Origin of the sequence: Streptomyces sp. NPDC098781, assembly GCF_044759995.1 — a bacterium.
Taxonomy (GTDB): domain Bacteria; phylum Actinomycetota; class Actinomycetes; order Streptomycetales; family Streptomycetaceae; genus Streptomyces.
Genome location: NZ_JBIWAK010000007.1, coordinates 255441 through 483418, shown reverse-complemented (window position 1 = coordinate 483418; position 227978 = coordinate 255441). Strand labels below are relative to the sequence as shown.

206 protein-coding genes, 1 tRNA gene and 2 pseudogenes (2 of these 209 cut by a window edge) are annotated in these 227978 nt (G+C 71.2%); 123 read left to right on the top strand and 86 right to left on the bottom strand.

Annotation, left to right across the window (positions count from 1 at the left end; all coding sequences use genetic code 11):
* The 6 genes from ACIQWG_RS29215 to ACIQWG_RS29190 form a co-directional block, all read left to right on the top strand.
* Positions 1-944 carry the 3' portion of a sigma-70 family RNA polymerase sigma factor gene (locus ACIQWG_RS29215; RefSeq protein ID WP_404101122.1) on the top strand. Its footprint begins 19 nt before the window's first position, so 944 of the gene's 963 nt are visible here — the last part of the coding sequence; the start codon falls outside the window, past its left edge; the stop codon is at positions 942-944.
* Positions 941-1486 (top strand): maleylpyruvate isomerase family mycothiol-dependent enzyme, encoded by a 546-nt coding sequence (locus ACIQWG_RS29210; protein WP_404101121.1) that lies wholly within the window; start codon positions 941-943, stop codon positions 1484-1486. The genes ACIQWG_RS29215 and ACIQWG_RS29210 overlap by 4 nt, the downstream gene beginning before the upstream one ends.
* Positions 1487-1541: 55 nt before the next feature.
* Entirely contained in the window at positions 1542-2960 is a 1419-nt protein-coding gene (locus ACIQWG_RS29205) for a DHA2 family efflux MFS transporter permease subunit (RefSeq protein ID WP_404101120.1), read from the top strand.
* Between the two features lie 82 nt (positions 2961-3042).
* Positions 3043-3774 carry an NUDIX hydrolase gene (locus tag ACIQWG_RS29200; protein WP_404101119.1) on the top strand — a complete coding sequence of 244 codons (732 nt, stop codon included), beginning with the start codon at positions 3043-3045 and terminating at the stop codon, positions 3772-3774.
* Positions 3771-4793, top strand: a complete 1023-nt coding sequence (locus ACIQWG_RS29195; protein ID WP_404101118.1) for an ADP-ribosylglycohydrolase family protein — start codon at positions 3771-3773, stop codon at positions 4791-4793. Before ACIQWG_RS29200 ends, ACIQWG_RS29195 begins: the two co-directional genes overlap by 4 nt.
* A gap of 3 nt (positions 4794-4796) precedes the next feature.
* On the top strand, positions 4797-5546 hold the full coding sequence (locus tag ACIQWG_RS29190; RefSeq protein WP_404101117.1) for a DNA polymerase beta superfamily protein: 750 nt from the start codon (positions 4797-4799) through the stop codon (positions 5544-5546).
* Here the strand turns inward: ACIQWG_RS29190 and ACIQWG_RS29185 are convergent.
* Genes ACIQWG_RS29185 through ACIQWG_RS29175 form a run of 3 tightly spaced genes read right to left on the bottom strand, consistent with a single transcriptional unit; the run spans position 5472 to position 6848 of the window.
* Positions 5472-6215 carry a DNA polymerase beta superfamily protein gene (locus ACIQWG_RS29185; RefSeq protein WP_404101116.1) on the bottom strand — a complete coding sequence of 248 codons (744 nt, stop codon included), beginning with the start codon at positions 6213-6215 and terminating at the stop codon, positions 5472-5474. The two genes, ACIQWG_RS29190 and ACIQWG_RS29185, sit on opposite strands and share 75 nt — an antisense overlap.
* Positions 6216-6237: 22 nt before the next feature.
* A complete protein-coding gene (locus tag ACIQWG_RS29180; protein ID WP_404101115.1) occupies positions 6238-6684 on the bottom strand; it encodes a Rieske (2Fe-2S) protein in 447 nt (148 codons plus the stop codon).
* Entirely contained in the window at positions 6681-6848 is a 168-nt protein-coding gene (locus tag ACIQWG_RS29175; RefSeq protein ID WP_404101114.1) for a hypothetical protein, read from the bottom strand. Before ACIQWG_RS29175 ends, ACIQWG_RS29180 begins: the two co-directional genes overlap by 4 nt.
* A 99-nt stretch (positions 6849-6947) precedes the next feature.
* On the opposite strand from ACIQWG_RS29175, the gene aroH reads away from it, so the two are divergent.
* The 5 genes from aroH to der all read left to right on the top strand — a co-directional run bounded on the left by aroH (position 6948) and on the right by der (position 11395).
* Positions 6948-7316, top strand: a complete 369-nt coding sequence (gene aroH, locus ACIQWG_RS29170) for a chorismate mutase (protein ID WP_404101113.1) — start codon at positions 6948-6950, stop codon at positions 7314-7316.
* Positions 7313-8398, top strand: coding sequence for a prephenate dehydrogenase (locus tag ACIQWG_RS29165; protein ID WP_404101112.1), 1086 nt, complete (start codon positions 7313-7315; stop codon positions 8396-8398). The genes aroH and ACIQWG_RS29165 overlap by 4 nt, the downstream gene beginning before the upstream one ends.
* 110 nt (positions 8399-8508) lie before the next feature.
* Entirely contained in the window at positions 8509-9195 is a 687-nt protein-coding gene (gene cmk / locus ACIQWG_RS29160; protein WP_404101111.1) for a (d)CMP kinase, read from the top strand.
* A gap of 53 nt (positions 9196-9248) precedes the next feature.
* Positions 9249-9836: a lysophospholipid acyltransferase family protein gene (locus ACIQWG_RS29155; RefSeq protein ID WP_404101152.1), complete on the top strand. Its 588-nt coding sequence runs from the start codon at positions 9249-9251 to the stop codon at positions 9834-9836.
* An 80-nt stretch (positions 9837-9916) separates the two neighbouring features.
* Entirely contained in the window at positions 9917-11395 is a 1479-nt protein-coding gene (gene der / locus ACIQWG_RS29150; RefSeq protein WP_404101110.1) for a ribosome biogenesis GTPase Der, read from the top strand.
* A gap of 48 nt (positions 11396-11443) precedes the next feature.
* Here der and ACIQWG_RS29145 read toward each other — a convergent pair whose 3' ends face one another.
* On the bottom strand, positions 11444-11797 hold the full coding sequence (locus tag ACIQWG_RS29145) for a hypothetical protein (RefSeq protein WP_404101109.1): 354 nt from the start codon (positions 11795-11797) through the stop codon (positions 11444-11446).
* A 102-nt stretch (positions 11798-11899) separates the two neighbouring features.
* Entirely contained in the window at positions 11900-12682 is a 783-nt protein-coding gene (locus ACIQWG_RS29140; RefSeq protein WP_404101108.1) for a hypothetical protein, read from the bottom strand.
* Positions 12683-13220: 538 nt separating this feature from the next.
* Here ACIQWG_RS29140 and ACIQWG_RS29135 point away from each other — a divergent pair.
* Together ACIQWG_RS29135 and ACIQWG_RS29130 are read left to right on the top strand one after the other, a co-directional pair.
* Positions 13221-13907: a transglycosylase family protein gene (locus ACIQWG_RS29135; protein WP_404101107.1), complete on the top strand. Its 687-nt coding sequence runs from the start codon at positions 13221-13223 to the stop codon at positions 13905-13907.
* A 102-nt stretch (positions 13908-14009) separates the two neighbouring features.
* Entirely contained in the window at positions 14010-14642 is a 633-nt protein-coding gene (locus ACIQWG_RS29130; protein WP_404101106.1) for a transglycosylase family protein, read from the top strand.
* On the opposite strand, the gene ACIQWG_RS29125 is transcribed toward ACIQWG_RS29130, so the two are convergent.
* From ACIQWG_RS29125 to ACIQWG_RS29115, 3 genes are read right to left on the bottom strand one after another with little or no spacing between them, the layout of a single operon-like run.
* A complete protein-coding gene (locus ACIQWG_RS29125) occupies positions 14575-15252 on the bottom strand; it encodes an ABC transporter ATP-binding protein (RefSeq protein ID WP_404101105.1) in 678 nt (225 codons plus the stop codon). The genes ACIQWG_RS29130 and ACIQWG_RS29125 overlap by 68 nt on opposite strands.
* A complete protein-coding gene (locus tag ACIQWG_RS29120; RefSeq protein ID WP_404101104.1) occupies positions 15249-17912 on the bottom strand; it encodes an ATP-binding cassette domain-containing protein in 2664 nt (887 codons plus the stop codon). The genes ACIQWG_RS29125 and ACIQWG_RS29120 overlap by 4 nt, the downstream gene beginning before the upstream one ends.
* Complete coding sequence (locus tag ACIQWG_RS29115; RefSeq protein ID WP_404101103.1) at positions 17912-18388, bottom strand: hypothetical protein; 477 nt, start codon at positions 18386-18388, stop codon at positions 17912-17914. Before ACIQWG_RS29115 ends, ACIQWG_RS29120 begins: the two co-directional genes overlap by 1 nt.
* A 154-nt stretch (positions 18389-18542) precedes the next feature.
* Between ACIQWG_RS29115 and ACIQWG_RS29110 the strand changes: the two genes are divergently transcribed.
* The 3 genes from ACIQWG_RS29110 to ACIQWG_RS29100 all read left to right on the top strand — a co-directional run bounded on the left by ACIQWG_RS29110 (position 18543) and on the right by ACIQWG_RS29100 (position 21895).
* Positions 18543-19097 carry a hypothetical protein gene (locus ACIQWG_RS29110; protein WP_404101102.1) on the top strand — a complete coding sequence of 185 codons (555 nt, stop codon included), beginning with the start codon at positions 18543-18545 and terminating at the stop codon, positions 19095-19097.
* The gene (locus ACIQWG_RS29105; protein ID WP_404101101.1) at positions 19072-20367 is read left to right on the top strand and encodes an ABC transporter substrate-binding protein; all 1296 of its coding nucleotides are present in this window, start codon (positions 19072-19074) and stop codon (positions 20365-20367) included. The genes ACIQWG_RS29110 and ACIQWG_RS29105 overlap by 26 nt, the downstream gene beginning before the upstream one ends.
* 487 nt (positions 20368-20854) lie before the next feature.
* Complete coding sequence (locus tag ACIQWG_RS29100; protein ID WP_404101100.1) at positions 20855-21895, top strand: helix-turn-helix transcriptional regulator; 1041 nt, start codon at positions 20855-20857, stop codon at positions 21893-21895.
* A 40-nt stretch (positions 21896-21935) separates the two neighbouring features.
* On the opposite strand, the pseudogene ctaD reads toward ACIQWG_RS29100, so the two are convergent.
* Positions 21936-23468, bottom strand: a pseudogene (gene ctaD / locus ACIQWG_RS29095) (cytochrome c oxidase subunit I); the annotation flags it as partial.
* Positions 23469-23927: 459 nt separating this feature from the next.
* Here ctaD and ACIQWG_RS29090 point away from each other — a divergent pair.
* Positions 23928-24143, top strand: a complete 216-nt coding sequence (locus ACIQWG_RS29090; protein ID WP_404101098.1) for an I78 family peptidase inhibitor — start codon at positions 23928-23930, stop codon at positions 24141-24143.
* Between the two features lie 89 nt (positions 24144-24232).
* On the opposite strand, the gene ACIQWG_RS29085 is transcribed toward ACIQWG_RS29090, so the two are convergent.
* Positions 24233-25261: a phosphatase PAP2 family protein gene (locus ACIQWG_RS29085; RefSeq protein ID WP_404101096.1), complete on the bottom strand. Its 1029-nt coding sequence runs from the start codon at positions 25259-25261 to the stop codon at positions 24233-24235.
* 433 nt (positions 25262-25694) lie between these two features.
* On the opposite strand from ACIQWG_RS29085, the gene ACIQWG_RS29080 reads away from it, so the two are divergent.
* Both ACIQWG_RS29080 and ACIQWG_RS29075 read left to right on the top strand, forming a co-directional pair.
* Positions 25695-27296 (top strand): MFS transporter, encoded by a 1602-nt coding sequence (locus ACIQWG_RS29080; protein WP_404101094.1) that lies wholly within the window; start codon positions 25695-25697, stop codon positions 27294-27296.
* A 130-nt stretch (positions 27297-27426) separates the two neighbouring features.
* Positions 27427-28617, top strand: a complete 1191-nt coding sequence (locus ACIQWG_RS29075; protein WP_404101092.1) for an acyl-CoA dehydrogenase family protein — start codon at positions 27427-27429, stop codon at positions 28615-28617.
* Positions 28618-28657: 40 nt separating this feature from the next.
* Here the strand turns inward: ACIQWG_RS29075 and ACIQWG_RS29070 are convergent, their stop codons facing one another.
* Complete coding sequence (locus ACIQWG_RS29070; RefSeq protein WP_404101090.1) at positions 28658-29095, bottom strand: cell division protein SepF; 438 nt, start codon at positions 29093-29095, stop codon at positions 28658-28660.
* A 322-nt stretch (positions 29096-29417) separates the two neighbouring features.
* On the opposite strand from ACIQWG_RS29070, the gene ACIQWG_RS29065 reads away from it, so the two are divergent.
* From ACIQWG_RS29065 to ACIQWG_RS29050, 4 genes are all read left to right on the top strand, one after another.
* The gene (locus tag ACIQWG_RS29065; RefSeq protein ID WP_404101088.1) at positions 29418-30662 is read left to right on the top strand and encodes a DUF5685 family protein; all 1245 of its coding nucleotides are present in this window, start codon (positions 29418-29420) and stop codon (positions 30660-30662) included.
* Positions 30663-31075: 413 nt separating this feature from the next.
* Positions 31076-31981: a S1 family peptidase gene (locus ACIQWG_RS29060; RefSeq protein WP_404101086.1), complete on the top strand. Its 906-nt coding sequence runs from the start codon at positions 31076-31078 to the stop codon at positions 31979-31981.
* 171 nt (positions 31982-32152) lie between these two features.
* Positions 32153-33040, top strand: coding sequence for a slipin family protein (locus ACIQWG_RS29055; protein WP_404101084.1), 888 nt, complete (start codon positions 32153-32155; stop codon positions 33038-33040).
* A gap of 288 nt (positions 33041-33328) precedes the next feature.
* The gene (locus ACIQWG_RS29050; RefSeq protein ID WP_404101082.1) at positions 33329-34411 is read left to right on the top strand and encodes a S1 family peptidase; all 1083 of its coding nucleotides are present in this window, start codon (positions 33329-33331) and stop codon (positions 34409-34411) included.
* 165 nt (positions 34412-34576) lie between these two features.
* Here ACIQWG_RS29050 and ACIQWG_RS29045 read toward each other — a convergent pair whose 3' ends face one another.
* Positions 34577-35641 (bottom strand): DUF3533 domain-containing protein, encoded by a 1065-nt coding sequence (locus ACIQWG_RS29045; RefSeq protein WP_404101080.1) that lies wholly within the window; start codon positions 35639-35641, stop codon positions 34577-34579.
* Positions 35642-35794: 153 nt separating this feature from the next.
* Here ACIQWG_RS29045 and ACIQWG_RS29040 point away from each other — a divergent pair, with 153 nt between their 5' ends.
* Both ACIQWG_RS29040 and ACIQWG_RS29035 read left to right on the top strand, forming a co-directional pair.
* Positions 35795-39274, top strand: a complete 3480-nt coding sequence (locus ACIQWG_RS29040; protein WP_404101151.1) for a DNA polymerase III subunit alpha — start codon at positions 35795-35797, stop codon at positions 39272-39274.
* A complete protein-coding gene (locus tag ACIQWG_RS29035) occupies positions 39271-40266 on the top strand; it encodes a DNA polymerase thumb domain-containing protein (RefSeq protein WP_404101078.1) in 996 nt (331 codons plus the stop codon). The genes ACIQWG_RS29040 and ACIQWG_RS29035 overlap by 4 nt, the downstream gene beginning before the upstream one ends.
* Here ACIQWG_RS29035 and ACIQWG_RS29030 read toward each other — a convergent pair.
* On the bottom strand, positions 40244-40618 hold the full coding sequence (locus ACIQWG_RS29030) for a cupin domain-containing protein (RefSeq protein WP_404101076.1): 375 nt from the start codon (positions 40616-40618) through the stop codon (positions 40244-40246). The genes ACIQWG_RS29035 and ACIQWG_RS29030 overlap by 23 nt on opposite strands.
* 95 nt (positions 40619-40713) lie before the next feature.
* Here ACIQWG_RS29030 and ACIQWG_RS29025 point away from each other — a divergent pair, with 95 nt between their 5' ends.
* Both ACIQWG_RS29025 and ACIQWG_RS29020 read left to right on the top strand, forming a co-directional pair.
* Positions 40714-41160 carry a MarR family winged helix-turn-helix transcriptional regulator gene (locus ACIQWG_RS29025; protein ID WP_404101074.1) on the top strand — a complete coding sequence of 149 codons (447 nt, stop codon included), beginning with the start codon at positions 40714-40716 and terminating at the stop codon, positions 41158-41160.
* A gap of 172 nt (positions 41161-41332) precedes the next feature.
* Positions 41333-42205, top strand: a complete 873-nt coding sequence (locus ACIQWG_RS29020; protein ID WP_404101072.1) for an esterase/lipase family protein — start codon at positions 41333-41335, stop codon at positions 42203-42205.
* 63 nt (positions 42206-42268) lie between these two features.
* On the opposite strand, the gene ACIQWG_RS29015 is transcribed toward ACIQWG_RS29020, so the two are convergent.
* Positions 42269-43300 (bottom strand): lytic polysaccharide monooxygenase, encoded by a 1032-nt coding sequence (locus ACIQWG_RS29015; protein WP_404101070.1) that lies wholly within the window; start codon positions 43298-43300, stop codon positions 42269-42271.
* 179 nt (positions 43301-43479) lie between these two features.
* Here ACIQWG_RS29015 and ACIQWG_RS29010 point away from each other — a divergent pair, with 179 nt between their 5' ends.
* Positions 43480-43929: a GNAT family N-acetyltransferase gene (locus ACIQWG_RS29010; protein ID WP_404101068.1), complete on the top strand. Its 450-nt coding sequence runs from the start codon at positions 43480-43482 to the stop codon at positions 43927-43929.
* A gap of 37 nt (positions 43930-43966) precedes the next feature.
* Here ACIQWG_RS29010 and ACIQWG_RS29005 read toward each other — a convergent pair whose 3' ends face one another.
* On the bottom strand, positions 43967-44101 hold the full coding sequence (locus ACIQWG_RS29005) for a hypothetical protein (RefSeq protein WP_404101067.1): 135 nt from the start codon (positions 44099-44101) through the stop codon (positions 43967-43969).
* A gap of 149 nt (positions 44102-44250) precedes the next feature.
* On the opposite strand from ACIQWG_RS29005, the gene ACIQWG_RS29000 reads away from it, so the two are divergent.
* On the top strand, positions 44251-44919 hold the full coding sequence (locus tag ACIQWG_RS29000) for a class I SAM-dependent methyltransferase (protein WP_404101150.1): 669 nt from the start codon (positions 44251-44253) through the stop codon (positions 44917-44919).
* Here ACIQWG_RS29000 and ACIQWG_RS28995 read toward each other — a convergent pair.
* Positions 44916-45422 carry a DUF402 domain-containing protein gene (locus tag ACIQWG_RS28995; RefSeq protein ID WP_404101065.1) on the bottom strand — a complete coding sequence of 169 codons (507 nt, stop codon included), beginning with the start codon at positions 45420-45422 and terminating at the stop codon, positions 44916-44918. The genes ACIQWG_RS29000 and ACIQWG_RS28995 overlap by 4 nt on opposite strands.
* Positions 45403-46332 carry a GNAT family N-acetyltransferase gene (locus ACIQWG_RS28990; protein ID WP_404101063.1) on the bottom strand — a complete coding sequence of 310 codons (930 nt, stop codon included), beginning with the start codon at positions 46330-46332 and terminating at the stop codon, positions 45403-45405. Before ACIQWG_RS28990 ends, ACIQWG_RS28995 begins: the two co-directional genes overlap by 20 nt.
* Before the next feature lie 71 nt (positions 46333-46403).
* Here ACIQWG_RS28990 and ACIQWG_RS28985 point away from each other — a divergent pair, with 71 nt between their 5' ends.
* Positions 46404-46775 (top strand): GntR family transcriptional regulator, encoded by a 372-nt coding sequence (locus ACIQWG_RS28985; protein WP_404101061.1) that lies wholly within the window; start codon positions 46404-46406, stop codon positions 46773-46775.
* A 14-nt stretch (positions 46776-46789) separates the two neighbouring features.
* On the opposite strand, the gene ACIQWG_RS28980 is transcribed toward ACIQWG_RS28985, so the two are convergent.
* Both ACIQWG_RS28980 and ACIQWG_RS28975 read right to left on the bottom strand, forming a co-directional pair.
* Complete coding sequence (locus ACIQWG_RS28980) at positions 46790-47542, bottom strand: DUF72 domain-containing protein (protein WP_404101059.1); 753 nt, start codon at positions 47540-47542, stop codon at positions 46790-46792.
* Between the two features lie 15 nt (positions 47543-47557).
* Positions 47558-48652, bottom strand: a complete 1095-nt coding sequence (locus ACIQWG_RS28975; RefSeq protein WP_404101057.1) for a DUF5925 domain-containing protein — start codon at positions 48650-48652, stop codon at positions 47558-47560.
* A 179-nt stretch (positions 48653-48831) separates the two neighbouring features.
* On the opposite strand from ACIQWG_RS28975, the gene ACIQWG_RS28970 reads away from it, so the two are divergent.
* Positions 48832-50244, top strand: a complete 1413-nt coding sequence (locus ACIQWG_RS28970; RefSeq protein ID WP_404101055.1) for a xylan 1,4-beta-xylosidase — start codon at positions 48832-48834, stop codon at positions 50242-50244.
* A 30-nt stretch (positions 50245-50274) separates the two neighbouring features.
* Here ACIQWG_RS28970 and ACIQWG_RS28965 read toward each other — a convergent pair whose 3' ends face one another.
* From ACIQWG_RS28965 to ACIQWG_RS28935, 7 genes are all read right to left on the bottom strand, one after another.
* A complete protein-coding gene (locus ACIQWG_RS28965; protein WP_404101053.1) occupies positions 50275-54114 on the bottom strand; it encodes a lipopolysaccharide biosynthesis protein in 3840 nt (1279 codons plus the stop codon).
* Entirely contained in the window at positions 54107-54907 is an 801-nt protein-coding gene (locus ACIQWG_RS28960) for a polysaccharide deacetylase family protein (RefSeq protein ID WP_404101051.1), read from the bottom strand. The genes ACIQWG_RS28965 and ACIQWG_RS28960 overlap by 8 nt, the downstream gene beginning before the upstream one ends.
* Entirely contained in the window at positions 54904-55908 is a 1005-nt protein-coding gene (locus tag ACIQWG_RS28955; protein WP_404101049.1) for a glycosyltransferase family 2 protein, read from the bottom strand. Before ACIQWG_RS28955 ends, ACIQWG_RS28960 begins: the two co-directional genes overlap by 4 nt.
* Positions 55905-56759, bottom strand: a complete 855-nt coding sequence (locus ACIQWG_RS28950) for a glycosyltransferase family 2 protein (RefSeq protein WP_404101047.1) — start codon at positions 56757-56759, stop codon at positions 55905-55907. The genes ACIQWG_RS28955 and ACIQWG_RS28950 overlap by 4 nt, the downstream gene beginning before the upstream one ends.
* A gap of 375 nt (positions 56760-57134) precedes the next feature.
* Positions 57135-58232, bottom strand: a complete 1098-nt coding sequence (locus tag ACIQWG_RS28945) for a GNAT family N-acetyltransferase (RefSeq protein WP_404101045.1) — start codon at positions 58230-58232, stop codon at positions 57135-57137.
* 1 nt (position 58233) lies between these two features.
* Positions 58234-58632 (bottom strand): hypothetical protein, encoded by a 399-nt coding sequence (locus ACIQWG_RS28940; protein WP_404101043.1) that lies wholly within the window; start codon positions 58630-58632, stop codon positions 58234-58236.
* Between the two features lie 202 nt (positions 58633-58834).
* Positions 58835-60043, bottom strand: coding sequence for a S8 family peptidase (locus ACIQWG_RS28935; RefSeq protein WP_404101041.1), 1209 nt, complete (start codon positions 60041-60043; stop codon positions 58835-58837).
* 312 nt (positions 60044-60355) lie between these two features.
* On the opposite strand from ACIQWG_RS28935, the gene ACIQWG_RS28930 reads away from it, so the two are divergent.
* Positions 60356-61165 (top strand): SGNH/GDSL hydrolase family protein, encoded by an 810-nt coding sequence (locus ACIQWG_RS28930; protein WP_404101039.1) that lies wholly within the window; start codon positions 60356-60358, stop codon positions 61163-61165.
* A 15-nt stretch (positions 61166-61180) separates the two neighbouring features.
* Here the strand turns inward: ACIQWG_RS28930 and ACIQWG_RS28925 are convergent, their stop codons facing one another.
* From ACIQWG_RS28925 to ACIQWG_RS28910, 4 genes are all read right to left on the bottom strand, one after another.
* Entirely contained in the window at positions 61181-62794 is a 1614-nt protein-coding gene (locus ACIQWG_RS28925; RefSeq protein ID WP_404101037.1) for a protein kinase, read from the bottom strand.
* Positions 62795-62839: 45 nt separating this feature from the next.
* The gene (locus tag ACIQWG_RS28920; RefSeq protein ID WP_404101035.1) at positions 62840-64510 is read right to left on the bottom strand and encodes a nickel transporter; all 1671 of its coding nucleotides are present in this window, start codon (positions 64508-64510) and stop codon (positions 62840-62842) included.
* The gene (locus ACIQWG_RS28915; RefSeq protein ID WP_404101033.1) at positions 64507-66078 is read right to left on the bottom strand and encodes a tetratricopeptide repeat protein; all 1572 of its coding nucleotides are present in this window, start codon (positions 66076-66078) and stop codon (positions 64507-64509) included. Before ACIQWG_RS28915 ends, ACIQWG_RS28920 begins: the two co-directional genes overlap by 4 nt.
* Positions 66079-66174: 96 nt before the next feature.
* Positions 66175-67710 carry a DUF4331 domain-containing protein gene (locus ACIQWG_RS28910; protein ID WP_404101031.1) on the bottom strand — a complete coding sequence of 512 codons (1536 nt, stop codon included), beginning with the start codon at positions 67708-67710 and terminating at the stop codon, positions 66175-66177.
* A 209-nt stretch (positions 67711-67919) separates the two neighbouring features.
* Between ACIQWG_RS28910 and ACIQWG_RS28905 the strand changes: the two genes are divergently transcribed.
* From ACIQWG_RS28905 to ACIQWG_RS28895, 3 genes are all read left to right on the top strand, one after another.
* Positions 67920-68462, top strand: a complete 543-nt coding sequence (locus ACIQWG_RS28905; RefSeq protein ID WP_404101029.1) for a sigma-70 family RNA polymerase sigma factor — start codon at positions 67920-67922, stop codon at positions 68460-68462.
* Positions 68459-69277 (top strand): anti-sigma factor domain-containing protein, encoded by an 819-nt coding sequence (locus tag ACIQWG_RS28900; RefSeq protein ID WP_404101027.1) that lies wholly within the window; start codon positions 68459-68461, stop codon positions 69275-69277. Before ACIQWG_RS28905 ends, ACIQWG_RS28900 begins: the two co-directional genes overlap by 4 nt.
* 126 nt (positions 69278-69403) lie before the next feature.
* A complete protein-coding gene (locus ACIQWG_RS28895) occupies positions 69404-69673 on the top strand; it encodes a hypothetical protein (RefSeq protein ID WP_404101025.1) in 270 nt (89 codons plus the stop codon).
* 237 nt (positions 69674-69910) lie between these two features.
* Here ACIQWG_RS28895 and ACIQWG_RS28890 read toward each other — a convergent pair whose 3' ends face one another.
* Positions 69911-70693: an ABC transporter permease gene (locus tag ACIQWG_RS28890; RefSeq protein WP_404101023.1), complete on the bottom strand. Its 783-nt coding sequence runs from the start codon at positions 70691-70693 to the stop codon at positions 69911-69913.
* Complete coding sequence (locus ACIQWG_RS28885; protein ID WP_404101021.1) at positions 70690-71628, bottom strand: ATP-binding cassette domain-containing protein; 939 nt, start codon at positions 71626-71628, stop codon at positions 70690-70692. Before ACIQWG_RS28885 ends, ACIQWG_RS28890 begins: the two co-directional genes overlap by 4 nt.
* A gap of 63 nt (positions 71629-71691) precedes the next feature.
* On the opposite strand from ACIQWG_RS28885, the gene ACIQWG_RS28880 reads away from it, so the two are divergent.
* A complete protein-coding gene (locus ACIQWG_RS28880; RefSeq protein ID WP_404101019.1) occupies positions 71692-72408 on the top strand; it encodes a TetR/AcrR family transcriptional regulator C-terminal domain-containing protein in 717 nt (238 codons plus the stop codon).
* Here the strand turns inward: ACIQWG_RS28880 and ACIQWG_RS28875 are convergent.
* Genes ACIQWG_RS28875 through hmgA form a run of 3 tightly spaced genes read right to left on the bottom strand, consistent with a single transcriptional unit; the run spans position 72405 to position 75703 of the window.
* Positions 72405-73547: a type ISP restriction/modification enzyme gene (locus ACIQWG_RS28875; protein ID WP_404101017.1), complete on the bottom strand. Its 1143-nt coding sequence runs from the start codon at positions 73545-73547 to the stop codon at positions 72405-72407. The two genes, ACIQWG_RS28880 and ACIQWG_RS28875, sit on opposite strands and share 4 nt — an antisense overlap.
* A gap of 26 nt (positions 73548-73573) precedes the next feature.
* On the bottom strand, positions 73574-74323 hold the full coding sequence (locus ACIQWG_RS28870; RefSeq protein ID WP_404101015.1) for a GntR family transcriptional regulator: 750 nt from the start codon (positions 74321-74323) through the stop codon (positions 73574-73576).
* Between the two features lie 27 nt (positions 74324-74350).
* Positions 74351-75703: a homogentisate 1,2-dioxygenase gene (gene hmgA, locus ACIQWG_RS28865; RefSeq protein ID WP_404101014.1), complete on the bottom strand. Its 1353-nt coding sequence runs from the start codon at positions 75701-75703 to the stop codon at positions 74351-74353.
* A gap of 159 nt (positions 75704-75862) precedes the next feature.
* On the opposite strand from hmgA, the gene ACIQWG_RS28860 reads away from it, so the two are divergent.
* From ACIQWG_RS28860 to ACIQWG_RS28805, 12 genes are all read left to right on the top strand, one after another.
* The gene (locus ACIQWG_RS28860) at positions 75863-76480 is read left to right on the top strand and encodes a hypothetical protein (protein ID WP_404101012.1); all 618 of its coding nucleotides are present in this window, start codon (positions 75863-75865) and stop codon (positions 76478-76480) included.
* Positions 76477-77091, top strand: a complete 615-nt coding sequence (locus ACIQWG_RS28855) for a TetR family transcriptional regulator (RefSeq protein WP_404101011.1) — start codon at positions 76477-76479, stop codon at positions 77089-77091. The genes ACIQWG_RS28860 and ACIQWG_RS28855 overlap by 4 nt, the downstream gene beginning before the upstream one ends.
* A gap of 163 nt (positions 77092-77254) precedes the next feature.
* A complete protein-coding gene (locus ACIQWG_RS28850; protein ID WP_404101009.1) occupies positions 77255-79507 on the top strand; it encodes a molybdopterin oxidoreductase family protein in 2253 nt (750 codons plus the stop codon).
* Positions 79508-79640: 133 nt separating this feature from the next.
* On the top strand, positions 79641-81038 hold the full coding sequence (locus ACIQWG_RS28845) for a CitMHS family transporter (protein ID WP_404101007.1): 1398 nt from the start codon (positions 79641-79643) through the stop codon (positions 81036-81038).
* Positions 81039-81063: 25 nt separating this feature from the next.
* Positions 81064-82302 carry an MFS transporter gene (locus ACIQWG_RS28840; protein ID WP_404101005.1) on the top strand — a complete coding sequence of 413 codons (1239 nt, stop codon included), beginning with the start codon at positions 81064-81066 and terminating at the stop codon, positions 82300-82302.
* A gap of 100 nt (positions 82303-82402) precedes the next feature.
* Positions 82403-83002 (top strand): hypothetical protein, encoded by a 600-nt coding sequence (locus ACIQWG_RS28835; RefSeq protein WP_404101003.1) that lies wholly within the window; start codon positions 82403-82405, stop codon positions 83000-83002.
* On the top strand, positions 82992-83849 hold the full coding sequence (locus tag ACIQWG_RS28830) for a class F sortase (RefSeq protein WP_404101001.1): 858 nt from the start codon (positions 82992-82994) through the stop codon (positions 83847-83849). The genes ACIQWG_RS28835 and ACIQWG_RS28830 overlap by 11 nt, the downstream gene beginning before the upstream one ends.
* A gap of 252 nt (positions 83850-84101) precedes the next feature.
* The gene (locus ACIQWG_RS28825) at positions 84102-85439 is read left to right on the top strand and encodes an ABC transporter ATP-binding protein (RefSeq protein ID WP_404100999.1); all 1338 of its coding nucleotides are present in this window, start codon (positions 84102-84104) and stop codon (positions 85437-85439) included.
* 29 nt (positions 85440-85468) lie between these two features.
* Positions 85469-85921 (top strand): DUF3574 domain-containing protein, encoded by a 453-nt coding sequence (locus ACIQWG_RS28820; RefSeq protein WP_404100997.1) that lies wholly within the window; start codon positions 85469-85471, stop codon positions 85919-85921.
* A gap of 82 nt (positions 85922-86003) precedes the next feature.
* Entirely contained in the window at positions 86004-87392 is a 1389-nt protein-coding gene (locus ACIQWG_RS28815; protein WP_404100995.1) for an aldehyde dehydrogenase family protein, read from the top strand.
* Between the two features lie 11 nt (positions 87393-87403).
* Positions 87404-88483 carry a Zn-dependent alcohol dehydrogenase gene (locus tag ACIQWG_RS28810; protein ID WP_404100993.1) on the top strand — a complete coding sequence of 360 codons (1080 nt, stop codon included), beginning with the start codon at positions 87404-87406 and terminating at the stop codon, positions 88481-88483.
* 128 nt (positions 88484-88611) lie between these two features.
* A complete protein-coding gene (locus ACIQWG_RS28805; RefSeq protein WP_404100991.1) occupies positions 88612-89934 on the top strand; it encodes an MFS transporter in 1323 nt (440 codons plus the stop codon).
* Positions 89935-90353: 419 nt separating this feature from the next.
* On the opposite strand, the gene ACIQWG_RS28800 is transcribed toward ACIQWG_RS28805, so the two are convergent.
* The 3 genes from ACIQWG_RS28800 to ACIQWG_RS28790 form a co-directional block, all read right to left on the bottom strand.
* The gene (locus ACIQWG_RS28800) at positions 90354-91292 is read right to left on the bottom strand and encodes a DMT family transporter (RefSeq protein ID WP_404101149.1); all 939 of its coding nucleotides are present in this window, start codon (positions 91290-91292) and stop codon (positions 90354-90356) included.
* A gap of 168 nt (positions 91293-91460) precedes the next feature.
* A complete protein-coding gene (locus tag ACIQWG_RS28795; protein WP_404100989.1) occupies positions 91461-92171 on the bottom strand; it encodes an ArsR/SmtB family transcription factor in 711 nt (236 codons plus the stop codon).
* Positions 92172-92217: 46 nt separating this feature from the next.
* On the bottom strand, positions 92218-92856 hold the full coding sequence (locus tag ACIQWG_RS28790) for a TetR/AcrR family transcriptional regulator (RefSeq protein WP_404100987.1): 639 nt from the start codon (positions 92854-92856) through the stop codon (positions 92218-92220).
* A 121-nt stretch (positions 92857-92977) separates the two neighbouring features.
* Between ACIQWG_RS28790 and ACIQWG_RS28785 the strand changes: the two genes are divergently transcribed.
* From ACIQWG_RS28785 to ACIQWG_RS28775, 3 genes are all read left to right on the top strand, one after another.
* A complete protein-coding gene (locus ACIQWG_RS28785; RefSeq protein WP_404100985.1) occupies positions 92978-94129 on the top strand; it encodes an acyl-CoA dehydrogenase family protein in 1152 nt (383 codons plus the stop codon).
* Positions 94130-94188: 59 nt separating this feature from the next.
* The gene (locus tag ACIQWG_RS28780) at positions 94189-94476 is read left to right on the top strand and encodes a YiaA/YiaB family inner membrane protein (protein WP_404100983.1); all 288 of its coding nucleotides are present in this window, start codon (positions 94189-94191) and stop codon (positions 94474-94476) included.
* Positions 94477-94611: 135 nt separating this feature from the next.
* Complete coding sequence (locus tag ACIQWG_RS28775; protein ID WP_404100981.1) at positions 94612-95235, top strand: TetR/AcrR family transcriptional regulator; 624 nt, start codon at positions 94612-94614, stop codon at positions 95233-95235.
* A gap of 22 nt (positions 95236-95257) precedes the next feature.
* Here the strand turns inward: ACIQWG_RS28775 and ACIQWG_RS28770 are convergent, their stop codons facing one another.
* A complete protein-coding gene (locus tag ACIQWG_RS28770; protein ID WP_404100979.1) occupies positions 95258-95719 on the bottom strand; it encodes a MaoC family dehydratase in 462 nt (153 codons plus the stop codon).
* A gap of 131 nt (positions 95720-95850) precedes the next feature.
* Between ACIQWG_RS28770 and soxR the strand changes: the two genes are divergently transcribed.
* Positions 95851-96330 carry a redox-sensitive transcriptional activator SoxR gene (gene soxR, locus ACIQWG_RS28765; protein ID WP_404100977.1) on the top strand — a complete coding sequence of 160 codons (480 nt, stop codon included), beginning with the start codon at positions 95851-95853 and terminating at the stop codon, positions 96328-96330.
* 51 nt (positions 96331-96381) lie between these two features.
* Here the strand turns inward: soxR and ACIQWG_RS28760 are convergent, their stop codons facing one another.
* Complete coding sequence (locus ACIQWG_RS28760; RefSeq protein ID WP_404100975.1) at positions 96382-97449, bottom strand: RNA ligase (ATP); 1068 nt, start codon at positions 97447-97449, stop codon at positions 96382-96384.
* 153 nt (positions 97450-97602) lie between these two features.
* Here ACIQWG_RS28760 and ACIQWG_RS28755 point away from each other — a divergent pair, with 153 nt between their 5' ends.
* Positions 97603-98286: a hypothetical protein gene (locus ACIQWG_RS28755; protein ID WP_404100973.1), complete on the top strand. Its 684-nt coding sequence runs from the start codon at positions 97603-97605 to the stop codon at positions 98284-98286.
* On the opposite strand, the gene ACIQWG_RS28750 is transcribed toward ACIQWG_RS28755, so the two are convergent.
* Positions 98269-99012: a 3-keto-5-aminohexanoate cleavage protein gene (locus ACIQWG_RS28750; RefSeq protein WP_404100971.1), complete on the bottom strand. Its 744-nt coding sequence runs from the start codon at positions 99010-99012 to the stop codon at positions 98269-98271. The genes ACIQWG_RS28755 and ACIQWG_RS28750 overlap by 18 nt on opposite strands.
* Positions 99013-99114: 102 nt before the next feature.
* Positions 99115-99720: a hypothetical protein gene (locus ACIQWG_RS28745; RefSeq protein WP_404100969.1), complete on the bottom strand. Its 606-nt coding sequence runs from the start codon at positions 99718-99720 to the stop codon at positions 99115-99117.
* Positions 99721-99942: 222 nt separating this feature from the next.
* On the opposite strand from ACIQWG_RS28745, the gene ACIQWG_RS28740 reads away from it, so the two are divergent.
* A complete protein-coding gene (locus tag ACIQWG_RS28740) occupies positions 99943-102750 on the top strand; it encodes a penicillin acylase family protein (protein WP_404100967.1) in 2808 nt (935 codons plus the stop codon).
* 21 nt (positions 102751-102771) lie between these two features.
* Here ACIQWG_RS28740 and ACIQWG_RS28735 read toward each other — a convergent pair whose 3' ends face one another.
* The gene (locus ACIQWG_RS28735; protein WP_404100965.1) at positions 102772-104103 is read right to left on the bottom strand and encodes a serine-threonine protein kinase; all 1332 of its coding nucleotides are present in this window, start codon (positions 104101-104103) and stop codon (positions 102772-102774) included.
* A gap of 96 nt (positions 104104-104199) precedes the next feature.
* A complete protein-coding gene (locus tag ACIQWG_RS28730; RefSeq protein ID WP_404100963.1) occupies positions 104200-105432 on the bottom strand; it encodes an exo-beta-N-acetylmuramidase NamZ domain-containing protein in 1233 nt (410 codons plus the stop codon).
* Between the two features lie 189 nt (positions 105433-105621).
* Between ACIQWG_RS28730 and ACIQWG_RS28725 the strand changes: the two genes are divergently transcribed.
* Genes ACIQWG_RS28725 through ACIQWG_RS28715 form a run of 3 tightly spaced genes read left to right on the top strand, consistent with a single transcriptional unit; the run spans position 105622 to position 108705 of the window.
* Positions 105622-106395: an SDR family oxidoreductase gene (locus ACIQWG_RS28725; protein ID WP_404100961.1), complete on the top strand. Its 774-nt coding sequence runs from the start codon at positions 105622-105624 to the stop codon at positions 106393-106395.
* Complete coding sequence (locus tag ACIQWG_RS28720; RefSeq protein ID WP_404100959.1) at positions 106392-108056, top strand: class I adenylate-forming enzyme family protein; 1665 nt, start codon at positions 106392-106394, stop codon at positions 108054-108056. Before ACIQWG_RS28725 ends, ACIQWG_RS28720 begins: the two co-directional genes overlap by 4 nt.
* A 55-nt stretch (positions 108057-108111) precedes the next feature.
* Positions 108112-108705: a TetR/AcrR family transcriptional regulator gene (locus ACIQWG_RS28715; protein WP_404100958.1), complete on the top strand. Its 594-nt coding sequence runs from the start codon at positions 108112-108114 to the stop codon at positions 108703-108705.
* Positions 108706-108837: 132 nt separating this feature from the next.
* Here ACIQWG_RS28715 and ACIQWG_RS28710 read toward each other — a convergent pair whose 3' ends face one another.
* The 3 genes from ACIQWG_RS28710 to ACIQWG_RS28700 all read right to left on the bottom strand — a co-directional run bounded on the left by ACIQWG_RS28710 (position 108838) and on the right by ACIQWG_RS28700 (position 111568).
* Positions 108838-110052, bottom strand: coding sequence for an acyl-CoA dehydrogenase family protein (locus ACIQWG_RS28710; RefSeq protein ID WP_404100956.1), 1215 nt, complete (start codon positions 110050-110052; stop codon positions 108838-108840).
* Between the two features lie 6 nt (positions 110053-110058).
* Entirely contained in the window at positions 110059-111093 is a 1035-nt protein-coding gene (locus tag ACIQWG_RS28705) for a phosphotransferase family protein (protein WP_404100954.1), read from the bottom strand.
* 178 nt (positions 111094-111271) lie between these two features.
* A complete protein-coding gene (locus tag ACIQWG_RS28700; protein ID WP_404100953.1) occupies positions 111272-111568 on the bottom strand; it encodes a hypothetical protein in 297 nt (98 codons plus the stop codon).
* 113 nt (positions 111569-111681) lie between these two features.
* Here ACIQWG_RS28700 and ACIQWG_RS28695 point away from each other — a divergent pair, with 113 nt between their 5' ends.
* On the top strand, positions 111682-112659 hold the full coding sequence (locus ACIQWG_RS28695; RefSeq protein WP_404100951.1) for an NADP-dependent oxidoreductase: 978 nt from the start codon (positions 111682-111684) through the stop codon (positions 112657-112659).
* Positions 112660-112730: 71 nt separating this feature from the next.
* Here the strand turns inward: ACIQWG_RS28695 and ACIQWG_RS28690 are convergent, their stop codons facing one another.
* The 4 genes from ACIQWG_RS28690 to ACIQWG_RS28675 all read right to left on the bottom strand — a co-directional run bounded on the left by ACIQWG_RS28690 (position 112731) and on the right by ACIQWG_RS28675 (position 114954).
* On the bottom strand, positions 112731-113060 hold the full coding sequence (locus tag ACIQWG_RS28690; protein WP_404100949.1) for a DUF202 domain-containing protein: 330 nt from the start codon (positions 113058-113060) through the stop codon (positions 112731-112733).
* Positions 113057-113449: a YidH family protein gene (locus tag ACIQWG_RS28685; RefSeq protein ID WP_404100947.1), complete on the bottom strand. Its 393-nt coding sequence runs from the start codon at positions 113447-113449 to the stop codon at positions 113057-113059. Before ACIQWG_RS28685 ends, ACIQWG_RS28690 begins: the two co-directional genes overlap by 4 nt.
* A 62-nt stretch (positions 113450-113511) precedes the next feature.
* Positions 113512-114027: an NUDIX hydrolase gene (locus tag ACIQWG_RS28680; protein ID WP_404100945.1), complete on the bottom strand. Its 516-nt coding sequence runs from the start codon at positions 114025-114027 to the stop codon at positions 113512-113514.
* 33 nt (positions 114028-114060) lie between these two features.
* Positions 114061-114954, bottom strand: coding sequence for a DMT family transporter (locus ACIQWG_RS28675; RefSeq protein ID WP_404100943.1), 894 nt, complete (start codon positions 114952-114954; stop codon positions 114061-114063).
* A gap of 305 nt (positions 114955-115259) precedes the next feature.
* Between ACIQWG_RS28675 and ACIQWG_RS28670 the strand changes: the two genes are divergently transcribed.
* From ACIQWG_RS28670 to ACIQWG_RS28655, 4 genes are all read left to right on the top strand, one after another.
* Entirely contained in the window at positions 115260-116210 is a 951-nt protein-coding gene (locus ACIQWG_RS28670; RefSeq protein WP_404100941.1) for a hypothetical protein, read from the top strand.
* A gap of 298 nt (positions 116211-116508) precedes the next feature.
* Positions 116509-118065 carry an APC family permease gene (locus tag ACIQWG_RS28665; RefSeq protein ID WP_404100939.1) on the top strand — a complete coding sequence of 519 codons (1557 nt, stop codon included), beginning with the start codon at positions 116509-116511 and terminating at the stop codon, positions 118063-118065.
* Between the two features lie 102 nt (positions 118066-118167).
* Complete coding sequence (locus tag ACIQWG_RS28660) at positions 118168-118929, top strand: molybdopterin-dependent oxidoreductase (protein WP_404100937.1); 762 nt, start codon at positions 118168-118170, stop codon at positions 118927-118929.
* Positions 118913-119536, top strand: coding sequence for a cytochrome b/b6 domain-containing protein (locus tag ACIQWG_RS28655; RefSeq protein ID WP_404100936.1), 624 nt, complete (start codon positions 118913-118915; stop codon positions 119534-119536). The genes ACIQWG_RS28660 and ACIQWG_RS28655 overlap by 17 nt, the downstream gene beginning before the upstream one ends.
* Here ACIQWG_RS28655 and ACIQWG_RS28650 read toward each other — a convergent pair.
* The 5 genes from ACIQWG_RS28650 to ACIQWG_RS28630 all read right to left on the bottom strand — a co-directional run bounded on the left by ACIQWG_RS28650 (position 119490) and on the right by ACIQWG_RS28630 (position 124708).
* Positions 119490-120614 carry a hypothetical protein gene (locus ACIQWG_RS28650; protein WP_404100934.1) on the bottom strand — a complete coding sequence of 375 codons (1125 nt, stop codon included), beginning with the start codon at positions 120612-120614 and terminating at the stop codon, positions 119490-119492. The two genes, ACIQWG_RS28655 and ACIQWG_RS28650, sit on opposite strands and share 47 nt — an antisense overlap.
* Positions 120615-120905: 291 nt before the next feature.
* Entirely contained in the window at positions 120906-121931 is a 1026-nt protein-coding gene (locus tag ACIQWG_RS28645; protein WP_404100932.1) for an L-idonate 5-dehydrogenase, read from the bottom strand.
* Positions 121932-121945: 14 nt separating this feature from the next.
* Positions 121946-122707 (bottom strand): SDR family oxidoreductase, encoded by a 762-nt coding sequence (locus ACIQWG_RS28640; RefSeq protein ID WP_404100930.1) that lies wholly within the window; start codon positions 122705-122707, stop codon positions 121946-121948.
* A gap of 10 nt (positions 122708-122717) precedes the next feature.
* Positions 122718-124115 carry a GntP family permease gene (locus tag ACIQWG_RS28635; RefSeq protein ID WP_404100928.1) on the bottom strand — a complete coding sequence of 466 codons (1398 nt, stop codon included), beginning with the start codon at positions 124113-124115 and terminating at the stop codon, positions 122718-122720.
* 74 nt (positions 124116-124189) lie between these two features.
* Positions 124190-124708, bottom strand: coding sequence for a gluconokinase (locus ACIQWG_RS28630; RefSeq protein ID WP_404100926.1), 519 nt, complete (start codon positions 124706-124708; stop codon positions 124190-124192).
* Between the two features lie 138 nt (positions 124709-124846).
* On the opposite strand from ACIQWG_RS28630, the gene ACIQWG_RS28625 reads away from it, so the two are divergent.
* Positions 124847-125548, top strand: a complete 702-nt coding sequence (locus ACIQWG_RS28625) for a FadR/GntR family transcriptional regulator (protein WP_404100924.1) — start codon at positions 124847-124849, stop codon at positions 125546-125548.
* A gap of 13 nt (positions 125549-125561) precedes the next feature.
* Here the strand turns inward: ACIQWG_RS28625 and ACIQWG_RS28620 are convergent, their stop codons facing one another.
* Together ACIQWG_RS28620 and ACIQWG_RS28615 are read right to left on the bottom strand one after the other, a co-directional pair.
* Complete coding sequence (locus tag ACIQWG_RS28620) at positions 125562-126929, bottom strand: M1 family metallopeptidase (RefSeq protein WP_404100922.1); 1368 nt, start codon at positions 126927-126929, stop codon at positions 125562-125564.
* A gap of 77 nt (positions 126930-127006) precedes the next feature.
* Complete coding sequence (locus tag ACIQWG_RS28615) at positions 127007-130861, bottom strand: Pls/PosA family non-ribosomal peptide synthetase (RefSeq protein ID WP_404100920.1); 3855 nt, start codon at positions 130859-130861, stop codon at positions 127007-127009.
* A gap of 350 nt (positions 130862-131211) precedes the next feature.
* Between ACIQWG_RS28615 and ACIQWG_RS28610 the strand changes: the two genes are divergently transcribed.
* On the top strand, positions 131212-132477 hold the full coding sequence (locus tag ACIQWG_RS28610) for a hypothetical protein (RefSeq protein ID WP_404100918.1): 1266 nt from the start codon (positions 131212-131214) through the stop codon (positions 132475-132477).
* 13 nt (positions 132478-132490) lie between these two features.
* Here the strand turns inward: ACIQWG_RS28610 and ACIQWG_RS28605 are convergent.
* Positions 132491-132578 (bottom strand) — tRNA-Leu (locus ACIQWG_RS28605).
* Between the two features lie 187 nt (positions 132579-132765).
* Here ACIQWG_RS28605 and ACIQWG_RS28600 point away from each other — a divergent pair.
* The 3 genes from ACIQWG_RS28600 (at position 132766) to ACIQWG_RS28590 (ending at position 135508) form a co-directional block, all read left to right on the top strand.
* On the top strand, positions 132766-134091 hold the full coding sequence (locus ACIQWG_RS28600) for a M20/M25/M40 family metallo-hydrolase (protein ID WP_404100916.1): 1326 nt from the start codon (positions 132766-132768) through the stop codon (positions 134089-134091).
* 157 nt (positions 134092-134248) lie between these two features.
* Positions 134249-134482 (top strand): chaplin ChpH, encoded by a 234-nt coding sequence (chpH, locus tag ACIQWG_RS28595; RefSeq protein ID WP_030954008.1) that lies wholly within the window; start codon positions 134249-134251, stop codon positions 134480-134482.
* A 147-nt stretch (positions 134483-134629) separates the two neighbouring features.
* On the top strand, positions 134630-135508 hold the full coding sequence (locus tag ACIQWG_RS28590) for a chaplin (protein ID WP_404100914.1): 879 nt from the start codon (positions 134630-134632) through the stop codon (positions 135506-135508).
* Positions 135509-135607: 99 nt separating this feature from the next.
* Here ACIQWG_RS28590 and ACIQWG_RS28585 read toward each other — a convergent pair whose 3' ends face one another.
* On the bottom strand, positions 135608-135796 hold the full coding sequence (locus ACIQWG_RS28585; RefSeq protein WP_005485166.1) for a DUF5703 family protein: 189 nt from the start codon (positions 135794-135796) through the stop codon (positions 135608-135610).
* 47 nt (positions 135797-135843) lie between these two features.
* Here ACIQWG_RS28585 and ACIQWG_RS28580 point away from each other — a divergent pair, with 47 nt between their 5' ends.
* Entirely contained in the window at positions 135844-136587 is a 744-nt protein-coding gene (locus ACIQWG_RS28580; protein WP_404100910.1) for a hypothetical protein, read from the top strand.
* A 156-nt stretch (positions 136588-136743) separates the two neighbouring features.
* Here ACIQWG_RS28580 and ACIQWG_RS28575 read toward each other — a convergent pair whose 3' ends face one another.
* Both ACIQWG_RS28575 and ACIQWG_RS28570 read right to left on the bottom strand, forming a co-directional pair.
* Positions 136744-138906, bottom strand: coding sequence for a helix-hairpin-helix domain-containing protein (locus ACIQWG_RS28575; RefSeq protein ID WP_404100908.1), 2163 nt, complete (start codon positions 138904-138906; stop codon positions 136744-136746).
* Positions 138903-139886, bottom strand: coding sequence for an aldo/keto reductase (locus ACIQWG_RS28570; RefSeq protein ID WP_404100906.1), 984 nt, complete (start codon positions 139884-139886; stop codon positions 138903-138905). The genes ACIQWG_RS28575 and ACIQWG_RS28570 overlap by 4 nt, the downstream gene beginning before the upstream one ends.
* A 185-nt stretch (positions 139887-140071) precedes the next feature.
* Here ACIQWG_RS28570 and ACIQWG_RS28565 point away from each other — a divergent pair, with 185 nt between their 5' ends.
* Both ACIQWG_RS28565 and ACIQWG_RS28560 read left to right on the top strand, forming a co-directional pair.
* On the top strand, positions 140072-141127 hold the full coding sequence (locus ACIQWG_RS28565) for an LLM class F420-dependent oxidoreductase (protein ID WP_404100904.1): 1056 nt from the start codon (positions 140072-140074) through the stop codon (positions 141125-141127).
* A 236-nt stretch (positions 141128-141363) separates the two neighbouring features.
* Complete coding sequence (locus tag ACIQWG_RS28560; RefSeq protein ID WP_404100902.1) at positions 141364-142152, top strand: ferritin-like domain-containing protein; 789 nt, start codon at positions 141364-141366, stop codon at positions 142150-142152.
* Between the two features lie 3 nt (positions 142153-142155).
* Here ACIQWG_RS28560 and ACIQWG_RS28555 read toward each other — a convergent pair whose 3' ends face one another.
* Positions 142156-143154 carry a magnesium and cobalt transport protein CorA gene (locus ACIQWG_RS28555; RefSeq protein WP_404100900.1) on the bottom strand — a complete coding sequence of 333 codons (999 nt, stop codon included), beginning with the start codon at positions 143152-143154 and terminating at the stop codon, positions 142156-142158.
* A gap of 68 nt (positions 143155-143222) precedes the next feature.
* On the opposite strand from ACIQWG_RS28555, the gene ACIQWG_RS28550 reads away from it, so the two are divergent.
* The 4 genes from ACIQWG_RS28550 to mshC all read left to right on the top strand — a co-directional run bounded on the left by ACIQWG_RS28550 (position 143223) and on the right by mshC (position 146734).
* On the top strand, positions 143223-143906 hold the full coding sequence (locus ACIQWG_RS28550; RefSeq protein WP_404100898.1) for a histidine phosphatase family protein: 684 nt from the start codon (positions 143223-143225) through the stop codon (positions 143904-143906).
* A gap of 130 nt (positions 143907-144036) precedes the next feature.
* Positions 144037-144627: a DUF3090 domain-containing protein gene (locus ACIQWG_RS28545; protein ID WP_404100896.1), complete on the top strand. Its 591-nt coding sequence runs from the start codon at positions 144037-144039 to the stop codon at positions 144625-144627.
* Positions 144591-145409: an SCO1664 family protein gene (locus ACIQWG_RS28540; RefSeq protein ID WP_404100894.1), complete on the top strand. Its 819-nt coding sequence runs from the start codon at positions 144591-144593 to the stop codon at positions 145407-145409. The genes ACIQWG_RS28545 and ACIQWG_RS28540 overlap by 37 nt, the downstream gene beginning before the upstream one ends.
* 95 nt (positions 145410-145504) lie before the next feature.
* On the top strand, positions 145505-146734 hold the full coding sequence (gene mshC / locus ACIQWG_RS28535) for a cysteine--1-D-myo-inosityl 2-amino-2-deoxy-alpha-D-glucopyranoside ligase (protein WP_404100892.1): 1230 nt from the start codon (positions 145505-145507) through the stop codon (positions 146732-146734).
* A gap of 90 nt (positions 146735-146824) precedes the next feature.
* Here the strand turns inward: mshC and ACIQWG_RS28530 are convergent, their stop codons facing one another.
* Complete coding sequence (locus tag ACIQWG_RS28530; RefSeq protein ID WP_404100890.1) at positions 146825-147394, bottom strand: hypothetical protein; 570 nt, start codon at positions 147392-147394, stop codon at positions 146825-146827.
* Positions 147395-147429: 35 nt separating this feature from the next.
* Positions 147430-149163: a S8 family peptidase gene (locus tag ACIQWG_RS28525; RefSeq protein ID WP_404100889.1), complete on the bottom strand. Its 1734-nt coding sequence runs from the start codon at positions 149161-149163 to the stop codon at positions 147430-147432.
* Between the two features lie 310 nt (positions 149164-149473).
* Between ACIQWG_RS28525 and ACIQWG_RS28520 the strand changes: the two genes are divergently transcribed.
* Positions 149474-150448: an SMP-30/gluconolactonase/LRE family protein gene (locus tag ACIQWG_RS28520; RefSeq protein WP_404100887.1), complete on the top strand. Its 975-nt coding sequence runs from the start codon at positions 149474-149476 to the stop codon at positions 150446-150448.
* A 72-nt stretch (positions 150449-150520) separates the two neighbouring features.
* Here the strand turns inward: ACIQWG_RS28520 and ACIQWG_RS28515 are convergent, their stop codons facing one another.
* The 6 genes from ACIQWG_RS28515 to ACIQWG_RS28490 all read right to left on the bottom strand — a co-directional run bounded on the left by ACIQWG_RS28515 (position 150521) and on the right by ACIQWG_RS28490 (position 157793).
* On the bottom strand, positions 150521-151456 hold the full coding sequence (locus ACIQWG_RS28515) for a PAC2 family protein (protein WP_404100885.1): 936 nt from the start codon (positions 151454-151456) through the stop codon (positions 150521-150523).
* Positions 151457-151608: 152 nt separating this feature from the next.
* A complete protein-coding gene (locus ACIQWG_RS28510; protein WP_404100883.1) occupies positions 151609-152280 on the bottom strand; it encodes a FadR/GntR family transcriptional regulator in 672 nt (223 codons plus the stop codon).
* Between the two features lie 253 nt (positions 152281-152533).
* A complete protein-coding gene (locus ACIQWG_RS28505; RefSeq protein ID WP_404100881.1) occupies positions 152534-154150 on the bottom strand; it encodes an FAD-dependent oxidoreductase in 1617 nt (538 codons plus the stop codon).
* Between the two features lie 47 nt (positions 154151-154197).
* Positions 154198-155739 (bottom strand): glycerol kinase GlpK, encoded by a 1542-nt coding sequence (glpK, locus tag ACIQWG_RS28500; protein WP_404100879.1) that lies wholly within the window; start codon positions 155737-155739, stop codon positions 154198-154200.
* Between the two features lie 95 nt (positions 155740-155834).
* Positions 155835-156629, bottom strand: a complete 795-nt coding sequence (locus ACIQWG_RS28495; RefSeq protein ID WP_404100877.1) for an MIP/aquaporin family protein — start codon at positions 156627-156629, stop codon at positions 155835-155837.
* Positions 156630-157028: 399 nt separating this feature from the next.
* Positions 157029-157793, bottom strand: coding sequence for an IclR family transcriptional regulator (locus tag ACIQWG_RS28490; RefSeq protein ID WP_404100875.1), 765 nt, complete (start codon positions 157791-157793; stop codon positions 157029-157031).
* Positions 157794-158089: 296 nt separating this feature from the next.
* Between ACIQWG_RS28490 and metH the strand changes: the two genes are divergently transcribed.
* The 4 genes from metH (at position 158090) to ACIQWG_RS28470 (ending at position 166175) form a co-directional block, all read left to right on the top strand.
* Entirely contained in the window at positions 158090-161608 is a 3519-nt protein-coding gene (gene metH, locus ACIQWG_RS28485) for a methionine synthase (protein WP_404100873.1), read from the top strand.
* A 162-nt stretch (positions 161609-161770) separates the two neighbouring features.
* A complete protein-coding gene (locus ACIQWG_RS28480) occupies positions 161771-162466 on the top strand; it encodes an HAD family hydrolase (RefSeq protein WP_404100871.1) in 696 nt (231 codons plus the stop codon).
* Between the two features lie 424 nt (positions 162467-162890).
* A complete protein-coding gene (locus tag ACIQWG_RS28475) occupies positions 162891-164495 on the top strand; it encodes an ABC transporter substrate-binding protein (protein WP_404100869.1) in 1605 nt (534 codons plus the stop codon).
* A gap of 99 nt (positions 164496-164594) precedes the next feature.
* Positions 164595-166175, top strand: coding sequence for an ABC transporter substrate-binding protein (locus tag ACIQWG_RS28470; protein ID WP_404100867.1), 1581 nt, complete (start codon positions 164595-164597; stop codon positions 166173-166175).
* Between the two features lie 87 nt (positions 166176-166262).
* On the opposite strand, the gene ACIQWG_RS28465 is transcribed toward ACIQWG_RS28470, so the two are convergent.
* Together ACIQWG_RS28465 and ACIQWG_RS28460 are read right to left on the bottom strand one after the other, a co-directional pair.
* Positions 166263-166934, bottom strand: coding sequence for a response regulator transcription factor (locus ACIQWG_RS28465; protein ID WP_093909075.1), 672 nt, complete (start codon positions 166932-166934; stop codon positions 166263-166265).
* A 262-nt stretch (positions 166935-167196) separates the two neighbouring features.
* Positions 167197-168225, bottom strand: a complete 1029-nt coding sequence (locus tag ACIQWG_RS28460) for a RecB family exonuclease (protein ID WP_404100865.1) — start codon at positions 168223-168225, stop codon at positions 167197-167199.
* Positions 168226-168401: 176 nt separating this feature from the next.
* Here ACIQWG_RS28460 and ACIQWG_RS28455 point away from each other — a divergent pair, with 176 nt between their 5' ends.
* The 3 genes from ACIQWG_RS28455 to ACIQWG_RS28445 all read left to right on the top strand — a co-directional run bounded on the left by ACIQWG_RS28455 (position 168402) and on the right by ACIQWG_RS28445 (position 171816).
* Positions 168402-169958: a site-2 protease family protein gene (locus tag ACIQWG_RS28455; protein WP_404100863.1), complete on the top strand. Its 1557-nt coding sequence runs from the start codon at positions 168402-168404 to the stop codon at positions 169956-169958.
* A 76-nt stretch (positions 169959-170034) separates the two neighbouring features.
* On the top strand, positions 170035-170937 hold the full coding sequence (locus ACIQWG_RS28450) for a tRNA (adenine-N1)-methyltransferase (protein ID WP_404100861.1): 903 nt from the start codon (positions 170035-170037) through the stop codon (positions 170935-170937).
* Between the two features lie 300 nt (positions 170938-171237).
* Positions 171238-171816, top strand: coding sequence for a hypothetical protein (locus tag ACIQWG_RS28445; protein WP_404100859.1), 579 nt, complete (start codon positions 171238-171240; stop codon positions 171814-171816).
* Positions 171817-171874: 58 nt separating this feature from the next.
* On the opposite strand, the gene ACIQWG_RS28440 is transcribed toward ACIQWG_RS28445, so the two are convergent.
* Positions 171875-172180 (bottom strand): ferredoxin, encoded by a 306-nt coding sequence (locus ACIQWG_RS28440; protein ID WP_404100857.1) that lies wholly within the window; start codon positions 172178-172180, stop codon positions 171875-171877.
* A gap of 246 nt (positions 172181-172426) precedes the next feature.
* Here ACIQWG_RS28440 and arc point away from each other — a divergent pair, with 246 nt between their 5' ends.
* The 6 genes from arc to prcA all read left to right on the top strand — a co-directional run bounded on the left by arc (position 172427) and on the right by prcA (position 178648).
* Positions 172427-174193 carry a proteasome ATPase gene (gene arc, locus ACIQWG_RS28435; protein ID WP_404100855.1) on the top strand — a complete coding sequence of 589 codons (1767 nt, stop codon included), beginning with the start codon at positions 172427-172429 and terminating at the stop codon, positions 174191-174193.
* Between the two features lie 245 nt (positions 174194-174438).
* The gene (gene dop, locus ACIQWG_RS28430; protein ID WP_404100853.1) at positions 174439-175950 is read left to right on the top strand and encodes a depupylase/deamidase Dop; all 1512 of its coding nucleotides are present in this window, start codon (positions 174439-174441) and stop codon (positions 175948-175950) included.
* 198 nt (positions 175951-176148) lie between these two features.
* A complete protein-coding gene (locus ACIQWG_RS28425; RefSeq protein WP_019757212.1) occupies positions 176149-176367 on the top strand; it encodes a ubiquitin-like protein Pup in 219 nt (72 codons plus the stop codon).
* Positions 176368-176411: 44 nt separating this feature from the next.
* Positions 176412-177023 (top strand): endonuclease VII domain-containing protein, encoded by a 612-nt coding sequence (locus tag ACIQWG_RS28420; RefSeq protein WP_404100851.1) that lies wholly within the window; start codon positions 176412-176414, stop codon positions 177021-177023.
* Positions 176975-177820, top strand: coding sequence for a proteasome subunit beta (gene prcB, locus ACIQWG_RS28415; RefSeq protein ID WP_404100849.1), 846 nt, complete (start codon positions 176975-176977; stop codon positions 177818-177820). Before ACIQWG_RS28420 ends, prcB begins: the two co-directional genes overlap by 49 nt.
* A gap of 60 nt (positions 177821-177880) precedes the next feature.
* Entirely contained in the window at positions 177881-178648 is a 768-nt protein-coding gene (prcA, locus tag ACIQWG_RS28410; protein ID WP_404100847.1) for a proteasome subunit alpha, read from the top strand.
* 76 nt (positions 178649-178724) lie between these two features.
* Here prcA and ACIQWG_RS28405 read toward each other — a convergent pair whose 3' ends face one another.
* Positions 178725-179741, bottom strand: coding sequence for a LacI family DNA-binding transcriptional regulator (locus tag ACIQWG_RS28405; protein ID WP_404100845.1), 1017 nt, complete (start codon positions 179739-179741; stop codon positions 178725-178727).
* Between the two features lie 98 nt (positions 179742-179839).
* Here ACIQWG_RS28405 and ACIQWG_RS28400 point away from each other — a divergent pair, with 98 nt between their 5' ends.
* The 11 genes from ACIQWG_RS28400 (at position 179840) to ACIQWG_RS28350 (ending at position 191374) form a co-directional block, all read left to right on the top strand.
* On the top strand, positions 179840-181099 hold the full coding sequence (locus ACIQWG_RS28400) for an MFS transporter (protein WP_404100843.1): 1260 nt from the start codon (positions 179840-179842) through the stop codon (positions 181097-181099).
* Between the two features lie 9 nt (positions 181100-181108).
* Positions 181109-182470: a Pup--protein ligase gene (gene pafA / locus ACIQWG_RS28395; protein ID WP_385172129.1), complete on the top strand. Its 1362-nt coding sequence runs from the start codon at positions 181109-181111 to the stop codon at positions 182468-182470.
* A 267-nt stretch (positions 182471-182737) separates the two neighbouring features.
* The gene (locus tag ACIQWG_RS28390; RefSeq protein WP_404100841.1) at positions 182738-183718 is read left to right on the top strand and encodes an FKBP-type peptidyl-prolyl cis-trans isomerase; all 981 of its coding nucleotides are present in this window, start codon (positions 182738-182740) and stop codon (positions 183716-183718) included.
* 55 nt (positions 183719-183773) lie between these two features.
* Positions 183774-184145 (top strand): FKBP-type peptidyl-prolyl cis-trans isomerase, encoded by a 372-nt coding sequence (locus ACIQWG_RS28385; protein ID WP_328428862.1) that lies wholly within the window; start codon positions 183774-183776, stop codon positions 184143-184145.
* Positions 184146-184346: 201 nt separating this feature from the next.
* Positions 184347-185300, top strand: a complete 954-nt coding sequence (locus tag ACIQWG_RS28380) for a helix-turn-helix transcriptional regulator (protein WP_404100839.1) — start codon at positions 184347-184349, stop codon at positions 185298-185300.
* 19 nt (positions 185301-185319) lie between these two features.
* Positions 185320-186336: a helix-turn-helix transcriptional regulator gene (locus tag ACIQWG_RS28375; RefSeq protein ID WP_404100837.1), complete on the top strand. Its 1017-nt coding sequence runs from the start codon at positions 185320-185322 to the stop codon at positions 186334-186336.
* Between the two features lie 44 nt (positions 186337-186380).
* Positions 186381-186671, top strand: a complete 291-nt coding sequence (locus ACIQWG_RS28370; protein WP_404100835.1) for a hypothetical protein — start codon at positions 186381-186383, stop codon at positions 186669-186671.
* Between the two features lie 20 nt (positions 186672-186691).
* Entirely contained in the window at positions 186692-186886 is a 195-nt protein-coding gene (locus tag ACIQWG_RS28365) for a hypothetical protein (protein ID WP_404100833.1), read from the top strand.
* Between the two features lie 259 nt (positions 186887-187145).
* Positions 187146-187430, top strand: coding sequence for a Sec-independent protein translocase subunit TatA (gene tatA, locus ACIQWG_RS28360; RefSeq protein ID WP_404100831.1), 285 nt, complete (start codon positions 187146-187148; stop codon positions 187428-187430).
* Between the two features lie 49 nt (positions 187431-187479).
* Positions 187480-188409: a twin-arginine translocase subunit TatC gene (tatC, locus tag ACIQWG_RS28355; RefSeq protein WP_404100829.1), complete on the top strand. Its 930-nt coding sequence runs from the start codon at positions 187480-187482 to the stop codon at positions 188407-188409.
* Positions 188410-188521: 112 nt separating this feature from the next.
* A complete protein-coding gene (locus ACIQWG_RS28350; protein ID WP_404101148.1) occupies positions 188522-191374 on the top strand; it encodes a DEAD/DEAH box helicase in 2853 nt (950 codons plus the stop codon).
* A gap of 97 nt (positions 191375-191471) precedes the next feature.
* Here ACIQWG_RS28350 and helR read toward each other — a convergent pair whose 3' ends face one another.
* Positions 191472-193655, bottom strand: coding sequence for an RNA polymerase recycling motor ATPase HelR (gene helR / locus ACIQWG_RS28345; RefSeq protein WP_404100827.1), 2184 nt, complete (start codon positions 193653-193655; stop codon positions 191472-191474).
* Positions 193656-194353: 698 nt separating this feature from the next.
* Here helR and ACIQWG_RS28340 point away from each other — a divergent pair.
* From ACIQWG_RS28340 to ACIQWG_RS28320, 5 genes are all read left to right on the top strand, one after another.
* Complete coding sequence (locus tag ACIQWG_RS28340) at positions 194354-195946, top strand: sensor histidine kinase (protein WP_404100825.1); 1593 nt, start codon at positions 194354-194356, stop codon at positions 195944-195946.
* Positions 195943-196350, top strand: coding sequence for a roadblock/LC7 domain-containing protein (locus ACIQWG_RS28335; protein WP_383418538.1), 408 nt, complete (start codon positions 195943-195945; stop codon positions 196348-196350). The genes ACIQWG_RS28340 and ACIQWG_RS28335 overlap by 4 nt, the downstream gene beginning before the upstream one ends.
* Positions 196347-196796 carry a DUF742 domain-containing protein gene (locus ACIQWG_RS28330; RefSeq protein ID WP_404100822.1) on the top strand — a complete coding sequence of 150 codons (450 nt, stop codon included), beginning with the start codon at positions 196347-196349 and terminating at the stop codon, positions 196794-196796. The genes ACIQWG_RS28335 and ACIQWG_RS28330 overlap by 4 nt, the downstream gene beginning before the upstream one ends.
* Positions 196777-197397 carry a GTP-binding protein gene (locus tag ACIQWG_RS28325; protein ID WP_404100820.1) on the top strand — a complete coding sequence of 207 codons (621 nt, stop codon included), beginning with the start codon at positions 196777-196779 and terminating at the stop codon, positions 197395-197397. The genes ACIQWG_RS28330 and ACIQWG_RS28325 overlap by 20 nt, the downstream gene beginning before the upstream one ends.
* Positions 197398-197491: 94 nt before the next feature.
* Positions 197492-198967 (top strand): cytochrome P450, encoded by a 1476-nt coding sequence (locus ACIQWG_RS28320; protein WP_404100818.1) that lies wholly within the window; start codon positions 197492-197494, stop codon positions 198965-198967.
* Between the two features lie 9 nt (positions 198968-198976).
* Here ACIQWG_RS28320 and ACIQWG_RS28315 read toward each other — a convergent pair whose 3' ends face one another.
* Positions 198977-199927 (bottom strand): RluA family pseudouridine synthase, encoded by a 951-nt coding sequence (locus ACIQWG_RS28315; protein ID WP_404100816.1) that lies wholly within the window; start codon positions 199925-199927, stop codon positions 198977-198979.
* Between the two features lie 539 nt (positions 199928-200466).
* Here ACIQWG_RS28315 and ACIQWG_RS28310 point away from each other — a divergent pair.
* Positions 200467-200706 carry a hypothetical protein gene (locus ACIQWG_RS28310; RefSeq protein WP_404100814.1) on the top strand — a complete coding sequence of 80 codons (240 nt, stop codon included), beginning with the start codon at positions 200467-200469 and terminating at the stop codon, positions 200704-200706.
* Between the two features lie 211 nt (positions 200707-200917).
* Positions 200918-201943 (top strand): pentalenene synthase, encoded by a 1026-nt coding sequence (locus tag ACIQWG_RS28305; protein ID WP_404100812.1) that lies wholly within the window; start codon positions 200918-200920, stop codon positions 201941-201943.
* Between the two features lie 107 nt (positions 201944-202050).
* Here ACIQWG_RS28305 and ACIQWG_RS28300 read toward each other — a convergent pair whose 3' ends face one another.
* Entirely contained in the window at positions 202051-202896 is an 846-nt protein-coding gene (locus ACIQWG_RS28300) for a siderophore-interacting protein (RefSeq protein WP_404100810.1), read from the bottom strand.
* 170 nt (positions 202897-203066) lie between these two features.
* A complete protein-coding gene (locus tag ACIQWG_RS28295) occupies positions 203067-203996 on the bottom strand; it encodes a 5'-3' exonuclease H3TH domain-containing protein (RefSeq protein WP_404101147.1) in 930 nt (309 codons plus the stop codon).
* Between the two features lie 255 nt (positions 203997-204251).
* Between ACIQWG_RS28295 and ACIQWG_RS28290 the strand changes: the two genes are divergently transcribed.
* The 4 genes from ACIQWG_RS28290 (at position 204252) to ACIQWG_RS28275 (ending at position 208966) form a co-directional block, all read left to right on the top strand.
* A complete protein-coding gene (locus ACIQWG_RS28290; RefSeq protein ID WP_404100808.1) occupies positions 204252-205328 on the top strand; it encodes a glycine betaine/L-proline ABC transporter ATP-binding protein in 1077 nt (358 codons plus the stop codon).
* A complete protein-coding gene (locus ACIQWG_RS28285) occupies positions 205321-207147 on the top strand; it encodes an ABC transporter permease/substrate binding protein (RefSeq protein ID WP_404100806.1) in 1827 nt (608 codons plus the stop codon). Before ACIQWG_RS28290 ends, ACIQWG_RS28285 begins: the two co-directional genes overlap by 8 nt.
* A gap of 530 nt (positions 207148-207677) precedes the next feature.
* A complete protein-coding gene (locus ACIQWG_RS28280; protein ID WP_404100804.1) occupies positions 207678-208247 on the top strand; it encodes a helix-turn-helix domain-containing protein in 570 nt (189 codons plus the stop codon).
* A complete protein-coding gene (locus tag ACIQWG_RS28275) occupies positions 208247-208966 on the top strand; it encodes a helical backbone metal receptor (protein ID WP_404100802.1) in 720 nt (239 codons plus the stop codon). The genes ACIQWG_RS28280 and ACIQWG_RS28275 overlap by 1 nt, the downstream gene beginning before the upstream one ends.
* On the opposite strand, the gene ACIQWG_RS28270 is transcribed toward ACIQWG_RS28275, so the two are convergent.
* Complete coding sequence (locus ACIQWG_RS28270; RefSeq protein ID WP_404100800.1) at positions 208878-210077, bottom strand: TDT family transporter; 1200 nt, start codon at positions 210075-210077, stop codon at positions 208878-208880. The two genes, ACIQWG_RS28275 and ACIQWG_RS28270, sit on opposite strands and share 89 nt — an antisense overlap.
* 70 nt (positions 210078-210147) lie before the next feature.
* On the opposite strand from ACIQWG_RS28270, the gene ACIQWG_RS28265 reads away from it, so the two are divergent.
* Positions 210148-211071, top strand: a complete 924-nt coding sequence (locus ACIQWG_RS28265) for a LysR family transcriptional regulator (protein WP_404100798.1) — start codon at positions 210148-210150, stop codon at positions 211069-211071.
* A gap of 61 nt (positions 211072-211132) precedes the next feature.
* On the opposite strand, the gene ACIQWG_RS28260 is transcribed toward ACIQWG_RS28265, so the two are convergent.
* The 3 genes from ACIQWG_RS28260 to ACIQWG_RS28250 all read right to left on the bottom strand — a co-directional run bounded on the left by ACIQWG_RS28260 (position 211133) and on the right by ACIQWG_RS28250 (position 214216).
* Positions 211133-211804: a gamma-glutamyl-gamma-aminobutyrate hydrolase family protein gene (locus ACIQWG_RS28260; RefSeq protein ID WP_404101146.1), complete on the bottom strand. Its 672-nt coding sequence runs from the start codon at positions 211802-211804 to the stop codon at positions 211133-211135.
* A 44-nt stretch (positions 211805-211848) separates the two neighbouring features.
* Positions 211849-213297, bottom strand: a complete 1449-nt coding sequence (eat, locus tag ACIQWG_RS28255; protein ID WP_404100796.1) for an ethanolamine permease — start codon at positions 213295-213297, stop codon at positions 211849-211851.
* A gap of 172 nt (positions 213298-213469) precedes the next feature.
* Positions 213470-214216, bottom strand: coding sequence for a FadR/GntR family transcriptional regulator (locus ACIQWG_RS28250; RefSeq protein ID WP_404100794.1), 747 nt, complete (start codon positions 214214-214216; stop codon positions 213470-213472).
* A gap of 86 nt (positions 214217-214302) precedes the next feature.
* Here ACIQWG_RS28250 and ACIQWG_RS28245 point away from each other — a divergent pair, with 86 nt between their 5' ends.
* Genes ACIQWG_RS28245 through ACIQWG_RS28230 form a run of 4 tightly spaced genes read left to right on the top strand, consistent with a single transcriptional unit; the run spans position 214303 to position 218825 of the window.
* Positions 214303-215667: a glutamine synthetase family protein gene (locus ACIQWG_RS28245; RefSeq protein WP_404100792.1), complete on the top strand. Its 1365-nt coding sequence runs from the start codon at positions 214303-214305 to the stop codon at positions 215665-215667.
* An 8-nt stretch (positions 215668-215675) separates the two neighbouring features.
* Complete coding sequence (locus tag ACIQWG_RS28240; RefSeq protein ID WP_404100790.1) at positions 215676-217049, top strand: aldehyde dehydrogenase family protein; 1374 nt, start codon at positions 215676-215678, stop codon at positions 217047-217049.
* The gene (locus ACIQWG_RS28235) at positions 217046-217828 is read left to right on the top strand and encodes a 3-oxoacyl-ACP reductase (RefSeq protein ID WP_404100788.1); all 783 of its coding nucleotides are present in this window, start codon (positions 217046-217048) and stop codon (positions 217826-217828) included. Before ACIQWG_RS28240 ends, ACIQWG_RS28235 begins: the two co-directional genes overlap by 4 nt.
* 25 nt (positions 217829-217853) lie before the next feature.
* A complete protein-coding gene (locus ACIQWG_RS28230; protein ID WP_404101145.1) occupies positions 217854-218825 on the top strand; it encodes a DUF2510 domain-containing protein in 972 nt (323 codons plus the stop codon).
* Positions 218826-218842: 17 nt separating this feature from the next.
* Here the strand turns inward: ACIQWG_RS28230 and ACIQWG_RS28225 are convergent, their stop codons facing one another.
* Positions 218843-220045, bottom strand: coding sequence for an amino acid deaminase/aldolase (locus ACIQWG_RS28225; RefSeq protein WP_404100786.1), 1203 nt, complete (start codon positions 220043-220045; stop codon positions 218843-218845).
* 276 nt (positions 220046-220321) lie between these two features.
* Here ACIQWG_RS28225 and ACIQWG_RS28220 point away from each other — a divergent pair, with 276 nt between their 5' ends.
* From ACIQWG_RS28220 to mycP, 3 genes are all read left to right on the top strand, one after another.
* Positions 220322-220444, top strand: coding sequence for a hypothetical protein (locus ACIQWG_RS28220; RefSeq protein ID WP_404100784.1), 123 nt, complete (start codon positions 220322-220324; stop codon positions 220442-220444).
* Positions 220445-221453: 1009 nt separating this feature from the next.
* Entirely contained in the window at positions 221454-222425 is a 972-nt protein-coding gene (locus ACIQWG_RS28215) for a hypothetical protein (RefSeq protein ID WP_404100782.1), read from the top strand.
* Positions 222422-223660 carry a type VII secretion-associated serine protease mycosin gene (gene mycP / locus ACIQWG_RS28210; protein WP_404100780.1) on the top strand — a complete coding sequence of 413 codons (1239 nt, stop codon included), beginning with the start codon at positions 222422-222424 and terminating at the stop codon, positions 223658-223660. Before ACIQWG_RS28215 ends, mycP begins: the two co-directional genes overlap by 4 nt.
* Here mycP and ACIQWG_RS28205 read toward each other — a convergent pair.
* Positions 223657-224652 carry a serine hydrolase gene (locus ACIQWG_RS28205; protein WP_404100778.1) on the bottom strand — a complete coding sequence of 332 codons (996 nt, stop codon included), beginning with the start codon at positions 224650-224652 and terminating at the stop codon, positions 223657-223659. The two genes, mycP and ACIQWG_RS28205, sit on opposite strands and share 4 nt — an antisense overlap.
* Before the next feature lie 149 nt (positions 224653-224801).
* Between ACIQWG_RS28205 and ACIQWG_RS28200 the strand changes: the two genes are divergently transcribed.
* Positions 224802-225533: an SseB family protein gene (locus ACIQWG_RS28200; protein WP_404100776.1), complete on the top strand. Its 732-nt coding sequence runs from the start codon at positions 224802-224804 to the stop codon at positions 225531-225533.
* A 1-nt stretch (position 225534) separates the two neighbouring features.
* On the opposite strand, the gene ACIQWG_RS28195 is transcribed toward ACIQWG_RS28200, so the two are convergent.
* The gene (locus ACIQWG_RS28195; RefSeq protein ID WP_404100774.1) at positions 225535-225900 is read right to left on the bottom strand and encodes a DUF1844 domain-containing protein; all 366 of its coding nucleotides are present in this window, start codon (positions 225898-225900) and stop codon (positions 225535-225537) included.
* Between the two features lie 339 nt (positions 225901-226239).
* On the opposite strand from ACIQWG_RS28195, the pseudogene infC reads away from it, so the two are divergent.
* The 4 genes and pseudogenes from infC to ACIQWG_RS28175 all read left to right on the top strand — a co-directional run.
* Positions 226240-226924, top strand: a pseudogene (infC, locus tag ACIQWG_RS28190) (translation initiation factor IF-3).
* 110 nt (positions 226925-227034) lie between these two features.
* Positions 227035-227229, top strand: coding sequence for a 50S ribosomal protein L35 (rpmI, locus tag ACIQWG_RS28185; RefSeq protein WP_003977225.1), 195 nt, complete (start codon positions 227035-227037; stop codon positions 227227-227229).
* A gap of 113 nt (positions 227230-227342) precedes the next feature.
* On the top strand, positions 227343-227726 hold the full coding sequence (gene rplT, locus ACIQWG_RS28180) for a 50S ribosomal protein L20 (RefSeq protein WP_006141703.1): 384 nt from the start codon (positions 227343-227345) through the stop codon (positions 227724-227726).
* Between the two features lie 102 nt (positions 227727-227828).
* Positions 227829-227978, top strand: the start of a protein-coding gene (locus ACIQWG_RS28175; RefSeq protein ID WP_404100772.1) for a TrmH family RNA methyltransferase. The gene runs 699 nt beyond the window's last position; the window shows 150 of its 849 coding nt (coding positions 1-150); the start codon lies at positions 227829-227831; its stop codon lies beyond the right edge, outside the window.

Genomic DNA, 227978 nt, shown 5'->3' with positions numbered 1-227978 from the left:
ACCGCGACGAGTTCGTACGGCTGACCGACCCGTACCGGCGTGAGCTGCTCGCGCACTGCTACCGGATGCTGGGGTCGGTCGACGAGGCCGAGGATCTGGTGCAGGAGACGTATCTGCGGGCCTGGCGGTCCTACGACGGCTACGAGGGCCGGGCGTCCCTGCGGACCTGGCTGCACCGGATCGCCACCAACACGTGTCTGACGGCTCTGGAGGGCCGCGCGCGCCGTCCGCTGCCCTCGGGGCTCGGCGGGCCCTCCGAGGCGCCTGAGGAGCCGCTGAGGGCCCCTGTGACGGACGTTCCGTGGCTCCAGCCGCTGCCGGACGCGCTGGTCGACCCGGCGAGCGTCGTCGCCGCGCGGGGGAGTCTGCGCCTCGCGCTGGTCGCGGCTCTTCAGAATCTGCCCGCGCGGCAGCGTGCCGTGCTGATCCTGCGGGAGGTGCTGGCGTGGCGGGCGACCGAGGTGGCCGCACTGCTCGGCACCTCCACGGCGGCCGTGAAGAGCAGCCTGCAACGCGCGCGTGCCCGCCTCGACGAGGTGGCGCCCGACGAGGACCTCGTCGAGGAGCCGGAGGGCGCCGCCGACCGCGAGGTGCTCGACCGGTACGTGGCCGCGTTCGAGAACGCCGACCTGGACGCGCTGATCGACCTCCTCCAGGACGGCGTCGAACTGGAGATGCCGCCCTACGCGGAGTGGTTCACCGGCAAGGAGGACGTGCTGCGGTTCCTGCGGGCGCACCGGCACGTCAAGGGCACCGTGCGGATGCCGCGCACGCGCGCGAACGGGCAGCCGGCGGTGGCGATGTACGTGCTCGGGGCGGACGGGCTCTTCCACCGGCACTCCTTGCAGGTGCTGACCGTGCGGGACGGGTCCCTGGCCCGCCTCACGGTCTTCCTCGACCTGGACCTGATGGACCGGTTCGGCATGCCGAAGGAGCTGTCGTGAACTCCGGGGACCTGCTGGAGCGTTCGCTCGCCTACGCGCTGGGCAGCGTCGCCGAGGTCCGGGCCCTGGGCCTGGGGCGGCGGACACCGTGCGCGCAGTGGGACCTGGAGGAACTGCTGGCGCACCTCGACGACTCGCTGGACGCGCTGTACGAGGGGCTGACGGGCGGGCGGATCGGCCTGCTCCCACGGGCCGACCGGGCCTGCGGCTTCCGTACGCGCGCGTGCGCTCTGCTCGGCGCCTGGGCCGCCGGGCCCCCTCGGTCGGTGACCGTGGGCGAACGGCCGCTGGACGTGCGGGTGATGGGCGCCGTGGGGGCGGTGGAGATCGCCGTGCACGGGTGGGACGTCGCCCAGTCCTGCGGCCGCCCCAGGCCCATCCCGGGGCCGCTCGCGGCCGAGCTGCTGAGCGTCGCCCGCTGTGTGGTGGCGGACGAGGACCGTGGGGTGCGGTTCGCGGCGCCGGTCCTCGTGCCGCCACGCGCGCGTGCCGACGTCCGGCTGCTGGCCTTCCTGGGCCGGCGCGATTCCTTTCCGGACTGAGCCCGGTCTGCCTTCCGTGAGTGACCCCGCAAGCGATCTCACGGAAGGCATCGCCATGACCGAGACCCTGAAGGCCCCCGTCCGCACACCACCGCCCACCGAGCGGGCGCCGGCGCGCCGCGGGTGGACCGTGGCCCTCGCCGGGCTCGGCGCGCTGCTGTGCTCCCTCGACGTCGTGGTCGTCGCCACCGCGCTGCCCGCGCTACGGGCCGACTTCGGGGCGAGCCTGTCCGAGCTGGAGTGGACGATCAACGCCTACAACCTCGTCTTCGCCTGCCTCACGCTGACCGGCGCCGCGCTGGGCGACCGGTTCGGGCGCCGGCGGATGTACGTCGTCGGCCTCGCCGTCTTCACGCTCGCGTCGGCCGCCGCCGCCCTCGCCCAGGGCCCGGGCCAGCTGATCGGCGCGCGCGTGATCCAGGGCGCCGGAGCCGCCGTACTGCTGCCGCTCACGCTGACCCTGATCAGCGAGGCGTTCCCGGCCGAGAAGCGGGGCGTCGCCATCGGGATGTGGGGCGGGGTCACCGGACTCGGCGTGGCCGCCGGGCCGGTGCTCGGTGGAGCCGTCACCGAGGGGCTGTCCTGGCAGTGGATCTTCTGGCTGAACGTGCCCATCGGGCTCGCCATGATCCCCCTCGCCGCCCGCAAACTGCGCGAGAGCCATGGCACACGCCCCCAACTCGACCTGGTCGGACTGGCGTTGGCAGCCGTGGGCCTGACGGGTCTGGCCTGGGCGCCGGTACGGGCGCCCGAGGCCGGGTGGGGGAGCGCCGAGGTGCTGACCGCGCTGGCGGCCGGGATCGCGTTCGTCGCCGCCTTCCTGGGCTGGGAGAGGCGTGGGGCCCGCTGTCCGATGCTGCCGCTGTCGCACTTCCGGCGGCGCGGCTTCTCGACCGCCAACGCCTCCGGCTTCCTGCTGTTCGCCTCGCTGCTCGGCGCCCTGTTCATGATCACGCAGCTCTTCCAGCTCGGCCTCGGCTACTCCCCGCTGGAGGCGGGCGTGCGGATCCTGGTCTGGAACGCCACGCCGCTGCTGGTCGCGCCCCTCGCCGGGGCGCTCGCCGACCGGTTCGGGAACCGGCCGTTCATGCTGGGCGGCCTGGCGCTCCAGGCGACCGGCCTCGCCCTGCTGGCCTGGCAGCTCGAACCCGGGGTCGGCTACGGCGGTCTCGTCGTCCCGCTCATCATCGCGGGCGTCGGCATCTCGATGGTGTTCCCGAGCGTCGCCAACGCCGTGACCTCGTCCGTCCCGCTGGGCGACGCGGGAGTCGCGGCCGGCGTCAACAACGCCCTGCGCGAGCTGGGCGGGGTCTTCGGGGTGGCCGTCGCCGCGGCCGTGTTCACGACGTACGGCGGCTACGGCTCGCCGGGGGCGTTCATCGACGGGGCCGGCGCGGCGCTGTGGGTGAGCGCGGGGGCGGCCGCCGTCGGCGCGGCGGTGGCGGCGTTCGCGCCCTCCCGTGGGCGTACGTAGACAGGGGTTGCGCAGGCACTCCCGCCCTCTTTATAGTCGTACTGACTATTAGTCGTGCTGGCTACTAAGGGGGCGGGTTCGCATGGGCCATGACGAGACGGCCTACGACAAGTACGCCCATGAACCCTTCGCCGTCACCGCCGACCTCGCGGTCCTCACCCTCCTCGACGGCGTCCTGCACGTCCTGCTGGTCGAGCGGGGACAGGAGCCGTATCGGGGGCACTGGGCGCTGCCGGGCGGCTTCGTGCAGCCGGACGAGTCGGCGGAGACGGCCGCCCGGCGCGAACTCGCCGAGGAGACCGGCCTGTCGGACGTCTCGGAGCTGCATCTGGAGCAGTTGCGGACCTACAGCGAGCCCGACCGCGACCCCCGGATGCGGGTCGTCACGGTCGCCTTCACCGCGCTGCTGCCCCACCCGCCCGAACCGCACGGCGGCAGCGACGCGGCACAGGCCCGCTGGGTGCCGTACGACAGGGCGGGGCCGCTCGCCTTCGACCACGACCGGATCCTGGCCGACGCCCATGACCGCGTCGGCGCGAAGCTGGAGTACTCCAGCCTGGCCACCGCCTTCTGCCCGCCCGAGTTCACCCTCGGCGAGCTCCAGCAGGTCTACGAGACGGTGTGGGGCACCGCCCTCGACCGGCCCAACTTCCGCCGCAAGGTGCTCGCCACACCGGGCTTCGTCGAGCCGGTCCCCGGCGCCGCCCGGCTCACCGGTGGCCGCGGCAAACCGGCCGCGCTGTACCGGGCCGGCACCGCCGCCACCCTCCACCCGCCCCTGCTGCGGCCCACCCCGGAAGGACGCCCCGCATGACCACGACCACCGTCCGCAAGCGCGCCGCCACCGGCGCCCTGCTCGGCCTCGCCCTCGGCGACGCGCTGGGCTTCCCCACCGAGTTCAACGACGTGCCGTCGATCCTCGCCAAGTGCGGACCGTGGCGGGAGATGGAACTGCCGACGCCGGCGATCGTCACCGACGACACGCAGATGACGCTGGCGTTGGGGAAGGGATTGCGGACGGCGATGGACCTGGGGGCGCTCGGTCCCCAGGCGATGGTGGAGCCGGTGCGGGCCGAGTTCGTCGCGTGGAATCGCTCTCCGGAGAACAACCGGGCACCGGGCAACACCTGCCTGCGCGCCTGCGACCTGCTGGAACGCACCGACCTGCGCTGGCAGGACGCCAGCCAGATCCACTCCAAGGGCTGCGGCGCCAACATGCGCGTCGCCCCGGTCGGGCTGGTCCCCGGCCTCAGCGACGAACAGCGCGCGGGCGCCGCCCAGTTGCAGTCCGCGCTCACCCACGGGCACCCGACGGCCCTCGCCGCGTCCGACCTGACCGCGCACGCCGTACGACTGCTCGCCCAGGGCGCCGAGCCGACCGGCCTCGTCGGGCTGCTGCGGTCGTACGCCTACGAGAACCGCACCCGCTACCACGAGCGCTGGCTCGGCGACCTGTGGACCCGGAGCCAGGACCCGTCCGCCGAGCACTTCATCACGCGCGGCTGGGACGAGTGCCTGGAGACCCTGGACCGCGTACAGCACGCCGTGCATGCCGTCTCGCCCGAGACCGACCCCTGCCTGGCCACGGGCGAGGGATGGATCGCCGAAGAGGCCATGGCGACCGGCCTGTTGTGCTTCCTGTGGTTCGTCGACGAGCCGCTGACGGCCCTGCGGCGGGCCGCCTGCACCGCCGGGGACTCGGACTCGATCGCCTGTCTGGCCGGGGCGTTCGCGGGCGCGTACCTGGGCGCCGACGCCTGGCCGACGGAGTGGGCGGACCGGATCGAGTACCGGGGCGACCTGCTGACCCTCGGGGCGCTCTGGGACGCTTGACGGATGATCGACGCCCTGGACATCGACCTCGCGCCGGTAGTCGCCGAGCAGCCCGACCCGGTGCTCTTCGCGACCGTCTCCGGCGCACATCTGTACGGCTTCCCGTCGCGCGACTCCGACGTGGACCTGCGCGGTGTGCACCTGCTGCCGGCCGCCGACCTGGTCGGGCTGCGGGAGCCGCAGGAGACCCGGTCGCGGATGTGGGTGCGCGACGGCGTCGAGATGGACCTGGTCACGCACGACCTGCGCAAGTTCGTACGGCTGATGCTGCGCCGCAACGGCTATGTGCTGGAGCAGCTGCTCTCGCCGCTCGTCGTGCACACCACGGACGCCCACCGGGAGCTGGCCGAGCTCGCCCCCGGTGTGCTCACCGGCCACCATGCCCATCACTACCGGGGATTCGCGAACACACAGTGGCGGCTGTTCGAGAAGACCGACGAGCTCAAGCCGCTGCTCTACACCTTCCGGGTGCTGCTCACCGGCATCCATCTGATGCGCAGCGGTGAGGTGCAGCCGCATCTGCCGACGCTGATCGGGGAGGTCGACGCCCCGGGCTATCTGCCGGAGCTGATCGCGGCGAAGGCGGAGCGCGAGCACGGGGACGCCGACGTCGACCACGCGCGCGTGGCGGCCGACGTGGAGCGGCTGCACACCGTGCTGGACGAGGCGCAGGCGGCCTCAGCGCTGCCCGAGGCCCCGAGTGCCTACGACGCCCTGCACGCCTTCGTCGTACGGACCCGGCTGGAGGGCTGAGGCGCGGCGGACCCGGATCAGGAAGTCCTCCACCCTGCGGTGGTCCGGCTCGGCCGGGAGCGGGCCGCGGTCGGCGGCCTCCTCCGCCTCGCTCGCCAGGCGGGTCATCCGCGACTCCACCTCGGGCCACGGCACCTCGCCCCGCTTGACCTCCAGCAGTGCCTCGCGCCGGGCGCCCACCTCGATGGTGAGGCGGCCCGTGCGGAGCAGGTCGCGGGCGCTCGCGAGCAGCCGGAGCAGGTGCATCGCGTGCTTCCAGCGCGGGGCGCCGTGGAGGCGGATGTCGGCCTCCAGCTTCTTGCGCTGACCCAGCGCGTAGCGCGTGAAGGTCTCGTGGGCCCGGCGGGACAGGAAGGCCTCGCGCAGGGCGAGCAGCTCGCGGCCCGTGTCGTCGACGTGCTCCACGAGCGGGGAGTGCAGGCACTCCAGGATGTTCGGGTTGGCGCGCAGGGCCAGCTCGCAGAAGCGCTCCAGCTCCCAGCTGAACTGCTCCGGAAGCGGGCCCTCGACATGGGTCGGCGGCTTGTCGAAACGCCAGAACAGGGGCGTGGGGGCGAGGAACACGCCCCGGCGGTCGGTGTCGCTGCCGTCCGTCGCCAGACCGAAGGCGCGCGAGCCCATCACACAGGCGTAGATCGTGTGGTCGCGTACCAGGGTCTCGGGGTGCATGCCCCGGAGCGTACGTCGGCGATCACACCAGGCGGATCGAATTTCCCTCCACGACGATCTGCTTCGCGGGCAGCGGCTTCGTGGCCGGGGGGTTGGCCACCGCGCCGTCGGTGATGTCGAACTTGCTGCCGTGGCAGGGGCAGTTGATCGTCCCGTCCGAGACGCTGCCGACCAGGCACTGCTGATGCGTGCAGATCGCGGAGAAGGCCTTGAACTCGCCCTGCTTCGGCTGGGTCACGACGACCTTCTGGTCCTTGAAGATCGTGCCGCCGCCCTCCGGGATCTCGGATGTGGTCGCCAGCTCCTCGCCCTCGCCGTCCTGGCTGTCCCCGCCGGGGGAGGTGGTGGCGGTCGAGGTCGGCGTCGACTCGCCGCTGTCGTCGGAATCGCCGCAGCCCGCGACGAGTGTCGCGGCGCCCGTCGCGCCCGTGGCGATGAGGATCGTGCGCCGCGTCGGACTGTAGGTCATGTCGTGACTCCGAAGGTGCGGAAGAACACAGGGGGTCGCTCCGAACGGAGCAACAGCATCTTTGCATTGAATGCGGCGAAGGCGAAGTAATTCGGAAGGTAGTGCACCAAAACGCGCATTTCATGCGGTCGGTGACTCGACGTGTACCCACGGTGCGCCCCCACCGGGTGTCTCAGCGTGCGGGCGGACCGCGTCCACCGCACCCGGGCTGACTAGGCTGGACCGTCGTAGAACCGATCCGTACATCAGCGAGGAGCAGCGCCGTGGCGGTACGAGCGGTCCGGGGGGCCGTCCAACTGGAGCGGGACGACGCCGGCCACATGGACGAGCAGGTCGGGGCCCTGCTCACGGCGATCCTGGAGCGCAACGGTCTGACCGCGGACGACCTGATCAGCATCTGGTTCACGGCCACGCCCGATCTGCACAGCGACTTCCCGGCCGCCGCCGCCCGCAAGCTCGGCACCGGCTTCGCCGACGTACCGCTGATCTGCGCCCAGGAACTCGACATCGAGGGCGCCATGCCGCGTGTCGTACGCGTTCTCGCGCACATAGAGTCCGACCGGCCCCGTTCCGGCATCGCGCACGTCTACCTCGGCGCCGCGGCCGCCCTGCGCAAGGACATCGCCCAGTGAGAACCGCACTCGTCATCGGCACCGGCCTGATCGGTACGTCCGCCGCCCTCGCCCTGTCCCAGCGGGGCGTCGTCGTGCACCTCGCCGACCACGACCCCGAGCAGGCCAGGACGGCGGCCGCGCTCGGCGCCGGCACGGACGAGGCCCCCGGCGGACCCGTCGACCTCGCGATCGTCGCCGCCCCGCCCGCGCACGTGGCCGCGGTGCTGGCCGACGTCATGCGCCGGGGCGTGGCGCGCGGCTACCTCGACGTGGCCAGCGTCAAGGGCGGGCCGCGCCGGGAGCTGGAGGCGCTCGGGCTCGACCTGTCGTCGTACATCGGCACGCATCCCATGTCGGGCCGCGAGAAGTCCGGCCCGCTGGCCGCCACCGGCGACCTCTTCGAGGGCCGCCCCTGGGTGCTCACCCCCACCCGCGACACCGACACCGAGGTGCTGAACCTCGCCCTGGAACTGGTCTCGCACTGCCGTGCCGTGCCGGTCGTGATGGACGCCGACGCCCACGACCGCGCGGTCGCCCTGGTGTCCCACATGCCCCACCTGGTGTCCAGCCTGGTCGCCGCGCGCCTGGAGGGCGCCGAGGAGGCGGCGGTACGGCTGTGCGGACAGGGCATTCGGGACGTGACCCGGATCGCCGCCTCCGATCCCCGGATGTGGATCGACATCCTCTCCGCGAACCCCGGGCCCGTCGCCGACCTGCTCACGGACGTCGCCGGGGACCTGGAGGAGACCGTGCGGGCGCTGCGGGCGCTCCAGTCGTCCGACGAGGCCAAGCGGGTCGAGGGCACGACCGGCATCGAGGACGTGCTGCGGCGCGGCAACGCCGGCCAGGTCCGGGTCCCCGGCAAGCACGGTGCGGCCCCCCGGGTCTACGAGGTCGTCGCCGTACTCATCGACGACCAGCCGGGACAGCTGGCGCGGATCTTCGCGGACGCCGGGCTGGCCGGGGTCAACATCGAGGACGTCCGGATCGAGCACGCGACGGGGCAGCAGGCCGGTCTGGTGCAGCTGATGGTGGAGCCCAAGGCGGCGCCGGTGCTCAGCGCCGCGCTGCGGGAGCGCGGCTGGGCCATCCGGCAGTAGGGGTGGCGGGAAGCGCGCGGCCGGACGAGTGACGCGCACCCAGTAACCTTGTGCGGGGCACATTCGCGCCCCGCACATCCCGACACACCGCACCAGGAAGGTGTCCTCCCGTGGAAAACGGTGCCGCCAAGCCCGTGATTGTCGCCATCGACGGCCCCTCCGGCACGGGCAAGTCGAGCACGTCGAAGGCCGTCGCCGCGCAGCTCGGGCTGAGCTACCTCGACACCGGCGCCCAGTACCGGGCGATCACCTGGTGGATGGTGAGCAACGGGATCGACATCGAGGACCCCACCGCGATCGCCGCCGTGGCCGGCAAGCCCGAGATCGTCTCCGGCACCGACCCGGCCGACCCGACGATCAGCGTCGACGGCATCGACGTCTCGGCCCCGATCCGCACCCAGGAGGTCACCTCCAAGGTCAGCGCGGTCAGCGCGGTGCCCGAGGTGCGGACGCGGATCACCGAGCTCCAGCGCTCGCTGGCCACCTCCGCCGCGTACGGCATCGTCGTCGAGGGCCGCGACATCGGCACGACCGTGCTGCCCGACGCCGACCTGAAGATCTTCCTCACCGCCTCCCCGGAGGCCCGCGCCGCCCGCCGCAGCGGTGAGCTGAAGGGTGCCGACGTCAACGCCACCCGCGAGGCCCTGATCAAGCGTGACGCGGCCGACTCCAGCCGCAAGACCTCGCCGCTCGCCAAGGCGGACGACGCGGTCGAGGTGGACACCACCGCGCTCACGCTCCAGCAGGTCATCGAGTGCGTCGTCACCCTCGTCGAGGAGAAGCGGGACGCGAAGTGAGCCTTCCGTCCGAGCGGGGTGCGGACATCGGGCGGCGCATCGGCGTCCCCCTGATGTACGGCCTGTGGCGCCCGCGGGTCCTGGGTGCCTGGAAGGTGCCCGCGGCCGGTCCAGTGATCTTCGCGGTGAACCACAGCCACAACGTGGACGGGCCGATGGTGATGGGCGTGTCACCCCGGCCCATCCACTTCCTGATCAAGAAGGAAGCCTTCGTCGGCCCGCTCGACCGCTTCCTGACCGGCATCGGCCAGCTGAAGGTGGACCGTCACGCGGCAGACCGCACCGCCATCACCCAGGCGCTGGACGTGCTGTCGCACGGCGGTGTCCTCGGGATATTCCCCGAGGGCACCCGGGGCGAGGGCGACTTCGCCTCGCTGCGCGCCGGGCTCGCCTACTTCGCGGTGCGCAGCGGCGCCCCGATCGTCCCGGTCGCCGTGATGGGAAGTTCCGAGAAGCGGGGACGGTTGATAAAGGCGCTGCCCCCGCTGCGCCACCGCGTCGACGTCGTCTTCGGCGACCCCTTCGAGGCGGGCGACGGCAGCGGACGGCGTACGCGCACGGCGCTGGACGAAGCGACCGAGCACATCCAGAAGCAGCTCACCGAGCACCTGGAAATCTCCCGGCGGCTGACCGGCCGCTAGGCGACACTGAGTAGTGGATCAGCCGGGAGGAACCCGGATGTTCCACCGATCACCACGATGAACGACGAGGTACCGACTTCATGAACGACCACATCCACTCCGAGGGCTCGGGCGAGGAGCACGACCACGGAGAGCTTGGCGATGCCGAGTACGCGGAGTTCATGGAGCTCGCCGCGGAAGAGGGCTTCGACCTCGAGGACGTCGAGGGCGCCATCGAGGCGGCCGGCCACGGTCCGCTGCCCGTGCTCGCCGTCGTCGGACGGCCGAATGTCGGCAAGTCGACTCTGGTCAACCGGATCATCGGCCGCCGCGAGGCCGTCGTCGAGGACAAGCCCGGCGTCACCCGTGACCGCGTGACCTACGAGGCCGAGTGGGCGGGCCGGCGCTTCAAGGTCGTCGACACCGGCGGCTGGGAGCAGGACGTCTTCGGCATCGACGCCTCCGTGGCCGCGCAGGCCGAGTTCGCGATCGAGGCCGCCGACGCCGTCGTGTTCGTCGTCGACGCCAAGGTCGGCGCCACCGACACCGACGAGGCCGTCGTACGACTGCTGCGCAAGGCCGGCAAGCCCGTGGTGCTGTGCGCCAACAAGGTCGACGGCCCCAGCGGCGAGGCGGACGCCTCGTACCTGTGGTCGCTGGGCCTCGGCGAGCCCCACCCCGTCTCGGCCCTGCACGGCCGTGGCACCGGCGACATGCTGGACGCGGTACTGGAGGCGCTGCCGGAGGCGCCGCGCGCCGCGTTCGGCGGGGGCGGCATCGGCGGCCCGCGCCGCATCGCCCTGATCGGCCGCCCGAACGTCGGCAAGTCCTCGCTGCTGAACAAGGTGGCCGGCGAGGAGCGCGTCGTCGTCAACGAACTGGCCGGCACCACCCGTGACCCGGTCGACGAGCTGATCGAACTGGGCGGCGTGACCTGGAAGTTCGTCGACACGGCGGGCATCCGCAAGCGCGTTCACCTCCAGCAGGGCGCCGATTACTACGCCTCGCTGCGCACCGCGGCCGCCGTCGAGAAGGCCGAGGTCGCCGTCGTACTGATCGACGCCGCCGACAACATCTCCGTGCAGGACCAGCGCATCGTCACCATGGCGGTGGAGGCGGGCCGCGCGATGGTCATCGCCTACAACAAGTGGGACACCCTCGACGAGGAGCGCCGCTACTACCTGGAGCGGGAGATCGAGACCGAGTTCGGCCAGGTCGCGTGGGCGCCCCGGGTGAATGTCTCGGCGCAGACCGGGCGGCACATGGAGAAGCTGGTCCCGGCGATCGAGACGGCCCTCGCGGGCTGGGAGACCCGGGTCCCGACCGGCCGGCTGAACGCCTTCCTCGGCGAGCTGGTCGCCGCCCACCCGCACCCCGTCCGGGGCGGCAAGCAGCCCCGCATCCTGTTCGGCACCCAGGCCGGCACCAAGCCCCCGCGGTTCGTGCTGTTCGCCTCCGGCTTCATCGAGGCGGGCTACCGGCGCTTCATCGAGCGCCGGCTGCGCGAGGAGTTCGGCTTCGAGGGCACGCCGATCCACATCTCGGTGCGGGTGCGCGAGAAGCGCGGCAAGAAGAAGTAGCGGACACAGGTGAGGGGCGGCCCGATACGGGCCGCCCCTCACCTGTGCTCAGCCTCTGCGCGCCGGCGGCAGCGCGGCCGGGACATGGTGCATGCCGTTGCCGCCCTGCGAGCCGATGTGTCCGACCCGCTGCCACTGCGGCTGCTGGCCGCCGCTGTGACGGGCGCTGTGCGCACCCGCGCTGTAGGCGCTGTACGAGCTGCTGAACGACCCCGGACGGTGGCCGCCGTACGAGCCCGTACCGCGCTGGATGCTACCGAAGGCGACGAACCCGAGGTCCTCCTCACCGCTGCGATCACCCGGCAGCGAACGGAAGGACTTGACGTACTCGGCGTAGAGCGCGTCGTAGATCGGCGTGGGCGAAGGGCCGCCCTGATGGCGGGGAACGTCGTATGCGTGCACGTATGTCCAAACGACCCCGGGTCTTCGGGGATGCGGTCGGGAAACGCCCTTTGGCGGCCGCGGTCGCCGGGCGGCACGCGGTCACCGGCCGGTCGGGCGTGCTCAGGTGCCCGCGAGCGGCAGCGCGGCCGCGACCAACTTTCCGTTGGCGGCCGCCTTGTCCAGCGCGTCCCGCAGCAGGTCCTCCCGGGGCTGGCGCCCGATCGACCCCACCGGCGCCGCGAACATCAGAACCTGCTGGTGCTTGTTCGCGGCGGCTCGCCAGCCGTCGGTGACCTGGAGCGGCTGGTGCGCCTGCCACCACGCGACCGGCTGCCCGCCGTTCGTGCCCGGCTGGAGCACCGCGTGCAGCTGACCCATCGCCAGCAGCACGGACCAGCCGTGCAGCACCGGCGGCACATCGGCCAGCTCCGGCACCGGCATGAACCCCTGTTCGATGAGCAGCGGCAGGAAGTCGTCCCCGGCGCCGACCGCCCCGGGCCGCACGATCGGTCCGGTCGGCTCTACGACCAGGGCGGGGTGCAACTCCCCGGCGATCAGCACCAGTCCGCTGGTCACCCCGAGCACGGCCTGCTCCGGCACGATGCTGTCCGGCTCCAGGTCGACCGTGTCGCCGGTGATGGACTTCACGGCCCCCTTCAACTGCTCCTCGGTGACCTGGACGACCTGGGACGGCAGACAGGTGGCGTGGGCGAAGGCGAGGACCGCGGTCTCGTCCCCGATGAACAGGACGGTGCTGGTGCGCTCCTGTTCGGAGTCGCCCGGGGTGCGGCAGGACGTGCAGTCGTAACTGCCGGGGGCGTTCTCTCCGGCGAGCAGCCGGTCGGCTTCCTCGTCGCCGATCTCGGCACGTACCTCGTCGCTGACGTCGAGCATGCGTGGCACGGGTGGCTCCTCGGGATGTGGTGCGTGGTGGGGCCGGGTGGCTGCCGGTCCGTGAACCGGGCGGGTCCCGGGCTCATGAAGAAGACAACGGACGATCTGTGGCGGGAGTCACGCACCAAGGCGAACGGAATCGAACCATCCGACGCGCACGGTGACCACGCGTGCGGAATCGCCCACTCACCGTCAAGTCCTGGGAAACGCAAGGAAGTTGGTTGCGTGGGGTATGTCACAGATCATCAGGGGAAGTGGTCGACAAATCCGGAAATCAGCGAATGAAATGGGTGGCCGAAAATTGCTGATACCAGGGGTAACGGCGAACTGGCCTGGAATGACAAGGAGTTGGTTGATACCCGCTGGTCACTGTCCCTACATTCCTCCGCCGTGTGCAACGAGCACCGCTCGGGTACGTCCGCCGACCGCACCAACCAGCTTGCAGCACGACCTCCGGCGGACGGGGCGAGCGCGACCGACGCGCCTCATGGCGTGGGCCGGTGGCGTTCCGCCTTGGGGGACCCCGAGTCCTTCGAGAGGGAACTACATGTCCGAATGTGCCGATAACACCCACGACAACGCCCGCAGGACGGCGAAGGCTTCGCACCGGAACCAGACCCGTACGACGGTGGTCCTCGCCGGGGCGGCCCTGCTCGCCCCGCTCGGAGTGCTGGCCGCGACCGGCAACGCCGCGGCGGCGGACAGTGGAGTGTGGGACCGCATCGCACAGTGCGAGAGCGGCGGCAACTGGCACATCAACACCGGCAACGGCTACTACGGCGGACTCCAGTTCTCCGCCTCCACCTGGCGGGCGTACGGCGGCACGGCCTACGCGCCGACCGCCGACCAGGCCACCAGGGCCCAGCAGATCGCCGTCGCCACCAAGGTCCAGGGCGCCCAGGGATGGGGTGCCTGGCCCACCTGTTCGGCCCGGGCCGGGGCGAACGGCGGCGCGCCCGACGCTCCCGCCGCCCGCTCTCAGGCTCCTGCCACCAAGGCGGCTCCGTCGAACACCGAGGCGGCCCCGTCGACTCCGTCGCGGACCCCCGAGCGTTCGTCGCAGCAGACGTCCCGCGGTTCGTCCCGCGGGGACTACACCGTTCGTGAGGGCGACACGCTGAGCGGCATCGCCGCCCGGCACGGGACGAGCTGGCGGCAGCTCTACACCGCCAACAAGTCCGTCATCGGCGGCGATCCCGACCTGATCGTGCCCGGCATGCGTCTCGAACTCTGATCACGGCTCACGGCCCCGCCCGGTCCGCCGACCGGGTGGGGCCGGTGCTGCACTCGGACGCGCCGCGCCCTTCGGTGGCAATAAGCTGCCTAGCGTGCTCATATGAAATACGCACCGCTCACCATCGCCGTCGCCACCGCCCTGTTGACCACCGTCACCCCGGGCCTGTCGCACGCGCACGCCGGTCACGCGCCCCAGGTGGCGCCCGTGAAACATAGGTCCGGACCACCGCCCAAACCCGCGTCCCTGACCTGCGCCAAACATCATTGGCCCTGGGGCTGTGTCGCCAAGTGCGAGAGCGGCGGCAATTGGAAGATCAACACCGGTAACGGGCACTACGGGGGGCTTCAGTTCTCGCAGTCGACCTGGGAGGGCTTCGGCGGGCGCAAGTACGCCCCGCGCGCGGACCTCGCGACCCGCCTGGAACAGATCGACATCGCGCGGAAAGTCGTGGCCGTGCAGGGCTGGGGGGCCTGGCCGCACTGCTCCAGGCGGTACGGGCTCAAGGGCCGCATGAAGTTGGAGAAGCCCGTCAAGCCCCAGCCGGCCAAGCCCCGCCCCGCCAAGACCCCGTCCGCCAAGCCTCAGCCCGCCAAGCCCCAGTCCGCCAAGCCCCAGTCCGCCAAGCCCCAGTCCGGCAAACTCAGGCTGAACGGCACGCTGCTGCTCATGCCGAGGGGCTCCCGGTTGGGCCCGCCGCTGCCCGGCGTTCGTACTCGCCCGACTCTCCGCTGAACACGACCGCGCCACGCCGCAGTTCGTGGACGACTGCCGCCCGGCCCCGCAGCACGGGCGGCAGCCGTTGCTCGGCGACGATCACGCACGCGTCCAGTGCGCTCAGCAACTCGTACGTGCGAGCCGCCACAGCGGGCGACATGCCCTGCGCGGGCTCGTCCACGAGCACGACACGCGCGCGTGCCAGCAGGGCGCGGGAGACGGCGAGCATCCGCTGCTCGCCGCCGGACAGCGTCCCGGCCCGGCGCGTCAGCAGGGGCGCGAGCGGGGGGTAGGCGTCGAGGGCGGCGTCGTACGACGGGGCCATGAGTTCGAGGTTCTCGCGTACCGTCAGCGAGCCGAACACACCCTGCCGCTCCGGGACCAGGCACATCCCGCGGCGGGCCCGCTCATGGGCGGACACCCGGGTCAGGTCGACGCCGTCCCACACCACCGCGCCGCCCGACAGCGGCACCGTTCCCGCCAGGGCGCGCAGGGCGGTCGTACGGCCGGAACCGTTGCGGCCCAGCAGAACGGTCAGGCCGGGGCCGTGGGCCGCCACCGTGACCCCGTGGAGGGCTTCCAGGGGGCCGTAGCGCACGCGCGCGTGACGCAGCGAGATCGTGGTCATGCGGGGGCCTCCTGAGCGCCCGCCGAGTCGAGTACGCGGTCCGGGGGGCCGGAGGCGACGATGCGGCCCGCCGCCATCACGTGCACGGTGTCCGCGAGGTCGGCGACCAGGTCGAGGTCGTGCTCGACGACGAGCAGGGCCATCCCGTCCGCGGCGAGGGCCTTCAGGACCCGGGTGAGCGCGGCGACCTCAGCGGTGTCGAGGCCGGCGGCCGGTTCGTCGAGCAGCAGGACGCGCGGACCGCCCGCGAGGGCTCGGGCCAGCTCGACCCGCCGGAGCGTGCCGGTGGGCAGGCCGGCGGCGGGCAGGGCGCGTACCGGGCCGTCGAGCCCGAGGAGTCTGAGGGCGCGCTCCACGGCCGACGGGTCCCGGACGGGTCCCTGTTCGGCGCCCACGCGGACGTTCTCGGCCACGGTGAGCGAGGGGAACACGGCCAGTTGCTGGAAGGTGCGGGCGATGCCCAGGCGGGTGCGGGTGTGGGCGGGCAGACGGGTGATGTCGCGGGGGCCGAACCGGACCTGCCCCCGTGCGGGGCGGTGGGTGCCGGCCAGACAGTGGAACAGGGTGCTCTTTCCGGCCCCGTTGGGGCCGACGATCGCGGTGACCCGGCCTGGGGGGACGGTGAGGGTGATGTCGTCCAGGGCGGTGAACCCGTCGTAGCGGGCTTGGAGGCGGTGCGTGGTGAGCGCCGCCGCGGGTGGCCCGTGCGGGGGCCGAGCGCCGTCGGCGGACGCGGTGGGTCGCCCGTCCGGGCGTGCCGTCGACGCCGTCACGCCCGCCGGGACCGGACGCGGTTCGGCTTCCGCCGCCGGGTGCAACCGCCGGCGCGCCTGCGCCCCCAACGCCGTCAGCTTTGTCCCGCGCCCCGGGCGCAGCCTCCCCGTCGCCGCCCGCAGCGCCTCGTACGGCCCCCCGGGGAACCGCCCCACCAGCACCGCCAGCACCCCGATCAGCGCCGCCGCCACCCCGCCCCGGGCGCCCGCGTCGAGGCCGACCAGGAGGGCCGCGGCGGCCAGCGCGCCCAGGGTGCTGTCGGCGCCCAGGACCACCACCGCGGCGAACCAGAGGAGCCCGCGCACCGGGTCGAAGGCGGCGGGGTCGAAGGCGCGCAGGCCCATGCCGAGCATGCCGCCGCCGAGCGCGGCCAGGGCGGCGCCCGAGACGAAGGCCAGCAGCTTCAGGGCGGGCACCTGGACGCCCGCGGCCGACGCCCCGGACTCGTGGTCCCGCATCGCCGCCAGGGCCCGGCCGGTGCGGCCCCGGCGCAGCTGCCAGGCCGTCAGCAGGGCGACCGCCAGCAGGCCGAGCTCCAGGACGTAGTACGCGCGGTCGCCCTCGAAGCCCGCCGGGCGGCCCAGGGACAGGCCCGAGATCGCGTACGGCTGGACGAAGACGAACCGGCTCACACCGACGCCGACCGCGAAGGTGACCAGGGCGAGCGCCAGACCCCGGCGGCTGATCGCCGGCCAGCCCGTGAGCAGGCCCAGCGGTGCCACCAGGACGACGGCGAGGGCCAGTGCCGCGAGCTCCGGCAGTTGGGGCAGGCCCGGGAAGCGGCCCGCCGCCAGCAGGGCCGTGAACAGGGCGCCCAGACCCGCGTACGCCGCCTGTCCGAGCGAGATCTGGCCGCCGCGGCCCGTGACGACCACCAGGGACAGCAGCACCACACCCAGCGCCGGCACCTGCACCGACGTATGCAGGTCCGAGCCCGCGAACCCCAGGGGGAGCAGGAACAGGACGACCGCCACGATCCAGGCGCCCGGCGGGGTCGGCACGCGCGCGGTGGCCGTGCGGGGCAGGGCGTCCCGGCCGCCGACGCGAGGGAAGGCCAGGGCCGCGATCAGCAGGGCCACCACGAAGAGGTTGGTGCTGACCGCCTGGAGCAGGGGCGCGCCCCAGCCCGACGGGTGCAGGCGGGTCAGCTGGCTCTGGACCACCCCGATCGTCAGCGCGGTCAGCACCGCGACCGGCAGGCTGCGCATCCGGGCCGCCACCGCGACCGCGACGACCTCCATCACCAACAGCGGCATGCCGTACGGGTCGAGACGCACGTACGGCGCCAGCAGTACGCCCGTCAGGCCGGCGGTGAACGAGCCGAACGCCCAGCCCGCCGCCGAGACCCGGTCGGCGTCGATGCCCCCGAGGACCGCCAGCTGCCGGTCGTCGACCACGGCACGCAGCTCCCGGCCGAATCGCGTCCAGCGGATCACCGCGCCCACCCCGGCCGCCAGCAGCAGCGCCACCGCCAGCTGACCCCAGGGGTCCGCCGACACCAGCTCCGGCGCGTCGTCCCGGGCGCCCTGGCCCCACAGCAGCGCGGCGCCGCCCACCAGCAGCACGAAGACCCCGATGGACGCCACCAGGGTCTGTGCCGGGTCGCCGCCCAGGACCGACAGCGGCCGGAAGACGAATCGTTCCAGCGCCATCCCGACGGCGGGCGCGAGCACCAGCAGCGTCACCGTGGCGCCCGCCCACAGCGGCCAGCCCCACTCCACCACGCACTGGCGCAGCACATAAGCGCACACCATGGCGATCGCCCCGTGCGCGAAGTTCAGCACCCCGGTCGCCCGGTACGTGACGACCAGACCGATCCCGGTGAGCGCGGCGGCACCGCCGATCGACAGACCGGCCAGGGTGAGGTCGTACGTCAGGGACGACATCAGTCGTCCGCTTCGGCGGGCTCACAGATCGGGCACGGGCCCAGCTCACCGCCGCGCACCAGTTTCGCGTCGACGGGGACGGCCTCGACCTTCCCGGCGACCAGCGGACAGTCCGCCCGGTGCCAGAGGGTGCCGCCGGGCACCATCAGCAGGTCCCCGCTGACCGCCAGGGGCGCTGCGGCCGACTGCCCGGACTCCTCGGCGTCGGCGGGCTCCGCGGCCACCAGAAGGCCGTACAGCTCCTCCACGCGCGCGGCGGCGAGCGCGCTCCGGCCGTGGGTCAGCAGCACCGACCCGGCGATGATCAGCGCGGCGCCGGGGACCGTGCAGGACGCCAGATACGGCAGCTGCCGCTCGGCGAAGCGCTCGCCGGAGACGCCGTACCAGCCGATGACGCACAGCACCGCACCGGCGGCGAGCGCGGCCCAGCCGGCCCACAGGACGGGGTGCACGGTCCGCAGTCGGGCTGTCCGCATCGCCGGCTCCCACACGTCGGGTCGTCGGGCACGCACATCGGTTTCGCGCATGTGCCTGTCCATGTCAGCCAATGGCTTGCACTATGCCTCCTGCAAGCTGACCCTGAAAGCACCGGGCGCACCCGGCCCGGATCGACACCCGGTGGTGAGCCAGATGGTTCTCGGGAGCGACCTCAGGCGGCGCGGCGCGCACAGGCGGCGGGGGACGACGGTGCTGGCGGCCGCCCTGCTGCTCTGCCTCGCCCCGGCCCTCGTGGCCTGTAGCGACGACGAGGGAGGCGGGGGCAACGAGACACCGCCGTCCCCGAGCGTCGAACGCACCGAGCAGTCGCCGGACGCGACGGCGCCCGCGGACGCCGAGGCGGCCGAGTCGGAGATCGAGCGGAACTGGCAGAAGTTCTTCGACCCGAAGACCACCATGGAGGACAAGCAGACCGTGCTGGAGAACGGCGAGCGGATGGCGCCGGTCCTCCAGGCGTTCAGCGGCGACGAGCGTGGCGGGCAGGTCCAGGCGCGGGTCTCCGAGGTCGAGTTCACCTCGCCGACCGAGGCCGACGTGACGTACGACCTCACCCTCAAGGGCGCCACCGCCCTGCCGAACGCCTCCGGCACCGCCGTCGAACAGGACGGCACCTGGAAGGTGTCCGCCAAGACCCTGTGCGCGCTGGTCCAGTTGAGCGGCAATGGGTCGCCGATCCCGGGGTGCTGAGGCGGCGATCGCCGTGCTGCTGCTGACTCTGGGTACGGCGTGCGGCAGCAGGCTGCCCGAGAGCGACTTCGAGCACCGCGACCGGGGCACGTCCGCCGAACCTTCGGGCGACCGCGGGCCGATCCGCGTCGGCGTCATCACCAGCGCCACCAGCCCCGTCGGCGGCGACGCCTTCACCGGCCCGCGCGACGGCGCCAAGGCGTACTTCGACCGCCTGAACGCGCGCGGCGGCATCGACGGCCGCCGCGTCGAGGTGCGCCAGTGCGACGACGGCGGCAGCGGCGTCGGCAACAACGAGTGCGTGCACGAACTGGTCGACGAGGACGAGGTCGTCGCCCTGGTCGCCACCACCGCCCTGGACTACGCCGGCGCCGCACGCGTCGCACGCGCGGGCGTGCCCGACATCGGCGGCCAGCCCATCGGGTCCGCCTACGACACCTGGCCGCACCTGTACGGCATCTACGGCAGCCTCGCGCCCCGCGACGGCACCACCGGCTGGGACGGCGAGCAGTACGGCGGCACCGAGGTCTACCGCTACTTCAAGCGCGAGCACGGCGCCCGCACGGCCGCCGTCGTCTCGTACAACCAGCCCGCCTCCGCCGCCTACGCCCGCCTCGTCGAGCGGGGACTGAGGGCCGAGGGCTACGAAGTGGTCACCGAGCAGCTCGACTTCGCGCTGCCCAACTTCCGTGCGGCGGCGGCCGACCTGAAGGAGCAGGGCGCCGACCTGGTCTTCGACGCCATCGACACACACGGCAACGCCCGGCTGTGCGCGGCGATGGACGACGTGGGCGCCCGGGTCACCGCCAAGGTCACGAACGTACAGAACTGGACGTCCACCGTCGCCGAGGACTACAAGGACGCCCCGCGCTGCCGCAACGCCCTGTGGGCGACCGGCTCGTCCCGCAACCACGACGACACCGGCCAGGACGCCGTACGGGAGTTCAGGGACGCCACCAAGGGCCTGGAGACGCACTCCCAGTGGCAGCTGGAGGGCTGGGCGGCGGCGATGTGGTTCACCGACGCGGCGAAGTCGTGCGCCGGGCGCGGCGTCACGCGCGCGTGCGTCGACGACCAGATGAACCGCAGTCAGGGATACACCGCCGACGGCCTGCTGCTGCCCGTCACGTTCGAGCGGCTCGCCGAGCCGCCGAAGAGCCGCCGGGCCTGTCTGTCGGTGGCCCGCTGGGAGGACGGCCGGGGCTGGATCTCCCAGACGGACATGAACGACACGTGCTTCGAGGTGCCGCAACTGCCGTACCGGCCGTGAGGCGCGACGAAAGGCCGCATCGCCGGCCGGCCGAGAGCCGAGGGAGGAAAGCGCAGCGCATGACGCCCCTGTCGCAGGCCGCACCACTGCGCGCCGACTGCATCGCGGATTCGGCCGGCGGGCTGACCTTCGACGTCACCGCCGTCGGGTCCGCCGCGGAGGCCCGTCTCGTGCTGCGGCACCGCGAGGGCGACGAGGAGGTCACCCTGCCCCTGACCCCGGCCACGACCGGCCGGCTGCGCGCCGCCCTCCCCAGCAGCGTCCCGCTGCCGGAGGGCCACTGGGACGCGTACGCCGGCGTCCGGGACGAGCAGCCGGACCGCCTCGCGCCGGGCGACATGGACGTGCATCCGGCGGCCTCCCGGGTCCCCTACGAGACCCGCGGCGGCAACCTCAGCGTCGAATGCCGGGTGCCCGCCTCGCGATTAGGGGCCCGGTCCGTGCTGCCCGCACACCCGAGCCGTCGGGCGGCTGGCAGACTCGGGTCATGTTGGACACCTCGGCTCGACTGCTGCGGCTGCTCTCCCTCCTCCAGGCCCACCGGGACTGGTCCGGCGCCGAACTCGCCGAACGCCTCGGCGTCACCCCCCGCACGGTCCGCCGGGACGTCGACCGGCTGCGCGAGCTCGGCTACCCGGTCAACGCCACCCCCGGCACCGGAGGCGGCTACCAGCTGGGCGCGGGCGCCGAACTGCCGCCGCTGCTCCTCGACGACGACGAGGCCGTCGCAGTCGCCGTCGGCCTGCGCACCGCCGCGGGCCAGGGCATCGAGGGCATCGGCGAGACCTCCGTACGGGCCCTCGCCAAGCTGGAGCAGGTCCTGCCGAACCGGCTGCGCCGCCGGGTCGGTGCCCTGAACGCCTTCACCGTGCCGATGCTGCGCGGCCCCCAGCCCTCCGCCGTCGACCCGGCCGTCCTCACCGAGCTCGCCCACCTGTGCCGGGACTCGGAGCGCCTGCGCTTCGAGTACCGCGACCACGAGGGCGCCGCCACCCGCCGCAGCGTCGAACCGCACCGCCTGGTGTGCAGCGAGCGCCGCTGGTACCTGGTCGCCTGGGACCTCGACCGCGACGACTGGCGGACCTTCCGCGTCGACCGCGTCACCCCCAAGCCGCCGCACGGCCCGCGCTTCACCCCGCGCACCCCGCCCGCCGAGGACCTCGCCGCGTACGTCTCCGAGGGCGTGTCCACGCGCGCGTACGCCGCGCAGGCCGTCGTCCGGCTGCTGGTGCCGCTGGCGGAGGCGGCCGAGCGCATCTCCCCCTCCGCCGGGCAGCTGGAGCCGGACGGGCCCGGCAGCTGCCTTCTGCGCACCGGCGCCGGGAGCCTCGATGTGATGGTGATCCATGTGATGCTGATGGGCTTCGAGTTCGAGGTGCTGGAGCCGGTCGAGCTGGTCGAGACGATCAGGACGGCTCACGGCCGGCTTGCTCGCTCTTTGGCTCGGGCTGCGGAGCCTCCAGTGCGTGGTCCGGGTGGTGCAGGTCGAAGGCCGGGGACTCCGAGCGGATCTTCGGCAGCGTCGTGAAGTTGTGCCGCGGGGGCGGGCAGGAGGTGGCCCACTCCAGGGAGCGGCCGTAACCCCAGGGGTCGTCGACCTCGACCTTCTTGCCGTACTTGGTGGTCTTCCAGACGTTGTAGAGGAACGGCAGCGTCGACATGCCGAGCAGGAACGCGCCGATCGTCGAGACCGTGTTCAGCACGGTGAAGCCGTCGGCGGCGAGATAGTCGGCGTACCGGCGGGGCATGCCCTCCGCGCCCAGCCAGTGCTGCACCAGGAACGTGGTGTGGAAGCCGACGAACAGCGTCCAGAAGTGGATCTTGCCGAGCCGTTCGTCGAGCATCTTCCCGGTGAACTTGGGCCACCAGAAGTGGAAGCCGGCGAAGATCGCGAAGACGACCGTGCCGAAGACGACGTAGTGGAAGTGGGCGACCACGAAGTACGAGTCGGAGACATGGAAGTCCATCGGCGGCGACGCCAGGATCACCCCGGTCAGGCCGCCGAACAGGAACGTCACCAGGAAGCCCGTCGCCCACAGCATCGGGGTCTCGAAGGACAGCGAGCCCTTGATCATGGTCCCGCTCCAGTTGAAGAACTTCACGCCCGTCGGCACCGCGATCAGGAAGCTCATGAACGAGAAGAACGGCAGCAGCACCGCGCCCGTGACGAACATGTGGTGCGCCCACACCACGATCGACAGACCGGTGATCGCCATCGTCGCCCCGACCAGCGTCAGATAGCCGAAGATCGGCTTGCGGCTGAAGACCGGGATGATCTCCGTGATGATGCCGAAGAACGGCAGCGCGATGATGTACACCTCGGGATGGCCGAAGAACCAGAACAGGTGCTGCCACAGCAGCGCCCCGCCGTTGGCCGCCTCGAACACCACCGAGCCGAACCGGCGGTCCGCCTCCAGGACCAGCAGCGCGGCCGCCAGCACCGGGAACGCCATCAGGATCAGGATCGATGTGAACAGGGTGTTCCACAAGAAGATCGGCATCCGGAACATCGTCATGCCGGGGGCGCGCATCCCGATGATCGTGGTGATGAAGTTGACCGCGCCGAGGATCGTGCCGAACCCGGCCAGCGCGAGGCCCATGATCCACAGGTCGGGGCCGATGCCGGGGGAGCGCTCCAGGCTGTTCAGCGGCGCGTAGGCGAACCAGCCGAAGGAGGCGGGTCCGTCCGGCACGATCAGCGAGCCCATCACGATCAGGCCGCCGAACAGGAACAGCCAGTACGAGAACATGTTCAGCCGTGGGAACGCCACGTCCGGGGCGCCGATCTGGAGCGGCATCAGCTCGTTGGCGAAGCCCGCGAAGGTCGGGGTCGCGAAGAGCAGCAGCATGATCGTGCCGTGCATGGTGAACAGCTGGTTGAACTGCTCGTTGCTCAGGATCTGCATCCCGGGCCGTGCCAGTTCGGCCCGCATCAGCAGGGCCATGACACCGCCGGCGAGGAAGAACCCGAACGACGTGATCAGGTAGAGGTGCCCGATCTTCTTGTGGTCCGTGGTGGTCAGCCAGTCGACGACCACCCGGCCGCCCGGCTGTTTGCTCCGCCTGGGCCCTGCCGCCGCCTGTACGGTCTGCGTCCCCATCGCTCGCTCGCCCCTTCGCTCGTCGCGTCCCGGGCCCGCTGAAGCCCGCGTCGCACGCGCCGACGCGAGCTCACGCCATGATGCTCGCGCCGACGGCGCTCCGACAGAGGGCGTACGGAGGTTCTGTGGTGGAACCATGTACTTCCTGTGCGGCACCGGCTCCCGCGGCCCGCGCGGAATCGAGGGGAAAAGGAGTCCGGGGGCAGTTTCCCGGGAACTTTTGCGCCGAGCGGCAGGACCCGTCGTCGCGACACGCGGGAATTACGATCGAATGCCTGCGGAAGGCTCAGAGAATCCCTCGTCCGTGTGACTGTCCGTCTATGTCGGAGTGATCGAAACGCATGTCGTGATTCTGTGACAAAAGCGTGACCGGAGGGGGATGTGTGACCCGGATGGCCGATACAAAGGATCCCGGGCGGCTCTGGCCCGATCCCTGTGCGAGGCCCTAGCGTTGGCCGCATGGCACCCATTCCGAAACCCTCCGAGGACCCCCAGGACGACCCGGACACGTATGTCGGTCTCGACGCCGACAGGGCCGAGCGACTCGCTCGTGACCGCGGCTGGTCGACGGTGCGTTCGCTGCCGCCGGGGGCGATCATCACCATGGAGTACCGCGGCGGCCGCCTGAACTTCGAGGTGAAGGACGGCCAGGTGGCGCGGGCCTGGAAGGGCTGACACACGGCGACGGCCCCGGTTCCTGTCGAGGAACCGGGGCCGTCGGCCATGCGGGTGGTCGTGTGTACCGATCCCGCTGAATGCCGAGGTCAGCCGCCTGTGAGGGGGCGGGCGGCCGGGCTTGCGCCGCGGGTGACGCGGTCCGTGTGCGGCGGGCGCCGGCCGCCGGCGGAGGTGCCCGGCGTGCGCTCCGCGCGGATCGTGTGCGGGCTGGGCGCCAGGTGGTAGGCCGTGGGCCGGGCGGCACGGGCCGCGGGGGACGCCTCGCGCGCAGCGGCCTCCTCGTCGCCGGCCGTGGCCAGCGGCTTGAGCAGCACCGGAGCCTCGGCCGGGGTGGGCGCCGCCGGGAGGGCGTCGGCCCGGCGGGTGCGCCGGCGGTCACGCAGATCGAAGATCCAGGACTCGGAGCGGGCGATCAGCGGCTCGAACCACGGCAGGGCGAGCAGGATCAGCAGGCCGGCGGCCCAGCCGAGCAGAACGTCGCTCAACCAGTGCGTACCGAGGTAGACGGTGGACAGTCCGACGCCCAGCGAGGTCACCGCCGACAGGGCCGACAGCCAGCGGCGCGCTCTCGGGGTGGAGGCCAGATAGGCGAGGATTCCCCAGGTCACCACGGCGTTGGCGGTGTGGCCGCTGGGAAATATATCGCCGCCCAGCCACATCTCGTTCGAGCCGATGGTGGTCGCGTAGTGCGGTCCGAGGCGGCCCATGCCGAGCTTGGCGGCGCCGACGGTGATGTTCAGCAGGAGCAGCGAGACGCCGAGCGCGAGCAGCGGCCGCAGGGTGTGCTGCCGCCAGGACCGCCAACCCAGCCAGGCCGCGACCATCACGGCGGTCGGGCCGCGCTGGCCGAGCACCACGTAGTAGTCGACGAACGCGTGGATCTCCGCCCACTGCTGGTACGGACGGAAGAACATGACCTGCCAGTCCAGCCGGACCAGCCACGAGGTGATGAGGACGGCCCACACGATGGCCCCGTAGAAGGCCAGGGTCGCGGCGAAGAGCACGATCCGGTGCCGGGTCATCCTCGGCACATCGATGTGGGCCGGGCGTTCCGGCTCCCGGTCCAGCCTCGTGAAGACCCGGTCCAGACGGGTCAGCTTTCGTTCGGTACACACGCAATCGACGTTACAGCGAGTGAGCGCAGTTCAACGGCGATTCCACGGGTTTGTGATGACGATGTGATGTGGGATTCCTCTCAGGAGGAGGTTTATTTCCAAGGAATCCGTAATCATCTGGCGCCACATCCTTCAATTCCTTTGATCATTCTGTTGGTTCGTTTTTCCCTGCTTATGAATTCGTTCACCGGTTGATGGAGTGGATTTCTCCTGCGGCTCACCGGTTCGGGGCTGGTTGTGTGGCGTACGCCACACGCCTGGGGGCGGCGTCTGAGAGGTCCGCCACTCGGCCCGGACACGGACTCGCGTACGCTGACGAGTCACTCGCCCTTGATTGCGCGGGCCGGAGACCACCGCTCCTCTCCGGCCGAGTCGCGGGGAGTCCCCACCCCGCGTGCCCGCCGAGGGCGAGGAACATCTGGGAGGTACGTACATGTCCGGGACGACCACGGCTGCCGCTGCGCTGCGCCGTCGGGCGGCCGGGGCCGGTGCCAACCGCTGGGTCGTCCTCGTCGTTCTCTGCGTCAGCCTTCTGCTCGTCGCGGTGGACGCCACCGTGCTCCATGTGGCGGTACCCGCGGTCACCGAGGACCTCAGGCCCGGCGCGATAGAACTGCTCTGGATCGTCGACATCTACCCGCTCGTCTGCGCCTCGCTGCTGATCCTCTTCGGCACGCTGGGTGACCGGGTGGGCCGCAGGCGCGTCCTGCTTCTCGGATACGGCCTCTTCGGCCTCGCCTCCGGCCTCGCGGCCCTGGCACATGACCCACAGGTGCTGATCCTGGCCCGCGCCCTGCTCGGGGTCGGCGGCGCGATGATCATGCCCGCGACCCTGTCGATCCTGCGCCAGGTCTTCCCCGACCGGCGCGAGCGGGCCCTGGCCATCGGCATCTGGAGCGCCGTGGCCGCCGTGGGCGCCGCGGTCGGGCCGCTGATCGGCGGATTCCTCCTGGAGCACTTCTGGTGGGGTTCGGTCTTCCTCGTCAACATCCCGCTGATGCTGATCAGCCTTCCGGTGGGCCGGCTGCTGCTGCCCGAGTCCAAGGGCGACGGCAAGGGGCCCTGGGACGTGGTCGGCGCGCTGCTCGCGGCGGCCGGGCTGTTCGGCGTCGTGCTGGGCGTGAAGCGGCTCGGCGGCGGGGAGCCGGTGGCCAGCCTGCTCACCCTGGTGCCGCTGGTGGTCGGCGTGGCGATGCTGGTCCTCTTCGTGCGACGGCAGAAGCGGCGGACGTATCCGCTGGTGGACCTCGGCATGTTCGCGCGACCGGCGTTCAGCACGTCCGTCGGCTGCATCGTGCTGGCGATGCTCGCGCTGGTCGGGCTCGAGCTGATCGCGGCGCAGTACCTCCAGCTGGTGCTGGGCCTCTCGCCGCTGGAGACGGGGCTGCGGCTGCTGCCGCTGACCTTCGCGGCGATGGCCTCCGGCCTCGCGGGAGCGCGCATGCTGCGGCGGTTCGGGCCGCGGCGGATGGTGTGCGGCGGGTTCTGTCTGACGGCCGTCGCGGTGCTGGTGCTGACCGCCATGGGCGGCCAGGACAACCCCGGCGTGCTGCTGTTCGGGTTCGTGCTGCTGGGCTTCGGACTGGAGACGACCCTCTTCGGGGCGTACGAGTCCATGCTGAGCGAGGCTCCGCCGGAGCAGGCCGGCGGGGCGGCGGCGATCGGTGAGACGTCGTACCAGCTGGGTGCCGGGATCGGGATCGCGCTGCTGGGCAGCGTGATGAACGCCGCGTACACCCCCGGGCTGTCCGACGTGGCCGGAGTGCCCGCGTCGGCCTCCACGGCCGCTTCGCACTCGCTGGGGGAGGCGTACGAGGTCGCCGCGCAGCTCGGCGGGTCGGCGGGCCTGGCCCTGCATCACGCGGCCCGCGAGGCCTTCGTGCACGGGCTGCATGTGACGTTGCTGGTGAGCGCGGGGCTGTTGCTGCTCGGAGCGGTGATGGCGCTGCGGCTGCCGCGGACCATGCAGTGCGAGGCGGAGAGCGTGGAACTGCCCAAGCCCCGGGAGGTCGCGGAGTCCCGCGTCTCGGCCTGACCGCGCCCGCCCTCGTGCGCGGGTACGTACTGGACGTGTACGTACTGGACGTGAAGGACACCGCGCCGTAGCGTCTGGGCCACAGTCGTAACTAGCGGCGCTAGTTTTCGTCGTTGCCGGAGGGTCACCCATGTCCGCGTCCTCGAAGATGCCCCCGTTCGATCCCGCCGACCCCCTCGGCATCGACGACCTCCTGGAGCCCGAGGACCTGGCCGTCCGGGGCACCGTGCGGGCATGGGCGGCGGACCGGGTGCTGCCCCATGTCGCCGAGTGGTACGAGAAGGGCGAGCTGCCGGGGATCCGGGAGCTCGCGCGGGAACTCGGGGAGCTCGGGGCCCTGGGGATGTCGCTCAGCGGCTACGGGTGCGCCGGGGCCTCCGCCGTGCAGTACGGACTGGCTTGTCTGGAACTGGAGGCCGCCGACTCCGGGATCCGCTCCCTGGTCTCCGTGCAGGGCTCCCTCGCCATGTACGCCATTCATCGCTTCGGCAGCGAGGAGCAGAAGCAGGCGTGGCTGCCCCGCATGGCCTCCGGTGAGGTCATCGGCTGCTTCGGGCTGACCGAGCCCGACCACGGTTCCGACCCCGCCTCCATGCGCACGTACGCCAAGCGGGACGGCACCGACTGGGTGCTGAACGGGCGCAAGATGTGGATCACCAACGGGTCCGTCTCCGGCGTCGCCGTGGTGTGGGCGCAGACCGACGAGGGGATCCGCGGGTTCGTCGTGCCGGCCGACAGCGCCGGGTTCTCCGCACCGGAGATCAAGCACAAGCTGTCGCTGCGCGCCTCCGTCACCAGTGAGCTAGTGATGGACGACGTACGGCTGCCGGCCGACGCCGTGCTGCCGGAGGTCGTCGGACTCAAGGGGCCGCTGAGCTGTCTCTCGCACGCCCGGTACGGGATCGTGTGGGGCGCCATGGGCGCGGCGCGGTCCTGTTTCGAGGCCGCTGTCGACTACTCGAAGTCGAGGGAGCAGTTCGGCCGGCCGATCGGGGGCTTCCAGCTCACCCAGGCCAAGCTCGCCGACATGGCGCTCGAACTGCACAAGGGGATTCTGCTCGCCCATCATCTGGGGCGGCGCATGGACGCCGGCCGCCTGCGTCCGGAGCAGGTCAGCTTCGGCAAGCTCAACAACGTCCGCGAGGCCATCGACATCTGCCGTACGGCGCGGACGATTCTCGGTGCCAACGGGATCTCGCTCGAATACCCCGTCATGCGGCACGCGACCAACCTCGAATCGGTGCTCACCTACGAGGGCACCGTCGAGATGCACCAGCTCGTGCTGGGCAAGGCGCTCACCGGGCTCGACGCCTTCCGCTGACCCCACCAGGGGGCGGGCAGGGCCGGTGAGCGGCCCTGCCTCAGCTCTGGTTGTAGAAGCCGTCCTCGCGGTGCGGTGCCCGCTCGCCGCTGACGATCTCGGTGTCGGCCGGGCTCAGCAGGAACACACGGTTGGACACCCGGTCGATCGAACCGCGCAGACCGAAGATCAGCCCCGCCGCGAAGTCGACGACACGCTTGGCGTCGGCGGGCTCCATGGCCGTCAGGTTCATGATGACCGGGACCCCGTCCCGGAACAGCTCGCCGATGGCGCGGGCGTCCCGGAAGCTGTCCGGGGTGACCGTGCCGATCCGGCGGCCCTTCTCCTCGGCGACATCCGTGGCCACCTTGACCCGCGGGTCGGTGACCCAGGCATCCCCGGACTCGGTCCCTTCGGAGTATTCGTCGTCGTAGTAACGCTCGTCATCGTTGTCGTCAACGAGGCCCAGCCAGGCACTCGCCTTGCGCACCGATCCCATGGACGCCTCCTCTCAGAGCGGTCTTTCTCGCGTTCCGCATCCCTATGGTCATCCATGATGCGGACGTCGCGCCAAGTGGATAGACGCCGCGCGGGGGGTTTGTGACGGTACTGGTGCACAGCGAATACGTCGAGAGCCCGTGTCCCCCAAGGGGCATGCCACGTACGGCTGCTGACTGTGAGTGAAATATGATTCTTCACGGCGTATGGGTGATGCGGGGTGCGTACGGGTGAACGAGGCGGCCGTGGCGCAGGATTCGAAGGTCGGTACGATGCGGCAGCTCAGCGTCGTAGGAACGCCGTAAGAACCTCGGGGGAGCGTTGTGTTCGGAATCGTCAGGCCATGTCGTCATCGGCTCGGAGAGAATCTCGCGGGCCAATGGATGGCGCATTTGTGCGGGCTGTGCCTCTCGTTGCGCGGAGATCACGGCCAGTTCGCGCGGATCGTCACGAACTACGACGGGCTGTTGATCTCCGTCCTGACGGAGGCTCAGTCCGACAAGAACAGTGGATTGAGGCGGACGGCGGGACCGTGCCCGTTGCGCGGAATGCGCACCGCGTCCGTCGCGCAGGGTGAGGGCGCCCGGCTCGCCGCCGCCGTCTCGCTGGTGCTCGCCTCGGCCAAGGTGCGTGACCATGTGGCCGACGGCGACGGGCTGCTGGCCCGCAGGCCGGTGGCGCTGGCCGCCCGCCGGGTGGCCGCGGGCTGGGGTGCGGCGGGTGCCCGGGGCGGCTCGGCCGTCGGGTTCGACACCGCCGTACTCGTCGACGCCGTGGACCGGCAGGTCGGGATCGAGGCGCTGGCCGCACTCGGCACCTCGGTGCTCGCCGTGACCGAACCGACCGAGACGGCGACCGCCGCGGCCTTCGCGCACACCGCGATCCTGGCCGGACGGCCGGGCAACGCCGAACCGCTCGCCGAGGCCGGGCGCCTGTTCGGACGGCTGGCGCACCTCCTGGACGCCGTGGAGGACCGGGCGGCCGACGCCGAGTCGGGGGCGTGGAACCCGCTCACCGCGACGGGGACCTCGCTCGCCGAGGCGCGCCGGCTCGCCGACGACGCCGTGCACGGAGTGCGGTTGGCGCTGCGCGAAGTCGAGTTCACCGATCCCGGGCTCGCCCATCTGCTGCTCGTGCACGAGCTGCGGCGCTCGGTGGACCGGGCGTTCGGCACCGTGCCGACCTGCTCGACCCACCAGCCCGGCCCCTATGGACAGCCGCCGCAGCAGGGGCCGTACGGGGCGCCGCAGAACCCGTATGCCGGGGGCGCGAATCCGTACGCCGGTGGGAGTCCGTACCTGGGCGGCGGTGGCGCGCCCGGCGGTGGTGCCGGTGGCTTCGGCGGAGGTGGTGGTGACTTCGGCGGGTTCGGTGGGGCCGCGCCGCAGCCGCCCAAGCGGCGTGGGTTCTGGGCCGGCTGCGGGATGTTCTGGCTGCTGTGCTGCACCTGCAAGCTGTGCTGCGCCAAGGAGTACGAGGGCCCTTGGTCCCGTAAGAAGCGCGAGGGCTGCTGCCGGGACTGCGACTGCGACGGCTGCGACTGCTGCTGCCCCTGCGACGGCTGCTGAACGCTCCGCGGAAAGTGCGGTGAGGGGCGGTCGATTCGGCCGCGGGGCTGTCACGGCTGGTAGCGCGGTTCCCCGCGTCCCGGCCGGGGCTGTCCGGAGGAGCGACTTCCGGACAGCCCCGGGGTACGGGTGGGGCGGGGGAGGCGGCTGCTGGTCGGGTCGGGTGCGTGAGGGAGTGTGCTGCGGCTTCGCCGACCGGCTCTGACCGGGGCAGGAGCGGCCAACTCGCACAGATGGTTCAAAGATTGACGGCCGAAAGGCGCCCTTGCGCCTACCGGTCGTTCGGCCGAATATTCCCCTCAGCGCTTGTCAGGTGCACGGCTTGTTCGGAATCCGGACAACCGCCCGCCTGACTGCGCCTCACGGGCCCCGACCCCACGCGGGCCCCCGACTTCCCTTGGAGGGAACGAAACGTGAGGATCAAGCGCACCACCCCCCGCAGCGGCATTACGAGACGGACCCGGCTGATCGCCGTTTCCACCGGACTCGTGGCCGCGGCCGCGATCGCGATCCCCAACGCGACCGCCGCGGAGACCCCCGACACCTTCAGCGCCGCCCAGCTCAAGAGCGTCAGCGGCTCCGTGCTGAAGGCCGACGTGCCCGGCACCGCCTGGGCCGTCGACAGCAAGACCAACCGTGTCACGGTGACCGTCGACAGCACGGTCTCCCAGGCGGAGATAGCGAAGATCAAGGAACAGGCCGGGGCGAACGCCGACGCGCTCACCATCAAGAGCGTCCCCGGCAAGTTCAGCAAGTTCATCCAGGGCGGCGACGCCATCTATGCGAGTAGCTGGCGCTGCTCGCTCGGCTTCAACGTCCAGGACAGCAGCGGCAACCAGTACTTCCTGACCGCCGGCCACTGCACCGACGGCGCGGGCACCTGGTACTCCAACTCCGGCCGCACCACGGTCATCGGCTCGACCGCCGGCTCCAGCTTCCCGGGCAACGACTACGGCATCGTGCGGTACTCCGGTTCCGTCAGCCGGCCCGGCACCGCGAACGGCGTGGACATCACCCGCGCGGCCACCCCGAGCGTGGGCACCACCGTCATCCGTGACGGCTCCACCACCGGCACGCACAGCGGCCGGGTCACGGCCCTCAACGCGACCGTCAACTACGGCGGCGGTGACGTCGTCGGCGGCCTGATCCAGACCACCGTCTGCGCCGAGCCCGGCGACTCCGGCGGTTCGCTCTACGGCAGCAACGGCACCGCGTACGGTCTGACCTCCGGCGGCAGCGGCAACTGCACCTCCGGTGGCACGACCTTCTTCCAGCCGGTCACCGAGGCCCTCAGCGCGTACGGCGTCAGCGTCTACTGACGTCCGGCCGGACATCGGAACCGGTACGACCTGAACAGCAGCCGGCAGCAGGTGAGCCCCCGCACGCAACTGGTGTGCGGGGGCTCGCCCTTGGCCGCGCCCCGGGGTTACCGTCGACGTACAGGCAGAACTCCCCTGTAACGCGCCCACGTCGGACCCCGGGGGTCGCTGATGGTCGAGGAGCTGGTGGCGGCGGGAGTGACGCTCGCGTCCGCCGGAGTGGTGTATCTGGCGGCGGCCGCGCGGGTCGTCAAGCAGTACGAACGGGGGGTGGTCTTCCGTCTCGGGAAGCTCCGACCCCAGGTGCGCGGGCCCGGACTCACGATGATCGTGCCGGGCGTCGACAAGCTGCGCAAGGTGAACATGCAGATCGTGACGATGCCCATTCCCGCACAGGAGGGCATCACACGGGACAACGTCACCGTCCGGGTCGACGCCGTCGTCTACTTCAAGGTGACCGCGCCCGCGGAGGCCGTCGTACGGGTGGAGGACTACCGTTTCGCGGTCTCGCAGATGGCGCAGACCTCGCTCAGGTCCATCATCGGCAAGAGCGAGCTCGACGATCTGCTGTCCAGTCGGGAAAGGCTCAACCAGGGGCTGGAGTTGATGATCGACAGCCCGGCCGTCGAGTGGGGCGTGACGATCGACCGGGTGGAGATCAAGGACGTCTCGCTGCCCGAGACCATGAAGCGGTCGATGGCGCGGCAGGCGGAGGCGGACCGGGAGCGGCGGGCGCGGGTGATCAACGCCGACGCGGAGCTCCAGGCGTCCAAGAAGCTGGCGGAGGCGGCGCATCAGATGTCGGACGCGCCCGCGGCCCTCCAGCTGCGGTTGCTTCAGACGGTGATGGCGGTCGCGGCCGAGAAGAACTCCACGCTGGTGCTGCCGATTCCAGTGGAATTGCTGCGATTTCTGGAAAAAGGGACGCAGGTCGCGACCTCTGCGCAGGAGTCCGATGTGGCCGTACAGCGGCCCACGTCTGTTGAATCGCGGACCTCACGGGACGAACTGCCCTCCCGTGAGGCGCCCTTGGATCCGGACCCCGAAGAGCGATTTTGAGACAGGAGTAGACCTCACGCGCTGCTTATGGTTCGCTCGCTTGCGGTGTTTGCTGAGCGAAGAGAGCGGGCGTGACTGTGCACGGTCAAGACGGGAGGGGTGTGCAACCGTGTTCTATGCGCGTCCTGAAGTCGACCTTGTGTGCTCCCTTCGAACCTAGGAATAGTGAGCCCTGTTCAACCGGCGCGGACGTGGCTTTTGTTGTGAGCCGCCCCCGTGGCCGTACGCCTTCCGGTCCGCAGAGGTCCCCACAACCTTTCGGGCCGACCCCCCACAGGAGGACGTGAGTTGAAGCACCGACGCATACCCAAGCGGCGTGCAGCCGTGGCAGGTGCGGGCATAGCCGCACTGGTCGCCGCGGGAGTGACCTTGCAGAGTGCGAACGCGAGTGAGACGCCGGACGCGTCCACGCCGAAGACCCTGTCGGTCGGCGCGGCCGGAAAGCTCGCCTCGACGCTCGTCAAGGACCTGGGTGGCGATGCCGCCGGGTCCTACTACGACGCACAGGCCAAGAGCCTGGTGGTGAACGTCCTCGACGAGGCCGCCGCCGATGCGGTCGAGGCCGCCGGCGCCAAGGCCAGAGTCGTCGAGAACTCGCTCGCCGAGCTGAAGAGCGCCCGCACGACGCTCAAGCAGGACGCGACCATTCCCGGCACCGCGTGGGTGACGGACCCGGCGACGAACAAGGTCGTCGTCACCGCCGACCGCACGGTCTCCAAGGCCGAGTGGAGCAAGCTCAGCAAGGTCGTCGACGGGCTGGGCGCCACGGTCGAGCTCAAGCGGTCGAAGGGGGAGTACAAGCCCTTCATCGCGGGTGGTGACGCCATCACCGGTGGCAGTGGCCGTTGTTCGCTCGGCTTCAACGTCGTCAAGGGCGGCGAGCCGTTCTTCCTGACCGCCGGGCACTGCACCGAGGGCATCACCGACTGGTCCGACTCCAGCGGCACCCAGATCGGCAGCAACGAGGTCTCCAGCTTCCCGGACAACGACTACGGTCTGGTCAAGTACACCGCCGAGGTCGACCACCCGAGCGAGGTGAACCTCTACAACGGTTCCTCGCAGGCGATCAGCGGGGCCGCGGATGCCACCGTCGGCATGGAGGTCACCCGTAGCGGTTCGACCACCCAGGTGCACGACGGCAAGGTCACCGGGCTCGACGCCACCGTGAACTACGGCAACGGCGACATCGTCAACGGTCTGATCCAGACCGACGTCTGCGCCGAGCCGGGTGACAGCGGCGGTTCGCTGTTCTCCGGTGACAAGGCGGTCGGGCTCACCTCCGGGGGCAGCGGTGACTGCACCTCCGGTGGGGAGACCTTCTTCCAGCCGGTGACCGAGGCGCTGTCCGCCACGGGTACCGAGATCGGCTGACGCTTTAGGGTTGTTTGTGCGGAGTCCCGTCCCCTGTGCTGGGGGACGGGACTTCTGCGTTCGGGGTGCGAGTGCGGAAGCCTGCGGTGCTTGTGCCTGTGCGTGCGCTGTGGGTCGGGGCCGCGCGGGGGGTGTCCGTCCTCGGTCGGGGGCCGCAGCTGGGTCCTATGTTCCGGCGGGGGCGCCGGCCGCCGGCCTTGCGGGTTGCCTGCCCCGCATGCTCGCTGCCGCGAGGGTGATGGCGATACCGGCGCCCGCCCAGGCGGAGAGGACCAGCAGGGAGTCCGTGGTGTCGTTGCCGTCGAAGTAGGCGATCGAGCGGGTCGCCCAGGTGCCCGCGCCCGGTGGCAGGGCCGGTCCGATGTCCCGCCAGAACGGGGGGAGCAGCGGGGGCGGCAGGGCGCCGCCCGCGCTGGGGTTGCCCAGGATCACCACGAGCAGGATGGCCAGTCCGATGCCGGCCAGGCCGAAGAGGGCCTGGCAGGCGAGGGTGGCCGCGCCCACCGCGAAGACGATCAGGGCGCCCGTGCCCCAGAGGGCGGCCATGTTGCCGGGCAGCGCGCCCAGGATCGGGCCGATGATCAGGGCGCCGCCCAGGCCGGCGATGACGGCGACCAGGGCCATGACGATGAGGCGGATCACCGAGCGTCTCAGGGTGGGGCGGCCGGAGCCCGAGCTGATCGTCATGATCGACGCGCAGAGGTAGCCGCCCACACACCAGCCCACGGTCACGTAGAAGGACGTGAGGCCGTTGGCGTCCTGCTGGTCGGCCGGGGCCACGTCGATGGTGCGGAACGTGCGTGCCTCGGATCTCTCCAGGGTGGCGACGAGGGTCTCCAGGGTGGCGGCCAGCGCTCTTCCGCCGCCGGTGGCGACCAGGAGGGTGTCGGTGGTGCCCGCCGGGTCGATCAGCAGGGCTCCGTCGATCTCGCGGTTCTGGATCTGCTCGCGGGCCGTGGCCGCGTCGGGCAGGGCACGTGGGTTCAGGGGGTCGCCGGGCAGGTTCTCCAACCGGGTCACCGTCTGCTGGGCGGCGACCTCGGGTGCCACGACTCCCAGGGGCACGCTCTTGGGCTTCGGGTCGTGGAGCGCGCCCACGTAGGAGGCGATGAAGAGCAGAGCGAGGGCGACTGTGCCGGTCACGAGCACCGTGGCCCGTGGGGTGACGGCGTCCTTCACCTCGGCGAGGAAGGAGGGGCGCGGAGTGTCGTCGCCGGTGGTCTGCGTCATGCCCCCACCGTCCGGGGCGCCGGGCGTTTGCGCAGGTGGGAGGCGGCCGAACGGATGTCGTACGAGTGTTCGAGAAATGGTCTATGGTGGGGGTGGGAGAGTTGGGAACTGATGTTCGAGCATGGCTCGGACTCGCTGGCGCGGGAGGTGCGTGTGTCGGGCTTCACGCATCTGCACACCGTCTCCGGGTTCTCCCTGCGGTACGGCGCCTCACACCCGGAGCGGCTGGCCGAGCGCGCCTCCGAGCGGGGTATGGACGCCCTCGCGCTCACCGATCGTGACTCGCTCGGGGGAGCGGTTCGGTTCGCCAAGGCCTGTGCGGCGGCGGGGGTGCGGCCGTTGTTCGGTGTGGAGCTGGCCGTGGAGGCGTTCGGGGGTGCGGAGGCGGGTGAGTCCGGGGGGCGGCGGCGGGTTCCGGTGCGGGGCGGAGCCTTTGTCGATGAGTCGATGCCTCGGGTCACCTTTCTCGGGAGGGACGGGGCCCGGGGGTGGGGCGACCTTTGCCGAATCGTTTCGGCCGCGCAGGGCGGGGAGGGGTCGCCGATGCTGCCCCAGGGGGACAACCGGGGGGACGGGCTGACCGTTCTGCTCGGGCCCGATTCCGACGTCGGGCGCGCGCTCGCCGCCGGCCGGCCCGACCGGGCGGCCCGGCTGCTCGTGCCCTGGCGGGAGGTCTATGGTGACGCCCTGCGGCTGGAGGCCGTCTGGCACGGGCGCGAGGGCACCGGGCCGGGCTCGCTCCGGCTGGCCGCCCGTACCGTCGGCTTCGCCGCCGAGCAGCGTGTGCGGCCGGTGCTGAGCAACGCCGTCCGGTACGCCGATCCCGGGCTGGGGCCGGTCGCCGATGTGCTGGACGCCGCGCGGCGGCTCGTGCCCATCGACGCCACCAAGGAACTGGACTCCGGTGAGGCCTGGCTCAAGGACGCAGGTGAGATGGCGCGGGTCGCCGAGCGGGTCGTGGAGGCGGCGGGTTTCCGGCGCGACACCGCGCACCGGCTGCTGGAGCAGACCGCGGCGACCGCCGCCGAGTGCCTGGTCGACCCCGAGGACGATCTCGGCATGGGCACCGTCCACTTCCCCGAATCGCATCTCGTCGGTGCCGGGCGGCGCACGGCCCAGCGGGCGCTCGCCTCGCGGGCGGTGGCGGGCATGGTGCTGCGCGGCTACGACGGCCGGCCGGCCTACTGGGAGCGGATGCACCAGGAGCTGGACATCATCGCCCACCACGGGTTCGCCTCCTACTTCCTGACGGTCGCCCAAGTCGTCGACGACGTGCGGAGAATGGGGATCCGGGTGGCCGCGCGCGGCTCCGGCGCGGGGTCGCTCGTCAACCATCTGCTCGGCATCGCGCACGCCGATCCCGTGGAGCACGGGCTGCTGATGGAGCGCTTCCTGTCCAAGCGCCGGCCGGTGCTGCCCGACATCGACATCGACGTGGAGTCCGCGCGCCGGCTGGAGGTCTATCGCGCCATCATCGACCGGTTCGGGACCGAGCGGGTCGCGACCGTCTCCATGCCGGAGACCTATCGGGTGCGGCATGCCGTCCGGGACGTGGGCGCGGCCCTGTCCATGGACCCCGCCGACATCGACCGGATCGCCAAGTCGTTCCCGCACATCCGGGCACGGGACGCCCGCGCGGCGCTGGAGGAACTGCCCGAGCTGCGGCAACTGGCCGGGGAGCGGGAGCGGTACGGCAGGCTGTGGGAGCTGGTCGAGGCGCTCGACGCGCTGCCGCGCGGTATCGCCATGCACCCGTGCGGGGTGCTTCTGTCCGACGCCTCGCTGCTCTCCCGTACGCCGGTCATGCCGACCAGCGGTGAGGGCTTTCCCATGTCGCAGTTCGACAAGGACGACGTCGAGGACCTCGGGCTGCTCAAGCTCGACGTGCTGGGCGTGCGGATGCAGTCGGCGATGGCGCACGCGGTCGCGGAGGTGGGGCGGGTCACGGGGGAGCGGGTCGATCTGGACGCGCTCGACTTCGAGCGGGGGGACGGTGATCCGGCGACCTATCAGCTGATCCGGTCCGCCGAGACGCTGGGCTGCTTCCAGATCGAGTCGCCGGGGCAGCGGGATCTGGTCGGGCGGCTTCAGCCGGCCACGTTCCACGATCTCGTCGTCGACATCTCGCTGTTCCGGCCGGGGCCGGTCGCCGCCGACATGGTGCGGCCGTTCATCGAGGCGCGGCACGGGCGGGCGCCCATCCGCTATCCGCACCCGGATCTGGAGGGGCCGCTGCGGGAGACGTACGGGGTGGTCGTCTTCCACGAGCAGATCATCGACATCGTGCACATCATGACCGGCTGCGGGCGGGACGAGGCCGACCGGGTGCGGCGCGGTCTCTCCGACCCGGAGTCACAGGGGCGGATCCGGGTGTGGTTCGCACAGCACGCGGCGGCCAAGGGGTACGACGCGGAGACCGTCCGGCGGACCTGGGAGATCGTCGAGGCCTTCGGGTCGTACGGCTTCTGCAAGGCGCACGCGGTCGCCTTCGCGGTGCCGACCTATCAGTCGGCCTGGCTGAAGGCCCATCATCCGGCCGCCTTCTACGCGGGGCTGCTCACCCATGACCCCGGGATGTATCCGAAGCGGCTGCTGCTGGCGGACGCGCGGCGGCGCGGGGTGCCGATCCTGCCGTTGGATGTGAACGAGTCGGGGGTCGCACACCGTATCGAACTGGTGTCTGAATCCAAGGGGTTCGGGGAGTCCGGGAAGCCCGGGGGGACTTGGGGGCTGCGGCTCGCCCTCTCCGATGTGCACGGCATCAGTGAGGCCGAGGCGGCACGGATCGCGGCGGGGCAGCCGTACGCCTCGCTGCTCGACTTCTGGGAGCGGGCGCGGCCCAGCCGTCCGCTCGCGCAGAGGCTCGCGCAGGTCGGCGCGCTGGACGCCTTCGGGGCCAACCGGCGTGATCTGCAACTGCATCTGACCGAGCTGCACCGGGGCGCCCGGGGCAGGGGCGGGGGCGGGGGCCAGCTCCCGCTGAGCGGCGGACGCAGGACGGCCGCGGCCGGGCTGCCCGACCTCACCTCGCAGGAGCGGCTCAGCGCCGAGCTGGGGGTGCTGTCGATGGACGCCTCGCGCAATCTGATGGACGACCACCGGGTGTTCCTCGACGAGTTGGGCGTCGTCCCGGCGCGGCGGCTGCGCGATGCCCGGCACGGCGAGACCGTGCTGGTCGCGGGAGCGAAGGCGGCCACCCAGACACCGCCGATCCGGTCCGGCAAGCGGGTCATCTTCAGCACGCTGGACGACGGGACGGGCCTGGTCGACCTCGCCTTCTTCGACGACTCGCACGACGCGTGCGCCCACACCGTCTTCCACTCCTGGCTGCTGCTGGTGCGGGGGGTCGTGCAGCGCCGCGGGCCGCGCAGTCTGAGCGTGGTGGGCTCCGCCGCCTGGAACCTTGCCGAGCTGACCGAGCTGCGTGCCGAGGGCGGGCTGGACGTGGTGGCGGCGCGGCTGGCGGAGCCGGTGGCGGCGCCGGCGGGGGACGACGGGGATCCGGCGCGCGGCCGGCGCATCCAGATGTCCACCGGATACGAACTGAACCCGTGGGCCGATCTGCGTCCCGCGGGTCAAGAGCCTTCACAGGTACGGAAGTTGTGGCACCAGAGTCCGGGGAGTGCGGGATGACCATCCTCTGCGTACGTTTCCAGCTGCCGCCGGCGCACGAGGCGGCCCTGCCGGGGCTGCTCGGACTGCTGGAGGACTTCACGCCGGTCGTCCAGGCGTTGCCACCGGATACGGCGCTGGCCGATCTGCGGGGCGCCGAACGGTACTTCGGGCGCGACGCGGTCGAGCTGGCGTCGGTGATCCGGGTGCGTGCCCTCGCCCATCACGGGGTCGACTGCGCGATCGGCGCCGGGCCGGGGCCGATGCTGGCCCGCGTGGCGTTGCGGGCCGCGGAACCCGGCGTGACCTGCGTGGTTCCCGAGGGCGGCGGCGCGGAGTTCCTCGCCGACAAGCCCGTCGCCGCGCTGCCCGGCGTGGGCGCCGCGACCGCCCGCACCCTGTGCGAGTACGGTCTCGACACCCTCGGCCTGGTCGCCGCCGCGCCCCTGTCCACGCTCCAGCGGCTGATCGGTGCGAAGGCCGGCCGGGAGCTGCGCGAGAGGGCGGGCGGAATCGACCGTGGCCGGGTCGTCCCGGACGCCGTGTCACGTTCCCTCGCCACCGAACGCCCCTTCACCCGCGACGAGCTGGACCCCGACCGGCACCGCCGCGCCCTGCTCTCGGCCGCCGAGGAGCTGGGCGCCCGGCTGCGCGCCCTCGACAAGGTCTGCCGCACCCTGACCCTCACCGCCCGCTACGCCGACCGCTCCTCGACGACCCGCAGCCGTACCTTGAAGGAGCCGACCGCCCACTCGGCGGCGCTGACCAGGGCGGCGTACGGCATGTACGAGGCGCTCGGCCTCCAGCGCGCCCGGGTGCGCGCCCTCGCTCTGCGTGCCGAGGGCCTCGACCCCGCCGAGCAGGCCTCCTACCAGCTGACCTTCGACCCGCTCGACGAGAAGGCCCGCCGTATCGAGGAGGTCGCGGACCGCGTGCGAGCGAAGTTCGGGCCGCATGCGGTGAAGCCGGGGTCGCTGGCCTCCCCGGGGTTCAGTTCGCCCACGGCGGCGTGATGCGCGTACCGTCGGCCAGTTCCGCGGTCAGGCCGATGGACGTGGTGACCCAGGTGACCGCGGTCCGGCCGGTCGGGTTCTCGACGGCCAGCGTCGCGCCGGGGTTGATGATCAGGGTGTCGCCCGCCGTGATCCGCTCGGCGCGGCCGTCCAGCGTGACCAGCAGCTCCCCGTCGAGCAGATGGAGGATCTCCTCCCGGTTGACGGTGTGCGCGGGCGCTTCGGTGCCCGCCGGGATCTCGCCGCGCCAGGCGCACAACTCCTTGCTGCCGGTCGCGGGGGTGGCGTACGAGACGAAACGGGCGCCGTGGATTTCGTGGGTGACGGCTTCGGACGCGCGAACTACGGGCATCGGGAACTCCTGTTCAGATATTGGTCAAGAAGCTTGACTACATGGCCAATGGTCAAGCTGCTTGACCAATTCGTCAAGGGTGTTTCAATGCCTGAGTGCAGAACTCCGAAGCCATGGCCCTGTCCGCCGCCCTGCTCGCCGTGGCCGGTGAGCTCACTCAGCGCATTCATGACGGCGTGGTCGCCCGGGGCTTCGAGGGGGTGCGGCCCGCGCACGGTTTCGCGTTCGCCCGGCTCGCCCCGGACGGCGCCACCGTCACCGACCTCGCCGTTCATCTCGGGGTGACGAAGCAGGCCGCGAGCCAGCTCGTCGACGAGATCGTGCGCAAGGGGTACGCCGAGCGCCGGCCGCATCCCGAGGACGCGCGGGCGCGGCTGATCGTGCTCACCGAGCGGGGGTGGGACTGCACCCGCGCGGCCGAGGCGGCGGCCGCGGATGCCGTCCGGACCTGGGCCGATGTGCTGGGTGAAGGTGAAGTGCGGGCGCTGCTCGGCCAGTTGGGGCGTATCGCTCCCTATGGGCCCATCCGGCCCGCATGGTGACGGTTCGTCAGGGCGAAGAACCGCCCCCACCTATCACTGGAAGTTTTTACTGACGCGTAACTTCACACTTCACTTACTCACTCGTAACTTGACGAGTGAACAGCATCCTCGTGATCCGGATCACAGGGCGTAAGGCCGTCGCACCTCCCTTGAGCCGCAAGGAGATCACACGATGCTGCCCTGGAAACGAGTGCTCAGACCCCTGGCCGCGCTGCTGCTGACCGCCGCGGTCGCCGTCGTCCCCGCCGCCACCACCGCCCAGGCGGCCGAAACGGCGGCGGCATCGAGCAGTGGCTGGAACGACTACTCCTGCAAGCCCTCCGCCGCCCATCCCCGCCCCGTCGTCCTGGTGCACGGGACCTTCGCGAACTCCGTCGACAACTGGCTGGGCCTCGCGCCCTACCTGACGAACCGCGGCTACTGCGTCTTCTCCCTCGACTACGGCCAGCTGCCGGGCGTGCCGTTCTTCCACGCCCTCGGCCCCATCGACAAGTCGGCCGAGCAACTCTCCGCCTATGTCGACTCGGTGCTCGCCGCGACCGGCGCCGCCGAGGCCGACGTCGTCGGCCACTCGCAGGGCGGCATGATGCCCCGCTACTACGTCAAGTTCCTCGGCGGCGCCGCCAAGGTGAACGCCCTCGTCGGCATCGCGCCCAGCAACCACGGCACGACCCTGGCGGGGTTCACCAATCTGCTGCCGTACTTCCCCGGCGCTCAGGACCTGCTCAGCGCCGCCACTCCCGCGCTCGCCCAACAGGTCGCCGGATCCGACTTCATGACCAGGCTCAACGCGGGCGGCGACACCGTCCCCGGCGTCCGCTACACGGTCATCGCCACCAAGTACGACGAAGTGGTCACGCCGTGGCGGACCCAGTTCCTGACCGGGCCGGACGTGAAGAACGTCCTGATCCAGGACCGGTGCGCGATCGACATATCCGAGCACGCCCTGCTCGGTCTGACCGACCGGATCGCCTTCCACGAGGTGGCCAACGCGCTCGACCCGGCGCGCGCCACCCCGACCACCTGTGCGTCCGTGTTCAGTTGAGCGCAGGGCACACCGCCGGGGCCTGACCGGCCTGAGCCGCCGTTCAGGCCCCGGAGTCCTTCGTCAGCGGCTGTGGCGACCGCCGGTGGCCGCCCGCCGCCGCACCGACGCGAACAGCACCGCCGACCCCAGCGCGAGGGTCGCGGCACCGCCCATCGCGAGGTACGCCGTGCTGCTGTCCCCGCCGGTCTCGGCGAGGTTCTCGCCGGCGCCGGCCGCCTTCGGCCGGTTGGCCGTGCCGGACCCCGCCTCGTCGGCCGCGGCCGGCTCCGCGGACGTACCGGCGTCCTGGTCACCGTGGCCGTGGTGCTCGATCGTCGACTTGTCGGCACCCTCCTCGATCTGCTCCTCGGAAGGCGCGGAGGCGCTCGGGGCGGGCGCCGCCTCGCCGGAGCCGGCCGAGTCGCCGGCGCTGCCGGAGCCGCCGGCGCCGTCGGAGTCGCCCGAGCCGGAGGTGCCGCCGCCGAAGCTGACGTCCGAGCAGGAGTAGAACGCCTCCGGGCTGTCCGAGCGCTGCCACACCGCGTACAGCAGGTGCTTGCCGGAGCGCTGGGGCAGGCTGCCGGAGAAGGTGTAGAAGCCGCCCGAGGCAGCCGGGTCGGTGGCCGTCGCCACCGGGTTCGCCAGGTCCAGGTCGTCCCAGGCCAGCGGCTTCGTCGGGTCGTAGCCCGCCTTGGTGAGGTACACCTTGAACGTGCCCTTGTGCGGGGCGGTCACGCGGTACTTGAAGGTGTACGACCCGCTGCTCACGCTCGTCGCCGGCCAGTCGGCGCGGGCCTGGTCGAGGCCCTTGAACTCCTCGCTGTTCGCGCTGCACAGCTTGCCGTCCGGGATCAGCTCCTGGTGCCGGCCGCCGGCGTCGCCGATGCGGATGCCGTTCCAGTCGTAGAGGGCCTGGGTGCCGCCCGCCGAGACCGCCGCCTTGCACGCGTCGGACTTCGGGCTCTCCGGACCCTCCGCGTAGCACTGCGAGACCCGGCTGACCGGGTCGCCCATCGAACCGTGCGCCGAGGCGGGCGCGGTGGCGAGGGCGGTCAGGGCGAGCGGGGTCAGGCCGACGGCGGCGACGGTGGCGACCCTACGGCGTGCGGGCATGGGGGAACTCCTCAGAAACGGTCACTGGGTGGGCGGCCCTAGGGTCGGAACCCGTGGGGGCGATCAGCAAGCTAGCCCCAAGAAACCGTGAAATCGCCTGCTGGAGGCGGGTGACGGAGATCCTTATGGTGCCTTTAAGGGAGTGCTCAGACTCCGCTCAGGTAGGTAGCGTTCAGGCCATGACGAGCGAGGAGATCCGGCCCGCGACGGCCGCCGACGTACCGGCCGTCAAGGCGGTGACGGACGCGGCGTACGCGCCCTACATCGAGCGCATCGGCGTGGTTCCGGTGCCCATGGAGGCGGACCACGCGGCGAACGTGGCCGCGGGGAAGGTGTTCGTGACGGGCGATCCGGTGACCGGCCTCGTCGTCATCGAGGCGCGCGAGGACCACCTGTTCCTCGACAGCATCGCCGTCCACCCCGACGCCCATGGCCAGGGCGTGGGGCGACGGCTGCTGCACTTCGTGGACACACACGCGCGTGCGCTCGGCCTGAGCGAGGTCAGGCTCTACACGAACGCGCTGATGTGGGAGAACCAGAAGATCTACCCGAAGTACGGCTACGAGGTCATCGAGCGGCGCGCGGACGGGCCGTACGACCGCGTCCACTACCGCAAGCGCCTCGACTGACGCCGTACGAGGCGTCCTGTGGGACCGGCAGGGCGTCTCAGCCGTCCGGCCACCAGGTGCGTGCGATGTCCTTGCGGACCTCGGGTCGTCCCGAGGGGCGGTCCTCCGCCTCCTCCCGGACCCGGCGGGTGTCCGACTTCCTCAGGGGCTTCTGCACGGTGGTACGGCGCATGGCTGCCTCCTTCAGGGTCCACCGAGTTCCTCGTTCTCGTGGGGGTAGACCCGTGCGGGGAGGGTTCCTCATCGCCGCATGCGATGTCAGTGGCCGCTGTCACGATTGGACTGTCAGTGGCGGGTGTCACGCTTGGCCTCATGACCGACATGACGAACGGTGAACGCGCGATCACGGGGCCGGACGTGGACTGGGACGCGGCCGCCCCCACCTTCGACGACGAGCCGGACCACGGCCTGCGCGACCCGGAGGTGAGCCGGGCCTGGGCGGCCCGGCTGCGCTCCTGGCTGCCCGAGCGCTCCTGCGACGTCCTCGACGTCGGCTGCGGCACCGGCAGCCTGTCGCTGCTCGCGGCCGAGCAGGGACACCGGGTCACCGGAGTGGACCGGTCCCCGGCGATGGTCGGCCTCGCCCGCGCCAAGCTCGCCGGGCGTGACGCGGCGTTCCTCGTCGGTGACGCGGCGGCGCCACCGGTGGGGGAGGAGCGGTTCGACGTCGTGCTCGTCCGGCATGTGCTGTGGGCGCTGCCCGACCCCGGCCGGGTGCTGCGGCACTGGCGCGGGCTGCTGCGCCCGGGAGGCCGGTTCGTGCTCGTCGAGGGCGTCTGGCGCACGGTCGCCCAGCCGGCCCCGGTCGGCATACCGGCGGACCGGCTCACCGGCCTGCTCGCACCGCTCGCCGCGCGGGTGCGGGTGGAGCACCTGTCGGACGACGCGTCGCTGTGGGGCAAGGCCGTCGACGACGAGCGGTACGCCGTGGTGGCCGAGGCCCAGGACCAGGCCCCGCGACGCCGGCATGATCCGAACGACCGGCCCTAGGCCAGCAGCGACTCCAGGCCGCCCTCGACAGTGGCGAACGCCTCCAGCTCGTCGAGCGCCGCCACCGCCGCTGCCGCCGCCTCGGGATCGGTCTGCGTCAGGCCGCTCTCGGCGAACTCGTCCTCGTCCAGGCGGCGTACGTCCGTACCGTCGGCGGAGCGCCACAGGTCCAGGTCGAGGTCCTCGACGACCAGCTCGGCGCCGGTCAGCGTGGCCGGGCGGGTGATGTCGCAGTACCAGCCCTTGAGGGCACCCGTGGCGTCGCGGACCTCCTTCACGGCGTACCAGCGGTCGCGCCAGTAGTACTCCGTGAAGACGTCGCCCGGCTCGAACCGGACGAAGCCGAAGTCGCGGACGCCGTCCCCGGACCAGGGAGCCCGCACGGCGACACGGGTGCCGTCGTCGGCGAGCAGTTCGGCGCCGTAACGGATCTTCGTGCGGCCGCCCTTGACGAGCACCACGTCCAGCCGGCGTCCGCCCGGGTCAGCCGAGTTCGCGGACATGGCGTACCTCCGAGGCGCAGATCTCGTACCCGAACCACCTGTTGATCGCCAACATGGCTTCATTGTCGCTGTCGTTGCCGGTGAACGCCTCCCGGTAGCCGGCGGCGCGGGCGCGGTGCAGGGAGTCGTTCTTGGCGAGCTTGGCCAGGCCGCGGCCCCGGAAGGCACGGGCGGTGCCGGTCATGCCGGTGGCATAGCGGGTGCCGCGGTCCGTGTGGGCGACGCTGAAGGCGGCCGGACGGCCGTCGACGACCACCACCGAGGTCAGGTCCCGGTCGAGCAGCGGATGCTTCCACGTCTCCTCGATCCAGGCCTGGTAGTCGGTGAACTCGACGGCCACGTCGCTCGGTTCGTCCGACGATGCCTCCGCGTCCAGCTCGAACATCGGGCGCGGATCGTCCGCGAAGTCGGCGGCCCTGCCCAGTTCGACGCCCGGGGGGAGCTCCTGGCGGGGCGGGAGCGCGGCGTTCGCCAGGTCCAGGCGGAGGAAGTGGGCCGTGCGGCTGGCCCGATAGCCGTGCCGCTCGGCGAACCCGCGGTTGTCCGGCTCGTCGAGGACCCAGGAGAACAGCTTGGTCGCCCCCAGCGAGGCCAGGTGCTCCTCGGCGGCGCGGAGCAGCAGCCCGCCGGCGCCCCGGCGTGTGCGGTCCGGCCGCACATAGATGTTGAGGTAGCCCTGTCCGGGCTCCGGACTGTCGTACGCGATGCCGACCTGGGCCGTACCGATCGTCTCGCCGTCCTCCTCCGCCACGAGCGAGCGGTAGTGGGCGTCGGGGTGGATGTGGGCCTGGCGATGGGTGATGCCCTCCGGTGTCCACAGGATGTAAGGGAGAGCGAGGTGACGGCTGTGGGCGAAGCGCTCGACGTCGGCGGGCACTTCGGGGCGTAGGTCGCGCACGATCACGGTCATGAAGGCGGACGCTACGTGGCCAAGAACCGGGGGTGCCTCCCATTTTCCGGCGGGTACGGGACAATCGCCATGTGACCCTGAAGATCCACATCGACGACAGTGCCGCGCCGTACGAACAGGTGCGGGCGCAGATCTCCGAGCAGGCCCGGGAGGGGGTGCTGCCGGTCGGCTACCGGCTGCCGACCGTGCGGGGGCTGGCCGAGTCGCTGGGACTGGCGGCCAACACGGTCGCCAAGGCGTACCGGGCGCTGGAGAGCGACGGGGTGATCGAGACGCGCGGACGCAACGGCACCTTCGTGGCCGCGGCCGGCTCGGCGGCGGAACGGGAACTCGCGTCGGCCGCCCGGACGTACGTCGAGCGTGCCCGCCGGCTGGGGCTGACCGAGTCGGACGCGCTGGCCGCCGTGCGGGACGCCCTGCGGGCCGTCTACGGCAAGGACTGAGCGGCGGCGGAGGTTCAGGGCGTGCGGGTGACCGTCAGATCGGTCGTCCGTGCCGCCCGCGCGAACGTCACCGCGTCCTCCACCGCCGCCCCGTACGGGTCGTTGTTGAAGTACGCGTACACGTCCTCGTCCCGCGCCCAGGTGTCCGTGATCCGCCCGACCCACGTCCGCAGTGCCTGCCGCCCGTAGTGCGGCCAACGCCGCGCCCGGCCCTCGTGGAAGCGGACGTAGCCCCAGTCGGCGGTGCGCCACAGCGGGGTCACCGGGCGGGACTCGGCGTCCGCCCAGCACAGCGCGGCGCCCCGGGCCTGAAGGACCTCACGGACCTCGGCCGTCCACCAGCTGTCGTGCCGGGGCTCGACGGCGACGCGCGTACCCGACGGGAAGCAGGCCAGACAGGCGTCCAGCAGCCCGGTGTCCGCCCGCAGCGTCGGCGGAAGCTGGAGCAGGACCGGGCCGAGCCGGGCGCCCAGCCCCTCGGCGTGGCTCATCAGGCGGTTCACCGGCTCCTCGGGATCCCGCAGCCGCTTGATGTGGGTCAGATAGCGGCTCGCCTTCACCGCGACCACGAAGTCCCCCGGCACCCGGTCCCGCCACGCCTCGAAGTTCTCCCGCGTCGGCAGCCGGTAGAAGGCGTTGTTGATCTCGACCGTGGCGAAGTGCGTCGTGTACTCCTCCAGCCAGCGCCGCATGGGAACGTCCGGCGGGTACAACACGTCCCGCCAGTCCCGGTACTGCCAACCCGATGTTCCGACGAACAGGGTCATGCCTCCATCAAAGCACTACAGATACAGCCCCGCGTCCGCCCCGTCCCGGGGGTCGGGCAGCGATGTCGGGGACGTGCCCCGCTTCAGCGCGTACAGCTCCGCCAGGGTGGCGCCCTCCCGGCCGACGCCCTCGTCCGTGCCCAGCCAGTTCACCGCCTCCCGGCGGGTCAGCGGCCCCACCTCGATCCGGGCCAGACAGCGGCCGGGGCGGACGACGGCCGGATGGAGGCGCTCCAGGTCCTCGTTGGTCGTCACGCCGACCAGGACGTTGCGACCCTGGCCCAGCAGACCGTCGGTCAGGTTCAGCAGCCGCGACAGTGCCTGGCCCGCCGTGTGCTTCGCCTCGCCCCGGATCAGCTCGTCGCAGTCCTCCAGGAGCAGCAGCCGCCAGCGGCCCTTGCCCGTCGAGTCGTCCTCGCCGATCGCGATGTCCATCAGATAGCCGACGTCGCTGAACAGCCGCTCCGGGTCCAGGACGCAGTCCACCTGGCACCAGTCCCGCCACGAGCGGGCGAGCGTGCGCAGCGCCGACGTCTTGCCGGTGCCGGGCGGGCCGTGCAGCAGGAGCAGACGGCCCGCGATGTCCTCCGGGGTCGTCTTCATCAGCCGGTCCATCGCGTCGGCCACCGGCGCGGTGTAGTTGTCCCGCACCTCGTCCCAGGTCCCCGCCGAGATCTGCCGGGTGGTGCGGTGCGGGCCGCGCCTGGGGGAGACGTACCAGAAGCCCATGGTCACGTTCTCCGGCTGCGGTTCGGGCTCGTCGGCCGCGCCGTCCGTCGCCTCGCCGAGCACCCGCTCCGCCAGTTCCTCGCTGGTCGCGGTCACGGTGACGTCGGCGCCGCGGTTCCAGCGGGACACCAGCACGGTCCAGCCCTCGCCCTCGGCCAGGGTCGCGCTGCGGTCGTCGTCGCGGGCGGTGCGCAGCACACGGGCACCCGGCGGCAGCAGCGTCGCCCCGGACCGTACGCGGTCGATGTTCACCGCGTGCGAGTACGGCTGCTCGCCCGTCGCGAAGCGGCCGAGGAACAGCGCGTCGACGACGTCGGACGGCGAGTCGCTGTCGTCGACGTTGAGCCGGATCGGCAGAGCGTCGTGTGGGTTCGCAGACATGCGGCCATGATCGGGCACATGACGCCCCTGTGCACCCGGTTTCCACCGCACGTCCCGCCAACGGTGCATGTCCGGGCCGTGCCGGCGGGGGTCGCGCGGCGTGTCCGGGGAAATGCGCCGGGATCGGGTGACGCCGAAACCTGCCCGAGCGGCTGTCACCCCCGTTACCGTTGTCCTTGATGGGACGTCATGGGTGGAATTCGGGGGCGGGGCGGTGGCGGCTCACCGCGCTGCTCGGCGTGGGCGCGGCCGCTCTGGCGCTGGTCGTGACCCTGTTCAACACGCTGCCGGGCAACGGGGTGAACACCGACGGCACCTCACGCGACGGCGCCAAGCCGCACGGCACCCCGACCGCCACACCGGACGCGACGAACCCCGAGGTGGGCTGGGGCTTCACGCACACCCAGCACAGCGCCGACGAGGGGGCCTCCGCCGCCGTCCAGCGTGTCGAGGGACGGCTCGCGGACGCCGGCGGACTCCCGCAGATCCAGCACATCATGGGGTGGGGCGCCGACAACCCCGAGCCGGTCGAGGGGCGCTACGACTTCGAGGCGATGGACCGCCGTATCGACTTCGTCCGCGCCTCCGGCAGCACCCCGGTCGTCACCCTGTGCTGCGCCCCCGACTGGATGAAGGGCGGCGAGGCCGGCGTCGACAACACCGACTGGAGCCAGGCCGCCCTGGAGACGGCGCCCGACCCCGAGCACTTCGACGACTACGCCGCGCTCGCCGTGACCGTCGCCAAGCGCTACCCGGACGTACGCCACTTCATCGTCTGGAACGAGTTCAAGGGCTTCTGGAACGACGCCGAGGCCCGCTGGGACTACGAGGGCTACACCCGGCTCTACAACCTCGTCTACAAGGCGTTGAAGAAGGTCGACCCGGACATCATGGTCGGCGGGCCGTATCTCGTGATGGACAGCGTCGATCCGCGTGCCGAGGAGGCCTCGACGGCGCTGAGGGGCCCCTGGGGCGCCCTGGACCAGCGCATCGTGGACGCCTTCGCGTACTGGAACGAGCACCGGACCGGCGCCGACTTCGTCGTCGTGGACGGCTCCAGCTACACCCGGGACGACGAGCTGCTGCCCGACGAGTTCGCGGCCACCGACAAGTTCACCGCCGTGAGCCGTTGGGTGCGCGAGCAGACCGGTGATCTGCCGCTGTGGTGGGCCGAGTACTACGTCGAGCCCGCCGACGGCCAGGACGAGCGCCGGGGCTGGTCCGAGGCCCGCCGCGTCGCCGTCCAGGCCGCCGGGATGATGGCGCTGGCCAAGGGCGGCGCCACCTCGGCCTTCTACTGGAACCCGGAGAACGAGACGGGCACCGACTGCCCCGGCTGTCTGTGGACGCCGACCGACACCGCGGGCGGCGGGGACAAGCTGCCGATGTACGACCTGCTCGCCCGGTTCGCCAAGGAGTTCCCGCCGGGGACCGGGTACCGCGAGGTGTCCGTGGACCGGCCCGACGTCCGGGTCCTGGGCACGGACGAGGTGGCCCTGGCCGTGAACACCCGTGACCGGCAGACGACGGTGCGGATCGACGGCGAGAAGGTACAGCTCCAGGCGTACGAGGTCAGGTGGCTCAAGAGCTGAGCCACCTGACCGTCAGGCCCCGGCCCGACGTCACTTGATGGTCAGGAACCGCTGCACCAGCGAGGCCAGCAGCACCGCCAGCAGCGGCAGGGAGAACCAGAAGCTGCTCTGCAACCACCGCAGCTGCCGCACGCTCGGCGCCATGGCCACCCGGACCAGCTCACGGGCCATCAGCAGCACGATCAGCGCGAGCGCCGCGAGTCCCCCGACCACCGACCACGGCGTCCAGGTCACCTGCGGCCCGATCGGCCCGGGATCGGCCTTGGGCACCTCACCCGCCGGCTGCTTCGCCAGCGCGTACATCGTGACGTCGGCGTTGACGAAGACCTTCTCCAGCTCCTGCCGCCGATCCAGGTGCTGGACGAGCCGCGACTCCCAGGTCGCCGAATAGCCGACGTCCATCCGCAGATAGGTGACCTGACCCCGGTTGATCATCAGATACGAGTTCGGACCCGCGTCCTTGAGCGCCTTCACCAGGCCCGACACCAGCACCGGGTCGACCGGCGCCTGCGTCGGCACGTACGAGACCTTCTCCATGTCCCGCGACCCCCAGGGCATCGCCGGAGTCACGTCGTTCACCGGGTCGCTGCTCAGCCACAGCAGTCTGAGGCTCGGATCGTCATGGGCGTACACGTACTCCATGGCCGCGACCTCGCCGGGCCGCACCCGCTCGAACGGCTCGTTGCCCCAACGGGCCACCAGGAAGCCGCCCATGAGCACCAGGCCCGCCATGAGCGCGGCCAGCGGGGCGAGGCTCACCTTGTCCTTGTCGCGTTCCTTGGCGGTGACGCCGGTGCGCGGGAAGAAGGCGAGGCCCGTGAGCAGCGCCGCGCCGGGCAGCGCGAACATGAAGACGCGCAGGGCCATCTCACCGCCGTACGACTGCATGCCGAAGCCCAGGAACGGCACGAAGGTGAGGACGAGCAGCGAGCGCTCCCGGTAGTGGTGGAAGCGCCTGCGCCACCAGCCCCAGCAGGCGAAGGCCATCACACCGCCGGCCAGCAGCACCCGTGTGTAGAGGACGAGCTTGTGTGTGGAGCTGCCGCCCTCGATACGGCCGGAGACGGACGAGGAGACGTTGGAGCCGACCCCGCCGACCCCGCCGAAGAGTTCGTCGAAGTGCCCCGACCAGTAGGGCTCGGCCAGGAAGCCGATCCAGACCGTCACCATCACGCCGAACAGGATGGGCAGACCGCGCAGTTCGGACCTGCCGATCAGGACCAGCGCCGTCAGCACGCCCAGCATCACGAACGGCGTGAGCTGGTGGGCCGGCACACTCGCCGCGAACAGGCCGATCACGACCATCAGCAGCACCGCTCGCTGCCGCCGGTCCGTGGGCTCGACCTCGACCTCGCCGGGCCGCCACTTCGTCCAGATCACGCGGGGCGCGCGGAACCAGACCAGCAGGATCGCCGCGAACACCAGGTACAGCAGGTAGGTGAAGCCCTGCGGGGAGAAGTAGTCCTGGCCCACCCAGCCGCTGAGCACGAAGACCCAGATGCCGGTCCACTTGGCCCGCCAGCTCGCCCGCATCGAGCGCACCAGCAGGAACATCGGGACCAGGTACAGCAGTTGCATGGCCAGCGGCCACCAGCGGATGACCTCGCCGAGGTCGGTGACCCCGCAGGCCTTCGCGGTGAACGCGGCCACCGCGAAGAAGCCCGGCCAGCTCCAGCGGGCGTCCAGGTCCGGCACGGCCGACCCGGTGCGGTCGATGTAGTCGAGGAAGCCGAGGTGCTGCCAGGCCGTCGCGAACCGCGGCTCGGTCTCGATCAGCGCGGGCAGCGCGTGCAGCGACACGACCGTCGCGAGCAGCGTGACCAGCAGCAGCGTCCTGTGCTCCCGGCCCAGCCACAGCAGCGAGGCGAACGTCACCGCCAGCAGCGCGGCCCCGAGCAGCGTCGGCGGCGGCAGCACCGAGATCAGCCCGAGCCCGCCCATACCGTCCAGGTCGCTCTCGCCGAGCCGCAGCGCGGGCACCCAGTACAGCAGCAGGGCGGCGATCAGCAGACAGCCGAGGATCACCCCGAGGCGGGTCGGCAGCAGCCGCTCCCGCCAGGTGAGCGCCGGCGCGTCCGGCTGTCGTACGGGCTCTTCGTGCATGGACGGCTCTTCCCGTACGGCGGACTCCTGCCGTACGGCAGCCTCTTCACGCTCCTCCGGTACGGCACGCTCCTCGCCCTTGCCCGCGTCGAACTCGTCCTCGAAGGGAGCGTCCACCTCGGCGGGCCCCGTCGACGCCTCCGCGCCGGGTTCCCGCTCCTCCACCGGCAGCCCCAGCTCGGGCGTCCGCGCCCAGGTCGGGCGGTGGTCCGGGCGGATCCGCGGGGTCCCCGTGGGCGGGGTACCCGGTCCCGGCCGGACGTCGGGCCGCCGCTCCAGGTGGTCGAAGTCGACGTGGATGCCGAGGGCGAGGGTGTCGGTGTCCAGCCCCCAGGCGGGCCCCCGCCTGCGTGCCCCCTCGGCCGCCTCACGCGCCCCCAGGTCGGCGAGGTCACCGTCGGGCGCCGCGTCCTCGGGCACCTCGGCCGAGGACGCCCGCACGGTCCGGTACAGCTTCGGCGCGGCGATCGCGACGATCACCGACAGCGCGGCGATCTCGGCGACACCGGCGCCGGTCAGACCCATCCGGGGGAGCAGCAGCAGCGTCAGACCGAGCACCAGGGCGCACAACAGGCCCTGGAGCCAGGCCAGTCCGGCGGTGCGGCTCTGGGCGCGCAGGACCGCGAAGTACGTCTCCATCACGACCCGCAGCAGCGCGCCGAGCGCGAACCAGCGCAGCAGCGGGGTGGCCGCCTCCGCATAGCCGGCGCCGAAGACGCCCAGGATCCAGGGCGCGCCGAAGAACAGGATCGCGGAGACCGGCAGCATGATCCGGGCCATCCGCTTCAGCGCGGCCCTCGTGTTGGCGGCCAGCCGCCGCGGATCGTGTGAGCCCTCGACGGTGAGGGAGGCGCCCATGTTGATGGCGAGCAGGTTGACCGTGCCGCCGATCGTGGCCGTGATGTAGAAGTACGCGTTGTCCTCGGCGGACACCTGCGCGGCCACGATCACCGGGATCAGATAGACCACGGCCAGCGAGAACAGCGAGCCGGTGTAGTCGCCCGCGAGGAACCTGCCGATCTCCTTCAGGGACGGCGGCGTGGCGTGGTCCTCGGTCGCCTTCACATGGCGCGGCACCAGGCGCCGGAACACCAGCCAGCCCAGCGGCAGCACCGACACCGCGATGGCCGCGACCCACGACACGAAGACACCGGCGGTGGGGATCGCCACCGCGAAGGCCACCAGCAGCCCCAGCTTCACCGCCGAGAACACGGTGTTGCCGACCGGCACCCACACCGCGCTGCGCAGCCCGGTCAGCACGCCGTCCTGGAGCGTGAGCAGGTTCCAGGCGATCACGGCCACGATGAAGAAGAGCCCGCCCGCCGGGCCGCCGAGGAACCGGTACGAAGGACCCCACAGGTCCAGCGTCAGCAGGAAGACGCCCGCGGCCAGCGCCACGATCACACAACTGCCCGCGTACGTCCGGAAGATGAGCCGGCCGCTCCGCCGTCCCGCGACCGGGATGAAGCGGGCCAGCGCACCCGTCAGCGTCACCGCGGTCAGCCCGGCGAGGAACTTCATCGCGGCGATCGCGGCGGACCCCTGGCCGACCGCGGATTCGGAGTAGTAGCGGGCGGCGGCGAGCCAGAAGCCGAGCCCCAGCACCGCGGAGACGCCGGTGTTGATCATCAGGGCGTAGGCGTTGCGGAACAGCTGGCTGCCGCCGGCGGACCTGCCCATGCCGGGCAGGCGGAGGCGGCGCCCCGAACGCTCGGGCGCCGGCGCGTCGGTCGAGGCGGGCTCGGTCGTGGTCGTCGTGTCAGACACGGGAACGGATGGCCTTCCGGCGGACCTGTCGGGCTCTGCGGACCACGGCGTACCCCCTGGTGAGAGCACGGTCCCTGGCGAAGGTGCGGGCGATGGCACGGCCCTCGACCATCCGGCCGAACTCCTCGACGCCGGTGGTGCGGCGCACGGTGAGCCGGGTCAGGGCGTACGGCCCCTGCCGGCGCCGTGCGAGGCCGTTGTTGACGGCGAGCGCCTGGGCGTACCCGGTCTCGCGCACGGCTTCGCGCACCCGGCGACTGGAGTAGCCGTACGGGTAGGCGAACGAGGCCGGGACGGTGCCCAGCTGGTCCGAGATGATCTCCTTGCACAGGATCAGCTCGGAGCGCAGCCGGCCGTCCGGGAGCTGGTCGAGCTGCGGATGGGTGTGGCTGTGGCCGCCGATCTCGACGTCCGCCTCGGCGAGTTCGCGGACCTGGTCCCAGTCGAGCATGGTGTCCAGGCCACCGCCCATGTCGTGCGGGCCCTTCAGCCAGCCCGTGGAGACGAACACCGTGGCCGGGAAGCCGTGCTTGGCGAGCACGGGCAGCGCGTGCCGGTGCACGCCCTCGTAGCCGTCGTCGAAGGTGATCAGCACCGGCCGTTCGGGCAGCGGCTTGCCGGAGCGCCAGCGCGCGGCGAGATCGGCCGTCCTGACGGGTGTGAGACCGAGGTCGCCGATCAGCGCCATCTGCTCCGCGAACGCCTCCGGCGCCACCGACAGTTCGCGGGTGGCGTCGTTCGGCGAGGTGGAGACGGCGTGGTACATCAGGATCGGCACGCGCGCGTCGGTCATCCGGATCCCCCCTCCAGGCCCGCTTCCCCTTCGATCCTCGCCACCGAGTACGTAACGTCACCCCGGCGCGCTCGGACACTGCCCACGACGTACCCACCGGCAGCCGTCAGCACCCCCGTCACGATCGCGCCGGCCCGCCCCGCACCGCCCCGCCGGGCCAGTGCGGCATCGCGCAGCCCGCGCACCACCCCGGCCGGCAGCACCCGGGTGGCGTACCGGCGCTCGGACTCAAGTCCCTTGTCGGCGCCGACACTTCGGGCCACCAGCGCCTTGGACAGGCCCTCGGCGTAGGTACGGGTGCGGAAGTACCGGAAGTGCTCGCGCGGTCCGGGCACCCGGTGGTGGATCACCGCCCGGTCGTCGATCAGCAGCACCGCGTCCGGCTTGGCGCGGGTGAGGCGGATGCACAGCTCCGTCTCCTCGCAGCCGAGCGGCAGCCGGTCGCCGTCGCGTCCGATGCCGGTGGCGAAGCCGCCCGCGAAGTCGAACGCAGTGCGCCGGAAGGAGGCGTTGCCGCCGAGGACGTTGCGCACCTTCACCCGGCCGCGTGGCAGGCCACGGTAGGTGCAGCCGACGACCCAGTCGAACTCCTCCGGGAACCAGTCCGGCCGCCGCCCCGACGCCCAGATCGGCTCCGTGCGCCCGCCGACCGCCATCACGCGCGGATCGGCGTACCCGGCCGCGAAGTGCCTCAGCCAGTCCCGCTCGGCCACGGCGTCGTCGTCGAGGAACGCGATGACCTCGCCGTACGAGGCGGCGATGCCGGTGTTGCGGCCCGCGGACAGACCGCGGGGGCCCGCGTTGGCGAACACCCGCACATCGGTGGCTTCCTTGTACTCCTTGGTCAGCCGGTCCAGGAGCGCCGCGTTGTGGTCGACGACCAGCAGCGTCTCCAGGGCCGGATACGACTGCGCCCGCACCGAGGAGACCGCCGCGAGGATGTCCTCCCAGCGGTCCTCGGTGTACACGCAGATCACGACGGAGATGTCGAGACCGCTCAAGACGCCTCTCCCCGGACGGAGTGAACCGGCTGGACCGGCTGCACGGAGTCGAGGATCGGGGAGTGCGCCGCGGCCGTACGGCGGCGCAGGGCACGCCGGTTGGAGCGCTCCTTGAGGATCACCTTGAGCACCCGCAGCCCGTCGCGCACGGCCCGCAGATTGCTCGTGCCGTGGATGCGGAGGTACTCGTGGCTCGGTATCTCCTGCACCTTCAGGCCCGCCTTGACGACCCGGATGTTCATCAGGGTCTCCACCTCGAAGCCGGTGCAGTCGAGGTCGATCTTGTCCAGGCAGTGCCGCCAGAACGCGTTGTAGCCGTAGCAGAGATCGGTGTAGCGGGCGCCGAACTTGCGGTTGACGGCCGTGCACAGCGCCCAGTTGCCGAGCTTGCGGATCGGCGTCATGTCGTCGGTGCCGCCGCCGTTGGCGAAACGGGACCCCTTGGCGAAGTCCGCGCCCGAGACCAGGGCGGAGACATACGACAGGATCTCGTTGCCGTCGGCCGAGCCGTCGGCGTCGACCATCACGATGATGTCGCCGGTGGCCGCCTCGAACCCGGTGATCAGGGCATCCCCCTTGCCCTTGCCGCGCTGGCGCACGACCTTCACCTCGGGCCACAGCCCGCGCGCCACCTCGACGGTGTCGTCGGTGGAGTTGCCGTCCACCAGGACCACTTCGTGGATCCAGTCCGGAAGGGTCTTGAAGACGTACGGAAGATTCTCCGCCTCGTTCATGGCCGGGATCACCACGCTCACCGGCGGCGCGATGGCCAGGTGTGTGGAGACGGGCCGGTACTTGCGGGCCGGTGACGGATCTTGGTCCGTGACCGCCGGGCGCAGCACAGAACTCATGAGTCAGGTCCCTCTCGTCCGGTGGACCGCCCGCCCCTGGGCGGCCCGGCAATGTGTCCGGTTCGAAAGGGGGGTTCTTCTCACTCACGGCACGGAGGAACGGATCTCCGTACGCGTGCGGTGAGCTGGCATGTCTGGCCGGCCGCCAGAAGAGCGGCAGCCGGTCGCGCGGCACGACCCGGCACAAGTGCGGACACCTTCACCGAGCACCCCCCTACCGCGCCCCACTCCGGAGCCGTCGCGGTCCTTGAGCCCTCCCCTAGAGCCGCTTACCGACAGTCCGATTGCGAGTGAGATGTACGACGGTATTGATGATTGAGCCTGTATGGCAAGAGCTGGAACGAGCCCTCACGTTTTTGTTGGGTTTGACCGGAGTCAGCTGTGTCCCGAGCGGATCTTCCCCATGCGCTTGAGGAGCCGGTCCGCCGGTTCGAAGAGCTCCGGACGTGTCTGCACGGTGTTGCGCAGCGCCCGGACCGGGGCACGGCGTGCCCGGTGTCCGAACGCGACCGGGTGACGCCTGGTCACCCACCCCTCCGACACCGTCAACTCGCGTGTCTTCAGGGAGTCCTTGTATTCCTTCTGGCCCCGGCCGAGATCGAGATACGCGATGCCGTCGGCGGCGGCCGACTCGGCCATCCGCAGATGCAGCACCAGGCCCGGCGAGTACTTCGAGAACGCCGGGTCGTACGCCGGGAACCAGCAGGCCAGCACCCGCTCGGTACGCAGCCCGAAGTGCGCTGCGATCGGCTTGCCGCCCGCGTACAGCACCGACAGGATCCCCGCGAACGGCTCGGAACGGGTGTGGAACAGGTGCTCCACGAGCAGCGTGATCCACGCGTGCGCGAAGCGGTCGCTGCGCCCGGTCCTGCGGTACTGCGCGGACTTCCAGGCCATCAGGGTGCGCAGTGCGGCCGGGTCGCGCTCGTCGTGCACGTACCGCACGCCGTCGTGATCCCGCCCGAGCTTGCGCTCCTTGGCGAGTGTGGTCCGGGTGAACTTCGGTGAGCGCTCCCGGAGCTGGGCGAGATACGCCTCGTATCCCTGGTCCACGTCCATGACCGGGGACGGATACGTACCGGCGGCCTCCGTCTGGAATGCCGCCTGGCCCTCCACCAGGTGGTCGAATTCCCATACGGCGAGCCCGCACGCCTTCAGCAACTTCTGGGCGTCCCAGCTGAACCCGGGCCGGTGCACCACACCCTGGGCGTCCGAGACGCCGAGGCCGATGGCCCGGCCCACTCCGGACGCCGTCCGCTGGAACGGGAAGAACGCGGCCGGCTCGCCGCCCTCCCGTACGACCGCGATCCGCACCCCGCGCCGGCAGCGGCCGACGGCGAGCGCGAACTCGGGCGACAGGAAGGGGTTGCCGAGCTCGGGCGATCCCTGGAGATGGGCCTTGGACTGTATCGATGTCCACGCCGCCCGGTCGGCGGAGCTGAGCTCCCCGGGGCGGTACACGCTGATGTCCACGTCAGTCAGTCCGCCTTAGAGTCGTGCGACCGCCCAGCCGCCGCACCAGGACGAGCAGGAGAATGAGGGCGCTGATCGCGGTCACCGCCACGATCCCGCCGCGTACCGACCACCGGTGCACGGCCAGCATGCCCTGGGCCACCAGCATGTTGAGGACGACCGCGCCCGCCACCGCGGTGATGGCGCGGCCGAAGCGTTCCAGCCCGCGCAGCGCGGCGGCGATGGCCCCGGCCGGCGCCGCGAGCAGGAAGAACAGCGTGAAGGGTCCGCGCAGCGGCGAGCCCGAGTCGACGAGCGCGAGGACCGCGCCGATCACCCCCACAGCCGTCGCGGCACCGGCGAGCAGCGGCGTCAGGTCCCTCCCCGGACCTGGTCGCGCGCCCTCGGTGTCCTGAGACACAGCTGTCTTGATACGTATGGTCTGCATTGGCGACTTTGCCCCCCGAAGCGCCGGATGCCGGGCTTCAATGTGGCTCAGCGTCGCATCGGCCGTCAAGACGTGCACGGCCTCTTGACATCTGTTCGTATTCCGCTCGCACGCACGCGGTCCCCGCAGGAGTGGGGCCTGCGGGGACCGGTGGTTCAGTTGGTGCGGGGGTGGGTCATGGGACCAGCTTCAGCAGCCGGTTCGGCGAGCCGCTGCCGGGGCTGGTGACCACGTTCGTGGTGGCACCTGAGGTCAGGGCCGAGGCCACGGTGGCCGGGGTGGCCGAGGTGTGGTTCGCCAGGTAGACCGCGGCCGCGCCCGCGACATGCGGGGTGGCCATCGACGTACCGGAGATGGTGTTCGTGGCGGTGTCGCTGGTGTACCAGCCGGCCGTGATCGACGATCCCGGCGCGAAGATGTCCAGGACGGAGCCGTAGTTGGAGTAGCTGGCACGCGCGTCGGAGCTGGTCGTGGCGCCGACGGTGATGGCCGTCGAGACACGGGCGGGGGAGTAGGAGGAGGCGTTGGCGGCGCTGTTGCCCGCCGCGACCGCGTACGTCACTCCGCTCGCGATGGAGTTGGCGACCGCGGTGTCCAGTGACGTGGAGGCGGAGCCGCCGAGCGACATGTTGGCGACCGAGGGGCCGGAGTGGTTCGCGGTCACCCAGTCGATGCCGGCGATGACGCCCGCCGTGGTGCCGGAGCCGCTGTTGTCGAGCACCCGCACCGCGACGATGTTCGCCTTCTTGGCGACTCCGTAGGTGCTGCCCGCGACCGTGGTGGCCACGTGGGTGCCGTGGCCGTTGCCGTCGGAGGCGGTGGTGTCGCCGTCGACCGCGTCGTAGCCGTAGGAGGCACGGCCGCTGATCTGGGTGTGGGTGATGCGCACACCGGTGTCGATGACATAGACCGTGACACCACTGCCCGCGCTGTCCGGGTAGGTGTACGTCCCGGAGAGCGGAAGGGCGGTCTGGTCGATGCGGTCCAGGCCCCAGGGGGCGCTGGACTGTGTGGTGTCGGCCAGTCGGACGCGCTGGTTCTGCTCGACGGAGGCGACGGCCGGGTCGGCGGCGAGTCGTCTGGCCTCGGCCGCGGAGAGGGTGGCGGTGTAGCCGTTCAGCGCGGTGCCGAACGTCTTGTCCACCGCGCCGCCGTACTGCTTGACCAGGCCCTTGCCCGCGCTGGACGCGGCCTTGAGGCCGGCGCTCTTCTTCAGCGTGACGATGTAGCTGTCCTTGACCGCGGTGGGGGAGCCGGCGGCCAGGACCTTGCCCTCGGCCGGGGCGGCCTGGGCGGGGAGGGAGGTGAGCCCGCCGATGAGGGCGGCGGTCGCCAGGCTGGTTATCGCGGCGAACCGGAGCTTGTTGCTACGCAGTTGTGCCATGCGAGGGAGTCCTCCTCTAGGCCGTGCGCATGTGGTGCGCGCACATGTGGGGGGTGCACACGTGGTCGTGTGCACAGCCCGGAACGTCGCGTTCCCGTTCCAAAGCCGAGGTAAAGGATCTGTGGTGTACGAGTGACGGACAAGAGAGTTGACGACCTGTCAACAAGCTTGTCATGAACACGAAACCAAACACACAGGGCGCTCATGGGTTGAGGGTCGGGATGCCCGGAAAAGTTTTGGCATGGACACTTCCCGTCAACACGCGTAGTTGGTACGACGGTTACGGCAGAGATCCTGCTATAGGGAGGTTCCATGAGACGTTCCCGACTTTCCGCATACGTCGCCTCACTCCTCCTCGCCGTCGGCACGGCCTTCACCGGGGCCGCGACCGCGCAGGCCGCCGACACCGCCGCGATCGGCGGGTATGTGGCCCTCGGCGACTCCTACTCCTCGGGCCTCGGCGCGGGCAGCTACCTCGGCTCCAGCGGCGACTGCAAGCGCAGCACGAAGGCGTACCCGTACCTGTGGGCCGCCGCCAACTCACCCTCGTCGTTCGACTTCACCGCTTGCTCGGGCGCCCAAACGGGTGATGTGACCGCCAGTCAGCTCGGCCCGCTCAGCTCCGCCACCGCACTGGTGTCCATCTCGATCGGCGGCAACGACGCCGGTTTCGCGGACATCATGACGACCTGTGTCCTCCAGTCCGACAGCGCCTGCGTCTCCCGCATCAACACCGCCAAGGCATTCGTCGACTCGACGCTGCCCGGCCGCCTCGACACCGTCTACTCCGCCATCCGGGCCAAGGCCCCGTCCGCCCATGTGGTCGTGCTCGGCTACCCCCGCTTCTACAAGCTGGGCGCGTCCGGGTGCCTCGGGCTGTCCGAGACCAAGCGCAGGGCACTCAACGAGGCCGCCGACCACATCGACGCCGCCACCGAGAAGCGCGCCCTGGACCACGGCTTCGCCTTCGGCGACGTACGAACCACCTTCACCGGGCACGAACTCTGCTCCGGCAGCCCGTGGATGCACGCCGTCAACTGGCTCAACATCCCCGAGTCGTACCACCCGACGGCCGCGGGCCAGTCAGGTGGTTATCTGCCGGTGCTGAACAGCGCGGCCTGAGCGCCTGGCGCGCCGTCAGGCGTCAGGTGACTCGGTAGGCGTCTGCGAGACCCCGCCCGTCGGGGTCTCCGTCTCACAGGTCACCGAGAACGGCACCGACTCCGACTTCGTCTCCACCGGGTCGCGCACCTCGACACTGATCTCGTTCTCGATCGTCCCGCTGTCGTCGTACGTCGTCACGAACGCCCGGTCCTGCTTGGTCCGCCCCCCGCCCTCCGGGAACGACAGGGTCTTCCAGCCCTGGTCCATCACGTCCCCTTCCTTGGACACCCAGCGATAGCTGACCTCCGCCGGCAACCGCCCCACCGTGAACGTCGCGGTGAAGGCGGGCGCGTCACCGCTGGACGGCGGACAGGGCCCGGCGTACTCCAGGTTCGAGCCCGTCAGCGTCACCCGCACCGACTGCGCCGCCGGAGCGCTCGTACGGCTCTGACTCGGCTGCGGGCTCTCGTCCCCGCCGGACGTGTTCTCGTCCTCGGTCTGCGTCGGCGATGTCTCGCCGCCCTCCTGGGTGGTCGGAGCCTCGCCGCCCGCCTTGCCCCCGCCGTCGTCGCGGTTGAGCAGGGCGTACGTCAGTCCCGCGACCGCCAGCGCGAGGACCGCGATGCCCGCGATCAGGGTGAGGGCGGCGCGGCGGTTGCGGTCGGGGCGGACGGGGGTCGTGGTCGAAGCGGGCGGGCCGGCGGGCCGCGTCGACGAGGGCGGCGGGACCGCGGCCGTCGGGCCGGTCTGCGGCGGTGCCGGGAACGCGGCGACGGTCGGGGCGTACGGAGTGCCCCTGAGGGTGTCCGCGCGCGGCGTGCCTCCCGCCCCGATGATCCGCAGATCCTGCTCCGCCCGGTCCGCCGGCAGCCGCTCGGCCGGGTCCTTGCGCAGCAGTCCCTCGATGACGGGAGCGAGCGGACCCGCCCGGTGGGGCGGAGGGAGCTCGTCGTCGACGATGGCGCGCAGCGTGCTGAGCGGGGTGTCCTGACGGAACGGGGAGTTGCCCTCGACCGCCGCGTACAGGAGCACGCCGAGGGACCACAGGTCGGACTCCGGGCCGGGCGTACGGCCGAGCGCGCGCTCCGGGGCCAGGAACTCGGGGGAGCCGATGACCTCGCCGGTCATCGTCAGCGCCGAGCTGCCCTCGACCATCGCGATGCCGAAGTCGGTCAGGACGACCCGGCCGTCGTTCGACAGCAGCACGTTGGCCGGCTTCACGTCCCGGTGCAGCACCCCGGCCTCGTGCGCGGCCCGCAGCGCGGACAGCACCTCGGCGCCGATGTGCGCGGCCCGCTGCGGGCTCAGCGGGCCCTCGGCGTCGAGCAGCTCCGCCAGCGAGATGCCGCGGACCAGCTCCATCACGATCCAGGGCCGGCCGTCCTGGGTGGCCACGTCGTACACGGTCACGACATTGCGGTTGGCGACCCGCGCCGCCGCCCACGCCTCGCGCTCCAGGCGGGCGTACATCCGCTCGACCTCCGCCGCGGGCAGCCCGTGCGGCGCACGCACCTCCTTCACGGCGACCTCGCGGTGCAACACCTCGTCGCGGGCCCGCCACACGGTGCCCATGCCGCCCTCGCCGAGCGGGGACAGGAGGCGGTAGCGGCCCGCGATCACCCGTTCACTGCCGTGTTCTTCGGACACGGGCGTCCCCCATTCGCATCCGTGCGCATTCTCCACAAAAGTAGCTCAGCCGAGTGCGGATGCCGCCCCCTGGAGAACGAGTCCCGTCCCGATCACCACGACGAGCACCGCGGAACCCAGTGGTGCGGTCCTGCGGACGAAGACCGTCAGGGGGTGGGCCATCCAGCGGGGTTGCCGTTCCATTACCCGTGTCACTCCGGTACCCAGCCGTACGACGGCGAACCCGGCAGCGGCGAGGACGAACGCGAGCCCGGCGCCGTACGCGACCACGAGCAGCAGCCCGAACCACGCCTTTCCGAGCGCCGCCGCGCCGACCAGCACGACGACCGCGGACGGACTGGGCACGAGCCCGCCGGCGAAGCCGAGGAGGATCGTGCCGCGGAGGGTGGGGGCGGTGGGGTGGGAGTGGGTGAAGCCACCGTGGGTGTGTGTGAGCACGCCATGTGTGTGGCGCTGGGTGTGGCTCTGGGTGTGGGTGTGGGTGTGGCTGTGGGTGTCGCGATGAGTGTGGCTGTGGCGTTGGCTGTGGCTGTGTGGGGGTGCGGGGGGTTCCGTCGCGGTGTTCGTGTGTGCTGCCACCAGGACCGGCCGGCGCTCGTGGGCGTGGTCCGTCTCGTGAGGGTGGTCGTGGTCGTGGTCGTGAGTGTGCGTGTGACCGTGACCGTTTCCGTGCTGTCGGAGGTGCCACGCCCGGCGTACGAGCGTCGCGCCCGCCGCGATCACCAGGGCTCCGCTCACCATGCCGAGCCAGGTGATCACCGAGGGCGCCGCCGCGGAACCGGCCGTGACCAGCAGGCCGAGGGTGACCACGCCCAGGGTGTGGGTGACGGTCACCGAGGCGGCCAGCGGCATGACGTCCCTCAGTCGGGCCCTGCCGCCGCGTGCCGTCGCGACCGCGGCCATGATCGTCTTGCCGTGGCCCGGGGCGAGCGCGTGCATCGCGCCCAGGAAGACCGCGATGAGCAGGGCGAGCGCGGCGAAGCCGACGGTGAGGTCGTGCCGGGCGACCAGGTCGTCCAGGGCGCGCGTCCAGCGGTCGGCGCCGCGCGGCAGCACCGAGGAGGCGGGCGCGTCCTGCTCCCCGGCCTCGGCGAGGGCCGGACCGCCGGGGCGCACCCGCAGGGACGCCGTCTCCGTGTCGGCCGGGGAGGAGAGCAACTCCTCGGGGTACTCGGTCAGTTCGCCGGAGATCGACTTCTTCGGCACGTCCGAGGCGGCGAGCGTCATACGGTCACCGCGTGCCGTGATCTCCCGCCAGCCGGGGCCGGACCGCGTGCCCGCGGCGCGGAAGCCGAGGTCGAAGGTGTCCGTGGCGCCCTCGGGGAGCGGTGCCGTCAGCCGGCACTCCACGCGGAGCGTGTCCAGCCCCGCCTGACCTGGCCGCACGCGCGCCTGGCTGCCGGCCGGCGTCAGGTCGACCGTACGGCCGTCCACGGTGACCTCGGCGTCCCGCGCGGCGTCCGCGCAGCGCTGCCGGGCCCACTCGGTCATGCCCACCTTCTCGATGTCCGGCTGGGCCTGTGTCGCCGGGATCTCGGCCAGGTCCTCGACATGGTGGACGCGCAGCTCACCGGGGGCGGCGACGAGGCCGTCGTAGCGGTTGACGGTGAAGTTGCCGAGGGGGTGCGCGCTCGCGGGAGGGGAGGCGAACAGCGCGAGCGCGCAGGCCGCCGTGAGAACGGCGGCGCCGGAGGCGAACATGCGACGCGCGGTCACTTGGCCGCCTCCAGGTCCTTCAGTGCCGTACGGGCTTCGCGGGCGGCGAGCGGAGAGAAGCCGGGGTTGAGTTCGAGCGCGGCTCCAAGGTGCTCGCGGGCTTCGTCGGGGTGGCCGGTGGCCCGCTCGATGATGCCGCGGTGGTAGAGGAAAGCGGCGTTGCGGTAGCCGGTCGCCGTGGCCTCGCGGGCGTAGCGCAGGGCTTCCTCGTCCTTGCCGTTGACGTGCAGCGCCCAGGCGAGGGCGTCCGCGGTGTGCACGGTCCGGCGGCGCTCCCACTCGGCGCGGGCGGCGCGCAGGGCGGAGGCCCGGTCCCCGTGGTCGGCGGCCGCGAGGGCGGTGTCGAGGTCGGCGTTGACGCCGTTGGCGCGCGCGAGGGCCGTCCATGCGTCGACGAGGGCGTACTGGTCGTCGGCCTTCACCTGGTCGCCCGCCGACTCGTACAGTTCGCCGAGTCCGACCAGCGGGCCGGGCAGGGGATAGCGGGAGACGACGTCCCGCAGTCCCTTCAGCGCGCCCGACCTGTCGCCGCTCGCTGCCTGGGCACGGGCGCGGCCTTCGAGGGCGGGGACGTAGTTCTCGTCGGCCGCCAGGGCTCGGGCGTGGTGGGTGAGGGCGCTGTCGTAGTCGCCCTGGTTCCAGGCGAGTTGGCCGAGCTGGGTGGCCACGTAGGCGATGTCGCCGGGGGAGACGGCGGAGGAGAGCGCCTGTTCCAGCACGCGCTCGGCGGTGCGGACGTCGCCGCGCAGCTCGTGCACGTACGCGTACCGGGTGAAGACCGGGATGCCCGGACGGCGGTCGTCGGCGGTGTCGGCTGCCTTGGCGGCGTCGGCGTAGCGGCCGAGTTCGACGAGCGCGTCGACGCGGGTGCACAGGGCGCGTTCGCTGTACGGGTTCACCTTGAGGGCCTGGTCCGCGTACTTCAGGGCGTCCTCGAAGTCGTGCCGGGCGGCGGCGAGGGCCGCGCGGCCGGCGAGGGCCTGGTCGTTGTCGGGGTCCAGGGCGAGCGAGCGTCCGAAGGCCCGCTCGGCCTGGGGGTAGCGGGAGGGGTCGCCCTTGGTGCGGGCCTGCTCGACATAGGCGAGGCCCAGGGTCGCCCAGCCGCTGAAGTCCTTCGGCTGGTCCTGGAGGTGGGCCTGGAGGGAGGCGATACCGGTCTCCAGATCGTCTGTTGCGAGCAGGCCCGGCGATACGGCCGCGGATGCGGGGGCCAGGCTCTGGGCACCGTTGTCGCGTGCCGCGCCGAGCGCGATGGAACCGGCGGTGAGCGCCACGGCCAACAGCGCGGCGCATCCGGCGAGGTGCAGGGCCCGGTGGCGCCGTCCGGCCGCGGCGAAACGCCGTAGGGCGGCGACGCGGTTCTCGCCCCCGCCGCCCCTACCCGTCCCGTCCTCCAGGGGCGCTGCCCCTTCGACCCCGCCGGGGGCTGCCGCCCCCGGGCCCCCGCTTCGGCCCTGAAGGGGCCTTGTCCTCAAACGCCGGACGGGCTGGGATGCGTCGGCCGGCGTTGAGAGGGCGCCCCCGCTTTCCTCGTTCTCCGGGGCGCTGTCGTTCGTACGCGGGGCCATGCCCTCTCCTCAATCGGGTTCTCCGGAAGGGTGGTTGTGCGGCGCGGCCCGCGCCGTGGGGGATGAGTACTTCGCGGGCCGCGCCAGTCGATCGGGCTAGTACGCCCGGTCCCGCATCCGTCGCCACCACATCAGCGCCCCGCCGATCAGCAGGATGCCGAGCGCGCCGGCGCCGGCCGATCCGGCGATCAGAGCCATGTTGTCGGTGCCGCCGGAGGAACCCGCCGGCTGGAGCGCGTCGCCGATCTGGCTGCGGACGTCGGTCGAGCCGTCCGTGCCCTTGGCGACCGGGCCGCGTGAACCCTCGGTCGGCAGGGCGACGTACGGGAAGGCCTTCTCGAAGTCCTTGTCGTTCTTGTCGACCGCGTCGCCGAGGTCGTTCTTGGCGCCCAGCAGCTCACCCTCGACGACCTGGAGGGAGGCGTCGATCACGTCGTCGGTGAGGCGACGGCCGTTCGGGAAGCCCGCGTTGTCGCCGTCGAGGACGCCGAGCCGCTTGGGCTCCGCCGTCGGCTTGATCGAGGTGTTCAGGCGCAGCATCTCCGACGCGGTGACGTGCGGCGGCTGGTTGAGGCCCTTGACGCCCTTGAGGAAGACGTCGACCAGGTCGTTGCGCGGCTCGTCGGGCGCTGGGATCTTGTAGATCGCCTCGATGAGCTTGGGCAGTTCGGGGTTGGTGACGTTCTTCAGGAACTGCGCGTCGTCCCACGGCGAGGACGCGTTGAACGTGTCCTTGTCCTTGATCGGGTTGACGACCTCGTTGACCAGCGGGCTGCCCAGGCGCGAGACCTGCTCGTAGTGGCCCTTGGCGTTCTGGCGCTGGGTCGTGGACCAGACGCCGACGATCGGCTGGTCCGCGGACTCGGCGATCATGTGCGTCGGCACCTGGAGGGCTATGGAGTTGACGTTGTAGCCCTTGAGCGTGTCGTTGCCGACCTCGGAGAGGTTCCCGCCGTAGAGGAGGTCGAAGACGCGCAGGTCGAGGAAGAAGGGGTCGTCGGCCTGTCCGGCGAACGTCGTCGTGCCGCCGCTCACCTCGTGGACGGCCTGGGCGCGGAGCTTGGCGTAGTCCGGCATCGAGGCCTTGCCGACGTTGGACGGCGCCACCGGCACATCGTTGGCGATCTTCGTCTTCGACACCAGGTGCTGGTCCTTCAGCTTCAGCAGCTCGATGTCGTACGTCTGCGTGATGTTGAGGTCGGCGTCGTCCAGGCTCTCGACGGGACCGGTGTTGTACAGGAACGTCTTCTTGTTCTTGACGTGCGTGTCGAAGGTGAAGCGGTACAGCAGCTCGCCCTGCGCGTCACCGTTGTTGTCGATGTGGAGGTCGTACTGCGCGTCCTCGGCGAACGTGAAGAAGTTCGGTCCGCCGGCCGGTTCCTCGAAGGGGATCCAGTTCGCGACGATCGTCGTCGTGTCCGGCTTGTCCGGGCTGACGAACGCGTACACGTCCGTGTTGTCGTACTGCGGGGTCCCCGAGATCAGCGGGGCCTCGCGGTGGCTGGAGGCGGAGGCCGCCCCCGGTTCCAGCACGGCGACGCCGGCGGCTGCGAGCCCCCCGGCGGCCAGCGCACCACATATGAGGGTCGCGAGGCCCTTGCGCCCCGCACCACTCCTGGAATTAGGTGTCATGCCGTCCGTCCTCAGTGCCAACTTGCCTGACGCACCGGGATTCGGAGCCGGGGGCGGGCCGGATTGGTCGATCTCGAAAACAAATCTTGCGGCTGCTCGACCCGCGTTTTCGGCTCTTTGATCCGTAACCCCATCCGGAGGTGTGTTCGTTGCGAATACCTCGTGGGACAAGGCGGCCGAGATGCGGTCTGGCGGGAGGGGGAGACGAGTTGGAGGCGGACGAGCTGCTGGTGCTCGTGGCGGGCGGTGACCAGAAGGCGTTCGAGGAGCTGTACGGGCTGGTCTCCGGGCCGGTGTACGGCCTGGTGCGGCGCGTGGTGCGGGACGTCGCCCAGTCGGAGGAGGTGGCGCAGGAGGTGCTGCTCGAACTGTGGCGGTCGGCCGCGAAGTTCGACCCCGGCCGGGGCAGCGCCCTGTCGTGGATCCTCACCCTCGCCCACCGCCGTGCCGTCGACCGGGTGCGCAGCGCCCGCGCGGCCGGAGAGCGCGAGCAGCGCGAGGCCCTGCGCGCGAACCACCCCGCCTTCGACCACGTCGCCGAGGAAGTGGAAGCCGGCCTCGAACGCGAGTGGGTGCGCCGCTGCCTCGAACGCCTCACCGCCCTCCAGCGGCAGTCCGTCACCCTCGCCTACTACGAGGGCTACACGTACCGTGAGGTGGCCGAGCGTCTCTCGCTGCCGCTGGGCACGGTCAAGACCCGGATGCGCGACGGACTCACCCAGCTGCGCAAGTGCCTGGGAGGTGTCGCGTGAGCTTCGTCGAACGGCTTCTTCGCCGCGAGGATCTGCACTCGCTCGCCGCGCCCTACGCCCTCGACGCCCTGGAGCCGGGTGAGCGGCACCGCTTCGAGAAGCACCTGCGGACCTGCGACATCTGCGCCGCCGAGGTACGTGTCCTGTCCGAGGACGCCGTCCGCCTCGCCTGGTCCACGGCCGCCGCGCCGCCCGCCGCGATGCGTGACCGGGTGCTGGCCGCCGTACGGGCGACTCCGCAGGAGTCCGCCGGGCGGGAGCCGGCACGCGCGCACGCGACGCAGTTGCCGCCACATGTGTGGGGCGCCCAGCCGCCGCCTCGCAACCGTGCGCCCAGGACGCGTCCCTTGTTCGTGCCGTTCGCCACGGCCACCGCCGCCGCGGCCCTTGTCGTCGCCTCGCTCTTCGCCGTCCAGGCCGATCGGACACAGGATCAACTGGACGCCCAGCGGGAGCGGGCGAGTGAGATCGCTAACGTTCTGGCGGCCCCCGACGCCCGCGCGAGCACCGGCGAGGACAAACAGGGCCGGACGATCGGAGTGGTCGCCTCCGCATCGGCGGGGAACGCGGTCGTCACTCTGAGCGGATACGGCGAGCCGTCGGGCGGCCGGGTGCACCAGCTCTGGCAGATGCGCCCCGGCGCGCAACCGCGCTCCCTGGGCCTTTTCGACGGCGACACGCCCTTGGTCGCGGCCGGTCTCGACAAGTCGGCGACGTCACTGGCTGTGACCGTCGAGCCCGACGGAGGATCACCGCAACCCACCAGCCAGCCAGTTGTCCAACTCGCCCTGAAATCGGTCGGATTCGGAGAGTAATCGGAGACGAGTCGTCAACACCCTTACGGGGAAGGTGAATCCTGTGACCGCGATACACGAGTGCCCCACCGGGGCGATAGGGTTAACCTGCCCGGGCCGGGTGGACTCGTACGGGTGGGGAGTGACATGGATCAGATAACAGTGCGCAGCAGGGCCAGGGTCCCTGCGATCACCTGCGGGAGCAGCGCGACCAGTTCGCGCCTCGACCGCCATCTCTCGGTGCTGGCCGGCCCCGCCGTGCCGCAGCGGGAGGCGGCCGAGGCGACATCACTGATGCGCGAGCTGACCACGCGTGACGTCGCGCACGAGCCCAGCGACCGGGGTGCGCGGGTCCGCCGCGTCTCGCTCTTCGCCCCGCTGCGCAGGCTCCGGCGTTCGCTCTTCGGCGGACGCTGACCGCACCGGCGTTCCTCGCAGGACCTCCAGGCCCGCGCCAGGCAGACCGCACGCCCGGCGCCGTAGGCGCTGCCGCCGCCGTCATCCCCACGGCACGCAGCGGCGCCGCGGAGTGCTACCCCGGCGCGGGCATGTTTCCCCGACTCCACCCAGTCGCTCATCGGCCCCGTCAGCCCCCGTGCGTACCACCTTGGTCACGCGCGCAGGTTGACGGGGCCGTTCTGCCGAGGCGCTGCGTCAGCCCTCGCCTCGTGTGTACCGCCGCACGGCGAGCGGGACGAACACCGCGAGTAGCACCGCGCACCAGGCCAGCGACCCGGCCACGGGATGAGCGACCGGCCAGGCCGCGCCGTCCGGCACGGGCGCGTTGCCGAACAGGTCCCGCAGCGCCGTGGCGACCGCGCTGATCGGATTCCACTCGGCGACCGTGCGCAGCCAGCCGGGCAGCCCGTCCGCCGGGATGTACGCGTTGGACAGCAGCGGCAGCAGGAAGGTCGCCCCGCCGAGCTGACCGGCCGCCTCCTCGTTCCGGGTGAGCAGCCCCAGATAGATCCCGACCCACGTCGCCGCGAACCGGAACAGCAGCAACAGACCCAGGGCGCCCACCGCTTCGAGCGCGGACCCCTCGACCCGCCAGCCCACCGCGAGCCCCACCAGCAGGAACGGCACGGTCCCGGCTGCCGTCACCAGCAGATCCGCGCCCGCCTGCCCGAGTGGCACGGCGGCCCGGCTCATCGGCAGCGTCCGGAAGCGGTCCATCACACCGCGGTGGGTGTCCTGGGCGGCCTGGAACATGCCGGTCATGATCCCACCGGCGGCGGTCGCCACCAGCAAGCCCGGCACCAGGAACGCACGGTACTGCGCGCCGGGCATCGCCAGCGCGCTGCCGAACACGTAGCCGAAGAACAGCAACATGCTGATCGGCATCGTCTGGGTCAGGACCAGCAGCCCCGGGTTGTTGCGGATCCGGCGCAGTTGCCGGCCCAGCATCGCGCCGCCGTCGTAGGCGAGGGTGCTCATGCGGCACGCTCCTCGGTGAGTCGCAGGAACACATCGTCGAGAGTCGGTGGCTTCAGGCTCGCGTCCAGCAACGGCACGCCCGCCGCGTCGAGTTCGCGCACCAGTCGGGGGAGCGTGAGCGTGGCGTCCCGGGCGACCGCGCCGACGGCCCGTCGCTCGTGGTCGAACGACGGCTCGGCGCCCGTCAGTTGATCCAGCACGGCCGCCGCCTTCAGCATCACGTCGGCGTCGGTGACGACGACCTCCACATGCGCGCCGATGGCCGCCTTGAACTGGGCGGGCGAACCCCGGTGCGCGACCCGTCCGCCGTCCACCAGGGCGATGTCGTCGGCGAGTTGGTCGGCCTCCTCCAGGTACTGCGTGGTCAGCAGCACGGTCGTGCCGTCGGCGGTCAGTTCCCGCACGGCGTCCCAGATCCGGTTGCGGCTGGCCGGGTCGAGGCCGGTCGTGGGCTCGTCCAGGAACAGCACGTCGGGGCGGCGCACCAGGCCGGCCGCCAGGTCCAGGCGGCGGCGCATCCCGCCCGAGTACGTGGACGCCGGCCGGTCGGCGGCCTCGGTCAGCCCGAAGCGGTCCAGCAGTTCGGCGGCCCGCCCGGCCGGCCCGCGCACCCGGTGCAGCCGGGCGAAGAGGCCGAGGTTCTCGCGGCCGGTCAGGTCGCCGTCGACCGAGGCGTACTGCCCGATGACGCCGATGCTGCGGCGGACGGCCGCCGGATCCCGCAGCAGGTCGTGCCCGGCGACCTGGGCCGAGCCGGCGTCCGGCCGCAGCAGCGTGGTGAGCAGCCTGATCGCCGTGGTCTTGCCCGCCCCGTTCGGTCCCAGTAGCCCGCAGACGGTGCCTCGCGCCACGGCGAGATCCAGCCCGCGCAGGGCGTGAACCTCGCCGAACCGCTTCTCCAGACCTTCACTAAGTACAGCGTACGTAGAAGTCATGCCCCGACCATAGCGCACTACGTACGCTGTACGTAACTAGGATGGTGGTCGAGGTGATGATCGATGGCGGGCCGAGCTGCCGTACCCGAAGTGATCTGGGCGCGTCCCGAGCGGACCGGGCGTGGTCCCAGGCCCGCGTTCACGCGCGCGGACATCGCGGCCGCGGCCGTGCGGATCGCCGACGCCGGCGGACTGGACGCCGTGTCCATGCGGCATGTCGCGGCCGAGCTGGGCTGCGGGACGATGTCGCTGTACAACTACGTCCCCCGTAAGGAGGACCTGTACGAGCTCATGATCGACGCGGTCGGCGCGGAGCACGAGATCCGGGAGCCCTCCGGCGACTGGCGTGCCGACATGATCCGCAACGCGGAGGAGACGCGCGGCATCATGCACCGCCACACCTGGGTGCCGCGGCTGATGTCAGGGGTCTACGGCTTCAGCCCCAACACCCTGCGCTACCTGGAGCACTGTCTGGCCTGTCTCGAACCGCTCGACGTCCGGTACGGCGTGAAGATGGAGCTGGTCGCGCTGATCAACGGCGTGGTGACGACGTACACCGCGAACGAGATCGCCACCGCCGAGCGCACCCGTGCCATGCCCTGGTCCGAGGAGGAGGAGAACGCGGTCCGTATCGCCTACCTCGGCAGTCAGGTCGCCACCGGTGCCTATCCGCGGCTGGCCGCGGCCTTCATGGAGGACAACGGGCCGATCGATCTGGAGGCGGTGTTCACCCGGGCGCTCGAACGGGTGCTGGACGCCTTCGACCCCGACAGGCCCTAGATCAGCGCGAGTTGCCCCTCCGGCCCCTCCTCGTGCCCGTCCAGCACCGACGCCGGCCGGCGGGCCGGTGCCGGGACCGGCAGGACGCCGGCCTCGCGGAGGTCGCTCGCCGTGACGGGGGACGCCAAGTCCTCGGGGAGTGGCGGGAGTTCGGCCAGTAGAGCCAGGACCGTGATCAGTTCCAGCAGTTCCGACGTCCACGTCTGCGGCCAGGTCGCCGGGCGGATCGCGGCCAGGGTGCCCGGCTCGGGCTCCGTGACGCGGGCGGTGAACCACTGCTCCAGGACCCTCACGCCGGCCACCTCGTACTCCCAGGCCTTGGGCGGGACCGGTGAGACACGGCCCTCGTCCAGCAGCAGGGCCTCCTCTTCGCGGTCGTACTCCAGCGTCAGCGGACGGGCGGGCAGCGGCGCGCGGACGTAGGGGCGACGGCCGCCGGGCAGCTTCGGGCGGTCGCCGTCGCGGCGCATCAGCCACAGGGCGCGGTGGCCCGACTGAACGCCGTGGGCCCAGAGTTCGGCGTCCGTGGTGAGCGGGACGGTGAGGTCCGGGCGTACCGCTGTGAGCGTCCAGGCGAGGACGTCCAGCGGCTCGACGGGTGCGTCCAGCCGGTTCCGGAGGTACTCCAGAAGGCCGGGCGCCAGGTTGGGTTCCGTGCCGCCCGGGCGGCGGTACAGCGGGCGGACCCGGCCCGGTCGGACCAGCGGGAGCAGGGAGGTCGCCAGCAAGCCGGACTCCGGGGTCTCCAGGACGAAGACCTGGTGCTCGTCCGCCACTCGCCACAGCTCCGGACGGGCCGCGTCGATCAGCCGGTGGTCGGGGATCAGCCACTGCTCGTCGAAGGGGGCGTGCAGGACGCGTACCGGCTCCGGGCAAGGGCCCGAGGCGCGCAGCAGCTTCTCCGTGCCCGTGGAGCTGCCGGGGAGCTGACCGACCGCGGAGTGCAGCGTGCGGGAGCGGGTCGGCTCCAGCAGGGCCTCCCGGTCCGGGCCCTCGGCCTTCACGAAGGCGTCCCAGCGGGCCTTCAGGGATGCCGCGTCGGGGCCCGTCGGCCACCCCCGGCCGAGCCGCGGCGGTGCGACGGACCACGGCATGAGGTCCGCGAGCAGCGGAGCGTCGTCGTGCGTCACGCTGGGCATCGTACGACCTGGCTGCGACACCCGGGTCAGGTCGCCTCCAAGGTCACCGTGAAGGAGAAGCGGTCGCCCCGGTAGTGGATGACCGCCACGTCCAGCACCCGCCCGTCCGCGTCGTACGTCACGCCCGTGTAGTGCAGGATCGGGCTGAGCAGCGGGACTTGGAGCAGTTTCGCCGTCTCCGGGTCGGCCAGGCGCGCCTCCACCGTGTCCGTGATGCGGCTGATGTCCGCCCCGACGACGTCCCGCAGCACCTTGGTCATCGGCCAGCGCACCAGGTCGTCCAGGTCGATGCGCGCGGCCAGTTCGGGACGGACGTAGTTGCGGGCGTGGTTGGTCGGCTCGCCCGTCTTCTCGTCGCCGCGCAGGCGGTGGTACGTCGCCACCTCCTCGACGTCCGGGAAGTACTCGGCGACTTCCGGCGGCACCCGTGTCCTGCCGTGCTCCAGCAGTTCGGTCGCCATGCCGGACTGCTGGGCCACGATCGCGTCCACCGAGCCGAGCAGCCGCACCGGGGTGCCCCGGCGGGCGCCCGGCTCGATGAACGTGCCGCGCCTTCGATGGCGCGTGATCAGGCCCTCGTCCTCCAGCTCCTTCAACGCCTGCCGCATGGTCAGCACGCTCACCCCGTAGTGCTCGGCCAACTGCTCCTCGGTGGGCAGGCGCAGCGGGTCCTGCGGGCGGCGGCCCAGTATCGAGGCGCGCAGTGACTGCGAGACCTGGTACCAGAGCGGCAGCTTGCGGTTCAGGACGATCGAGTCAGGGGCGAAGGAGGTCACGGGGCCATCCGTACCGGTAGGGGATCTTTATCGCAAGGGCCGGAAGTGACGCTCCAGGCCCTGCCAGACGTCGTCGTAACGCCGTTGCAGGTGCTCCGCCCCCGCCGCCTGCGGGGTGAGCGTCACCGGCCAGCGGGTCTCGAACATGAAGGCCAGACCGTCGTCGATCTTCTGCGGCCGCAGCTCCGCCGCGCTCGCGCGATCGAACGTCTCCCGGTCCGGGCCGTGCGCCGACATCATGTTGTGCAGCGAGCCACCGCCCGGCACGAAGCCCTCCGCCTTCGCGTCGTACGCGCCCTCGATGAGGCCCATGTACTCGCTCATCACGTTCCGGTGGAAGTACGGCGGCCGGAACGTGTCCTCGCCCACCAGCCAGCGCGGCGCGAACACCACGAAGTCGACGCCCGCGAGGCCCGGGGTGTCCGACGGGGACGTCAGCACCGTGAAGATCGACGGATCGGGGTGGTCGTAGGAGATGGTGCCGATCACATTGAACCGGCGCAGATCGTAGACGTAGGGCACATGGTTGCCGTGCCAGGCGACCACATCGAGGGGGGTGTGGTCGTAGGTGGCCGTCCAGAGGTTGCCGCAGAACTTGTTCACCACCTCCACCGGACCGTCGGCCTCCTCGTACGCCGCCACCGGGGCCATGAAGTCCCGGGCGTTGGCGAGTCCGTTGGCGCCGATCGGGCCGAGGTCGGGGAGGTGGAAGGGCGCCCCATAGTTCTCGCACACATAACCCCGGGCGGAGTCATCCAGCAGCTCCACACGGAAGCGCACCCCACGGGGAATCAGCGCCACATGTGCCGGCTCCACATGCAGCAGCCCGAACTCCGTGCGCAGCAGCAGCCCGCCGCGCTCCGGGACGATCAGCAGCTCGCCGTCGGCGTCGCTGAAGACGCGGTCCATCGAGGCGTTGGCGTGGTACAGGTGCACGGCCATACCGGTGCGCTGGGTCGCGTCGCCGTTGCCGCCCAGGGTCCACAGGCCGGCGACGAAGTCGGTGCCGGGCGCGGGCTCGGGCAGCGGGTTCCAGCGCAGGCGGTTCGGATCCGGCACCGACTCCGTGAAGGGCGCCGTACGGATCTGGCCGTTGTCCGCGCGGGTGAACGCCGGGTGCGCGGCCGAGGGGTGGATGCGGTAGAGCCACGAGCGACGGTTGTGCGCCCGCGGCTCGGTGAACGCCGTCCCGCTCAGCTGCTCGGCGTAGAGGCCCAGCGGGGCGCGCTGGGGTGAGTTGCGGCCCTCGGGCAGGGCGCCGGGCACCGCCTCCGAGCTGTGCTCGTTGCCGAAGCCGGAGAGGTAGGTCAGCCCTTCCGCGGTCTTCCGCGCTCCTCCACGCTCGAACACGCTCGCACGCGAGGTGCCCCCATCGCTCATGATCGCTCCCTTGCGGTCTGATTCCTATGCTCCACCGTAGGATTGCGTTTTCATCGGCGCAAGAGATCCGCCCGACTCCCCTGTGAGTACGACGAGAACCGGACGCCGACCCGACTCAAGGGGGATTCGGCTGTCGGACCGGTGTTCTAGTCTCCGGGCATGTCATGGACGCGGACAGTTCTCGCCGCGCTCGTGGTCTGTGTCGTGCTGCTGACCGGAACCGCGGGCTGCGACTCCGGCGCCTCGCGCGACCGGGGTGACGGCGGGGCGTCCCCCTCTCCGGTGGGCACCGTCCTGGACGACACCGACGACGCCGGGCGGCACTACCGCGAGGTGGACAAGGACGAAGCCCCCGAGGTCGCCATCGAGGTGCAGCCCGACCCGGACGGCGCCGGCGGGGGCTGGGACGTACGGCTGACGGTGCGCGACTTCCGGTTCTCGCCCGCCGGAGCGGCGACGAGGGCGGTGGCCGGACGCGGGCTCGCGTACCTCTTCGTGGACGGCCGGCTCGTCGCGAGGCTGCGCACCCTCGACCACCGTCTCCCGTCCGGCCTCGTCCCGCGCGGCACGCACCAGGTCACCGCCCGGCTGTACGCCGACGACGGCACGGTGTGGGCCGTGGACGGCGAGCCGGTCGAGAGCACCGCCGACGTCACGGCGTCGGAGGCGACCGAGGCGCCGTGGTCGACACCGTCCACCGCGGCACTGAGTGTGCCGGGTGCCCGCTCCCGTACCGGGGGTCAGGGTTCACCGGACAGAGGCGGAAAGGCATCATGAAGGCCGTGCCCCATCCAGGAACGCTACGCCGGGCGCCCGTGCAGCGCCGCAGTGCCGAACGGCTCACCAGGATCCTCGACGCCTGCGCCGACCTCCTCGACGAGGTCGGCTACGACGACCTGAGCACGCGGGCGGTCGCCCAGCGGGCCGGCGTCCCCATCGGCTCGGTCTACCGCTTCTTCGGAAACAAGCGGCAGATGGCCGACGCCCTCGCCCAGCGCAACCTGGAGCGCTGGACCGCCCGGGTCGCCGAGCGCCTCAAGGAGACGGGCGACGGGGGATGGCAGTCGGCGATGGACGCCGTGCTCGACGAGTACATCGCCATGAAGCGCACCGCGCCCGGCTTCTCCCTCGTCGACTTCGGCAACCAGATCCCCGTCGGCACCCGCGGTGAACCCAATCACCGCGTCGCCGACCGCCTCAGCGAGCTGCTCTCCGGGTATCTCGACCGTGAGCCGGACGACGATCTGCGCCGCACCTTCCTCGTCGCCGTGGAGACCGCCGACACACTGGTCCACCTCGCCTTCCGGATGGCTCCCGAGGGCGACGACCGGATCCTGGTGGAGGCGCGGGAACTGCTGCGGGCCTATCTGGCGCGGGTGCTGGACTGACCGCCCCGGCGGACCGGCGGGCGCACGGCCTCCCGGCGTACGAGGGGCCGGCGGCTCGCGAATTTCTGACCGCACCCCCGAGAGGGCTCCCCTCCGTGCATACCGGTCGGTATGCTCGGTCCGAGTCCGCGCGTCAAAGCCGCCGCCATCTCCGGGAGGACCCGTGTCCCGCACCGCACTGCGTATCTGCCCCCTGTGCGAGGCCACCTGCGGCCTGACGCTCACCATCGAGGGAACCGAGGTCACCGGCGCCCGCGGCGACCGCGACGACGTCTTCAGCAAGGGGTTCATCTGCCCCAAGGGCGCCTCCTTCGGAGCCGTCGACGGGGACCCCGACCGGCTGCGCACCCCGCTCGTGCGCAAGGACGGCGAGCTGTGCGAGGCCACCTGGGAGGAGGCCTTCGACGCGATCGCGGCCGGAATCCGCCCGGTCGTCGAGCGGTACGGGCCGAACTCGGTGGGCGTCGTGCTCGGCAACCCCAATGTGCACACCGTGGCCGGCGCGCTCTACCCGCCGCTCCTGCTCGCCGGTCTCGGCACCCGCAGTGTCTTCACCGCCTCCACGGTCGACCAGATGCCCAAGCACGTCTCCAGCGGGCTGCTCTACGGCGACGCCCTGGCGATCCCCGTGCCGGACCTGGACCACACCGACCATCTGCTGCTCCTCGGCGCCAACCCGATGGAGTCCAACGGCAGTCTGTGCACCGCCCCCGACTTCCCCGGCAAGCTCAAGGCGCTCAAGGCCCGCGGCGGCACCCTCACCGTCATCGACCCGCGCCGCACCCGCACCGCCCGGCTCGCCGACCGGCACCTCGCGATCCGCCCCGGGACCGACGCGCTGCTGCTGGCGGCGATGACGCACGTGCTGTTCGAGGAAGACCTGGTCGCCCTCGGCGAGTTGGCGCCGCATGTCCAAGGCGTCGAGGAACTGCGCGCGCAGGTACGGGACTTCACTCCGGAGGCCGTGGCCGACGCCTGTGACATCGACGCCGGCACCATCCGCGCCCTCGCCCGCGAGCTCGCCGCGGCCCCCACCGCCGCCGTCTACGGCCGCATCGGCAGCTGCACCGTTCCGCACGGCACCCTGGCCAGCTGGCTGGTCGACGTCCTCAACATCCTGACCGGCAACCTCGACCGCCCCGGCGGAGCCCTCTTCCCGCAGTCCGCCACCGACAGGACGCCGCGCCCCGCGGGTCCCGGACGCGGGTTCGCGCTGGGCCGCTGGCACTCCCGGGTCGGCCGACACCCCGAGGCCAAGGGCGAGTTGCCGCTGTCCTCGCTCGCCGAGGAGATCGACACCGCCACCGACGAGGGCGAGCCGATCCGCGCGCTCGTCGCGGTGGCCGCCAACCCCGTGCTCTCGGCGCCCGACGGCGACCGGCTCGACAAGGCGCTCGACTCGCTCGACTTCATGGTCAGCGTCGACCCGTACCTCAACGAGACCTCGCGCCACGCCGACGTCGTGCTGCCGCCGCCCCCGCCCTCGCAGAGCCCGCACCACGACTTCGCCTTCAACGCCCTCGCCGTGCGCAACCAGGTCCGCTACACCCGGCCCGCCGTTCCCCTGGAGCCCGGCCGCATGGCCGAGTCCGAGATCCTCGCCCGGCTGATCCTGGCCGCCACCGGCATGCACGGCGCCGACCCCGCCGCCGTCGACGCGATGGTCATCGACCAGACCCTCGGCAAGGCGGTCAAGGAGTCCCACTCGCCCGTGCACGGCCGCGACCCCAAGGAACTCGCCGCCCGGCTCACCGGCGCGAGCGGCCCCGAGCGACGGCTCGACCTGATGCTGCGCCTGGGCCCCTACGGCGACGGCTTCGGCGTACGGCCCGACGGGCTGACCCTGGAGCGGCTGCTCGGGCATCCGCACGGCATCGACCTCGGACCGCTCCAGCCCCGGCTGCCGCAGCCGCTGAAGACCGCCAGCGGCAAGGTGGAGCTGCTGCCGCGGCCCATCGCCGACGACCTGCCCCGGCTGCGGGAGGCGCTGCGTGAGCGCCCCGAGGGGCTCGTCCTCGTCGGCCGCCGTCACCTGCGCTCCAACAACAGCTGGATGCACAATGTGCCCGCCCTCACCGGCGGTTCCAACCGCTGCACCCTGCACATCCACCCCGAGGACGCCGAGAAGCTGGGCATCACCGGGGCGGGTGCCGTACGGATCAAGGGCGCCGGGGGAGAGGTGGTCGCCGAGGCCGAGGTCACCGACAGTGTGCGGCCCGGCGTCGTGAGCCTGCCGCACGGCTGGGGTCACGACCGCCCCGGCACCCGCCTCGCCCACGCCGCCACCGACCCCGGTGTCAACGTCAACCAGCTCCTCGACGGCAGCCTGCTCGACCCGCTCTCGGGCAACGCCGTCCTCAACGGAGTGCCCGTCGAGGTGGCCCCCTTGTCCGAAAAGATCACGGCTCTGACCTGAGCAAAGCTCTGACCTGGAGTTTTGCGCTTATTGCTCGCATGTCAACGTCTTGTTAACGCCACTCGACGGGACCTAACGTCGTCGCACCCCGGCCCCCCTGGGATGTTCAAGGGCGAACGTTAGGTATCCACTCATGCTGACCATCCTCGGCTTCGCCATGATCGCGACCTTCCTGGTCCTGATCATGATGAAGAAGATGTCGCCGATCGCGGCGCTCGTACTGATTCCGGCACTGTTCTGTGTGTTCGTCGGAAAGGGCGCCCAGCTCGGTGACTACGTCATCGAAGGCGTCACCAGCCTCGCCCCCACCGCGGCGATGCTCATGTTCGCGATCGTCTACTTCGGTGTGATGATCGATGTCGGCCTCTTCGACCCGATCGTGCGCGGGATCCTGAAGTTCGCCAAGGCCGACCCGATGCGGATCGTCGTCGGTACGGCCGTGCTCGCGGCGATCGTCTCCCTCGACGGCGACGGCTCCACCACCTTCATGATCACCGTCTCGGCGATGTACCCGCTGTACAAGCGCCTGAAGATGAGCCTGGTCGTGATGACCGGTGTCGCCGCGATGGCCAACGGCGTGATGAACACGCTGCCGTGGGGCGGTCCCACCGCCCGCGCCGCCACCGCGCTCAAGCTCGACGCCAGCGACATCTTCGTCCCGATGATCCCGGCACTCCTGGTCGGCCTGCTGTTCGTCTTCGTCCTCTCGTACTTCCTCGGCCTGCGCGAGCGCAAGCGGCTCGGCGTGCTGACGCTGGACGAGGTGCTGGAGCCGCAGGAGGCGGAGACGGTCCTGGTGGGTGCCGGCGCGTCTGGTGGCTCCGGCGACGGCAAGGTCTCCATGACCAAGGCGACCGGCGGCTCCGGCACCGACGCCGAGGCCGACGACTTCCAGGGCCTCGACGCGAACCGCGAGACCCTGCGCCCCAAGCTGTACTGGTTCAACGCGCTGCTCACGGTCTGCCTCCTCACCGCCATGATCATGGAGTGGCTGCCCATCCCGGTGCTGTTCCTGCTCGGCGCCGCGCTGGCCCTCTCCGTCAACTTCCCGCGCATCCCCGACCAGCGGGCCCGGCTCGCCGCCCACGCCGACAACGTCCTCAACGTCTCCGGCATGGTCTTCGCCGCCGCCGTCTTCACCGGCGTCCTCCAGGGCACCGGCATGGTCGACAGCATGGCCAAGTGGATGGTGGACGTGATCCCCGAGGGCATGGGCCCGCACATGGCCCTCGTCACCGGCCTGCTGAGCCTGCCGCTCACCTACTTCATGTCCAACGACGGCTTCTACTTCGGCGTCCTGCCGGTCCTCGCCGAGGCCGGAGCCGCGCACGGCGTCTCCCCGCTGGAGATGGCCCGCGCCTCGCTCGTCGGCCAGCCGCTGCACATGTCGAGCCCGCTGGTCCCGGCCGTCTACGTGCTGGTCGGCATGGCGAAGGTCGAGTTCGGCGACCACACGCGGTTCGTGGTGAAGTGGGCTGCGGCCACCTGCCTCGTCATCCTCGCGGCGGGCATCCTCTTCGGCATCATCTGACCTACGTTCTCGGAGGACTTGAACCATGGCGCCCGGTGGGAACCGCGGCTGGCTGCTCCGCCTCGTCATCGCCTTCAGCTTCGCGCAGGGGGCGGTGTCGATGGCCCGGCCCGCCGTCTCCTACCGGGCCCTCGCGCTGGGCGCGGACGAGCGGGCCATCGGTGTGATCGCGGGGGTGTACGCCCTGCTCCCGCTCTTCGTCGCCGTCCCGCTGGGCCGCCGGACCGACCACGGCCGCTGTGCGCCGCTGCTGCCCGTCGGAGTGGTCCTGATATCCGGCGGCTGTGCCCTCAGCGGCCTCGCGGACACGCTCTGGGCGATGGCGGTCTGGAGCGGGGTCATGGGTCTCGGCCACCTCTGCTTCGTCATCGGCGCCCAGTCGATCGTCGCCCGCCAGTCCGCCCCGCACGAACAGGACCGTAACTTCGGCCACTTCACCATCGGCGCCTCCCTCGGCCAGCTGGTCGGGCCGATCGCGGCGGGCGCGCTGATCGGCGGTCCGGACATGGCGGGCACCAGCGCGCTCGCCCTGCTGGTGGCGGGCGCCGGCGGCGCGGTCGCGTTCACCTCGCTGTGGCGCATAGAGAGCCGTACGGCATCCGGCTCGCGCGAGGCGTCGGGCGAACGTGTCCCCGTCGGGCGCATCCTGCGCGCCCGGGGCGTGCCGGCCGGCATCTTCATCAGCCTCGCCGTGCTGTCCGCGACCGACATCCTCACCGCCTACCTCCCGGTGGTCGGCGAGCACCGGGGCATCGCCCCGTCCGTGATCGGCCTCCTGCTCAGCCTGCGCGCCGCGGCCACCATCGCCTGCCGTCTGGTCCTCACCCCCCTGCTGCGGCTCCTGGGCCGGACCCTGCTGCTGACCGTGACCTGTCTGCTGGCGGCCCTGCTGTGTGCCGGGATCGCGCTGCCGGTGCCGGTGTGGGCGCTGGCCGTGATGCTGGCGGTGCTCGGCTTCTGCCTCGGCGTCGGCCAGCCGCTGTCCATGACGACGGTCGTCCAGGCGTCCCCCGAGGGCGCCCGTTCCACCGCCCTCGCCCTGCGCCTGACCGGCAACCGGCTGGGCCAGGTCGCCGCGCCCGCGTCGGCGGGCCTGGTCGCCGGTCTGGCGGGGGTGGCGGCGCCGTTCGTGATGCTGGGCGCGCTGCTGCTGGTGTCGGCGGGGATAGCGCTGCGGGCGCCCGGGAAGGCGGCGGGGGAGGCCGAGGGTGCCGATGGGCGCATTGGATCCAGGTCTCTTCTGCGGCGAAAGAGTGGAATCTGACGGGTCCTCGGGCGCTGCTCCCCCGATTCGTCGTGCACATGTGAAAGAGAGTCAGACGAAGAGCGATTTGTACGAAAATCGTCTGACTCGGAGGACTCGCATGCCCACCACGTCTCTTCCACGCCGCGCCGGACTGCGTATCGCCGCCGTCACGGCGCTCACCGCCGCGCTCACGCCGCTCACGGGGATGCCGACGGCGGGCGCACAGGAGAACGCCACCATCAAGATCCACACGGCGCCGTGGGACGGAGTCGCGCGCACGCCGTACGGGGACGCGATCGATGAGCCGCGCGTCTGCCGGTTCTACCTCGACGCCGTCAACTTCGAAGCGGTGACGACCGCCACCTACCGCATCGTGGCCGAACCCCCGGCCGTCGGAGGCTCCGGGCTCAGCGGGACCATCAGCCTCGCGGGAGGCGCCGGCCACTCCACGGACCTGACGCTGCCCGACGGGCAGTACCGGCTCTACTGGACGTACACGGGCGCCACGGCCCCCGAGCGGGAGAAGACCTTCACGATCGACTGCCGGTCCTCGATGTCGACGCCCTCACCCGGCCCGCAGGGCGGCCCGCCGGCCGGTGGCGGCGGCATCGCCCGCGGTGAGGCCTTCACCACCGTCGCCGGCGCCGGCGTCGTCGGCCTGGCCGCGGTGGGCGGGGTGATGTGGTTCCGGCTCCGTCGCCGTACGCATGGCGCGTAGGAGGCGACGCAGGCCCTGGTACCGCAGGCGCGCCTTCCGGCTGGCGAGAACGGCCGTACTGACCGTCTCGCTGGTGGTGGTGTGCGTCCGGTGCGACCACGAGCGGCCCGGAGTGGACACGGCCGCTCCGGGCTCCGCCGAGGTCTCCGAGACCCGAGCCGCCGGCACCGCCTCCGGTGCCGGCGGGGAGGGTGCCGGCCACCGGGCCGACTCCCGCCCGGGCGCCGACGCGCGCGAGGCCGCACCACCGGCCGACCGCCCCGAGGCCTCGCCCTCGCCCGCCACCCCGGCACCCTCCTCGGCCTCGCCGTCCACCACCCGGCCCGCCCCTGCCGGAAAGCCCGGCAAGCGCACCGCAGGCCCTCGCCCGCTGCCCCGCTCCAGCGCGACCCGCCTCGCCATCCCCTTCATCGGCGTGGACGCCCCGCTGATGGACCTCCACCTGGACAGCGAGCGGCGCCTGCCCGCGCCCCCGGAGGACAAGCCCGACCTGGTCGGCTGGTACGCGGACGGGCCCTCGCCCGGTGAGCCGGGCACCGCCATCGCCGTGGGCCACCTGGACACCGACACCGGCCCCGCCGTCTTCGGCGGCCTGGGCGAGCTGAAGCGCGGCAAGCGCATCGAGCTGCGGCGCGCCGACGGACGGACCGCCGTCTACTCGGTCGACGCCATCAAGACGTACCAGAAGGACAAGTTCCCCAACCGCGAGGTGTACGGCGCCCGGTCCCGTCCGGAGCTGCGGCTGATCACCTGCGGCGGCAACTACGACCGCAGGACCGGCTACACGGGCAACGTCGTCGTCTACGCCCATCTCGCCGCCACCCGTGAGCCGAAGCGCGACCGCTGACCCCGCGGAGGCCGACCGGGGCTGAATCGGGCCCGCCGCCTGTCCGCCTGCCGGACCCTCGCGTCCGATCCCGCACATTCCCTTCCCCCGGCCGCACACATTCCGTTAACTTCCGTGACTCATACGCCCCGTACGACCCGCACGGGAGCGTTCGACCGCGGAGCACCAGGCCTGTCCGGCACCCGCTCGTGCCGCAACACACCGGTAGCCGGAACGCCTTGGCGCCTGAACGAGCCCCCGGGGGCAGCCGTCATGACACGCGCCATCTCCCTGCACGACGTCAGCAAGGCATACACGCGAGGCGTCCGCGTCGTGGACCGGCTCTCGCTGGACATCGAGCCCGGCGAGTTCCTGGTCCTGCTCGGACCGTCCGGCTGCGGCAAGTCCACCGTGCTCAGGATGATCGCCGGTCTGGAGGAGATCGACGAGGGCGAACTGCTGCTGGACGGCGAGCCGGCCAACGACCTGCTGCCCGCCGCCCGCCGGATGGCGATGGTCTTCCAGAACTTCGCCCTCTACCCGAGCATGACCAGCCGCGACAACATCGGTTTCCCGCTGCGCATCGAGTCCCCCGGCGCGGACCCACGCGCCCGGGTGGACGCCACCGCCCGCATGCTGGGCATCGAGGACCTGCTCGACCGCTTCCCCGCGCAGCTCTCCGGCGGCGAACGTCAGCGCGTCGCCATGGGCCGGGCCATCGCTCGGCACCCCACCGCGTTCCTGATGGACGAGCCGCTGTCCAACCTCGACGCCAAACTCCGCAACCACCTGCGCGCCGAGATCTCCGGCCTCACCCGGGAACTGGGCGTCACCACGGTGTACGTCACCCACGACCAGGCCGAGGCGATGTCGCTCGGCGACCGGGTGGCCGTGCTGCGCGGCGGCGTCCTCCAGCAGGTCGGCGCCCCGCGCACGGTCTACGCGCTGCCCCGCAACGTCTTCGTCGCCGCCTTCATCGGCATCCCGCGGATCAATCTGCTGCGCGGCGTCGTGCGCGCCCCGCTGGACGGCGCGATGACCATCAGCCTCGGCAAGCAGTACCTCCGGTTGCCCGAACCGCTGTCCCTGGACCACCAGTTGCTCCGGGTGCAGCAGGGCCGCGAGGTCATCGTGGGCCTGCGCTCGGAAGCGGTGCGCATCGCCGAGCGCTCCGCCGCCCGCCCCGGCGAGGCGCACATCACCGGCCTGGTCGAGCATGTGGAGTTCCAGGGCCACGAGGTCCTCGTCCACTTCAACACCGGCTCCCGCCCGGCCTTCGTACCCGATCTGGAAGCGCCGCGCCCGGTCCCGTCGGCCCGGCGGCGCCGCCGTGACCCGGGCACGGTGCTCGACCGGCTCCGCAACCGCGCGGCCGCCCTGCGTGCCGGGCCGGTGGTGACGCTGGAGCACCCGGCCGGCGCCGGCCACGAGCCCGCGCCCCCCGAGGGCCGTCTGCCCGGCGACCTCATCGTCCGCACCACCCCGGACATCGAACTGAGGCACGGAATGCAGGTCCCCCTGCTCGTCGACATCGCCCATCTGTTCGTCTTCGATCAGCACGGAGAGCGAATCTGCCCGGATCCGGCGCGGCTTCCCGACCTGGACGAGTGAACTTGGCCCGGTATGGCTAGCTATGGCCCATGAACATGCACTTCACCCGAACTCGGGCCGTCCTCACCGCCGTCGGCCTCGTGCTGGCGATCGGTGCGCCGACCGCGTACGCCACCCTCGACGCCGGTGCGGCCGCCGTGCCGGAGCGGGGAGAGCCGTACATCGAGACCCAGTTGTTCTTCGGTACCGCCCGTCCGGACGGGGGGCCCGCGGTCACCGACGAGCAGTTCATGGACTTCGTCGACGAGGAGGTCACCCCGGGCTTTCCGGACGGGCTGACCATCCAGTCCGGGCGCGGGCAGTGGCGGGACGCGAGCGGGGTGATCGAGGAGGAGCGGTCGTACGAGCTGATCCTGCTGTACCCGAGGGCGCGGGCGCTGGACAGCGACCGCACGATCGAGGAGATCCGCCGCGCCTACGAGAAGGCGTTCGGTCAGGAGGCGGTGGGCAGGGTGGACGACGAGGCACGCGTCGACTTCTGATGTCATGGGAGTGCCTGGCGCAGAAAAACTAACGCCGCTAGTTTATGTGCCGGACGATGTGACCCGCCCCGGAGGATGCGTGATGAAGGCACACGACGGCTTGTACATCGACGGCGCCTGGCGCCCCGCCGCCGGCCGGGATGTGATCGAGGTGGTCAACCCGGCCGACGAACAGGTCATCGGCCGGGTCCCGGCCGGCACCGCCGCCGACGTCGACACCGCGGTACGGGCCGCCCGCGCCGCCTTCCCGGGCTGGGCCGCGACCCCGCCCGCCGAACGCGCCGCGCGGCTGGCCGCCCTCCGGGACGCGCTGGCCGCCCGCAAGGACGAGATCGCCGAGACGGTCACCGCCGAACTCGGCTCCCCGCCGAAGTTCTCCCAGTCGGTCCACGCCGGCGCCCCGATCGCGGTCGCGGGCACCTACGCCGAGCTGGCGGCGACGTACGCCTTCGAGGAGAAGGTGGGCAACTCGACCGTGTACCTGGAGCCCATCGGCGTGGTCGGCGCGATCACGCCCTGGAACTACCCGCTCCACCAGATCGTCGCCAAGGTCGCCCCGGCGCTGGCGGCGGGCTGCACGGTGGTGCTGAAGCCCGCCGAGGACACTCCGCTGGTCGCCCAGCTCTTCGCCGAGGCGGTGCACGAGGCCGGCGTACCCGCGGGCGTCTTCAACCTGGTCACCGGCCTCGGCCCGGTCGCGGGACAGGCGCTCGCCGAGCACCCGGGCGTCGACCTGGTCTCCTTCACCGGCTCCACCGCCGTCGGCCGGCAGATCGGCGCGGTCGCCGGCGCGGCGATCAAGAAGGTCGCCCTGGAGCTCGGCGGCAAGTCCGCCAACGTCATCCTGCCCAGCGCCGACCTGGCCGCCGCGGTCAACGTCGGCGTCGCCAACGTGATGTCCAACTCCGGGCAGACGTGCAGCGCCTGGACCCGGATGCTGGTGCACGGCGATCAGTACGACGAGGCCGTGGAGCTGGCCGCGACCGCCGCCGCGAAGTACGGCGAGCGGATCGGTCCGGTGGTCAGCGCCAAGCAGCGGGAGCGGGTGCTCGGCTACATCGAGAAGGGCGTCGCCGAAGGGGCCAGGCTGGTGGCGGGCGGCGGCGAACCGCCGCGCGAGCGGGGCTACTTCGTCAGCCCCACCGTCTTCGCCGACGTGACCCCCGAGATGACCATCGCGCAGGAGGAGATCTTCGGCCCGGTCCTGTCCATCCTGCGCTACGAGGACGAGGAGGACGCCCTGCGCATCGCCAACGGCACCGTCTACGGCCTCGCGGGCGCGGTCTGGGCCGGCGAGGAGGCGGAGGCGGTGGCCTTCGCGCGCCGGATGGAGACCGGGCAGGTCGACATCAACGGCGGGCGCTTCAACGTCAGCGCCCCCTTCGGGGGGTACAAGCAGTCGGGCGTCGGCCGCGAACTCGGCACGCACGGCCTGGCCGAGTACCTCCAGACCAAGTCCCTCCAGTTCTGAGGAGCCCGCACATGGTTCGCGCCGCCGTCCTGCCCGCCATCGGTGCCCCCCTGGAGGTCACCGACATCGACCTGCCCGACCCGGGCCCCGGCCGGGTCCGCGTCCGCCTCGCCGCCGCCGGGGTCTGCCACTCCGACCTGTCCCTGTCCAACGGAACCATGCGGGTGCCGGTCCCCGCGGTCCTGGGCCACGAGGGCGCGGGCACAGTGGTCGCCGTGGGGGAGGGGGTCACGCAGGTCGCGCCGGGCGACGGCGTCGTCCTCAACTGGGCCCCGTCGTGCGGTAGTTGTCACGCCTGCGGGCTCGGCGAGGTCTGGCTGTGCGCCAACGCGCTCAACGGCGCCGCCGACGTCTACGCCCGCACCGCCGACGGCACCGACCTGCACCCCGGTCTGAACGTCGCCGCGTTCGCCGAGGAGACCGTCGTCCCGGCGAACTGCCTGCTGCCGCTCCCGGACGGCATCCCCCTCACCGACGCCGCCCTGCTGGGCTGCGCGGTCCTCACCGGCTACGGAGCCGTGCACCACTCGGCGCGGGTCCGGGCGGGGGAGACGGTCGCGGTGTTCGGTGTCGGAGGCGTCGGCCTCGCGGCCCTCCAGTCGGCCCGTATCGCCGGCGCGGCGAAGATCGTCGCCGTCGACGTCTCCCCGGAGAAGGAGGAGCTGGCGCGCGCGGCGGGGGCCACCGACTACGTCGTCGCCTCCGAGAACACCGCCCGCGAGATCCGGGGCCTGACCGGCAAGCAGGGCGTGGACGTGTCGATCGAGTGCGTGGGCCGCGCGACCACGATCCGCGCGGCCTGGGACGCCACCCGCCGCGGCGGCCGCACCACGGTCGTCGGCATCGGCGGCAAGGACCAGCAGGTCACCTTCAACGCCCTGGAGATCTTCCACTGGGGCCGCTCCCTCTCCGGCTGCGTCTACGGCAACTCCGACCCGGCACGGGACCTGCCGGAGCTGGCCGGGCACGTGCGTGCGGGGCGCCTGGACCTGGGCGCGCTGGTGACGGAACGGATCGGGCTGGAGGGGATTCCGGCGGCGTTCGAGAACATGCTCGCGGGCAAGGGCGGCCGGGCCCTGGTGGTGTTCTGAGGAACTGATGTTCCGCCCGGGGCCCTCGGGTGCCCCGGGCAACCTTCCCGCACAACCGTTGACCCCATACCGTCCGGTCAGTACGTTCGCCGCCAACGTCCCCACCGCACCCATCGGAGTGTGCACGCATGGACATGGCCCCCTCCGCCCACCCCGTCGCCACGACCGCCCTCCCCACGGTCAACCGGCGCCGCGTAGCCACCGCCGCGGCGCTCGCCTCGGCCGTCGAGTGGTACGACTACTTCGTCTTCGGCATCGCCGCCGCCCTCGTCCTGGGCGATCTGTACTTCCCGGCCGGCAGCTCCACCGCCGGAGTGCTCGCCGCCTTCGCCACCTTCGCCGTCGGCTTCCTGGCCCGTCCCATCGGCGGCATCGTCGCGGGCCAGCTCGGCGACAAACGGGGCCGCAAGCCCATGCTGGTGCTCGCGCTCACGCTCATGGGCGTCGCCACCACCGGCATCGGCCTGCTCCCGACGTACGACACGATCGGCGTCGCCGCCCCGATCCTGCTCGTGTTCCTGCGCATAGCCCAGGGCGTGGCGGTCGGCGCCCAGTGGGGCGGCGCGATGCTGCTGGCCACGGAGTACGCCCCCGAGGGCAAGCGCGGCGTCTACGGCAGCGTCGTCCAACTCGGCGTCCCCATCGGCGTGGTGACCGCCAACACGGTCTTCCTGCTGGCCGGGGCCTTCACCACCGACGCGCAGTTCGCGGCGTGGGGCTGGCGGGTGCCGTTCCTGATCGGCCTGTTCGTCCTCGCGCTGGCCTGGTACATCCACACCCGCGTCGAGGAGACCCCCGAGTTCCGCCAGGCCGAACAGGCGCTGTCCGAGAAGGAGAAGGCCGAGCAGTCCAGCCCGCTGCGCACGATCCTCAAGGACCACCTCGGCACGGTCCTGCTGGCCGGCGGCTCCTTCGCCGTCAACACCGCGACCTTCTACATCCTGATCACCGGCGTCCTCGACTACACGACCCGCGAGCTGGACATGAAGAAGGGCGCGGTGCTCACCGTCTCGCTCTGCGTCAGCCTCACCCAGCTGGTGCTGATCCCGGCCGCCGCCGCGCTCTCGGACAAGGTCGGCCGCATCCGCGTCTACGCGTTCGGCGCCGCCGGCATCGCCCTGTGGGCCGTACCGCTGTTCCTGCTGATCGACACCGGCTCACTGCTGTGGCTGGCGGTCGGCACCTTCGTCGCCAGCTGCTTCCTCAGCATCATGTACGGCCCCCAGGCGGCCCTGTTCGCCGAGCTGTTCACCCCCGAGATGCGCTACACCGGCGCCTCCCTCGGCTACCAGATCGCGGCCGTCCTCGGCGGCGGACTCGCCCCGTTCCTCATGGTCCTGCTCCTGGAGGCCACCGGTACCTCGATGGCGGTGTCGGCCTACATCATCGGCCTCGCGGTGATCGCGCTGCTGTCCATCAAGGTCCTGGCGGACAAGGCGCGTTCACGCTGACTCGGCGCGAGGGAGATCAGGCGCCTTCACGCCGACTCGTGGGTCCGCTCGGGTCGCGGCGCGGTCGCCACGACCCGGGTGGACCGGGTCCGGGAGCGGGAGACGGCTGCGCCTGCCGGGCAGAGTGCTCCGCCTGCCGGCGTCAGGGGGCCCGCACCTCGCCCGGGCTGGCCGTGGTGCGGGCCAGGTGGTGAAGGCGGGCGCGAGGGAGATCAGGCGCCTTCACGCTGACTCCCGGGCCTGCTCGGGTCGCGGGCGCGGTCGCCACGACCCGGGTGGACCGGGTCCGGGAGCGGGACACGGCGACGCCTGCCGGGCAGAGTGCTCCGCCTGTCGGCGTCAGGGGGCCCGCACCTCGCCCGGGCTGGCCGTGGTGCGGGCCAGGTGGTGAAGGCGGGCGCGAGGGCAGACAGGCGCCTTCACGCCGACTCGTGGGTCCGCTCGGGTCGCGGCGCGGTCGCCACGACCCGGGTGGACCGGGTCCGGGAGCGGGAGACGGCTACGCCTGCCAGGCAGAGTGCTCCGCCCGCGAGCGTGAGCAGGCCCGGTACCTCGCCCAGGGCCAGCCAGGACATCAGCACGACCAGTGCGGGGACCGCGTACGTGGTCGCGCCCATGCGGCTGGCGGTGGTGCGGGCCAGGGCGTACGCCCAGGTGGTGAAGGCGAGCGCGAGGGAGAAGACGCCCAGGTAGACCATGTTGAGCGTGGCGGAGAGGGAGGCGTGGGCCACCTCGCCGACCAGTTGACCGGCGAACGGCAGGCACAGGACCGCGCCGACCAGACAGCCGTACGTCGTCACCTGGAGCGCGCTGGCATGCCCGAGCGCCGGCTTCTGCGCCACGACGCCGCCCGCGTACCCGACCGCGGCGAGCAGGCACAGCACCACCCCGAGCACCGAGGAACCACCCCCGCTCGACATCGACAGCCCCACGGTCACCGCGCCGGCGAACGACACCGCCATCCCGGCCAGCAGCCGCGGCGGCATCGGGTCGCCGAGCAGCCGCGCGCCCAGCAGTGCGATGAGGATCGGCCCGATGTTCACGACCAGGGCCGCCGTGCCGGCGTCCACCTGCTGCTCGCCCCAGTTCAGCACGACGCTGTAGAACCCGAACCACAGCAGCCCCGATATCGCGATGCCGGGCCAGGTCGCCCTCGGGGGCAGCCCCTCGCGCCGGACGAGACAGATGACCCCCAGCACCAGGGCGCCGACGAGCAGCCGGCCGAGCGCCAGCGCGCCCGGCGAGTACTCGTCCCCCGCGCTGCGGATGGAGACGAAGGCCGAGGCCCACAGCACCACGGTGACGGTGGCCGCACCGGCGGCGAGCAACTCGGGGCGGCGGGCGGGGGAGAAGTTCATCATGCTCCAGAGGCTAGGTAGAGAAGGGGAAGAAGGCTGGCGAATTTCGGACCGGGTGATGGCGGCGCCCCCAGGGGCGCGGCGAACCGCGCGACCAGCCACGACGGACCCGCGGAGGTCCACCGGCCGGGCGAGGGCGTCACGGGAGTTCAGTGAGGCCGTCGGAGTTCACCGGAGTGCCCCCGCCTCGATGCGCAACAGCTCGGCCAGCGACCGCTCGCCCGACGGAGTCACCTTCACGGCCCGCTCCGACCCGATCCGCACACACCACCCCGTGTCCAGCGCATGCCGGCACAGGGCCGCGCCCGCGACACCGGCGAGGTGGGGCCGGCGTTCGGTCCAGTCGAGACAGGCCCGGGCCAGGGGACGGCGGCTCGAACGGTCCAGCCGGATACCGGCCGTCTCGAACCACCCCAGCCCGGCGTCCGTCAGCGCGAACCCGGTGTCCTGCCGCAGCAGCCCGCGCGAGGTCAGCGCGTCGGTGACCGTGATACCGAGCCGCCCGGCGAGATGGTCGTAGCACGTGCGGCCCCTGGCCATCGCCGATCCGGCGCTGGACTCCCGTAGCGTCCGGGGCCGTCGGGAGATCCCCGGCGCCACCTGCGCGACCAGGTCCTCCACCAGTTGGGCCACCCGCGCGTCGGCCAGCCGGACGTACCGGTGCCGTCCCTGCCGCTCCTCGGTCAGCAGGCCGCCCGCGACGAGCTTGCCCAGATGCTCACTCAGCGTCGACGCGGCCACCCCGGCCTGCCGCGCCAGCTCGCCGGCGGTCCACGCCCGGCCGTCGAGCAGCGCCAGCAGACAGGTCGCCCGGGTCTCGTCCGCGATGAGCGCGGCGAGCCCGGCCAGCTGGGGTGCCTGCGGATCCCTGGTGGTCATGCGTCCAGGATGCGGCACGGACACTTCGGTGCCGGCCGAAGTACGGCTACGCCCGTCCGGCCTGCTCGTACTGCCGCGCCAGCCCGTCCAGCAGCGCCGTCAGCCCCGTCTCGAAGGCCCGCTCGTCGATCTTCTCCTGCTGATCGGCGAGGAGGTGGGCCTGGCCGAGGTGCGGGTAGTCGGCGGGGTCGTACGCGCTCGCGTCGCCCACGAAACCCCCCGCGAACGAGCCCAGCGCCGAGCCCATGATGAAGTACCGCATCAGCGCGCCGATGGACGTGGCCTGCGCCGGCGGCCAGCCCGCCGCGACCATCGCCCCGTAGACGGCGTCAGCGAGCCGCAGCGCGGCGGGACGGCGGCCGGGGCCGCGCGCGAGCACCGGCACGATGTTCGGGTGGTCGCGCAGGGCCGCCCGGTAGGAGACGGCCCATTCGTGCAGCGCGGTCCGCCAGTCCCGGCCGTCCTCGAACATCGACAGATCGACCTGGGCGCTCACCGAGTCGGCGACCGCCTCCAGGATCTCGTCCTTGGTGCGGAAGTGGTTGTAGAGGGACGGCCCGCTCACGCCCAGCTCGGCGGCGAGCCGGCGGGTGGAGACGGCCGACAGGCCCTCCGCGTCCACGAGTTCGCGGGCCGTCTCGACGATCCGGTCGTAGCTGAGCAGGGGCTTGCGCGGTCGGGCCATGGCGCACATAGTAGGGCTGCCGACTGGAAACTAGCAGTGCTAATTTAAATGTACGGCTTTCAAGGGACGGCAGACCGTGTCGTACGGCCGTCCGCGTCCACCGTCTGTGGGGTGACTCTGCATGAACCTGGAGCTCAGCGAGGAGCAGACCGCCGTCCGCCGGCTCGCCCGGGACTTCGTGGAGCGCGAGATCGCCCCGAACGTCGTCGCGTGGGACCGGGCCGAGGAGGTGGACCGCTCGATCGTCAAGAAACTCGGCGAGGTCGGCTTCCTGGGCCTGACGATCGACGAGGAGTACGGCGGCTCGGGCGGCGACCATCTGGCGTACTGCCTGGTCACGGAGGAGCTTGGCCGGGGCGACTCCTCGGTGCGCGGCATCGTGTCGGTCTCCCTCGGCCTGGTCGCCAAGACGGTGGCCGCCTGGGGGAGCGAGGAGCAGCGCCGCCGCTGGCTGCCGGGGCTCACCTCGGGCGAGCTGGTCGGCTGCTTCGGCCTCACCGAGCCGGGCACGGGCTCGGACGCCGGGAACCTCACCACGCGCGCGGTGCGCGACGGCGACGACTACGTCATCGACGGCTCCAAGATGTTCATCACGAACGGCACCTGGGCCGATGTCGTCCTGCTCTTCGCCCGCTCCACCGACGCGCCGGGCCACAAGGGCGTCTCCGCGTTCCTCGTTCCCACGGACACGCCCGGACTGACCCGCCGCACCATCCACGGCAAGCTCGGCCTGCGCGGCCAGGCCACCGCCGAGCTGGTCCTCGACGGCGTACGGGTGCCGGCGTCGGCCATGCTGGGGGAGGAGGGCAAGGGCTTCTCGGTCGCGATGTCGGCCCTGGCCAAGGGGCGGATGTCGGTCGCCGCGGGATGTGTGGGGATAGCGCAGGCCGCCCTGGACGCGGCCGTGCGGTACGCCGGCGAGCGCGAGCAGTTCGGCAGGCCGATCGCCCACCACCAGCTGGTCCAGGAGCTGATCAGTGACATCGCCGTGGACGTGGACGCGGCACGCCTGCTGACCTGGCGGGTCGCCGATCTGATCGACCGGGGGCAGCCCTTCGCGGTGGAGTCCTCCAAGGCCAAGCTCTTCGCCTCGGAAGCCGCCGTACGCGCCGCCAACAACGCCCTCCAGGTCTTCGGCGGCTACGGCTACATCGACGAGTACCCGGCGGGCAAACTGCTGCGCGACGCCCGCGTGATGACCCTCTACGAGGGCACGAGCCAGATCCAGAAACTGCTCATCGGCCGAGCGCTGACGGGAGTTTCGGCGTTCTGAGTACGTGGCTGAGTAGTTCAGCGGATGTGGCGCGGGCCACGTCCGCCGACCCTTGGCCCATGAGTGACTCACCGGTCAAGCAGCAGAGCACGGCCGCCTTCTACGGTCAGGCCGTCGCGTCCTTCGCGGTCGCCATGGCCGCCACCGCCGTCGGTATCTACCAGCTGAGCGCCGACGCCTGGGTGCGTGGCTTCCTCGCGATCGCGGTTCTCTACCTGGTGACCTCGGCGTTCACGCTCGCCAAGGTCATCCGGGACCGCCAGGAGGCCGGGCAGATCGTCAGCCGGGTCGACCAGGCCCGGCTGGAGAAGCTGCTCGCCGACCACGACCCCTTCGAGAAGATCTGAGCCCGGGTGAGTGCGGACCGGCCGGGATCGGGCCCCGGTCCAGCTCGTTCGGACCCCTCCCGGCCGCCTCGCTAAGCGCTCGCTCAGTATCGGCGGTATGGTGGTCCCTCTGTCTTCGAGAGGGGCGAGTGAGCGATGAGTACGGCGGAGGAGACGGCCGGCGGCGAGACGTCGGCTTGGGCCGAGGTCACCCCCGACGCGGCCCGGCGGCTGTTGATCGCCGCCGTGGAGGCCTTCGCCGAACGCGGCTACCACGCCACCACGACCCGTGACATCGCGGGCCGCGCGGGCATGAGCCCGGCCGCGCTCTACATCCACTACAAGACCAAGGAAGAGCTGCTCCACCGGATCAGCCGGATCGGCCATGAGAAGGCACTGGAGATCCTGCGGACGGCGGCCCGCCGGGACGGCACGCCGAACGAGCGGCTCGCCGACGCGGTGAGCTCCTTCGTGCGCTGGCACGCCGGGGGGCGTACCACCGCGCGGGTCGTGCAGTACGAGCTGGACTCGCTCGGTCCGGACGCCCGTGACGAGATCCTGGCGCTGCGTCGGCAGTGCGATGCCGAGGTGCGCGGGATCATCGAGGACGGGGTGGCGGCCGGCGCGTTCGAGGTGCTGGACGTGAAGGGCACGACGCTCGCGGTGCTGTCGCTCTGCATCGACGTGGCCCGCTGGTTCAACGTGGATGGCCCCTGGTCGCCCGACGAGGTCGGCGCGCTGTACGCCGACCTCGTGCTGCGGATGGTGGGGGCGAAGTAGGGCGGTCGGCCCGTGCCAGGCCCTAGAGGTAGTACCGCGAGACGGACTCGGCCACGCACACCGGCTTGTCCCCGCCCTCGCGCTCCAGGGTGAAGGCGACGGCGACCTGGATGCCGCCCTTGACGTCCTCCACGCCGGTGATGGTGGCGGTGGCGCGCACCCTCGATCCGACCGGTACCGGGGCGGGGAAGCGGACCTTGTTGGTCCCGTAGTTCACGCCCATCTTCACGCCCTCGACCTTGATGAGCTGGGGTCCGAAGAGCGGGAGCAGGGACAGCGTGAGATAGCCGTGCGCGATGGTCGTCCCGAAGGGCCCGGCGGCGGCCTTCTCGGGGTCGACATGGATCCACTGGTGATCACCGGTGGCCTCCGCGAAGAGATCGATCCGCTTCTGGTCGACCTCCAGCCAGTCGGTGTACCCCAGCTGCTCGCCCACCGCCGACTTCAGGTCGTCGGCGGAGGTGAAGATCCTCGGCTCTGCCATGTCCCGGCCTCCCGCGTCACGTATGTCAGTGAGTACTGCCTGCGCAGATCTCTAAGCAACTGCTTAGCATGCTAGGCCGGGAAGCCCCTGTCAACGGACCGGGGCCGTGACCGGGTAGGTAGGTTTGTCGGGTGCCCCAGATCCCCGAGAAGATCCACGAGCTCAGCGTCGGCCAGCTCTCCGCCCGAAGCGGGGCCGCCGTCTCCGCCCTGCACTTCTACGAGTCCAAGGGCCTGATCAGCAGCCGCCGCACCTCCGGCAACCAGCGCCGCTACACCCGTGACACCCTGCGCCGGGTGGCCTTCGTCCGGGCCGCGCAGCGCGTCGGTATCCCGCTGGCCACGATCCGCGAGGCCCTCGCCGAACTCCCCGAGGAACGCACCCCCACCCACGAGGACTGGGCACGCCTGTCCGAGGCCTGGCGCTCCGAACTGGACGAGCGCATCAAGCAACTGAACCGCCTGCGCGACCACTTGACCGACTGCATCGGCTGCGGGTGCCTCTCCCTGGACACCTGCGTCCTGTCCAACCCGGACGATGTGTTCGGCGAGCGGCTCACCGGATCCCGTCTGATGGTGGAGCGGCAGCGGAACGGGGAGGCCGGCTCCTAGGAGCCCGGGGCGCCCGGGGCAGTTCGGGGCCCCGGGGCGCCGCGGCGCGAGCTACTCGTACTCGGTCCCGCCCTTCCGCGTCAGATAAGCCGGACTCACCGCCTTCGCGATCGCCCGGCCGCCGGTCACCGCGCTGTACCGCTCCACGGCGGGCCGGATCACCACGCCCTCCCGCAGATGCAGCTCCCGCCCGGACACCGTCTCCCGCCCGCTCGCGACCTCCAGCACCCGCTCGATGTCGAAGGGCCCCTCGAACAGCCGCGGCACCAAGGGCAGTTCCCCCTCCAGCAGCCGAGCCGCGTCCAGCCACTCCACCCGGCCGTCGATCTCCGTGGACACGTCGAACGCGGCGAACCCCAGCGTCTCCCGCCGCCCGTCGGCGCCGTACGTCAGGTCCTGCACTCCCGCGCCGAACACCTCGCCGAAGATCCCGACCCGCCGGGCCCCGAGCCGCTCGGCCAGTCGCGCCGCCGCCTCGGCGACGCCGTGCCCGCGCACCGCCCGCCAGTACAGGTTCCGTGACTCCTCGCGCAGCGCCAGCGACTTCGCGCCGAAGCCCTTGGAGGACACGTACACCCGCTCCTGGTCGGCGACATAGGTCACCAGGCACGCCGACCCGTGCAGCTTCTCGGTCAGCACCACCGGTTCACCGGGTGTGAAGATGTCCGGATACCGCTGGATGTTCTCGATGTCGACCCAGGGCAGCAGATCCGGCGCGGACTCCACGTCACCGGACATCGTCGGCGGGATCGGCGGCACCCACTTGGTGATCCCCAGCCGCTCGGCGAAGTCCGTACCCTCCGTGGCGGCCGCCCCGAGGTCGACGTCCGCCAGCACCTTCGGCCGGCAGACGATCCCCTGCGACAGCTCGCCGCGCAGCCGCACCGCCTTGACCCGGTCCGCGTTGCTCCCCGCCAGCCGCCCGGTCAGCCCCAGCTCCTCGATCAGCTCGGCCGGCAGCACGGACTGCTCGGGGATGTACACGGCGGCCTCACCGGTGCGGTACGCGCCCTTGGCGACGACGGCCCGGTACAGACCCACCTGGGCCAGCTCCAACGCGTCCGCGTCGGGGTGTTCATGGACGGTCAGCACTTCGGCGGTGACGCGCAGCGTCGACATCAGGGGCTCCTTCAGGACCTCGGACTTCGTCTCATCGCCCCCAACTGTCCGGACGGGAAAGGGTTGGAGCGACCGGATTAGCGGCTGGTATCGTCGCGATCTTCGGCCGCCGGCACCGCCGCCGCGCACGGAGTCCTGACGGGATCACCCACCATGTCCTCAGCAGCCCTTGACGCCGCCCTCGCCGAGATCGACACCGTCTTCGGCGGATTCGCGAGCCCCGAGGAGACCGGCTGCGGCTACTGCCACCTGCCCGAGGAGCTCGCGCATCTGCGGACGCCGGACCGGCCCATACCGGTGGACGTGGTGTCGTACTTCCTCTTCGAGGTGCCCGACCACTTCGACGACCACCCGGCCGTGATGCGGCGCCTGCTGCCTCAGGTGGCACGGGCGATGACCGACGGAGGACTGGGCGGGATCGCTCACGGGGCTCACGGGCTGTCGCGGGTGGACTGGCAGCTGTGGCCGGCCGAGCAGGTCACGGCGATCGAGGCGTTCCTGCACGCCTGGTGGCGGGCGGTCGTCGTGTCGCCCGAGCCGCCCTACGACATCAGCGACATCTTCGACACCTGCGTGACGATCGCCAGGACCGTGACCCCCTTCCTGGACACGTGGGGTCCGGGCCGGGTCGCCGACGCCCACCTCGCCCGCTGCGCCGACGTCTGGCTCGACGACCTGCTGTCCGACTCCTCACCCTTCACGTGGTGGTACGACGACACCGTGGACGCCGGTCTCGCGGACCTGCGCACCTGGCTCGCCGGCCCCGGCCTCGCACGTCTCCACGAGGCGGGTGAGTACGACCTCGCGACCCGCGTCGAGCTACTCGCGCTCTCCTAGGGCCGTCCGCCGCGCCTGCCGGTACTGGCGCAGTCCCTCGGCCACCAGATGGCCGTTGGACGCGGCCCGCTCCCCGTCCGGCAGGACCAGCGTGTCCTCCAGCCCGATCCGCGTCGCCAGCCCCAGCCGTCCCGCCAGCCGGAGCACCGGCCACGCGCTCCCGTCCTCCCCGTGCAGCAGCACGGGGCGGCCGAACGCCGGGCCCAGGTCGGCCAGGAGGGCGTGCGCGCTCTGTTCGGCCGTGTCCGCCGACGTGTCCGTCACCTCGGCCAGGACCCGCAGCACCCTCGGCCCCAGGGGTGAGGCGGCGAAGCGTGCCGCACCGTCCGTGCCGGACCAGATGCCCGCCTCCACAGCGACGCCCCGTTCCAGCAGCGCCGCCGCCACTTCCTCCGCGCCCGGCTCGTGCCAGTTGACCGAGGCGTGGTCCGGCAGGACCGTCCAGCTCAGCACACGCTCCAGCCGGGCGCCGGGGTCCGGTTCCGCCCACGCGCCCGTGGTCACCCCGACCGGCACCCGCACCCGCGCGCGGATCTCCTCCAGCGTCGGCGCGAGCACGCGCGGGGAGAGGCTGTCCTGTCCGCAAGGGGTCTTGGGGTGTACATGGATGTCCGTGGCACCGGCCGCGACGGCCTCGGCCGCGGCATCGGCCAGCGCCGCCGGAGACAGCGGCACCACCGCTCCGTCGTCCGCCCCCCGGGCCCCGTTGAGACACACCTGGATCATGTCCCGATGGTGCCAGTCACCACTGACAACGGCCCCGCGGGCCAACGCGTCGGCACCGGACGGTCATAGGGGGTGCGGCATCCCCGGCGCACCCCCGTCGTACTAGGCGGACATGAGCAGCCGCCGTCCGCGCCGCGACGTCGCCAGCGCCTCGGGCGTGAGCACCGGGCGCGGCACCACGATCCCGCACTCGGTGCAGACCGGGCCCGACGACGGTTCATGGGCCAGGTCGTATTTCCAGATCAGTCGTTCCTCGCGACACACCGGGCACTCCGCGCCCGGTTCGCGTTCCAGCGCGGAGATCAGCCGGCGCAGCACCTCGGCCAGGGGTTCATGCGGGTGGACCCGGGGGTCGTCGCACCAGGCGACGCCGAACCCGCCCCAGGTCAGCCGGTGCCAGTCGTCCACGGTCCCCGGCCTGCGCAGTCCGTCCTGCTTCTCCTTCTTGCGTCGCTCGGCGAACTCGACCTCATAGGCGAGCCAGACCGAACGCGCCTCCTCCAGTTCCTCCAACGCGGCCACGAGCCGCGCCGGGTCGGGGGAGCGGTCCTCGGGACCGAATCCCGCCCGGGAACACAAGTGGTCCCAGGTCGCCCTGTGCCCGTAAGGAGCGAATCGCTCAAGGCACTTCCGCAGTGAGTAGCGCCGCAGCGCGAGATCGCACCGCGGATCACGCACCTGTCTCGCCAGACTCCGGAAACCGGCCATCGCCCTGCACCTCCGTCACACCTGCACCTGTACTTCGGTCACTTCGGCGTCGTCGTTCGGACTTCGCCGAATAGACGTATCGACAAGCGATTCGGCTCCATCCGATTTCTGATGACCTCCACAACGAGTCCTGGCGACCCAACAAAGTGACGCATGTTCATCTTCAATCCCGGGGATACCGCCGGTAACACAATCGGCCCACCCTCGTCGGTAGGAGCTGCCATGCCAAGGCGTCACTCGCGCAACGCCCCGGACAGACTGAGAACTCCCGGCAGATTCCCCGGGTTCCTGAAGACGGCATCCGTATGCGCCCTGATCGCCGGTCTTTTGTCGCCACTTTCCACAGCGGCCGCCGCGCCCGCCGTGGCCGGCACGGATGTGGCAGAGGTCACCGCCGCGAACGACCACTGCGGTGGCCAGTGCTCCGACATCCTGCCGCCGGGCCAGAACGGCAACGCCACCCTGGCGCAGATCCTGCTCAACCAGGCCTTCGGCACCATGCCGGAGCACGCCTCCGACCAGCTGGGCCCCTACGCAGCCCTCGCCACGGGCCACACGGGCCTCACCAACGCGACGATCAACACCTTCTTCAACGACGCCTCGTTCGGCGTACCGTCCGATCAAGTCGCCTCCACCGTCGCTCCCGCCGGGCGCGGCGACGTGACGATCGTCCGTGACAAGAAGACGGGTGTGCCGCACATCACCGGTACCACCAGATACGGCACCGAGTTCGGCGCCGGCTATGCCGCCGCCCAGGACCGGCTGTGGCTGATGGACGTCTTCCGGCACGTGGGACGCGGGCAGCTGACCTCGTTCGCCGGCGGCGCGCCCTCCAACCAGGGCCTTGAGCAGCAGTTCTGGCGCAACGCGCCGTACACCGAGGCCGATCTCCAGGCCCAGATCGACAACGCGGTCGCCTCCAACGGCGAACGCGGCCGACAGGCCCTCGCCGACGCCAACGCCTATCTGGACGGCATCAACGCCTACATCGACGCCTCCGACAGAGGCCGCTACTTCCCCGGCGAATACGTCCTGACCGGCCACAAGGACTCCGTCACCAACGCCGGCAAGATCGAGCACTTCAAGCAGACCGACCTGGTCGCGCTGGGCTCCGTGATCGGCGCGCTGTTCGGCTCCGGGGGCGGCGGCGAGGTCGGCAACGCGATCTCGCTGCTGGCCGCGCAGGAGAAGTTCGGGGTGGCCGAGGGCACGAAGCTCTGGGAGTCGTTCCGTGAACGCAACGACCCCGAGGCCGTCGTCACCGTCCACGACAAGAGCTTCCCGTACGCGACCAAGCCCGCCGACCCGCAGGGCGAGGCCCTCCCCGACGCCGGCTCGGTCACCGAGGAACAGCTCGTGCACGACCGTACGGGCAGCGCCGCCGGCTCCGCCGCGAGCGGCGCCTCGGCCACGGCCGCCGCGACCGCCATGACCTCGGCCAAGCGGGGCATGTCCAACGCCCTGGTGGTGAGCGGCGAGCACACCGCGAGCGGCCACCCGGTCGCCGTCTTCGGGCCGCAGACCGGCTACTTCGCCCCCCAGCTGCTCCTGCTCCAGGAGATCCAGGGTCCCGGCATCAGCGCCCGCGGCGCCTCCTTCGCCGGTCTGAGCATGTACGTCGAGCTCGGCCGCGGCCAGGACTACGCGTGGAGCGCCACCACCTCAGGCCAGGACATCATCGACACCTACGCCGTCGAGCTGTGCCAGGACGACCAGCACTACCTCTACCGCGGCACCTGCACCGCGATGGAGAAGATCGAGCAGAAGAACGCCTGGAAGCCCACGACCGCCGACGGCACGCCCGCCGGTTCGTACACGATGCGGGTCTGGCGCACGAAGTACGGTCCCGTCACCCATCGCGCGACCGTCGGCGGCAAGAAGGTCGCCTACACCACCCTGCGCTCGTCCTACCTGCACGAGGCCGACTCGATCATCGGCTTCCAGATGCTGAACGACCCGGACTTCGTCAAGGGCCCCGAGGACTTCCAGAAGGCGGTGCAGCACATCAACTACACCTTCAACTGGTTCTACGCCGACTCCGAGCACACCGCCTACTACAACAGCGGCGACAACCCGGTCCGGGCGGCCGGCGTCGACGCGGAGTTCCCGGTGTGGGCGCAGCAGGCGTACGAGTGGCGGGGCTGGGACCCGGCGACGAACACCGCGCAGTACACCCCGCCGTCCGAGCACCCCAACTCCATCGACCAGGACTACTACATCTCCTGGAACAACAAGCAGGCCAAGGACTACACGACCGCGCCCTGGGGTGACGGCTCGGTCCACCGCGGCAACCTGCTGGAGAACCGGGTGCGGAAGCTGGTGGCGGCGGGTGGTGTGACCCGGGCCGCGCTGGTGAAGGCGATGGCCGAGGCGGGCCTCGCCGATCTGCGGGCCGAGGACGTGCTGCCCGACCTGCTGAAGGTCGTCAACAGCTCGGCCGTGACCGACCCCACGGCAGCGGCGGCCGTGACCAGGCTTCAGACGTGGCTGACGGCGGGCGGCAAGCGCACCGAGACATCGGCCGGTTCGAAGACGTACGCGAACGCCGACGCGATCCGCGTCCTGGACGCGTGGTGGCCGCTGCTGGTGAAGGCCGCGTTCGAGCCGGGGCTCGGCAGCGAGCTGTACGGCGCGATGACCGCCAACCTGCCCATCGACGAGTCCCCGTCGGCCGCGCACGGGCCGACCGGCGCGCACGCCGGAAGCTCCTTCCAGTACGGCTGGTGGAGCTATGTGGACAAGGACATCCGGGCCGTGCTCGGTGAGTCCGTGCAGGGCCCGCTCGACCGGAAGTACTGCGGCGGCGGCAGCCTGAGCGCCTGCCGGGACCTCCTGATCGGCACCCTGAAGGAGGCCGCGGGCAAGACGGCCGCCCAGGTCTACCCCGGCGACGACCAGTGCGCGGCGGGCGACCAGTGGTGCGCCGACTCGATCGTCCAGCGCACCCTCGGCGGCATCAAGCACGGCAGGATCAGCTGGCAGAACCGTCCGACCTATCAGCAGGTCGTGGAGTTCACCTCACACAGGTGACGGTGAGCGGCCGGCGGCGGGTCAGCGGATCCGGCCCGCCGCCAGCACCACCTGCGCCAGCTCCCGGTGCAGGATGTCGCTGTGCGCCCCCGCGGGCGGCCCGCCCCGGCTGACCACGGCCGCCGCGTCGACGTTCACGCACCCCGACTCCGGCAGTTTCGCCTTCAGCGCGTCGGCCAGCTTCAGCGACTTCGTCCCCGGCACCGCCCGCACCCCGCCGTGCCCCATCGCCCCCCACTTGTCACCCAGCATCCGCCCGACGTCCGGCGCCGTGATCCCCCGCGCGTCCCCCGCCATCCGGGAGGCCAGCGGGTACATCGTCGACAGCGCCGAGTCGTGCCGCGAGTAGCAGCACACCAGCGGTCCGTCGATCCGGTTGTGCTGGCCCTCCAGCACCCCGCCCGCACGGGCGTCGTGCGGGAGCCGGGACGCGAACGCGTAGTGCGAGAAGGCGCCTTGCAGCAGCGTCACGGACTTCACGGTCCGCACGCCCTCCGGCAGCCCGCGCAACGCGAACGACACCAGCCGGGCACCGAAGCTGTGCCCGACGAGATGCACCCGCACCTCGGGCTCCCGTGCGGCCAGCTGTCCGACGACCCGGCCGAGCCCGCGCTCGCCGACCGTCCCGGCGCGCCGCTTCATCGCGTAGTACGTCGCCTGCCGCAGCAACTCGTGCGCGCCCTCCCACGGATTGGGCAACGAGAAGGAGGCCGCGCCGGCGTCCGGCGCCCCGTCGGGGGCTTCCAGACCGGTCAGCGTCCGCGCGAACTCCTCGCACAGGGCCGCGGTGGAATCCGAGAACAGTTCCGGTGAGTCCTGCGGCACCCCCTCGCACAGCGTGTCCGCGGCGAACAGCGCCTGCGGCCCCGGCGGCACGACGTCCACCAGCATCCGCACCAGCCGCCCGAACTCCTCCAACTCGGCCTCCTCGCGCGGCTGCTGGTCCAGCAGCCGGGCGAGCTGGTCGATCACGGTCGCCCGCCCCGGGAAGGTCTCCAGCAGCGCGTGCCGCGTGTCCTTGTCGAGCACCGGCCGGCGCGGCAGCTCGGCCGCCACCGCCCGCGGGAAGTCCGGGATCGGCTCGTCCGAGAACCGCATCGACGGCCAGACCACGCCCACGTACCCGATCCTCGCCTTCGGCGCCAGCTTCGGGATCGGCGTGAAGAAGCCGTCGTAGAGCCGGGTCGCGCCCGAGCGGTCGTTGTTCCAGCCGTGCGCGAAGACGATCAGATCACGGACGCCGTACCGCGCCACGCCGGCCAGCAGCCGGTCCCGCCTGCCGGCGTCCGGATCTCCGTCCGCGTCGAAGGTCAGCTCCCAATAGGGAGTCACGCTCACTGCCGGCTCCGCCATGACAGGCCCCCTCGGCCCCCGAAGTGGTGCGATACGGGCGCATCGTCCTGCTACCGGGCGGGAATGGCCATACGTCGTCACCCATCCGTGGGCCGCTCATCTGTACAGCAGGTACTCCTCCCGGACCCGCCGGAACGCCGCCAGCTCCCGTCGCCAGCCCGCCACCACCTCGTCGGTGCTGGCACCGGCGTCGATCATCGTGCGGACCTGGGTGGAGCCGGTCAGCTTGTCGATCCAGTTGTCCGAGCGCCAAGTGAAGCCGCTCCAGGCCTTCTTGGCGGTCACCAGCAGCGCGACTCCGGTGCGGACGGGGTCGTACGCGGCCCGGTCGTGCACATGGACCTGCACCCCGCCGATGGTCTTCCCCTGGAACTTGGAGAACGTGGGCGCGAAGTACGCCTCCCTGAAGTGCACCCCGGGAAGGCCGAGTTCGTTGGCCGCCACGGCCCAGCGGCCGTCGATGCCCTCCGCGCCGAGCAGTTCGAAGGGGCGGGTGGTGCCGCGGCCCTCCGAGAGGTTGGTGCCCTCGAAGAGGCAGGTGCCCGAGTAGACCAGGGCGGTGTCCGGCGTCGGCATGTTCGGGCTCGGCGGCACCCAGGGCAGGCCCCAGGCGTCGTAGAACTCCGACCGCCGCCAGCCCGTCATCCGTACGGTCTCCAGGGGCACCGGGGCGGTGAGGAACTCCCCGTTGAACAGCCGCGCCAGCTCGGCGACCGTCATGCCGTGCGCCTGGGAGATCGGCTGCCGGCCGACGAAGGTGGCGAACTCCCGGTGCAGGACCGGGCCTTGGGCCGCCCGTCCGGTCACCGGGTTCGGCCGGTCCAGTACGACGAAGCGCTTGCCGGCTAGCTGGGCGGCCTCCATGCAGTCGTACAGGGTCCAGATGTACGTGTAGAAGCGGGCGCCCACGTCCTGGATGTCGAAGACGACCGTGTCGACGCCGGAGGCGGTGAAGATGTCGGCGAGGGGCCGGCCGCTCTTGAGGTACGTGTCGTAGACGGGGAGGCCGGTCGCCGGGTCGTCGTAGCGGCCCTCGGAGCCGCCTGCCTGGGCGGTGCCGCGGAAGCCGTGCTCGGGCCCGAAGACGGCCCGCAGGTCCACCTTCTCGTCGGCGTGCATCACATCCACGATGTGGCGGACGTCCCTGGTGACGCCGGTGGGATTGGTGACGATGCCGACCTTCTGGCCGTCGAGGACCGCGTAACCGTCGGCGGCCAGGCGCTCGAAGCCGGTGCGCAGGCGCCCGTGGCGCTCGGACGCCGCCGCGGCCGATGGTAGGGATGCTGCTGCCGTTGTCGCTGCGAGGAGAGCTCGTCTGGAGAGGCGCATGGGGGGCACGGTATTGCTCCCTCAGAGTGTGGGGAAGGTGGTGGTGGTTCGTGGCTTGTCGCGCCCACGCGGCGGAGCCGCACATCGACACAGCCCCGCGCCCCTGAGCGGCGCGGCAGTGGCCCTTCCCTGGCACATACCGACCGGTTAGTCTGGCCGTTGCAGCAGAGCCGCAGTCGAAGGAGACCGATGGTGGAAGCCGTTCAGGGTGCCGGAGTGGTCGTTACCGGGGCTGGGGGAGGCATCGGGGCCGCGCTTGCCCGGCGCTTCGCCGCCGAAGGGGCGCGGGTCGTCGTCAATGACCTGGATGGTGTGAAGGCCGCCGCCGTCGCCGAGGAGGTAGGCGGCATCGCGGTCCCCGGCGACGCCTCCGCCATCGTCGCCGACGCCCGGGACGCGCTCGGCGGTGCCGTCGACGTCTACTGCGCCAACGCCGGTGTCGCCTTCGGCGGGCCCGACCTCGACGACCTCGGTGACGAGAAGTCCTGGTCGCTGTCCTGGGACGTGAACGTCATGGCCCACGTGCGGGCCGCCCACGCGCTGCTCCCCGACTGGCTGGAGCGCGGCAGCGGACGGTTCGTCTCCACGGTCTCCGCCGCCGGGCTGCTCACGATGATCGGTGCCGCGCCGTACGCCGTCACCAAGCACGGGGCGTACGCCTTCGCCGAGTACCTGTCGCTGACGTACCGCCACCGCGGCGTCAAGGTGCACGCCATCTGCCCGCAGGGCGTCCGCACCGACATGCTCGCCGCCACCGGCAGCGCGGGCGACCTCGTGCTCAAGCCCACCGCCATCGCGCCCGAGGACGTGGCGGACGCGCTGTTCAAGGGGATGGAGGAGGACCGCTTCCTGATCCTGCCGCACCCCGAGGTCGCCGCGTTCTACGAGGCGCGGGCGGGAGAGCCCGACCGCTGGCTGGCCGGCATGAACCACCTCCAGCAGAAGTGGGAGGAGGCCCGGTGACCGACTCCCGGTACGCAGCCAAGCCCTGGCTGAACCTGCTGAACGACGCCCAACGCGCCCCGATAACCCCCGCCGACTCCCTGGTGCACGCCCTGCGCCGGGCCGCCGCCGGGACCCCGGAGCGCGACTTCCTCGCCTACTTCGACGGCCGTCTGACCTACCGCGAGGTCGACGAACTCAGCGACTCCGTCGCCGGGCACCTCACCGCGCGCGGCCTGGAGCGCGGCGAGCGCGTCGCGGTCCTGCTCCAGAACTCCCCGCACTTCGTGCTCGCCGTGCTCGGCGCCTGGAAGGCGGGGGCGGTCGTCGTGCCCGTCAACCCGATGTACAAGTCGGGGGAGGTCACCCACGTCCTGCGGGACGGCGACGTGGCCGCGCTGATCTGCTCGGACCGTGCCTGGGAGTCGTACCTGCGCGAGACGGCCGCCGACTCGCCGGTGCGGATCGTGCTCACCGGATGCGAGCGGGACTTCCAGACGCGCGACGACGCGCGCGTGCTGGGCTTCGAGCGGCTCCCGCAGGCCGACGACACCGACGACCTGGCCGCCGTCGCCCGCGCCGGGCACAAGGCGCCCGACGGCCGCGACCCCGGCCCGTCCGACATCGCGCTGATCAGCTACACCTCGGGTACCAGCGGCACCCCCAAGGGCGCCACCAACACCCACGGCAACATCATGTACAACGCCGAGCGGCAGCGGACGGGACTCGGTCTGCCCGAGGCGCCCGTCTACTTCGCGATGGCGCCGCTGTTCCACATCACCGGGATGGTCGCCCAGTTCGGGGCGTGCCTGAACAGCGCGGGCACCCTCGTGCTGGCGTACCGCTTCGAGGCGGGTGTCGTGCTGGAGGCGTTCGCCGAGCACGGGCCGCACTACACGGTCGGCCCGTCGACCGCCTTCATGGCGCTGGCCGCCCACCCCGACGTCAGCCGGGAGCACTTCGCGTCCTTCGTCAACATCTCGTCCGGCGGCGCCCCGCTGCCGCCCGCGCTGGTGGAGAAGTTCCGGGCCGGCTTCGGGCCGTACATCCGCAACGGCTACGGACTGACCGAGTGCACGGCCCCCTGCGCCGCCGTCCCGCCGGACCGGGAGGCCCCTGTCGACCCGGTCTCCGGCACGCTCGCCGTCGGTGTTCCGGGGCCCGAGACCGTCGTACGGATCGTCGACGACCTGGGCCAGGAGGTGCCGTTCGGCGAACAGGGCGAGATCGTCGTACGGGGCCCCCAAGTCGTCCCCGGCTACTGGCAGCGGCCCGACGCCACCGCCGAGACCTTCCCCGACGGGGAACTGCGCACCGGCGACATCGGCTTCATGGACGCCGAGGGCTGGCTGTACGTCGTCGACCGCAAGAAGGACATGATCAACGCGTCCGGCTTCAAGGTGTGGCCGCGCGAGGTCGAGGACGTGCTCTACACCCACCCGGCGGTGCGCGAGGCGGCCGTCGTCGGGGTGCCGGACGGGTACCGCGGGGAGACCGTGAAGGCGTACATCAGCCTCCGTCCGGGTGCCGAGGCGGACCCCGACGCACTCGCCGCGTACTGCCGGGAGAGACTGGCCGCTTACAAATATCCGCGGCAGGTGGAGGTCCTGCCCGACTTGCCCAAGACGGCCAGTGGGAAGATCCTCCGTCGGGAACTGCGTTCCCGCGCGAACGACGGCTAGACAGCAGACGGCAAGACGGTAAGCGGAACATCTCGGAAGGGCAGGTGGCGGCACAGTGGCCAGGACGACGGACGGTGACGGTACGCCCGTCCCGCAGCGGTTGCTCGCCGCCGCCACCCGGCTCTTCGCGGAGCAGGGCTACGACCGCACCTCGGTGCAGGAGATCGTGGAGGCGGCAGGCGTCACCAAGGGGGCGCTGTATCACTACTTCGGTTCCAAGGACGACCTCCTGCACGAGGTGTACGCGCGCGTGCTGCGCGTTCAGCAGGAGCGGCTCGACTCGTTCGCGGACGCCGACGAGCCCATCGAGAAGCGGCTGCGGGGGGCCGCGGCGGACGTCGTGGTGACGACCATCGAGAACCTCGACGACGCGATGATCTTCTTCCGCTCGATGCACCATCTGAGCCCGGAGAAGAACAAGCAGGTGCGCGCCGAGCGGCGGCGCTACCACGAGCGCTTCCGTGCGCTGGTCGAGGAGGGGCAGGCGGCGGGGGTCTTCTCCACGGCGACCCCGGCGGACCTGGTGGTGGACTACCACTTCGGCTCCGTCCACCACCTGTCGACGTGGTACCGCCCCGACGGCCCGATGAGCCCCCAGGAGGTCGCGGACCACCTGGCGGACTTGCTGCTGAGGGCACTGCGGCCTTGAGGCCGGGGGCTCTGCCCCCTGGACCCCCGCTCCTCAAACGCCGGAGGGGCTGGTTTTTCAGCCCGTCCGGCGTTTGAGGACGAGGCCCCTTCAGGGCCGACAGCGGGGGCCTGGGGGCGGCAGCCCGCCGAGCTACAGGTACTTCTTCAACTCCCGCCGAGCCAGCGACCGCTGGTGCACCTCGTCCGGCCCGTCCGCGATCATCAGCGTCCGCGCCCCGGCGTACAGCTCCGCCAGCGGGAAGTCCTGGCTCACACCCCCCGCACCGTGCAACTGGATCGCCCGGTCGATGATGTCGACCACCGCCCGCGGCGTCGCGATCTTGATGGCCTGGATCTCGGTGTGGGCACCCCGGTTCCCGACGGTGTCCATCAGCCACGCGGTCTTGAGCACCAGCAGCCGCAACTGCTCGACCGTCACACGCGCGTCCGCGATCCAGTTGTGCACCACACCCTGCTGGGCCAGCGCCTTGCCGAAGGCATTACGGGACACGGCCCGCCGGCACATCAGCTCGATCGCCCGCTCGGCCATGCCGATCAGCCGCATGCAGTGGTGGATCCGGCCGGGACCGAGCCGCGCCTGGGCGATGGCGAACCCGCCGCCCTCCTCGCCGATGAGGTTGGCCACCGGCACGCGCGCGTGGTCGAAGACCACCTCGGCGTGGCCGCCGTGCGAGTGGTCCTCGTAACCGAAGACCTGCATGGCACGCTTCACCGTGACGCCCGGGGTGTCGCGGGGCACCAGGATCATGGACTGCTGACGGCGGATGTCCTCACCGTCCGGGTCCGTCTTGCCCATCACGATGAAGATCTTGCAGTCCGGGTTCATCGCCCCGGAGATGTACCACTTGCGGCCGGTGATGACGTACTCGTCGCCGTCCCGCTCCATGTACGTGGTGATGTTGGTGGCGTCCGAGGAGGCCACCTCCGGCTCGGTCATCGCGAACGCCGAGCGGATCTCACCGGCCAGCAGCGGCTCCAGCCACTGCTTCTTCTGCTGCTCGTCGGCGAACTGCGCCAGCACCTCCATGTTCCCGGTGTCCGGCGCCGCACAGTTCAGCGCGGTCGGTGCCAGATGCGGGGAACGGCCGGTGATCTCGGCGAGCGGGGCGTACTGGAGGTTGGTGAGCCCCGCGCCGTACTCGGCGTCGGGCAGGAAGAGGTTCCACAGGCCCTGCCTGCGCGCCTCGGCCTTGAGCTCCTCGACCACGGCCGGGGTGTCCCAGGGGGACGCCAGCGCGGCCCGCTGCTCCTCCGCCACCGCCTCGGCCGGATAGACGTACTCGTCCATGAAGGCGAGCAGCTTGGCGCGCAGTTCCTCGGTGCGTGCGTCGAAAGCGAAGTCCATGTCCCGTCAGCCTTCCTGGATGCCGTCTTGAAGAGTCGTCAGGCCGTGCTCGATGAAGACCGGGACGAGGTCGCCGATGCGGTCGAAGCCGCGGCCGACCGTCTGGCCCAGCGTGTAGCGGTAGTGGATGCCCTCCAGGATCACGGCGAGCTTGAACCAGGCGAACGCCGTGTACCAGGAGACCGCGGAGACGTCGCGCCCCGAGCGCGCGGCGTACCGCTCGATCAGCTCGGCCGGATCCGGATGCCCGGCGGCCTCGGCGGTCGTGGAGACCGGGGAGTCGGGTGTGCCCAGCGGCATGCTGTACATGACCAGCAGGCCCAGGTCGGTCAGCGGGTCGCCGAGCGTCGACATCTCCCAGTCGAGGATCGCGTTGATCCGGTCGTCCTCGCCGATGAGCACGTTGTCCAGCCGGTAGTCGCCGTGGATCACCGTCGGCGCGGGAGAGGCCGGCAGCCGTCGTCCGAGCGTCGCGTGCAACTCGTCGATGCCGGCCAGCTCGCGGTTGCGGGAGCCGTCCAACTGCTTGCCCCAGCGGCGCAGTTGCCGGTCCAGGAAGCCCTCGGGGCGGCCGAAGTCCTCCAGGCCCACCGACGCCGGCCGCACGGCGTGCAGCTCGACCAGCGTGTCCACCAGCGACAGCACCGCGCCCCGGGTGCGCTCCGGGCCGAGCGGGGCCAGCTGATCGGCGGTGCGGTACGGGGTGCCCTCGACGAACTCCATGACGTAGAACGGCGCCCCGAGCACCTCCTCGTCCTCGCACAGCAGGACCGGCCGCGGCACCGGCACGTCCGTCGGGTGCAGCGCGCTGATGACCCGGTGCTCGCGCTTCATGTCGTGCGCGGTGGCGAGGACGTGGCCGAGCGGAGGCCGCCGTACAACCCACTTCGAGGTGCCGTCGGAGACCGCGTACGTCAGGTTCGACCGTCCGCCCTCGATCAGCCGGCCGGTCAGCGGACCGTGCGCCAGACCGGGCCGCTCCCGCTCGAGCAGGCCGTGCAGCCGTTCGAGATCGAGTCCGGGCGGATGGTCGGGGCTCATACAGCGCTCCTAAGGCAGGTGAAGTGACCTGACTCATGATGCCGACCAGTCGGTATGTAGTCCAGTGGGGGAGCCGAACGTGATCGGGCCCACCATAGGCCGACAGCTCCCCGCGCGGAGCGCCGGGGAGCTGTCGGTGGGTGTTTCGGTGGGCGTTCGGTGGTGCCTGGGTCCGGCCTCAGTGGTCGTCCCAGTGGCCCTCGTGCGAGGCGTGCCGGTGGCCGTCGTGGAGGTAGTCGACGTGGTCGCCGTGCTGGACGCTCTCGTGCCCGCAGCCGGCGCCGTGCTCGTGGGTGTGACCCTGGTGGGCGACGTGCGCGTTCGTCTCGCACTCGTCCCAGTGGCCGCCGTGCTTGCGGTGCAGGTGGCCGTCGTGCGCGTAGTCGGTGTGGTCGCCGTGCCGCACCGCGGTGTGCCCGCAGTCCGGGCCGTGGGTGTGGGCGTGGGCGGGGTGTTCCGTGTGAAGGGTGGTCATGCTGCTCACCTTCGGAGGAGCGGGGGTCTGACGTCGGACAGGCTGCCACGCGAACGCCGCATATCAGGTCATTCGGCTTGCGTGGCGCTCTGCCACCCCGGAGGGTCGGAGCCATGAAGGGGATCAGCTACTCACGCTACGGCGGGCCCGACGTGCTCGCATACGGAGATGTGCGCGACCCGCGGGTCGGCCCCGACTCCGTGCTGGTCAAGGTGCGGGCGGCGGCGGTCAACCCGGTCGACTGGAAGTGCCGCGAGGGCTACATGGACCGGTTGCTGGAGCCGGTCTTCCCGGTGGTCCCGGGCTGGGACGTCTCCGGTGTCGTCGTCCAACCGGGTGCGTCGGTGACGGAGTTCGCCGTCGGCGACGAGGTCATCGGCTGTGTGCGCGAGGACGTCCTGTCGCGCGGCACCTTCGCCGAGTACGTCGCCGCTCCCGTGCGCACCCTGGCGCGCAAGCCGCGCAATCTCACCTGGGAGGCGGCGGCCGGACTGCCGCTCGTGGGGCTGACGGCGTATCAGGTGCTGACCAAGGTGCTCCAGGTCAAGCGCGGGGAGACGATCCTCGTGCACGCCGCCGCGGGCGGGGTGGGCTCGATCGCCGTCCAGCTGGCCCGCCACCTGGGCGCCCGGGTGATCGGTACGGCGAGCGCGCACAACCACGACTTCGTGCGGGACCTGGGCGGCGAGCCGGTGGAGTACGGCGAGGGGCTGACGGAACGGGTGCGCGGACTGGCGCCCGAGGGCGTGGACGCGGCCTTCGACACGGTCGGCGGCGACGCGCTGAAGGCCTCGGCCAACCTGCTGGCCCCCGAGGGACGGCTGGTGTCGATCGCCGACCCGGACGTCCTGGACTTCGGCGGCCGCTACTACTTCGTCCGGCCCGACTCCGACGACCTGCTGCGGCTGTCCGAGCTGGCGGAGCAGGGGGTGGTCACGGTGCATGTCTCGCAGACGCTCCCACTGGAGCGCGCGGCGGACGCGCAGAGCCTGAACCAGGAGGGCCGCACCAGGGGCAAGATCGTGGTGACCGTGGACTGGGACACGGAGGAGGCGGCGGCGCCGGAGGGGTTGTGGCAGGGCGCGGAGTAGGGGAGTAGTGCCGGGCAGGTACCGGGGGTGCGGACCGGCGCCGGGTGAGGTCGAGCGGCGGGCAGGCGGCGTCAGAAGAGCAGTGCGGCCGCGCACGCGGCCAGGGCCACCGTGAGCAGGACGGTCGCCGTCGCGTAACGGGCCGTGAGCGCCTCGGGTTCGGCGGAGGCGGCCAGGGTGCGGATCCGGCGGTGGGCGAGGGTCAGGAAACCCAGCCACAGCGCGCAGCACAGGGCACAGACGACACTTCCGGCCACCGTGACCCCGCCGTGCAGCGCGGTCCGCACGGCGAGTACCGCGGCCACGGTGCCGGACAGTGTCGTACGACGCCATGCCAGCCGCGTCCGCTCGGGCTGCAACCCCGGATCCCGGACCGGCGTCGCGGCGGGACCGGCGCTCATCCCTCCCACCCGACGAGCACGACGACGACCATCGCCACGGCCACGACGGCGACCACCAGGCTCAGCACCGCCGGGAACCGCGACACCGGCAGGTCCTCGCCGCGGCGCATCGCCCGCTCGCACCGCACCCAGTGGTTGACCGCGCGCAGCGAACACAGCACACCGGCCGCGAGCAGCGCGAGCGCCAGTCCGACGCGCCAGCCCCAGCGCAGGTCCGGCAGGAACTGGTCGACCGCGAAACCGCCGCCGATCAGCGCGAGCGCGGTACGCAGCCAGGCCAGGAAGGTGCGCTCGTTCGCCAGCGAGAACCGGTAGTCGGGCGTGCTGCCCTCCTGCCGGATCCCCTGGGGCGCGAACCACAGCCGGACGTTCCGTACGAACTCGATCACATGCCCGACCCTATCCGGGCGCCCGTCGGCGGGCGTCGCCGGTCCCGCCGCGAGGGGCAGGGTCAGCGGGCGGCCCGGTGGGCCTTCAGGCGCTCGTACGCCGCCAGCCCGTCCGGCACCCACGACCACTGGGCGAGCCGCCGCTCCACCTCGGCGTCCGGCAGGAAGTCGTGCCAGGCGACCTCCGCCACCTGAGGGCTCACCGGCAGCTCGCAGCGCACCTCGTACACCGCCGACCACCAGGTCTGCCCGGCGCCGTCGTCGTACAGGAACTTGAACAGGTACGACGGCCGGGGCAGCCCGCTCACCCCGAGCTCCTCCTCCGCCTCGCGCAGAGCGGCGTCGTCGTAGGACTCGCCCGCGCCGACCACGCCGCCGACGAACATGTCGTACCGCGAGGGGAACACCAGCTTGGTGGGGGTGCGGCGATGCACGAAGAGCCGGCCCTCGGCGTCGCGCGCCTCGACGAAGACACAGCGGTGGCGCAGCCCCATGGCGTAGGCCTCGCCGCGCGGCGACCGCCCGATGACCCGGTCCTGTTCGTCGACGATGTCGAGGATCTCGTCAGCAGAGCTCATGGGGCCATCCAAGCAGGGCGGCCCGGGGGACGGTCAGGGCGTCTGAAGGACGGGCGTGCGCTTCGGCTGGGCCGCCCCGCACGGCATCGCCGCGTGCGTGCCGAGCAGGATGATGCCGACCACGATCCCGGCCAGGCCCGCGGCCTCCCACGCCAGCGCGCCGGCGTCGGTGCGGAGCCGGTCGCCGAGGAAGCCGACGCCGCAGAGGATGCCGGCCAGCGGCTGGGCGGCGGTCAGGGCGGGCAGGGACATGCGCAGGGAAGCCGTCTCGAAGGCGCTCTGCACCAGGATCAGCCCGGTGAGGCCGAGCGCCACGACGGCGTACGGCTGCCAGCCGGTCAGCACCTGTGCCATGCCGCCGTCGGCGAACCGTTCCCCGGTCACGCGGGTCAAGGCGTCCTGGACGCCGTAGAGCAGGCCGGCCGCGGTCGCCAGCAGGGCGGGACCCGCGCTGAGCCGGGAGCGCTTGGCGTACGTCGTGAGCACGAGGGCCACCCCGATCATCAGGCCGATGATCAGCCACTGCCGGAAGGAGTCGTCGGTGGCCGTGCCGCCCGTGGGCTGTCCGGCGACGATGAACGCCGTCACACCGCCCGCGAGCAGTGCGAGGCCGGACCAGCCCTGGCGGCCCAGGGGCTGCTTGGTCTGGCGCCGGGAGAGCATGAGCGCGAACAGCAGGTTCGTCGCCAGCAGCGGTTCCACCAGGGAGATCTCGCCCTGACCCAGCGCCATCGCGCCGAGTGCCATGCCGACCACCATCAGGCCGATGCCGCCGAGCCAGCGCGGCACCTTCATCAGGTCGAGAAGGATCCGCGGCGAGAGGAAGTCGCTCAGCGGCGCCTTCTGGGCGGCGTTCTGCTGAAGGACGAAGCCGAAGCCCAGACAGCATGCCGCGGTGACGGCGAGTATCAGAATCTGGAGCGACACGCTGCGTACCTCGAATCCTGCCGGGCGGACGGGGTGCGGTAAGGGCCGACTGTAGCGGCCCGGAGCCCGGCGTGCGCGTTCCAGCAATCCTGCGGTGCGGGTGCCCACCTCGCCATGACGTACGCCACACACTGCCAATAAATCCGACATTACGGACAGGTTGAAACTCTCAACTGGCACATCAGTAACGGGAGTTGACGCGTGTAACGCCTCGGCGGCCCTTGACGTGAACCGTTGGCTGCGGGTTTGCTGTGCGTGATCGTTTGATGACTGTCCACGTATTGCTCACAACAGGACCCGGAACGGTGTCCCCACCTCCGCCACCCCTCGGCCGCGGCCGCAAGCGCGCGGCCCACGCGTTCGACGCGGCCCTCGACGACGCCGAGCTCGCCGCGGCCCGTGCCGCACTGGCTCAGGGCAGATGGCAGACGGCCCGCTCGCTGCTCGCCCGCACCGGCGACGACTGGGACCGCCGAGGGCACCGCGTCACCGTCCTCGCCCAGGAGCCGCACAGCGCTCCCTGGACCCGCGACTGGCTGCTCGCCGAGCCGGACTCCGTGGACGCCGCCGTCCTGCTCGCCCTCGCCCAGGTCCAGCGCGCCCTGCGCGGCAAGGAGAAACCCGTGAGGGCCCGTGAGGCCTGCCACGCCGCCGCGGCGCTCGCGCCCGGTGACCCCACGCCCTGGCTGGGGCTGCTGATGCTGGAGAGCGCCGTGGGCGCCGAGGCGGAGGTGCGGCGCCTGTTCGCCGAGGTCCGCGCCCGGTACGCCGACCACCACCACGCCCATCATCTGATCGTCGCCCGGCTCGCCGAGCACCGCTCCGGCGGCGGCGTAGACCCGCTGCACGAGGTCTACGACTTCGCCATCGAGGCCGCCGACCGGGCCCCCGCCGACTCCCCGCTCGCCATCCTTCCGGTCGTCGCCCACGCCGAGCGCTACCGCGTCCTCGCCGCGGCCGGCCACGAGCCGCCGGACGCCGCGGCCTCCGGGCACTGGACCGGCCGGCGCGCCCGGCAGGTGATGCGGGCCGCCTTCGACTGGTGGCTGGAGTGGGAGCAGGAGGGCCACCCGCGCCGTCTGATCGACCTGAACTTCCTCGCCCACGCCAAGGTGTGCGAGGGCCGGGGCGCCGAGGCCGCCGCCCTGTTCCACCGCATCGGCGAACACGCCACCCCGTCGCCGTGGTCCTACCCCGACCGCGACCCGTACGCCGCCTTCCGCACCGCCCGCGCCACCGCCCTCGGCACGACGTGAGAACACCGCCCGGCCCCATGCGCCGACCCGACCGCGGCCCCGAGCCGGGCCCCGAACCGTCCGTCCGACGACCCCGGCTCCGACGCCCGCCCCGGACCCCGACCACGCGACCACCCCGGACTCGCGCGCGCCCGCACGCCACAGCCCCGCGCGCGACGCGATCGCAAGACCCCCGACCGAGACCGAGCAGCCCCACCACCCCCGGTCCGCACCCCCGCTCCGCCCGCACGGACACGCCGCGCCCCACCCGCGCAGCCGCCCACCCACGCACCCCACCCCCAGAAGGACGGATCTTTCGATGACGACGGGCAGTTCCAGTACCAGCAGAGTCGCCGACACCGCTCCAGGCGGCGGTGGCATCAGTACGTTCAAGGGCCAGGACCGAGCCCTGCGCGCCGACCGGCTGGGGACCACGGGGCTGCTGCTCTCCGTGCTCGCCGCCACCGCGCCCCTGATGGTCGTCGCCGGTGTCATGCCCACGACCTTCGGGGTGATGGGCATCCTCGGACAGCCGCTGCTCTTCGTGATCCTCGGCGTCGTCCTCGCGCTGTTCAGCGTGGGGTACGCCGAGATGAGCCGGCACGTCCACAACGCCGGCGCCTTCTACGCCTACATCTCCCGCGGCCTCGGCGGCACGGCCGGCGCCGGCGCCGCGATGGTCGCGCTCGTCGCCTACAACGCGCTCCAGGTCGGCATCTACGGCATCTTCGGCTTCGAGGTCTCCGGGCTGTTCGCCACCTACCTCGACACGGAGCTCGCCTGGTGGATACCGGCGCTCCTCGCCGTCCTGGTGGTCGGCGCGCTCGGCTGGCTGAAGATCGACCTCAACGCCCGGGTGCTCGGCGTCCTGCTGATCATCGAGGTCCTCCTCGTGGTCGTCTTCGACGTCGCCGCCATCGCCGACCCGGGCAAGGAGGGGCTGTCGCTGCACGCCTTCAACCCGGACACCCTCAGCGGCGCGGGCATCGGCACCGCCCTGTGCTTCTGCGTCGCCGCGTTCCTCGGCTTCGAGCAGGCCCCCGTCTACGCCGAGGAGACCAGCCGCCCGCACGTCCTCGTCCCCCGCGTGATGTTCCTCGCCATCGGCGGCATCGCGGTGTTCTACACGATCAGCTGCTGGGCCTACACCGTCGCCGCCGGACCCTCCGCGATCGTCGGCACCGCGCAGGAGCAGAGCGCCGGGCTGCTGTTCTTCTTCACCGAGGACCTGCTCGGCGAGACGTTCACCGACGTCCTGCACGTGCTGTTCGTGACCGGCATGTTCGCCGCCATGCTCAGCTTCCACAACGTCGTCGCCCGCTACGCCTTCGCGATGGGCCGCGAGGGCCTGCTGCCGTCCGCCTTCGGCCGCACCAGCGGCGCGAGCGGCGCCCCCGGCACCGGCTCGCTGCTCCAGACCGTGATCTCGCTCGTGGTCGTCGCCGCCTTCGCGTTCGCCGACGACAAGCCGACCGGCGACCCGACCGCACCGGTGCTGCACCTGTTCACCTGGATGGGCAACCTCGGCGCGCTGGGCGTCGCCGCGCTGATGGCCGCCGCGTCGGTCTCCGTGATCGTCTTCTTCGTCCGCCGCGGTGCCGTCGCCGCCCAGTTCTGGCGGCTGGCCGCCTCCGGGCTCGCGGTCGTCGGGCTGCTCTTCATCGTCGTCTACACCGTCAAGGACTTCGACGTCCTGATCGGCGCCGGCCCCGACTCGACCCTGAGCTGGGCGCTGCCCGCCGTGATCGCCCTCGCGCTGGTCGTCGGCGTGGCCCAGGGCCTGCTCCTGCGCTCCCGCGCCCCCGAGCGGCACGCCCGGATCGGGCTCGGCAACGAGGCGTTCCAACTGGAGAAGGCGGCGACGGAGGAGTCGTAGCGGCAGGCCACCACCACGAGTCCTGCGAGAAGTGGTTACGGAACTCTGACGAGCACCCGCGATCCCTGGTCCCGCCGGGGTCGCGGGTGTTCGAATGAGTGGGTGAACCGCGAACAGCCCGAGAACGAGGGCGAGGCCCTGGGCGACGAACCGGGCGAGGAGAAGGGCAAGCCGATCGGCCGCCGTGTCCTGCTCGGCACCCTCGGCCTGGGTGCCCTGGGCGTGATCACCGCGCCCACCCTCCAGCGCGGCCTGGAGTCCTTCCTCGCGAGCGCGTCCGACAAGGACCCCACCGGCCTGACGAACCTGCTGCCCAACGGCGGCGGCTTCCGCTACTACTCGGTGACCTCCTCCGTACCCCGCAAGAGCGCCACGACCTACCGCCTCAAGATCGACGGCCTGGTCGACCGCCCCCGGACCTACACACTGGCCGACCTGCGCGCCCTGCCGCAGACCCGGATGGTGCGCGACGTCCAGTGCGTCACCGGCTGGCGGGTCCCCGACACACCCTTCGAAGGCGTGCGCCTGTCCCAGCTGCTCGACGCCGCCGGGGTGCGCGAGGGCGCCGGGGCGGTGCGGTTCACCTGCTTCGACGGCGCGTACAGCGAGAGCCTCACCCTGGACCAGGCCCGCCGCGCCGACGTCCTGGTCGCACTGCGCATGCAGGACAAGGACCTGAGCCACGCCCACGGAGGCCCGGTGCGCCTCTATGTGGCCCCCATGTACTTCTACAAGTCCGCCAAGTGGCTCTCCGGGATCACCGTCACCGAGGACGTGCGGCCGGGCTACTGGGAGGAACGGGGCTACGACGTCGACGCCTGGGTCGGCCGCTCGAACGGACGCGACGATGAGCCTACGACTTGACGCCCCCGGCAGGGCCACCGACGCCCGCCGGTTCGGCCCCACCACGCGCTGGGTGCACCGTACGACGGCCGTGCTGATGGGCGTGTGCGTGGTGACGGCGGCCTGTCTGTACATCCCGCAGTTCGCCGAACTCGTCGGCCGCCGCGAGCTGGTGGTCCGCGTCCACGAGTGGGCCGGACTGGCGCTGCCCGTCCCCGTCCTGGCCGGCCTCGCCTCCCGCCTCTTCCGGGCCGATCTCCGCTTCCTCAACCGCTTCGGCCCGCACGACCGCGTCTGGCTGCGCGCCGCGCTGCGCCGCGACAAACGGCGCTCGTCGCGTCCGGCGGGCAAGTTCAACGCCGGGCAGAAGATCTACGCGGCCTGGATCGCCGGGGCGACGCTCGTGATGCTCGGCACGGGGCTCATCATGTGGTTCACCCACCTCACCCCGATCGAGTGGCGCACCAGCGCGACCTTCGTGCACGACTGGCTCGCCCTCACCATCGGCATCGTCCTCGCGGGACACATCGGGATGGCGTTGGGGGACCCGGAGGCCCGGCGCGGCATGCGCACCGGCTCGGTCAGCCGGGAGTGGGCCGAGCGGGAGCACCGCCTGTGGCGGCCGTGACCGGCCCACCGCCGGGGTGCCGTGCCCCTTCGGACGCGGCCGCACCGTAGCCGGTCTCGCCGGGGCCGCTCGGCTCCAGCACCACGTCCGGCAAGCCGACCGTGAACGCGCCCGACAGCCGTACCTCCGTGCCGCCGTACCGCACCGCCACATCCACCGGGCCCGGCTCCAGCGGCGGTACGACGACGGAGAGCACGACCCTGCCGCCCGCCCCTGGCTTCAGCACGGGAACCCCGGGCACCGGCAGTGCGCCGACGCTCACGCTCCCACCCACCAGCAGCTCGGACGTGTCGAAGTACGCGCCGGCCAGCTCGATCCCGATCACCTCACCGGGCTTGGCCGTACCGTCTCCGCCCGTGTCCACCCCCGAGATCCGGTATTGGCACGCGGGGGTCTCGCTCGACGAGGGCTTCAGCCGCACGATGGCCCCCGGATGCCGTCGGTGGAAGTCGAGCAGTGCGCCCAACACGGCGTGAGCGGCGCGCCCCTTGCAGGAGCCGTCGCCGCCCGCGAGAGCGGCATGGTCCCGGACCGCCTGCTCCCACCTGCCCCCCTCGCCCTGCACTGCCAGACAGGCGGTGGCCAGACCACGTAGCAGGACCCAGTCGCCGTCGGTCGTGAGCCGGGGGATCGCACCCAGGGCGGCCCGGCACCGGGCGGGGTCGCGCAGCAGGTCGTACACACCGGCCGGATCAAGGGTGCCGTCGGCGTCGGGCGAGTCCGGGCCGGGCGGTAGCCAGTCGGGGACTGCCACGAGTTTCGGGCTCACGGTGGGGCTGGGGGAGGGCCTCGGGGGCCCGCTCGCCTTGCCGCCGACATAGGGAGAGCCGGGCGTACCCGTCACCGCGGGTGCGCCGATGTGCCCGTCGGGCCGCTGCGCCGGTGGGGCCGAGGAAATCCCGGCAGGGTCGGTCGGCAACCGCCCGGCACCATCCGTGGGCCCGGCGGTGACGATGGTGCCCCCGTCGCCCCTGCCGTCCGCCGTGCCACCCCCGTCACCGGTGAAGGCCGCGGCAGCCACCGCCACCGCCCCTACGACGAGCAGCCCCGAGATCCGCATCCCGAGGGAAACCGCCATGACGCCCCCCGAAGTCCACGCCCCCGACGGCTGCCGGAGCCGTCAGGAGTCACCTCATCATCGGGCCGAACGCCTCCCTGGGGAAGCCGCTTCAACTGATCGACGGCACGCCTCGGGCCACCGACCGCCGCGGAACCTCACCCTCCGGACCCCGGCAGCACCTCACGGGACCGCCCCGGATCGACGGCACACCTCGGGCCACCGACCGCCGCGGAACCTCACCCTCCGGACCCCGGCAGCACCTCACGGGACCGCCCCGGATCGGCGGCCGACGCGAACGCCCCCGAACCCTCAACCCCCAAAGTCCAGCAACACCTTGCACGAGCGGCCCCGATCGGCCGCCAGCGCGAACGCCTCCTCGGCCTGCGACACCGGTATCACCGCGCTGACCAGCCCGTCGAACGACGGCTCGGTGGCCAGGAGTTCCAGGGCCGGGTCGAACTCCGTGTCGAAGCGGAACGCCCCGCGCAGGTCGATCTCGCGGCTCACCACGAGGTTTCCCGCGAACGGGCTCTGTCCTGGTGGCAGCATCCCCAGCTGGACCACGACCGCGCCCCGCCGGACGAGCCGCAGGCAGGTGTCCAGGCCCGCGGCCACCCCCGACGCCTCGATCGCCACGTCCACTTCGGCGGGCCACCCGGCGTCGTCCGGATCGTCGGCCCGTACGACGGTGTCGGCGCCGGCCACACGCGCGTACTCCAGCGCTGTCGGCAGCAGGTCCGTCACCGTGACCCGTGCCGCTCCCGCCGCCTTCGCCGCCGCGACCACCAGGCACCCGATCGGCCCGGCACCGGTGACCAGAACATGCCGTCCGGCCATCTCGCCGGCCCGGCGCACCGCGTGCAGGGCGACGGACAGCGGTTCGGCGAGCGCTGCCCGCCGTAGGCCGAGGCCCGCCGGGAGCGGTCGCAACTGGGCGGCCGGGACCGCGATCCGGGCCGCGAAGCCGCCCTGCACATGCGGGAAGCGGGCCGCGCTGCCGAGGTAGCGGGTGTCACGGCAGACGTTGCGCCGCCCGTCCGCGCACTCCGGGCAGACCTCGCAGGGCGTGGCGGGGTGCACGGCGACGGCCGTACCGACACAGGGACCTGACGCGCCGTCGCCGTACCCGACGACCGTGCCGACCACCTCGTGCCCGAGCAGCATCGGCTCCCGCAGCCGGAAGTCGCCGACCCCGCCGTGCCGCCAGTAGTGCAGATCGGAGCCGCAGACACCGCCGTAGCGCACGGCCACCAGCGCCTGCCCGGGCTCCGGGACCGGCACCGGGAGTTCCTCGACCCGCAGGTCGCCCCGACCGTGGATCACACAACCGAGCATCCCCGCAGCCTCCTTCACAGCACGCTGGTCATGCCGCCGTCGACGTACAGCACCTGTCCGCCGACGAAGTCGGCGGCCGGGGAGGCGAGGAACAGCACCCCGCCCACCAGGTCCTCGGTACGGCCCCAGCGGCCGGCCGGGGTGCGGCGGCGCACCCAGGCGCTGAACTCCTCGTCCGCGACGAGGGGCGCGGTCAGCTCGGTCTCGATGTAACCGGGCCCGAGGCCGTTGACCTGGACGCCGTACGGGCCCCAGTCGGCGCACATGCCCTTGGTGAGCATCTTCAGCGCACCCTTGGTGGCCGCGTACGGCGCGATGCCGGGGCGTGCCACCTCGCTCTGGAGGGAGCAGATGTTCACGATCTTCCCGTGGCCGCGTTCCGTCATCCGGCGGGCCGCCTCACGGCCCACCAGGAACGCGCTGGTGAGGTTGGTGTCCAGGATGCGGTGCCATTCCGCGTCCGTGAACTCCAGCAGGGGTGCGCGCAGTTGCATCCCCGCGTTGTTGACCAGGATGTCCAGCGGTGCCACCCGCTCCTCGACGTCGGCGATCCCCGCGGCCACCGCCGGGCCGTCGGTCACGTCGAACACGGCCGTGTGGATCCGGTCGCCGGGCAGTTCGGCGGCGGCCTCGGCGAGGCGTTCGCCGTCGCGTCCGTTGAGGACCACCGTGCAGCCGGCCTCGGCCAGACCCCGGGCGAGCGCCAGGCCGATGCCCCGGCTGGACCCGGTGACCAGGGCCGTGCGTCCGCTGATGTCGAAGAGCGGGTGACTCATGCTCGTACCCCTAGATGATCAGTGAGAGCAGCAGGACCAGACCACCCGCGACCACCGAGATGATCGTCTCCATCACGGACCAGGTCTTCACGGTCTGGCCGACGCTCAGACCGAAGTACTCCTTCACCAGCCAGAAACCGGCGTCGTTGACATGGCTGAAGAACAGCGAGCCGGCGCCGATGGCCAGGACGAGCAGGGCCGCGTGGGTCGTCGACATGTCGGCCGCGAGCGGGGCGACCAGACCGGCCGCGGAGACCGTGGCCACCGTCGCCGAACCCGTCGCCAGCCGGATCGCCACCGCGATCAGCCAGGCCAGCAGCAGCGCCGGGATCGACCAGCTCTCGGAGATGTCCAGGACCATCTGGCCCACACCGGTGTCGATCAGCGTCTGCTTGAAGCCGCCGCCCGCGCCCACGATGAGCAGGATGCCCGCGATGGGAGCGAGGCCCTTCTCGACCAGCGGCGACAGCCGCTCCTTGCCGAACCCGGCCGGCTTGAGCAGCGTGAAGATGCCCACCAGCACAGCGGCCAGCAGTGCGATCAGCGGCGAGCCGACGACGTCGAACACGCGCTGCACGGTGTTCTCGGGGTCGTCGATCACGATGTCGACCAGCGCCTTGGAGAGCATCAGGACGACCGGCAGCAGAATGGTCGCCAGCGTGGCGCCGAAGCCGGGACGCTTCTCCAGCTCCTCCGAGGCGCGCTGCGGAATCATCCGGTCCGGGGCCGGCACATCCACCCACCGGGCGGCGTACCGGGAGAACACCGGACCGGCGATGATCACCGTGGGTATGGCGATCAGGACACCGAGCGCCAGCGTCACACCCAGGTTGGCGCCGACCGCGTCGATCGCGACCAGCGGGCCCGGGTGCGGCGGGACCAGGCCGTGCATCACGGACAGACCGGCGAGGGCGGGGATGCCGATGCGCATCAGCGAGTAGTTGCCGCGCTTGGCGACCATCAGCACGACCGGGATCAGCAGCACGACGCCGACCTCGAAGAACAGCGGCAGCCCGATCACCGAGGCGATCAGCACCATCGCCCAGGGCATCGACCGCCTGCTTGCCTTGGCGAGAATGGTGTCGACGATCTGGTCGGCGCCGCCGGAGTCGGCGAGCATCTTGCCGAGGATCGCGCCGAGGGCGATCAGTACGCCCACGCCGGCCACGGTCGTGCCGAGCCCGGTGGTGAAGCTGGCGATGACCTCGTCGAGCGGCGCCCCGGCGAACGCGCCCAGCGCCAGCGACCCGATGGTCAGCGCCAGGAACGCGTGGAGTTTGAACTTGGTGATGAGCAGGACGATGACGGCGATGCCCGCCAGGACGGCGATGCCCAGCTGAGCGTGGCCTGCCGAGGTGATGGGCTCGACGGGGTCCGCTGCCAGCATCTCGACGCTGAGTCTGGTCACGGGGGGTTTCCCTTGCAGGTACGGGGATTGGGGGAGGGGTGCTGCCGTGGGGGGTGGCGGCGGTGCGGGAGGTGCTACGCGACTGACTCGGGAAGACCGTCCAGCGCGTCGGCGGCCCGTTCGGTGATCTCCTCGGGGCTGCCGGCGACATCGACCGCCACTCCGGCCTCGTCGGCCTGGAGCGGCTGGAGCGTGGCGAACTGGGAGTCCAGCAGCGCGGTCGGCATGAAGTGCCCCTGCCGGTGCGTCATCCGGTCCTCGATGAGGGCCCGGTCACCGGTGAGATGCACGAACACGACCCCGGGCGCCTCGGCCCGCAGCCGGTCCCGGTACGACCGCTTCAGCGCCGAGCAGCTGACCACCCCGCCGAGCCCCGCCCGCTCGTGCGCCCAGGCACCGATGGCGTCGAGCCAGGGCCACCTGTCGTTGTCGTCGAGCGGGGTACCGGCCGACATCTTGGCGATGTTGGCCGACGGGTGGAAGTCGTCGCCCTCGGCGTAGGGGACGCCGAGCCGGGCCGCGAGCAGGGGACCGATGGTGGTCTTCCCGGTGCCCGCAACGCCCATGACCACGACGACATGGGGGGTACTCATCGCTGCCTCACTGTCTGCTGTTCTCCGTCGACACGTGATGTCGACGCAACTGAAGCTCATTAGGTACGACGAATTCAAGAGTCTGTGACATATAAGTCAGACTTTTAAGCTACGTGATCCACCCCGTACGCTGAGTACATGACCACTCCGGGCCGGGGTCTGCACGGCCATGTACTGGAAACCCTCGGCCCTGCGATCACCGCCGGCGAGTACCCGCCCGGCAGCGTCCTGCGCACCGACGAACTGGCGCAGCGCTTCGACGTGTCCCGCTCGGTGATGCGCGAGGCGGTCCGGGTCCTGGAGTCCATGCACCTCGTCGAGTCCCGCCGCCGGGTGGGCGTGACGGTCCTGCCCAAGGCCGAGTGGAACGTCTACGACCCCCAGGTCATCCGCTGGCGCCTGGACGGCGCGGACCGCCCGCACCAGCTGCGCTCGCTCACGGTGCTGCGCTCGGCGATCGAGCCGGTGGCCGCGGGCCTGGCGGCCAAGCACGCCACCGCCGACCAGTGCGCCGAGCTCACCGAGTGCGCCCTGGGCATGGTCGCCCACTCACGCGGCCACCAGCTGGAGGGCTATCTCGTCCACGACATCGCCTTCCACCGCGTCGTCCTCGCCGCCTCCGGCAACGAGATGTTCGCGCGGCTGGGCGACGTCGTCGCCGAGGTCCTCGCGGGCCGTACCCACCACGAGGTGATGTTCGAGGACCCCGACCCGGCCGCGGTCACCCTGCACGTCCAGGTCGCGGAGGCGGTCCGCTCGGGCGACGCCGTCCGGGCGGAACACCTCACCCGCGAGATCACGGTCGGCGCCCTTCAGGAACTGGACATCCTGGCGCCGTAGTTCCCCGCGCCCCTCAGGAACCCGGCGGAAACGCGGGCTGCTCGGGAATCCGCAGCTCCTGCTCCGGCAACGGCGGCAGCGCCCCCTGCTCCACCCACGCCCGCAGCAGATCGTCCACCGGCTCGGACGCGAACCGCCCGACGTGCGCGACGAACGCCGCCGTGGTCACCGCACTCCCACGATGCTGACCGGCCCAGCCGCGCAGCATCCGGAAGAAGGCCTCTTCCCCCAGGGCGCAGCGCACGGCGTGCACCACGAGCCCACCGCGCTGGTACAGCCGGTCGTCGAACATCGACTTGCGGCCGGGGTCGGCCAGCCTGAGGTCCTGCGCCTGCCCCGCGAGCAGCCGGTGCGCCGCCGCCGCGTGCTGCTGCGCGGTCCGCCCGCCCGACCGCTCCGACCACAGCCACTCGGCGTACTTCGCGAAGCCCTCGTTCAGCCAGATGTGCCGCCAGTCGGCGATGGACACACTGTTCCCGAACCACTGGTGCGCCAGCTCGTGCGCGACCAGCCGCTCCCAACCCCGGGCACCGTCCACATGGTTGGCGCCGAAGAGCGACAACCCCTGCGCCTCGACCGGCACATCGAGCTCTTCCTCCGTCACGACGACGGCGTACTCCTCGAACGGGTAGGGCCCGAACAGCTCCTGGAAGAGCTCCATCATCGCCGGCTGGCGCGCGAAGTCCCGCGAGAACTCCGGCAGCAGATACGCCGGGATGTGCCCGTGCTGCGGCACCCCGCCCGGCCCGGGATCGCCGAGCAGCACCGTCTGGTACTTCCCGATGGCCAGCCCGACCAGATAGCTGGACGTCGGCGCCGACTGCTCGTACACCCAGGTCGTCGTCGACGCCTTGGTCGTCCGGGTCAGCAGGCGCCCGCCCGCCACCACCGCGTACGCCGACGGCGTGGTGACCGAGATCTGGTACGACGCCTTGTCCGCGGGCCGGTCGTTGCACGGGTACCACGACGGCGCCCCGATCGGCTGGCTCGCCACCAGCGCCCCGTCCTCCAGCTCCTCCCAACCGAGCCCGCCCCAGGGGCTGTTCACCGGCTTGGGATTGCCCGACCACTGCACCTCGACCGTGAAGGCGGCCCCGGCGCGGATCGGCTTGGCGGGGCGGACCCGCAGCCGTCCGCCGCGGTGGGTGTAGTGCGGCTGGCGCCCGTCGAGCCGGACCCGGCCGATCTTGTAGTCGGCCAGGTTCAGCACGAACTCGGTGAGCGGCGAGCGCCCCGCTATGGCGTTGATCCGCGCCGTCCCCGACAGCCGGTTCGGGCCGGGGCGGTAGTCCACCACGAGCTCGTACCGGTGCACCCGGTAGCGCGGATCGCCGTGCTCCGGGAAGTACGGGTCCACGCCCGCCGCCTGCTGAACTGCCACTGCTGTCTGTGCTCCCTGCGCCGTACTGCTGCCACTGAACGCCGGCCCACCGCCTTCCGGCTCCGAGTGGGCCGTACTCAGGGACGCCATGCCTCGATCGGGTTTCCGAGCCAACGGGTGTCGTCGGGGACCGACTCCGCCGCCATCACGAGCGACGCGGGACCCAGCGTCGTACGGGCCCCGATCGCGCTGCCGGGCAGGACGATCCCGCCAGGACCCAGCGTCGCGCCCTCACGGAGGACCACAGTATCCGTCCGCAAGATCCGGTCGTGGAAGAGGTGCGTCTGGAGTACACAGCCCCGGTTCACGGTGGCCGCGTCCTCCAGGGTCACCAGATCGGTCTCCGGCAGCCAGTAGCTCTCCACCCACACACCCTTGCCGATCCGCGCGCCGAGCCCGCGCAGCCACGCGTTCAGCACCGGGGTGCCGGGCACGGAACCCGCCAGCCACGGCACCGCGAGCACCTCGACGAAGGTGTCCGCCAACTCGTTGCGCCACACGAACCCGGACCACAGCGGATGCTCACCGGTGTGATGCCGCCCCACCAGCAGCCACTTCGCCACGACCGACACCAGCCCGGCAGCGGCACCCGCGGCCAGCAGCACCAGCCCCGACAGCAGCGGCGCCCAGACCCCCAGCGCACACAGCGCCGCGATCGTCAGCACCGCGACCCCGGCCGAGCAGAACACGGGCACGATCCGGCACAGCTCCACCAGCCCACGCGCCCACAGCAGCCGGGCCGGCGGGTCGTACGTCCGGCTCTGGTCGCCGCCGGAGGCACTGCGCGGCAGCTTGACCGGGGGCAGCCCCAGATACGAGGTGCCCTTCTTCGCCTTCTTCGGCGTCGCCGACAGCACCCCGACCAGCCCGCCGTCCGGCACACTGCGGCCGGGCGCGGTCATCCCCGAGTTCCCGAGGAAGGCCCGCCGCCCGATCTCCGCGCGCCCGATCCGCATCCAGCCCCCGCCGAGCTCGTACGGCGCGGTCAGCGTGTCGTCGGCCAGGAAGGCGCCCTCGCCGACCGTCGTCAGGCTCGGCAGCGCGAGCACCGTCGAGACCTCGGCACCCCGCCCGATCCGCATCCCGAGCAGCCGCAGCCACACCGGCGTGACCAGCCCGGCGTACAGCGGGAACAGGGTGTCGCGCGAGCGGTCCATCAGCTGGGTGACGGTCCAGGCCTGCCAGCCGACCCGGCTGTGCGTGGGGTGCGTGCCCTCGCGCAGGCCGAGGCTCAGCAGTCGCACGCCGACCAGGATCAGCAGCGCGTACGCCGCCCCGAAGACGAGCGTCGCCGGCACCAGCGCCAGCGCGGCACCCGTCAGGGGCGCGTCCGGCGTGAAGAACACCCGGCCCACCAGGAACGCGGCAGCACCCGCGAGCACCGGCAGCGCGCTGAGCGCGAAGCCCGTGACGCCGTACATCACGCGCCAGTACGTCCCGCGCCGCGGCCGCTCCTTGGGCCAGTTCCGCTTGGCCTTGCCCAGCTTGACCGCGGGCGCGCCCGCCCAGCGCTGGCCGGTCGGGATCTGCCCGGTGACCGCCGAGCCGGGGGCCACCTCGGCCCGCTTGCCGACACGGGCGCCCGGGAAGAGCATGCTGCGCGTGCCGACGACGGCGTGCGCGCCCACCTTGACCGCGCCGATCTCCAGCCGGTCGCCGTCCAGCCAGTACCCGGACAGATCCACCTCGGACTCGACCGCAGCGCCCCGGCCCAGCTTGAGCAGGCCGGTGACCGGCGGCAGCGAGTGCAGATCGACCTCGGGCCCCACCTTGGCGCCCAGCGCCCGCGCGTACCGCTCCAGCCACGCCCCGGTCAGCGAGGCCGCCCCGGTGAACTCCGCCAGCCGCTCGGCCGTCCACAGCCGCAGATGCACACTGCCACCGCGCGGATACCGGCCGGGCTTGACGCCCCTGAGCAGCAGCCGCGCCCCGCCGGCGGCCAGCGCCAGCCGTCCGGGCGGGCTGAACAGCGCCAGGGCCCCGGCCGCGAGCAGCCACCAGGGCGCCGTCGGCAGCCACCCGTAGGCGGGCAGCAGGTTGCCGAGGGCGGCCAGCACGACCGTCCAGCGCAGGCCTAGCAGCGTGAACAGCGGAACGAGCAGCAGGAGCTGGATCAGCTGGGCGCGCCGCGGCACCGGAGCGATGATCCGCTCCGCGCCGTCGTCGTGCACCGACTCCTCCAGGTGCCGGGCCAGCTTGCGCAGCACCGGCTGCTGGTAGATGTCGAGGACGGCGGCGCTCGGATAGCGGGTACGCAGCCGTGTCGTCAGCTGCGCCGCGGCCAGACTGCCACCGCCGATCGCGAAGAAGTCGTCGGCGGCACCGGTGACCGGGATGCCGAGCACCTCGGTCCACTGCTCGGCCAGCCACGCCTCGGTGCCGTAGAGCTGTTCCGCCGGTCCGCCGCTCTCCAGGCCCTCCAGCGGCCAGGGCAGCGCGTTGCGGTCCACCTTGCCCGACGTCCGGGTCGGCAGATCGTCGACCGGCGCGAGCAGCGGCACGAGCGCGGCGGGCAGCTCCGCCCGCAGCTTCTCCACGGCCACCGCCTGATCCCAGCCGTCCTGGGTGACGACGTACCCGACGAGCAGCTGGTTGCCGCTGCGAGCGGTCCGCACGGCGGCGGCCGCACCGGCCACCCCGGGCAGCGCCTGCAACGCGGCATCCACCTCGCCGAGCTCGATCCGCCGTCCGCCGAGCTTGATCTGCTCGTCGGCCCGCCCCAGGAAGACAAGACCCTCGGGCTCGGCCTTGACGAGGTCACCACTGCGGTACGCCCGCTCCCAGCCCAGGGACTCCAGCGGCGCGTACTTCTCCGCGTCCTTCTCGGCGTCGAGATACCGGGCCAGACCGACCCCGCCGATCACCAGCTGCCCGCTGGCGCCCATCGGCACCGGCTCACCGGCCTCGTCGACGACGGCCAGCTCCCAGCCGTCCAGGGGCAGCCCGATCCGGATCGGTTCCCCGCCGCTCATCAGCGAGGCGCAGGCGACGACGGTGGCCTCGGTGGGCCCGTACGTGTTCCAGACCTCGCGGCCCTCGGTCACCAGGCGCTGCGCCAGCTCGGGCGGGCAGGCCTCGCCGCCGAAGATCAGCAGGCGGACGTCGTTGAGGGTCTCCGGCTCCCAGAGCGCGGCGAGCGTCGGCACGGTCGACACGACCGTGATCTCCTGCTCCACCAGCCACGGCCCGAGATCGGCACCGCTGCGGACCTGCGCACGCGGCACCGGCACCAGACAGGCGCCGTACCGCCAGGCCAGCCACATCTCCTCGCAGGACGCGTCGAACGCGACGGACAGCCCCGCCATGACCCGGTCACCGGGCCCGATCGGCTCCTCGGTGAGGAACAGCGCGGCCTCGGCGTCCACGAACGCGGCGGCACTGCGGTGCGAGACGGCGACGCCCTTCGGCTTGCCGGTCGAGCCGGAGGTGAAGATGACCCACGCGTCGTGCTCGACATCGGGGCGCGCCGCGGGAACGTCACTGCGCGAGTGCACGGTCAGCTCGTGCCCGGCCCCGACGACGGCCCGTACGTCGGCCTCCCCGAAGACCAGCTCGGCCCGCTCGTCCGGGTCCTCGGCGTCCACGGGGACGTAGGCGGCGCCGGCCGCCAGTACGGCCAGGATCGCGATGTAGAGGTCATTGGTGCCGGACGGCACCCGCACGCCCACCCGGTCCCCACGGCCGACCCCGGCGGCGGCCAGTCCGCGCCGCAGCCGGTCCACCTCGACGGCCAGCGCCCGGTAGGTCAGGGCGGTGGTGCCGTCGTCCAGTGCCGGCTCGTCGGGGTACGACCGCACGGACGCGTCGAAGATGTCGACGAGCGTGCGGGGAGATGCCGCCGGCCCTCCGGAGAAACGGGCAGTGTCGCCGAACTTCTCGCGGATCTCTTCGTCGAGCAGGCCGAGAGCATCGCTCTCGTGTATCGCTGCCATCCGGTCCTCGCGTCTCGATCCCGGATGCCTCCGGGGCGCTGGCGGGCCCGCAGGTTTGCCTGGGGTTGTCCGGCTCCAGCTCCGTAACAAGCCGGAAATTTTAGTACGACGCTAGGTTCGGGGCCGTGGTTCGACCACTCGGGACGCCCGTTCGAGGCGCCCGCGACCTCGCGCAACGGGCCCTGACCTGGTGATCTTCAAGTGGAGGAGACATCCCCCACACCCTGGGTGAGGAGCCGGGGACGGGGCGTCCGGATGGCCCATTCCCGGATGCCGTCCGCCCGGTGTTCAGCGGCAATGGACCCAGGCCGCGCCGGTGTCGCGGCCGGTGTTCCGATGCCGGAGGACGGATGTCGAACCCATCCCAGGGCGGCCGTACGGCCAGCATCCTGCGTAGCACGGCCTCGGCGGTGCTGCTCGTCCTCGCGTGCGTCCTCGTCCCGGTCACCGTGATCACGGTCTGGGTGCACGACATCGCCCTCGACACCGACCGCTACGTCAAGACGATGAAGCCGCTCGCCTCCGACCGGGCGATCGAGGCCGCGGTGCAGGACCGGATCGTCGACGCGGTGGACGTGCGTGTCAACGGCAAGCAGGTGACCGCCGACATCGCGGGCTGGCTGAAGTCGCAGGGCCTGCCGCCCCGGGCGGCCGACGCGGTCAAGTCACTGGCGCCCCAGGTGGACTCGGCGGTGAACGCCGCGGCGGAGCGGGTGGCGAAACGCTTCGTCGAGAGTGAGCAGTTCGAGAAGGTGTGGGTCACGGCGAACCGCACCGCGCACTCGCTGGTCGTGCATGCCCTGACGGGCAAGGGACGCGGTGCGATCGGTGTCGACGAGGGCACCGTGACCCTCGACGTCGGCACTGCCGTGGACCAGGTCCGAAAGGAACTGGTCAACGCCGGCGTACAGGTGGCCGACAAGATCCCGAACGTCGAGAAACAGGTCGTCCTGTTCCAGTCGGACGAGCTCGACCAGTTCCAGGACGCGGCGCACGCGCTCGACCTGGCCGGGTACTGGATGCCGGTGATCACCGTGCTGCTCGCGGCGGCGGGGATCCTGCTCGCCCACCGCCGACGGCGCGCGCTGGCGAAGGCGGCCCTGGGAGCGGCCCTGGGCTCGCTGATCATCCTGATCGCGCTGGTCGTCGCCCGCCGCTACTACCTGGACCACCTCCCGCGGAGTGTGCTGTCCAAGCCGGCGGCGGCCGCGGTCTTCGACACCGTCCTGCGTTTCCTGAAGGACACGTTGCGCACCGTGATCGTGCTCGGTGTGGTCGTCGCCCTCGGCGCCTACTTCGTGGGCCCGGGCCGGCTGCCGCGGGCGGTGCGCGGCCAGGCTGAGCGCGGCGCCGACTCGGCGGCCCGGTGGGCCGACGGCTACGGCCTCACCACGGGCCGGGTCGGGACCTGGACGGCGGCCAACCGGACCTGGCTCACGCTCGGAGTCCTGCTGCTGATCGCGCTGGTGTTCGCCCTGTGGAACAGCCCCACGGTCCTGACGGTCGTCGTCCTGGTGATCATTCTGCTCGCGGCGCTGATGGTCATCGCCCTGCTCGCGGCCGACGGCCGCAGAAGGCCGCCGCAGACCCCGGAAAAGCAAGAAACCCCTGGTTGACAGGGGTTTCAGCTGGTGTCCGAGGGGGGACTTGAACCCCCACGCCCGATAAAGGGCACTAGCACCTCAAGCTAGCGCGTCTGCCATTCCGCCACCCGGACAAGGTGTCTGTCGCGCGGGGTTTCCCTCGCGGCGACACAGGAAACATTACCAGGCTTTCGAGGGCCCCCGATCACCCCCTGTCGCGACGTGAACGGCGTGTGACGGACCGCGGCCGGTCTTGGGCCGGGCCGCGGCGAGGGGGAGGATGAGGGGGACCACCCAAGCGACCGTGCGGAAGGAAGCAGCGTGAGCGAGACGGGCACGACCAGGGGCGTCACCGGCGAGGACGAGGTCGTGGACCTCTGTCGCGAGCTGATCCGGATCGACACCAGCAACTACGGCGACCACTCGGGTCCCGGCGAGCGGGCGGCGGCCGAGTACGTCGCCGAGAAGCTGGCCGAGGTGGGCCTCGAACCGCAGATCTTCGAGTCCCACCCCGGGCGGGCCTCCACGGTGGCCCGCATCGAGGGCGAGGACCCCTCCAGGCCCGCGCTGCTGATCCACGGCCACACCGATGTCGTACCGGCCAACGCCGACGACTGGACCCACCACCCGTTCTCCGGCGAGGTCGCCGACGGGTGCGTGTGGGGGCGCGGTGCCGTCGACATGAAGGACATGGACGCGATGACCCTGGCGGTCGTGCGTGACCGGCTGCGCAGCGGACGCAGGCCGCCTCGGGACATCGTGCTCGCGTTCCTCGCCGACGAGGAGGCCGGCGGCAAGTTCGGCGCCCGGTTCCTCGTCGACAAGCACCCCGACCTGTTCGAGGGTGTCACCGAGGCGATCAGCGAGGTCGGCGGGTTCTCGTTCACCGTGAACGAGCAGCGGCGGCTCTATCTGATCCAGACGGCCGAGAAGGGCATGCACTGGATGAAGCTGACCGTGGCCGGCACCGCCGGGCACGGATCGATGATCCACCGTGACAACGCCATCACCGAGCTGTCGGAGGCGGTCGCCCGGCTCGGCCGGCACAAGTTCCCGGTGCGGGTCACCAAGACCACCCGGGCCTTCCTCGACGAACTCGGCGACGCCCTCGGCACCGAGCTGGACCCGGAGAACATGGAGGGCACCCTCGCCAGGCTCGGCGGCATCGCCAAGCTCATCGGCGCGACCCTCAGCAACACCGCCAACCCCACCCAGCTCGGCGCCGGGTACAAGGTGAACGTCATCCCCGGCGAGGCCACCGCCCACGTCGACGGCCGGTTCCTGCCCGGCTTCGAGGAGGAGTTCCTCGCCGACCTCGACAAGATCCTCGGGCCCAAGGTCAGGCGTGAGGACGTGCACGCCGACAAGGCCGTCGAGACCGGCTTCGACGGGGCGCTCGTGGACGCCATGCAGTCCGCCCTGGTCGCCGAGGACCCGGCCGCGAAGGCCATCCCCTACATGCTCTCCGGCGGCACCGACGCCAAGTCCTTCGACGACCTGGGGATCCGGGGCTTCGGCTTCGCCCCGCTGAAGCTGCCGCCCGAGCTGGACTTCGCCGGAATGTTCCACGGCGTCGACGAGCGGGTACCGGTGGAAGGGCTGAAGTTCGGGGTCAGGGTGCTCGACCGGTTCATCGATGCGTCCTGAATCCGCCCACTGAAACGACACTTCAGAATTCGACCAGACGTACTGGGCGCTACCGGTGAGAGTGAACGCGCTCATAGGGTCGTAGCCCTATTAGTTCCTCCTCGTTACAGGTGATGCGATCAGCTACTTGTGATCGCATTGCCAACAAGGAGGAATAATGATCAAGAAGGTCGTCGCCGCTGCGGCTGCCACTGGTGGGCTGGTTCTCGCGGGCGCGGGCCTGGCCGTCGCCGACTCCGGTGCCCAGGGTGCCGCGGTGCACTCCCCGGGTGTCCTGTCCGGCAACGTGGTTCAGGTTCCGGTTCACGTCCCCGTGAACGTCTGCGGCAACACGATCTCGGTGATCGGGCTGCTGAACCCCGCCTTCGGCAACACCTGCATCAACAAGTGACGTTGTGCCTCGCCCCATGAATGGGGTTGAGCCCGTCGGCCCCGGAGCGCGCGCCATGCGCTCCGGGGCCGACCGGCCTTTACGGGACGTCGGTGGAATTACCGGCGTCGTTCATTCGGAACAAGGTCGAAGGCAGGTAATCAGTAAATGCGACAGGTCACCCGCAAGGGCCTGATGACCGTGGCGGCCGCGACCGGCGTCATCGCCGCCGCGGGCGGCACGGCCCACGCCACCGGTGCGGGGGCGCACGGCTCCGCCTCGAACTCGCCCGGCGTGCTGTCGGGCAACACGGTGCAGGCGCCGGTGCACGTGCCGGTCAACGTCTGCGGCAACACCGTCAACGTCGTCGGGGTGCTCAACCCGGCGAGCGGCAACAGCTGCGCCAACCACGGCGGCTCCGGGGCCTCCGCCCACGGGCACGCCAGTGACTCTCCCGGTGTCGGCTCCGGCAACCACGTCGAGGCGCCGGTCCATGTCCCGGTCAACGTGTGCGGCAACAGCGTCGACATCATCGGCATCGGCAACCCCAGCTCGGACAACGACTGCGGCAACGGCGGCGGGGGCCACAACCCGCCGGGTGGCGGCCACGAGAACCCGCCGGGGAACCCCGGGAATCCGGGTAACCCGGGGAACCCCGGCAATCCGGGGGAGCCGGGTAATCCGGGGAACCCCGGTAACCCGGGCGAGCCTGGAAACCCCGGTAACCCGGGTGAGCCTGGAAACCCCGGTAACCCGGGTGAGCCCGGGAATCCCGGTAACCCGGGTGAGCCGGGGAATCCCGGAAACCCGGGCGAGCCGGGGAACCCCGGTACCCCGAGCACACCGCCCGGCACGGGTGGCGTGACGCCGGGCGGTGGGTCTTCGCACACGAACCAGCCGGGCACCCACTTCGTCACCCAGCCGCAGGGCGAGTCGCAGCTCGCCCAGACCGGCAGTGACCTGCCGATGGGCCTCGTCGTGCCGGTCGGCGCGGGTGCGCTGCTGGCGGGCGCGGTGCTCTACCGCAAGGCACGGCCGACGCAGTAGGCGGATGCCACCGGACCGCTGAACACGGAGCGGGCCCCGCCGAGGCGGGGCCCGCTCCGTGTCGTCCCGAGATCTCCCTTGTCTTCCTGTCGCCTCAGCTCACCACGTCGCCCGCACCTGGCGGATGATCCGGCGGCGCAACCGCACCCTGCGGCTGCCGTCGCGCAGCAGGCTCAGGCGGTCCAACTCCCAGTGTCCGTACTCGGCATGGTCCGTCAGCAGGCGTGTGGCGTCCTTGCGGGAGACCCCGCGCGGTACGTACACGTCGACAAATTCGTATTCCGGCATCGCATCTATTGTGCGGGCTGGGGCCCGGTACGGATAGCGTCTGCACTATGTCTGATGCTGTGCAGCCCACCGCTGCCGAGGTACGCGCCGCCGCCGAGGCGGTCAAGACCGCGCTCGACCGCCACCTGGCCGCGGTCGAACGCCGGTCGGGTGAGGACGATCCGGCCGTCTACGAGGCGTTCAACGAGCTGGCCGCGGCCGCCGAGACCTACGACGAGCTGCTCTACGACCGCTACGACGAGGTCACTCCCTTCGAGATCCCCGGTTCGGAGGACGCGCTGCCGCCGTACACCGGGCCCGAGGAACCGAACGCGCTGAGTGTGCTGATCCGCCGCGACTACTCCGTGGTGGAGCCGCAGCGGCTGCTGGCGCAGGCCCAGCGGGTCGAGGCGGTGGACTACGACGACGGCGCGGACGCCTCCGGCACGGTGCACGGGGCGCTCGGCGTCCTGTTCGGCGAGTTCGAGCCGGACGAGATCGCCTCCCGGCACAAGGAGTTCGGCCTGGAGGAGGGCGACTCCACGCTCTGGGTGACCGCGGCGGACGACCAGACCGACCCCGGCGAATGGCTGGAGGCGCCCTTCGAGGGCGTCGACCCGCAGCGGGTGGTCTGCCGCTTCGACGTCAGCACGGTGTTCGACGACGACCTGGACGCCGACGGCGACGAAGGCGACGACGAGCTGGACGACACCGACGAGGACGCCGACGAGGACAGCGAGGACGACCTGGAGGACGAGCTCGACACGGACCTGGACGAGGACGACCTCGAACCGATGGACGCGGATCGCTGACGCGGATCGCTGACGCGGGCGCCGACGTGTGGCTCGGCTGGTTCGAAGGCGGCGGTCACGGGGAATCCCGTGACCGCCGTCGTCGTGTGCGGGGGTGGATTGCGCCGCAGGCGCCGCGCGCGGCGGACCGGTGATGCGGACCGGTGATGCGGACCGTCACTCCACCGACGGCACCTGCGGCCTGAGCAGCACGGGCAGGCGGGTCGTGCGCGGTTTCGCCGGGACCTCGGCGACCGCCCGGGGCAGCGCCTGCTCGACGCCGTGGACCACCGACAGATGGCGTGCGGCCCGTCCGAACGCCGTGTAGACCCACGGTCTGTTCAGCGCCTGGGCCGCGTCACCGGGCAGCACGACGACCACCGCCGGCCACCGGCCGTCCGCCGCCTGATGGGCGGTGATCGCCCAGCCGTGCCGCAGGGACTGCTCCACCCGTTCCTTCGGTACGACCACGGGGTCGCCCGCGCAGTCCACGTGCAGTCCCTCGGCGTCGGCCTTCACCACCAGGCCGGGTACGGTCCGCCCCGGCGCGGGGGAGTACGCGACCCGGTCACCGGGGTCGAAGCCGCCGAAGCGGCCGGGGCCCGGGTTCAGCCGCTCCTTGAGCGCGGTGTTCAGCGCACGCGTGCCGACCGCGCCGCCGTGACCCGGCGTGATCACCTGGGTGTCCTCCGGCGGGACGCCGATCGCCCTCGGCACCGAGTCCGCGACGAGCTGCACGGTGCGGTGCACGGCCTCGCCCGCGTCGCGCACCGGCACGATCACGACCTCCTTGCCGGGCGCCTCGACCTGGTTCAGCTCGCCGATGCCGATCCCGGACACCAGCTCGCCGAGCGGGCCGGGGTCCGGCCGCCGCGAGGCGATCTGCGGACAGATCCGCGCCGCCAGCAGATCGGCGAACACCCGTCCGGGCCCCGCCGACCACAGCACCCCGGGATCCCCGACGAGCACCAGCCGGGCCCCGTCCGGCAGCGACTCCGCGATCAGCGCGGCCGTCTCGACGTCCAGCAGGGGAGTGTCGAGCACGACGAGCAGGTCGAGGTCGAGCGCCCCGTCCGCGTCCCGGCCGGGCCCTTCGGCACCGGAGAGCAGGCCGGCCACGGTGGCGACACCGGGCGCGGAGGGCGGCTCGGACCCGCTCAGCAGCGCCGAGAAGCGCTCCCGGCCGAGCGGGCTGTGGGTCGCCGCCCAGGCCCGCAGCCCGAGGGCCGGCGCCGCCCGCAGCAGCGCGGCCGGCTCGGCGCGGGACGCCTCCCCGCCGGTGTGCAGCACCAGGCCGTTCGCCGCGACCGCCCGGACCAGGTCGGCGCCGGAGCCCGCCTCGCCCGCGGCCCGCTCCCACTCCGCCGCCGAACCGTCCTGCTTCGGCACCGAGTTGATCAGCCGGGCCAGCCCGTCGGCGAGGCTCTCCTCCGCCAGCGCGTACCGCTCCAGACCGACGAGGACACGGACGGGCCGCTCCTCGCCCTCCGCCGCCTCCTCGTCCCGCACGGCCGGTGCGCCGGTCTCCTCCAGGGCGTCCTGGAAGGCCAGCGCCTCGCCCTCGGCCAGGGTGCTCTGCACGGCCGCGTCGGCGTCCGGCACCCCTTGCCGGCCCAGCGCCGCGGTGAGCGTCGGCAGCTCCAGCGCCGTGTGCCCGGCCAGCGCCGCCTGCTCCAGCAGCCAGCCCGTGACCGCCCGTCCGCGCCGCTCGTCGTCCGGTCCGCACTCCGCGCCGAGCAACGCCCGCGCGAACCCGTCGGCCTGCTCGGGCCGTACACCGCCGACGCGCAGCAACTGCCAGGGGTCCGCCCGCAACTGGTCGGCGGCACCCTCGCCGAGCGCCGCGGTGACCTGGGGGGCGAGTACCTCCGGAGCGCCGCCTTCGGCCAGCAGGGCCCGCACGGACTCGACGGCCTCCGGCGCGGGCCCGGAAGGGGCGACGGGTGTCGGCGCGGGCTGCGGCCGGCGGGTCGGCTCCGGGGCGGGGCGACGCGGTGGCTCCGGCTCGCTGAAGACGGTGGCCGTGGGTTTCGCGCCGCTCTCCACCGCCCGTACGGCCGCGAGCAGATCGGCGGCCTTCCCACTGAGCTTGGCCCCGCTCTCGACGGGGCCCTCCCGCTCGGCCTTCCGCCGCTCGATCCGCTCCCGCTCGACCCGCTGAGCGGCCAGCTCGGCCTCGGCCTCCGACAGCTTCGCCGAGTCCTCGCCCGCGCCGTCCTGAGCCTTGGAGGTCTGCGTCGTGGCCTCACCGGTCTCGCCGCCTTCGCCTGTTTCGCCGTTCTCGGCCCCCGGCGTCCCCGGCTGCGTGTTCTCCGTGGTCTCGGGTGGCTCCGTGCTCACAGCGTGCTCCAGTCGTGATCGGGATAGCGGTGCACCGGCGCCGACACGTCGTCGAGCGCCCGGCAGATCTCGTCAGGAAGACTAAGGGCCTCCACTGACAACGCCGCCGCGAGCTGCTGCGCGTTGCGCGCGCCGACGACGGGCGCGGTCACGCCGGGCCGGTCGCGGACCCAGGCGAGGGCGACCTGGAGCGGGGAGACCGCCAGCCCGTCCGCCGCGGTCTGCACGGCGTCCACGATCCGGCTCGCCGTGTCGTCGAGGTACGGCGCGACGAACGGCGCCAGATGCTCCGAGGCGCCGCGCGAGTCCGGCGGCGTCGCGTTGCGGTACTTGCCGGTCAGGACGCCCCGGCCGAGCGGGGAGGACGGCAGCAGGCCGACGCCCAGGTCGAGTGCGGCGGGCAGCACCTCGCGCTCCACGCCCCGTTGCAGCAGTGAGTACTCCAGCTGTGTGCTCGCCAGCCGGGTCCGTATGCCCGGCGCCGCGAGCTGCCAGGTCGCCGCCTTGGCGAGCTGCCAGCCGCAGAAGTTGGAGACGCCCGCGTAGCGCGCGCGACCGCTGCTGACCGCGAGGTCGAGGGCCTGGAGGGTCTCCTCCAGCGGTGTGTACGGGTCGAAGGCGTGGATGTGCCAGACGTCGACGTACTCCGTGCCGAGCCGGGCCAGCGAGGCGTCCAGCGCCGAGAGCAGATGGCCGCGCGAGCCGTCGAACCGGCGGTCCGGGTCGGGGACGCTGCCCGCCTTCGTCGAGATGACGAGGTCCCGCCGCGGGACCAGCCCCTCCATGAGCCGGCCCAGCAGGTACTCGGCCTCCCCGTCGCCGTACACGTCCGCCGTGTCGACGAGGGTGCCGCCCGCCTCCCAGAAGGTTTTCAAGAGGTCCGCCGCGTCGTGCTCGTCGGTGTCCCTGCCCCAGGTGAGGGTGCCGAGCCCGATCCGGGACACGCGCAGGCCGGTGCGGCCGAGATGCCTCTGCTCCATGAACGCCGAGATTACTGGCCAGAACCTGCCATGTGGGTGCCTGTGGATAACCAGTTTTCAGGACCGTCACCAGGGCTGCGCGGGGTCCGCCGGGCGACGCCCGCCACATCGGCCTCCCCGCCGGAGGCCCCCCACGCTATGGTCGGGCCCACAAGGGACGTTACTGATCGGTAAGGGGATCGGCCATGCAGCTCGGGATCAACCTCGGCTACTGGGGTGCCGGAATGGACGCGGACAACCTCGCTGTCGCGCAGGAGGCGGACCGGCTGGGGTACGCCGTGTGCTGGGCCGCCGAGGCGTACGGCTCGGACGCGGCCACCGTGCTCAGCTGGGTCGCCGCCCAGACCGAACGCATCGACGTCGGCTCCGCCATCTTCCAGATCCCGGCCCGCCAGCCGGCCATGACCGCGATGACCGCCGCCACCCTGGACTCGCTCTCCGGCGGCCGCTTCCGGCTCGGCCTCGGCGTCTCCGGACCGCAGGTCTCCGAGGGCTGGTACGGCGTCAAGTTCGACAAGCCGCTGGCCCGCACGCGCGAGTACGTCGAGATCGTGCGCAAGGCGATGACCCGCGAGCGCCTGACCTACGAGGGCCGGCACTGGACGCTGCCGCTGCCCGGCGGTCCCGGCAAGCCGATCAAGCTGACCGTGCACCCGGAGCGCGAGCACATCCCGCTGTACATCGCCGCCATCGGCCCGAAGAACCTGGAGCAGACCGGCGAGATCGCCGACGGCGCGCTGTTGATCTTCCCGTCCGCCGAGCACCTCGAGGACACGACGATCACGTACCTGCGTGCCGGGCGCGAGAAGGTCGGCAAGACCCTCGACGGGTTCGACGTCTGCCCGACCCTGCCGCTCGCCGTCGGCGACGACAAGGACGTGGCCACCCTCGCCGACACCTTCCGCCCCTACACCGCGCTCTACGTCGGCGGCATGGGCAGCGCCAAGCAGAACTTCTACAACCAGCTCGCCCAGCGCATGGGATACGAGAAGGAAGCCGCCGAGATCCAGACCAAGTACCTCTCGGGCGACAAGCAGGGCGCCGCGGCCGCCGTACCGCAGGACCTCATCGACAAGACCACCCTGCTCGGCTCCGTCGACCGCATCGCGGACCGGATGAAGGCCTACGCCGCGGCCGGGGTCACCACCCTGTCCCTCGCGCCCGCGGGCTGGACGCTCGACGAGCGCCTCGCCTCGCTCCGGGCCGGCACCCAGGCCCTGGAGCGCGCCGGGCTCGCCTAGCCGCAAGCGCGCTCAACAGGAGATTTCAGCGGCCGTGGTGGGGGCTCGGGGGTCTTCCCCGCCACGGCCGTCACGCAGAACAACGCGCGCGTGGCCACGCGGTTACGCCCTCGTCGTGACCCCGATGGTCATTCTTTTGGCGGAGTTGTCCGCCCCAGCTGTTGCAGCACCTCTCTCTCCGCATTTGACTCGTTCTTTGCGGATTCCTGCGGCGTCCTTCAGAGAGGTGCCCCACGATGCTTTCGGCCAAGAGCCTGTTCCAGGAGATCCTCGACAACGACGATTCCTTCCGCCTGTTCTGCTCCATCGCTGCCAGCGGGGAGTCCCAGGGCGGCTGGGAGAACGCGCGTATCGCCGCGCTCGTGCCGGACAGCGAGCGCGCCATGGCCCCCAAGATCACCCGGCACGGCGCGGACGAGGACAAGCACGGGCGGATCTTCAACGCCCTGTTGAAGAAGCGCGGCCTCGAACCCGTCCCCGTCCCGCCCGACACCGATTACACGATGCTTCTGGAGCAGCACGGCATCGGGCTCGCCCACGACAAGCTCAAGGCCGACAAGCCGCTCACGGTCGACGACATCATCACCTACCTCGCGCACAGCCGGGTCACCGAGCAGCGCGCGGCCGAGCAGATGGTCATGCTCCGCAAGTTCTTCGGCGACCATCCCGTGGTCGGCAAGGCCGTCAAGATGATCTCCAATGACGAGGACAACCACCTCGCCTACACCCACGAGGAACTGCTGCGGTTCGCCGCCGCGGGGCACGGCCGGCAGATCCAGCGCACCCTGCGCGAGTGCGCGCTCGCCGAGATCCGGGTCTACCGGGACGTCAGCCTCGCGGTCATGGACCACATGGGCCGCATCCTCGGCTGGCCCCGGGCCAAGGCCTCCGTGCTCGCCGCCGGCATCCACGCCGTGTATGTCTGGGAGCGGTTCGCGGGCTGGCGGCGCATGGTGTCCCTGTCGATGCCGGAACGCCGTGACGCCCTGAGCGGACCGGCCACCTCGGCCCCCGAGTTCGCGTGACCGCTACAACCAGCCCCGCCGCTTGAACAGCCGGTACAGCAGCACCTCGACGGCGGCCATGCCCGCGATCAGCGCCGGATACGACCCGATCCAGTGCAGCTCCGGCATGTGCTCGAAGTTCATGCCGTAGATCCCCGCGATCATCGTGGGGACCGCGGCCATGGCCGCCCACGCGGAGATCTTCCGCATGTCGTCGTTCTGCCGGACGCTCATCTGCGCCAGATGCGCCGACAGGACGTCGGAGACCAGCCGGTCCAGGCCCTCCACGGACTCGTTCACGCGCGTGAGGTGGTCGCTCACGTCACGGAAGAAGGGCTGCGCCTTGTCGTGCACGAAGGGCACGCGCGCGCCGATCAGGCCCGTGCCCGCGAGCCGGGACAGGGGCTGTGCGAGCGGCCCGGTGGCCCTGCGGAACTCCATGATCTGCCGCTTGAAGGCGTAGATGCGCGACGCCGTGTGCCGTGACCCGCCGCCGGTAGGCGAGAACACCTCCGCCTCCAGCTCCGCCAGGTCCGTGCCCAACTCGCCCGCCACGTCGATGTAGTGGTCGACCACGGCGTCGGCGATCGTGTACAGCACCGCCGTGGGACCGTGCCGCAGCATCTCCGGCTCGTGCTCCAGCCGGCCGCGGACGACCCCCAGGGGCGCCTCCTCGCCGTGCCGGACGGTCACCACGAACGAGTCGCCGATGAAGACCATGACCTCGCCGGCGGAGACGATGTCGCTCTTCGTCTCGTACCCGACCGGCTTGAGCACCATGAACAGCGAGTCGTCGTACACCTCCAGCTTCGGCCGCTGGTGGGCGTTCAGGGCGTCCTCCACCGCCAGCGGGTGCAGCCCGAACTCCTCGGTGACCTTCTCGAACTCCTTCTCCGTCGGCTCGTACAGGCCGATCCACACGAACGCGTCGTCCTGCAAACGGCACAGATCGAGGGCGTCGGAGAAGTCCGCGGGCCCCTCCGTGCGGCGCCCGTCCCGGTAGATGCCGCAGTCGACGATCACGGAGCGTATTCTCCCGTCCTCCACCACCGAGCGCACGCTGACATTTTCGTGCGCCTACCCTGGGCGGCATGCCCACGCTGATCCTGGTCCGGCACGGACGTTCCACCGCCAACACCGAGGGAGTGCTCGCCGGGTGGACGCCCGGCGTCACCCTCGACGAGCGCGGGGGCCGGCAGGCCGCCGCACTGCCCGCCCGGCTCGCCGAGCTGCCCCTCGCCGAGGTCGTCAGCAGCCCGCTCCAGCGCTGCCAGGAGACGATCCGGCCGCTCCTCCAGGAGCGGGGCCTCACCGTGCACACCGACGACCGGATCGGGGAGTGCCACTACGGCGACTGGTCCGGCCGCAAGCTTGCCGAGCTCAAGGACGAGCCGCTGATGGAGGTCGTCCAGGCCCATCCGTCGGCGGCGGCGTTCCCGGGCGGGGAGTCGATGCGGGCCATGCAGACCCGGGCCGCCGAGGCGGTACGCGAGTGGAACGCGCGCGTGGAGCGCGATCACGGCGCCGACGCCGTGTACCTGATGTGCTCGCACGGCGACATCATCAAGTCGCTCGTGGCGGACGCACTGGGTCTTCATCTCGACCTCTTCCAGAGGATTTCCGTAGAACCGTGTTCCATCACCGCGATCCGTTACACACGCCTGAGGCCGTTCCTCGTACGCCTCGGGGACACCGGTGACTTCGCGTCCCTCGCCCCGCGCGAGGAACCGCCGGCCGCGGACGCGACGGTCGGGGGCGGCGCGGGCGCACCGTGATCGTCGGGCGCAGTAGGGTGAAGCGGTCGAAGCAGCGCCGTACTCCCGCATTCGCCCACGCACTCCCGCTGTACTCACGATTCGCCGCACTCACGATTCGCCGTACTCACGATTCCAATGGAGACAGGACGTGTCCCGTCAGGTGTTCCTCTACGACCCCCCGGACCGCTTCGTGGCCGGCACGGTAGGACTGCCCGGACGCCGTACGTTCTTCCTCCAGGCCACCGCCGGCGCCCGGGTGACCAGCGTGGCCCTGGAGAAGACCCAGGTCGCCGCCCTCGCCGAGCGCATGGACGAACTGCTCGACGAGGTGGTACGGCGTAGCGGCGGCAACGCCGCGGTCCCCGCCGTGACGCCCACCGAGGTCGCCGACACCGGCCCGCTGGACACCCCCATCGAGGAGGAGTTCCGCGTCGGCACCATGGCGCTCGCCTGGGACGGTGAGGAGCAGCGCATGATCGTCGAGGCGCAGGCCCTCGTGGAGCTCGACGCCGACTCCGAGGAGGACCTCGCCGAGGCCGAGGAGCGGCTGCTCCAGGACGAGGAGAACGGGCCCCCGATGCTGCGGGTCCGGCTCACCGGCGCACAGGCGAGGGCCTTCGCCAAGCGCGCCCTGGACGTCGTCAACGCCGGGCGGCCGCCGTGCCCGCTGTGCAGCCTCCCGCTCGACCCGGAAGGACACGTATGTCCGCGCCAGAACGGATACCGCCGCGGAGCGTGACCCCCGTGGAACTGCTCGCCGAGGGTGAGCTGACCGTGCGCGGCCGCATCCGCGAGGCGTCCAACGCCGCGCTGTTCTGCACGGTCGCCCACGACGGCCAGGAGGCGTCCTGCGTGTACAAGCCGGTCGCCGGTGAGCGGCCGCTGTGGGACTTTCCCGACGGCACGCTCGCCGAGCGCGAGGTCGCCGCGTACGAGGTCTCCGAGGCGACCGGCTGGGGGCTGGTTCCGCCCACCGTGCTGCGCGACGGGCCGTACGGCGAGGGCATGGTCCAGCTCTGGATCGACGTGACGCCCGAGACCGAGCTGCTCGCCCTGGTGGACGGCGAGGAGCCCGAACCCGGCTGGAAGGCGATCGGCCTCGCCGAGGTCGGCGAGGGCCGGACCGCGCTGCTCGTGCACGCCGACGACGAGCGGCTGCGCCGCCTGGCCGTCCTGGACGCCGTGATCAACAACGCCGACCGCAAGGGCGGGCATCTGCTGCCCACCGACGACGGCCGGCTCCTCGGCATCGACCACGGCGTCACCTTCAACGTCGAGAACAAGCTGCGGACGCTGCTGTGGGGCTGGGCGGGGGAGCCGCTGACCGAGGAGGCCGTGCGGGTGCTCGGCGGGCTGCGGGACGGCCTGAAGGAGGGCGGCGCGCTGGCCGTACGGCTGGCCGGGCTGATCACGGCCGCCGAGGTGGCGGCCACACGCGCGCGGGTCGACGCCCTGCTGACCGCGGGCAAGCATCCGGAGCCGAGCGGGGAGTGGCCGGCCATTCCCTGGCCGCCCGTGTAGGAGCACACTGGCGGGGTAACGCGCAAGAACGCCTCTCCGGCCATCCGGCCTGGTCCGGTTCGTGTACGGAACATCCGTCCGGTTAGGCTCATGACATGTATGCCTGGCCCGCTTCTGAGGTCCCCGCCCTGCCCGGTCAGGGCCGCGACCTGAGGATCCACGACACCGCGACCGGGGGCCTGGTCAGCCTCGACCCCGGTCCCGTCGCCCGTATCTACGTCTGCGGCATCACGCCGTACGACGCCACCCACCTGGGACACGCGGCGACCTACAACGCGTTCGACCTCGTGCAGCGCGTGTGGCTCGACACCAAGCGGCAGGTTCACTACGTCCAGAACGTCACCGACGTCGACGATCCGCTCCTGGAGCGGGCCGAGCGCGACCACATCGACTGGGCCGCCCTCGCCGAGAAGGAGACCGCCCTCTTCCGCGAGGACATGACCGCCCTGCGGATGCTGCCGCCGCGCCACTACATCGGCGCGGTCGAGGCGATACCCGGCATCGTCCCGCTCGTCGAGCGGCTCCGGGACGCGGGCGCCGCCTACGAACTCGACGGCGACGTCTACTTCTCCGTCGAGTCCGACCCGAACTTCGGCAAGGTGTCGAACCTCGACGCCGCCGCGATGCGCCTGCTGTCCGCCGAGCGCGGCGGCGACCCCGAGCGGCCCGGCAAGAAGAACCCGCTCGACCCGATGCTGTGGATGGCCGCGCGTCCCGGGGAGCCCGACTGGGACGGCGGTTCGCTCGGCCGCGGCCGGCCCGGCTGGCACATCGAGTGCGTCGCCATCGCCCTCGACCACCTCGGCATGGGCTTCGACGTCCAGGGCGGCGGCTCCGACCTCGCCTTCCCGCACCACGAGATGGGCGCCTCGCACGCCCAGGTGCTGACCGGCGAGTTCCCCATGGCCAAGGCCTACGTGCACGCCGGCATGGTCGCTCTGCACGGCGAGAAGATGTCCAAGTCCAAGGGCAACCTCGTCTTCGTCTCCCAGCTGCGCCGCGACGGCGTCGACCCCGCGGCGATCCGGCTCGCCCTGCTCGCCCACCACTACCGGGCCGACTGGGAGTACACCGACCAGGTGCTCCAGGACGCCGTGGCCCGCCTCGACCGCTGGCGGGCCGCCGTTTCCCGTCCCGACGGGCCGCCCGCCGAGGCACTCGTCGAGGAGATCCGCGAGGCCCTCGCGAACGACCTCGACGCCCCGGCCGCGCTCGCCGCCGTCGACCGCTGGGCCGCGCGGCAGGACGCCGAGGGCGGTACGGACATCGGCGCCCCCGGTGTCGTATCGCGGGCCGTGGACGCGCTGTTGGGCGTCGCCCTGTAGCGCGCCGCACGCACGCAAGGGGCGCTTCCTCCGCACGGGGGAAGCGCCCCTCTTGTCCGTGGTGCCGGTCAGATCTGCTTCACGTGCCGGTCAGATCCGCTGGATCCGGACACTGCGCAGCACACTCGGCGACTGGGTGTCCCAGATGCCGATCACCTGGTGGCCGAACGCGAAGGCCTGCTGGATCTGCTGGTGCACCTGCGGGTTCGGGTTGTCGAGCACCCGGAACTGGTTGTTGATACGCAGGAAGATCTGGTGCGGCTGGCCCTGGAGCGGGTGCACGATGTCGATGAAGGCGTTCGCCACTCCGGAGGCCAGTGCCTGGGCCTGGACCTGTTGGACGACCTGCTGGACGGCCGACAGCGCGACTTGCTGGAGCTGCTGCTGCATCTGCTGCTCGGCCTGCTGCGCCTGCTGGTCCTGCTGCTGGGTGCCGAACGGCTGGCCGAGCTGCTGCAACAGCTGCTGGTACGGCTGCTGCTGACCGAGCTGCTGGAGCTGCTCCAGGGAGCCGCCCATGCCCGACGGCTGCTGCTGGCCGTAGCCCTGCTGCTGCCCGTACGGCTGTTGCTGGTACGGCTGCTGCTGGTACGGCGATGTGCTCGGGAACTGCTGGCCCTGCTGTTGTCCCATGTGACTCATCTGCGGGGTGGTGCTCATACGGGTGTCACCTTCCCTTGATGTGATGGGCTGCGTCAGCCGGTGATCACCAGGCCGACGATCTCGTCGTCCGAGAACCACACTCGGACATCGGGCCGTCCCCCCGCGAAGGCGGCATGGACCGCCTGGCGGACCTCGGGGGACGGATGGTTCAGGTTCCGCCAGTCACCGGCCACGAACAGCCGCAGCCGGGGCGGAAGTTCACGGGGATACGGCAGCAACTCGTCCCAGTAGCGCTCGGCCTTGCCGGAACCGATCGACTGCGGCACCAGATAGGTGACCGCCGCCTTGATGTCGGGCCGGCCGCCGATCCGCTGGGAGGCGGGCCTGCCGGGCGCGTCCTGCTGCGGGGAACCCGTCGCCCGCAGCACCGCGCGCGCCCGCTCGGGCGACATCGGACGCTGACCGGCCGCCTTGAGCATGCCCTGGAGCGCGGCCAGCGCCCCGACCACCACCGGCGAGGCCGACGAGGTCCCCGAGAACGTGTCCGTGTACCAGGCGATCTCCTCGGGCCCGCCCTGTAGATCGCCGGGCCGGTCCCAGAACCCGCCGGTCGTCGTCACCTCGCGTCCCCAGCCCTGAGCGTCCACCCGGGCGCCGTAGTTGGAGAACGCCAGCCGTGAGCGGTCCGGGCCGTGGTCGCGGCCGTGCGTGCCCGGCGGCGGGGCGCCCGCACCGACCAGGACCGCGCCGGAGGACGCGTTGGACGGGTTGAACGGATTGCGCCACCACTCCGGGAAGTCGTCCGGACGACGCTCGTACAGCGCGTCGTCGAGCGACTCGCCGCCGTTGCCCGCGGCCGCCACCACGAGGACGCCCTTGGCGGTGGCGTGACGGACGGCGGCGAGGTCGTCCGGCCACCATTCGAGGGGGACATAGCCGCGCTGGTCGTCGCGCTCGGCGTACTCGAACCGGGGCCCCGGGCGGTGGAGTTCGATCAGCACGATGTCACCGGCGCCCAGCCGGTCGGCCGCCGCGTGGATCGCGGCCGCCGAGCCGATGTCCTGGACGGACGCGGCCGCGGTCACCGCCTCCGGCACGATGCCCGTGACGCCGCGGTCGTCGCGGTCGCCGCCGATCACCCCGATCACGGCGGTGCCGTGGTTGCGCCAGGCCAGGTCGGCCATCGGCGTACCGATGACGAGACCGGCCAGCTTGCCCGCCAGGTCCTCGTGGCCGAGCTGCCAGGAGCCCTCCACGTCGATCACGGTCACGCCCTGACCGGCGCCGCCGGGCCGCTGCCAGGCCCAGTGGGCGTCGACGCCCTCGGGCGCGGGCCGCAGATATCCCTGCCGGCCGCTGTAGTCGGGCGTGACGGGGGTGCCCTCCTTCAGCCGCCCGCCGTCCGCACCGAACGGCCCGATGGACGCCGGTACGGCGCCGGGCTTCACATACGCCGTGTCGATGCCGGGCAACGCGGCGATCCGGGCGCGTAGTTCCTCGGCCTGGCTCCGAGCGCCGCGCACCCGGTAGAACAGCGCCAGGTCCGGCACCTCCTCCGCGCCCGTGGCCCGCTGCGCCTGCTGAAGCCGGTCCTCGCTGCCGAACAGCGGCTCCAGCGTCAGCTGTTCGTCGGTGAGGAACATGTCGAGAGCCGACACATCGGCACCCGCGGCCGACCGCACGCCCTCGGCCCGGGCACGCAGCCGGGCCTCGGGACGGGCGACGACGATCAGTTCCCGCTCGGCTCCTCGATAGGTGAATCCCGCTCCGTCGGGCCCCGGCCCGGACGCTCCCGGGCCCTGCGCCGGCTGTGCCTGGTCGGTCATGGTCTGCCGCTCCCTTCGGTCCTGGGGTTGCCAAGTGCGGGTGGTGCGGCGCGCCTTCGGGGGACAACCAAGCACGCGTCGAGCGGTCCGTCCAGACTCTTTTCACCAACGTGGTTTGCGCACAAGTTGAATTGGGCAACGTGTGCAATCCGGCCGGAAACAGATGTCACGCCATAATCCGGCCGACTCCGGTCAGTGCCTGTCGAGAGGCTGTCCACGGCTGCGGAGGCGACCGGTGTGTGGTGGGGTGGGGGAGTCAGTTGACCGTTGGACCAGCCGACGGCCGGTCCTGTTCGCGGAAGGACGCACAGTGGCCCCCGAACACCGCTCCTTCGCACCTCACCCCACCCGCCGGAGACTCCTCACGGCCGGCGCCGCCACCGCGGGCGCCGCACTCGTCGGCACCGCCGGCACCCCCGCCACCGCGGCCGGAAAGAACCGGCCCACGGTGATCCACCTCCCGAACGGCTTCCGCCCCGAAGGCATCACCGTCGGCGCCGGACCGTACGCCTACCTCGGCTCCCTCGGCGACGGCTCGATCTACCGCGCCGACCTGCGCACCGGCGCGGGCGGCATCGTCTCCGCCGGACCCGGCACCCCGTCCGTCGGCCTCAAACTCGACCGGCACGGACGCCTGTTCGTCGCCGGACGCGGCCAGGGCGCGCGGGTCGTGGACGCCCGAACCGGCGAGATCCTCGCCTCGTACGTCCTCACCACGGCGACCCCGACCTTCGTCAACGACGTGTTCCTGACCCCGCGCACGGCCTGGTTCACCGACTCCTTCCAGCCCGCGCTGTACGCCCTGCCGCTCGGCCGGCACGGTGAACTGCCGGATCCGGACAAGGTCGTGACCATCACCCTGAGCGGCGCCTGGAGCCAGGTCCCCGGCGAAGTCGTCAACGCCAACGGCATCACCGCCGCCCCCGACGGCTCCGCACTGCTCGTCGTGCAGTCCGGGGTCGGCGGCCTGCACCGCGTGAACCCGCGCACCGGCGTCACCGAACTCGTCGACCTCGGCGACGCGGCCCCGCTCACCAACGGCGACGGACTGCTGCTGATCGGGCGGACGCTGTACGTCGTGCAGAACCGGCAGAACGCGATCGACGTGTTCCGGCTCGCCGCCGACGGCCGCAGGGGCGCCTTCCGGCGGCGGATCACCGACCCGCGGTTCGACGTACCGACCACGGTGGCCGCGTACCAGGGCCGCCTCTACCTGCCCAACGCGCGCTTCACCACCACCCCGACACCGGAGACGACGTACGACGTGATCTCGGTGCCGGCGTGACCCGTGTGACCGAGTGACGGCCGAGGGCGGTGCCCGACACAGCGCACCGCCCTCGGCCGGACTCCCGCGGCCTCAGTCCTCCGACGAGTCCTCGTCGTCGTCCTTGTCGTCCTTGCCGCCCGGCTTCGGGGGCATCGGCGGACGCGTACGGTCGCCCGCCGACGGGCCGCCGTCCCGGCGCCGCAGATACCGCTCGAACTCGCGCGCGATGGCCTCGCCCGACGCCTCCGGGAGCTCCGCGGTGTCCCGGGCCTCCTCCAGCGCCTGCACATACTCCGCGACCTCGCTGTCCTCCGCGGCCAGCTGGTCCACCCCGACCTGCCACGCGCGCGCGTCCTCGGGCAGCTCGCCCAGCGGGATGCGTACGTCGATCAGGTCCTCCAGCCGGTTGAGCAGGGCCAGCGTCGCCTTCGGGTTGGGCGGCTGCGAGACGTAGTGCGGCACGGCGGCCCACAGCGACACCGCCGGAACGCCCGCGTGCGTGCACGCCTCCTGAAGGATGCCGACGATGCCCGTCGGGCCCTCGTACTTGGTCTCCTCCAGATCCATCCGGCGGGCCAGATCCGGGTCGGACGTGGTGCCGCTGATCGGGACCGGACGTGTGTGCGGGGTGTCACCGAGCAGGGCGCCCAGGATGACCACCAGCTCCACGCCCAGCTCGTGCGCGAAGCCGAGGAGCTCGTTGCAGAACGAGCGCCAGCGCATGGACGGTTCGATACCCCGGACCAGCACGAGATCACGCGGCTTCTCGCCGCCGACCCGGATCACCGACAGCCGCGTCGTCGGCCATGTGATCTTGCGGACGCCCTCGTCCATCCACACCGTGGGACGGTTCACCTGGAAGTCGTAGTAGTCCTCGGCGTCCAGCGCCGCGAACACCTCGCCCTTCCACTCCCTGTCCAGATGCGCGACCGCGGTGGAGGCGGCGTCGCCGGCGTCGTTCCAGCCCTCGAACGCGGCCACCATGACCGGGTCGATCAGCTCGGGAACCCCCTCGAGCTCGATCACCCAGCGCCTCCTTCCGACGTGCCCTCGCCTGACGAACCAACCTTACGGCGTGCGGCGGGGGCGCCCGCAGCCCCCGTGCATGGGGGCGTGAACGGATCACTGCCCCGTTCGCCACCCCGGAACACCCCGCAGTCATCCGAGCTGTGTCCGGCTCACAGACTGGAGCGCAGCCACTGCTCCACGCTCGCGACGTGCACGGTCGCCCACGACCGCGCCGCCTCCGCGTCCCGGTCGCGCAGAGCCGCCAGGATCGCCCGGTGCTCGCGCAGGGTCCGGCTCACCGCGTCCTCCTGCGTCAGGCCCCGCCAGATCCGGGCTCGCGTCGTCGGCCCGGACAGACCGTCGAGCAGCGAGCACAGGACCGAGTTGCCGGAGCTCTGCACGATGCCCCGGTGGAACTCCAGGTCGCAGGCGACGAGTTCCTCCACCGACGGGGCGTCGCCGAGCTTGTCCAACTGGTTCGACAGCGCGTCCAGCTGCTGCTCGCTGATCCGGGTGGCCGCCATCGCGGTGGCCGCCGGCTCCAGGATGCGACGGACGGCGAGGAACTCCAGCACGGTGTCGTCGCGGTGGAAGTCGACGACGAAGCTCAGTGCCTCCAGCAGCAGCTGCGGGTCCAGGCTGGTGACGTAGGTGCCGTCGCCCTGCCGTACGTCCAGGATCCGGATCAGCGACAGCGCACGCACCGCCTCCCGCAGCGAGTTGCGGGACAGCCCGAGGTCGGCCGCGAGCTCGCTCTCCTTGGGGAGCCGGTCGCCGGGGCGCAGCGCGCCGGAGACGATCATGCCCTTGATCTTTTCGATCGCCTCGTCGGTGACTGCCATGGCCGGCCCTCCCTGTCGTTCAGGACGTCGCGAGAGACATCCGATCACTCACACCATTATGTGCGCGTGATCTCGCCGTTGACCGAGGCATACGAAAGGGGCGGCTCCATCGGCGCGGAGCCGCCCCTTCCGGTGTGGCCGGCCCCCGTGCGGATGGGGCCGCCCTCGATCGGTCCGGCATGGTCAGGGGAGTGGCCGGACCCGGCACCGGGAGAGGTCCATCCGGCGGAATCCTCTCACGGCACCCGCGAGGTCACTTCTTGTCGAGCAGGTCCTGCACCTTGGCCCGGACGTCGTCCGTGGCCAGACCGCGGATCGTCAGCGTCGTACGACGGCGCAGCACGTCGTCCTGCGTCTCGGCCCACTCGTGGTCCCGGGCGTAGACGACCTGCGCCCAGATCTCCGGAGCGTCCGGGTGGACACGCTCGCCCAGCTCCGGGTTCTCGTTGGCGATACGGGCGATGTCGAAGGCCAGCGAACCGTAGTGCGTGGCCAGGTGCTTGGCGGTGTCGGCCGCCATCCGCGGACCCGGCGCCGGGCGGTCGGTCAGCAACCGGTGGGCGACCGCGCGCGGGTTGGCGATACCCGGCAGCGGCAGCTTCTTCGGCAGCGACGCGATCGGCTCGAAGTCGTCGCCCAGCGGGGCCCCCGGCAGGGACTCCAGCTTCTTCATGATCGTGCGGCCGATGTGGCGGAAGGTCGTCCACTTGCCGCCCGCGACGGACAGCATGCCGCCCCGGCCCTCGGTCACGACCGTCTCGCGCTTGGCCTTCGCCGTGTCACCGGGGCCGCCGGGCAGCACCCGAAGACCCGCGAAGGAGTACGTGATCAGATCACGGTCGAGCTGCTGGTCCCGGATGGAGAACGCGGCCTCGTCCAGGATCTGGGCTATGTCCTTGTCGTTGACCGCGACGTCCGCCGGGTCGCCCTCGAACTCCTCGTCCGTGGTGCCGAGCAGCAGCATGTCCTCCCAGGGCAGGGCGAACGTGATGCGGTACTTGTCGATCGGGGTCGCCAGCGCCGCCTTCCAGGGCGCCGTCCGCTTCAGGACCAGGTGCGCGCCCTTCGACAGCCGGATCGACGGCGCGGCGTTCGGGTCCTCCATCTTGCGCAGGTGGTCGACCCAGGGGCCGGTCGCGTTCAGCACGAGACGGGCGTTCACGCCGAACTCGTCACCGGACACACGGTCCCTCAGGTCCGCGCCGGTCACCCGGCCCTTGGTGAAGCGCAGGCCGGTGACCTCGGCGTGGTTGAGCACGACCGCGCCCGCCTCGACGGCCCCGCGGACCGTCATCAGCGCCATGCGCGCGTCGTTCATCTGGTCGTCGCCGTACACGGCCACGGCCTTGAGGTTGTCGGTGCGCAGCTCCGGCACGTCCTGCGCCGCCTTGGCGGGGGACAGGAGGTGGCCGACGCCGTCACCGAACGCGGAGAGCGCGGAGTAGGCGAAGACGCCCGCCCCGAGCTTCGCGGCGCCGTGCGGCCCGCCCTTGTACACGGGGAGGTAGAACGTGAGCGGGTTCGCCAGGTGGGGGGCCACCTGACGGGAGACCGCACGGCGCTCGAAGTGGTTCTCCGCCACCAGCTTCACCGCGCCGGTCTGGAGATAGCGCAGACCGCCGTGGAGCAGCTTGGAGGAGGCGGAGGACGTGGCGCCGGCGAAGTCACCGGCGTCGACCAGAGCCACCCTGAGGCCGGACTGCGCGGCGTGCCAGGCGGTGGAGATGCCCAGGATGCCGCCGCCGATCACGAGAAGGTCGTACGACGCCTTGGCAAGCTGCTCCCGGGTCTCGGCGCGGCTCGGCTGGGAGCCGGACGCCGGGTGCGTCCCCAGGGCAGGCACGGACTGCAAGGTGGTCTGACTGGTCATTTCGGGTTCTTACTCCTCATCAGAGTTCGAGAGCTGGCGAGGGCCGTTCAGCTCTCGTCGTCCTCGATCCAGCCCATGGTCCGCTCGACGGCCTTGAGCCAGTTCTTGTACTCACGGTCGCGGGTCTCCGCGTCCATGCGGGGGGTCCACTCGGCGGCCCGGCGCCAGTTGGCGCGCAGTTCGTCGGTGCTGGACCAGAAGCCGACGGCGAGACCGGCGGCGTAGGCGGCGCCGAGGCAGGTGGTCTCGGCGACCATCGGGCGCACCACGGGGGCGTCCAGGAAGTCCGAGAGGGTCTGCATCAGCAGGTTGTTGGAGGTCATGCCGCCGTCGACCTTGAGGGCCACCAGCTCGTCGCCGGAGTCCTTGACCATGGCGTCGGCGATCTCCCGGGTCTGCCAGGCGGTCGCCTCCAGGACGGCGCGCGCGAGGTGCGCCTTGGTGACGTACCGGGTCAGACCGGCGATCACACCGCGGGCGTCGGAACGCCAGTGCGGGGCGAACAGACCGGAGAAGGCCGGCACGAAGTAGGCGCCGCCGTTGTCCTCGACCGAGAGCGCGAGCGTCTCGATCTCGGCGGCGGTGGAGATCAGGCCCATCTGGTCGCGCATCCACTGCACCAGCGAGCCGGTGACCGCGATCGAGCCCTCCAGGGCGTAGACCGTCGGCTGCTCACCGATCTTGTAGCCGACGGTGGTCAGCAGGCCCGCGTAGGAGTTGATGATCTTGTCACCGGTGTTCATCACCATGAAGGTGCCGGTGCCGTACGTCGACTTGACCTCGCCCTCGGCGAAGCAGGTCTGGCCGAACAGGGCCGCCTGCTGGTCACCGAGCGCGGAGGCGACCGGGATGCCGCCGAGCAGGTCGCCCAGCTTGCCGCCGGTGATCTCGCCGTAGACCTCGGCGGAGGAGCGGATCTCGGGCAGGATCTGGAGCGGCACACCGATCGACTCGGCGATCTTCTCGTCCCACGCCATGGTGTGCAGGTTCATCAGCATGGTGCGGGAGGCGTTGGTCACGTCCGTGACGTGCTCGCCGCCGTCGACACCGCCGGTCAGGTTCCAGATGACCCAGGTGTCCATGGTGCCGAAGAGGATGTCGCCGGCCTCGGCGCGCTCCTTGAGGCCCTCGACGTTGTCCAGCAGCCAGCGGGCCTTGGGACCGGCGAAGTAGGAGGCCAGGGGCAGGCCGGTCTCGCGGCGGAAGCGGTCCTGCCCGACATTGCGGCCGAGCTCCTTGCACAGCGCGTCGGTGCGGGTGTCCTGCCAGACGATCGCGTTGTGGACGGGCTCGCCGGTGTTCTTGTCCCACAGCACGGTGGTCTCGCGCTGGTTGGTGATGCCGATGGCCTTGATGTCGTCACGGGTGATGCCGGCCTTGGCGATGGCCCCGGCGACGACCTCCTGGACGTTGGTCCAGATCTCGGTGGCGTTGTGCTCGACCCAGCCCGGCTTCGGGAAGATCTGCTCGTGCTCCTTCTGGTCGACGGAGACGATCCGGCCGTCCCGGTCGAAGACGATGCAGCGGCTGGAGGTGGTGCCCTGGTCGATGGCGGCGATGAAGGGGCCGGCGGTGTGGGCGTCGGTCACTGTGTGCTCCTGGAAGTCCGTGGTTATGGGGCTTTACGTACGGCGCGCGCTGAGAGTTTCGGTGCTTCTCACTCGAACGGGTGAAGCTCGGTTCTCTAGGCGAAGGCGACGTTGTAGATGCCTGCCGCGATGGCGCCGCCGATCAGCGGACCGACCACCGGGATCCAGGCGTAGCCCCAGTCGGAGCCGCCCTTGTTGGGCAGCGGCAGCAGGGCGTGCACGATGCGCGGGCCCAGGTCGCGGGCCGGGTTGATCGCGTAGCCGGTCGGACCGCCGAGGGACAGACCGATCGAGACGACCACGAGTGCGGTGATGAGGGCGCCCAGGGTGCCCAGGCCCTTGCCGCTGTCGTTCAGGCCCTGCGTGAGGACAGCGAGCACCAGCACGACCGTGCCGATGATCTCCGTGGCGAGGTTCTGCACCACGTTCCGGATCTCCGGGCCGGTCGAGAAGATGCCCAGGACCGGTCCCGCGCCCTTCTCCTGGGCCTCGACGGCCTTGGCCGCCGTGGCCTGCGCGCCCGGACCGCCGACGATCTCCTTGTCGGTGAGGTGGGCGTGGAACTGGCCGTAGTAGGCGACCCAGACCAGGGCGGCACCGATCATGGCGCCGAGGAACTGTCCGGCGAAGTACGTCGGGACGTTGCTCCAGTCGCTGTCCTTGATCGCGAGCGCGACGGTGACGGCCGGGTTCAGGTGGGCGCCGGACAGCGGCGCCGAGGTGTAGACCGCCGTGAGCACTGCGAAGCCCCACCCGAAGGTGATGGCGAGCCAGCCGGCGTTGCGGGCCTTGGAGGCCTTCAGCGTGACGGCGGCGCAGACGCCACCGCCGAGCAGGATGAGTATGGCGGTACCGATGGTCTCGCCGATGAAGATGTCGGAGCTGGACACCCGCGACTCCTTTGTCCTTCGTCCAGGGGAAGCCGAACCCCGGGTCCCTCCGGTGGTTCGCGTTGCCCTCGGGGGTGAGGGCGATGCCGGCCCTTGGCACTGTCACACTCTAGCGCGTATTGCCGGTAGGTGTTCGACAATGCCGACCGATGGACGGGAGTCTTGCCCCGGTGTGAGGGATGCGTCAAGAGCTCTGTCGTCGAATGCGCGATCGTTGTTGTTTGTGTTGCTTTATCGATATGGCAACCCGTGGGGCGCCACATGACGCGGGCGAACGCCGACGGCCGGAACGTCCTACGACGCCCCGGCAGCCCCTTCTCCCGCTTTTGGCCCCCGCTCCCACGCTTCCGGGTGCCCGCTCTTCCGTCTCCGGGTGCCCGGAGGCGCCCGCGCCGGCGCTCAGAACCGCCCGGCGCCCAGATCCCGCGACACCGCGCGGGCGCAGTCCCGCACCGCCGCGATCAGGTCGGGCCGCAGCTCGCCGTCCCGGCACAGCCGCTCGACGGCGCCGGTGATGCCGACCGAGCCCACCGGCATGCGACGCCGGTCGTGGATGGGGGCGGCGACGGACGCGACGCCCTCCCAGGTCTCCTCCACGTCGGCGGCGTAGCCCCGCGCGCGTGTCATGTCGAGGATGTGCTCGAAGCGGTCCAGCTCGCACACCGTGTGGTCGGTGAAGGCCTTGCGGTCGGCCTCGATCGCCTCGCTGTGCGCGACCGGGTCGTACGCCGACAGGACCTTGCCCAGCGCGGTGGAGTGCAGCGGCTGCATGGCGCCGATCTCCAGCACCTGCCGGCTGTCGTCGGGGCGGAAGACGTGGTGCACGATCAGGACGCCCTGCTGATGCAGAACGCCCAGGTAGACGCTCTCCCCGCTGGAGCGGGCCAGGTCGTCCGTCCACACCAGGGCCCGCGCCCGCAGTTCGTGCACGTCCAGGTAGGTGGTGCCCAGGCGCAGCAGCTCGGCGCCCAGCTGGTAGCGGCCGGAGGCGTCGTCCTGCTCGACGAAGCCCTCCTGCTGGAGGGTGCGCAGGATGCCGTGGGCGGTGCCCTTGGCGAGGCCCAGCGACGAGGCGATGTCCGACAGGCCGAGGCGTCGCTCGCCGCCCGCGAGGAGCCGCAGCATCGCGGCCGCCCGTTCGAGCGACTGGATGTTCCGTGCCATCGCCGTACTGCCTCCGTCCCCTTCGACCGTCGACCTCGCGACGTCGCTGCCGCCGTTCGGCAATGTCGAACACTACCGGTCGTTACCGACCCTTCGCTAATGGTCGGTCGCCATCCGTGCGCCGCGATCGACGCACCCCGGCCCGGACATCGACCCGGGGCGCCTACCTCGTCCCGCCCCGTGGACTGCCCGACCACTTCTCGCCGGTCCCGGTTACGCTGGCCGCGTGCGCCCGTCGCGGACAGTTCCGTGATGGGTGCAAAGCCGACAGCCGTCGCACTCCAGGGAGCCCTTACATGGCCTCGTTGCCACCGACCCCTTCCGCCGACAGCCGGACCCGTGTGTCCGCGCTCCGCGAGGCGCTCGCCACCCGTGTGGTGGTCGCCGACGGAGCGATGGGCACCATGTTGCAGGCCCAGGACCCCACACTCGAGGACTTCGAGAACCTTGAGGGCTGCAACGAGATTCTGAATCTCACCCGCCCCGACATCGTCCGCTCCGTCCACGACGAGTACTTCGCGGTGGGCGTCGACTGCGTCGAGACGAACACCTTCGGGGCCAACCACTCCGCACTCGGCGAGTACGACATCCCCGAGCGCGTGCACGAACTCTCCGAGGCCGGCGCCAGGGTCGCCCGCGACGTGGCCGACGAGTACACGGCCAAGGACGGCCGCCACCGCTGGGTGCTGGGCTCCATGGGCCCCGGCACCAAGCTGCCCACCCTGGGCCACGCCCCGTACACCACGCTGCGCGACGCCTACCAGCGCAACGCCGAGGGCCTGGTCGCGGGCGGCGCCGACGCGCTGCTCGTGGAGACCACCCAGGACCTGCTCCAGACCAAGGCCGCCGTGCTCGGCGCCCGCCGCGGCCTCGAAGCGCTCGGCGTGGACGTGCCGGTGATCGTCTCGGTGACCGTCGAGACCACCGGCACCATGCTCCTCGGCTCCGAGATCGGCGCCGCGCTGACCGCGCTGGAGCCGCTCGGCATCGACATGATCGGCCTGAACTGCGCCACCGGCCCGGCCGAGATGAGCGAGCACCTGCGCTATCTGGCCCGCCACTCGCGCATCCCGCTGTCCTGCATGCCGAACGCGGGCCTGCCGGTGCTGGGCAAGAACGGCGCCCACTACCCGCTGACGGCCCCCGAGCTCGCCGACGCCCAGGAGACCTTCGTCCGCGAGTACGGCCTCTCCCTGGTCGGCGGCTGCTGCGGCACCACCCCCGAGCACCTGCGTCAGGTCGTCGAACGCGTCCACGACCTCAGCCCGACCGAGCGCAGCCCCCGCCCCGAGCCCGGCGCCGCCTCCCTCTACCAGACCGTCCCGTTCCGCCAGGACACCTCCTACCTGGCCATCGGCGAACGCACCAACGCCAACGGCTCCAAGAAGTTCCGCGAGGCCATGCTGGAGGGCCGCTGGGACGACTGTGTGGAGATGGCCCGCGAGCAGATCCGCGAGGGCGCGCACATGCTCGACCTGTGCGTGGACTACGTCGGCCGGGACGGCGTCGCCGACATGGAGGAACTGGCCGGCCGCTTCGCCACCGCCTCCACCCTGCCGATCGTGCTGGACTCCACGGAGGTCGACGTTCTCCAGGCCGGCCTGCAGAAGCTCGGCGGCCGCGCGGTCATCAACTCCGTCAACTACGAGGACGGCGACGGCCCCGAGTCCCGCTTCGCGAAGGTCACCAAGCTCGCGCAGGAGCACGGCGCCGCCCTGATCGCGCTGACCATCGACGAGGAGGGCCAGGCCCGCACCCCCGAGAAGAAGGTCGAGATCGCCGAACGGCTGATCGACGACCTGACCGGCAACTGGGGCATCCACGAGTCCGACATCCTCATCGACACCCTGACCTTCACCATCTGCACCGGTCAGGAGGAGTCCCGGGGGGACGGCATCGCCACCATCGACGCGATCCGCGAACTCAAGCGCCGCCACCCGGACGTCCAGACCACCCTCGGTCTGTCCAACATCTCCTTCGGCCTCAACCCGGCCGCCCGCATCCTGCTGAACTCCGTCTTCCTCGACGAGTGTTCCAAGGCGGGCCTGGACTCGGCGATCGTGCACGCCTCCAAGATCCTGCCGATCGCCCGCTTCGACGACGAGCAGGTCACCACCGCCCTCGACCTCATCTACGACCGCCGCGCCGAGGGCTACGACCCCCTCCAGAAGCTGATGGCCCTGTTCGAGGGCGCCACCGCCAAGTCGCTGAAGGCAGGCAAGGCCGAGGAACTGGCCGCCCTGCCGCTGGAGGAGCGCCTCAAGCGCCGCATCATCGACGGCGAACGCAACGGCCTGGAGGCCGACCTCGACGAGGCCCTCCAGGACACGCCCGCCCTGGACATCGTCAACAACACCTTGCTGGACGGCATGAAGGTGGTCGGCGAACTGTTCGGCTCCGGCCAGATGCAGCTGCCGTTCGTGCTCCAGTCCGCCGAGGTGATGAAGGCCGCCGTCGCCCACCTCGAACCGCACATGGAGAAGTCCGACGCCGACGGCAAGGGCACCATCGTGCTGGCCACCGTGCGCGGCGACGTCCACGACATCGGCAAGAACCTCGTGGACATCATCCTGTCCAACAACGGCTACAACGTGGTCAATCTGGGCATCAAGCAGCCCGTCTCCGCGATCCTGGAGGCCGCCGAGGAGCACCGCGCCGACGTCATCGGCATGTCCGGCCTGCTGGTGAAATCCACGGTGATCATGAAGGAGAACCTGGAGGAGCTCAACCAGCGTGGCCTCGCGGCGGACTACCCCGTGATCCTCGGCGGCGCCGCCCTCACACGCGCGTACGTCGAACAGGACCTGCACGAGCTGTACGAGGGCGAAGTCCGCTACGCCCGCGACGCCTTCGAGGGCCTGCGCCTGATGGACGCCCTCATCGGCGTCAAGCGGGGCGTGCCCGGCGTGCAGCTGCCCGAGCTCAAGCAGCGCCGCGTCAAGAGCGCCGCCACCACGGCCGTACTGGACGAGCGCCCCGAGGAAGGACACGTCCGCTCCGACGTCGCCATCGACAACCGGGTCCCCGAGCCGCCGTTCTGGGGCACCCGCGTCATCAAGGGCATCCAGCTCAAGGAGTACGCCTCCTGGCTCGACGAGGGCGCCCTCTTCAAGGGCCAGTGGGGTCTGAAGGAGACCCGCACCGGCGACGGGCCGTCGTACCAGGAACTCGTCGAGAGCGAGGGCCGTCCGCGGCTGCGCGGACTGCTCGACAAGCTCCAGACGGAGAACCTGCTGGAAGCCGCCGTGGTCTACGGCTACTTCCCCTGTGTCTCCAAGGACGACGATCTGATCCTGCTCGACGAGCACGGCAACGAACGCACCCGCTTCACCTTCCCGCGCCAGCGCCGCGGCCGCCGGCTGTGCCTCGCGGACTTCTTCCGCCCGCAGGAGTCCGGCGAGACCGACGTCGTCGGGCTCCAGGTGGTCACCGTGGGCTCGCGGATCGGCGAGGAGACGGCCCGGATGTTCGAGGCCAACGCCTACCGCGACTACCTCGAACTGCACGGCCTGTCGGTGCAGTTGGCCGAGGCGCTCGCCGAGTACTGGCACGCGCGCGTGCGCTCCGAGCTAGGCTTCGCCGGGGACGACCCGGCCGACATCGAGGACATGTTCGCGCTGAAGTACCGCGGCGCCCGCTTCTCCCTCGGCTACGGCGCCTGCCCGAACCTGGAGGACCGGGCCAAGATCGCCGACCTGCTCCAGCCGGAGCGCATCGGCGTCCAGCTGTCCGAGGAGTTCCAGCTGCACCCCGAGCAGTCCACGGACGCCATCGTCATCCACCACCCGGAGGCGAAGTACTTCAACGCACGCTGAGCCGCCCTCCGGCGCATTCCGGGCCGGGGTAGAGGGTGTGCCCGGAGGCACAGCGGTCAAACCAGGCGCATCGTCGCCGCAGGTCGTACACTGGACGGTCCACCGCAGGCCGGTTCCCTTAGTGGGAGCCGGCCTGTCCGCCCCTCAAGGAGGTGCGCCAGGATGACCAGCACGGTCCCCGCGCCAGTAACCCGTACGGCCGACGGTTCGGCCCTTCAGGCCGTCCTGCTCGACATGGACGGCACCCTGGTGGACACCGAGGGCTTCTGGTGGGACGTCGAGGTCGAGGTGTTCTCCGGCCTGGGTCACACCCTCGACGACTCCTGGCGCCATGTCGTGGTCGGCGGCCCGATGACCCGCAGCGCGGGCTTCCTGATCGAGGCCACCGGTGCCGACATCACGCTCGCCGAACTCACGGTCCTGCTCAACCAGGGCTTCGAGGACCGCATCGACCTCACCCTGCCCCTGATGCCGGGAGCGGCCCGGCTGCTGGCCGAGCTGGCCGCGTACGAGATCCCCACGGCCCTGGTCTCCGCCTCGCACCGGCGCATCATCGACCGCGTGCTCACCTCGCTCGGCCCCCAGCACTTCGCGCTGACCGTCGCCGGTGACGAGGTGCCGCGCACCAAGCCGCACCCCGACCCGTATCTGCTCGCCGCCCGCGGGCTGGGCGCCGACCCCGCCAGATGCGCGGTCGTCGAGGACACCGCCACCGGAGTCGCGGCGGCCGAGGCCGCCGGCTGCCAGGTGGTGGCCGTACCGTCGATCGCCCCCATCGCGCCGGCCGCCCGGCGCACCGTGGTGAGCTCCCTCGAAGAGGTCGATCTGGCATTTCTGCGTGGGCTGATGGCCGCCTGACAACACAAATGAACGCGTCGTTCACCCAGCGTGCAACATCGATAACGCGCGAATTCCGCAAGGAAATTCGCACCACCGGATGGCTGAATTCCGATACTCGGCCAGTACCGTTCCGTTTGTGACGTTCGCCACTCTTCGGGGGGTCGACAGTCATCCCGCGCTGTGCCGCGCGCCCGCCCGAACGGGCCGCGAGCGCACCCTTGTGTCCCGATTGATGGAACGGTGCACGAATCCTTCCAGGGTCAGCCTTTCTTTCTGTTCGCACCCGGTTCCGCTCCGTGATGGGCCCTCAACTCCGGTCGCTTCAAACCCTCCTGCGGGCGCGGACTAACCTCGTCGCGAGAACATCGCACTTACCCCCGTGATCCGCCGCGACACCCCTGCATGCCGGGTACACGGAGTCGACAGCTGGAGAAACCCGAGCATGAACCGTAAGACTTTGGTGCTGCCGGCCGTCATCGGTCTGCTCGCGCCGGTTCTCGCCGCCTGCGGCGGAACCGACAGCGGCAGCGACGGCGGCGAGGGAATCGTCGTCGGCACCACGGACGCGTTCACTGCCTCGAAGGACGCTCCCGCACCGCTGGACCCCGCCTTCGCCTACGACGTCGGCACCTGGAACATCCTGCGCCAGACCGTGCAGACGCTGATGATCCAGCCGCGCGGCGAGGGCGAACCGGTGCCCGAGGCCGCCCAGAGCTGCGGCTTCACCGACAGCGGCAACGAACGCTACGCCTGCACCCTGCGCAAGGACCTCAAGTTCTCCAACGGCGACCCCGTCACCGCCGAGGACGTGAAGTACTCCATTGACCGGGCCCGCGCGATGAAGGCCGACAGCGGTGTCTTCGCCCTGCTGTCCACCATTGACACCGTCGAGACCCAGGGCGAGCGCGAGGTCATCTTCCACCTCAGGACGGCCGACGCCACCTTCCCGTTCAAGCTGTCCACCCCGGTCGCCGGCATCGTCGACCCGGACATCTACTCCAAGGGCGAGCTCCGCGAGGGCTTCGAGGTCGACGGCTCCGGCCCGTACACCCTCCAGGCCGAGGTCAAGAACGACGAGCTGGTCTCCGCCGTGTTCACCAAGAACCCCCACTACAAGGGGAGCCTGAAGGTGAACAACGACAAGGTCGAACTGCGCAACTTCGCCGACGCCGACGAGATGGGCACCGCCCTCGAAAAGGGCGACATCGACCTGATGACCCGCACCATGTCGCCCGAGCAGATCCAGAAGCTGTCCTCCGACTCCGACGACCAGATCGACCTCGTCGACCTGGCCGGCCTGGAGATCCGCTACCTGGCCTTCAACACCGACGCCCCGACCGTGAAGAGCAGGGCCGTCCGCCAGGCGATGGCCCAGATCATCGACCGCGGCGAGCTCGTCTCCAAGGTCTACGGCTCCCAGGCCGAGCCGCTGTACTCGCTGGTGCCCGCCAGCATCACCGGCCACTCCAACTCGTTCTTCAACCGCTACGGCGACCCGGACGTCACCAAGGCCAAGTCGCTGCTGGAGAAGGCCGGCGTCACCACCCCGGTGAAGCTGACGCTGCACTACACCACCGACCACTACGGCAGCGCCACGAAGAAGGAGTTCGAGCTGCTGAAGAAGCAGCTCAACGACAGCGGCCTGTTCGACGTCGACATCGAGGGCACCCCCTGGGCGACCTTCCGGCCCGCCGAGCAGAAGGGCGAGTACGACGTCTACGGCATGGGCTGGTTCCCGGACTTCCCCGACGCCGACAACTACCTCGCGCCGTTCCTCGACAAGGACAACTTCCTCGGCTCGCCGTACGCCAACAGCACGATCCGGGACACCCTCATCCCCGAGTCCCGCCGCGTGGCCGACCGGCTGTCCGCCGCCAACAGCCTGACGGAGATTCAGGACATCGTGGCCGGCGACGCACCCGTGATCCCGCTGTGGCAGGGCAAGCAGTTCGTCGCGGCCGGTGACGACGTCACCGGCTCCGCGTACGCCCTCAACTCCTCCTCGACCCTTCAGCTGTGGGAGCTCGGCCGTGGCGTGAGCGGCTGACGTCTCTCCATGCCCGGCGCCCCGACCAGGGCACCGGGTACGGCCCGGGAACCGGGACGAGGCCCGGGTTCCTCCCAATCGACGACAAGGCACTCGTAAGTGAACATGCGCAACCAGTGGCCGGTCCTGCCCGTCGTGGCAGGGCTGGCCTCCGGCCTGCTGACCGGCTGCGGAACCGAGAGCGGGGACACCGGCGGGAGCAGCACCTCGGTGGTCATGGGGATGTCGGACGACGTCCTCGCCACCGACCCCGCCTCCGGTTACGACCCCGGCTCCTGGCTGTTGTTCAACAACGTCTTCCAGTCGCTGCTCAGCTTCCCCAAGGGCGCCACCGAACCCCAGCCCGAGGCCGCCGAGCAGTGCGGCTTCTCCGACACGAGGGCCACGGTGTTCGAGTGCACCCTCAAGGACGGGCTCAAGTTCAGCAACGGTGACGAACTCACCTCGAAGGACGTCAAGTTCTCCTTCGACCGCATGCTGAAGATCAATGACCCCGATGGCCCCGCGGTCATGTTCCCCACCCTCGACAAGGTCGAGACGCCGGACGACAAGAAGGTCGTCTTCCGGCTGAACACCCCCGACGCCACCTTCCCGAGCAAGATCGCCTCCGGCGCCGGCTCGATCGTCGACGAGGACCAGTACGACGCCGACGGCCTGCGCAAGGACGGCGAAGCGGTCGGCTCCGGCCCGTACAAGCTCGACAAGTTCGACGACAGCGAGGCCGTCTTCTCGGTCAACGAGAACTACAAGGGCACCGCCGAGGTGCAGAACGACGGCGTCACGCTGAAGTTCTTCCACGGCGACCAGGACTCCCTGAAGAAGTCCCTCCAGTCCAACGAGGTCGACATCGCCTACCGAGGCCTCGGCGCGGGCGCCATCGCCGACGTCGAGAAGGCCGGCGACGACTCGGGCGTCGAGGTGGTCGAAGGCAGCAGCGCCGAGGTCCAGCACCTCGTCTTCAACATGGACGACCCGGTCACCGGAAAGCTCGGCGTCCGCAAGGCCATCGCCTACCTGATCGACCGTGACGCCCTCATCAAGGACGTCTACCAGGGCACGGCCACCCCGCTGTACTCGATCATCCCCGCCGGGATCGCCGGCCACAACACGGCCTTCTTCGACACCTACGGCGCCCGCCCCTCCCAGTCCAAGGCCGCCGCCGCGCTCCAGGACGAGGGCATCACCGACAAGGTCAAGCTGACCCTGTGGTCCACCCCGTCGCGCTACGGCCCCGCCACCGACGACGAGTTGAAGGCCATCGCCGGGCAGCTCAACGCCAGCGGCCTGTTCGACGCCGACGTCCAGTCCGTGGCGTTCGACCAGTACGAGAAGGACGTCGCCGCCGGCAAGTACGGCGTGTACGTGAAGGGCTGGATCCCGGACTACCCGGACGCCGACAACTTCACGGCCCCGTTCTTCGGCAAGGGCAACGTGCTGAGCAACAACTACAGCAACAACGCGATCACCGGCACGCTCATCCCGCGCACCGCCGCCGAGAGCGACCGCACCGCGACCAACGACGACTTCGGCCGCCTCCAGGACATCGTCGCCGAGGAACTCCCCGTCCTGCCGGTCTGGCAGGCCAAGCAGTACGCCGTCGTCCGCGACAACGTCTACGGCCTCGAGTACTGCCTCGACGCCTCCACCGTGTTCCGCTTCTGGGAACTCAGCAAGGGCTGACGGACACACGCACACACGAAGAGGGCGCCCCTTCCTCAGAAGGGGCGCCCTCTTCGTGTATGAACCCGGCCGGGTCCCCGCCGCGCCCTACTGCGCGCCGGGGCGCACGAGACCGCTCTCGTACGCGTACACCGCCGCCTGCACCCGGTCGCGCAGACCCAGCTTGGTCAGCACATGACCCACGTGCGTCTTCACCGTCGTCTCACTGACGAACAGATCGGCGGCGATCTCGGCGTTCGACAGGCCCCGCGCCACCAGCTTCAGCACCTCCACCTCGCGCTCGGTGAGCGTGTGCAGGGTGTCCGGAACCGGCTCGTCGCCCGAGGGCAGATGCGTGGCGTACTTGTCGAGCAGCCGGCGCGTGATGCTCGGCGCGAGCATCGCCTCACCCGCGGCGACCACCCGGATCGCCTGCACCAACTCGTTGGCCGGGGCGTCCTTCAGCAGGAAGCCACTGGCGCCCGCCTTCAGCGCCTCCACCACGTACTCGTCGAGGTCGAAGGTCGTCAGCACCAGCACCTTCGCCGGTCCGTCCCGCCCCGGCCCGGTGATCTGCCGGGTCGCCTCGACGCCGTCCATCCGGGGCATACGGATATCCATCAGGACCACGTCGGGCTGGAGGGCCCGCACCTGGTCGAGGGCCTGCAAGCCGTCGCCGGCCTCGCCCACGACCGCGAGGTCCTGCTCCGCCTCCAGGATCATCCGGAAGCCGGTACGCAGCAGGGGCTGGTCGTCGACCAGTAGGACGCGGATGGCCACGTAAGTCTCCTTCGCTAGTCCGGCCCCATTCTGCCCTGCGCCCCGCCCGCCGACTCGCCCGCCCTCAGCGGCGGTGGGTGGGGGCCCTCTGCGGGAGGGCTATGCGCCCCCTGGGCGCGGGCGGAGCACATCGGGCCGCCCCCTGCGCGTCCGCCGGGGGGGCATCCGGCGCCGCCCCCTGGGCATCGACGGCACCCGGCGCGGCTGCTTGCCGCAGAGGGAGCGCACCCCCGCGGGCCGCCCCCTCCCCGCATCCCAGCGACTACGTCCCCTCGGCAGACCCCCGCGTCCCCCCGGTCGCCCCCTGCTCCGCCACTCCCACCGGCAAGGGATACGGCGGGGGAGTGCCGCCGAATTCCGGGCAGTGGGCCTGGTGGTCGCACCAGCCGCACAGCTTCGTGGGCCGAGGACGCCAGTCACCCGTCTCCGTCGCCTGCCGGATCGCGTCCCACAGCGCGTGCAGCTTGCGCTCGACCCGCTCCAGATCGGCGAGGACCGGGTCGTACGTCAGCACATCACCGCTGCCCAGATAGACGAGCTGAAGCCGCCGGGGGACGATCCCCTTCAGCCGCCAGACCACCAGCGCGTAGAACTTCATCTGGAACAGCGCGCCCTCGGCATACTCCGGCCGGGGCGCCTTGCCCGTCTTGTAGTCGACGATCCGCACCTCGCCGGTGGGCGCCACGTCCACCCGGTCGATGATCCCGCGCAACTTGAGACCCGAGTCCAGCTCGGCCTCGACGAACAGCTCACGCTCGGCCGGCTCCAGACGCGTCGGGTCCTCCAACCCGAACCAGCGCTCCACGAGCTGCTCCGCCTCCGCCAGCCACGCCGCCAGCCGCTCGCCCTCGGGATCGTCCGCGAACAGCTCCACGACCTCCGGCCTGCTCTCCCGCAGCCGGTCCCACTGGCCGGGAATCAGCGACTTGGCGCGCGGAGCGGTCCGCTCGGCGGCCGGCGCGTCGAAGAGCCGCTCCAGCACCGCGTGCACAAGCGTCCCCTTGGTCGCCGCCGCGCTCGGCTTCTCGGGCAGCCGGTCGATCACCCGGAACCGGTAGAGCAGAGGGCACTGCATGAAGTCGCCGGCACGCGACGGGGACAGCGAGGTGGGCGCTATGACCGGAAGCGGAACGGCCGCCGTGGCAGTGGACGTGGGCACGCCCGCACCCGCCTCGACCGGCACCGCCGTATCGTCCGCCGTCCGCCCTGTCTCCACCGTCGTCACCGACTCCGCGACCGGCGCGACCTCACCGCCGCCGTCCGCCGCGGCACCCTCCGTGCTCGTCTCCATGACCACAGACCCTACGGCCCACCACTGACAGTGACCCCACTCCGTCCGTTACCTCCGGTACGTCAGGGGCAACTCAGGGGGGTGCCGGACGGGAACGCTTCAGGACGGCCGCATACCATCGACCCGAGACCCTTCCGGCCGCCAGGCGCGGAAGACGCTTCGAACGAGGGGACACCGTGGACGAGAGCGGCGGGAGCGGGCAGCCGCGGTCCGGCACCGAGGAGTCGACCGAGCGCCGACCGGGCCGGACGACCCCGGCCCCGGAACCCACACGCCCCGACCCCACCCCGTCCGACGAACAGCCCAGCGACGACCGGCGGCCCGACGCCCCGGGGGACGACGCCGGGCACGAGAACCCCAAGAGCCGGACAGAACCGGGATCCGACGGGCGTTCGGAGGGTACGGGCGACGCGGACTCGGGCAGCCAGGGCACCACCGCGGGTGACGAGCCCGGGAACCGGCCCTCGCAGAGCACCGGAGCCGAACGGCCCCCCACGACCCCGCCGCACGACCCGAGCCACCCCGACCGCACCTTCGCCCACTCCGGCACCACCAAAGGCCGCCCTCCGCAGCGCCCCAAGGACCCCCGCGGCGGGCTGCTCATGGGCCGGCCCTTCGGTGTGCCCGTGTACGTCGCGCCGAGCTGGTTTCTCGTCGCCGCACTGATCACCTGGGTGTTCGGCGGCCAGCTCGACCGCGTACTGCCCGAGCTCGGCGCCGCCCGCTACCTCGTCTCCCTCTTCTTCGCGGTCGCCTTCTACGCCTCCGTCCTCGTCCACGAACTCGCGCACACCGTCGCCGCGCTCCGCTTCAAGCTGCCGGTCCGCCGCATCCAGCTCCAGTTCTTCGGCGGCGTCTCAGAGATCGAGAAAGAGGCCGAGACACCCGGCCGCGAGTTCGTTCTCGCCTTCGTCGGCCCCCTGCTCTCCCTCGTCCTCTCCGGCGTCTTCTACGGCGCCCTGCAACTCGTCGAACCCGGCACCGTCCCCGGCGTCCTGCTGGCCGGCCTGATGATCTCCAACCTCATCGTGGCCGCCTTCAACCTGCTCCCCGGCCTGCCCCTCGACGGCGGCCGCATGCTCCGTGCGGTCGTCTGGAAGATCACCGGCAGACCCATGAGCGGCACCGTCGCCGCCGCCTGGGTCGGCCGCGCCCTCGCCGTCTCCGTCCTCGTCGGACTCCCGTGGCTCACCCAGTCCGGCGCCCTCGGCTCCGACGCCGTCGACAACGTCGGCATGGACACCGTCCTCGACGCCCTGCTCGCCGCCATCCTCGCCGCGATCATCTGGACCGGCGCCGGCAACAGCCTGCGCATGGCACGCCTGCGCGAACACCTCCCCGAACTGCGCGCCCGCACCCTCACCCGCCGCGCGGTCCCCGTCGAAACCCACACCCCCCTCTCCGAGGCCCTGCGCCGCGCCAACGACGCCGGCGCCCGCGCCCTGGTCGTCGTCGACGCCGACGGCAACCCGCTCTCCCTCGTCCGCGAGGCCGCCATCGTCGGCGTCCCCGAACACCGCCGCCCCTGGGTCGCCGTCAGCGGCCTCGCCCAGGACCTCACCGACGGCATGCGCGTCTCCGCCGAACTGGCGGGAGAGGAACTCCTCGACGCCCTGCGCGCCAACCCCGCCACCGAGTACCTGGTCGTCGAGGAGACCGGCGAGATCTTCGGCGTCCTGTCCGCGGCCGACGTCGAGCGCGCCTTCGTCAAGGCCATGGCCCGCCCCAACTGAAAACCCGGCCCTCCGAAGGCACCGCCCCCGATTCCCCGTGGTCCAAGGGCCCGCGAAACGCCGGTAGGCTGTTCACATGTCCGAACCGACCGGTGCCGCCCGCCGACGCGGGCCCTTCAAGGTCGGGGACCAGGTACAGCTGACCGACCCCAAGGGCCGCCACTACACGTTCACGCTCGAAGCCGGGAAGAACTTCCACACCCACAAGGGTTCCTTCCCGCACGACGAACTGATCGGCGCACCCGAGGGCAGCGTTGTCCGCACCACCGGGAACGTCGCCTACCTCGCGCTGCGCCCCCTGCTCCCCGACTACGTCCTGTCCATGCCCCGCGGGGCAGCCGTCGTCTATCCGAAGGACGCGGGGCAGATCCTCGCCTTCGCCGACATCTTCCCCGGCGCCCGCGTAGTCGAGGCCGGCGTCGGCTCCGGCTCGCTCAGCAGCTTCCTGCTGCGCGCCATCGGCGACCAGGGCATGCTGCACTCCTACGAGCGCCGCGAGGACTTCGCCGACATCGCCCGGCAGAACGTGGAGCGCTACTTCGGCGGCCCCCACCCCGCCTGGCAGCTCACCGTCGGCGACCTCCAGGACAACCTCAGCGACACCGACGTCGACCGCGTCATCCTCGACATGCTCGCCCCCTGGGAATGCCTGGAAGCCGTCTCCAAGGCACTCGTCCCCGGCGGCATCGTGTGCTGCTACGTCGCCACCACCACCCAGCTCGCCCGGACCGTCGAGTCCATCCGCGAGATCGGCTGCTTCAACGAGCCGACCGCCTGGGAGACGATGATCCGCAACTGGCACATCGAGGGCCTCGCCGTCCGCCCCGACCACCGGATGATCGGCCACACCGGCTTCCTGCTCACCGCACGCCGCCTCGCCGACGGAGTCGAACCCCCCATGCGCCGCCGCCGCCCCGCCAAGGGCGCCTACGGCGACGACTACGAAGGCCCCAACGCCGACGGAGGCTCCGGCCGCTGAGGCCACCCCGCACCACGATCAACATACAAGCGCTGTGGTCGAGTTCCCGGAACAGCCCCGGAACTCGACCACAGCGCCTTTTCGTTACTCGACCACAGCACCCGTTCGTCGCCCCGAGACGGCAACGCGACACACCGCCGACGAACCACCCCGAGCACGCCGCACGCCCCGCGCGCACCCCGAACCGCCGGACATCCAGCACGTGAACTCCACACCCCCGCCGTTCCCCCACCATGTGACGTGTGGCACGATGCTGGCCACCCACCCCCACCGGCACAGCCCTCACAGGAGACGCTCCTAGTGCAGCAACCCGCCGTCCCGGAACTGGCACACACCCACACCCGGCCCATCCACTGGCTCGCCACCGCCACAGCGGTCGCCGGAGTCGTGGCGCTCTCCTCGGTCCTCCAGCCCAACGCGGCGACGGCCGCCCAGACAGCCGGCCCGGAGACCAAGCACGCCCCCGCCTCGGTCACACCCCCCGACCCCGCGCACGTCGACTTCCCCCTCGAATGCGGGCCCGTGAAAGCCATCGTGGTCAAAAAAGCCACCGGAGACCTCGACGCCGACGGCAGCCCCGAAACCGTGGCCGTCGTGCACTGCGACTCCCCGATGGGCACCCCGCCCGACGGCGTCTACGTCCTCACCCACGCCAGGGCCACGGCCACACCCCGCCTCGTCGCCACCCTCGTCGACCCGAAGGACAATCTCACCGTCAGTGACATCGCCGTCCGTGACGGAGCCGTCGACGCAGAACTGCTCGGCTACTCGTCGGACGACGTACCGCGCTGCTGCCCGGACACCAAGAACAGCGCGAAATGGCAGTGGAAGAACGGCTCGTTCGTCCGCTCGACACCCGCCGGTGCGCACAGCGTCTGACCCACGCCACCGACAGTTGTGAGAAATCAGACAGTCGTAACACCCCGTACAGGAAAGGTCACTCGGCGTCCGGGCCGTACACCTCGACCCTGTCCGAAACGCGACGCACATGGATGCAGTCGCCCGGACACTCCTTCGCCGAATCCACCACATCCGTGAGAAGCGGCAGCGGAACGGGCGTTGTAGCCCCCCTGGCCTGCAAAAGCTCGTCATCGGAGCTCTTCACGTACGCCAGACCGTCGATGTCCAGCTCGAACACCTCAGGCGCGTACTGGGCGCAGATCCCGTCACCGGTACAGAGATCCTGGTCGATCCAGACCTCCAGCGCCTCACCCTCGACCCCGGCCGCCTGCTCCACGCTCATCTCTCCTGCCCTCCGCATACCCCGAGCCGCACGGGAATCCGGCCAGCTCTGACGGGTGTTGAACACTTTGACCCTACCTGGACCTGGGTTCCAATCATGTGCGGTGGGTATTCCCCTGGCGTGAGGGAGAGCGCAAGGGTGAAGATCGGACACACCCCGACCGTCTTTGTGATCTAGGGGTTTCAATCGACACCCACCCAGGTAGGGTCTGGAAGCGTCCAGCTCCCCTTGGAGGAGGTGAGGACCGTGGCAGCCCACGACGACGACATGAACCGCGGCATCCGCCCGGGACGGGGGTCCGACGACCCGGCCGGGCAGATCGCCTACCTTGAGCAGGAGATCGCCGTCCTGCGACGCAAGCTCGCCGACTCTCCGCGGCACACGAGGATTCTCGAAGAGCGGATCGTCGAGTTGCAGACCAATCTGGCCGGCGTGTCCGCACAGAACGAGCGGCTCGCCAACACGCTCCGTGAGGCCCGAGACCAGATCGTGGCCCTCAAGGAAGAAGTCGACCGGCTCGCACAGCCCCCGGCCGGCTTCGGTGTCTTCCTCACAGCGAACGAGGACGGCACCGCGGACATCTTCACCGGAGGCCGCAAACTCCGCGTGAACGTCAGCCCGAGCGTCGAACTCGACGACCTCAGGCGCGGCCAGGAAGTAATGCTCAACGAAGCGCTCAACGTGGTCGAGGCCATGGAATTCGAGCGCGTCGGGGACATCGTCACCCTCAAGGAAATCCTGGAGGACGGCGAACGAGCCCTGGTGCTCGGGCACACCGACGAGGAACGGGTGGTACGGCTCGCCGAGCCGCTGCTGGACGTCAACATCCGCCCCGGTGACGCCCTCCTGCTCGAACCCCGCTCCGGCTACGTCTACGAAATCGTTCCCAAGAGCGAGGTCGAAGAACTCGTCCTCGAAGAGGTACCCGACATCGGCTACGAGCAGATCGGCGGTCTGGGCGGCCAGATCGAAGCCATCCGCGACGCCGTCGAGCTGCCGTACCTCTACCCGGACCTGTTCAAGGAGCACGAACTGCGCCCGCCCAAGGGCGTCCTGCTCTACGGACCCCCCGGATGCGGAAAGACGCTCATCGCCAAGGCCGTCGCCAACTCGCTGGCCAAGAAGGTCGCCGAGGTCACCGGCGTGGCCGCCGGCAAGAGCTTCTTCCTCAACATCAAGGGCCCCGAACTGCTCAACAAGTACGTCGGTGAGACCGAGCGGCAGATCCGCCTCGTCTTCCAGCGTGCACGCGAGAAGGCCAGCGAGGGCACACCCGTCATCGTCTTCTTCGACGAGATGGAATCCCTCTTCCGCACCCGCGGCTCCGGCGTCAGCTCGGACGTGGAGAACACCATCGTCCCGCAGCTGCTCGCCGAGATCGACGGTGTGGAAGGCCTCCAGAACGTGGTCGTCATCGGCGCCTCCAACCGCGAGGACATGATCGACCCCGCCATCCTGCGCCCCGGCCGCCTGGACGTGAAGATCAAGATCGAACGTCCCGACGCCGAAGCCGCCAAGGACATCTTCGGCAAGTACCTCACAGAACGCCTCCCGCTGCACTCCGAGGACCTCGGCGAGCACGGCGGCAGCAAGGCGACCACGGTCCAGAGCATGATCCAGACCGCCGTCGAGCAGATGTACGCCGAATCCGAGGAGAACCGCTTCCTGGAAGTCACCTACGCCAACGGCGACAAGGAAGTCCTCTACTTCAAGGACTTCAACTCCGGCGCCATGATCGAAAACATCGTGGGCCGCGCCAAGAAGATGGCGATCAAGGACTTCCTCGAGCACAACCAGAAGGGCCTGCGCGTCTCCCACCTCCTCCAGGCATGCGTGGACGAGTTCAAGGAGAACGAGGACCTGCCCAACACCACCAACCCCGACGACTGGGCCCGGATCTCCGGAAAGAAGGGCGAGCGGATCGTCTACATCCGCACCCTCATCACCGGAAAGCAGGGCGCAGACACCGGACGCTCCATCGACACGGTGGCCAACACCGGTCAGTACCTGTAAACGGCAGGGCGGCTGCGGGTGCCCTCACCGGGTACCCGCAGCCCACTGTTTTTCAGGCCACGATCGGAACACAAGGCGTGCAAGGCAATGACGCAAATGATCTCCCCACCAGGGCAAAGGCGCTCTAGGCTCTTCCGTACCGCCAAGTCGCGCAGTGCGGGGACGGGCACCGCACACGCAACCGAGCGCCAGCGGTACTTGTGCGGCGCCCACGACCGAGGGTGCCGCCGGGCAAGGAGGGCCGCATGACCGTACGGCGAGTAATGGGCATCGAGACGGAGTACGGGATCTCCGTCCCCGGCCACCCCAACGCCAATGCCATGCTCACCTCATCCCAGATCGTCAACGCCTACGCGGCGGCGATGCACCGGGCCCGCCGGGCCCGCTGGGACTTCGAGGAGGAGAACCCGCTGCGCGACGCGCGAGGCTTCGACCTCGCCCGTGAGGCCGCCGACTCCAGCCAGCTCACCGACGAGGACATCGGGCTGGCCAACGTGATCCTCACCAACGGCGCAAGGCTCTACGTCGACCACGCACACCCCGAATACAGCGCCCCCGAGGTCACCAACCCGCGGGACGCCGTGCTCTGGGACAAGGCCGGCGAACGGATCATGGCCGAAGCCGCCGAACGCGCGGCCCAGCTGCCCGGCGCACAGCCCATCCACCTCTACAAGAACAACACCGACAACAAGGGCGCCTCCTACGGCACGCACGAGAACTACCTGATGAAGCGGGAAACCCCCTTCTCGGACATCGTGCGCCACCTCACCCCCTTCTTCGTCTCCCGCCAGGTCTTCGCCGGAGCCGGCCGCGTCGGCATCGGCCAGGACGGCCACGAACACGGCTTCCAGCTCAGCCAGCGCGCCGACTACTTCGAAGTCGAGGTGGGCCTCGAAACCACCCTCAAGCGCCCCATCATCAACACCCGCGACGAGCCGCACGCCGACGCCGAGAAATACCGCCGCCTCCACGTGATCATCGGCGACGCGAACCTCTCGGAGATCTCGACCTACCTGAAGCTGGGCACGACCGCCCTGGTCCTGTCCATGATCGAAGACGGCTTCATCGCCGTGGACCTCGCCGTCGACCAGCCCGTACGCACCCTGCACCAGGTCTCGCACGACCCCTCCCTCAAGCGCCTGGTCACCCTCCGCAGCGGCCGCACACTCACCGCGGTACAACTCCAGATGGAGTACTACGAGCTCTCGCGCAAGTACGTCGAGGAACGCTACGGCGCCGACGCCGACGACCAGACCAAGGACGTCCTCACCCGTTGGGAGGACACCCTCAACCGCCTGGAGCGAGACCCCATGAGCCTCGCCGGCGAACTGGACTGGGTCGCCAAACGAGAACTCATGGAGGGCTACCGTCGCCGCGACAACCTCGACTGGGACGCCGCCCGCCTCCACCTCGTCGACCTCCAGTACGCCGACGTACGCCCCGAGAAGGGCCTCTACAACCGGCTGGCGACCCGGGGACGTATGAAGCGCCTCCTGGACGAGGAAACCGTCGAACGGGCCAAGGCGACCCCGCCGGAGGACACCAGGGCGTACTTCCGCGGCCGCTGCCTGGAGCAGTACGCCGACGACGTCGCCGCGGCCTCCTGGGACTCGGTCATCTTCGATCTCCCCGGCCGTGACTCCCTCCAGCGCGTCCCAACCCTCGAACCGCTTCGCGGAACGCGAAATCACGTCAAGGAACTCCTGGACCGCTGCCGCACCGCGGAAGACCTGGTCAGGGTCCTGTCAGGCGGCTGAGGGGTACCCGGGAGGTGTGGACCGGACGTCGGCGGGCAGGGTGGAAAACCCTGCGTCCGGGAATCATCGAGATGGCCCCCGTACGTTGGAGAAACTGCGGGGCCGATGTCGGACCCGGCTTGTAGGGTCTGATCATCACCGATCGGCAGGAATGCCGACCTGGCGACCATGTCGGGCGAACTGAGCGGGGTGAGGGATATGGCAACCAAGGACACCGGCGGCGGACAGCAGAAGGCCACGCGTTCCACCGAGGAAGTCGAGGAGCAGGCGGCGGAGACGCAGGCTTCGGAGGACCTCAAGGAGCGGCAGGAGAAGCTGAGCGATGACGTCGACTCGGTTCTCGACGAAATCGATGACGTACTCGAGGAAAATGCCGAGGATTTCGTTCGAAGCTTCGTGCAAAAGGGTGGCCAGTAAAGGAATTCGAGCCGCTTTTGCCTTCGAATTGAAGGTGGCGGGGGATGAGGGTGGCTGGGGATCCGAACGCCAAGCAGTGCACGGGCTGCAAGCGGGACTTGCCTCCTGACGCATTCGCTCGGGACAAGAACCGGCGCGATGGCCTTCAGGTCCGGTGCCGGGAGTGCGTAGCGGCGTACAGCGCAGCGCACTACCGGCGCCGGCGGGAAGCGGTGGGCAAGTCGGTCCGGGAGAAGGTGGACGTTCCGGCCGGGCACAAGCTCTGCCGGACGTGCGGTGAGGTCAAGCCGCACAGCGAGTGGCATCGCAATGCCACTGCCTCCGATGGCCTGTCGACACGGTGCAAGGCGTGCCGCGCCATCCAGGGGCGGCAGGGTCATCTGAAGCGCCAGTACGGCCTCACCGAGGCCGAGCGCGACGGTTTGGTCGCCTCTCAAGGCGGCGTCTGCTGCATATGTTTGGCGGCTCTGCCCGAGCATGTGGATCACTGCCACGAGACGGGTAGGGTCCGTGGCGTACTGTGCTTCAGCTGCAACGCCGCACTGGGGCAATTCAAGGATCGGCCCGACGTCATAAGGCGGGCTGCTGCTTACGTGGAAGGAATCGCGTGGAAGCCAACACTCGTAGCACCGGGCGTCTACCAGCTGCCTTCCTGACGCCTGGGTCGTCCTCGTTCATGGACTTTCTCTCCGAGCACCAGCCGGAGCTGCTGCCCGGCAAGCGTCAACTGCCGCCCACGCAGGGTGTGATCGAGGCGCCGCACGGCACCACCATCGTGGCCGTGACGTTCCCCGGTGGTGTCGTGCTCGCCGGTGACCGTCGCGCCACCATGGGCAACGTCATCGCGCAGCGGGACATCGAGAAGGTCTTCCCGGCGGACGAGTACTCGGCTGTGGGTATCGCCGGCACGGCCGGTCTGGCCGTGGAGATGGTCAAGCTCTTCCAGTTGGAGCTGGAGCACTTCGAGAAGGTCGAAGGGGCTCAGCTGTCGCTGGAGGGCAAGGCGAACCGGCTGTCGACGATGATTCGGTCGAATCTGGGGATGGCGATGCAGGGGCTGGCTGTGGTGCCGCTGTTCGCCGGGTACGACGTGGACCGGGAGAAGGGGCGGATCTTCTCGTACGACGTCACCGGTGGCCGTTCCGAGGAGCAGGGCTTCGCCGCCACCGGCTCGGGTTCGATTTTCGCGCGTGGCGCCATGAAGAAGCTGTTCCGTGATGACCTGAGCGAGGCCGAGGCCACGACGCTCGTGGTGCAGGCTCTGTACGACGCGGCTGACGACGACTCGGCGACCGGTGGTCCCGATGTCGCGCGCCGGATCTACCCGATCGTCACCGTGATCACCGAGGACGGTTTCCGTCGGTTGGGCGATGGCGAGTCCTCCGAGATCGCCCGTTCCATTCTGGAGCGGCGTCTGGAGCAGCCCGACGGTCCGCGGGCCGCGCTGCTGTAGGCGGCGGTTCGGTCTTATCAAGGTGATCCTGTGACTTCGACAGAAAGGGACGGATAGCCGGTGTCGACGCCGTTCTATGTCTCACCCCAGCAGGCCATGGCCGACCGGGCGGAGTACGCGCGCAAGGGCATCGCCCGTGGCCGCAGCCTGGTGGTCCTCCAGTACGCCGACGGCATCGTGTTCGTCGGTGAGAACCCGTCCCGTGCGCTGCACAAGTTCAGCGAGATCTATGACCGGATCGGCTTCGCGGCGGCCGGTAAGTACAACGAGTACGAGAATTTGCGGATCGGCGGTGTGCGGTATGCCGATCTTCGTGGTTACACCTATGACCGTGATGATGTGACCGCGCGTGGTCTGGCCAACGTCTACGCCCAGACGCTGGGCACGATCTTCTCCTCCGCGGCTGAGAAGCCGTACGAGGTGGAGTTGGTCGTGGCCGAGGTGGGGGTGACGCCGGACGGTGACCAGATCTATCGGCTGCCGCACGACGGGTCGATCGTGGATGAGCACGGTTCGGTCGCGGTGGGTGGTAATGCCGAGCTGATCAGTAACTATCTGGATCAGCGTCATCAGGACGGTATGACCCTGGCCGAGGCGCTGGAGCTGGCGGTGCAGGCGTTGTCGCGTGAGTCGAACGGTTCGCAGCGGGAGATTCCGGTCGAGCGGCTGGAGGTCGCGGTGCTGGATCGTACGCGTCCGCAGTCGCGGAAGTTCAAGCGCATCGCGGGTCGTCAGCTGGCTCGGCTGTTGGAGGCCGGTGGCGCGTCCACGGAGGCCGAGAGCGCTGATGACGAGGGTTCTGAGGAGTCCGGCGCTTCGGAGGAGTAGTTCGTTCACCGCTTTGCCCGCCCTTGCTGTGCCCCGGCCGTTCGATCGGCCGGGGCACAGGGCGTTCAGGGGGCTGTCAGGGCGTGCTGGGTGGGGCTGTGGAGCCTCGTACGACGAGTTGGACCGGAATGTCGCCCTCTTGGGGTTCGCGGCCTTCCAGGACGGCCAGGAGGGCTTGCATGCCGCGTTCGCCGAACAGTTCGGCGTCGAGTCGTACGGTCGTCAGTTCGGGGTCGAGGGCGGTGGCGAGGGCGAGGTCGTCGAGGCCGGTGACGGAGATGTCGTCGGGGATGCGCAGGCCGAGGCGTCGTACGGCTTTGTAGGCGCCGGCGGCGAGTTTGTCGTCGTCGCAGACGATCGCTGTGGGGCGGGGGCCTTGGGTGGCGAGGGCGGTCGTGGTGGCGGTGAGGGCGTCGTCGATGGAGATGGGTGCGCGGACGGTGAGCAGTGTGGTGCCGGGGGTTTCGCGCAGGCGGGTGGCGAGTTCGCGGGCGCGTGCCTCGAAGGTCCAGGAGGCGATGTCGGCGGCGAGGTGCAGGATGCGTCGGTGGCCGAGGCCGAGGAGGTGTTCGGCGACTTGGCGGACGCCGTCGGCGATGTCGAGGTTGACGGTCGCGGCGCCGAGGCTGCCGGTGGGGTCGCTGTCGAGCATCACGAGGGGGAGCTGGTCGCCGCGGATGGCGGTGAGGGCGTCGGCGGCCATGGAGGAGGCGATGACGCCGTCGAGGGCGGCCTGGGCGGAGGCGAAGGGGTCGCGGGCGGGGCCGATGCCTTCGGGGGAGGGGTAGAGGACGACGCCGAAGCCGTGGTGTGCGGCGATGCGCGCGGCGCCGGTGTAGACGCCCGCGAAGAATTCTGTGGTGAGGGCGGGGACGACGAGGAGTACGGTTCGGGTGTGGCCGAGGCGTAGGTTGCGGGCGGCGAGGTTGGGCCGGTAGCCGAGTTCGCGGGCGGCTTGGCGTACTCGTTCGGCTGTGGTCTCGGAGACTCTTCCGCGCCATTTGTCGCCGAGTACGAGTGAGACGGCTGCCTGGGAGACGCCCGCCGCTTGGGCGACGTCCCGGCTGGTGGGGCGGGTGCTGCCGTGTGCCACCGTGCACCTGCTTCTTCGTCTGGACTCCTGAACAGCGCACATGGTACGTATGACGAAGGACGTTATACGTAAAACTTCAGCGGAGGGCGGCGCGGTAGATGACCGGCGCATACGTGGAGATCCTCCGGGCGAGGCATGCCGCCCGGCTGCTCGTCGGCACGCTCGTGGGGCGGTTGCCGAACGCCGTGGCCGCGCTCGCCATCCTGCTGTTCGTGCGCGCGGAGGGCGGTTCCTACAGCCTGGCCGGCGCCTTGGCGGCGGTGTACGGGGTCGCCAACGCGGTGGGTCAGCCGTTGCTGGGCCGGCTGGTGGACCTGCACGGCCAGCCGCGGGTGCAGTTGCCGGCGGCGGTCGCGTCGGCGCTGGCGATGGCGGTGTTCGCGTTCGTGGGTATCGACCCGCTGTCGTCGGCCTACGCGGCGGTGGTGGCCGCCGGTCTGTTCACGCCGCCGCTGGAGGGCGGCCTGCGGGCGTTGTGGGCGTCGGTCCTGCACAAGGAGGGCCAGGTGCACACGGCGTACGCGATGGACGCGGTGGCGCAGGAAGTCATGTTCACGGTGGGGCCGTTGCTGCTGACGCTGTGTGCGTCGCTGTGGTCGGCGCAGGCGGCGCTGCTGGTCCTGAACGTCATCGGGGTGCTGGGTGCGCTGTCGGTGGTGCTGTCGCCGCCTTCGCGCGCGTGGCGTTCGGCGCCGCGTGAGGCGCACTGGCTGGGGGCGCTGCGTTCGGCGGGGCTGCTTGCGCTGCTCGGGTCTTTCCTGTTCGTCGGTATGGCGATGGGTTCCATCGCGGTGGCGGCCGTGTCGTACGCGGACGACAACGGCGGTGACGTGGTGTACGGCTGGCTGATGGCCGGTCTGGGGCTGGGTGCGCTGATCGGGGGAACGGCGTACGGGGCGCGGCAGTGGGGTGGTGAGCCGGCCCGGCGACTGCGGGTGCTGGTGGGGCTTCTGGCGGTGTGTTACCTGCCGCTGATGCTGATGCCGGGTGCGGTCGCGATGACCTTCCTTGCGGTGCTCGCGGGTGTGTTTCTCGCGCCTTGTATCGCTTGTGCGTTCGTGCTGGTGGACCGGCACGCTCCGCGCGGGACGGTGACCGAGGCGTTCTCCTGGCTGGTGACGACGTTCACGGTGGGCGCGTCGGTGGGAACGGGCCTGGCGGGCCCGGTCGTGGAGGCGGGTGGGGCCTTCTGGGGGTTCGCCGTGCCGGGTGGTGCGGGGGCGGTGTCGTTGCTGGTCCTGCTGGCCACGGGGAGGGTCCTCGCAGCTCCCGGCGGGGGTGCGGTGGTTGCGGCTTCATCGGAAAATGATCCAAACCGTGCTGTCGAACCCCGTTTCAGCTCGGGGGATCGGGCGTAATGTTCAGTCATGGACCGCCGCATTTTCGGGCTGGAGAACGAGTACGGCGTCACGTGCACGTTCAGGGGACAGCGCCGCCTGTCGCCTGACGAGGTGGCGCGGTACCTCTTCCGCCGTGTCGTGTCATGGGGCCGCAGCAGCAATGTCTTTCTGCGAAACGGCGCCCGCCTCTATCTCGACGTGGGATCGCATCCGGAATACGCCACACCGGAATGCGACAACGTGACCGAACTGGTCACCCACGACAAAGCAGGCGAGCGCATTCTCGAAGGACTCCTGGTGGACGCCGAACGACGCCTGCACGAGGAGGGAATCGCGGGCGACGTCTACCTCTTCAAGAACAACACCGACTCGGCGGGCAACTCCTACGGTTGCCACGAGAACTATCTCGTGGCACGGCACGGGGAGTTCTCCCGGCTCGCGGACATCCTCATTCCGTTCCTGGTCACCAGGCAGCTTCTGTGTGGTGCCGGCAAGGTGCTCCAGACCCCGCGGGGCGCGGTGTACTGCGTCAGCCAGCGGGCGGAGCACATCTGGGAGGGCGTCTCCTCGGCGACGACGCGTTCCCGGCCGATCATCAACACGCGCGACGAGCCGCACGCGGACGCGGAGCGCTACCGCCGTCTCCACGTCATCGTGGGCGACTCGAACATGTCCGAGACGACCATGCTGCTGAAGGTCGGCGCGACCGACCTGGTGCTGCGCATGATCGAGGCGGGCACCGTGATGCGCGACCTGACCCTGGAGAACCCGATCCGGGCGATCCGCGAGGTCAGCCACGACATCACCGGCCGGCGCAAGGTGCGCCTGGCCAGCGGCCGGGAGGCCTCGGCGCTGGAGGTGCAGCGCGAGTACTACGAGAAGGCCGTGGACTTCTGCGAGCGCCGCGGTATCCGTACCGGCACGGTCGAGCAGGTCCTGGAGCTGTGGGGCCGGGCGCTGGACGCGATCGAGTCCGAGGATCTCGACCGTATCGGCACCGAGATCGACTGGGTGATGAAGTACAAGCTCATCGAGCGGTACCGGGCCAAGCACAACATGACCATGTCGCATCCGCGGGTCGCGCAGATAGACCTCGCCTACCACGACATCCACCGGCGTCGTGGCCTGTACTACCTGCTGGAGAAGAAGGGTCAAGCGACGCGTATCTGCAACGACTTGAAGATCTTCGAGGGCAAGTCCGTTCCGCCGCAGACCACTCGGGCCCGGCTGCGCGGCGACTTCATCCGCAGGGCTCAGGAGCAGCGCCGGGACTTCACCGTCGACTGGGTCCATCTGAAGCTGAACGACCAGGCGCAGCGGACGGTGTTGTGCAAGGACCCGTTCCGGTCGGTGGATGATCGGGTGGAGAAGTTGATCGCCGGTATGTGAGCGAGGCGGTGACGCCTCGGCGTCCTTCCGTTCGAGGCGCCCGGTGCTCGGGGGTGGTGACACCTCCGGGCACCGGGCGTTTCTGCGTCTCCGCGTTTCCGTGTTTCTGACGTGAGGGATGTCACGAGGGGGGCCGGTGAGGTGGCTGAGCGGTCGCCCGGCCGGAATCCGGTCCCGGGGCGGCGTGTCGTAGCGCGATCGGTGTCGGCAGCGTGTTCGTCGTAAAGTGGCGGCCATTGCCCGCCACCCCCTAGCCCAGTGGGACTGATGAACTACAAGACGAAACGCCACATCGCGGCGCTGCTGGCCGTGCCCGCCCTGTTGTTCACCGCCGCGTGCGGATCGGACGGCGACAGCGACGGGGAGCAGGCGGGAGCGGTTGCCGAGGTCGACGGGAAGGTCGGGGAGAAGCCCGAGATCTCCAGCCCCAAGGACGGCAAGCCGTCCGGGAAGACCGTGGTCGAGACGGTCTCGGAGGGCAGCGGAACCGCGATCAAGTCCTCCGACTTCGTCCGGCTGGACTGGACCGTGGAGAAGTGGGGCGACGACAAGGAGCTGGGCGGCACCTGGCAGGCCGCGTCGGCCGGCGGCGCCGCGCCCCGTCAGCAGTCCGTCGAACAGATCGGCAAGCCCAGCCAGCAGTTGCCCGAGAAGGTCCTCGACGCCGTCAAGGGGAAGAAGCCCGGCAGCCGGGTGCTGGTGCAGGGCACCGCGGGTGACCTGATCGGCCAGTCGCTGAACCCGTCCTCCGGTCTCACCCAGAAGGACGTGCTGATCTGGGTACTCGACGTGGCCGGTGCCGCCACGGTCGACCCCAAGGCCGAGGCCAAGGGCGAGCAGGCGGCCTCCGAGGCCGGCCTGCCCGAGGTGGACGCCCCGTCGCAGAAGGCGGCGACGATCACCATCCCCAAGGGCGCCAAGGCTCCCAAGGGCCTTGAGGAGCAGGTCCTGATCAAGGGCGACGGCAAGAAGGTCGAGGCCGGTCAGGGTCTGGTGGCCCAGTACACCGGCGTGAAGTGGGAGGACGGCAAGAAGTTCGACTCCTCCTGGGACCACGGCGGCGCGACGGCCTTCCAGATCGGCACCGGCTCGGTGGTGGCAGGCTGGGACAAGGGCCTCGTCGGCAAGAACGTGGGCGACCGCGTGCTGCTGGTGATCCCGCCGTCCCTCGGCTACGGCGCCAGCCCCAGCAGCGAGCTGGCCAAGAACACCCTGGTCTTCGTCGTGGATATCCTCGGCGTGGTCTGACCTAGGTGTCCGTGAGACCGTTCGCGACTCAGGTCACGCAACAAGGAGTGATGAAGTGAGCATCGACAAGCCCGAGATCGACTTCCCGGGCGGCGAGCCCCCGGCGGACCTCGAGATCAAGGACATCTGGGAGGGTGACGGTCCGGTTGCGCAGGCCGGGCAGACCGTCACCGTCCACTATGTGGGCGTGGCCTTCAGCACCGGTGAGGAGTTCGACGCCAGCTGGAACCGCGGTGCGCCGTTCCGCTTCCCGCTGGGTGGCGGCCGGGTCATCAAGGGCTGGGACCAGGGCGTGCAGGGCATGAAGGTCGGCGGCCGTCGTCAGCTGACCATCCCGGCGCACCTCGCGTACGGCAACCAGAGCCCGACCCCGGCGATCCAGCCCGGTGAGACGCTGATCTTCGTGGTCGATCTGCTCGGCGTCTGATCGCCGCAGCCGGTCGGCCATGCGGTCGTCCTGTCCGTCGGCGTGTCCGGTCGACTCCCGTGATCCGGCTGTGATCGCGGGCGACCGGAGCCGACCACCTGGGGTCCATGCCTGTGCGGCATGGGCCCTCGGCTTTTGCCGGGCCACCGCGGAGCGGTACGGTCATCGGTCGTAAGCACCATAGGGAGGCGAAGGGCGTCGATGGCCATTGCCAAGGCCGAGCGGCTCATGAACCTGGCGCTGTGTCTGCTCGGGACGCGGCGGCCGTTGAGCAAGCGCGAGCTGCGTGAGTCCATCGAGGCCTATCTCGAAGCGGGCAGCGACGACTCCTTCAACCGGATGTTCGAGCGCGACAAGGACGATCTGCGCGAGCTCGGCCTGGTCATCGAGACGGTGGAGAACCTCGACGGCGAGGTCGGCTATCTGGCCCGCCGTGACAGCAACCGCCTCGCGCCCATCACGCTGGACGCCGAGGAGGCCGCCGCACTCGGCCTGGCCGCCAAGGTGTGGCAGCAGGCGCGGCTCGCGGGCGCGGCCAGCGGCGCCCTTCAGAAGCTGCGGGCGGCGGGGATGCCGGAGGACGTGGACCCGTACGAGCCGCACGGCGCGCTGGAGCCCCGGATCCCGGTGCACGAGGCCGCGTTCGAGCCGCTGATGCTGGCCTGCCGTGACCGTCGCCCGGTCGTCTTCGACTACCGCAAGGCCACCGCCGCCCGCCCCGAGCCCCGGCACGTCGAGCCGTGGGCGCTGGAGTGCTGGCGCGGCCACTGGTATCTCGCGGGCTGGGACCGCGACCGTGGCGCCGAACGCGTCTTCCGGCTGTCCCGGATCACCGGCAAGGTGCGCAGCCGCAGCGGCCGTTTCACCGCCGAGATCCCCGACGTCGTCACCGTCCGCGAGACGGTCGCGAGCTGGGCGGGGGAGACCGCCGACCGCTCCGCGTCGATCCGGCTGCGCACGGACGCCGGGTACCCCCTTCGGGCGAAGGCCACGTCGGTGCGGGAACTCGGGGACGGCTGGGACGAGTTGGAGATTCCGTACGGCCATGGGCTGGATGCCTGGCTGGTGGAGTTCGGGCCGGACGTGGTGGTCGTGGAGCCCGCCGAGCTGCGGGCCGACGTGGTGGACCGGCTGCGTGCCGTGGCCAAGGGCTGAGGGGGAGCGGAGCGACACAGTGGCAGGCAAACCGGTCAGGCCCACGAGCGCCATCGACCAGACCCGGCGGATGCTCTCCCTGGTGACCTATCTGCGGGAGCGCCCCGGCGCTCGCGTCGAGGACGTCGCGCGCGCCTTCGGCATCTCCGAGGACGAGCTGGTCTCCGACCTGGACGTGCTGCCGATGTGCGGCACCAGCTTCCGCGGCGGCGATCTCCTCGACATCGACACCGACGGCGAGCGCATCTGGTGGCACAACCCCGACGATGTCGCTGAGCCGCTGCGGATCGCCGCCGACGAGGCGACCGCGCTGCTGGTGGCGGCCCGTGCCGTGGCCACGCTGCCGGGGCTGCGCGAGAGCGACCGGCAGGCGCTGCTGCGGGCCACCGCGAAGGTGGAGACCGCGGCGGGGGAGGCGGCCGGGGCCAGCGCCCGGCTGTCGGTGACCTTCGAGTCCGAGGGCGGCGTCTTCGCCGACGTCGACCGGGCGATCTCCGAGCGGCGCCGGCTGTGGATCCGCTACTACTCGCCGGCCCGTGACGAGGTCACCGAGCGCGAGATCGACCCCATCCGCCTGGTCAGCGTCGGCCATACCTATGTCGAGGCCTGGTGCCGCCGCTCCGAGGCACGCCGTACCTTCCGGCTCGACCGGGTCGCCGAGATCAAGATCCTCGACGAGCCGTCCGTGCCGCCCGAGGTCGAGCTGCGGGACCTGTCGGAGGGGCTGGTGCAGCCCGCGGCGGAGGATCCGGAGGTCGTCGTCGAGGTGGGTCCCGGCGGGCGCTGGGTCGCCGAGTACTACCCGCACGACAGCGCGGATGAGCTTGCCGACGGTGGGCTGCGTATCTCCTTGCGTACACCCGACCCCACGTCGCTGCGGCGGCTGGCGCTCCGGCTCGGCCGGGACGGCCGTATCGTCTCGCCGCCCGAGCTGGCCGACAGCGCGCGGCAGGCGGCCAGGGAGGCGCTGGCCGCGTACGACGGGATGGAGGCGGGGGACGCTCACGCAGCGCATGGGGTGGACGGCGGACAGTAGGTCAGGCAGTTCGGTACAGCAGGGCGACAGGCGGGAGCAGGGGCTTGAGCGAGTCGGCGACGTCCGGTGTACGCGATGTGACGGTGGCTTCCGCCTTCGCCGGGATGAGAAGCGTGACCCCGGTGGTGTTCCGGGCGGGCTGCCCGGACTGCCGGGGCAGCTTCGAACTCGGCGCGAGCGCCCTTCGGCTCGCCATCGGCGCGACCAGCCGTACGACGTTCTACTCCTTCACCTGCCCCGAGTGCGGTGCCTCCGTGCGCAAGCCGGCCGGGGAGCGGATCGTCGAGCTGCTGACCGGCGGCGGGGTCAGCACCCTGCGGCTGCACACTCCGTAGGAAGGTCTAGGCTCGGCGTCATGTTCTGGCCGATGTTCGCGGTAGCTGTGGGTTTCGTGGGTCTCGCCGTCCTCGGTGTGCTCGCCGTGCGGGTCTTCCTGGAGGCACAGCGCCTGGGCCGGCAGGTCACGGACTCCGCGCGGCGGATCAGCAGGGCGGCGGAGGATCTGGAGCGGGCCAGTCTGAGCGCGGCTCGAGCTGTGGACTCCCTTTAGCTCGCTCAAGGATTCGGTGTGAGTACGGCGGCGGGTGCGTTTTGGGCCACTTCGCCCTGTCAACTTGCTGCTTCTGCCGGGTACGCTGCACAACGCGGCCCCGAGAGCGAGGCGCGGGCCCGCGGACTGGGAGTATGCACAGGGATTGTCCGGCGTTCACCCCCGAGCGTTACGATCGCTGGCAGCACGGTGGTCGGACGAATGTCCGACTCGCCGCCGTATTCGGACCATGTCGCCTCGGTGAAGAAGGTATACAGCTATGGGTAGGCTCGGCCCCACCGAGATCATTCTGATCCTCGTCGTCATCATCCTGCTGTTCGGCGCCAAGAAGCTCCCGGACATGGCCCGCTCCCTCGGCAAGTCGGCTCGCATCCTCAAGAGCGAGGCGAAGGCGATGAAGGACGAGGACAAGTCCGCCGCCCCGGCCGACCCGCCGAACGACAACGACCAGCAGTCCCAGGCTCAGCGTGTCATCCAGGCCTCCCCCGGCGATGTGACCAGCTCTCGCCCGGTCAACGAGCCGACGGACTCCTCCAAGCGCTGACGCAAGGCCGGTTGACCGCCGGCCTGCCGTACGAGAATGGGAACGTGGGTTGCTGAAGTCTGCCCGCAAGACGGAGAAGGATCCCGAGGGGCGGATGCCCCTCGCGGAACACCTTCGTGAGCTTCGCAACCGGCTCGCGAAGGCGATGCTGGCGATCGCGGTCGTCACCATCGTGGCCGCCTTCTACAACCAGCAGCTGATGGAGTTCCTCTCCGATCCGGTGCCCCGCTGCACCAAGGGGCTCGGTGAGACCACGGGCGGTGCCTGCGCGGTCGTCGCGTACACCGACCTGCTTTCTCCCTTCACCACAACGGTGAAGGTGAGCCTCATGGCCGGCATCGTCCTGTCGAGTCCGATCTGGCTGTACCAGCTGTGGGCGTTCGTCGCGCCGGGACTGCACAAGCACGAGCGGAAGTACACGTACTACTTCGTGGCGTCCGCGGTGCCGCTGTTCCTCGGTGGTGCCTGGCTCGCCTACACGATCATGCCGATCAGCATGCGCGTCCTGCTCGGCATCACGCCGGACGGTTCGGCGAACATCCTGCCGATGGACAAGATCCTCGACTTCAGCGTCCGGATGGTCCTGGTCTTCGGCGCGGCCTTCGAGCTGCCGCTGCTGCTGATCATGCTGAACCTGACGGGCGTCGTGACGGGACGCCGGATGGTCGGCTGGTGGCGCGGCGTCGTGATGGGTGTCTTCATCTTCGGCGCGGTCGCGACCCCCACCACCGACCCGGTCGGCATGCTGGCCCTGGCCGGCCCGATCGTCGTGCTGTACTTCATCGCGGTCGGCATCTCCCTGCTGAACGACCGCCGACGCCGCCGCAACGACCCCGACGCGGCCCTCGACGACGACGAGGCCTCCGACCTGGACCTCACCCCCGAGGCCATCGGCGACGTGGAGACGGTCTCAGCGAGCCGGGCACTGCCCGAGCAGGCGACCAAGGACCGCGTCAACGGATACGACGACGTGACCTGACAGACGGATCTCGCGACATCGCGGCCGGGTGCCCGAGGGGCGCACCCGGCCGCTCGCATTTCGCGGTCGTGAGCTGCGGGGATCCCGGGTTTGCGGAGTGCCGATCCGGATAATGATCGTCCTGTTGTCAGTGGGGCCCGGTACGCTCGAAAGCACGATGACAGAGGACCTCTCACCGGCCGAGCGGTATGCGGCAGCACGTGCGCGCGCTGCCGAGCAGGCCACCGCGCTCGCCTCCTTCCGCGAGATGTACGACTTCGGCCTCGACCCCTTCCAGATCGAGGCGTGCCAGGCGCTCGAAGCGGGGAAGGGCGTGCTGGTGGCAGCGCCCACCGGCTCCGGCAAGACGATCGTGGGCGAGTTCGCCGTCCACCTCGCCCTGACCCAGGGCAAGAAGTGCTTCTACACGACGCCCATCAAGGCGCTGTCGAACCAGAAGTACGCCGACCTGTGCCGCCGTTACGGCAACGGCAAGGTCGGTCTGCTCACCGGCGACAACAGCGTCAACCCGGACGCCGCGGTGGTCGTGATGACCACCGAGGTGCTGCGGAACATGCTGTACGCGGGGTCGCAGACCCTCCTCGGCCTCGGCTACGTCGTCATGGACGAGGTGCACTACCTCTCCGACCGCTTCCGCGGTGCCGTCTGGGAAGAGGTGATCATCCACCTCCCCGAGTCGGTCACCCTCGTCTCGCTGTCGGCCACCGTGTCCAACGCCGAGGAGTTCGGCGACTGGCTCGACACCGTCCGCGGCGACACCGAGGTGATCGTCTCCGAGCACCGGCCCGTGCCGCTGTTCCAGCACGTGCTCGCCGGGCGGCGGATGTACGACCTGTTCGAGGAGGGTGAGGGCCACAAGAAGGCCGTCAACCCCGACCTGACACGGCTGGCCCGGATGGAGGCCCAGCGTCCCTCGTACCAGGACCGCAGACGCGGCCGTGCCATGCGCGAGGCCGACCGGGAGCGGGAGCGCCGGCAGCGCTCCAGGGTGTGGACACCCGGGCGGCCCGAAGTCATCGAACGCCTCGACGCCGAGGGGCTGCTGCCCGCCATCACCTTCATCTTCAGCCGCGCCGCCTGCGAGGCCGCCGTACAGCAGTGCCTGTACGCGGGTCTGCGGCTGAACGACGAGGAGGCGCGGGACAAGGTGCGCGCCCTCGTCGAGGAGCGCACCGCCTCCATCCCCACCGAGGATCTGCACGTCCTCGGGTACTACGAGTGGCTGGAGGGCCTGGAGCGGGGCATAGCCGCCCACCACGCGGGCATGCTGCCGACCTTCAAGGAGGTCGTCGAGGAGCTCTTCGTACGCGGGCTGGTCAAGGCCGTGTTCGCCACCGAGACCCTGGCCCTCGGCATCAACATGCCCGCGCGCTCGGTGGTGTTGGAGAAGCTCGTCAAGTGGAACGGCGAGCAGCACGCCGACATCACCCCCGGCGAGTACACCCAGCTGACCGGACGCGCGGGCCGCCGCGGCATCGACGTCGAGGGACACGCCGTGGTGCTGTGGCAGCGCGGCATGAGCCCGGACCACCTCGCGGGCCTGGCCGGCACCCGCACCTATCCGCTGCGCTCCAGCTTCAAGCCGTCGTACAACATGGCGGTCAACCTCGTCGAGCAGTTCGGGCGGCACCGCTCGCGTGAGCTGCTGGAGACGTCCTTCGCGCAGTTCCAGGCCGACAAGTCGGTCGTCGGGATCTCGCGGCAGGTGCAGCGCAACGAGGAGGGGCTGGAGGGCTACAAGGAGTCGATGACCTGCCACCTCGGGAACTTCGAGGAGTACGCGCAGCTGCGCCGCGAACTGAAGGACCGCGAGAACGAGTTGGCCCGGCAGGGCGCGGCGGAGCGGCGCGCGGAGGCCGCCGTGGCGCTGGAGAAGCTCAAGCCGGGCGACGTCATCCATGTGCCGACCGGCAAGTACGCCGGGCTCGCGCTGGTGCTCGACCCGGGGCTGCCGGCCGGCCGCTCCAACGGTCACCGCGGCTACGAGCAGCACGACGGGCCGCGCCCGCTGGTCCTGACCGCCGAACGGCAGGTCAAGCGGCTGGCGTCGATGGACTTCCCCCTGCCCGTGGAGGCACTGGAGCGGATGCGGATCCCCAAGTCCTTCAACCCGCGCTCCCCGCAGTCCCGTCGGGACCTGGCGTCCGCGCTGCGCAGCAAGGCCGGGCACATCAACCCGGACCGACACCGCAAGCGGCGCTCCCAGGCCGCGGACGACCGCGAGATCGACCGGCTGCGCAAGGCCCTGCGGGCCCACCCCTGCCACGGTTGCAACGACCGTGAGGACCACGCCCGTTGGGCCGAGCGCTATCACCGGCTGCTGCGGGACACCTCGCAGCTGGAGCGCCGTATCGAAGGACGCACGAACACCATCGCGCGCACCTTCGACCGCATCGTCGCGCTGCTGACCGAGCTGGACTATCTGCGCGGCGACGAGGTCACCGAACACGGCAAGCGGCTCGCCCGGCTCTACGGCGAACTCGACCTGCTGGCCAGCGAATGCCTGCGCGAGCGGGTGTGGGAGGGCCTCGGCCCGGCCGAACTGGCCGCCTGCGTCTCGGCGTTGGTGTACGAGGCACGGGTCGGGGACGACGCGATGGCCCCGAAGCTGCCGTCCGGCCAGGCCAAGGCCGCGATGGGGGAGATGGTGCGGATCTGGGGCCGGCTGGACGCTCTGGAGGAGGACTTCCGGATCACCCAGTCCGAGGGCGTCGGGCAGCGTGAACCCGACCTGGGCTTCGCCTGGGCGGCGTACATGTGGGCCAACGGCAAGGGGCTGGACGAGGTGCTGCGCGAGGCGGAGATGCCGGCCGGCGACTTCGTACGGTGGTGCAAGCAGGTGATCGATGTGCTCGGGCAGATCGCCGCGGCTTCTCCCGCCGAGGGCTCCACCGTGGCCAAGAACGCGCGGAAGGCCGTCGACGGGTTGCTGCGCGGGGTCGTCGCCTACTCGTCGGTGGGGTAGCCGGATCGCCGGTAGGTACAGGGGCGTCGGGACTGGGTCGCGCCCACGCGGCGGGGCCGCGGGTCGATCCGGTCCCGCGCCCCTGACCGGTGTGCGCTCACCGCAGGACGACCAGTTGCTGTGTCGCTCGGGTCATCGCCACATAGCGGTCCACCGCTCCCTCGACTCCCTCGCCGAACCCCTCCGGGTCGATGAGGACCACCAGGTCGAACTCGAGCCCCTTCGACAGCTGTGGTGTCAGTGACCGGACGCGGTCCGTCGGGCGGAACGTGGGGGCGCCGATCACGCAGGCGGTTCCCTCGGCGTGGGCGGCCAGCCAGGTGTCGAGGACCGAGTCGAGGTCGCGTACGGATCCGTGGACGACGGGGACGCCGCCGCTGCGGATCGACGTAGGGACGTTGGCGTCGGGAAGCGCCGCGCGGATCACCGGCTCGGCCTCCGTCATGATCTCTTCCGGGGTGCGGTAGTTGATGGTCAGCGAGGCCAGTTCGATCCGGTCGAAGCCGACCCGTTCGAGCCGTTCCCGCCAGGACTCCGTGAACCCGTGGCGGGCCTGCGCGCGGTCCCCGACGATGGTGAAGCTGCGGGACGGACAGCGCAGCAGCAGCATCTGCCACTCGGCGTCGGTGAGTTCCTGCGCCTCGTCGACGACGATGTGCGCGAACGGGCCGGCGAGGCGGTCCCGGGCGGCCATGGTCAGCTCGGCCTCGTCGACCAGGCTGACCTGGGCGTCCTGGCCGCGCAGCATCGTCACCAGCCCCTCGCCCTCGTCCGTGTCGGCGCCGGAGTCGGACGCGGCCTCGATCAGGTTGTCCACGACCTGCGTCATCCGCTCGCGCTGGGCGGCGAGGACGGTCTCCTGCCGGCGCCGCCGCCGTGTCGTTTCCGGGTCGCCGAGCCGCTGCCGGGCCGCGTCCAGCAGCGGCAGGTCGGACACCGTCCACGCCTGGGCGTCCACGCGCTGGAGCCGCTCAACCTCCGCACGGCTCAGCCAGGGCGCGCACATCCGCAGGTACGCCGGGACGGACCACAGGTCGGAGACGAGGTCGGTCGCCTCAAGGACCGGCCACGCCCGGCCGAAGGCCGCCAGCAGGTCCCTGTTCTGCGTCAGCGACCTGCGCACCAGCTCCGTGGAGACCTCGCCGTCGTCTCCCGAGGCGTCCTCCTCGTGCCGGTCCACCAGGATCGTCAGCAGCTCCTCCCAGACCTGGTCGCGTGCCTCGTTGTGCGGTGTGCCGGGCTCGGCCGCCGCGAACGCCACGGCCCAGTCGTCGGCGCTCAGCCGTACCTCGGACCAGTGGGTCGAGACCGTCATGGTCTCGGTGGGCGGCTCCTCGTAGAACCGGACGGCCTTCTCGATCGCCCGCACCAGGTCCGCCGACGACTTCAGACGGGCCACCTCCGGGTCCGCCTCGACCCGTGCGGCGGCCCCCTCGGGGACGAGGTCCCGCAGGAGGCAGGTCTGCACGCCCTCCTCGCCCAGGCTCGGCAGCACGTCGGAGACGTAGGCCAGGTACGGCCGGTGCGGGCCGACGAACAGGACGCCGCCACGGCGGTGGTCGACGCGGGGGTCGGAGTAGAGCAGGTAGGCGGAGCGGTGCAGGGCGACGACGGTCTTGCCCGTGCCCGGACCGCCGTCGACGACGAGCGCGCCCCGGGATCCGGCGCGGATGACGGCGTCCTGGTCGGCCTGGATGGTGCCGAGCACGTCCCGCATTCGGGGCGAGCGGTTGGTGCCGAGGGCGGCGATGAACGCGGACTGGTCGTCGAGCGCGGCGTGCCCGGCGAAGCCGTCCGGGGTGAACACCTCGTCCCAGTAGTCGCTGATCCGGCCGCCGGTCCAGCGGTACCTGCGGCGGGCGGCCAGCCCCATCGGGTTGGCGTGGGTGGCTCCGAAGAACGGCTCGGCGGCGGGGGAGCGCCAGTCGACCAGCAGCCGGCGGCCCGTGCTGTCGGTCAGGCCGAGGCGTCCGACGTACAGCGGCTCGGAGCTGTCCGTGCCCACCATGCGGCCCAGGCACAGGTCCAGGCCGAAGCGGCGCAGGGTGCGCAGCCGGGCGGTCAGCCGGTGGATCTCCAGGTCCCGGTCCATCGCCTCGCGGCCGGTCCCACCGGGCGCTCTGCGTGCGGCGGTGAGGCGGTCGGAGAGTTCGGCGATCGACTGGTCGATGCATCGGGCGATGGCCGTGAAGTGCTCCTCGTCGGCGGCGATCAGGGATGGGTCGGCCTTGGGGGAGAGACGTTCGGGGAGGGCGAACACGCTGGTGCTGACTGGATTCACGGGGTGGCTCCGAAGGTCGGTCGAGTGCGACCAGTGGGTGCGGTGGGGTGTGCGGCGAGGTCCCGGTCAGGGGAGGGGCATCGGGCACCTGGCGGCGGGCCCGCGAACGACATCGACAGCACACGCACTTCCACGACTCCCGTTTCCGCAGGTCCTCGGCCTAGGCCGGAGATTCTGCGGTACGACGGGGGCCTTGCCGCAAGCCCCCCGGTGCGCTATAAGTTGAGAGTGGCAAGGAGTGGGAGACCTCCTTGCCTTTGCTTTTGCGCCTCTGACCGGGTATCCCGCCTCCGGCCGCGCGCCTTCTCGCGCGCCCACCCCCGGCCGCACGCCTCTCTGCCACGGCCGTCTGCGACCCGCACGCGGGGCTCGAATCAGCCCGTGGGTGCGATCCGGAATCCGATCTTCACTCGTCACGGTGAGTACTCATCGCACGCGTGTACGCCGCTACTCGCCGTGTTCGAACGCTACCGGAGCGTGCAAATGGGCCCGAGCGTACTCCTGCCCCGCACCCCATTTCAGGTGCTTGCTGAATATGACACGGCGATGATCCGGTCGGACTAAGCTCGCCCGCAGCGCACCGAGTTGAGGCATATTCGTGCGCTTGTTCCCAAACAAGCAGAAGATCCCGACATACCCATGACGTACCCCGCTGCTAGCTCCCCCTACACCCATCCGATCAGTTTCAGAGGGCCCACATGGTGAGCGTTCAATCCCCGCCCCGTCGCCGTGAACTGCCGTACGCACGTGTGCTGTTGCTGCCGGCCATAGTGATGGCCGCGGCGACCGGAGCCGCCGTCGCCGTGGTGGCGGAGCCGGCCCGGACGGCCGTCGGCGTGTGCGGTGCCGTGGCCATCCTGCTTGTGCTCGCCGCCGCGGCCGAAGCCGTACGTCGCGGCCGCGCCCTGCGTGACCTCCGGGCCGAGCACGCCCGTCACAGCGCGTATCTGGAACGGCGTATCGCCGCCCATGACGAGGAGATCACCCGGCTCGCCACGGAGATCACGCCCGCCGCCATCCACAAGCTCCAGTGCGGCAGTTCGCCGTACGAGGTGATGCGCGACCTCGCTCAGATCGATCCGTCCTACGCCCAACTGTCCCGGACGGAAACCGCGTTCGTGCAGTCGATGCTCGACATCGTCGACCACGAGGAAGCCCTCCGCGACTCCTCCCAGCGGTCGTTCGTCAACATCGCGCGCCGGGTCCAGGCGATCGTCCACCAACAGGCCGTGGAACTCCGGGAGATGGAAGAGGACCACGGCCGTAACCCCGAAGTCTTCGACGACCTGCTGCGCATCGACCACGGCACCATGCTGATCGGCCGCCTCGCCGACTCCATCTCCGTGCTCGGCGGCGGCCGCCCCGGACGTCAGTGGCCCGAACCCGTCCCGCTGTACAGCGTGCTGCGCGGCGCCATGTCGCGGATCCTGGAGTACCGCCGCATCAGCCTGGACTCCATCGCCCAGGTCAACATCGCCGGCATCTCCGTCGAGCCGGTCATCCACGCCGCGGCCGAACTCCTCGACAACGCCACGCGCTACTCGCCGCCACAGACCAAGGTGCACGTCACCGCCACCGAGGTGCAGACCGGAATCGCCATCGAGATCGAGGACTCCGGCGTCAGCCTCAGCGAGGAAGCGCGCGCCAGAGTCGAGGGCATGCTCGAACGCGCCAAGCTGGGCACCGACCTCCAGGACCTCGGCGAGTCCCCGCGCCTGGGCCTGGCCGTCGTGGGCCGGCTGTGCACGGCGTTCAACATGCAGGTCTCGCTGCGCTCCTCCGCGTACGGCGGTGTACGCGCCGTCCTCGTGGTGCCGCGCGAGATGATGACCAACGACCCCGCGCCCGGACTCGCCCACGGCATCGGCGCCGCGGCGGCGCCCAAGGCCGGCGACGACGCCCTCGAAGGCCCCAAGCGCGCTCCGAAGAAGCGCCGTCCGACCAGCCCGAAGATCGCCGCCACGCTCTCCATGGAGGACGACGTCCCCGTGGTCACCGAGTGGACCGCGGGCGGACTGCCGCAGCGCCGCAGCCGGGTCAAGACGCCGCTCAGCAAGCGCATCGCCGAACAGGCGGCCATCGAGCAGGCCGAGCGGGAGGGCAGGCCGACCGTCTGGTCGACGCGCAAGCCCGAGCCCGAGCCCGAGCCGGAGAAGGACGACGAGCCCGCTCCCGGAGCGTGGGTGGAGGCGTTCTGGAACGGACTCAAGGACAAGCCCGACCCCTACACACTCCAGCCGCGAACTCAACCGGCCCGCCCCGAGGCCGAAGACGAGGGGGACACCAAGTGATCCAGCAGCGCGCCAACTTCGACTGGATGCTCAAGGAGCTCCACGACGGCGTACCGGGCATCGAGATGATCGTCGTGCTCTCCGCCGACGGTCTGCGCATCGCCCGCTACGGCGGTGACCCCGACACCGCCGACCGCGTCGCCGCGGCGTGCGCGGGCCTACAGAGCCTGGCGAGCGCCGTAGCCACGGAGATCCCCAACAGCGACGGCACGATGAAGATGGTCCTGATCGAGATCAAGGGCGGCTACTTCTACCTGATGGCCGCGGGCGCCAACGCCTACCTCGCCGTGCTCTCCGACACGTTCGCCGAACCCGGCCTCATGAGCAACCGCATGTGCGACCTCGTCGCCCGCATCGGCGCCCATCTCACCAGTCCGCCTCGGCGCAACGGGCAGACCGTATGACTCCTCCGCAACGCCGGCGGCGATACCCGAAGGACCAACGACCGTCACCGCGTCCCCAGCCCGGGAAGCAGACCGGGAGCCAGACCGGCAAGAGGACGGACCCGCAGACCGGGAAGCAGAAGAACCCGGAGCGGCTGTTCGTGGTGGCCGGACCGGACGGCGGCGAGCGCGACGGCGACCTCGACCTCGTCACCTTAATCGTGGCGCGCGCCGACCCCCCGCCTTCCCCCACGCCCGAGCAGTCGGCGCTGCTCCGGCTCTGTACCTCCCCTCTGTCCGTGGCCGAGCTGTCGGCCTATCTGAACCTGCCGTTCAGCGTGATGACGGTCCTGCTCACCGACATGCTGACGGCCGGGCTGGTGACGGCACGCAATCCGGTCGTGCGTCAGACCGTCGCCGACCGTTCAATCCTCGAAGCGGTGATGCATGGACTACAAAGGCTCTGACACCGTCCCCGGCCCACGCACCGAGGACCAGTTGCCGCATACGGCCGAGACCGCGGTCAAGATCGTGATCGTGGGCGGCTTCGGTGTCGGCAAGACCACGATGGTCGGCTCGGTCAGCGAGATCAGGCCGCTGACCACCGAAGAGACCATGACGCAGGCGGGTATCGGCGTCGACGACAACTTCGGCTCGGACACCAAGACCGCCACCACGGTCGCGATGGACTTCGGCCGTATCAGCATCACCGAACAGCTCGTGCTGTACCTCTTCGGTACGCCCGGCCAGGAGCGCTTCTGGTTTCTGTGGAACGGGTTGTTCGACGGTGCGCTCGGCGCGGTCGTACTGATCGACACCCGACGTCTCGAGGTCAGCTTCGACGTCATGGGGCGGCTGGAGGAGCGCGGTGTGCCCTTCGTCGTGGCCGTCAACACCTTCCCCGACGCCCCCCGTTACCCCGTCTCCGAACTCCGCACGGCGCTCGATCTGCCCGAGGAGATCCCCATCCTCGAGTGCGACGTACGTCGCCGGGCGTCCAGCCGGGATGTGCTGATGACGCTGTTGCAGTTCCTGCACAGGCTGGCGTTGGCGAAGGCCCCGGCCTGAGCGGCACGCCTGCCCGCACGCACGTCCACCCCTGACACCCCCACCCCCCTCACCTCCCGAACACCGGATTCAATTCAGCTTCGGAGCTTGCATCGTGACGCCTGAATCCCTCTCCCCGACCGGCACGGACGACCCCACGGCAGCCCCGCCCCCCGGCTGCCCCGCCCACGGCATCGGCCCCGGCGGGCTGCGCCGGCTGTACGGACCCGAGGCGGAGGACCTGGGTGCTGTGTACGAGAAACTCCGTGCAGAGTACGGCCCGGTGGCTCCCGCGCTGCTGCACGACGACGTGCCGATCTGGGTGGTCCTCGGCCACAGCGAGAACATGCACATGGTGCGCACACCCTCGCAGTTCTGCCGTGACACCCGGTTGTGGTCGGCCTTGCAGGACGGGACGGTCAAGCCCGACCATCCGCTGATGCCGCACTTCGCCTGGCAGCCCATCTGTAGTCACGCCGAGGGCGACGAACACCTTCGGCTGCGCGGCGCGGTCAACGGAGCCGTGTCGACCATCGACCACCGGGGCATCCGCCGGCACATCAACCGTGCGACCCAGCACCTCGTCAACAAGTTCTGCGAGGAGGGCCAGGCCGAGCTGGTCAGCCAGTTCGCCGAGCACCTGCCGATGGTGGTGATGTGCGAGATCCTCGGCATGCCCGACGAGTACAACGACCAGATCGTGCAGGCCGCTCGCGACATGCCCAAGGGCACCGAGACCGCGATCGCCAGCAACGCCTACCTCATGGACGTCCTGATGCGGCTCACCGCCCGCCGCCGGGCCGAGCCCAAGGACGACTTCACCAGCCACCTGATCAACCACCCGGCGCGGCTCACCGACGAGGAGGTCGGCCAGCACCTGCGCATCATCCTGGTCGCCGCGTACGAGGCCACCGCCAACCTGCTCGCCAACGTGCTGCGGGTGGTGCTCACCGATCCGCGGTTCCGCGCCCAGCTCAACGGGGGCCAGATGACGGTCCCCGAGGCGGTCGAGCAGTCCCTGTGGGACGAGCCGCCGTTCAGCACCGTCCTTCCCTATGTCGCCAAGCAGGACATCGAGCTGGGCGGGCAGCACATTCACAAGAGTGACGGCCTCATCCTCGGCATCGCGCCGGGCAACGTCGACCCGCGCGTCCGGCCCGACCTCAAGGCCAACATGCAGGGCAACCGCTCCCATCTCGCCTTCGGCGGCGGCCCGCACGAGTGCCCGGGGCAGGAAATCGGGCGCGCCATCGCCGACGTCGGCGTCGACGCGCTGCTGACCCGCCTACCGGACGTCCAGCTCGCCTGCGAGGAGGACGAACTGCACTGGCGAGGGTCCATCTCGAACCGGCACCTGGTGGAGCTGCCGGTGAAGTTCGCCCCCAAGCCCCAGCAGGACGTCATGGCACGGCCCTCCCACCCGCTGGAGTCCCAGCGTCCCAGCCAGCGACAGGCCACCCTGTACGAGCCGCAGACGCCGGCCCCGGAGCCCGTCGCTGCGTCGACCGCACCGGAGCCGGCGCCGACGCCCGAACCGGCCGTCCGGCCCGGTGTGTTCCGGCGTCTGCTGCGCTGGTGGCGTGGCTACTGAGCCGGTTCATCAGGGCTGGCCGGCGGCCCACTCGTCGTATGACGACCAGGCCCGCAGCACACGCGGGCTGACGAACCGGTGCTCGCACCCCGTGATCGGATCGGTGAACTCCAGCACGCGCGCCAGCAGTTGGAGCGGACGCCGGAAATCACCGGCCGCCACGGGGTCGGTCACCACGGGATAGAGGGGATCGCCGAGGATCGGCACCCCCAAGGCGCTCATGTGCACCCTCAGCTGGTGGGTCTGCCCGGTACGTGGTGTCAACCGGTACCGGGCGCGCCCGTCTCGGTGTTCCAGCAGCTCGACCCTGCTGACGGCATTGGGCTCGCCTTCCACCTCGCGGGCCGCCATCACCCCGCGCTCCTTGACGATCCGGCTGCGCACGGTGCGCGGGAGGGAGAGCGCCGGGTCGAACGGGGCCAGCGCCTCGTACTCCTTCGCCACCTGCCTGTCGCCGAAGAGCGACTGGTACGCGCCGCGCTCCTCCGGTCGTACGGTGAAGAGCACCAGCCCGGCCGTCAGCCGGTCCAGGCGGTGGGCCGCGCCCAGCGTCGGGATGCCCAGCTGCCGACGCAGCCGCGCCAGGGCCGTCTCGGCGACATGGCTGCCGCGTGGCGTCGTGGCCAGAAAGTGCGGCTTGTCGGCCACCACCATGTGTTCGTCCCGGTAGACGACGTCGACCGGGAACGGCACCCGCTCCTCGTGGGGCAGTTCGCGGTGGAACCACAGGTACATCCCGGGCACGTACGCCATGTCGCCCGGCACCGGCCGTCCGGCCGCGTCCACGATGCGTCCCTCGTCGAGCATGCTGTCGATCACCCCGGCCCCGGCGGCGAGCCGCGCCACGAGATGATCCCGGACGGTCGCCCATGCGTTCCCGGCCGGAAGTCGCACCCGCACCGGATCCACCCCCTCGCGCTGCGGCAGGGGAGAGGGCGGGGGCGGGGTGCGGCGTCTCATCACGATCAAGCCTACGAGGGTGCGACGGGCAGCGCGGAGTCGAGGCGGCGCGGCGCCTCGGGCGAGCGTCGCGTTGTTCTGAGGAGACTTGAAATGACTGTCGCCTTGTCGATTGCGACGGACCGGGGGCGCATCGTTGGTCGCGTACGCATCAGTAAGTAGACGCGTGCGCCCTCCCCTGATCGGTTTGTGGCTGAGACAGTTACGGTGCTCGTCCACGTCGTACAACCGGACTTGTAGCGGCCTGCTCTTCCTGCGGGCCCGACGCGTGGGGTGATGTCTGTGGATCAGAGGCCGACTACCGGACGGGCGAGTCGTGCATGTGGCGGCAATCGCCCTGGTCATGGCCCGGAGGCCAGGATCGCGAGATAGGCCCCCGCCCCGTCGCGGGACGGCAAGCCTGGCGGGGCGGGGAGACTCCGTGGTGCTCCGGGAGAGATAAATTTCCGAACATACTGTCGCCAATCTGGTGGCGACTTTTGTCATGCCGCGTAAAATCGCCAGCGGATTGTGAAAGTTCTCGCAACCGAGGCGGTCTCGTGATCGTTGTCGACTCGCGCAACCGCTCCGGCTCAAAGCGCATGATCGAGACCCTCAGCAGGCGGATGCGCCATGTGCACCTGGTCGGTTCCGCCAACGATGTCGAGCAGACCCGGTTGAAGGACAGCAGCGAGGTCGGTGTCAGGGCCGGCGAGGCGGCAGGCGAACGCTTCGCGGTGCCCCGCGAGTTGACCGTCGGGAGGTTGCGCAGCGCGAGCCCGATGTGTCAGAGGCCATGATCAACGAGTGCGGCCGCTCGCCGGATGCCTCAATCCGTGCTCCCGCAACAGTGATCGGAGCGGAACGTGACAGGGTACCTATTGCGACTTTCTGACATGTTCGTGGATTTTCCGGCGTCGCAGCGCTACACCGCTTCCTTCCGTCCGGAGGCGTCAGCGACGGGCCCGCTGGGTCATTAAGCATGCTGAGGCAGAACTTGGAGAGAGAGTCATGCCCCAGAACGTCACCATAGAATTACCTATAGCTCCCCGGCTGAACTCCGGTTTGGCGGCCGCCAGGGAGCGGAATCTGGAATGGATGCGTCGGCAGGCACTGGTGATGGGAGACGTTGCAGCTCGGCGCTACATATTCTCCGCTGTGGCGGATTTGGCCGCCTACAGCTACCCGGACGCCGAGGAAGACGACCTCGATCTGGCCTTTGACACGATGGGCTGGTTCTTCCTGTTCGACGACCTGTTTGACGTCCCCGAGAGCCACGAGGCGGATGAAGCCGTCGACGTGTGCAAGCAGCTCATCGAGATCGTCAGCCACCCCTGGCCCAGGGCCGTCGACCACGACGCACCGCTGGTGAGGGCATTCGCGGACATCTGGCGTCGATCGGGGATGGGCATGTCCGCGGAATGGCGCTCACGGGCCGCTCACAATTGGGTGGACTACCTGACGGGAAACCTCACTGAGGAAATGGACCGTCGTACCTGGGTCCCCAAGGACTTCGCCACCCGGATGAGGGTCGGGCACCGCACGCTGGGACTGATACCTTCGCTCGACCTGGCCGAGAGAGTGGGGAACTTCGAGATCCCACAGGTCATTTGGCACAGCAGTCACCTGGATTCGATGCGACGAGCAGCTGTCCGGGCCGTCAAACTCATCAACGAGGTGATGTCCCTGGAGAACGACGACGCCCGAGGTGACCCCAATCTGGTGCACTGCCTCATGCGGGAGAGCGACTGCTCCCGGCAGGAAGCCATCAGAATGGCCGTCACCCTCGTTCAGGCGGCGGTCGATCAGCTGGGCGAGCAGGTGAGCTGGATCCCTCAATTCTGCTCCCGCCTTCGGCTCACTGACGCGGAATCCGAGAAGGTCCAGAGGTATGCGGCCGCCATGTTCACATGGATACGCGGCAGTTACGACTGGAGCCGCAACAACGGCCGCTATTCCCCGCGCACCGCCAGCGCGCTGAGTTCGAACGTGACCGGCCAGCTTCACCCGGCAAACCTCACACCCGTCGCTCGATAGCGTCTGGGCTTCGAGTCGGGCGCGGTCATGGCGGATCTCGACGTCGGGTACGACGGAAGGGGCGGCACCTTCGAGGGTGCCGCCCCTTCCGTCGTGCATCGCAACGCCTACGCCGCCGGCGCCGCCCCCTCCTGCTCCGCCTCGATCCGTGCGTTCCAGTCCCGCTTGGAGGCCTGCCAGCCGTCCTCGTTGTGGCCGAGTCGCCAGTAGCCGGAGATCGACAGGTCCTCGCGGGCCACATTGCGCTCGACGCGCAGGAGCTGGCGGAGTTCCTTCACGAAGTGCGCCTCGCCGTGCACGAACGCGTGCACCCTGCCCTCGGGGAACTCCAGCGCGCGCACCGCCTCCACCAGGGCCTCGCCCACCGGGCGGGAGCCGCGGTGCAGCCAGATGACGTCCACATCGGAGTCGATCTTCTGCTCCTCCTCGGGGCCGGAGATCTCCACGAAGGCGTACGCCGTGGCGCCGTCGGGCAGCGACTCCAGGGAGCGGGCGATGGCGGGCAGCGCGCTCTCGTCGCCGACCAGAAGATGCCAGTCGGCGTCCGGGTCGGGGGCGTAGGCGCCGCCGGGGCCCATGAAACGTACGGTCTCTCCCGGCTGGGCGCGCATCGCCCAGGGGCCGGCCAGGCCCTCGTCGCCGTGCAGGACGAAGTCCAGCGTCAGCTCGCGGTGCTCCGGGTCCCAGGCCCGCACGGTGTACGTCCGCGTCACCGGCCACTGCTCACGGGGCAGTTCCTCGCGGATGCGTTCCAGGTCGAAGGGCTCGGGGTAGGACACACCGGCGGGGGAGAACAGCATCTTGACGTAATGGTCCGTGCAGGTGTCCGCCGCGAACTCGGCGAGCCCGTCACCGCCCAGCACCACACGCTGCATGTGCGGGGTCAGCCGTTCGGTACGGATGACCTGCGCGGAGTGGGGCTTCCGCGGCTTGCGGGCAGGGCGTAGCGCCATCACTGGCCTCCCTCGTTCCAAGCTTAGGTTTACCTAAGTTAGCACCTTCCCCCGGTGAATGCCGCTATGAACGTTCATGAAATGGTGCATGTCGCGCACACGGGGACCGACTTCCCCACGCCACGAGCCCCATGCGCGCGATCGGGGCCCCCTTCACGCCCCCGGTGCGCTCACGCCCCCAGCGTCACGAGCAGTCGCTGCAACGACCCGCCGAGCCCCCAGCGCAGCGCGAGCTCGTCCAGCCCCGCGGGATCCCGGGGCGTGCGCGGCAGGGTCGTGTCGACGTCCGGCAGCGGTACGTCGGCCGCGACCCGGACCACCTTCGGCGCCACGGCGACATACGGGCGCGACTCGTCCAGTCGCTTGCGCTGCGACGGCGTCAGCTTCGCCTTCGGGTCGTCGACCGCCGCCATGATCCCGGCCAGGTCGCCGAACTCGGTCAGCAGCTTCGCGGCCGTCTTCTCGCCGATCCCCGGCACCCCGGGCAGACCGTCGCTGGGGTCGCCCCGCAGCAGCGCCAGATCCGCGTAACCGCGGCCGACGACGCCGTACTTCTCGCGCAGCCACGCCTCGTCGGTGAGCTGGAGGGTGCCGACGCCCTTGAGCGGGTACAGCACCCGCACCCCGCGCTCGTCGTCCACCAGCTGGTACAGGTCGCGGTCGCCCGTGACGATGTCGACCGGGCCCTTCGCCCGTGCCGTGAACGTGCCGATCACGTCGTCCGCCTCGTACCCGGCCACGCCCACGCGCGCGATGCCCAGCGCGTCCAGGACCGCCTCGATCACCGGCACCTGCGGCGACAGCGTGTCCGGCACCTCCTCCTCGTCCGGCCCCACCTCGCGCTCCTCGGCGACGCGGTGCGCCTTGTAGGAGGGGATCAGGTCGACCCGCCACTGGGGCCGCCAGTCGGCGTCCATGCAGGCCACCAGCGCGTCCGGGTGGTGATCCTTGACCAGGCGGTCGATGAAGTCGAGAAGCCCGCGCACGGCGTTCACCGGGCTGCCGTCCGGGGCCTTCACGGAGTCCGGGACGCCGAAATAGGCGCGGAAGTAGAGCGAGGCGGTGTCGAGGAGCATCAGTCGTCCGGTCACGCCACGCATCATGCCGTACGGCACTGACAGTGATGCGATTCGCGACGCTGCGGGAGCACCCTGCGCCTCAGCGTCCCGCGCGACCACACCGACCGACCGGCCGACGTCGGCGACGAGAGCCCCCTGTCACCCCCCCTGTGGTCTGCACCACTTGCGCGTTTGCCCCCAGGCAACCAGGGCAGGCGCGCTCCCGGAGCGGCATCGGTTGCGTTTTCAACTTGCGCCCGTCGCTCCGTTCATCTGCCGTCGAGACAAGAGGTACCCGTGTCATCCAGGCTTGAGGCCGACCATCTGTACAAGGTGTTCGGCAGACGACCGAACGAGGCTGTCGAGCGGCTCCGCCAAGGAGCCGACCGGGAGGAGCTGCGCGCCGACGGCACCACCGCCGCCGTGATCGACGCCTCCTTCACCGTGGAACCCGGCCAGATCTTCGTCGTCATGGGCCTGTCCGGATCCGGCAAGTCCACCCTGCTGCGCATGCTGAACGGGCTGCTGGAGCCGACCGCGGGTCACGTCCGCTTCGACGGCCAGGACCTGACGGCCATCGGCGACCGCGGGCTGCGCGAGGTCCGTGCGAAGAAGATCAGCATGGTTTTCCAGCACTTCGCGCTGTTCCCGCACCGCAGTGTCCTGGAGAACGCCGCCTACGGGCTCGCCGTCCAGGGCGTGCCCCGCGCCGAGCGCGAGAAGCGTGCCACCGAGGCCCTGGAGCTGTGCGGTCTGGCCGGCTGGGAGAAGTCCTGGCCCGACGAGCTGTCCGGCGGTATGCAGCAGCGCGTGGGCCTCGCCCGCGCCCTCGCCACCGACGCCGACCTGCTCCTGATGGACGAGTCCTTCAGCGCGCTCGACCCGCTGATCCGCCGTGACATGCAGGACCAGCTGCTCCAGCTCCAGCAGACCCTGAAGAAGACCATCGTCTTCATCACCCACGACCTGAACGAGGCCATGCGCCTCGGCGACCGCATCGCCGTCATGCGCGACGGACGCATCGTCCAGACCGGCAGCGCCGAGGACATCCTGCTGCGCCCCGCCAACGAGTACGTCGCCTCCTTCATCCAGGACGTCGACCGCTCCCGCGTGCTGACCGCGGGCGCCCTCATGGACACCTCGGTCACCGCCGACGCCCCGCTGTGCGCCTGCGAGACCGCGACCAGCGAGACGCCGTTCGTGGAGCTGTGCGCGATCAGTGCCCGTCTCTCCCACCGCGTGACGGTCGTGGACGAGGACAACCGGGTCATAGGCGTCGTACCGCGGCAGCGGCTGGTCGGCTTCCTCGGCGACGAGAGTGCCGACCCCACGCCCTGCGACGACGCGGACGGGAAGGTGATCGCCCGTGCCTAGGCTGCATCTCGGCGACTGGGTCGACTCCGGTGTGGACTGGCTCGTCGCCCACATGGGCTGGCTCTTCGACGCGATCAAGGCCGTCGTCGAGGGCATGTACGACGGTGTCAACGCGCTCCTGACGGCACCCGAGGCGCTGCTCCTCGCGGGCATCTTCGCCGTGCTCGCCTGGTGGCTGCGGGGCGTCGTCGCGGGTGTCCTCGCCTTCGCCGGTTTCGCGCTGGTCGACTCGCTCGACCTGTGGGACCGGGCCATGTCGACGCTGGCCCTGGTGCTGGTCGCCACCGTGATCGCGCTGGTGCTCTCCATCCCGCTCGGCATCTGGGCGGCCCGCTCCAGGACCGTCAGTGCCGCCGTGCGGCCCGTGCTGGACCTGCTCCAGACGATGCCGTCGATGGTGCTGCTGATCCCGGCCATCCTCTTCTTCGGCCTGGGCACCGCCGCCGGCGTCATCGCCACGCTGATCTTCGCGCTCGCCCCCGGTGTCCGTATGACCGAGCTCGGCATCCGGCAGGTCGACGCCGAGCTGGTCGAGGCCGCCGAGGCGTTCGGCACCACACCGCGCGACACCCTGCTGCGCGTCCAGCTGCCGCTCGCCCTGCCGACGATCATGGCGGGCATCAACCAGGTGATCATGCTGAGCCTGTCGATGGTCGTCATCGCCGGCATGGTCGGCACCGGCGGCCTCGGCGGCGCGGTCAACGAGGCCATCGGCCAGCTCGACATCGGCTTCGGTTTCGAGGCGGGCGTCGGCATCGTCGTCCTCGCCATCTACCTGGACCGCATCACCGGCGCGCTCGGCGAGCAGATCTCCCCGCTGGGCCGCCGCGCCGCCGCCAAGGTCCGCGCCGCCGGCGGGGTCAAGGTCTGGAACTACCGGCCGCGTCCGGTCGTCGCCGTGGCCGGTGTGGCCGCCCTGGCCCTCGTCGCGGGCGGCATGGGCGTCTTCGGCCCCACCTCCGGCACCGCCGAGGCCTCCGCCACGAACATCGGCAAGGGCAAGGAGATCAAGCTGGGCTACATCCCGTGGGACGAGGGCATCGCCTCCACCTACCTGTGGAAGGAACTGCTGGAGCGACGCGGCTTCGAGGTCACCACCAGCCAGTACGCCGCCGGGCCCCTCTACACCGGCCTCGCCACCGGCCAGATCGACTTCGAGACGGACTCCTGGCTGCCCACCACGCACGCCGAGTACTGGAAGAAGTTCGGGAAGCAGCTGGAGGACCTCGGCTCCTGGTACGGCCCGACCTCCCTGGAGCTCACCGTCCCGTCCTACGTCAAGGGCGTGGACTCCCTGGAGGACCTCAAGAACAACGCCTCCAAGTTCAAGGGCAAGATCGTCGGCATCGAGCCGAGCGCCGGAATGATGGGCATGCTCAAGGACAAGGTGCTCAAGGAGTACGGCCTGGAGGGCACGTACGAGGTCGTGGACGGCTCGACGCCCGCGATGCTCGCCGAGCTCAAGCGCGCCTACGCCAAGAAGGAGCCGGTCCTCGTCACGCTCTGGTCGCCGCACTGGGCGTACAGCGACTACGGCCTGAAGAAGCTCAAGGACCCCAAGGGTGCCTGGGGCAAGGGCGACGGTGTGCACACCCTCGCCCGCAAGGGCTTCGCGGACGACAACCCCGAGGTCGGCGAGTGGCTGAAGAACTTCTCCATGACCGAGAAGCAGCTCACCGACCTGGAGTCGCAGATCACGAAGGCCGGCAAGGGCAAGGAGCAGGACGCCGTCCGCACCTGGCTCAAGCAGAACCCGGGACTGCTGGACAAGTGGGCCCCGGTCGACGGAGCGGACCGCAAGAGCCAGGCGGCCGGGTGACCTGACGGGCCCGGACCGCCGCCCGAGGGGCGGGTCACGCCGTACGTTTTTCCCCTCCGTACGGCGGGCCCGCCCTTCGTGGTGTCCGCGCATAGTCCCCCGGCATTGCCTACGGGCAGGATCCGGCCAACCACGCAGCGCTATCCCCGCACCTGAGGTGGCCGGTGCGAACTCCCCACGGCCGGTGCCCATTTCCCGGCCGCGGGAGTGGCCCGCCATCACCCCTCTGACCAGGCACGTGAGTCGGAGCGGGCGCGGGAACACAGGAGAGTGCGGGAGTATTGAACCGAACAGCGGCTCTCGTCCGCTGAGCGGGAGTCAGGGGCGGCGCGGGGGCGCCGGGGCTCCTCGGGAGCCGATCCGCTGGCGCGAACCGGTGGGTCGTACTCCCCCCGATGTGTCGTCGATGTGACGGGCGCATGAAACGGTTTGCCGAACATGCGTAGGGTGCAAGGAACTCAACAGAAGGTGTGCGCCGGACGGCGGGCGCGAGGACTCTGGACCGACGAGCGAGGGAGGGAGCCGGAGCGATGGGCGACCACAAAGAACAGCCCCTTCGAGTGGGCGCGGCCGTACGGCGGCGGCGCCGCGCGCTGGACCTCACGCTCGCCGTCGTGGCCGAACGCAGCGGCCTTTCGGTGCCCTTCCTGAGCCAGGTCGAGAACGACCGGGCGCGCCCCAGCAGAAGCTCCCTCGAGAAGGTCGCCGACGCCTTGCGCACGACCGCCGTGGAACTCCTCGCCGCCGCCGACCCGGCGTGCAGCGTCGACGTCGTACGCTCCGACACCACCGAACTGGAGCCGGAACCGCGGGTGCGTTCCCTGGTGCGCGGTCACCATCAGATGCACGCCTCGGAGTTCACCGGCGACCATGACGCCGGCCGTGAATTCCAGTACCGCAACGACCAGTTGATGTATGTGGCCGACGGTGCCGTGGAGATCGAGGCGGAGGGCCGCGCCTATCGCCTGGGCCGCGGCGACACCTTGTACCTGACCGGCGGGGTGCGCCACCGCTGGCGGGCGACCGTGCCGGACACACGCGTGGTCGTCGTCGCGGTGGCGGAGCACATCGAGGCGGTCCGGGACCGGCCGGGGCGCTGATGCGTGTCGTCTCCCTGGTGCCGTCGCTGACGGAGGCCGTGGCCGTGTCGGCACCCGGCCGTCTGGTCGGCGCCACGGACTGGTGCAGCCACCCGGCCGCGCTGGACGTCACCCGTGTCGGCGGTACCAAGAACCCCGAGGTCGACCGCATCCTCACCCTCGCCCCCGATCTGGTGATCGCCAACGAGGAGGAGAACCGCGAACCCGACCTCGCCGCCCTGCGCGCGGCCGGCGTCGAGGTCCTGGTGACCGAGGTACGGGACGTACCGGGGGCCTTCGGTGAGCTGGCCCGCGTGCTCGCCGCCTGCGGCGTCACGGCACGCCCGCGCTGGCTGGACGAGGCGGAGCGGGCCTGGTCGTCGCCCCCGCTTCCCGAGCGCCGTACGACGGCCGTGGTCCCGATCTGGCGGCGGCCCTGGATGGTGCTGGGCCGTGACACCTTCGCGGGCGACGTGCTGGCCCGCCTGGGCGTGGACCACCTGTACGCCGGGCACGAGGACCGCTACCCCCGCATCCCCCTCGACGACCTCCGGGCCGCCGCCCCCGACATCGTCGTCCTCCCTGACGAGCCGTACCGCTTCACGCCGGACGACGGCCCGGAGGCGTTCCCCGGTCTGCCCTGCGCGCTGGTCAGCGGACGGCATCTGACGTGGTACGGGCCGTCGCTGGCCGAGGCGCCCCGGGTGTTGTCGCAGGCACTTCGAGGAGCGGCCGGTTAGGGGTCGCGGCAGCGACCGGCGCTGGTAGAGGGGCCATGGCTGCTGTCCGGGGCGCCGCGAGCAGGGTGCCGGTCAGCAGGCCGCGGACGGTGTGGAAGGACGTGACAGCCCAGGCCGCGACCAGCACGGCGTACAGGCCGACGGCGAGTCCCTCGTAGACGGCGAGTCCGGTGTGCCGGGCCAGGGCGGCGGCGCCGGTGACGCAGGTGCCGACCGGGAAGGTGAACGCCCACCAGGTCATCGCGAAGCCCATGCCGTGCCGTCGGGCGCGCAGCACGTGGGCGGTGGCGAGGCCCAGCCACAGCAGTGCGAAGCCCATGACGGGGACGCCGTACAGGACGGCGAGCATCCCGAAGCCCTCGCTGTACGGCGGCGGGACCACCCCCGGGGCGACGTCGCCGAAGATGCCCACGGCGGTGGTGGACTGCCCGAGCGGGCCCAGCACCAGGAACAGGCTCGGGGCGAGGGCCAGGGGAAGGGGGCCGCCGGTGACCAGCCGGGCGAAGACCAGCGGCAGCATCAGCAGGGTGGCGAACAGGCTCAGCCCGAACATGGCGACACAGGCGAGGAGCAGCGTCTCCCGGGCCTGCCCCGGCGGCAGATGCGGCACCAGCAGGGGCCCGAGCGCGGCGGACACCATCGGCGCGACCAGCGGCAGCAGCCACACGGGCGTCGCCTGTGCCGGCTCCGGCCGGTGGCGTACGGCCATGAGGTACGGGACGGCGACGGCGGCCGCCAGCCCGACGACCGTACCGGCGCAGAACAGCACGGCGTCGAGCGCGACCGCGGCGCCGGTCCCGATCCAGTCCCTCCCGACGACGACGGCACCGCCGCCCACGGCCAGCAGGGCCATGGCCAGGCAGCCGTAGAAGGGCGCCATGGCCGCGTCGAGAAGGTGGGCGCGGGCCTGGTCGCGGTGATGGGTCCAGTGCAGGACCCGGGCGGCGAGGAGGGTGAGGAGCAGCAGGAGGGAGAGCGTCCAGACGGCTGCGCAGATCGTGCGCAGACCGGGGACGTGGAGCGGCAGCCCGGCTCCGGCCGTGGCGACGGCGGCGGTGCCCATGACGGCGGCATACCAGTTGGGTCCGAGGTGACGGACGGCGGTGACCATGCCCTCAGCGTCTCCTCGTTGATTCCTCCCCACCAGGGAGTTTGCCTCTATGGCGACATAAACTGGGCTTATGACAGAGGCGGCGGAGGGGCAGTTTCGCGCGGGGTCCTTGTCGCACCGCGTCCCGGAACTCGGCGCGTTGGAGCTGCTGCTGGCGGTGGCGCGGCTGGGGAGTCTCGGCGGGGCGGCGCGTGAGTTGGGGATCACCCAGCCGGCGGCGAGCAGCCGGATCCGGTCGATGGAACGCCAGCTGGGGGTGGCGCTGGTCGACCGGTCGCCGCGGGGCTCGCGGCTGACGGACGCCGGGGCGCTGGTGACGGACTGGGCGCGGCGGATCGTGGAGGCGGCGGAGGCGTTCGACGTGGGGGCGCAGGCGCTGCGCGACCGGCGGGACTCGCGGTTGCGGGTGGCGGCGAGCATGACGATCGCGGAGTACCTGCTGCCGGGGTGGCTGCTGGCGCTGCGCGCGCAGCGGCCGGACACGGCGGTGTCGTTGCTGGCCGGGAACTCGGCGGCGGTCGCGGAGCGGTTGCTGGCGGACGAGGCGGATCTGGGGTTCGTGGAGGGGCTCACGGTGCCGACCGGGCTGGACTCGGTCGTCATCGCCCACGACAGCCTGATCGTGGTGACCGCGCCGGATCATCTGTGGTCGCGTCGGCGGCGGCCGCTGGAGGCGTCGGAGCTGGCGGCCACGCCGTTGATCCTGCGGGAGAAGGGGTCGGGAACCCGGCAGGTCCTGGACGCGGCGCTGGGTGGTCTGGCGCGGCCGTTGATCGAGCTGTCGTCGACGACCGCGGTGAAGGCGGCGGCGGTGGGCGGGGCGGGGCCGGCGGTGCTGAGTGAACTGGCGGTGGGGGAGGAGCTGTCCATGCGGCGGCTGGTGAGGGTGCCGGTGGCGGGTGTGTCGCTGGCGAGGGATCTGCGGGCGGTGTGGCCCACGGGGCATCGGCCGGCGGGGCCCGCACGGGACCTGCTGTCGCTGACGCGAGGGTAGTTCTGCTCGCCCCCGCCGCAAGGGCAAGGGCAAGGGCAGGGGCGGCGGGGGCGGACCCGCTTCACCCACCCGCGGCCCGCACCAACCCCTGCATCACCCGCACATCCGTCCCCATCTCCGGATGCCACTGCACCCCCAACACCCAGCCCGCGGACGGCAGTTCCACCGCCTCCACCGTCCCGTCCGCCGCGTACGCCGACGCCACCAGCCCCTCACCCAGCCGGTCCACGGACTGGTGGTGATACGTCGGCACCGATGTCTCCTCCGGCACCAGAGTGCCGTACAGACTCCCCGGCACCGGCTTCACCGGATGGCCGCCGAAGACGCCCACGACCTCCGCGTGCCCCTCCAGGTGCTGGACGAGCGTGCCGCCCAGGGCCACGTTCAGCAGCTGCATGCCCCGGCAGATGCCCAGCAGCGGCACATCGGCGGACAGCGCCGCGTCGATCAGGGCCAGTTCCCACGCGTCCCGCTCCCGCGCCGACGGCCCGGTGCGCGGATCGCGCTCCGCCCCGTAGCGGGCCGGCTCCACGTCCGGCCCGCCCGCGATGACCAGGCCGTCCAGCCGGGCCACGGCCTCCGGAGCGCGCTGCGGGTCGTCCGGCGGAAGCATCGCCGCCAGTCCCCCCGCCCGCTGCACCAGCCGCGGATAGCCGATCGGCAGCAGCGCCGCCTCCAGCTCCCACACGCCCCAGCGCGCACCGGACTCCAGGTAGGTGCTGACTCCGATCAACGGCCTGGCCACCGAAACTCCCTCACACTCGACGCACGCACGCCTCAGTCCCGTGCCAACTCTGCCTCGGCCGCCGCCAGCGCCGCGAACTCCTCCTCCGGCGCCTTCGCCACCAGGCGCTTACGGCTGTACAGGCCGAAGTACCCGATCGCGACCACGTACACCGCCAGCGCGATCAACGCCGCCGTCACATCCACCAGGAACGTCGCCACCAGCGCCGCACACGCCAGCACCAGCGCGACCGAGGACGTCAGCACCCCGCCCGGCGTCCGGTACGGCCGCGCCAGCTCCGGCTCCCGGCGGCGCAGCACGATGTGCGACAGGGACATCAGGGCGTACGAGATGGTCGCGCCGAAGACCGCGATGTTCAGCATCCGGGCACCGTCGCCCGACACCGCCGCCAGCAGGAAGCCGACCGTGCCGGGCACCAGCAGGCCCAGGTACGGCGCCTTGCGGCGGCTGGTGAGCGACAGGAAGCGGGGGAGGTAGCCGGCGCGGGACAGGGCGAACAGCTGCCGCGAGCCCGCGTAGATCAGGGAGAAGAACGACGCCACCAGGCCCGCCAGACCCGCGTAGTTCACGATCCGGCTCAGCGTCGTCGCCTCGCCGTCCGGCTGGAGCGCCTCGACCAGCGGGTTGCCGGCCTCCTGGATCGCCGCCGAGCCGCGCGCACCGGCCGCGGCGAAGAAGGTCACCACGGCCAGCACCACCAGGATGCCCATCGACCAGCGGATCGCCTTCGGCAGCGTACGGGCCGGTTCCCGGGTCTCCTCGGCGGCCAGCGGCACCCCCTCGACACCCAGGAAGAACCACATGCCGAACGGGAACGCCGCCCAGATGCCGAGCAGGCCGAAGGGCAGCCAGGAGCTCGACCCCGCCGCCGACGTGTCGACCGGGATGTCGTCGAGCGACCCGATGGAGAAGTCGGGCAGTGCCGCGAGCGCGAACACGATCAGGGCCACCACCGCGATACCGGTGACCACGAAGCTGAAGCGCAGGGCCTCGCCCACGCCCCACAGATGGATGCCGAGGAAGATCGCGAAGCAGACCAGGTACATCGGCCAGCCGGACTCCAGGCCGAACAGGCCCAGCGACTCGACGTAGTCGCCGATGAAGATGACGATGGCGGCGGGTGCGAGGACGTATTCGATGAGGATCGCCGTGCCGGTGAGGAACCCGCCCCAGGGGCCGAGCGCCCGGCGGGCGAAGCCGTAGCCGCCGCCGGCCGTCGGCAGGATCGAGGACAGTTCGGCGAGGGCGAAGACCATACAGGCGTACATGGTGCCCATGAGCACCATGGCGATCGCCAGGCCGCCGAAGCCGCCCTCGGCCAGGCCGAAGTTCCAGCCCGAGTAGTCGCCGGAGACGACGTAGGCGACACCTAGTCCGGTCAGCAGTACCCAGCCGGCGCTGCCGCGGCGCAGGGCTCTGCGCTCCAGATAGTCGTCCGCCTCCCCGGCGGCGGGTGGTGTGTTCGTGGATTCCTGGGACATGGCCAACTCCCCACGTGCGGTGGACACCGGGCGTTCTCCGGGCACGGTGGGGTGGGTCGACCGGGCTCCGGTTCAATGGAATGGATGCATACCTTTGCCGGGTCGGTCGCTCGAACGCAATACCCCTGCGTTAATCGCCGGTAAATCCACCCGCGTCGGGGACGGGGCGCGCTCAGCCCAGGAAGCCCCGCAGCAGCGCCGCCGTACCCCCGCAGTGCTCCCGCATGATCTCCCGCGCCTGGTCGGCGTCGCCCTCGATCACGGCCTCGACGAGAGCCGTGTGCTGGCGCTGGGAGTGCTCCAGGTTGCGGACCAGGAGCGGGATGCAGTCGAGCAGGTCGTTCACGGTGGCGCGCACGGCCGCGTACTGGGCGGTGAGCGAGGGGGAGCCGGACAGCTCGGCCAGGGTCAGGTGCAGCAGCGTGTCGAGGCGGCGGTAGTCGGCGAGCGGGGCGTCGTGCGTGCGCGCCAGTGCCTCGCGCAGCCGGTCGGCCTGCCCCGCCTCCAGCCCGTGCGCCGCGCACAGCCCGGCCGCGCCCACCTCCAGCACCTCGCGGAAGCGCAGTGTGTCCTCGACGTCGACGTCCTTCAGGCGCCGGCGCAGCTCCTCCTCGCCGGGCGTCTCGGAGCGGGGCAGCACGAACGTTCCGCCGTAGCGGCCGCGCCGCGACTCCACCAGACCCTGGTCCTGGAGCACCTTCAGCACCTCGCGCAGCGTCACCCGGCTGATCCCCAGCCGGTCCGCCAGCTCGCGCTCGGCGGGCAGCCGTTCGCCGCCCGGCACCAGACCGAGCCGGACCACCTGGAGGATCTGCTCCAGGGCCTCCTCGAAGCCGTTGCCGGCCCGCACCGGCCGCAGCACCGACGTCAGCCGGTCGTCGGCCCCGGGCGCCCCTTGCTCCGTGCCCGTCTGCGACATGTGGTCGGACCCCCTTCCCAATCAATGGTCCTGCGCAATACCTTATGGCTCCCGGCTGACCGAAGTAGCCGAATGGAGGCTCTCCCGTGGCAGACCGCACACCCCCGCTGAGCGTCGAGGAGCTGCACGCCCTCGTCGCGAGCGGTGAGATCGACACTGTCGTCCTGGCCTTCCCCGATATGCAAGGGCGGCTCCAGGGCAAGCGGTTCGCCGCCCGCTTCTTCCTCGACGAGGTCCTGCACCACGGCACCGAGGGCTGCAACTACCTCCTCGCCGTCGACACGGAGATGAACACGGTCGACGGCTACGAGATGTCCTCCTGGGACCGCGGCTACGGCGACTTCGCCATGCACCCCGACCTGGCCACCCTGCGCCGCGTCCCGTGGAACGCCGGTACGGCCATGCTCGTCGCCGACCTCGCCTGGAACGACGGCTCGCCCGTCGTCGCCGCGCCCCGCCAGGTGCTGCGCCGCCAGCTGGAGCGCCTCGCCGAGCTCGGGTACACCGCGAACGTCGGCACCGAGCTGGAGTTCATCGTCTTCAAGGACACCTACGAGCAGGCCTGGGACGCGAACTACCGAGGGCTCACGCCGGCGAACCAGTACAACATCGACTACTCGGTGCTCGGCACCGGGCGGATCGAGCCGCTGCTGCGCCGGATCCGCAACGAGATGGCGGGCGCCGGGCTCACCGTCGAGTCCGCCAAGGGCGAGTGCAACCCCGGCCAGCACGAGATCGCCTTCAAGTACGACGACGCCCTGGTCACCTGCGACCAGCACGCGATCTACAAGACCGGCGCGAAGGAGATCGCCGCCCAGGAGGGCGTCTCGATCACCTTCATGGCCAAGTACAACGAGCGCGAGGGCAACTCCTGCCACATCCATCTCTCGCTCGCGGACGCGGGCGGGGACAACGCCATGGCCGGGGACGGCGAAGGCGGCATGTCCGACGTCATGCGGCACTTCCTGGCCGGTCAGCTGGCCGCGCTGCGCGACTTCTCCCTGCTCTACGCCCCGAACATCAACTCCTACAAGCGGTTCCAGCCGGGCTCCTTCGCGCCGACCGCCGTCGCCTGGGGCCACGACAACCGCACCTGCTCCCTGCGCGTCGTCGGCCACGGTCGCTCGATGCGCTTCGAGAACCGGCTCCCCGGCGGCGACGTCAACCCGCACCTCGCCGTCGCCGGACTGGTCGCCGCCGGGCTGTACGGCATCGAACACAAGCTGGAGCTGCCCGAGCCCTGCCCCGGCAACGCCTACACCGCCGACTTCGAGCACGTCCCCACGACCCTGAGGGAGGCCGCCGAGCTCTGGGAGAACAGCCCCATCGCCAAGGCCGCCTTCGGCGACGAGGTCGTCGCCCACTATCGCAACATGGCCCGCGTCGAGCTCGAAGCCTTCGACGCCGCGGTGACCGACTGGGAGCTGCGCCGCTCCTTCGAACGCATGTGAGGCACCTCTTGTCCGACCAGCTCCAGGTACTGAACCCCGCCACCGAAGAGGTCGTCGCCACCGTCCCGGCCGCCACCGCGGCCGACGTCGACGCGGCGGTCGTACGGGCCACGAGGGCGCAGGCCGTGTGGTCCGCGCTCGCGCCCGGCGAACGCGCGCGACTGCTGCGCCGGTTCGCCGTCGCCGTCGACGAACACCTCGAAGAACTCGCCCAGTCGGAGGTCCGGGAAGCCGGGCACACCATCGGCAACGCCCGCTGGGAGGCGGGCAACGTCCGCGACCTCCTCGACTACGCGGCCGGGGGAGTGGAGCGGCTGACCGGACGTCAGATCCCGGTCCCGGGCGGCCTGAACGTCACGATCCTCGAACCGCTGGGCGTCGTAGGCGTCATCGCCCCCTGGAACTTCCCGATGCCGATCGCGGCCTGGGGTACGGCCCCGGCACTCGCGGCCGGCAACGCGGTGATCCTCAAGCCCGCCGAGACGACGCCGCTGACGGCGCTGCGGCTGGCGGAGCTGGCCCTGGAAGCCGGGCTTCCGGAGGGCCTGTTCCAGGTCCTGCCCGGCCACGGTTCCGTCGCCGGCAACGCCCTCGTCGAGCACCCCGGCGTCGCGAAGATCGTCTTCACCGGGTCCACGGCCGTGGGCAAACAGGTGTTGGCGAAGGGCTCCGCGCTCCTCAAGCGCGTCACCCTCGAACTCGGCGGCAAGAGCCCCAACATCGTCTTCGCCGACGCCGACCTCGAAGCCGCCGCGGCGGCCACCCCCATGTCCTTCCTCGACAACTCCGGCCAGGACTGCTGCGCCCGCACCCGCATCCTCGTCCAGCGCTCCGCCTACGACCGCTTCATGGAGCTGCTGGGCCCCGCGATCGAGGCGGTGACGGTCGGCGACCCGGCCGACGAGACGACCGACATGGGCCCGCTCATCTCCAAGGTCCAGCTGGACCGGGTCCGTTCCTACGTCACCGACGACCTCGACGGCGTGCGCGGCAAGGCCCCCGAGGGCCCCGGCTTCTGGTTCCCGCCCACCGTCCTCACCGGCGTCGACCCGCACGCGCGCGTGGCCGTCGAGGAGGTCTTCGGCCCCGTCGCCGTCGTCCTGCCCTTCGAGGACGAGGCCGAGGCGGTCGCCCTCGCCAACGGCACCGACTACGGCCTCTCCGGCTCCATCTGGACCCGTGACGTCGGCCGCGCCCTGCGCGTCTCCCAGCACGTCCGGGCCGGAAACCTGTCCGTCAACTCCCACTCCAGCGTCCGCTACTGGACCCCGTTCGGCGGCTTCAAGCAGTCCGGCATCGGCCGTGAGCTGGGCCCCGACGCCCTGACCGCATTCACCGAGACCAAGAACGTCTTCATCAGCACGGAAGGCCCCGCACAGTGACCGCAGAGAACATTTGCCGGCGTCTCGTCGGACGTACGGCCGTCATCACCGGCGCCGGCAGCGGCATCGGCCTCGCCACCGCCCGCCGGCTCGCCTCCGAAGGCGCGCACGTCGTCTGCGGCGACGTCGACGAGCAGCGCGGCAAGGCGGCCGCCGAGGAGGTCGGCGGGATCTTCGTGAGCGTGGACGTCACCGACCCCGAGCAGGTCGAGGCGCTGTTCAAGACGGCGTTCGACACCTACGGCAGCGTCGACATCGCCTTCAACAACGCCGGTATCTCGCCGCCCGACGACGACTCCATCCTGGAGACCGGCCTGGAGGCCTGGAAGCGCGTCCAGGAGGTCAACCTCACCTCCGTCTACCTGTGCTGCAAGGCCGCCATCCCCTACATGCGGCAGCAGGGCAAGGGCTCCATCATCAACACGGCCTCATTCGTGGCGAGGATGGGCGCCGCCACGTCCCAGATCTCGTACACCGCCTCCAAGGGCGGCGTGCTGGCCATGTCCCGCGAACTGGGCGTGCAGTTCGCCCGCGACGGCATCCGGGTCAACGCCCTGTGCCCGGGACCGGTCAACACCCCCCTCCTCCAAGAGCTGTTCGCCAAGGACCCGGAGCGCGCCGCACGCCGGCTCGTGCACATCCCGGTCGGCCGCTTCGCCGACGCCGACGAGATCGCCGCCGCCGTCGCCTTCCTGGCCAGCGACGACTCGTCCTTCGTGAACGCCACCGACTTCCTGGTCGACGGCGGAATCTCGGGGGCGTACGTCACGCCGCTGTAGGCGCCCTACAGTTGCCGGAATGAGCATGACGCCCCCGCCCGGCTGGTACCGCGACCCCTCCGTCCCGCACGCGGAACGCTGGTGGGACGGAACGGCCTGGACCGAGCACCGGCGCGCCCCCGAGGCGACGGCACCGCAGTCCGCGACGCCGCCGGTGCCCGGTCCGCAGGGGTACGGAACACCGGGGTACGGGGCACCGGGCCACGAGCCGCACGCGACCGTGCCGATGACGCCCGGGCGGCCGACGGCCGGCACCGCCTCCGGGCGGGCGCCCAAGGTCGTCGCCCTGGTCGCCGCGGGGGCCGTCCTGCTCACGGCGATCGTCACCGGCGTGATCGTCCTCGGGAAGGACGACGGGGGCGCGGACGTGGACACCGCGCCCACGCTCGCGACCTCGGCGCCCGTGGACCGCGAGCCGGCCTCCGACACCCCCACCCCGACGGACTCCGCCTCCGAGCCTCCCGTTGACGACCCGGCCGTGGTGACGGACCAGCTCAACGGCATCACCCTGCCGCTGCTCGACGGCTGGGTCAGGCCGCGCAACCTGCCCGAGCCGGACGTCCTCATGACCACGGACGGCACCTACGAGTGCCCCGCCGACTTCGGCTACTGCCGGCACGGCAAGGTCAGCTCGCGCACCGCGACCGCCGACGACGGACCCACCCCGGAGGCCATCGCCAAGACGGACATCCAGGACGCGGCCGACGACGCCTACGACCGCGACCTCGTCGGCCGGCGCCCCTTCGGCGGCGTCGAGTCCCACCAGGTCGTGGCGTCCGGCCCGGTCAAGGTGTCGGGGCGCGCGGGCTACTTCGTGCGCTGGCGGGTCACGACGGCCGAGGGACCGGGCGGCTACGTCCAGTCGCTGGCCTTCCCGTCCCGCGTCGGCACCGAGTCGCCGGTCATCCTGCGCTACGTCTTCGACGCGGGCGAGGACGGACCGCCGCTGGCCGACATGGACCGCTTCACACGGGGCATCCGCTCCACGGCGGACTGACCCGGCGGGCGCGCGGCCTACAGGAACGTGTGGCCCTCGCCCCGGTAGGTCGGCACGGTCGCCGTCACCGCGGTGCCCTCGACCAGGTGCAGCGCGTCGAACCGCTCACACATCTCACCGGCCTTGGCGTGCCGGAACCACACCTTGTCGCCGATCAGCAGATCGTCGGCGGGGGAGCCCAGCAGCGGCGTCTGCACCTCGCCGGGCCCCTCCTGGGGGTCGTAGCGCAGCCCTTCCGGCAGGTACGGCACCGGCAGCCGGTCCGGCCCGGCCACACCCGAGGCCGGATACCCGCCGCCGAGGACGGTCACGACACCGACGCCCGGGCGGCGCACGACCGGCTGGGCGAACAGCGCGGCCGGACGCCCGCTGAACGAGGTGTAGTTGTCGAACAGCCGCGGTACGTACAGCCCCGACCCGGCCCCGATCTCGGTCACGGCGTCCTCGGCGGCCGTGAACTGCACACTGCCGGTCCCGCCGCCGTTGACGAACTCCAGCTCCGGCACCACGGCCCGCAGCGCCCGCACCACCGCGGCCCGCCGCTCGGCGAGCTCCCGCCGTGCCGCGGCCTGCATCAGCCGCACGGCACGCGACCGCAACGGCCGCCCCGGCACCGCGTCCCCGACGCCGGCGATGTGACCCTCGTACGCCATGATCCCGACGACCTGGAAACCGGGCCGCCGGGAGACGGTCCGGGCCAGGTCGGCGACCTGCGCGGGCGAGTGCAGCGGGGAGCGTCGGGCGCCGACCCGCACCCGTCCGCCCAGCAGCCGCAGCGAGGTGTCCAACTCCAGGCAGACCCGCACCACTTCGCGGCCGCCGTTGCGTGCCCCGTCGATCAGCCGGAGCTGCGCCGGGTCGTCGATCATCACGGTGACGGCGGACGCCAGCTTGGGATCGCTCGTCAGCTCGGCGAAACCGGCGCGGTCCGCCGACGGATAGGCGAGCAGCACGTCGTCGAACCCGGACCGCGCCAGCCACAGGGACTCGGCGAGCGTGAAGGACATCAGGCCCGCGAAGCCGTCCTTCGCGAGGACGCGTTCCAGCAGGGCCCGGCAGCGTACGGACTTGCTGGCCACGCGGATCGGCTTGCCGCCGGCCCGGCGGCGCATGTCGTCCGCGTTCGCGTCGAAGGCGTCCAGGTCCACGATCGCGAATGGGGCTTCGAGATGGGCGGTGGCCCGGTCGTAACGGGCCCGGTCAGCGGCGCGCGCAGTCATGAACGCAGCCTGCCAGACCGGATTACCGCAGGGTAGGGGGACGTTCCGGGCAGATGTGCACGGGGTCGTGGACTGGTTCCCGTTCGCGCAGGTTCAACCCGTAGAGTGACGCGCACGCACGTGGAAACGTCCCCGGTCGCACGCTCGCGCCGGGATGACGCTCCCTCGGCGCGGGTATGCGTGCCTGGTCGGAGGAGTCCGTGCCGGGCGAAGCAGCCGGAGAACGGGACAGCGGCCCGCGCACGAGGACGGGCCCGGGGCACGAGGAAACGGGGGGTGCATGAGCACGGAAGCGCGTCGCGCCCCCATCCCACCACGCCCGGCGACCCCGCCCCCGCCCGCCGCCCCGCCGCGCCCCACGACCCCGCCCAGGCCGGCGGAACCGCCGAGGACCGGTGACGCGCGGGACGAGGCGACGGACACACCGGGCACGGCGATCCCACGGCCGACCGGCGAAAGCACACGAACGGAGGGCGCGGTGTCGGGCGGAGTCGACGCGCGACGGGACTTCCCGGACGTGCCCGCCCCACGCCGCCGTACGCCCGCGCCCTCGGACACGCAGCCTCAGCGCACCCCGGCCCCCGGCACCGCCACGCCCCCGCCTCCGCCCCGGGCCTCGGCCCGCTTCCCGGACACCCCGCCGACGGCCGGGCATGCGGACGCCGATGGATCACCGCGCGCCGAGGGTCAGGGCCACGGCCAGGCGGGGCCGGGCACTCTGCCGCCGCGCCCTGAAAGCACGGGCCACCCGGCCCCTGCCGCCACGCCACCCAGCTCCCCCGCGCCTCGCCCCGGCCAGCCCGCGCCTGGCACGGCGCTGCCCCGCGCGGGCCAGCCCGCCCCCGGCACGACTGCCCCTCGCTCCGGCCTGTCCGCGCCCGGGGCGACCGCGCCCCACCAGGGCCAGCCCGCGCCTGGCACGACTGCCCCTCGCTCCGGCCTGTCCGCGTCCGGGGTGACCGCGCCCCACCAGGGCCAGCCCGCGCCCGGCACGACCGCGCCCCACCAGGGCCTGTCCGCGTCCGGGGCGACCGCGCCCCACCAGGGCCTGTCCGCGTCCGGGGCGACCGCGCCCCACCAGGGCCAGCCCGCGCCCGGCACGACTGCCCCTCGCTCCACCCCGTCCGCGCCCCGCACGACTCCGCCCCGCTCTGGACAGTCCGCACCCGGCGCGACTCCGCCCCGCCCTGCCCAGCCCGCACCCGGCGCGACTCCGCCCCGCCCAGCCCAGCCCGCCCCCGGCGCGCCTGCTCCCCGCCCCTCGGCATCCCGTCGTACGGCCGCACCGGCCGAGACGGCGGCGGAGACCACGTTCCGTCTCCGGCCGATCCCGGCGGACCCGGCGCGCGGCTCCGGCAACCGCCCCTCCACCGACCGGCACTCCGGCGTGTCCGCTCCCCTTCCGCCCATGCGACCCGCGCACGAACCCCCGCCCTCCGGCGGGTCCGGGTACGCGGGCTCGGCGCCTGCCGGCCCTGCCCGGGGTACGCCCGGCGCCGCCGCGTTCGCGCCCGACCCCTCCCACTCCTGGAGCGCCCCGTTGTCGCCCGGTTCCGGGCGGCCCGTCGTGTCGTTCGCGGAGCCCGAGGGGTACGACGAGCAGGCACGGCCGCGTCCCCTCGGGATGCGGATCCGGCCCCGGATCGCCGTGGCCGCCGCCTGTGTCGTGCTCGGTGCCGGGCTCATCGGCGGGGCCGTGACCGGCAGTTGGCTGGTCGGGGACAGCGGTGACGGCGGTGCGCGGGACACCTTCACCGAAGCCGGCGGCCTGTGGCACAGCGTGCCCGTCGACCAGCTCTTCCCACCCACCGTGAGCGGCACGGGCGCGGGCCCCGGCGGAGCCGACCGCATCTGGACCCGGATCGCCGTCGCACCGGACACCGGCTGCGCGAACGCCTTCGACCCGCTCCTGCGCAAGGCCCTCGCCCCCGTCGGCTGCGAGCGCCTCCTGCGTGCCACTTACATCGACGCCACCCAGAGCTACGTCACCACCGTCGGACTGCTCTTCACCACGGCCGACGCCACCGCGATGCGCTCCCTCGACGCCCGCTTCGCCAAGGAGGGCCTGGACCGCCGTACGGATCTCATGCCCCGCCCGTACGCCGCCAAGGGCACCCCGGCCGCCGGATTCGGTGACGAACAGCGCGCCGCCTGGACCGTCTCCGTGCTCACCGACGCCCCCGTCGTCGTCTACGCCGTCTCCGGCTGGGCCGACGACCGGGCCGTCGACGACCCCCAGCCCGCCGAGGAGGCCATGGAGTCCGGCGCCACCACGTCCGTCGCCCAGGCCGGCCTCGGCCACGAGGCGCAGGGCCTCGCCGACCGCGTCGAACGCGCCCTGCGCAAGAACGTCGGCCCGTCCACGGAGCAGCCGTCATGAACACCGGTACGAACAGCGCGGCACGCGGCGCGGTCAGCAGAGCCCGGAAGACCCGCCTGCCCCGCCGCACCGGCCCCCTCGCCGTACTGCTCGCCGCCGGCCTCGCCCTCCTGCCCCCCACCACCGCGCACGCCGACTCCATACGCGCCCAGCAGTGGGCCCTGGAGGCCATGCACACCGACGAGGCCTGGCAGACCACCAAGGGCGAGGGCGTCACCGTCGCCGTGCTCGACACCGGCGTCGCGGCCGACCACCCCGACCTCGCGGGCAACGTCCTCCAGGGCAAGGACATGGTCGGCTTCGGCGCCGAGCGCGGCGACCGCGCCTGGGCCCGGCACGGCACCGCGATGGCCGGCATCATCGCCGGCCACGGACACGGCGCCGGGAACGGCGAAGGCGTGCTCGGCATCGCCCCCGAGGCCAAGATCATGCCCGTCCGCGTCATCCTGGAGGACGGCGACCCGGCCCGCGCCAAGGCCCGCAGCACCCGGGGCAACGCCCTCGCCGAGGGCATCCGCTGGGCCGCCGACCACGGCGCCGACGTCATCAACCTCTCCCTCGGCGACGACTCCAAGTCCGCCCACCCCGAGGCCGGCGAGGACGAAGCCGTTCAGTACGCGCTGAAGAAGGGCGCCGTGGTCGTCGCCTCGGCCGGCAACGGCGGCGAGAAGGGCGACCACATCTCCTACCCGGCCGCCTACCCGGGCGTGATCGCCGCGACCGCCGTCGACCGCTACGGCACCCGCGCCTCCTTCTCCACCCGCCGCTGGTACGCCACGGTCAGCGCCCCCGGCGTCAACGTCGTCATCGCGGACCCCGACGAGAAGTACTACGAGGGCTGGGGCACGAGTGCCGCCGCCGCCTTCGTCTCCGGCGCCGTCGCCCTGGTCAAGGCGGCCCACCCCGGCCTGACCCCGCCCCAGATCAAGAAGCTCCTGGAGGACACGGCCCGCAACGCCCCCGCGGACGGCCGTGACGACTCCCGCGGCTACGGCTTCATCGACCCGGCCGCCGCCATCGAGAAGGCCGCCGACCTGGGGCCGGGGAACCTCAAGCCGGCGGCGTACGGCGAGGAGTACTTCGGCTCGGGCCCCGACGCCGCCGCCTCGGAGAACGACGCGACGGGCTGGACCGCCTGGCTCGCGGGCGGCGCGGGCGGGCTGCTGCTGGTGTCGGCGGTCGTCGTGTGGCGGGGCCGCGGCCGTTTCGGGTTCCGGAGCGCCGCGCGAAACTAGGAGGAGGCGGTGGCGGACACCGGCGCTTCGGAAGCGGAGGCGTCCTGTCCCACGAACACCGACACCGCCGCCACGGCGGCCGCCTCGACGAGTGAAATCCCCTTCGCCTGCGTCGCGTTGCCGTCCGACAGCACGGCCACCAGACACGCACGGCCGTCGACCGTCACGCGTCCGACGCTGTTGATGTCCCACAGCCCGGTCGCCGTCCGCGGCAGCCAGCCGTTCTTCAGCGCCCACCCCGAACCGCCGCCCGCCGCCGACACCCCCCACCGCTGGTCCACGGCGATCCGCTCCATCAGCCCGCGCAGATACGTCCGCGAGGCCCCGGTCAGCTCCGAGTCCTCCCCGAACACCTGGCGCAGCAGCCGGAGTTGATCGGCGGCGGTGGTCTGGGTCAGCCCCCACAGCATCCCGTCGCCACCCTCGGTCCCGGTGAGCCCGAAGCGCTCGTTCGCCGCGTCGAGCCCCTCCGCCTCGCCGATCGCGCTCCACAGCCGGGACGCGGAGGCGTTGTCGCTGTGCTCGATCATCGCGGTGGCGTACGCCTCCTCCGCCGCCGTCAGCTGCCGACCCTCGTCCTGCGCCTGGAGCAGCAACGCGGCCAGGATGTCGACCTTCACGATGCTCGCCGTGTCGAACGCGCCGTCCCCGTGCGTGGCGCTCGCGCCGGACTCCAGGTCCAGCACCGCCACCGACACCTCGGCACCGTCCGGGACGTCCACCGCCTTCATGGCCGACGCCAGCAGTTCGTCGTAGTCCGTCGTCGGCCGCGCCACGGGTTCCACCGAAGCCTCCTCGCTTTCGGTCGCCGAGGCCGACGGCGACGCCGCCGACGATACGGCCCTCACCCCGGAGTGCGCCCGCGCCTTCACATACGCCGTCCCCATCGCCGTGGCGCCCAGAACGACGGCGGTGGCGAGGGCGCCGTACAGCAGGGGGCGGCTTCCGGCCGGGTGGGCGCGCCGGCCGCGGCGGGCTCTGGAGGACTCCATGCCCGCGATCGTCGGGGCGGTGTCTGTGCCTGCCGTGAGACGGACGTTAGATCTGTGTCAGAGAAACAGGGCGTTCGGGGTCGGGTGTCACATCCGCGTTTCCGGGGCCGCACAAGCCCAGCAGCATCCCCCCGATAGGGTCGGTGACCGTGGCGAACAAGAACATTCCCGACTCCCTCTTCTCCGACGACGACGGCACCGCCGACCCCCGGCTGAGCGCCGCGCTCGCGGCCTGGGCCGAGGACCGCACCGCGGAGAGCCCGGTCCTGGAGGCGCTCAAGGGCGCCCGGCTGCTCGTGCCCGTCGTGGCGGTGCTCGGCGAGGTCGAGGAGGACGAGAACGGGTTGCGCCGCGAGAAGACCAGCGACATGGCCGTCCCCACCCTGAAGGCCGGCGACCGCACCGCCCTGCCCGCCTTCACCTCCACCGAGTCCCTCGCCCGCTGGGACCCGGCCGCCCGCCCCGTCGCCGTACCCCTGCACCAGGCGCTCCAGGCCGCGGCGCACGAGAAGGCGGACACGGTCGTGCTGGACATGGCAGGTCCGGTGCCCTACGAGCTGACGGGGCGCGCGCTGCTCGCGCTGGCCGAGGGGCGTACGACCACGGATCCGCTGGCCGACCCGGCCGTGCGGGAGGCGGTGCGGGCCGCGGTGGCCGCCGCACCCGGTGTGCGCCGGGCCCACCTCGGGCCCGGCCAGGCCGACGGGACGCTCGCGCTGGTGCTGGACTCCGACGCAGTACCCGCCGAGGCCGCCCGTGCGGTCGCCGAGCGGCTGGCCGCCGACGAAACGCTGAGGGCCCGCCTGGTGCGCGGTCTCGACCTGGCACTGCTGCCGGCCGGGACGACGCCTCCGGGCGAGCCCCTGTACGTACGCGGATGAACTAGCCGTAGATCGGGCCGGTGTACTTCTCGCCCGGCCCCTGACCCGGCTCGTCCCGGACGACCGACGCCTCGCGGAAGGCCAGCTGGAGCGACTTCAGGCCGTCGCGCAGCGGGGCCGCGTGGAAGGAGCTGATCTCGGTCGCGCTGCCGTCCAGGAGGCCGGCCAGCGCGTGGATCAGCTTGCGGGCCTCGTCGAGGTCCTTGTATTTGTCGCCCTCCTCGGTCAGACCGAGCTTCACGGCGGCCGCGCTCATCAGGTTGACGGCGACCGTCACGATCACCTCGACGGCGGGGACCTCGGCGATGTCGCGGGTCATGTCGTCGAAGTGGGGGGAACCGGGGGACTCGGGAGGGGTGTCACTCATGTCCCACACGATAGGGCCCGCTGTCCGCCGGTTCGCACCACCCCCGGGTTGCTGCTAACCTTGTGTGACGACCGGCTGGATACTCGAGTGTCCGGCCCACAAGTGGAGGCTCCGATCTCCCACCTGACCGTCCCCCGGGACGGCGGGTCACCCCGGTCAGGCGGCCACCATCGTTCCGTACGGACGATGGAGTCGCCCGAAAGCGCGCCCCGCGATCAAAAGCGGCGGTGCTCCGGTAGTGCTTTGGAGCCCCGCCTGTGATCGTCCGGGGCATTTTTTGTGCTTCGGCGCGGTTAGGTCTGTCGAACAGAGACATACGCGGCCGTCCGCCAGACTGCCGTGTGGTGCTAACCGAGGAGGATCCATCAGCGCCGAGCCCCGCATCAACGACCGGATTCGCGTTCCCGAGGTGCGACTTGTCGGTCCCAGTGGCGAGCAGGTGGGCATTGTCCCGCTGGCCAAGGCACTGGAGCTTGCGCAGGAGTACGACCTGGACCTGGTCGAGGTCGCGGCGAACGCCCGTCCGCCCGTGTGCAAGCTCATGGACTACGGGAAGTTCAAGTACGAGTCGGCCATGAAGGCCCGTGAGGCGCGCAAGAACCAGGCGCACACGGTCATCAAGGAGATGAAGCTCCGGCCGAAGATCGACCCGCACGACTATGACACCAAGAAGGGTCACGTCGTCCGGTTCCTCAAGCAGGGCGACAAGGTCAAGATCACGATCATGTTCCGTGGTCGCGAGCAGTCCCGGCCCGAGCTGGGCTACCGACTGCTCCAGCGGCTCGCGGAGGACGTCCAGGACCTCGGTTTCGTGGAGTCGAACCCGAAGCAGGACGGCCGGAACATGATCATGGTTCTCGGTCCGCACAAGAAGAAGACCGAGGCGATGGCCGAGGCTCGCCAGGCGCAGGAAGCCCGCAAGGCTGACGCGAAGGCCAACCCCGGCAAGTCGCAGAACGCCGCGGAGACCGAGAGTGCCGAGGCCCCTGCCGAGGCGCCTGCCGAGGCTTCCGCCGAGGCGTGATCCCGGGGGACGCCAGTCCCCAGGACGTAACGGATACAACAGCGACGTTCCACCGTGCCCGGTTTCACGACCGGGCACCGGAACGCCACCGACGAGGAGAGAACGGCGCTATGCCGAAGAACAAGTCGCACAGCGGTGCCAGCAAGCGCTTCAAGATCACCGGCTCCGGCAAGGTGCTCCGTGAGCGCGCTGGCAAGCGCCACCTGCTCGAGCACAAGTCGTCCCGCGTGACGCGCCGCCTGACCGGCAACGCCGAGATGGCCCCGGGCGACGCCGCGAAGATCAAGAAGCTTCTCGGCAAGTGACGTTCGCGGCGCCCGCTCCACTCGGAGCACAGAGCGCCGTACGTCTGGACCGGGACCCAATCGATACCGGGCCGTGTGAGTCCAACCGCGGCCCCGCTACAAGGAGTTAAAAAGTGGCACGCGTCAAGCGGGCAGTGAACGCCCACAAGAAGCGCCGGGCGATCCTCGAGCAGGCCTCCGGCTACCGCGGTCAGCGTTCGCGCCTGTACCGCAAGGCCAAGGAGCAGGTCACCCACTCGCTGGTCTACAACTACAACGACCGCAAGAAGCGCAAGGGTGACTTCCGCCAGCTGTGGATCCAGCGCATCAACGCCGCTGCCCGCGCCAACGGCATCACGTACAACCGCTTCATCCAGGGTCTGAAGGCCGCGAACGTCGAGGTCGACCGCAAGATCCTGGCCGAGCTGGCCGTCAACGACGCGAACGCGTTCGCCGCGCTCGTCGAGGTCGCGCAGAAGGCGCTGCCGAGCGACGTCAACGCCCCCAAGGCGGCGTGAAGCCCCGGCTGCTCTAGGCAGACGTGACTGAAGGGACCCGCAGGCCGAAAAGGCCTGCGGGTCCTGCTGTGTCCGTGAACTTCAGAACCCCAAGGTGAACCCATGCCTCCCGCCAGCCCCGAGCTGATCTCCCCCCGTTCCCCCCGCGTCTCCGCCGCCCGGCGGCTCGCCAGGCGGAACTTCCGGAGCAAGGAGCGGCTGTTTCTCGCGGAGGGGCCGCAGGCCGTGCGGGAGGCCGCCGCGTACGGGTCC

Coding starts and splice junctions, on each gene's coding strand:
- ACIQWG_RS28625 (WP_404100924.1), top strand. CDS start 124,847: ATGACCACTCCGGGCCGGGGTCTGCACGGCCATGTACTGGAAACCCTC.
- ACIQWG_RS28760 (WP_404100975.1), bottom strand. CDS start 97,449: ATGTCGACGCTGCGCGTCACCGCCGAAGTGCTGACCGTCCATGAACAC.
- ACIQWG_RS28205 (WP_404100778.1), bottom strand. CDS start 224,652: ATGGAGTCCTCCAGAGCCCGCCGCGGCCGGCGCGCCCACCCGGCCGGA.
- ACIQWG_RS28665 (WP_404100939.1), top strand. CDS start 116,509: ATGACGACGGGCAGTTCCAGTACCAGCAGAGTCGCCGACACCGCTCCA.
- ACIQWG_RS28480 (WP_404100871.1), top strand. CDS start 161,771: ATGACCAGCACGGTCCCCGCGCCAGTAACCCGTACGGCCGACGGTTCG.
- ACIQWG_RS29090 (WP_404101098.1), top strand. CDS start 23,928: ATGGCACCCATTCCGAAACCCTCCGAGGACCCCCAGGACGACCCGGAC.
- ACIQWG_RS28890 (WP_404101023.1), bottom strand. CDS start 70,693: ATGAGCACCCTCGCCTACGACGGCGGCGCGATGCTGGGCCGGCAACTG.
- ACIQWG_RS28880 (WP_404101019.1), top strand. CDS start 71,692: ATGGCGGGCCGAGCTGCCGTACCCGAAGTGATCTGGGCGCGTCCCGAG.
- ACIQWG_RS28700 (WP_404100953.1), bottom strand. CDS start 111,568: ATGACCACCCTTCACACGGAACACCCCGCCCACGCCCACACCCACGGC.
- ACIQWG_RS28800 (WP_404101149.1), bottom strand. CDS start 91,292: ATGAACTTCTCCCCCGCCCGCCGCCCCGAGTTGCTCGCCGCCGGTGCG.
- ACIQWG_RS29200 (WP_404101119.1), top strand. CDS start 3,043: ATGGGCCATGACGAGACGGCCTACGACAAGTACGCCCATGAACCCTTC.
- ACIQWG_RS28975 (WP_404101057.1), bottom strand. CDS start 48,652: ATGTCTGCGAACCCACACGACGCTCTGCCGATCCGGCTCAACGTCGAC.
- ACIQWG_RS29190 (WP_404101117.1), top strand. CDS start 4,797: ATGATCGACGCCCTGGACATCGACCTCGCGCCGGTAGTCGCCGAGCAG.
- ACIQWG_RS28735 (WP_404100965.1), bottom strand. CDS start 104,103: ATGGCGGAGCCGGCAGTGAGCGTGACTCCCTATTGGGAGCTGACCTTC.
- ACIQWG_RS28990 (WP_404101063.1), bottom strand. CDS start 46,332: ATGACCGTGATCGTGCGCGACCTACGCCCCGAAGTGCCCGCCGACGTC.
- ACIQWG_RS29130 (WP_404101106.1), top strand. CDS start 14,010: ATGAAATACGCACCGCTCACCATCGCCGTCGCCACCGCCCTGTTGACC.
- ACIQWG_RS29110 (WP_404101102.1), top strand. CDS start 18,543: ATGGTTCTCGGGAGCGACCTCAGGCGGCGCGGCGCGCACAGGCGGCGG.
- ACIQWG_RS28710 (WP_404100956.1), bottom strand. CDS start 110,052: ATGGACTTCGCTTTCGACGCACGCACCGAGGAACTGCGCGCCAAGCTG.
- ACIQWG_RS28645 (WP_404100932.1), bottom strand. CDS start 121,931: ATGCTCGGTTGTGTGATCCACGGTCGGGGCGACCTGCGGGTCGAGGAA.
- ACIQWG_RS28585 (WP_005485166.1), bottom strand. CDS start 135,796: ATGCCGGAATACGAATTTGTCGACGTGTACGTACCGCGCGGGGTCTCC.
- ACIQWG_RS28980 (WP_404101059.1), bottom strand. CDS start 47,542: ATGACCCTGTTCGTCGGAACATCGGGTTGGCAGTACCGGGACTGGCGG.
- ACIQWG_RS28650 (WP_404100934.1), bottom strand. CDS start 120,614: ATGGCGGTTTCCCTCGGGATGCGGATCTCGGGGCTGCTCGTCGTAGGG.
- ACIQWG_RS29000 (WP_404101150.1), top strand. CDS start 44,251: ATGACGAACGGTGAACGCGCGATCACGGGGCCGGACGTGGACTGGGAC.
- ACIQWG_RS28795 (WP_404100989.1), bottom strand. CDS start 92,171: ATGACCACCAGGGATCCGCAGGCACCCCAGCTGGCCGGGCTCGCCGCG.
- metH (WP_404100873.1), top strand. CDS start 158,090: ATGGCCTCGTTGCCACCGACCCCTTCCGCCGACAGCCGGACCCGTGTG.
- ACIQWG_RS28565 (WP_404100904.1), top strand. CDS start 140,072: ATGCAGCTCGGGATCAACCTCGGCTACTGGGGTGCCGGAATGGACGCG.
- ACIQWG_RS28855 (WP_404101011.1), top strand. CDS start 76,477: ATGAAGGCCGTGCCCCATCCAGGAACGCTACGCCGGGCGCCCGTGCAG.
- ACIQWG_RS28750 (WP_404100971.1), bottom strand. CDS start 99,012: ATGATCCAGGTGTGTCTCAACGGGGCCCGGGGGGCGGACGACGGAGCG.
- ACIQWG_RS28365 (WP_404100833.1), top strand. CDS start 186,692: ATGTTCTGGCCGATGTTCGCGGTAGCTGTGGGTTTCGTGGGTCTCGCC.
- ACIQWG_RS28960 (WP_404101051.1), bottom strand. CDS start 54,907: ATGACCGACGCGCGCGTGCCGATCCTGATGTACCACGCCGTCTCCACC.
- ACIQWG_RS28195 (WP_404100774.1), bottom strand. CDS start 225,900: ATGAGTGACACCCCTCCCGAGTCCCCCGGTTCCCCCCACTTCGACGAC.
- ACIQWG_RS28560 (WP_404100902.1), top strand. CDS start 141,364: ATGCTTTCGGCCAAGAGCCTGTTCCAGGAGATCCTCGACAACGACGAT.
- ACIQWG_RS28275 (WP_404100802.1), top strand. CDS start 208,247: ATGCGTGTCGTCTCCCTGGTGCCGTCGCTGACGGAGGCCGTGGCCGTG.
- ACIQWG_RS28745 (WP_404100969.1), bottom strand. CDS start 99,720: ATGGCCGGTTTCCGGAGTCTGGCGAGACAGGTGCGTGATCCGCGGTGC.
- ACIQWG_RS28460 (WP_404100865.1), bottom strand. CDS start 168,225: ATGGAGACGAGCACGGAGGGTGCCGCGGCGGACGGCGGCGGTGAGGTC.
- ACIQWG_RS28680 (WP_404100945.1), bottom strand. CDS start 114,027: ATGAGCTCTGCTGACGAGATCCTCGACATCGTCGACGAACAGGACCGG.
- ACIQWG_RS28390 (WP_404100841.1), top strand. CDS start 182,738: ATGAACTACAAGACGAAACGCCACATCGCGGCGCTGCTGGCCGTGCCC.
- ACIQWG_RS28825 (WP_404100999.1), top strand. CDS start 84,102: ATGACACGCGCCATCTCCCTGCACGACGTCAGCAAGGCATACACGCGA.
- ACIQWG_RS28630 (WP_404100926.1), bottom strand. CDS start 124,708: ATGAGTACCCCCCATGTCGTCGTGGTCATGGGCGTTGCGGGCACCGGG.
- ACIQWG_RS28280 (WP_404100804.1), top strand. CDS start 207,678: ATGGGCGACCACAAAGAACAGCCCCTTCGAGTGGGCGCGGCCGTACGG.
- ACIQWG_RS29135 (WP_404101107.1), top strand. CDS start 13,221: ATGTCCGAATGTGCCGATAACACCCACGACAACGCCCGCAGGACGGCG.
- ACIQWG_RS28840 (WP_404101005.1), top strand. CDS start 81,064: ATGGCGCCCGGTGGGAACCGCGGCTGGCTGCTCCGCCTCGTCATCGCC.
- ACIQWG_RS28835 (WP_404101003.1), top strand. CDS start 82,403: ATGCCCACCACGTCTCTTCCACGCCGCGCCGGACTGCGTATCGCCGCC.
- ACIQWG_RS28705 (WP_404100954.1), bottom strand. CDS start 111,093: ATGAGCCCCGACCATCCGCCCGGACTCGATCTCGAACGGCTGCACGGC.
- ACIQWG_RS28490 (WP_404100875.1), bottom strand. CDS start 157,793: ATGGCACGGAACATCCAGTCGCTCGAACGGGCGGCCGCGATGCTGCGG.
- mshC (WP_404100892.1), top strand. CDS start 145,505: ATGTATGCCTGGCCCGCTTCTGAGGTCCCCGCCCTGCCCGGTCAGGGC.
- ACIQWG_RS29180 (WP_404101115.1), bottom strand. CDS start 6,684: ATGACCTACAGTCCGACGCGGCGCACGATCCTCATCGCCACGGGCGCG.
- ACIQWG_RS28910 (WP_404101031.1), bottom strand. CDS start 67,710: ATGACACCTAATTCCAGGAGTGGTGCGGGGCGCAAGGGCCTCGCGACC.
- ACIQWG_RS28270 (WP_404100800.1), bottom strand. CDS start 210,077: ATGGTCACCGCCGTCCGTCACCTCGGACCCAACTGGTATGCCGCCGTC.
- ACIQWG_RS28640 (WP_404100930.1), bottom strand. CDS start 122,707: ATGAGTCACCCGCTCTTCGACATCAGCGGACGCACGGCCCTGGTCACC.
- rpmI (WP_003977225.1), top strand. CDS start 227,035: ATGCCGAAGAACAAGTCGCACAGCGGTGCCAGCAAGCGCTTCAAGATC.
- chpH (WP_030954008.1), top strand. CDS start 134,249: ATGATCAAGAAGGTCGTCGCCGCTGCGGCTGCCACTGGTGGGCTGGTT.
- ACIQWG_RS29185 (WP_404101116.1), bottom strand. CDS start 6,215: ATGCACCCCGAGACCCTGGTACGCGACCACACGATCTACGCCTGTGTG.
- ACIQWG_RS29080 (WP_404101094.1), top strand. CDS start 25,695: ATGTCCGGGACGACCACGGCTGCCGCTGCGCTGCGCCGTCGGGCGGCC.
- ACIQWG_RS29120 (WP_404101104.1), bottom strand. CDS start 17,912: ATGTCGTCCCTGACGTACGACCTCACCCTGGCCGGTCTGTCGATCGGC.
- pafA (WP_385172129.1), top strand. CDS start 181,109: ATGGACCGCCGCATTTTCGGGCTGGAGAACGAGTACGGCGTCACGTGC.
- ACIQWG_RS29115 (WP_404101103.1), bottom strand. CDS start 18,388: ATGCGGACAGCCCGACTGCGGACCGTGCACCCCGTCCTGTGGGCCGGC.
- ACIQWG_RS28300 (WP_404100810.1), bottom strand. CDS start 202,896: ATGGCGCTACGCCCTGCCCGCAAGCCGCGGAAGCCCCACTCCGCGCAG.
- ACIQWG_RS29155 (WP_404101152.1), top strand. CDS start 9,249: ATGTACGGCCTGTGGCGCCCGCGGGTCCTGGGTGCCTGGAAGGTGCCC.
- ACIQWG_RS28350 (WP_404101148.1), top strand. CDS start 188,522: ATGATCGTCCTGTTGTCAGTGGGGCCCGGTACGCTCGAAAGCACGATG.
- ACIQWG_RS28780 (WP_404100983.1), top strand. CDS start 94,189: ATGAGTGACTCACCGGTCAAGCAGCAGAGCACGGCCGCCTTCTACGGT.
- ACIQWG_RS28805 (WP_404100991.1), top strand. CDS start 88,612: ATGGACATGGCCCCCTCCGCCCACCCCGTCGCCACGACCGCCCTCCCC.
- tatA (WP_404100831.1), top strand. CDS start 187,146: ATGGGTAGGCTCGGCCCCACCGAGATCATTCTGATCCTCGTCGTCATC.
- ACIQWG_RS28550 (WP_404100898.1), top strand. CDS start 143,223: ATGCCCACGCTGATCCTGGTCCGGCACGGACGTTCCACCGCCAACACC.
- eat (WP_404100796.1), bottom strand. CDS start 213,297: ATGTCCCAGGAATCCACGAACACACCACCCGCCGCCGGGGAGGCGGAC.
- ACIQWG_RS28875 (WP_404101017.1), bottom strand. CDS start 73,547: ATGCCCAGCGTGACGCACGACGACGCTCCGCTGCTCGCGGACCTCATG.
- ACIQWG_RS28860 (WP_404101012.1), top strand. CDS start 75,863: ATGTCATGGACGCGGACAGTTCTCGCCGCGCTCGTGGTCTGTGTCGTG.
- ACIQWG_RS28950 (WP_404101047.1), bottom strand. CDS start 56,759: ATGAGTTCTGTGCTGCGCCCGGCGGTCACGGACCAAGATCCGTCACCG.
- ACIQWG_RS28305 (WP_404100812.1), top strand. CDS start 200,918: ATGCCCCAGAACGTCACCATAGAATTACCTATAGCTCCCCGGCTGAAC.
- ACIQWG_RS28775 (WP_404100981.1), top strand. CDS start 94,612: ATGAGTACGGCGGAGGAGACGGCCGGCGGCGAGACGTCGGCTTGGGCC.
- dop (WP_404100853.1), top strand. CDS start 174,439: ATGACCGTACGGCGAGTAATGGGCATCGAGACGGAGTACGGGATCTCC.
- ACIQWG_RS28770 (WP_404100979.1), bottom strand. CDS start 95,719: ATGGCAGAGCCGAGGATCTTCACCTCCGCCGACGACCTGAAGTCGGCG.
- ACIQWG_RS28250 (WP_404100794.1), bottom strand. CDS start 214,216: ATGTCGCAGACGGGCACGGAGCAAGGGGCGCCCGGGGCCGACGACCGG.
- ACIQWG_RS28815 (WP_404100995.1), top strand. CDS start 86,004: ATGAAGGCACACGACGGCTTGTACATCGACGGCGCCTGGCGCCCCGCC.
- ACIQWG_RS28540 (WP_404100894.1), top strand. CDS start 144,591: ATGTCCGCGCCAGAACGGATACCGCCGCGGAGCGTGACCCCCGTGGAA.
- ACIQWG_RS28995 (WP_404101065.1), bottom strand. CDS start 45,422: ATGTCCGCGAACTCGGCTGACCCGGGCGGACGCCGGCTGGACGTGGTG.
- hmgA (WP_404101014.1), bottom strand. CDS start 75,703: ATGAGCGATGGGGGCACCTCGCGTGCGAGCGTGTTCGAGCGTGGAGGA.
- der (WP_404101110.1), top strand. CDS start 9,917: ATGAACGACCACATCCACTCCGAGGGCTCGGGCGAGGAGCACGACCAC.
- ACIQWG_RS29030 (WP_404101076.1), bottom strand. CDS start 40,618: ATGCCCGTAGTTCGCGCGTCCGAAGCCGTCACCCACGAAATCCACGGC.
- ACIQWG_RS28230 (WP_404101145.1), top strand. CDS start 217,854: ATGACGCCCCCGCCCGGCTGGTACCGCGACCCCTCCGTCCCGCACGCG.
- ACIQWG_RS29205 (WP_404101120.1), top strand. CDS start 1,542: ATGACCGAGACCCTGAAGGCCCCCGTCCGCACACCACCGCCCACCGAG.
- ACIQWG_RS28915 (WP_404101033.1), bottom strand. CDS start 66,078: ATGGCCCCGCGTACGAACGACAGCGCCCCGGAGAACGAGGAAAGCGGG.
- ACIQWG_RS28610 (WP_404100918.1), top strand. CDS start 131,212: ATGTCGAACCCATCCCAGGGCGGCCGTACGGCCAGCATCCTGCGTAGC.
- ACIQWG_RS28570 (WP_404100906.1), bottom strand. CDS start 139,886: ATGGAGCAGAGGCATCTCGGCCGCACCGGCCTGCGCGTGTCCCGGATC.
- ACIQWG_RS28425 (WP_019757212.1), top strand. CDS start 176,149: ATGGCAACCAAGGACACCGGCGGCGGACAGCAGAAGGCCACGCGTTCC.
- ACIQWG_RS29015 (WP_404101070.1), bottom strand. CDS start 43,300: ATGCCCGCACGCCGTAGGGTCGCCACCGTCGCCGCCGTCGGCCTGACC.
- ACIQWG_RS28295 (WP_404101147.1), bottom strand. CDS start 203,996: ATGCGTGGCGTGACCGGACGACTGATGCTCCTCGACACCGCCTCGCTC.
- ACIQWG_RS29010 (WP_404101068.1), top strand. CDS start 43,480: ATGACGAGCGAGGAGATCCGGCCCGCGACGGCCGCCGACGTACCGGCC.
- ACIQWG_RS28505 (WP_404100881.1), bottom strand. CDS start 154,150: ATGACCAGTCAGACCACCTTGCAGTCCGTGCCTGCCCTGGGGACGCAC.
- ACIQWG_RS28340 (WP_404100825.1), top strand. CDS start 194,354: ATGGTGAGCGTTCAATCCCCGCCCCGTCGCCGTGAACTGCCGTACGCA.
- ACIQWG_RS28755 (WP_404100973.1), top strand. CDS start 97,603: ATGTCCTCAGCAGCCCTTGACGCCGCCCTCGCCGAGATCGACACCGTC.
- ACIQWG_RS28790 (WP_404100987.1), bottom strand. CDS start 92,856: ATGGCCCGACCGCGCAAGCCCCTGCTCAGCTACGACCGGATCGTCGAG.
- ACIQWG_RS28810 (WP_404100993.1), top strand. CDS start 87,404: ATGGTTCGCGCCGCCGTCCTGCCCGCCATCGGTGCCCCCCTGGAGGTC.
- ACIQWG_RS28225 (WP_404100786.1), bottom strand. CDS start 220,045: ATGACTGCGCGCGCCGCTGACCGGGCCCGTTACGACCGGGCCACCGCC.
- ACIQWG_RS28785 (WP_404100985.1), top strand. CDS start 92,978: ATGAACCTGGAGCTCAGCGAGGAGCAGACCGCCGTCCGCCGGCTCGCC.
- ACIQWG_RS28695 (WP_404100951.1), top strand. CDS start 111,682: ATGAAGGGGATCAGCTACTCACGCTACGGCGGGCCCGACGTGCTCGCA.
- ACIQWG_RS29055 (WP_404101084.1), top strand. CDS start 32,153: ATGGTCGAGGAGCTGGTGGCGGCGGGAGTGACGCTCGCGTCCGCCGGA.
- ACIQWG_RS28740 (WP_404100967.1), top strand. CDS start 99,943: ATGCCAAGGCGTCACTCGCGCAACGCCCCGGACAGACTGAGAACTCCC.
- ACIQWG_RS28315 (WP_404100816.1), bottom strand. CDS start 199,927: ATGAGACGCCGCACCCCGCCCCCGCCCTCTCCCCTGCCGCAGCGCGAG.
- ACIQWG_RS29195 (WP_404101118.1), top strand. CDS start 3,771: ATGACCACGACCACCGTCCGCAAGCGCGCCGCCACCGGCGCCCTGCTC.
- ACIQWG_RS28970 (WP_404101055.1), top strand. CDS start 48,832: ATGGGACGTCATGGGTGGAATTCGGGGGCGGGGCGGTGGCGGCTCACC.
- ACIQWG_RS29035 (WP_404101078.1), top strand. CDS start 39,271: ATGACCATCCTCTGCGTACGTTTCCAGCTGCCGCCGGCGCACGAGGCG.
- ACIQWG_RS28215 (WP_404100782.1), top strand. CDS start 221,454: ATGCGACCCGCGCACGAACCCCCGCCCTCCGGCGGGTCCGGGTACGCG.
- ACIQWG_RS29020 (WP_404101072.1), top strand. CDS start 41,333: ATGCTGCCCTGGAAACGAGTGCTCAGACCCCTGGCCGCGCTGCTGCTG.
- ACIQWG_RS28265 (WP_404100798.1), top strand. CDS start 210,148: ATGACAGAGGCGGCGGAGGGGCAGTTTCGCGCGGGGTCCTTGTCGCAC.
- ACIQWG_RS28895 (WP_404101025.1), top strand. CDS start 69,404: ATGGATCAGATAACAGTGCGCAGCAGGGCCAGGGTCCCTGCGATCACC.
- ACIQWG_RS28690 (WP_404100949.1), bottom strand. CDS start 113,060: ATGAGCGCCGGTCCCGCCGCGACGCCGGTCCGGGATCCGGGGTTGCAG.
- ACIQWG_RS28525 (WP_404100889.1), bottom strand. CDS start 149,163: ATGACCGACCAGGCACAGCCGGCGCAGGGCCCGGGAGCGTCCGGGCCG.
- ACIQWG_RS28730 (WP_404100963.1), bottom strand. CDS start 105,432: ATGCGCCTCTCCAGACGAGCTCTCCTCGCAGCGACAACGGCAGCAGCA.
- ACIQWG_RS28450 (WP_404100861.1), top strand. CDS start 170,035: ATGTCCGAACCGACCGGTGCCGCCCGCCGACGCGGGCCCTTCAAGGTC.
- ACIQWG_RS28885 (WP_404101021.1), bottom strand. CDS start 71,628: ATGACTTCTACGTACGCTGTACTTAGTGAAGGTCTGGAGAAGCGGTTC.
- ACIQWG_RS28400 (WP_404100843.1), top strand. CDS start 179,840: ATGACCGGCGCATACGTGGAGATCCTCCGGGCGAGGCATGCCGCCCGG.
- ACIQWG_RS29100 (WP_404101100.1), top strand. CDS start 20,855: ATGTTGGACACCTCGGCTCGACTGCTGCGGCTGCTCTCCCTCCTCCAG.
- ACIQWG_RS28325 (WP_404100820.1), top strand. CDS start 196,777: ATGGACTACAAAGGCTCTGACACCGTCCCCGGCCCACGCACCGAGGAC.
- ACIQWG_RS29075 (WP_404101092.1), top strand. CDS start 27,427: ATGTCCGCGTCCTCGAAGATGCCCCCGTTCGATCCCGCCGACCCCCTC.
- ACIQWG_RS28330 (WP_404100822.1), top strand. CDS start 196,347: ATGACTCCTCCGCAACGCCGGCGGCGATACCCGAAGGACCAACGACCG.
- ACIQWG_RS28830 (WP_404101001.1), top strand. CDS start 82,992: ATGGCGCGTAGGAGGCGACGCAGGCCCTGGTACCGCAGGCGCGCCTTC.
- ACIQWG_RS28420 (WP_404100851.1), top strand. CDS start 176,412: ATGAGGGTGGCTGGGGATCCGAACGCCAAGCAGTGCACGGGCTGCAAG.
- ACIQWG_RS29125 (WP_404101105.1), bottom strand. CDS start 15,252: ATGACCACGATCTCGCTGCGTCACGCGCGCGTGCGCTACGGCCCCCTG.
- ACIQWG_RS28935 (WP_404101041.1), bottom strand. CDS start 60,043: ATGGCACAACTGCGTAGCAACAAGCTCCGGTTCGCCGCGATAACCAGC.
- ACIQWG_RS29045 (WP_404101080.1), bottom strand. CDS start 35,641: ATGACGCAGACCACCGGCGACGACACTCCGCGCCCCTCCTTCCTCGCC.
- ACIQWG_RS29005 (WP_404101067.1), bottom strand. CDS start 44,101: ATGCGCCGTACCACCGTGCAGAAGCCCCTGAGGAAGTCGGACACCCGC.
- ACIQWG_RS28580 (WP_404100910.1), top strand. CDS start 135,844: ATGTCTGATGCTGTGCAGCCCACCGCTGCCGAGGTACGCGCCGCCGCC.
- ACIQWG_RS29105 (WP_404101101.1), top strand. CDS start 19,072: ATGGGTCGCCGATCCCGGGGTGCTGAGGCGGCGATCGCCGTGCTGCTG.
- ACIQWG_RS28930 (WP_404101039.1), top strand. CDS start 60,356: ATGAGACGTTCCCGACTTTCCGCATACGTCGCCTCACTCCTCCTCGCC.
- ACIQWG_RS28530 (WP_404100890.1), bottom strand. CDS start 147,394: ATGAGCACCACCCCGCAGATGAGTCACATGGGACAACAGCAGGGCCAG.
- ACIQWG_RS28380 (WP_404100839.1), top strand. CDS start 184,347: ATGGCCATTGCCAAGGCCGAGCGGCTCATGAACCTGGCGCTGTGTCTG.
- ACIQWG_RS28475 (WP_404100869.1), top strand. CDS start 162,891: ATGAACCGTAAGACTTTGGTGCTGCCGGCCGTCATCGGTCTGCTCGCG.
- ACIQWG_RS28510 (WP_404100883.1), bottom strand. CDS start 152,280: ATGGCAGTCACCGACGAGGCGATCGAAAAGATCAAGGGCATGATCGTC.
- ACIQWG_RS28655 (WP_404100936.1), top strand. CDS start 118,913: ATGAGCCTACGACTTGACGCCCCCGGCAGGGCCACCGACGCCCGCCGG.
- ACIQWG_RS29070 (WP_404101090.1), bottom strand. CDS start 29,095: ATGGGATCGGTGCGCAAGGCGAGTGCCTGGCTGGGCCTCGTTGACGAC.
- ACIQWG_RS28845 (WP_404101007.1), top strand. CDS start 79,641: ATGCTGACCATCCTCGGCTTCGCCATGATCGCGACCTTCCTGGTCCTG.
- ACIQWG_RS28820 (WP_404100997.1), top strand. CDS start 85,469: ATGAACATGCACTTCACCCGAACTCGGGCCGTCCTCACCGCCGTCGGC.
- ACIQWG_RS28590 (WP_404100914.1), top strand. CDS start 134,630: ATGCGACAGGTCACCCGCAAGGGCCTGATGACCGTGGCGGCCGCGACC.
- ACIQWG_RS28725 (WP_404100961.1), top strand. CDS start 105,622: ATGGTGGAAGCCGTTCAGGGTGCCGGAGTGGTCGTTACCGGGGCTGGG.
- mycP (WP_404100780.1), top strand. CDS start 222,422: ATGAACACCGGTACGAACAGCGCGGCACGCGGCGCGGTCAGCAGAGCC.
- ACIQWG_RS28440 (WP_404100857.1), bottom strand. CDS start 172,180: ATGAGCGTGGAGCAGGCGGCCGGGGTCGAGGGTGAGGCGCTGGAGGTC.
- ACIQWG_RS28615 (WP_404100920.1), bottom strand. CDS start 130,861: ATGGCAGCGATACACGAGAGCGATGCTCTCGGCCTGCTCGACGAAGAG.